The organism is Kitasatospora cheerisanensis KCTC 2395, assembly GCF_000696185.1.
Taxonomy (GTDB): domain Bacteria; phylum Actinomycetota; class Actinomycetes; order Streptomycetales; family Streptomycetaceae; genus Kitasatospora; species Kitasatospora cheerisanensis.
Genome location: NZ_KK853997.1, coordinates 5,042,887 through 5,270,942 on the forward strand (window position 1 = coordinate 5,042,887; position 228,056 = coordinate 5,270,942).

220 protein-coding genes, 1 tRNA gene, 4 pseudogenes and 1 riboswitch (2 of these 226 only partly in view) are annotated in these 228,056 nt (G+C 72.8%); of the genes and pseudogenes, 135 read left to right on the forward strand and 90 right to left on the reverse strand.

Going from position 1 to position 228,056, the window contains the following annotated elements; translation table 11 throughout:
* The 4 genes and pseudogenes from KCH_RS22950 to KCH_RS22965 form a co-directional block, all read right to left on the reverse strand.
* Positions 1-170, reverse strand: partial view of a DMT family transporter gene (locus KCH_RS22950; RefSeq protein ID WP_035865797.1) — the 5' portion only. 154 nt of this gene lie to the left of the window's left edge; only the first 170 of its 324 coding nucleotides appear in the window; the start codon lies at positions 168-170; its stop codon lies beyond the left edge, outside the window.
* A gap of 88 nt (positions 171-258) precedes the next feature.
* Positions 259-1,313, reverse strand: a pseudogene (rsgA, locus tag KCH_RS22955) (ribosome small subunit-dependent GTPase A).
* A 15-nt stretch (positions 1,314-1,328) separates the two neighbouring features.
* A complete protein-coding gene (gene aroA / locus KCH_RS22960) occupies positions 1,329-2,648 on the reverse strand; it encodes a 3-phosphoshikimate 1-carboxyvinyltransferase (protein WP_035865799.1) in 1,320 nt (439 codons plus the stop codon).
* 28 nt (positions 2,649-2,676) lie between these two features.
* Entirely contained in the window at positions 2,677-3,381 is a 705-nt protein-coding gene (locus KCH_RS22965; RefSeq protein ID WP_035865803.1) for a M50 family metallopeptidase, read from the reverse strand.
* A 120-nt stretch (positions 3,382-3,501) separates the two neighbouring features.
* On the opposite strand from KCH_RS22965, the gene KCH_RS22970 reads away from it, so the two are divergent.
* The 9 genes from KCH_RS22970 to KCH_RS23010 all read left to right on the forward strand — a co-directional run bounded on the left by KCH_RS22970 (position 3,502) and on the right by KCH_RS23010 (position 12,695).
* Complete coding sequence (locus KCH_RS22970; protein ID WP_035865806.1) at positions 3,502-4,239, forward strand: SOS response-associated peptidase; 738 nt, start codon at positions 3,502-3,504, stop codon at positions 4,237-4,239.
* A 27-nt stretch (positions 4,240-4,266) separates the two neighbouring features.
* A complete protein-coding gene (locus tag KCH_RS22975; RefSeq protein WP_035865809.1) occupies positions 4,267-4,890 on the forward strand; it encodes an alpha/beta hydrolase family protein in 624 nt (207 codons plus the stop codon).
* Positions 4,891-5,142: 252 nt separating this feature from the next.
* On the forward strand, positions 5,143-5,889 hold the full coding sequence (locus KCH_RS22980) for a sigma-70 family RNA polymerase sigma factor (RefSeq protein WP_035873329.1): 747 nt from the start codon (positions 5,143-5,145) through the stop codon (positions 5,887-5,889).
* On the forward strand, positions 5,886-6,245 hold the full coding sequence (rsrA, locus tag KCH_RS22985) for a mycothiol system anti-sigma-R factor (RefSeq protein ID WP_035865812.1): 360 nt from the start codon (positions 5,886-5,888) through the stop codon (positions 6,243-6,245). Before KCH_RS22980 ends, rsrA begins: the two co-directional genes overlap by 4 nt.
* A 184-nt stretch (positions 6,246-6,429) precedes the next feature.
* Positions 6,430-7,824 (forward strand): HD-GYP domain-containing protein, encoded by a 1,395-nt coding sequence (locus KCH_RS22990; protein WP_035865814.1) that lies wholly within the window; start codon positions 6,430-6,432, stop codon positions 7,822-7,824.
* Positions 7,821-9,140, forward strand: coding sequence for an HD-GYP domain-containing protein (locus KCH_RS22995; RefSeq protein WP_035865816.1), 1,320 nt, complete (start codon positions 7,821-7,823; stop codon positions 9,138-9,140). Before KCH_RS22990 ends, KCH_RS22995 begins: the two co-directional genes overlap by 4 nt.
* A 132-nt stretch (positions 9,141-9,272) precedes the next feature.
* Positions 9,273-10,256, forward strand: a complete 984-nt coding sequence (locus KCH_RS23000; RefSeq protein WP_035865819.1) for a tetratricopeptide repeat protein — start codon at positions 9,273-9,275, stop codon at positions 10,254-10,256.
* A 71-nt stretch (positions 10,257-10,327) separates the two neighbouring features.
* Positions 10,328-10,954, forward strand: a complete 627-nt coding sequence (def, locus tag KCH_RS23005; protein ID WP_035865822.1) for a peptide deformylase — start codon at positions 10,328-10,330, stop codon at positions 10,952-10,954.
* 151 nt (positions 10,955-11,105) lie between these two features.
* Entirely contained in the window at positions 11,106-12,695 is a 1,590-nt protein-coding gene (locus KCH_RS23010) for a glycoside hydrolase domain-containing protein (protein ID WP_051653361.1), read from the forward strand.
* A 78-nt stretch (positions 12,696-12,773) separates the two neighbouring features.
* Here KCH_RS23010 and KCH_RS23015 read toward each other — a convergent pair whose 3' ends face one another.
* From KCH_RS23015 to KCH_RS23025, 3 genes are all read right to left on the reverse strand, one after another.
* Entirely contained in the window at positions 12,774-13,793 is a 1,020-nt protein-coding gene (locus KCH_RS23015; RefSeq protein ID WP_035865825.1) for a ribonucleotide-diphosphate reductase subunit beta, read from the reverse strand.
* Complete coding sequence (locus KCH_RS23020; RefSeq protein ID WP_035865827.1) at positions 13,793-16,225, reverse strand: ribonucleoside-diphosphate reductase subunit alpha; 2,433 nt, start codon at positions 16,223-16,225, stop codon at positions 13,793-13,795. The genes KCH_RS23015 and KCH_RS23020 overlap by 1 nt, the downstream gene beginning before the upstream one ends.
* A gap of 173 nt (positions 16,226-16,398) precedes the next feature.
* A riboswitch (cobalamin riboswitch) is annotated at positions 16,399-16,525 on the reverse strand.
* A gap of 92 nt (positions 16,526-16,617) precedes the next feature.
* A complete protein-coding gene (locus tag KCH_RS23025; protein ID WP_035865830.1) occupies positions 16,618-17,130 on the reverse strand; it encodes a GNAT family N-acetyltransferase in 513 nt (170 codons plus the stop codon).
* A gap of 269 nt (positions 17,131-17,399) precedes the next feature.
* Between KCH_RS23025 and KCH_RS23030 the strand changes: the two genes are divergently transcribed.
* Positions 17,400-18,374 (forward strand): helix-turn-helix domain-containing protein, encoded by a 975-nt coding sequence (locus KCH_RS23030; RefSeq protein WP_035865832.1) that lies wholly within the window; start codon positions 17,400-17,402, stop codon positions 18,372-18,374.
* Positions 18,375-18,381: 7 nt separating this feature from the next.
* Here the strand turns inward: KCH_RS23030 and KCH_RS23035 are convergent, their stop codons facing one another.
* The 8 genes from KCH_RS23035 to KCH_RS23070 form a co-directional block, all read right to left on the reverse strand.
* Positions 18,382-19,128 (reverse strand): histidine phosphatase family protein, encoded by a 747-nt coding sequence (locus tag KCH_RS23035; protein WP_051653362.1) that lies wholly within the window; start codon positions 19,126-19,128, stop codon positions 18,382-18,384.
* A 167-nt stretch (positions 19,129-19,295) separates the two neighbouring features.
* Positions 19,296-20,891 carry a monocarboxylate uptake permease MctP gene (gene mctP, locus KCH_RS23040; RefSeq protein WP_035873348.1) on the reverse strand — a complete coding sequence of 532 codons (1,596 nt, stop codon included), beginning with the start codon at positions 20,889-20,891 and terminating at the stop codon, positions 19,296-19,298.
* A 20-nt stretch (positions 20,892-20,911) separates the two neighbouring features.
* Positions 20,912-21,217: a DUF3311 domain-containing protein gene (locus KCH_RS23045; protein WP_084223877.1), complete on the reverse strand. Its 306-nt coding sequence runs from the start codon at positions 21,215-21,217 to the stop codon at positions 20,912-20,914.
* A gap of 194 nt (positions 21,218-21,411) precedes the next feature.
* On the reverse strand, positions 21,412-22,197 hold the full coding sequence (locus KCH_RS23050) for a GntR family transcriptional regulator (RefSeq protein WP_051653364.1): 786 nt from the start codon (positions 22,195-22,197) through the stop codon (positions 21,412-21,414).
* Between the two features lie 171 nt (positions 22,198-22,368).
* A complete protein-coding gene (locus tag KCH_RS23055) occupies positions 22,369-23,949 on the reverse strand; it encodes a glycoside hydrolase family 3 protein (protein ID WP_035865835.1) in 1,581 nt (526 codons plus the stop codon).
* Positions 23,950-24,005: 56 nt separating this feature from the next.
* The gene (locus KCH_RS23060; protein WP_035865837.1) at positions 24,006-24,917 is read right to left on the reverse strand and encodes a carbohydrate ABC transporter permease; all 912 of its coding nucleotides are present in this window, start codon (positions 24,915-24,917) and stop codon (positions 24,006-24,008) included.
* On the reverse strand, positions 24,914-25,903 hold the full coding sequence (locus tag KCH_RS23065) for a carbohydrate ABC transporter permease (RefSeq protein ID WP_035865840.1): 990 nt from the start codon (positions 25,901-25,903) through the stop codon (positions 24,914-24,916). The genes KCH_RS23060 and KCH_RS23065 overlap by 4 nt, the downstream gene beginning before the upstream one ends.
* 149 nt (positions 25,904-26,052) lie before the next feature.
* Positions 26,053-27,345 (reverse strand): extracellular solute-binding protein, encoded by a 1,293-nt coding sequence (locus KCH_RS23070; protein WP_244305408.1) that lies wholly within the window; start codon positions 27,343-27,345, stop codon positions 26,053-26,055.
* 552 nt (positions 27,346-27,897) lie between these two features.
* On the opposite strand from KCH_RS23070, the gene KCH_RS23075 reads away from it, so the two are divergent.
* The 3 genes from KCH_RS23075 to KCH_RS23085 all read left to right on the forward strand — a co-directional run bounded on the left by KCH_RS23075 (position 27,898) and on the right by KCH_RS23085 (position 32,366).
* Entirely contained in the window at positions 27,898-29,205 is a 1,308-nt protein-coding gene (locus KCH_RS23075) for a type 2 periplasmic-binding domain-containing protein (protein WP_035865845.1), read from the forward strand.
* 186 nt (positions 29,206-29,391) lie between these two features.
* Positions 29,392-30,450 (forward strand): SIS domain-containing protein, encoded by a 1,059-nt coding sequence (locus KCH_RS23080; protein ID WP_035865854.1) that lies wholly within the window; start codon positions 29,392-29,394, stop codon positions 30,448-30,450.
* A gap of 395 nt (positions 30,451-30,845) precedes the next feature.
* Positions 30,846-32,366 carry a sensor histidine kinase gene (locus tag KCH_RS23085; protein WP_035865857.1) on the forward strand — a complete coding sequence of 507 codons (1,521 nt, stop codon included), beginning with the start codon at positions 30,846-30,848 and terminating at the stop codon, positions 32,364-32,366.
* Between the two features lie 319 nt (positions 32,367-32,685).
* Here the strand turns inward: KCH_RS23085 and KCH_RS23090 are convergent, their stop codons facing one another.
* On the reverse strand, positions 32,686-32,937 hold the full coding sequence (locus KCH_RS23090; protein ID WP_014138019.1) for a WhiB family transcriptional regulator: 252 nt from the start codon (positions 32,935-32,937) through the stop codon (positions 32,686-32,688).
* A 343-nt stretch (positions 32,938-33,280) separates the two neighbouring features.
* Positions 33,281-34,252, reverse strand: a complete 972-nt coding sequence (locus KCH_RS23095) for a diacylglycerol/lipid kinase family protein (RefSeq protein ID WP_035865860.1) — start codon at positions 34,250-34,252, stop codon at positions 33,281-33,283.
* A gap of 51 nt (positions 34,253-34,303) precedes the next feature.
* Between KCH_RS23095 and KCH_RS23100 the strand changes: the two genes are divergently transcribed.
* A complete protein-coding gene (locus tag KCH_RS23100; protein ID WP_035865863.1) occupies positions 34,304-34,723 on the forward strand; it encodes a hypothetical protein in 420 nt (139 codons plus the stop codon).
* A 76-nt stretch (positions 34,724-34,799) separates the two neighbouring features.
* Here KCH_RS23100 and KCH_RS23105 read toward each other — a convergent pair whose 3' ends face one another.
* The 8 genes from KCH_RS23105 to KCH_RS23140 all read right to left on the reverse strand — a co-directional run bounded on the left by KCH_RS23105 (position 34,800) and on the right by KCH_RS23140 (position 40,762).
* Positions 34,800-35,774: an RNA polymerase sigma factor SigF gene (locus tag KCH_RS23105; protein WP_084224251.1), complete on the reverse strand. Its 975-nt coding sequence runs from the start codon at positions 35,772-35,774 to the stop codon at positions 34,800-34,802.
* Positions 35,775-35,811: 37 nt separating this feature from the next.
* On the reverse strand, positions 35,812-36,225 hold the full coding sequence (locus KCH_RS23110; protein WP_035865865.1) for an ATP-binding protein: 414 nt from the start codon (positions 36,223-36,225) through the stop codon (positions 35,812-35,814).
* Positions 36,226-36,397: 172 nt separating this feature from the next.
* Positions 36,398-36,877, reverse strand: coding sequence for a GNAT family N-acetyltransferase (locus tag KCH_RS23115; RefSeq protein WP_035865878.1), 480 nt, complete (start codon positions 36,875-36,877; stop codon positions 36,398-36,400).
* A 117-nt stretch (positions 36,878-36,994) separates the two neighbouring features.
* On the reverse strand, positions 36,995-37,978 hold the full coding sequence (locus KCH_RS23120; RefSeq protein ID WP_051653366.1) for a DUF1648 domain-containing protein: 984 nt from the start codon (positions 37,976-37,978) through the stop codon (positions 36,995-36,997).
* Positions 37,975-38,322 (reverse strand): GntR family transcriptional regulator, encoded by a 348-nt coding sequence (locus KCH_RS23125; protein WP_035865880.1) that lies wholly within the window; start codon positions 38,320-38,322, stop codon positions 37,975-37,977. Before KCH_RS23125 ends, KCH_RS23120 begins: the two co-directional genes overlap by 4 nt.
* Positions 38,323-38,614: 292 nt before the next feature.
* The gene (locus KCH_RS23130; protein WP_035865883.1) at positions 38,615-39,874 is read right to left on the reverse strand and encodes a tyrosine-type recombinase/integrase; all 1,260 of its coding nucleotides are present in this window, start codon (positions 39,872-39,874) and stop codon (positions 38,615-38,617) included.
* A 72-nt stretch (positions 39,875-39,946) separates the two neighbouring features.
* On the reverse strand, positions 39,947-40,117 hold the full coding sequence (locus KCH_RS23135) for a hypothetical protein (RefSeq protein WP_157032164.1): 171 nt from the start codon (positions 40,115-40,117) through the stop codon (positions 39,947-39,949).
* Positions 40,118-40,243: 126 nt separating this feature from the next.
* The gene (locus KCH_RS23140) at positions 40,244-40,762 is read right to left on the reverse strand and encodes a helix-turn-helix domain-containing protein (RefSeq protein WP_051653367.1); all 519 of its coding nucleotides are present in this window, start codon (positions 40,760-40,762) and stop codon (positions 40,244-40,246) included.
* A gap of 203 nt (positions 40,763-40,965) precedes the next feature.
* On the opposite strand from KCH_RS23140, the gene KCH_RS47295 reads away from it, so the two are divergent.
* The 41 genes from KCH_RS47295 (at position 40,966) to KCH_RS23340 (ending at position 69,927) form a co-directional block, all read left to right on the forward strand.
* The gene (locus KCH_RS47295; protein ID WP_167574105.1) at positions 40,966-41,172 is read left to right on the forward strand and encodes a helix-turn-helix domain-containing protein; all 207 of its coding nucleotides are present in this window, start codon (positions 40,966-40,968) and stop codon (positions 41,170-41,172) included.
* Positions 41,169-41,459: a MerR family transcriptional regulator gene (locus KCH_RS23145; protein ID WP_035865891.1), complete on the forward strand. Its 291-nt coding sequence runs from the start codon at positions 41,169-41,171 to the stop codon at positions 41,457-41,459. Before KCH_RS47295 ends, KCH_RS23145 begins: the two co-directional genes overlap by 4 nt.
* A gap of 117 nt (positions 41,460-41,576) precedes the next feature.
* Positions 41,577-41,930, forward strand: a complete 354-nt coding sequence (locus tag KCH_RS23150; RefSeq protein WP_035865893.1) for a hypothetical protein — start codon at positions 41,577-41,579, stop codon at positions 41,928-41,930.
* Complete coding sequence (locus KCH_RS23155; protein WP_035865896.1) at positions 41,930-42,229, forward strand: hypothetical protein; 300 nt, start codon at positions 41,930-41,932, stop codon at positions 42,227-42,229. Before KCH_RS23150 ends, KCH_RS23155 begins: the two co-directional genes overlap by 1 nt.
* A complete protein-coding gene (locus KCH_RS23160; RefSeq protein WP_035865898.1) occupies positions 42,226-42,819 on the forward strand; it encodes a hypothetical protein in 594 nt (197 codons plus the stop codon). Before KCH_RS23155 ends, KCH_RS23160 begins: the two co-directional genes overlap by 4 nt.
* On the forward strand, positions 42,816-43,169 hold the full coding sequence (locus KCH_RS23165; protein WP_035865901.1) for a hypothetical protein: 354 nt from the start codon (positions 42,816-42,818) through the stop codon (positions 43,167-43,169). The genes KCH_RS23160 and KCH_RS23165 overlap by 4 nt, the downstream gene beginning before the upstream one ends.
* Positions 43,166-43,315 carry a hypothetical protein gene (locus KCH_RS41605; protein ID WP_157032165.1) on the forward strand — a complete coding sequence of 50 codons (150 nt, stop codon included), beginning with the start codon at positions 43,166-43,168 and terminating at the stop codon, positions 43,313-43,315. The genes KCH_RS23165 and KCH_RS41605 overlap by 4 nt, the downstream gene beginning before the upstream one ends.
* A gap of 804 nt (positions 43,316-44,119) precedes the next feature.
* On the forward strand, positions 44,120-44,776 hold the full coding sequence (locus tag KCH_RS23170) for a flagellar biosynthesis protein FlhF (protein WP_157032166.1): 657 nt from the start codon (positions 44,120-44,122) through the stop codon (positions 44,774-44,776).
* Between the two features lie 3 nt (positions 44,777-44,779).
* Entirely contained in the window at positions 44,780-45,070 is a 291-nt protein-coding gene (locus KCH_RS23175; protein WP_035865906.1) for a hypothetical protein, read from the forward strand.
* Between the two features lie 98 nt (positions 45,071-45,168).
* Entirely contained in the window at positions 45,169-46,116 is a 948-nt protein-coding gene (locus KCH_RS37710) for a hypothetical protein (protein WP_051653368.1), read from the forward strand.
* Between the two features lie 402 nt (positions 46,117-46,518).
* Positions 46,519-46,839 carry a zinc finger domain-containing protein gene (locus tag KCH_RS47660; RefSeq protein ID WP_482793296.1) on the forward strand — a complete coding sequence of 107 codons (321 nt, stop codon included), beginning with the start codon at positions 46,519-46,521 and terminating at the stop codon, positions 46,837-46,839.
* A gap of 29 nt (positions 46,840-46,868) precedes the next feature.
* Positions 46,869-47,921 (forward strand): HNH endonuclease, encoded by a 1,053-nt coding sequence (locus tag KCH_RS23190; protein WP_035865912.1) that lies wholly within the window; start codon positions 46,869-46,871, stop codon positions 47,919-47,921.
* A 41-nt stretch (positions 47,922-47,962) separates the two neighbouring features.
* Complete coding sequence (locus KCH_RS23195; RefSeq protein ID WP_035865916.1) at positions 47,963-48,187, forward strand: hypothetical protein; 225 nt, start codon at positions 47,963-47,965, stop codon at positions 48,185-48,187.
* A gap of 3 nt (positions 48,188-48,190) precedes the next feature.
* Positions 48,191-48,382, forward strand: a complete 192-nt coding sequence (locus tag KCH_RS23200) for a hypothetical protein (protein WP_035865919.1) — start codon at positions 48,191-48,193, stop codon at positions 48,380-48,382.
* Entirely contained in the window at positions 48,379-48,765 is a 387-nt protein-coding gene (locus KCH_RS23205) for a DUF6915 family protein (protein WP_035865921.1), read from the forward strand. The genes KCH_RS23200 and KCH_RS23205 overlap by 4 nt, the downstream gene beginning before the upstream one ends.
* Positions 48,762-49,268 carry a hypothetical protein gene (locus tag KCH_RS23210; RefSeq protein ID WP_035865935.1) on the forward strand — a complete coding sequence of 169 codons (507 nt, stop codon included), beginning with the start codon at positions 48,762-48,764 and terminating at the stop codon, positions 49,266-49,268. The genes KCH_RS23205 and KCH_RS23210 overlap by 4 nt, the downstream gene beginning before the upstream one ends.
* Positions 49,269-49,339: 71 nt before the next feature.
* On the forward strand, positions 49,340-49,936 hold the full coding sequence (locus KCH_RS23215) for a hypothetical protein (RefSeq protein ID WP_035865938.1): 597 nt from the start codon (positions 49,340-49,342) through the stop codon (positions 49,934-49,936).
* Positions 49,937-50,006: 70 nt separating this feature from the next.
* A complete protein-coding gene (locus tag KCH_RS23220; protein WP_035865941.1) occupies positions 50,007-50,603 on the forward strand; it encodes a hypothetical protein in 597 nt (198 codons plus the stop codon).
* Between the two features lie 160 nt (positions 50,604-50,763).
* On the forward strand, positions 50,764-50,967 hold the full coding sequence (locus KCH_RS23225; RefSeq protein ID WP_051653369.1) for a MerR family transcriptional regulator: 204 nt from the start codon (positions 50,764-50,766) through the stop codon (positions 50,965-50,967).
* 59 nt (positions 50,968-51,026) lie between these two features.
* Complete coding sequence (locus KCH_RS23230) at positions 51,027-51,263, forward strand: hypothetical protein (protein WP_035865949.1); 237 nt, start codon at positions 51,027-51,029, stop codon at positions 51,261-51,263.
* Positions 51,264-51,283: 20 nt separating this feature from the next.
* A complete protein-coding gene (locus KCH_RS23235; RefSeq protein WP_035873378.1) occupies positions 51,284-51,802 on the forward strand; it encodes a class I SAM-dependent methyltransferase in 519 nt (172 codons plus the stop codon).
* A complete protein-coding gene (locus KCH_RS23240) occupies positions 51,790-51,981 on the forward strand; it encodes a hypothetical protein (RefSeq protein ID WP_157032168.1) in 192 nt (63 codons plus the stop codon). The genes KCH_RS23235 and KCH_RS23240 overlap by 13 nt, the downstream gene beginning before the upstream one ends.
* 407 nt (positions 51,982-52,388) lie before the next feature.
* Positions 52,389-52,892, forward strand: coding sequence for a phage terminase small subunit (locus KCH_RS23250; RefSeq protein WP_244305409.1), 504 nt, complete (start codon positions 52,389-52,391; stop codon positions 52,890-52,892).
* A 3-nt stretch (positions 52,893-52,895) separates the two neighbouring features.
* Positions 52,896-54,557: a terminase gene (locus tag KCH_RS23255; protein WP_035865956.1), complete on the forward strand. Its 1,662-nt coding sequence runs from the start codon at positions 52,896-52,898 to the stop codon at positions 54,555-54,557.
* A gap of 16 nt (positions 54,558-54,573) precedes the next feature.
* A complete protein-coding gene (locus KCH_RS23260) occupies positions 54,574-56,025 on the forward strand; it encodes a phage portal protein (protein ID WP_157032169.1) in 1,452 nt (483 codons plus the stop codon).
* Between the two features lie 304 nt (positions 56,026-56,329).
* Positions 56,330-57,001: a VG15 protein gene (locus tag KCH_RS23265; protein ID WP_157032170.1), complete on the forward strand. Its 672-nt coding sequence runs from the start codon at positions 56,330-56,332 to the stop codon at positions 56,999-57,001.
* A 9-nt stretch (positions 57,002-57,010) separates the two neighbouring features.
* Complete coding sequence (locus tag KCH_RS37715) at positions 57,011-57,511, forward strand: hypothetical protein (RefSeq protein WP_051653371.1); 501 nt, start codon at positions 57,011-57,013, stop codon at positions 57,509-57,511.
* A gap of 24 nt (positions 57,512-57,535) precedes the next feature.
* On the forward strand, positions 57,536-58,492 hold the full coding sequence (locus tag KCH_RS23275; RefSeq protein ID WP_035865962.1) for a phage major capsid protein: 957 nt from the start codon (positions 57,536-57,538) through the stop codon (positions 58,490-58,492).
* On the forward strand, positions 58,492-59,493 hold the full coding sequence (locus KCH_RS23280; RefSeq protein ID WP_035865965.1) for a glycosyltransferase family 4 protein: 1,002 nt from the start codon (positions 58,492-58,494) through the stop codon (positions 59,491-59,493). Before KCH_RS23275 ends, KCH_RS23280 begins: the two co-directional genes overlap by 1 nt.
* A 4-nt stretch (positions 59,494-59,497) precedes the next feature.
* On the forward strand, positions 59,498-59,893 hold the full coding sequence (locus KCH_RS37720; protein WP_051653372.1) for a hypothetical protein: 396 nt from the start codon (positions 59,498-59,500) through the stop codon (positions 59,891-59,893).
* Positions 59,894-59,895: 2 nt separating this feature from the next.
* Positions 59,896-60,210: a hypothetical protein gene (locus tag KCH_RS23290; protein ID WP_035865969.1), complete on the forward strand. Its 315-nt coding sequence runs from the start codon at positions 59,896-59,898 to the stop codon at positions 60,208-60,210.
* A 2-nt stretch (positions 60,211-60,212) separates the two neighbouring features.
* Complete coding sequence (locus KCH_RS23295) at positions 60,213-60,494, forward strand: DUF5403 family protein (RefSeq protein ID WP_035865972.1); 282 nt, start codon at positions 60,213-60,215, stop codon at positions 60,492-60,494.
* Positions 60,491-60,928 carry a hypothetical protein gene (locus KCH_RS23300; protein ID WP_035865975.1) on the forward strand — a complete coding sequence of 146 codons (438 nt, stop codon included), beginning with the start codon at positions 60,491-60,493 and terminating at the stop codon, positions 60,926-60,928. Before KCH_RS23295 ends, KCH_RS23300 begins: the two co-directional genes overlap by 4 nt.
* A gap of 13 nt (positions 60,929-60,941) precedes the next feature.
* Positions 60,942-61,505 (forward strand): phage tail tube protein, encoded by a 564-nt coding sequence (locus KCH_RS23305; RefSeq protein WP_035865978.1) that lies wholly within the window; start codon positions 60,942-60,944, stop codon positions 61,503-61,505.
* A gap of 89 nt (positions 61,506-61,594) precedes the next feature.
* Positions 61,595-61,948, forward strand: a complete 354-nt coding sequence (locus tag KCH_RS23310) for a phage tail assembly protein (RefSeq protein ID WP_035865980.1) — start codon at positions 61,595-61,597, stop codon at positions 61,946-61,948.
* Between the two features lie 167 nt (positions 61,949-62,115).
* Positions 62,116-62,352, forward strand: coding sequence for a hypothetical protein (locus KCH_RS23315; protein WP_051653374.1), 237 nt, complete (start codon positions 62,116-62,118; stop codon positions 62,350-62,352).
* A gap of 18 nt (positions 62,353-62,370) precedes the next feature.
* Positions 62,371-65,931 (forward strand): phage tail protein, encoded by a 3,561-nt coding sequence (locus KCH_RS23320; RefSeq protein WP_051653375.1) that lies wholly within the window; start codon positions 62,371-62,373, stop codon positions 65,929-65,931.
* A 2-nt stretch (positions 65,932-65,933) separates the two neighbouring features.
* The gene (locus KCH_RS23325; protein ID WP_035865984.1) at positions 65,934-66,854 is read left to right on the forward strand and encodes a phage tail family protein; all 921 of its coding nucleotides are present in this window, start codon (positions 65,934-65,936) and stop codon (positions 66,852-66,854) included.
* 13 nt (positions 66,855-66,867) lie between these two features.
* The gene (locus KCH_RS37730; RefSeq protein ID WP_051653376.1) at positions 66,868-68,091 is read left to right on the forward strand and encodes a hypothetical protein; all 1,224 of its coding nucleotides are present in this window, start codon (positions 66,868-66,870) and stop codon (positions 68,089-68,091) included.
* A 1-nt stretch (position 68,092) separates the two neighbouring features.
* A complete protein-coding gene (locus KCH_RS23335) occupies positions 68,093-69,193 on the forward strand; it encodes a hypothetical protein (RefSeq protein WP_035865987.1) in 1,101 nt (366 codons plus the stop codon).
* Positions 69,193-69,927, forward strand: coding sequence for a hypothetical protein (locus KCH_RS23340; RefSeq protein WP_035865990.1), 735 nt, complete (start codon positions 69,193-69,195; stop codon positions 69,925-69,927). Before KCH_RS23335 ends, KCH_RS23340 begins: the two co-directional genes overlap by 1 nt.
* Here the strand turns inward: KCH_RS23340 and KCH_RS41610 are convergent, their stop codons facing one another.
* Positions 69,928-70,395, reverse strand: a complete 468-nt coding sequence (locus KCH_RS41610; protein ID WP_035865992.1) for a hypothetical protein — start codon at positions 70,393-70,395, stop codon at positions 69,928-69,930. It lies immediately after the preceding gene.
* Positions 70,396-70,568: 173 nt separating this feature from the next.
* Between KCH_RS41610 and KCH_RS23350 the strand changes: the two genes are divergently transcribed.
* The 6 genes from KCH_RS23350 to KCH_RS44815 are packed head-to-tail and all read left to right on the forward strand — an operon-like array spanning position 70,569 to position 72,950.
* A complete protein-coding gene (locus KCH_RS23350) occupies positions 70,569-71,360 on the forward strand; it encodes an SGNH/GDSL hydrolase family protein (RefSeq protein WP_051653377.1) in 792 nt (263 codons plus the stop codon).
* A gap of 10 nt (positions 71,361-71,370) precedes the next feature.
* On the forward strand, positions 71,371-71,964 hold the full coding sequence (locus tag KCH_RS23355) for a CHAP domain-containing protein (RefSeq protein WP_051653378.1): 594 nt from the start codon (positions 71,371-71,373) through the stop codon (positions 71,962-71,964).
* A gap of 1 nt (position 71,965) precedes the next feature.
* Positions 71,966-72,313, forward strand: coding sequence for a hypothetical protein (locus tag KCH_RS23360; protein WP_035865995.1), 348 nt, complete (start codon positions 71,966-71,968; stop codon positions 72,311-72,313).
* A gap of 12 nt (positions 72,314-72,325) precedes the next feature.
* A complete protein-coding gene (locus tag KCH_RS23365; RefSeq protein WP_035865997.1) occupies positions 72,326-72,577 on the forward strand; it encodes a hypothetical protein in 252 nt (83 codons plus the stop codon).
* Positions 72,574-72,771 (forward strand): hypothetical protein, encoded by a 198-nt coding sequence (locus KCH_RS44810; protein ID WP_244305410.1) that lies wholly within the window; start codon positions 72,574-72,576, stop codon positions 72,769-72,771. Before KCH_RS23365 ends, KCH_RS44810 begins: the two co-directional genes overlap by 4 nt.
* On the forward strand, positions 72,771-72,950 hold the full coding sequence (locus KCH_RS44815; protein ID WP_244305411.1) for a hypothetical protein: 180 nt from the start codon (positions 72,771-72,773) through the stop codon (positions 72,948-72,950). Before KCH_RS44810 ends, KCH_RS44815 begins: the two co-directional genes overlap by 1 nt.
* Positions 72,951-73,003: 53 nt before the next feature.
* Here the strand turns inward: KCH_RS44815 and KCH_RS23375 are convergent, their stop codons facing one another.
* On the reverse strand, positions 73,004-73,237 hold the full coding sequence (locus tag KCH_RS23375) for a hypothetical protein (protein ID WP_035866001.1): 234 nt from the start codon (positions 73,235-73,237) through the stop codon (positions 73,004-73,006).
* Between the two features lie 174 nt (positions 73,238-73,411).
* On the opposite strand from KCH_RS23375, the gene KCH_RS23380 reads away from it, so the two are divergent.
* Complete coding sequence (locus KCH_RS23380; protein ID WP_035866005.1) at positions 73,412-74,380, forward strand: helix-turn-helix domain-containing protein; 969 nt, start codon at positions 73,412-73,414, stop codon at positions 74,378-74,380.
* A gap of 559 nt (positions 74,381-74,939) precedes the next feature.
* Positions 74,940-75,188 carry a hypothetical protein gene (locus tag KCH_RS23390; RefSeq protein WP_035866012.1) on the forward strand — a complete coding sequence of 83 codons (249 nt, stop codon included), beginning with the start codon at positions 74,940-74,942 and terminating at the stop codon, positions 75,186-75,188.
* 213 nt (positions 75,189-75,401) lie between these two features.
* Here the strand turns inward: KCH_RS23390 and KCH_RS23395 are convergent, their stop codons facing one another.
* Positions 75,402-75,653, reverse strand: a complete 252-nt coding sequence (locus KCH_RS23395; RefSeq protein ID WP_051653379.1) for a helix-turn-helix domain-containing protein — start codon at positions 75,651-75,653, stop codon at positions 75,402-75,404.
* Between the two features lie 341 nt (positions 75,654-75,994).
* The gene (locus KCH_RS23400; RefSeq protein WP_035866015.1) at positions 75,995-76,909 is read right to left on the reverse strand and encodes a helix-turn-helix transcriptional regulator; all 915 of its coding nucleotides are present in this window, start codon (positions 76,907-76,909) and stop codon (positions 75,995-75,997) included.
* A 232-nt stretch (positions 76,910-77,141) separates the two neighbouring features.
* Between KCH_RS23400 and KCH_RS41615 the strand changes: the two genes are divergently transcribed.
* Positions 77,142-77,360, forward strand: coding sequence for a hypothetical protein (locus tag KCH_RS41615; protein WP_157032172.1), 219 nt, complete (start codon positions 77,142-77,144; stop codon positions 77,358-77,360).
* 282 nt (positions 77,361-77,642) lie between these two features.
* Here KCH_RS41615 and sodN read toward each other — a convergent pair whose 3' ends face one another.
* Positions 77,643-78,038, reverse strand: a complete 396-nt coding sequence (gene sodN, locus KCH_RS23405) for a superoxide dismutase, Ni (RefSeq protein WP_035866018.1) — start codon at positions 78,036-78,038, stop codon at positions 77,643-77,645.
* Positions 78,039-78,142: 104 nt separating this feature from the next.
* On the opposite strand from sodN, the gene sodX reads away from it, so the two are divergent.
* Entirely contained in the window at positions 78,143-78,550 is a 408-nt protein-coding gene (gene sodX / locus KCH_RS23410; protein WP_035866021.1) for a nickel-type superoxide dismutase maturation protease, read from the forward strand.
* 7 nt (positions 78,551-78,557) lie between these two features.
* Here sodX and KCH_RS23415 read toward each other — a convergent pair whose 3' ends face one another.
* The 5 genes from KCH_RS23415 to KCH_RS23435 all read right to left on the reverse strand — a co-directional run bounded on the left by KCH_RS23415 (position 78,558) and on the right by KCH_RS23435 (position 83,195).
* Positions 78,558-79,148, reverse strand: coding sequence for a CGNR zinc finger domain-containing protein (locus KCH_RS23415; RefSeq protein WP_035866024.1), 591 nt, complete (start codon positions 79,146-79,148; stop codon positions 78,558-78,560).
* 155 nt (positions 79,149-79,303) lie between these two features.
* Positions 79,304-80,092 (reverse strand): amino acid ABC transporter ATP-binding protein, encoded by a 789-nt coding sequence (locus KCH_RS23420; RefSeq protein WP_051653380.1) that lies wholly within the window; start codon positions 80,090-80,092, stop codon positions 79,304-79,306.
* Positions 80,089-80,985: an amino acid ABC transporter permease gene (locus tag KCH_RS23425; protein WP_035866027.1), complete on the reverse strand. Its 897-nt coding sequence runs from the start codon at positions 80,983-80,985 to the stop codon at positions 80,089-80,091. Before KCH_RS23425 ends, KCH_RS23420 begins: the two co-directional genes overlap by 4 nt.
* Positions 80,986-81,064: 79 nt before the next feature.
* Complete coding sequence (locus KCH_RS23430) at positions 81,065-81,964, reverse strand: ABC transporter substrate-binding protein (protein ID WP_035866030.1); 900 nt, start codon at positions 81,962-81,964, stop codon at positions 81,065-81,067.
* A gap of 301 nt (positions 81,965-82,265) precedes the next feature.
* Positions 82,266-83,195, reverse strand: coding sequence for an ABC transporter substrate-binding protein (locus KCH_RS23435; protein WP_035866033.1), 930 nt, complete (start codon positions 83,193-83,195; stop codon positions 82,266-82,268).
* A gap of 565 nt (positions 83,196-83,760) precedes the next feature.
* Here KCH_RS23435 and KCH_RS23440 point away from each other — a divergent pair.
* A complete protein-coding gene (locus KCH_RS23440; RefSeq protein WP_035866035.1) occupies positions 83,761-84,954 on the forward strand; it encodes an NAD(P)-dependent malic enzyme in 1,194 nt (397 codons plus the stop codon).
* A 145-nt stretch (positions 84,955-85,099) separates the two neighbouring features.
* On the forward strand, positions 85,100-86,062 hold the full coding sequence (locus KCH_RS23445) for a zinc-binding dehydrogenase (RefSeq protein WP_035866038.1): 963 nt from the start codon (positions 85,100-85,102) through the stop codon (positions 86,060-86,062).
* Positions 86,063-86,122: 60 nt separating this feature from the next.
* Here KCH_RS23445 and KCH_RS23450 read toward each other — a convergent pair whose 3' ends face one another.
* From KCH_RS23450 to KCH_RS23485, 8 genes and pseudogenes are all read right to left on the reverse strand, one after another.
* On the reverse strand, positions 86,123-87,112 hold the full coding sequence (locus KCH_RS23450) for a PadR family transcriptional regulator (protein WP_035866040.1): 990 nt from the start codon (positions 87,110-87,112) through the stop codon (positions 86,123-86,125).
* Between the two features lies 1 nt (position 87,113).
* Complete coding sequence (locus KCH_RS23455) at positions 87,114-88,007, reverse strand: DUF4097 family beta strand repeat-containing protein (RefSeq protein WP_035866043.1); 894 nt, start codon at positions 88,005-88,007, stop codon at positions 87,114-87,116.
* Between the two features lie 210 nt (positions 88,008-88,217).
* A complete protein-coding gene (locus KCH_RS23460) occupies positions 88,218-88,397 on the reverse strand; it encodes a DUF6104 family protein (RefSeq protein ID WP_035866044.1) in 180 nt (59 codons plus the stop codon).
* A gap of 58 nt (positions 88,398-88,455) precedes the next feature.
* Positions 88,456-89,046, reverse strand: coding sequence for a hypothetical protein (locus KCH_RS23465; RefSeq protein ID WP_167574107.1), 591 nt, complete (start codon positions 89,044-89,046; stop codon positions 88,456-88,458).
* Entirely contained in the window at positions 89,034-90,173 is a 1,140-nt protein-coding gene (locus KCH_RS23470; protein ID WP_084223889.1) for a serine/threonine-protein kinase, read from the reverse strand. The genes KCH_RS23465 and KCH_RS23470 overlap by 13 nt, the downstream gene beginning before the upstream one ends.
* Before the next feature lie 220 nt (positions 90,174-90,393).
* A pseudogene (locus KCH_RS23475) lies at positions 90,394-94,139 on the reverse strand (multifunctional oxoglutarate decarboxylase/oxoglutarate dehydrogenase thiamine pyrophosphate-binding subunit/dihydrolipoyllysine-residue succinyltransferase subunit).
* Between the two features lie 306 nt (positions 94,140-94,445).
* Entirely contained in the window at positions 94,446-95,585 is a 1,140-nt protein-coding gene (locus tag KCH_RS23480) for a HAMP domain-containing sensor histidine kinase (RefSeq protein WP_051653382.1), read from the reverse strand.
* Positions 95,586-95,662: 77 nt separating this feature from the next.
* A complete protein-coding gene (locus KCH_RS23485; protein WP_035866049.1) occupies positions 95,663-96,373 on the reverse strand; it encodes a response regulator transcription factor in 711 nt (236 codons plus the stop codon).
* Between the two features lie 381 nt (positions 96,374-96,754).
* Between KCH_RS23485 and KCH_RS23490 the strand changes: the two genes are divergently transcribed.
* From KCH_RS23490 to KCH_RS23500, 3 genes are all read left to right on the forward strand, one after another.
* On the forward strand, positions 96,755-97,558 hold the full coding sequence (locus tag KCH_RS23490) for a rhomboid-like protein (RefSeq protein ID WP_051653383.1): 804 nt from the start codon (positions 96,755-96,757) through the stop codon (positions 97,556-97,558).
* A 13-nt stretch (positions 97,559-97,571) separates the two neighbouring features.
* Complete coding sequence (lon, locus tag KCH_RS23495; protein ID WP_035866052.1) at positions 97,572-99,953, forward strand: endopeptidase La; 2,382 nt, start codon at positions 97,572-97,574, stop codon at positions 99,951-99,953.
* A gap of 78 nt (positions 99,954-100,031) precedes the next feature.
* The gene (locus KCH_RS23500; protein ID WP_035866055.1) at positions 100,032-100,556 is read left to right on the forward strand and encodes a GtrA family protein; all 525 of its coding nucleotides are present in this window, start codon (positions 100,032-100,034) and stop codon (positions 100,554-100,556) included.
* Positions 100,557-100,581: 25 nt separating this feature from the next.
* On the opposite strand, the gene KCH_RS23505 is transcribed toward KCH_RS23500, so the two are convergent.
* Positions 100,582-101,616 (reverse strand): ABC-2 transporter permease, encoded by a 1,035-nt coding sequence (locus KCH_RS23505; protein ID WP_035866057.1) that lies wholly within the window; start codon positions 101,614-101,616, stop codon positions 100,582-100,584.
* A 107-nt stretch (positions 101,617-101,723) separates the two neighbouring features.
* Between KCH_RS23505 and KCH_RS23510 the strand changes: the two genes are divergently transcribed.
* Both KCH_RS23510 and KCH_RS23515 read left to right on the forward strand, forming a co-directional pair.
* Complete coding sequence (locus KCH_RS23510) at positions 101,724-102,188, forward strand: MarR family winged helix-turn-helix transcriptional regulator (RefSeq protein ID WP_035866060.1); 465 nt, start codon at positions 101,724-101,726, stop codon at positions 102,186-102,188.
* Between the two features lie 143 nt (positions 102,189-102,331).
* Complete coding sequence (locus KCH_RS23515) at positions 102,332-103,873, forward strand: MDR family MFS transporter (RefSeq protein WP_035873437.1); 1,542 nt, start codon at positions 102,332-102,334, stop codon at positions 103,871-103,873.
* A gap of 233 nt (positions 103,874-104,106) precedes the next feature.
* Here KCH_RS23515 and KCH_RS23520 read toward each other — a convergent pair whose 3' ends face one another.
* Both KCH_RS23520 and KCH_RS23525 read right to left on the reverse strand, forming a co-directional pair.
* Positions 104,107-104,334, reverse strand: coding sequence for a hypothetical protein (locus KCH_RS23520; protein ID WP_035866061.1), 228 nt, complete (start codon positions 104,332-104,334; stop codon positions 104,107-104,109).
* Between the two features lie 14 nt (positions 104,335-104,348).
* On the reverse strand, positions 104,349-105,509 hold the full coding sequence (locus KCH_RS23525; RefSeq protein ID WP_035866064.1) for an inorganic phosphate transporter: 1,161 nt from the start codon (positions 105,507-105,509) through the stop codon (positions 104,349-104,351).
* A gap of 288 nt (positions 105,510-105,797) precedes the next feature.
* On the opposite strand from KCH_RS23525, the gene KCH_RS23530 reads away from it, so the two are divergent.
* Complete coding sequence (locus tag KCH_RS23530; RefSeq protein ID WP_084223891.1) at positions 105,798-107,336, forward strand: C40 family peptidase; 1,539 nt, start codon at positions 105,798-105,800, stop codon at positions 107,334-107,336.
* Between the two features lie 36 nt (positions 107,337-107,372).
* Here KCH_RS23530 and KCH_RS23535 read toward each other — a convergent pair whose 3' ends face one another.
* The 3 genes from KCH_RS23535 to KCH_RS23545 all read right to left on the reverse strand — a co-directional run bounded on the left by KCH_RS23535 (position 107,373) and on the right by KCH_RS23545 (position 112,578).
* A complete protein-coding gene (locus KCH_RS23535) occupies positions 107,373-109,658 on the reverse strand; it encodes an FdhF/YdeP family oxidoreductase (RefSeq protein WP_035866066.1) in 2,286 nt (761 codons plus the stop codon).
* Between the two features lie 71 nt (positions 109,659-109,729).
* On the reverse strand, positions 109,730-111,625 hold the full coding sequence (locus KCH_RS23540; RefSeq protein WP_051653386.1) for an FAD/NAD(P)-binding protein: 1,896 nt from the start codon (positions 111,623-111,625) through the stop codon (positions 109,730-109,732).
* Positions 111,622-112,578, reverse strand: coding sequence for an amino acid ABC transporter permease (locus tag KCH_RS23545; protein ID WP_035866072.1), 957 nt, complete (start codon positions 112,576-112,578; stop codon positions 111,622-111,624). Before KCH_RS23545 ends, KCH_RS23540 begins: the two co-directional genes overlap by 4 nt.
* A gap of 604 nt (positions 112,579-113,182) precedes the next feature.
* Here KCH_RS23545 and KCH_RS23550 point away from each other — a divergent pair.
* From KCH_RS23550 to KCH_RS23560, 3 genes are read left to right on the forward strand one after another with little or no spacing between them, the layout of a single operon-like run.
* Positions 113,183-114,313 (forward strand): LLM class flavin-dependent oxidoreductase, encoded by a 1,131-nt coding sequence (locus KCH_RS23550; protein ID WP_035866081.1) that lies wholly within the window; start codon positions 113,183-113,185, stop codon positions 114,311-114,313.
* Positions 114,310-115,248, forward strand: coding sequence for an ABC transporter substrate-binding protein (locus tag KCH_RS23555; protein WP_035866084.1), 939 nt, complete (start codon positions 114,310-114,312; stop codon positions 115,246-115,248). Before KCH_RS23550 ends, KCH_RS23555 begins: the two co-directional genes overlap by 4 nt.
* A gap of 16 nt (positions 115,249-115,264) precedes the next feature.
* Positions 115,265-116,032, forward strand: coding sequence for an amino acid ABC transporter ATP-binding protein (locus tag KCH_RS23560; RefSeq protein ID WP_035866087.1), 768 nt, complete (start codon positions 115,265-115,267; stop codon positions 116,030-116,032).
* Here the strand turns inward: KCH_RS23560 and KCH_RS23565 are convergent.
* The 5 genes from KCH_RS23565 to KCH_RS23585 are packed head-to-tail and all read right to left on the reverse strand — an operon-like array spanning position 116,027 to position 121,199.
* The gene (locus tag KCH_RS23565; protein ID WP_051653387.1) at positions 116,027-116,890 is read right to left on the reverse strand and encodes an STM4011 family radical SAM protein; all 864 of its coding nucleotides are present in this window, start codon (positions 116,888-116,890) and stop codon (positions 116,027-116,029) included. The two genes, KCH_RS23560 and KCH_RS23565, sit on opposite strands and share 6 nt — an antisense overlap.
* Positions 116,887-118,212 (reverse strand): STM4012 family radical SAM protein, encoded by a 1,326-nt coding sequence (locus tag KCH_RS23570; RefSeq protein ID WP_035866089.1) that lies wholly within the window; start codon positions 118,210-118,212, stop codon positions 116,887-116,889. Before KCH_RS23570 ends, KCH_RS23565 begins: the two co-directional genes overlap by 4 nt.
* Complete coding sequence (locus KCH_RS23575) at positions 118,209-119,039, reverse strand: STM4013/SEN3800 family hydrolase (RefSeq protein WP_035873448.1); 831 nt, start codon at positions 119,037-119,039, stop codon at positions 118,209-118,211. Before KCH_RS23575 ends, KCH_RS23570 begins: the two co-directional genes overlap by 4 nt.
* A 37-nt stretch (positions 119,040-119,076) precedes the next feature.
* Positions 119,077-120,231, reverse strand: coding sequence for an STM4014 family protein (locus KCH_RS23580; protein ID WP_051653388.1), 1,155 nt, complete (start codon positions 120,229-120,231; stop codon positions 119,077-119,079).
* Positions 120,232-120,245: 14 nt separating this feature from the next.
* Positions 120,246-121,199 (reverse strand): STM4015 family protein, encoded by a 954-nt coding sequence (locus KCH_RS23585; RefSeq protein ID WP_035866092.1) that lies wholly within the window; start codon positions 121,197-121,199, stop codon positions 120,246-120,248.
* Positions 121,200-121,363: 164 nt separating this feature from the next.
* On the opposite strand from KCH_RS23585, the gene KCH_RS23590 reads away from it, so the two are divergent.
* Positions 121,364-121,690, forward strand: coding sequence for a hypothetical protein (locus tag KCH_RS23590; RefSeq protein WP_035866095.1), 327 nt, complete (start codon positions 121,364-121,366; stop codon positions 121,688-121,690).
* Positions 121,691-121,731: 41 nt separating this feature from the next.
* Positions 121,732-122,838, forward strand: coding sequence for a DUF6745 domain-containing protein (locus tag KCH_RS23595; RefSeq protein ID WP_051653389.1), 1,107 nt, complete (start codon positions 121,732-121,734; stop codon positions 122,836-122,838).
* Between the two features lie 23 nt (positions 122,839-122,861).
* Here the strand turns inward: KCH_RS23595 and KCH_RS23600 are convergent, their stop codons facing one another.
* Positions 122,862-123,536: a TetR/AcrR family transcriptional regulator gene (locus KCH_RS23600; protein ID WP_051654027.1), complete on the reverse strand. Its 675-nt coding sequence runs from the start codon at positions 123,534-123,536 to the stop codon at positions 122,862-122,864.
* Between the two features lie 218 nt (positions 123,537-123,754).
* Between KCH_RS23600 and KCH_RS23605 the strand changes: the two genes are divergently transcribed.
* The 5 genes from KCH_RS23605 to KCH_RS23625 all read left to right on the forward strand — a co-directional run bounded on the left by KCH_RS23605 (position 123,755) and on the right by KCH_RS23625 (position 129,846).
* Positions 123,755-124,417 (forward strand): rhomboid-like protein, encoded by a 663-nt coding sequence (locus KCH_RS23605; RefSeq protein WP_035873463.1) that lies wholly within the window; start codon positions 123,755-123,757, stop codon positions 124,415-124,417.
* A gap of 44 nt (positions 124,418-124,461) precedes the next feature.
* A complete protein-coding gene (locus KCH_RS23610; protein WP_035866099.1) occupies positions 124,462-126,174 on the forward strand; it encodes a DUF885 domain-containing protein in 1,713 nt (570 codons plus the stop codon).
* Between the two features lie 254 nt (positions 126,175-126,428).
* A complete protein-coding gene (locus tag KCH_RS23615) occupies positions 126,429-127,841 on the forward strand; it encodes an MFS transporter (RefSeq protein WP_084224253.1) in 1,413 nt (470 codons plus the stop codon).
* A gap of 202 nt (positions 127,842-128,043) precedes the next feature.
* On the forward strand, positions 128,044-129,015 hold the full coding sequence (locus tag KCH_RS23620; RefSeq protein WP_051653392.1) for a trypsin-like peptidase domain-containing protein: 972 nt from the start codon (positions 128,044-128,046) through the stop codon (positions 129,013-129,015).
* 78 nt (positions 129,016-129,093) lie between these two features.
* Positions 129,094-129,846, forward strand: a complete 753-nt coding sequence (locus KCH_RS23625; RefSeq protein ID WP_035866101.1) for a hypothetical protein — start codon at positions 129,094-129,096, stop codon at positions 129,844-129,846.
* Between the two features lie 357 nt (positions 129,847-130,203).
* Here the strand turns inward: KCH_RS23625 and KCH_RS23630 are convergent.
* Positions 130,204-130,275: transfer RNA gene (locus tag KCH_RS23630), tRNA-Arg, on the reverse strand.
* Between the two features lie 164 nt (positions 130,276-130,439).
* Between KCH_RS23630 and KCH_RS23635 the strand changes: the two genes are divergently transcribed.
* From KCH_RS23635 to KCH_RS23760, 26 genes are all read left to right on the forward strand, one after another.
* Entirely contained in the window at positions 130,440-130,955 is a 516-nt protein-coding gene (locus KCH_RS23635; protein WP_157032174.1) for a response regulator, read from the forward strand.
* A gap of 117 nt (positions 130,956-131,072) precedes the next feature.
* On the forward strand, positions 131,073-132,728 hold the full coding sequence (gene argS, locus KCH_RS23640) for an arginine--tRNA ligase (protein ID WP_035866103.1): 1,656 nt from the start codon (positions 131,073-131,075) through the stop codon (positions 132,726-132,728).
* Between the two features lie 96 nt (positions 132,729-132,824).
* Positions 132,825-134,216 carry a diaminopimelate decarboxylase gene (gene lysA, locus KCH_RS23645; RefSeq protein WP_035866105.1) on the forward strand — a complete coding sequence of 464 codons (1,392 nt, stop codon included), beginning with the start codon at positions 132,825-132,827 and terminating at the stop codon, positions 134,214-134,216.
* Between the two features lie 132 nt (positions 134,217-134,348).
* Complete coding sequence (locus tag KCH_RS23650; RefSeq protein ID WP_035866108.1) at positions 134,349-135,641, forward strand: homoserine dehydrogenase; 1,293 nt, start codon at positions 134,349-134,351, stop codon at positions 135,639-135,641.
* Positions 135,642-135,647: 6 nt separating this feature from the next.
* On the forward strand, positions 135,648-136,745 hold the full coding sequence (gene thrC / locus KCH_RS23655; protein ID WP_051653393.1) for a threonine synthase: 1,098 nt from the start codon (positions 135,648-135,650) through the stop codon (positions 136,743-136,745).
* Between the two features lie 265 nt (positions 136,746-137,010).
* Positions 137,011-137,928: a homoserine kinase gene (gene thrB, locus KCH_RS23660; RefSeq protein WP_035866115.1), complete on the forward strand. Its 918-nt coding sequence runs from the start codon at positions 137,011-137,013 to the stop codon at positions 137,926-137,928.
* 511 nt (positions 137,929-138,439) lie between these two features.
* Positions 138,440-140,557: a transcription termination factor Rho gene (gene rho, locus KCH_RS23665; protein WP_035866118.1), complete on the forward strand. Its 2,118-nt coding sequence runs from the start codon at positions 138,440-138,442 to the stop codon at positions 140,555-140,557.
* A 144-nt stretch (positions 140,558-140,701) separates the two neighbouring features.
* On the forward strand, positions 140,702-141,814 hold the full coding sequence (locus KCH_RS23670; protein WP_035866121.1) for an LCP family protein: 1,113 nt from the start codon (positions 140,702-140,704) through the stop codon (positions 141,812-141,814).
* 125 nt (positions 141,815-141,939) lie between these two features.
* Entirely contained in the window at positions 141,940-142,167 is a 228-nt protein-coding gene (gene rpmE, locus KCH_RS23675; protein WP_035866123.1) for a 50S ribosomal protein L31, read from the forward strand.
* A gap of 120 nt (positions 142,168-142,287) precedes the next feature.
* On the forward strand, positions 142,288-143,364 hold the full coding sequence (prfA, locus tag KCH_RS23680) for a peptide chain release factor 1 (protein ID WP_035866126.1): 1,077 nt from the start codon (positions 142,288-142,290) through the stop codon (positions 143,362-143,364).
* 18 nt (positions 143,365-143,382) lie between these two features.
* Positions 143,383-144,249 (forward strand): peptide chain release factor N(5)-glutamine methyltransferase, encoded by an 867-nt coding sequence (gene prmC / locus KCH_RS23685; protein WP_035866129.1) that lies wholly within the window; start codon positions 143,383-143,385, stop codon positions 144,247-144,249.
* A 70-nt stretch (positions 144,250-144,319) separates the two neighbouring features.
* A complete protein-coding gene (locus KCH_RS23690) occupies positions 144,320-144,967 on the forward strand; it encodes an L-threonylcarbamoyladenylate synthase (protein ID WP_035866131.1) in 648 nt (215 codons plus the stop codon).
* Positions 144,968-144,999: 32 nt separating this feature from the next.
* Complete coding sequence (locus KCH_RS23695; protein ID WP_051654028.1) at positions 145,000-145,635, forward strand: arsenate reductase/protein-tyrosine-phosphatase family protein; 636 nt, start codon at positions 145,000-145,002, stop codon at positions 145,633-145,635.
* Positions 145,636-145,840: 205 nt separating this feature from the next.
* Positions 145,841-147,103: a serine hydroxymethyltransferase gene (locus tag KCH_RS23700; protein ID WP_035866136.1), complete on the forward strand. Its 1,263-nt coding sequence runs from the start codon at positions 145,841-145,843 to the stop codon at positions 147,101-147,103.
* 150 nt (positions 147,104-147,253) lie between these two features.
* A complete protein-coding gene (locus tag KCH_RS23705) occupies positions 147,254-148,561 on the forward strand; it encodes an MraY family glycosyltransferase (protein WP_035873486.1) in 1,308 nt (435 codons plus the stop codon).
* A gap of 280 nt (positions 148,562-148,841) precedes the next feature.
* Positions 148,842-149,264, forward strand: a complete 423-nt coding sequence (locus tag KCH_RS23710) for a Cg1360 family ATP-synthase-associated protein (protein ID WP_035866139.1) — start codon at positions 148,842-148,844, stop codon at positions 149,262-149,264.
* A gap of 282 nt (positions 149,265-149,546) precedes the next feature.
* Positions 149,547-150,356, forward strand: coding sequence for a F0F1 ATP synthase subunit A (gene atpB / locus KCH_RS23715; RefSeq protein WP_035866142.1), 810 nt, complete (start codon positions 149,547-149,549; stop codon positions 150,354-150,356).
* 81 nt (positions 150,357-150,437) lie between these two features.
* Positions 150,438-150,665, forward strand: a complete 228-nt coding sequence (atpE, locus tag KCH_RS23720; RefSeq protein WP_014138091.1) for an ATP synthase F0 subunit C — start codon at positions 150,438-150,440, stop codon at positions 150,663-150,665.
* A 41-nt stretch (positions 150,666-150,706) separates the two neighbouring features.
* Positions 150,707-151,264 (forward strand): F0F1 ATP synthase subunit B, encoded by a 558-nt coding sequence (locus KCH_RS23725; protein WP_035866145.1) that lies wholly within the window; start codon positions 150,707-150,709, stop codon positions 151,262-151,264.
* Positions 151,261-152,076, forward strand: coding sequence for a F0F1 ATP synthase subunit delta (locus tag KCH_RS23730; protein ID WP_035866148.1), 816 nt, complete (start codon positions 151,261-151,263; stop codon positions 152,074-152,076). Before KCH_RS23725 ends, KCH_RS23730 begins: the two co-directional genes overlap by 4 nt.
* A gap of 154 nt (positions 152,077-152,230) precedes the next feature.
* Positions 152,231-153,805: a F0F1 ATP synthase subunit alpha gene (atpA, locus tag KCH_RS23735; protein WP_035866151.1), complete on the forward strand. Its 1,575-nt coding sequence runs from the start codon at positions 152,231-152,233 to the stop codon at positions 153,803-153,805.
* A 32-nt stretch (positions 153,806-153,837) separates the two neighbouring features.
* On the forward strand, positions 153,838-154,752 hold the full coding sequence (locus KCH_RS23740; protein ID WP_035866152.1) for a F0F1 ATP synthase subunit gamma: 915 nt from the start codon (positions 153,838-153,840) through the stop codon (positions 154,750-154,752).
* 2 nt (positions 154,753-154,754) lie between these two features.
* A complete protein-coding gene (gene atpD, locus KCH_RS23745) occupies positions 154,755-156,197 on the forward strand; it encodes a F0F1 ATP synthase subunit beta (protein ID WP_035866155.1) in 1,443 nt (480 codons plus the stop codon).
* A 219-nt stretch (positions 156,198-156,416) separates the two neighbouring features.
* On the forward strand, positions 156,417-156,800 hold the full coding sequence (locus tag KCH_RS23750) for a F0F1 ATP synthase subunit epsilon (RefSeq protein WP_035866159.1): 384 nt from the start codon (positions 156,417-156,419) through the stop codon (positions 156,798-156,800).
* Positions 156,801-156,927: 127 nt separating this feature from the next.
* Positions 156,928-157,428: a DUF2550 domain-containing protein gene (locus KCH_RS23755; protein ID WP_035866161.1), complete on the forward strand. Its 501-nt coding sequence runs from the start codon at positions 156,928-156,930 to the stop codon at positions 157,426-157,428.
* Positions 157,429-157,508: 80 nt separating this feature from the next.
* Entirely contained in the window at positions 157,509-158,081 is a 573-nt protein-coding gene (locus KCH_RS23760) for a cob(I)yrinic acid a,c-diamide adenosyltransferase (RefSeq protein WP_035866164.1), read from the forward strand.
* A 4-nt stretch (positions 158,082-158,085) separates the two neighbouring features.
* Here the strand turns inward: KCH_RS23760 and KCH_RS23765 are convergent, their stop codons facing one another.
* Complete coding sequence (locus KCH_RS23765) at positions 158,086-158,634, reverse strand: hypothetical protein (protein WP_035866166.1); 549 nt, start codon at positions 158,632-158,634, stop codon at positions 158,086-158,088.
* A gap of 123 nt (positions 158,635-158,757) precedes the next feature.
* On the opposite strand from KCH_RS23765, the gene KCH_RS23770 reads away from it, so the two are divergent.
* The 3 genes from KCH_RS23770 to KCH_RS23780 all read left to right on the forward strand — a co-directional run bounded on the left by KCH_RS23770 (position 158,758) and on the right by KCH_RS23780 (position 161,428).
* Positions 158,758-159,948 (forward strand): sensor histidine kinase, encoded by a 1,191-nt coding sequence (locus KCH_RS23770; RefSeq protein WP_157032175.1) that lies wholly within the window; start codon positions 158,758-158,760, stop codon positions 159,946-159,948.
* Positions 159,945-160,598 carry a response regulator gene (locus tag KCH_RS23775; RefSeq protein WP_035866169.1) on the forward strand — a complete coding sequence of 218 codons (654 nt, stop codon included), beginning with the start codon at positions 159,945-159,947 and terminating at the stop codon, positions 160,596-160,598. Before KCH_RS23770 ends, KCH_RS23775 begins: the two co-directional genes overlap by 4 nt.
* A 494-nt stretch (positions 160,599-161,092) precedes the next feature.
* A complete protein-coding gene (locus tag KCH_RS23780) occupies positions 161,093-161,428 on the forward strand; it encodes an STAS domain-containing protein (protein ID WP_035866173.1) in 336 nt (111 codons plus the stop codon).
* A 148-nt stretch (positions 161,429-161,576) separates the two neighbouring features.
* Here KCH_RS23780 and KCH_RS37735 read toward each other — a convergent pair whose 3' ends face one another.
* From KCH_RS37735 to nucS, 8 genes are all read right to left on the reverse strand, one after another.
* On the reverse strand, positions 161,577-162,821 hold the full coding sequence (locus tag KCH_RS37735; RefSeq protein ID WP_157032176.1) for a hypothetical protein: 1,245 nt from the start codon (positions 162,819-162,821) through the stop codon (positions 161,577-161,579).
* 314 nt (positions 162,822-163,135) lie between these two features.
* Positions 163,136-163,486, reverse strand: a complete 351-nt coding sequence (locus KCH_RS37740; RefSeq protein WP_157032177.1) for a hypothetical protein — start codon at positions 163,484-163,486, stop codon at positions 163,136-163,138.
* 41 nt (positions 163,487-163,527) lie between these two features.
* Positions 163,528-163,758 carry a hypothetical protein gene (locus KCH_RS37745; protein WP_051653396.1) on the reverse strand — a complete coding sequence of 77 codons (231 nt, stop codon included), beginning with the start codon at positions 163,756-163,758 and terminating at the stop codon, positions 163,528-163,530.
* A gap of 226 nt (positions 163,759-163,984) precedes the next feature.
* A complete protein-coding gene (locus KCH_RS41620; RefSeq protein WP_279635943.1) occupies positions 163,985-164,665 on the reverse strand; it encodes a nucleotidyl transferase AbiEii/AbiGii toxin family protein in 681 nt (226 codons plus the stop codon).
* A complete protein-coding gene (locus KCH_RS46145) occupies positions 164,572-165,174 on the reverse strand; it encodes a nucleotidyl transferase AbiEii/AbiGii toxin family protein (protein WP_051653398.1) in 603 nt (200 codons plus the stop codon). The genes KCH_RS41620 and KCH_RS46145 overlap by 94 nt, the downstream gene beginning before the upstream one ends.
* A gap of 9 nt (positions 165,175-165,183) precedes the next feature.
* Positions 165,184-165,828 carry a hypothetical protein gene (locus KCH_RS23800; RefSeq protein WP_035866182.1) on the reverse strand — a complete coding sequence of 215 codons (645 nt, stop codon included), beginning with the start codon at positions 165,826-165,828 and terminating at the stop codon, positions 165,184-165,186.
* 65 nt (positions 165,829-165,893) lie between these two features.
* The gene (locus KCH_RS23805; RefSeq protein WP_035866185.1) at positions 165,894-167,207 is read right to left on the reverse strand and encodes an outer membrane protein assembly factor BamB family protein; all 1,314 of its coding nucleotides are present in this window, start codon (positions 167,205-167,207) and stop codon (positions 165,894-165,896) included.
* Between the two features lie 76 nt (positions 167,208-167,283).
* Positions 167,284-167,943 carry an endonuclease NucS gene (nucS, locus tag KCH_RS23810; RefSeq protein ID WP_035866188.1) on the reverse strand — a complete coding sequence of 220 codons (660 nt, stop codon included), beginning with the start codon at positions 167,941-167,943 and terminating at the stop codon, positions 167,284-167,286.
* Between the two features lie 536 nt (positions 167,944-168,479).
* Here nucS and KCH_RS23815 point away from each other — a divergent pair.
* Positions 168,480-168,872, forward strand: coding sequence for an SCO5389 family protein (locus tag KCH_RS23815; RefSeq protein ID WP_035866191.1), 393 nt, complete (start codon positions 168,480-168,482; stop codon positions 168,870-168,872).
* Between the two features lie 96 nt (positions 168,873-168,968).
* Here the strand turns inward: KCH_RS23815 and KCH_RS23820 are convergent, their stop codons facing one another.
* A complete protein-coding gene (locus tag KCH_RS23820) occupies positions 168,969-170,210 on the reverse strand; it encodes an LLM class flavin-dependent oxidoreductase (protein WP_084223893.1) in 1,242 nt (413 codons plus the stop codon).
* Positions 170,211-170,475: 265 nt separating this feature from the next.
* Between KCH_RS23820 and KCH_RS23825 the strand changes: the two genes are divergently transcribed.
* Entirely contained in the window at positions 170,476-170,790 is a 315-nt protein-coding gene (locus KCH_RS23825; RefSeq protein WP_035866194.1) for a hypothetical protein, read from the forward strand.
* Positions 170,791-170,797: 7 nt separating this feature from the next.
* Here KCH_RS23825 and KCH_RS23830 read toward each other — a convergent pair whose 3' ends face one another.
* Together KCH_RS23830 and KCH_RS23835 are read right to left on the reverse strand one after the other, a co-directional pair.
* Complete coding sequence (locus KCH_RS23830; RefSeq protein WP_035866207.1) at positions 170,798-171,565, reverse strand: ABC transporter permease; 768 nt, start codon at positions 171,563-171,565, stop codon at positions 170,798-170,800.
* A 1-nt stretch (position 171,566) separates the two neighbouring features.
* Complete coding sequence (locus KCH_RS23835) at positions 171,567-172,550, reverse strand: ABC transporter ATP-binding protein (RefSeq protein WP_035866210.1); 984 nt, start codon at positions 172,548-172,550, stop codon at positions 171,567-171,569.
* A gap of 96 nt (positions 172,551-172,646) precedes the next feature.
* On the opposite strand from KCH_RS23835, the gene KCH_RS23840 reads away from it, so the two are divergent.
* Positions 172,647-173,450, forward strand: coding sequence for an alpha/beta fold hydrolase (locus KCH_RS23840; protein ID WP_035866213.1), 804 nt, complete (start codon positions 172,647-172,649; stop codon positions 173,448-173,450).
* A 79-nt stretch (positions 173,451-173,529) separates the two neighbouring features.
* Here KCH_RS23840 and KCH_RS23845 read toward each other — a convergent pair whose 3' ends face one another.
* The 3 genes from KCH_RS23845 to mce all read right to left on the reverse strand — a co-directional run bounded on the left by KCH_RS23845 (position 173,530) and on the right by mce (position 179,897).
* The gene (locus tag KCH_RS23845; RefSeq protein WP_035866215.1) at positions 173,530-174,459 is read right to left on the reverse strand and encodes a coiled-coil domain-containing protein; all 930 of its coding nucleotides are present in this window, start codon (positions 174,457-174,459) and stop codon (positions 173,530-173,532) included.
* Positions 174,460-174,567: 108 nt separating this feature from the next.
* Complete coding sequence (locus KCH_RS42655; RefSeq protein WP_035866217.1) at positions 174,568-179,097, reverse strand: hypothetical protein; 4,530 nt, start codon at positions 179,095-179,097, stop codon at positions 174,568-174,570.
* 365 nt (positions 179,098-179,462) lie between these two features.
* A complete protein-coding gene (gene mce / locus KCH_RS23855; protein WP_035866220.1) occupies positions 179,463-179,897 on the reverse strand; it encodes a methylmalonyl-CoA epimerase in 435 nt (144 codons plus the stop codon).
* A 258-nt stretch (positions 179,898-180,155) separates the two neighbouring features.
* Here mce and KCH_RS23860 point away from each other — a divergent pair, with 258 nt between their 5' ends.
* Both KCH_RS23860 and meaB read left to right on the forward strand, forming a co-directional pair.
* Positions 180,156-181,346 (forward strand): acetyl-CoA C-acetyltransferase, encoded by a 1,191-nt coding sequence (locus KCH_RS23860; RefSeq protein ID WP_084223894.1) that lies wholly within the window; start codon positions 180,156-180,158, stop codon positions 181,344-181,346.
* A 91-nt stretch (positions 181,347-181,437) separates the two neighbouring features.
* Positions 181,438-182,391, forward strand: coding sequence for a methylmalonyl Co-A mutase-associated GTPase MeaB (meaB, locus tag KCH_RS23865; protein WP_035866226.1), 954 nt, complete (start codon positions 181,438-181,440; stop codon positions 182,389-182,391).
* Between the two features lie 10 nt (positions 182,392-182,401).
* On the opposite strand, the gene KCH_RS23870 is transcribed toward meaB, so the two are convergent.
* On the reverse strand, positions 182,402-182,917 hold the full coding sequence (locus tag KCH_RS23870) for a MarR family winged helix-turn-helix transcriptional regulator (protein ID WP_035866229.1): 516 nt from the start codon (positions 182,915-182,917) through the stop codon (positions 182,402-182,404).
* Between the two features lie 195 nt (positions 182,918-183,112).
* On the opposite strand from KCH_RS23870, the gene KCH_RS23875 reads away from it, so the two are divergent.
* From KCH_RS23875 to KCH_RS23900, 6 genes are read left to right on the forward strand one after another with little or no spacing between them, the layout of a single operon-like run.
* Positions 183,113-184,105 (forward strand): MBL fold metallo-hydrolase, encoded by a 993-nt coding sequence (locus tag KCH_RS23875; protein WP_035866231.1) that lies wholly within the window; start codon positions 183,113-183,115, stop codon positions 184,103-184,105.
* 37 nt (positions 184,106-184,142) lie between these two features.
* Complete coding sequence (locus tag KCH_RS23880; RefSeq protein ID WP_051653400.1) at positions 184,143-185,561, forward strand: ATP-binding protein; 1,419 nt, start codon at positions 184,143-184,145, stop codon at positions 185,559-185,561.
* Positions 185,558-185,977, forward strand: coding sequence for a roadblock/LC7 domain-containing protein (locus tag KCH_RS23885; RefSeq protein WP_035866235.1), 420 nt, complete (start codon positions 185,558-185,560; stop codon positions 185,975-185,977). The genes KCH_RS23880 and KCH_RS23885 overlap by 4 nt, the downstream gene beginning before the upstream one ends.
* The gene (locus tag KCH_RS23890; RefSeq protein WP_035866238.1) at positions 185,974-186,333 is read left to right on the forward strand and encodes a DUF742 domain-containing protein; all 360 of its coding nucleotides are present in this window, start codon (positions 185,974-185,976) and stop codon (positions 186,331-186,333) included. Before KCH_RS23885 ends, KCH_RS23890 begins: the two co-directional genes overlap by 4 nt.
* Complete coding sequence (locus KCH_RS23895; RefSeq protein ID WP_035866241.1) at positions 186,311-186,928, forward strand: GTP-binding protein; 618 nt, start codon at positions 186,311-186,313, stop codon at positions 186,926-186,928. Before KCH_RS23890 ends, KCH_RS23895 begins: the two co-directional genes overlap by 23 nt.
* Positions 186,925-188,100, forward strand: a complete 1,176-nt coding sequence (locus KCH_RS23900; protein WP_035866244.1) for a cytochrome P450 family protein — start codon at positions 186,925-186,927, stop codon at positions 188,098-188,100. Before KCH_RS23895 ends, KCH_RS23900 begins: the two co-directional genes overlap by 4 nt.
* 70 nt (positions 188,101-188,170) lie before the next feature.
* Here KCH_RS23900 and KCH_RS23905 read toward each other — a convergent pair whose 3' ends face one another.
* The 4 genes from KCH_RS23905 to KCH_RS23920 all read right to left on the reverse strand — a co-directional run bounded on the left by KCH_RS23905 (position 188,171) and on the right by KCH_RS23920 (position 191,286).
* Complete coding sequence (locus KCH_RS23905) at positions 188,171-189,127, reverse strand: AIM24 family protein (RefSeq protein ID WP_244305412.1); 957 nt, start codon at positions 189,125-189,127, stop codon at positions 188,171-188,173.
* Positions 189,127-189,777: an AIM24 family protein gene (locus KCH_RS23910; RefSeq protein WP_035866258.1), complete on the reverse strand. Its 651-nt coding sequence runs from the start codon at positions 189,775-189,777 to the stop codon at positions 189,127-189,129. The genes KCH_RS23905 and KCH_RS23910 overlap by 1 nt, the downstream gene beginning before the upstream one ends.
* Positions 189,777-190,415, reverse strand: coding sequence for an AIM24 family protein (locus KCH_RS23915; RefSeq protein ID WP_035866260.1), 639 nt, complete (start codon positions 190,413-190,415; stop codon positions 189,777-189,779). The genes KCH_RS23910 and KCH_RS23915 overlap by 1 nt, the downstream gene beginning before the upstream one ends.
* 94 nt (positions 190,416-190,509) lie before the next feature.
* Positions 190,510-191,286: a DUF2127 domain-containing protein gene (locus tag KCH_RS23920; RefSeq protein ID WP_035866262.1), complete on the reverse strand. Its 777-nt coding sequence runs from the start codon at positions 191,284-191,286 to the stop codon at positions 190,510-190,512.
* A 158-nt stretch (positions 191,287-191,444) separates the two neighbouring features.
* Here KCH_RS23920 and KCH_RS23925 point away from each other — a divergent pair, with 158 nt between their 5' ends.
* Positions 191,445-191,774, forward strand: coding sequence for a DUF3817 domain-containing protein (locus KCH_RS23925; RefSeq protein ID WP_035866264.1), 330 nt, complete (start codon positions 191,445-191,447; stop codon positions 191,772-191,774).
* An 81-nt stretch (positions 191,775-191,855) separates the two neighbouring features.
* Here KCH_RS23925 and KCH_RS23930 read toward each other — a convergent pair whose 3' ends face one another.
* Positions 191,856-193,508 (reverse strand): M4 family metallopeptidase, encoded by a 1,653-nt coding sequence (locus KCH_RS23930; RefSeq protein ID WP_035866266.1) that lies wholly within the window; start codon positions 193,506-193,508, stop codon positions 191,856-191,858.
* A 462-nt stretch (positions 193,509-193,970) separates the two neighbouring features.
* Between KCH_RS23930 and KCH_RS23935 the strand changes: the two genes are divergently transcribed.
* From KCH_RS23935 to icmA, 3 genes are all read left to right on the forward strand, one after another.
* Positions 193,971-194,510 (forward strand): MarR family winged helix-turn-helix transcriptional regulator, encoded by a 540-nt coding sequence (locus KCH_RS23935; RefSeq protein ID WP_035866268.1) that lies wholly within the window; start codon positions 193,971-193,973, stop codon positions 194,508-194,510.
* A gap of 20 nt (positions 194,511-194,530) precedes the next feature.
* Positions 194,531-194,860, forward strand: coding sequence for a DUF3817 domain-containing protein (locus tag KCH_RS23940; RefSeq protein WP_035866271.1), 330 nt, complete (start codon positions 194,531-194,533; stop codon positions 194,858-194,860).
* A gap of 187 nt (positions 194,861-195,047) precedes the next feature.
* Positions 195,048-196,733: a coenzyme B12-dependent isobutyryl-CoA mutase large subunit gene (gene icmA, locus KCH_RS23945; RefSeq protein ID WP_035866273.1), complete on the forward strand. Its 1,686-nt coding sequence runs from the start codon at positions 195,048-195,050 to the stop codon at positions 196,731-196,733.
* Positions 196,734-196,926: 193 nt separating this feature from the next.
* Here icmA and KCH_RS23950 read toward each other — a convergent pair whose 3' ends face one another.
* A complete protein-coding gene (locus tag KCH_RS23950; protein ID WP_035866278.1) occupies positions 196,927-197,622 on the reverse strand; it encodes an SDR family oxidoreductase in 696 nt (231 codons plus the stop codon).
* 74 nt (positions 197,623-197,696) lie between these two features.
* Here KCH_RS23950 and KCH_RS23955 point away from each other — a divergent pair, with 74 nt between their 5' ends.
* Positions 197,697-198,566 carry a sigma-70 family RNA polymerase sigma factor gene (locus KCH_RS23955; protein ID WP_035866280.1) on the forward strand — a complete coding sequence of 290 codons (870 nt, stop codon included), beginning with the start codon at positions 197,697-197,699 and terminating at the stop codon, positions 198,564-198,566.
* A gap of 7 nt (positions 198,567-198,573) precedes the next feature.
* Here KCH_RS23955 and KCH_RS23960 read toward each other — a convergent pair whose 3' ends face one another.
* The gene (locus tag KCH_RS23960) at positions 198,574-199,242 is read right to left on the reverse strand and encodes a TetR/AcrR family transcriptional regulator (RefSeq protein ID WP_035866282.1); all 669 of its coding nucleotides are present in this window, start codon (positions 199,240-199,242) and stop codon (positions 198,574-198,576) included.
* Between the two features lie 339 nt (positions 199,243-199,581).
* Between KCH_RS23960 and KCH_RS23965 the strand changes: the two genes are divergently transcribed.
* The 4 genes from KCH_RS23965 to KCH_RS23980 all read left to right on the forward strand — a co-directional run bounded on the left by KCH_RS23965 (position 199,582) and on the right by KCH_RS23980 (position 203,695).
* A complete protein-coding gene (locus KCH_RS23965) occupies positions 199,582-200,562 on the forward strand; it encodes a tetratricopeptide repeat protein (RefSeq protein WP_084223895.1) in 981 nt (326 codons plus the stop codon).
* 555 nt (positions 200,563-201,117) lie between these two features.
* Positions 201,118-201,750, forward strand: coding sequence for a DUF6230 family protein (locus tag KCH_RS23970; protein ID WP_035866283.1), 633 nt, complete (start codon positions 201,118-201,120; stop codon positions 201,748-201,750).
* A 146-nt stretch (positions 201,751-201,896) separates the two neighbouring features.
* Positions 201,897-202,454 carry a DUF6114 domain-containing protein gene (locus KCH_RS23975; RefSeq protein ID WP_035866286.1) on the forward strand — a complete coding sequence of 186 codons (558 nt, stop codon included), beginning with the start codon at positions 201,897-201,899 and terminating at the stop codon, positions 202,452-202,454.
* Positions 202,451-203,695 (forward strand): hypothetical protein, encoded by a 1,245-nt coding sequence (locus KCH_RS23980; protein ID WP_035866289.1) that lies wholly within the window; start codon positions 202,451-202,453, stop codon positions 203,693-203,695. The genes KCH_RS23975 and KCH_RS23980 overlap by 4 nt, the downstream gene beginning before the upstream one ends.
* Positions 203,696-203,776: 81 nt before the next feature.
* On the opposite strand, the gene pyk is transcribed toward KCH_RS23980, so the two are convergent.
* The 7 genes from pyk to KCH_RS24015 form a co-directional block, all read right to left on the reverse strand.
* Entirely contained in the window at positions 203,777-205,207 is a 1,431-nt protein-coding gene (gene pyk / locus KCH_RS23985) for a pyruvate kinase (RefSeq protein WP_035866292.1), read from the reverse strand.
* Positions 205,208-205,319: 112 nt separating this feature from the next.
* On the reverse strand, positions 205,320-206,525 hold the full coding sequence (locus tag KCH_RS23990; protein ID WP_035866295.1) for an acetate/propionate family kinase: 1,206 nt from the start codon (positions 206,523-206,525) through the stop codon (positions 205,320-205,322).
* The gene (gene pta, locus KCH_RS23995; protein WP_035866298.1) at positions 206,522-208,651 is read right to left on the reverse strand and encodes a phosphate acetyltransferase; all 2,130 of its coding nucleotides are present in this window, start codon (positions 208,649-208,651) and stop codon (positions 206,522-206,524) included. The genes KCH_RS23990 and pta overlap by 4 nt, the downstream gene beginning before the upstream one ends.
* 146 nt (positions 208,652-208,797) lie before the next feature.
* Entirely contained in the window at positions 208,798-211,266 is a 2,469-nt protein-coding gene (glgB, locus tag KCH_RS24000; protein WP_084223896.1) for a 1,4-alpha-glucan branching enzyme, read from the reverse strand.
* A gap of 85 nt (positions 211,267-211,351) precedes the next feature.
* Positions 211,352-212,839: a maltokinase N-terminal cap-like domain-containing protein gene (locus KCH_RS24005; RefSeq protein WP_035866303.1), complete on the reverse strand. Its 1,488-nt coding sequence runs from the start codon at positions 212,837-212,839 to the stop codon at positions 211,352-211,354.
* Positions 212,840-213,109: 270 nt separating this feature from the next.
* On the reverse strand, positions 213,110-214,828 hold the full coding sequence (gene treS, locus KCH_RS24010) for a maltose alpha-D-glucosyltransferase (protein ID WP_035866306.1): 1,719 nt from the start codon (positions 214,826-214,828) through the stop codon (positions 213,110-213,112).
* Complete coding sequence (locus KCH_RS24015; RefSeq protein ID WP_035873498.1) at positions 214,825-216,780, reverse strand: alpha-1,4-glucan--maltose-1-phosphate maltosyltransferase; 1,956 nt, start codon at positions 216,778-216,780, stop codon at positions 214,825-214,827. The genes treS and KCH_RS24015 overlap by 4 nt, the downstream gene beginning before the upstream one ends.
* 999 nt (positions 216,781-217,779) lie before the next feature.
* On the opposite strand from KCH_RS24015, the gene glgP reads away from it, so the two are divergent.
* Positions 217,780-220,461, forward strand: a complete 2,682-nt coding sequence (glgP, locus tag KCH_RS24020; protein WP_035866310.1) for an alpha-glucan family phosphorylase — start codon at positions 217,780-217,782, stop codon at positions 220,459-220,461.
* A gap of 199 nt (positions 220,462-220,660) precedes the next feature.
* On the opposite strand, the pseudogene KCH_RS24025 reads toward glgP, so the two are convergent.
* The 4 genes and pseudogenes from KCH_RS24025 to KCH_RS24040 all read right to left on the reverse strand — a co-directional run bounded on the left by KCH_RS24025 (position 220,661) and on the right by KCH_RS24040 (position 227,119).
* Positions 220,661-222,381 (reverse strand): annotated as a pseudogene (locus tag KCH_RS24025) (ABC transporter ATP-binding protein).
* Positions 222,378-224,098 (reverse strand): annotated as a pseudogene (locus KCH_RS24030) (ABC transporter transmembrane domain-containing protein). Before KCH_RS24030 ends, KCH_RS24025 begins: the two co-directional pseudogenes overlap by 4 nt.
* A 95-nt stretch (positions 224,099-224,193) precedes the next feature.
* The gene (locus KCH_RS24035; RefSeq protein WP_051653401.1) at positions 224,194-225,570 is read right to left on the reverse strand and encodes a hypothetical protein; all 1,377 of its coding nucleotides are present in this window, start codon (positions 225,568-225,570) and stop codon (positions 224,194-224,196) included.
* Between the two features lie 151 nt (positions 225,571-225,721).
* Complete coding sequence (locus KCH_RS24040; RefSeq protein ID WP_051653402.1) at positions 225,722-227,119, reverse strand: hypothetical protein; 1,398 nt, start codon at positions 227,117-227,119, stop codon at positions 225,722-225,724.
* A 174-nt stretch (positions 227,120-227,293) separates the two neighbouring features.
* Here KCH_RS24040 and pnuC point away from each other — a divergent pair, with 174 nt between their 5' ends.
* Together pnuC and KCH_RS24050 are read left to right on the forward strand one after the other, a co-directional pair.
* Positions 227,294-227,869 (forward strand): nicotinamide riboside transporter PnuC, encoded by a 576-nt coding sequence (gene pnuC / locus KCH_RS24045; protein WP_051653403.1) that lies wholly within the window; start codon positions 227,294-227,296, stop codon positions 227,867-227,869.
* Positions 227,866-228,056 carry the beginning of an AAA family ATPase gene (locus tag KCH_RS24050; protein ID WP_035866314.1) on the forward strand. The gene runs 868 nt beyond the window's last position, so 191 of the gene's 1,059 nt are visible here — the first part of the coding sequence; the start codon lies at positions 227,866-227,868; the stop codon falls past the right edge of the window. The genes pnuC and KCH_RS24050 overlap by 4 nt, the downstream gene beginning before the upstream one ends.

Consider the following 228,056-nt stretch of genomic DNA (forward strand, 5'->3'; position numbering starts at 1 on the left):
CTGCCCACCGGGAGGGTCTTCAGGGAGAGGGTGAGCAGCCCGAAGGAGCCGAGCGCGAAGAGGCAGAAGCTGATGGTGGGCCAGAGCTTGGTGAAGCCGTGGCTGAGCTTGAGGTTGACCGCGAATCCCGTTTCCAGCAGACCGGCGAGGATCACCATGGCCCATGCCATCGGGTTGACTCCCTGTCAGATAGGACGGTGTGACCTTCCTATCGTTACCCAGTGGGCAGGGCCGGGCGACTCGTCGGCCGATGAACTCTCAGTCCCCCTCGTGGGCTTCCTTGGTGGCGAGCAGGCGGCGCAGCGAGTACAGCCGGGCCGGGTCGGCGTGGCCGTCGGCGACCCAGGCGTCCAGCGCGCAGTCCGGCTCGTCGTGGGAGCAGGCGCGGGGGCAGTCCTCGGTGCCGGGCTCCAGGTCGGGGAAGGCGTGGATGACCCGGGACGGGTCGATGTGGGACAGGCCGAAGGACCGGAAGCCGGGGGTGTCGATCACCCAGCCCGGGTCGAGGGCCTTACGGGACCCGGGCTTCGCACCGGGCGGCGGCGGCAGCCGCAGCGCGAGCGCGGAGACGGTGGTGTGCCGGCCGCGGCCGGTGACGGCGTTGACGTGGCCGGTGGTCCGCTGCTGGTCCGGGACGAGCGCGTTGACCAGGGTGGTCTTGCCGACGCCGGAGTGCCCGATGAACACGGTGGTCTTCCCGCGCAGGTACTCCCGGACGGCCTCCGCGCCGGCGGTGGCCAGCTCGTCGTGCCGGGTCACCACGTAGTCGATGCCGAGCGGCGCGTACGACTCCAGCAGCTCGTCGGCCGGCGCCAGGTCGGACTTGGTGAGCACCAGCAGCGGCTCCATCCCGGCGTCGTACGCGGCGACCAGGCAGCGGTCGATCAGCCGGGGGCGGGGCTCCGGGTTGGCGAGCGCGGTGACGATGGCCAGCTGCTCGGCGTTGGCGACGACGATCCGCTCGTACGGGTCGTCGTCGTCCGCGGTGCGGCGCAGCACCGAGGTGCGCTCCTCGACCCGGACGATCCGGGCCAGCGTGTCGGGGGCCCCGGAGAGGTCGCCGACCAGGTTGACGACGTCGCCGACGACGACGCCCTTGCGGCCGAGTTCGCGGGCCTTCATCGCGGTGACCAGGCGTTCGTCCCTGGTACCGCCGTCGACCAGGCAGGTCATCCGGCCCCGGTCCACGGTGAGGACCATCGCCGCGTCGGCGTCCTCGTGCTTGGGCCGGATGCGGGTGCGGGGCGGGAGCCCCGGCGGCCCGGGCGGCTGCGGATGTCGTCCTCGTCGGCGTCCTTGCCGTAGCGGCGCATGCTCGTGATCCCCCGTCAGCCCTGGCCGAGGAGGTCGGCCCACATCTGCGGGAAGTCCGGCAGGGTCTTCGCGGTGGTCGCCACGTTCTCCACCAGGACGCCGTCCACCACCAGGCCGAGGACGGCGGCGGCGGTGGCCAGCCGGTGGTCCTCGTAGGTGTGGAAGACGCCGCCGTGCAGCGGGCGGGGCCGGATCCGCAGGCCGTCCTCGGTCTCCGAGACGTCGCCGCCCAGGTCGTTGATCTCCTTGGCGAGCGCGGCCAGCCGGTCCGTCTCGTGCAGGCGCAGGTGGGAGATGCCGTACAGGTGGGACTCGGAGTCGGCGAGAGCCGCGACCGCGGCGATCACCGGCGTCAGCTCGCCGACGTCGTGCAGGTCCACCTCGATGCCGTGGATCTTGCCGGTGCCGGTGAACTCCAGCCCCTCGTCGACGAATTGGCAGGACCCGCCCATCGCGGTGTAGATCTCGCGGAGCTGGTCGCCGGGCTGGTAGGTGTGCTTGGGCCAGTCCCGGACGACGACCCGGCCGCCGGTGGCGAGGGCCGCGGCGAAGAACGGGGCGGCGTTGGACAGGTCCGGCTCGACGACCAGGTCGCGGCCGATCAGCGCGCCCGGGGTGACCCGCCAGACGTCCTTCTCGCCGCCGTCCTCGGGCGCGTCGACCTGGCCGCCGGCCTTGCGGATCATGTCGACGGTCATCCGGATGTGCGGCAGTGAGGGCACCGTCGCGCCGACGTTCCGGATCTCCACGCCGTTGTTGAAGCGGGCGCCGGAGAGCAGCAGCGCCGAGATGAACTGGGAGGACGAGGAGGCGTCCACGTCGACCTGGCCGCCGTCCAGCGCGCCGGCGCCGTGCACGGTCAGCGGGAAGCCGCCGCGGCCGCCGTCGTCGATCCGGGCGCCGAGGGTGCGCAGCGCGTCGATCACGCCGTGCTGCGGGCGCTCGTGGCTGCGCGGGTCGCCGTCGAAGTGCACCGGGCCGTCCGCGAGGGTGGCCAGCGGGGGCAGGAAGCGCATCACCGTGCCGGCGTTGCCGACGTCCACCTGGGCGGGGCCGCGCAGCTGCTCGGCCGGGATGATCCGCCAGGCCTCGCCGCCGCCGGTGCCGCCGGACGCGGCGTTGACCGTCTCCTCGACCGTCACGCCCAGGGCGCGCAGGCCGTCCGCCATCAGCTGCGAGTCGCGGCTGCGCAGCGGGCGGCGCACCCAGCCCGGGCCGTCGGCGAGGGCGGCCAGCACCAGCGCGCGGTTGGTCGCGGACTTCGAGCCGGGGATGGTCACGGTCGCGTCCACGGCGGCGGTGGCGACGGGAGCGGGCCACAGGGGTTCGGTCATGCCGCCCAGTCTATGAGGACCGGCCCCGCTACCGGGGCAGCAGCCAGGCCGTTCCCAGCCCCAGGCAGGCCAGCGCCACCACCAGGAACAGCGCCACCCAGGCCGTCGCCGGCACGCCCGTCAGCCGGGCCAGCTGGTCGGCGTCCGAGCCGGGCGCGCCGCCGTACCGCCGGGCGGAGAACAGCTCGACGATCGGACGCACCCCCGCCAACAGGAGGAACCACACGCCCAGGTAGGCGAAGGCGCCCTGCCACTCCGGCGTCCCGTACCAGGACACCGCGACGAACGCGCCGCCGGTCGCCAGCACCGCGAGCACCCCGAACAGGTTGCGCAGGGTCAGCAGCATCGCCGCCAGCAGCACGATGCCCACCCACAGCAGGACGGTGATCCGGCCCGCCGCCAGCAGCGCCGCCCCGCCCAGGCCCAGCAGCGGGGGCGCCGGGTAGCCGGCCGCGGCGGTCAGCACCATGCCCGGGCCGGTCGCCCGGCCCGAGGACACCGTCAACCCGGAGGTGTCCGAGTGCAGCCGGATCCCGGAGAGCCGCCGGCGGGTCAGCAGCGCCGTCACGCCGTGGCCGCCCTCGTGCGCGATGGTCACCACGGTGCGGCTCAGCCGCCACACCGGGCGCAGCGCCACCGCCAGCAGTGCCACCGCCGCGGCGCCCCACACCAGCCAGTCCGGCGGGTCGGGCTGCACGGCCGTGATCCGGTCCCACAGTCGCACGAAGTCCATCTCGGCCGGCCTCCGATCACCGTCGCTTCCCGTCGCCCGGGCGGGCAGCCTCCCACGGAAGGACGGGCGGCCGGTAGCCGCCGGTTCTCCGGCCCGGGCGGTTCTGGCAAGCTGAACGGCATGTGCGGCCGCTTCGCCTCCTCCACGGACCCCGCCGAACTGGTCCGGCACTTCGGCGTCCGGCAGTGGGACCCGACCGAGACGATCGCCCCGAGCTGGAACGTCGCGCCGACCGCGCGCGCCTACGCCGTGCTGGACCGGGCGCCGCGCGGCGAGCGCCGGCCGGTGCGTCAACTGCGGGTGCTGCGCTGGGGGTTGGTGCCCGCCTGGGCGAGCGGCCCGGAGAGCGCGGCGAAGATGGTCAACGCCCGGGCGGAGACCGTCCACGAGAAGCCCGCCTACCGGCAGGCGTTCGCGTCCCGGCGCTGCCTGATACCGGTCGACGGCTACTACGAGTGGCAGACCGCCCCCACCGACGACGTCTCCCGCCCGCCCCGCCGCCCCTACTTCGTCTCGCGCGCCGACGGCGCCCCGCTCGCGCTGGCCGGCCTGTACGAGTTCTGGCGCAACCGGCAGGTGCCCGGCGACCACCCGGACGCCTGGCTGGTGACCTGCACCGTCGTCACCACCGCCGCCGAGCCGCTGCTCGCGCCGGTGCACGAGCGGATGCCGCTGTACCTCGGCCCGGACCGCTGGGACGCCTGGCTCGACCCGCACGCCGAGAGCGCCGACCTCACCCCGCCGCCGCCCGGCGACCTGCGCATCCACGCCGTGCCCGACGAGGTCGGCTCGATCCGCAACAACCATCCGGGCCTGACCCGGCGACTCACCGAGGACGACCTCACCACGCTGTTCTGACGCCGTCCCCTCTATACGCTCTGCGCCATGCAGCAGTCGATCGTCGCCACCCCCGCCGGGGACGCCCGGCTCCACTGGTTCCGGGCGCCGGCCCCGCGGGCCGTCCTGCTCCTCGGGCACGGCGCGGGCGGCGGCGTCGAGGCACCCGACCTGCAGGCCCTGGCGGCGGCGCTCCCGGCGGCCGGCGTCACCGTCGTCCTGGCCGAGCAGCCCTGGCGGGTGGCCGGCCGCAAGCTCGCGCCCGCCCCGAAGACCCTGGACGCCGGCTGGCCCGCGCAGTTCGCCGCCGCGGCCGCCGAGGGCCTTCCGGTGTACGCGGGCGGCCGCAGCGCCGGGGCCCGGGTCGCCTGCCGCACCTCGGCCGGCCTCGGCGCGGCGGGCGTGCTGGCGCTGGCGTTCCCGCTGCACCCGCCGGGCCGGCCGGAGAAGAGCCGCGCCGAGGAACTGCTCGGCACCGGCCTGCCCACCCTGGTGGTGCAGGGCGGCGCGGACGCCTTCGGCACCCCGGAGGAATTCCCGGCGCTGCCGGACACCCACCGGCTGGCCGAGGTGCCGCACGCCTCGCACGCCTTCAAGGTCCCGAAGAAGGCCCCGCTGGGCCAGGACGAGGCGCTGGCGCTGATCACCGGCGCGGTCGCCGGCTGGCTCTGACGGCGCGGCCGGAGCCCGGGAATGTCCGGGCGGCGGGCGGGGTTGCACGAGTCGTCAGAACATGCCCCCGGTGGAAAGGCAGCGTCCATGGGTTCGATCGCGTGCCCCGAACGGTCCGAGGAGCGGGCTGCCCAGGCGGCTTCGCTGGTGCCGGACTGGTCGAAGTGGGTTGTCGCGGGCGAGAAGCCGGTCAGCCCTATATCCTCGCTTCCGGGTCGGCCCGTGGTGGGCCGGACCCTGCTGACCGAGGAGGTGGGTCCGGTCGTCGGGACCGATGACGCGGCCGTGTCTGGTGCTTCGGGCACCGACCAGGGCCGCCCGGAGGGCGAGCAGCTCACCGGCGACGAACTGGCCGAGGTGATCGGCGAGGACACCTTCCGGGTGTCCGAGAGCGAGAGCGAGGAGGCCAGGCGCGAGCGCTTCGAGCGGGACGCCCTGGGCTACCTCGACCCGATGTATTCGGCGGCGCTGCGGATGACCCGCAACCCGGCCGACGCGGAGGACCTGCTCCAGGAGGCGTTCGCCAAGGCGTACGCGTCGTTCCACCAGTTCCGTGAGGGCACCAACCTCAAGGCCTGGCTGTACCGCATCCTCACCAACACGTTCATCAACTCGTACCGCAAGAAGCAGCGCGAACCCCAGCGCACCGCGGCCGAGGAGATCGAGGACTGGCAGCTGGCGCGCGCCGAGTCGCACATGTCGACGGGGCTGCGCTCCGCCGAGGCGCAGGCGCTCGACCACCTGCCGGACAGCGATGTGAAGGACGCCCTGCAGGCCATCCCGGAGGAATTCCGGATCGCGGTGTATCTCGCGGACGTCGAGGGCTTTGCGTACAAGGAGATCGCGGACATCATGGGTACACCCATCGGTACGGTGATGTCCCGACTGCACCGTGGCCGCCGCCAGCTGCGCGGCATGCTGGAGGACTACGCCCGCGAGCGGGGGCTGGTCCCGGCCGGTACCGGTGCAGGGCAGGAAGCGAAGGGCGCGGGCTCATGAGCTGCGGCGATCCGCACGAGACCGAGTGCGGAGAGGTGCTCGACCACCTCTACGAATTCCTCGACAACGAGATGCCCGAGGGCGACTGCGCCAAGCTGCGGGTGCACTTCGACGAGTGCTCCCCGTGCCTGGAGAAGTACGGCCTGGAGCAGGCGATCAAGGCGCTGATCAAGCGCTCGTGCGGCTGCGACGACACACCGTCCGACCTCCGGTCGAAGGTGCTGGCCCGGATCGACTCGATCCGCGCCGGCCAGCGCGCCGGCGACGGCTCGGTGGTCGAAGTGACGGCCGTCGGCGTGGAGATGACGGTGGAGGGCGCGGCCGGTCACGGCTCCGCCGTCGCCACCGCGGAGTGAGCGCTCACTCGATCGGGTGAGCTGTCGCTGCTCCGGCTGCGGCAATCCGCGATCGTGCGTCCCGTCCGGGTGGCCGGGCCCTATTCTCTGACGAGTCCTCACGTCGGAGGGCCCGGTACGGGCTGGGGAGGCCGAGATCGCCAGCGAACGCGAACGCGAGCGCAGCGCGCTGACGGGGCGGGCCGTGGCCTACCTGACCGCCGTGACGGCGGCGGCGATCGCCGTACTGCTGCCGCTGGCGGCCGTCGCGCCGCACCTCGACTGGCCCCGGATCGGGCTGCTGGCCCTGCTGCACCTGTGCCTGGAATCGCTCGCCCAGGGCGCCCGCACCCCGTGCGCCCGGGTCTGGCGGTGGCTGCGCGGCCGGCCCGCGCCGGACGGCCCGGCCGACCCGCGCGGCAGCGGCTTCTTCCCCGTGCTGTTCGCGGGCGTGCTGATGCTGCCGCCCGCCGCCGCGGCCCTGGTCGCCCTGCCCGGCGCACTGCTCGGACCCGCCGCACCGCCGCGCGCGCTGCGCCGGATCTGGAACGCCGCCCAACTGGCGCTGGCCGCCGCGGCCAGCGCCGAAGTGTTCCGGCTGCTCGGCGGCAGCCGCCTGCTGCTCGGCACCCGCTTCCCCGACGCGGCGTTCGGCGCGCTCGCCGCGATCCTCACCTTCTGCCTGGCCAACGGGCTGCTGGTGGCCGGCATGGTCCGGCTCACCTGCGGGGCGGCCGGGCCCGGCGCGATGCGCAAGCTCCGCCGGGCCGCCCCCGCCGCGCTGCTGCACGGCGCCGGCGGCCTGATGGTCGCGGTGCTGTGGCAGGGCCCGTACGGCGCGTTCGCGGCCGTGCTCGGACTGCTGCCGCTCACCATCACCGCCTGGCTGTCCGCCCAGGGCCACCGCGAGCGGTCCGCGCACCGGGCCACCGTGCAGGCCCTGGTGCAGGCCGTCGAGATCAAGGACGCCTACACCCGCGGCCACAGCGAACGGGTCGGCCGGGCCTCCGTGCTGATCGCCCGTCAGCTCGGCCTCGCCGAGGACCGGATCCGCACCCTGCACTTCGCCGGCACCCTGCACGACGTCGGCAAGCTCGCCGTCGCCACCGAACTGCTGCGCCGCAACGGGCCGCTGACCTGTGCGGAACGGCGCGCCGTGGAGGTCCACCCGGTGTTCGGGCACGAGCTGGTGCGGCAGCTGGACTTCCTCGGCGAAGGACGCGACGGCATCCTGCACCACCACGAGCGGATGGACGGCCGCGGCTACCCGCACGGCCTGACCGGCGACCGGATCCCCGAGTTCGCCCGGATCATCTCGGTCGCCGACGCCTTCGACTCGATGACCTCCACCCGCTCCTACCGGCGCGGCCGGCCCGTCCAGGAGGCCGTCACCGAACTGGAGCGGTGCGCCGGCAGCCAGTTCGACCCGGTCATGGTGCGGGCCCTGGTCGACGCCGTCGCCGAACACGGCTGGCAGCCCGAACCGCCGCCGCCCGGCGGCTGGGACGGCGAGGTGCCGGACATCCCGCTCGGCGTGCCCGAACCGGCCCGGCTCCCGCAGCAGAGCGGACAGGGCCTGCCCGCCGGCGGGGCGACGTGACCACCCGGCGGCCGGGACCGGCCGACCTGCTGCACGGCGCGGCCGTCCTGCTCGGCGGCGGCGCGGTCGTCCACGTCCTCGCCGCCGACTCCGACCAGCCCCGGGTGGCCATCGCCTTCGCCGCCCTGATCGCACTCGGCCAGTGCGCGGGCGGCACCCTGCCAGGCGACCGCGAACCCGCGCCGGTGGCCACCGCCGTCGCCCTCGCCTACGCGCTGCTCGGCCCGCTGCACGGACTGCCCACCGCGCACGGCGTGCTGCAGGCCGCCGCCGTCACCGCCATCGGCACCGGCGCCGGCCTCGCCGCACAGCTCGCCGGGCGGGCCGCGCTCGCCGCCGTCCGCCGCCGGCCGCGCACCCCGCTCGGCGGGCTCGACGCCGCCGCCCGCCGCCTGGTCACCGTCTCCTTCGCGGCCCTGCTGTTCCAGCCGCTGTACGACTCCGGCGCCACCGACCGGCTGTGCGGCCCCGCGTACGGGGCGCTGCTGGCCGCCGTCGCCGCGCTGGCCGCGCTCGGCGACGCCGTGCTCGCCGCCGCCCAGCAGCGGGCCCGCACCGGCCTCCGCTACAGCGCCGCCCTCGACGACCAGCTGCGCGCGCTGCTCGGCATCGGCTCCGCGCAGGTCGCCACCGGCCTGCTGCTCAGCCTGCTGGCCGGCGAGGCCGGACTGTGGGCGCTGCCGGTGTTCTGCGTGCCGCTGCTGCTCGCCCAGGCCTCGTTCCGGCGGGCCGTCGAGGTCCGGGCCACCACCGGGCAGACCATCGAGACGCTCGCCCGGGCCACCGAGATCGCCGGCTACACCACCCCCGGCCACGCCCGCCGGGTCGCCGACACCGCGTGCGCGCTCGGCCGCGAACTCGGCCTCGGCAGCCGGGAGCTGACGCTGCTGGAGTACGCCGCGCTGATGCACGACATCGGCCAGCTGTCCCTCGTCGAACCGGTGCCCGGCGGGGCCACCGCGCTGCTGCCCGACGGCGAGCAGCAGCGGATCGCCCGGCTCGGCAGCGAGGTGATCCGGCGCACCGGCGTGCCCCGGCAGGTGTGGCAGCAGGTCGCCCGGCTCGCCGACCCGTGCCGGCTCGACGACGGCCGCCACGACCCCACCCTGCCGCTGGCCTCCCGGATCATCCGGGTCGCCAACGCGCACGACGACCTGCGCACCGCGGCCGCCGACCGGCCCCGGGCCGGCGCCCTCGACCCGCTCGACCACCTGCGCCTGGACGCCGGCCGCGGCTACGACCCGGTGGTGCTCGACGCGCTCGCCCGGCTCGGCCGCCGCGGGCACCGTGCCGCCCGCTGCCGCCCCGCGGCCTGAGCGCCGGAGCGGCCCGGCGGACTGAATGGCCGCGCGGGGCGCGCGGCCCGCGGCAGGCGTGGTTGGATGCGGTCGTGGCGGGAAGACCCGGAGGCGGGGCGACCCGGTGACGACCGACGGCAAGGGACCAACGTGAGGATCTTCCACCGCGCACGGCACCGTCCGTCGGCGACCTGGCGGCAGACCACCGACCGTGCGTTCACGCTGATCGGCGACGGCCGGTACGAGGACGCCGGGGCGCTGCTGGTGATGGCGGCCGACCTGGAGCCGTGGCTGTCCGACTCGTGGTTCAACCTGGCCCTGCTGCACAAGTTCCGCCGCGACTGGGAGCAGGCCCGCAGCGCAGGCCTGCGCGCCGTCGCCCTGCTCGACCGCTCGCACGGCGCCCCGGACTGGTGGAACCTCGGCATCACCGCCACCGCCCTGCAGGACTGGCCGCTGGCCCGCCGCGCCTGGCAGGCGTACGGGCTGCGGCTGCCCGGCGGGCCGGCCGTCGACGGGCCGATCGAACTGGACCTCGGCACCACCCCGGTGCGGCTGTCCCCGGACGGCGAGTCCGAGGTGGTGTGGGGCCGGCGCCTCGACCCGGCGCGGATCGAGGTGCTGTCCATCCCGCTGCCGTCCTCCGGCCGCCGCTGGGGCGAAGTGGTGCTGCACGACGGCGCGCCGCACGGCGAGCGGGTCGCCGACGGCGTCGCCTACCCGGTGTTCGACGAGATCGAGCTGTGGGCGCCCTCCCCGGTGCCGACCTGGGTGGTGCTGCTGCAGGCCGCCACCGCCGCCGACCGGGACGCGCTGGAAAAGACCGTCGCCGACGCCGGGTACGCCGCCGAGGACTGGACGTCCTCGGTGCGGCTGCTGTGCCGCACCTGCTCGGAGAGCCGGATGGCCATCGACGACGGCCACACCGCGCACCACGACCCGCACGACGACGGCGACCCGCTGCACCCCGGCCACCTCAGCCACCTCAGCCAGGGCTCGGCCGGCGGCCCCTGGCAGATCGAACGCGAATGCGGCATCGCCGCGCCCGCCGGGCTGGTCCGCTCCCTGCTGGAACGCTGGGCGGCGGCCTCCCCGGCCACCCGCGCCTACCGGGACCTCGAAGAGGTGTGCTGACCCGGCGCGGGGCCGCGCCCCGTACCCTGGACCGGTACACCAGCCGGACGCGGACGGAGCGGAAGCAAGCGATGGCCGAGCACCACGACCACGAGCACGACCACGAGCACCAGGACCCGGAGGTCCAGCAGGTGGTCGGCGACCTGCCCGACCTCGGCAAGGGCACCGCCCGGCCGATCACCGTGGTCGGCAACCCGGTGCTGCACCGCGAGACGCAGACCGTCACCGCCTTCGACGACGAGCTCGCCACGCTGATCGACGACATGTTCCAGTCGATGTACGCCGCCGAGGGCGTCGGCCTGGCCGCCAACCAGATCGGCGTCGACCTGAAGGTCTTCGTCTACGACTGCCCCGACGACGAGGGCGTCCGGCACGTCGGACACGTCGTCAACCCGGTGCTGGAGGAGCTCCCCGCCGGCCGCCGGATGCTGGACGACGGCCAGGAGGGCTGCCTGTCGGTGCCCACCGCCTACCAGGAGCTGGCCCGCCCCGGCTGGGCCGCCGTCACCGGCCAGGACAAGCACGGCAACCCGATCCGGGTCGAGGGCACCGGCTTCTTCGCCCGCTGCCTCCAGCACGAGACCGACCACCTGTACGGCTACCTGTACATCGACCGGCTCTCCAAGCGCGACCGCAAGGACGCCCTGCGGCAGATGGCCGACGGCACCCCCAAGTACGCCACCGTGCCCAACGACTGACGGTCCGTCAGCCTGTTCGAAGGGGGTCGCGCCCGCGGGTGCGACCCCCTTCGGCGTGTCCGGATCCGGCGGGTGTGTCGGGCCCGTCCGGCGGGGGAGCGGCCGCTAGTGTCCGCGAGCACGGGGACCGAACCGGGCGAGGGGCTGGCGGATGCGCAGGCTGTGGCGGGCGGCGGGACGGATCGGCGCGGTGGCGCTGACCGTGGCGGGAACGGGCGGCTGGACGGCGGCCGCCGACCGGGCCGCGGAGAAGCAGGTGGCGTACCGGGGCGTGCAGGTCCGGGTGCCCGCCGGGTGGCCGGTGGTCGACCTGGCGGCGGCGCCGCGCACCTGCGTCCGGCTGGACGTCAGCGCCGTGTACCTCGGCACGCCCGGCGAGGACCAGGACTGCCCCGCGCACCTCGCGCCCGGCCGGGCGGACGGGCTGCTGATCGAGCCCGCCCGCACCGGACGCGGCGCGGCCGCCCCGGAGACGGTGACGCCGGGCCGGCGGATCCCGCAGCGGATCGTCGCGGACGCCGCCGCCGGGCACCAGCTGCGGGCCCGGCTCGGCGGCACCGGCCTGGAGGTCACGGCCGGCTGGGCCACCGACCCCGGCCGGGTGCGGCGGATCCTGGAGACCGCCACCGCCGGCCCCGTCACCGCCGAGGACCCCGCCGCGGACGCCCCGGCCGGCGGCGCCGCGCCGCGCACCGACGTCGCCGGCTACGCCTTCGACCGGTGCGCCGCCCCGTCGGCCGCCGCGATGCGGGCCTGGGCGGCGTCCTCCCCGTACCGGGCGGTCGGGGTGTACATCGGCGGGCCCTCGCAGGCCTGCACCGCCCCCGGCGCGGACTGGGTCGCCGCCCGGGCCGCCGAGGACTGGGCGTTCATGCCGATCTACGTCGGGCACCAGGCCGCCCGCGGCAACCTGCTGGTCGACGCCGACCCGGCCGTCGCGGGCCGGCAGGGCACGGACGCCGCCGACGACGCGGTCCGCAAGGCCGAGGGCCTGGGCTTCCGGCCCGGCGCGGTGCTCTACAACGACATGGAGAACTACGACCGGGACCGGTACCGCGACCGGGTGCTCGCCTACCTGGCCGGCTGGACGCGGCAGCTGCACGCCCGGGGCTACCGCTCCGGCGTCTACACCGGCGGGTCCAGCGGCGTGCCCGACCTGTCCGCCCGCTGGGGCGACGCGGGCTACCCGGAACCCGACGTGCTGTGGTCCGCCGCCTGGAACTCCCACCACGACGTCACCGACGCGGGCATGGGCCTGCCCGCCGGCGCCGGCCAGTGGACCGGCGGGCGGCGCGCCCACCAGTACGCGGGCGACGTCACCGAGACCTACGGCGGCGTCGCCCTGGACATCGACGCGAACTACCTGGACGTCACCTCGCCGGCCGGCGCCGACGGCCGGCTGCTCCCCGGCCGCCGGCTCACCGCCGGCCGGAGCACCGGCAGCGCCACCGCGACGCTGACCGTGCAGCCCGACGGCGAGCTGACCGTCCGGCCGCGCGGCGGCGGCCGGACGCTGTGGTCGGCGGGCACCGGCGGCAACCCGGGCGCGTTCGCGGTCCAGCAGGACGACGGCAACCTGGTGGTCTACCGCCGCGACGGCGGCCCCGGCGCGGGCGGCGCGCTGTGGTCCACCGGCACCTGGCACAGCCCGGGCGCGTACGCGGTGCTCCAGGACGACAGCGAGCTGGTGGTGTACGGGCGCGACGGCGGCGCCCTGTGGTCCACCGGCATCCGGGACTGAACCCCGCCGCACGCCCGAGGGCCGCACCCCGGAACCCGGGGTGCGGCCCTCAGTTGCCGACGGTCCGTCGGGTGCGGCCTAGAAGTCGTCGTCGAAGGAGACCGAACCCTCGACGGCGACCTGGTACGCGGAGACCCGGCGCTCGAAGAAGTTGGTCAGCTCCTGGACGTTCTGCAGCTCCATGAACCCGAACGGGTTGGTCGAGCCGTAGCGGATCGGCAGGCCGAGGCGGGCCAGGCGCTGGTCGGCGACGGCCTCCAGGTACTGGCGCATCGAGGCGGTGTTCATGCCGGGCAGGCCCTCACCGCACAGGTCCTGGGCGAACTGGAGCTCGGCCTCGACGGCCTCCTCCAGCATCTCGGTGACTTGCTTGGCCATCTCGTCGTCGAAGAGGTCGGGCTCCTCCTCGCGGACGGTGTCGACCACGGAGAACGCGAAGTCCATGTGCATCGACTCGTCGCGGAACACCCAGTTGGTGCCGGTCGCCAGGCCGTGCAGCAGGCCGCGGCTGCGGAACCAGTACACGTAGGCGAACGCGCCGTAGAAGAACAGGCCCTCGACGCACGCCGCGAAGCAGATCAGGTTCAGCAGGAAGGCCCGCCGGTCCTCCTTGGTCTGCAGCGAGTCGATGTGGTCGACGGCGTTCATGTACTTGAAGCAGAACTTGGCCTTCTGCGCGATGGAGGGGATGTTCTCCACCGCGGCGAACGCCGCCGCCCGGTCGTCCGGGTCGGGCAGGTAGGTGTCCAGCAGCGTCAGGTAGAACTGGACGTGCACGGCCTCCTCGAACAGCTGCCGCGACAGGTAGAGCCGCGCCTCCGGGGAGTTGATGTGCTTGTAGAGGCTCAGCACCACGTTGTTCGCGACGATCGAGTCACCGGTGGCGAAGAACGCGACCAGCCGGCCGATCATGTGCCGCTCGCCCTCGGAGAGCTTGGCGAGGTCGGCGACGTCGGAGTGCAGGTCCACCTCCTCCACGGTCCAGGTGTTCTTGATCGCGTCCCGGTACCGGTCGTAGAACGACGGGTAGCGCATCGGACGCAGCGTCAGCTCGAAGCCCGGGTCGAGCAGCATCTTCTTCTGGTCTTCGGAGCTCATTACTGGCACGCCTCGCAGGACTCGGGGTTCTCCAGGGAGCAGGCGATGGCGTCCTGCTCGGCCTGGCTGAGGGTCGGGGTCTGCACCGGCACGGGAGCGGCGGTGCGGGCGGCGCCCGACGCGGCCTGGGCGATCCGGGTCGCCGGGCGGGAGCGCAGGTAGTAGGTGGTCTTCAGACCGACCTTCCACGCGTACGCGTACATCGAGGACAGCTTGCCGATGGTCGGCGCCGCCATGAACAGGTTCAGCGACTGGCTCTGGTCGATGTACGGCTGCCGGGCGGCGGCCAGGTCGATCAGCGCGCGCTGGGGCAGCTCCCACGCCGTGCGGTACAGCGAACGGACGCTCTCCGGCAGCCACTTGAAGTCCTGCACGGAGCCGTTGGCGTCGCGCAGCGCGTCCCGGGTCTGCTGGTCCCAGACGCCGAGCTCCTTCAGCTCGCGCACCAGGTACGGGTTGACCTGGAGGAACTCGCCGGACAGGGTCTCGCGCTTGAACAGGTTGGACACCTGCGGCTCGATGCACTCGTAGACGCCGGCGATCGACGCGATGGTCGCGGTCGGGGCGATGGCGAGCAGCAGCGAGTTGCGCAGGCCGGTGTCGGCGATCCGGGCGCGCAGCGCGTCCCAGCGCTCGGCCCACTGCGGGGCGGCGCTGCCGCTGTGCTCGTCATTGAAGAAATGGTCGATGTGCAGCTGGCCGCGGGCGGCCCGGGTCTCGCCGTACGCCTCGTGGCGGCCGAACTGCTCGGCCAGGTCCGCGGAGCGCTCGTACGCGGTGAGCATGATGCGCTCGGCGATCAGGGTGGACAGCGCCTTCGCCTCGGCGGAGTCGAAGTCCAGCCGCAGCTTGAAGAAGACGTCCTGCAGGCCCATCACGCCGAGGCCGACCGGGCGCCAGCGCGAGTTGGACGCGCCGGCCTCGGTGGTCGGGTAGAAGTTGATGTCGATCACGCGGTCGAGGAAGGTCACCGCGGTGCGGACGGTGGCGTCCAGGCGCTCCCAGTCCATCGCGCCCAGCAGGTCGTCCGCCGAGGCGCCCGGGGCGACGTGCGCGCCCAGGTTGACCGAGCCCAGGTTGCAGACCGCGGTCTCGGAGTCGTCGGTGACCTCCAGGATCTCGGTGCACAGGTTCGAGGAGTGCACCGTGCGGCCCGGCAGCGCGGTCTGGTTGGCGGCCCGGTTGGAGGCGTCCTTGAAGGTCATCCAGCCGTTGCCGGTCTGCGCCAGGGTGCGCATCATCCGGGCGTACAGGGTCTGCGCGGGGATGGTGCGCACGGCCTTGCCGGCCAGCTCGGCCTTGCGGTAGGCCTCGTCGAAGTCGGCGCCCCACAGGTCGACCAGCTCGGGCACGTCCGCCGGGGAGAACAGCGACCAGTCCTCGTTGGCGTTCACGCGGCGCATGAACTCGTCCGGGATCCAGTGCGCCAGGTTCAGGTTGTGGGTGCGGCGGGCCTCTTCGCCGGTGTTGTCGCGGAGCTCCAGGAACTCCTCGATGTCGGCGTGCCAGGTCTCCAGGTACACGCAGGCCGCACCCTTGCGCCGTCCGCCCTGGTTGACCGCCGCCACGGAGGAGTCCAGGGTGCGCAGGAACGGGACGATGCCGTTCGACTTGCCGTTGGTGCCGCGGATCAGCGAGCCGCGGGAGCGGATCCGGGAGTAGGACAGGCCGATGCCGCCGGCGTGCTTGGACAGCCGGGCGATCTGCGCGTAGCGGTTGTAGATCGAGTCGAGGTTGTCCAGCGGCGAGTCCAGCAGGTAGCAGGAGGACATCTGCGGGTGCCGGGTGCCGGAGTTGAACAGCGTCGGGGAGCTGGTCAGGTACTCCAGGCGGCTCATCAGCCGGTACAGCTCGGCGACCTCGCGCACCGACTCCTCGGTGGCGCCGACCGCCAGGCCCGCGGCGACGCGCAGCAGGAAGTGCTGCGGGGTCTCCACGACCTTGCGGGTGATCGGGTGCCGCAGCAGGTACCGGGACTGCACGGTGCGCAGGCCGAAGTACTCGAAGCGGTCGTCGCCGGAGGCGTCGATCAGCGAGTCGAACAGGGCGGCGTGGGCGGCGACCAGCTCGGCCGTCGCGTCGCCGATCAGGCCCTCGGCGTGGCCGACGGCGATCGAGTCGGAGAACGAGGCGACGCCCTGGGTGGCGGCCTCGTCGGCGATCTCCATCGCCAGCAGGCGGGCGGCCAGCTTCGAGTACTGCGGGTCCTCGGCGATCATCGACGCGGCGGCCTCCACGGCCAGCCCGCGCAGCTCGGCGAAGTCCGAGCCGGCGTGGCGGCCGCGCAGCGCGGCGGCGGCGACGTGGCCGGGGTCCACCTGGGGGAGGTCGGTGCTGCGGTCGGTGAGCAGCCGAAGCAGCGCCGCACCGGGGTCGGTGAAGGCGTCGGCGGATCCCTGGGACGGCAGGGTGACTGAGGCGGCGACGGTCAAGGCGCACTCTCTCCTGTGGCGGCGGCGGACGTGGCTCGGGGTGTCCGGGACCGCACGCGGCCAGGGGAGGGCAGCACGAAGGAACGACAACGCATTCCGGCGCGCGAAGACCACCCCCGGTCCGCCCGCGAGACCGGACGGCAAAGCAGTGCTGCATGGCGTCTGCGGGGATGCCGTGTCGCACACCGTCGGCAGGTCCTCGGACTGCGCGGGCGTCGCTACAGCCCGCTCACCGTTGCGGGGCAGTCCCGGATTCGCACCGGATTCCCCTGCTTCGACAGCGAGGTCGAGCATACATGTTGTGGCGGCTGGAGCTGGCGGCCCCAGATGTAGTAGCGCGTGTCGTGTCGGAGGTGCCGCGCGTAGACAACGGAAACCGTGCCGGAACCGCCTCAGAACCGCATCGAGTAGACCATCAGGTCCACCCCGGGGGCCGCCGACCAGTCCCGCCCGGGGGTGCGGAGGAAGCCCAGAGCATCGTAGATCCGGTGCGCCGCGGTCATCGTCGGCCGGGTGGAGAACGCCATCCCGGCCAGTCCGAGTTCCCGGCTGCGGGCGATCGCCGCGGACACCAGCGCCCGGCCGACGCCGCGGCCGCGGGCCGCCGCGCCGACCGCCAGCATCCGGATCTCGCCCTCGTGCGGCAGCGCGACGTCCGCCCACGGGGTGCCGCCCACCGCGAAGGTCACGCAGCCGAGCACCGGCCCGTCGGCGCCGTCGACGGCGACCAGCAGCTCGGCCTCCCGGTTGCGCCGGGCGGTGTCCCGAAGGAGGTCGACGTAGCCGGAGTCGGGGCGGGTGTGGCCGTCGCCGACGAAGGCTTCGACGGCGACCTCGCCGGCTCCGGCGAGGTCGCGGTCGAGGGCGCGGCGGACGAGCGGGCGGGGGTCGGACGGGGAGAGCATCCGGCCAGTGTGCCGGACCGGCGGCGGCGCGGGTCGGCCAGGTCGGGGTCGAAGGGGTAGCCGGTCGGCCGGTGCCGGTCGGCGCGGCCGGTCCGGCCGTTGCGGTCCAGGTCGCGGCCGACCAGGACGCCGAGGAGTCCGAAACTGCCGATGAGGCCCAGCAGGGCGAGCGCGGTGGTCATGGCTCCACTGTCCGCGCCGCCGCCCCCCGCCACGAGTGGCAGGAACGCAGCATTGCCACGAAATCCTGCCACTGCCATGCTGGGTGGATGCTGAAGAACGTCGCGGTGATCGTGCTGGAGGAGATCCACCCCTTCGAGCTGGGCGTGGCCTGCGAGGTGTTCGGCCTGGACCGCAGCGAGGCCGGCCTGCCGGTCTACGAGTTCGGCCTGGTCGGCGACCGCCCCGGGCCGATGCGCACCCACGCCGGCTTCGACGTCCAGGTGCCGTACGGCCCCGAGCGGCTCGCCGAGGCCGACCTGGTGATCGCCACCGCCACCGGCATCCGCGACCGGTACCCGGAGGCGCTGTGCGAGGCGCTGCGGGCCGCCCACGACCGCGGCGCCCACCTGCTGTCGATCTGCTCCGGCAGCTTCCTGCTCGGCGCCGCCGGCCTGCTCGACGGCCGCCGCAGCACCACCCACTGGCAGTACGCCGACCTGATGGCCGAGCGCTTCCCGCTGACCACCGTCGAACCCGACGTGCTGTACGTGGACGACGAGCCGGTGATCACCTCGGCCGGCACCGCCGCCGGCATCGACGCCTGCCTGCACCTGGTGCGCAAGCTGCAGGGCGCCGAGGTGGCCCGGGCGATCGCCCGCCGGATGGTGGTCGCCCCGCACCGCGACGGCGGGCAGGCCCAGTTCGTCAACCGCCCGCTGCCCGAGGGCGACGGCGACTCGCTGGCCGGGGTGCTGGAGTGGATGCGCCACCACCTCGACCGGGAGACCAGCGTGGACGACCTCGCCCGGCACGCCCACATGTCCCCGCGCACCTTCGCCCGGCGCTTCCAGCAGGAGACCGGCACCACCCCGCACCGCTGGCTGACCGGCCAGCGGGTGCTGTTCGCGCAGCGCCTGCTGGAGTCCACCGACGAGACCGTGGACGCGGTCGCCGCCCGCTGCGGCTTCGGCAACGCCGCCACCCTGCGGCACCACTTCGGCCGCCGCCTCGGCACCACCCCGCAGGCCTACCGGCGGGCCTTCGGCGGCCCCGGGCGGACCGCCGAGCGGCAGCCCGCCTGACGGCCCCTCAGGACAGGTGCCCGGTCTGGTTCCAGGACGCCGGCCGCAGCCGCCCCTCGCGGGCCCGCCACACGCTGGTCGAGCAGTTGGCCACCGGCGCCAGCGCCAGCAGCTCGTCCTCGCCGAGCCGGTCCAGCACGTGGCGGAGCATCAGCACCGTGCAGTCGTGGGCGACCACCAGCACCGGCCGGCCGGCCTCCTCGTCGTTCAGGTCGCGCAGCAGGCCGCGCACCCGCAGCGCCACGTCCAGCCAGGACTCGCCGCCGGGCGGCCGGTAGTACAGCTCGCCCATCCGCCGGCGGCGCTCCGCCTCGGCGGGGTGGTCGCGCTCGATGGCGGCCTTGGTGAGCATCTCCAGCACGCCCAGCTCGCGGTCGCGCAGCCGCTCGTCGTGGCGGACCGCCAGGCCCACCGGGACGGCGCCCAGGCCGGCCGCCTCGGCGAGGGCGATTCTGGCGGTCTCGGCGGTGCGCACGTACGGGGAGCACCACACCGAGCGGGGCCGGTCGGCCGGCGGCAGGGCGGCCCACCAGCGGCCCAGGTCGCGGGCCTGGGCCTGGCCGCGCATGGACAGCGGGATGTCGGCGTCCCGGCAGGTGATCGGGACGGACAGCGCGCCGGTGGAGTCGGCGTGCCGGAACTCCACGTTGGCGGTGGACTCGCCGTGCCGGGTGGCGATCAGGACCGAGGGCAGCCGCCGCCCGCCGTCGGCCTGCGTGCGGTGCCCGGTGCGTACCGTGGTGAGGTCGGTCATTGGCGGTGGCTCCCCGTTGTCGGTGCTGCGAGTGGTGGTGTCCGTCTCTCCCGGTCTCTCCCGAAAAGGGCTGTCATAACAGATGATCGCGCCGTCACCCCAGTGTCGATCGAGGCAACGGCGCGACCCAAGGGCGCATGCGGGGGCGGGTTGCGCCCCCGCACGCGTCAGTGCGCCAGCGTGGGCTGCGGGGCCTGCTTCACGGCCTCGTCGCCGGCCTCCGCGGAGTAGTCGGCCCGCGAGGTCTCGTCGGTCCCCTCCGGGGCCTTCAGGGCCCGCAGGACCAGCGTCAGCACCACCGCGACGAGCACGTTCAGCACGAACCCGGTCAGGCCGATGTAGCCGATCTCCCCGATCACCGGGATCTTCGCCGCCGACCCGCCGAAGTGCTTGGTCGCCGGCGAGGCCACCCCGTACGCCCGCCAGGTGCCGTAGACCATGCCGACCGCCCAGCCGGCCAGCAGCGCCCAGCGGTGGAACCACCGGGTGAACAGGCCCGCCACCAGCGCCACCGCGGTCTGCAGGATCCACACGCCGCCCAGCAGCTGCATGTTGATCGCCGCCTGCTTGTCCATCACCAGCACGAACGCCAGCGCGCCGACCTTCACCAGCAGCGAGGCGATCTTCGCCACCCGGGTCTCGTCGGCCGGCGTGGCGTCCGGCTTCAGGAACTCCTTGTAGACGTTGCGGGTGAACAGGTTCGCCGCCGCGATCGACATGATCGCGGCGGGCACCAGCGCGCCCACCCCGATCGCCGCGAACGCCACGCCGGTGAACCAGCTCGGGAACATGTCCGCGAACAGCTGCGGCACCGCCAGCTGCGCGTTGAACTTCTTCTCGCCCTTGCCCACCCCGGCCGCGATCGCCATGAAGCCCAGCAGCGCCAGCAGGCCCAGCATCAGCGAGTACGTCGGCAGGATCGCCATGTTGCGGCGCACCGTGTTCCGGGACTTCGCCGCCAGCACGCCCGTCACCGAGTGCGGGTACATGAACAGCGCCAGCGCCGACCCGAACGCCAGCGTCGCGTACGCCCACTGCCCGGTCGGCCCGGTCACCAGCGACCCCGGGGACTTCCCGGTCGCCGGATCGGGGGTGAACTTGTGCGCCGCCGCGTCGAAGATGTGCCCGTAGCCGCCCAGCCGCATCGGAATGTAGATCACCGCGACCAGGATCACGATGTACACCAGCGCGTCCTTGACGAAGGCGATCAGCGCCGGCGCCCGCAGACCCGACGAGTAGGTGTACGCCGCCAGCACGCCGAACGCCACGAACAGCGGCAGGTCCTGCAGGAACCAGTTCCCGGTGCCGCCCACGCCCAGCACGTCCAGCACCGCCTGGATGCCGACCAGCTGCAGCGCCACGTACGGCATGGTCGCCAGGATGCCGGTCAGCGCCACCGCCACCGACAGGCCGCGCGAGCCGTAGCGGCCGCGCACGAAGTCCGCCGGCGTCACGTAGCCGTGCACCCGCGACACCGACCACAGCCGGGGCAGGAACAGGAACACCAGCGGGTACGCGATGATCGTGTACGGCACCGCGAAGAAGCCCGCCGCACCCGTCCCGTAGACCGCGGCCGGCACCGCGATGAACGTGTACGCGGTGTACAGGTCGCCGCCCAGCAGGAACCAGGTGATCCAGGTGCCGAAGCTGCGGCCGCCCAGACCCCACTCGTGCAGGTGCTGCGCGTCGTCCGCGCGGCGCCAGCGGGAGGCCAGGAAGCCCATCACGGTGACCAGGGCGAAGAACAGCAGGAAGACCGTCATGGCGGTCCAGTCCACGTGCTTCACGACTGCTCACCCCCGTCCTGCTGCGCCGGGACGGCCACCGTGCCGGCCGCGGCGGCGGCCTTGCGGGCCGCCTCGTCACGGCGCAGCAGCAGGTACGCGGAGGTGGTGAACACCGCCGACAGCGGCACCCACAACAGCTGGTACCAGTAGAAGAACGGCATGCCGCCGAGCCTCGGCTCGGTCTTGGCGTAGGACGGCACCCACAGCACCACCACGATCGGCACCAGCAGGCACAGGCCTGCCAGCACCCGGGCGGGGGAGACCGCGGGCAGTGCGCCCGCGGATGGCGATTGAGACGACACGAGCGGCTCCCGGATGACGAGGAGTCACCTCACTGGCACCGCACCGCACATCGCCGTTCCGTCGCGCTGTACGTCCGCCGAGCAGCACCTTCGGTGATCGAAAGGTCCCCGCGAGAGTAGGGCAGCGGAGTGAGTTGTGTCACTACCCTGTCAACCGCGCGTTTCCTCCGACCGCGGGCGCCCGGCCCCGCCGGCTACTCGGGCCGCTGGAGCCGGGTGGTGAACTTGTACCGGTCGCCGCGGTAGATCGAGCGCACCCACTCCACCGGCGCGCCGTCCGCGTCGAAGGAGTGCCGGGACAGCTGCAGCATCGGCAGGCCCAGGTCGGAGCCGAGCAGGCCGGCCTCGCGCGGGTTGGCGAGGGTGGTCTCGATGGTCTCCTCGGCCTCCGCGACCGTCACCCCGTAGACCTCGCGCAGCGCGGTGTACAGCGAGTTGTGCTTGGCGAGGTTGCGCCGGAGCGCGGGGAAGCGCTTGGCCGACAGGTGCGCCACCTCGATCGCCATCGGATCGCCGTTCGCGAGCCGGAGGCGCTCGATCCGCAGCACGCGCCCGCCGGGCTTGATGTCCAGCAGCGGGGCGAGCCGCTCGTCCGCGGAGATGTACGCGACCTCGACCAGGCGCGAGGTCGGCTCCATGCCCTGGGCGCGCATGTCCTCGGTGTACGAGGTCAGTTGCAGCGCCTGCGCGACCTTCGGCTTGGCGACGAAGGTGCCCTTGCCCTGGATGCGCTCCAGCCGGCCCTCGACCACCAGCTCCTGCAGCGCCTGCCGGACGGTGGTGCGCGAGGTGTCGAACTGGGCGGCCAGCGCCCGCTCCGGCGGCACCGGGGTGCCGGCCGGCTGGGTCTCGGTCAGCTGCAGCAGGTGCCGCTTCAGGCCGTAGTACTTCGGCACCCGGGCCGTGGCGGTGGCAGGGCCGGTCTGGGTCGGCACCGTGGAGCCCTCGGCGAGCGCCGCCGCATCCCTGTCGCCACTCATGGCAGCTCTCACTCCTCGTTGGAGGCGGTCCTTAACGGACCCCTAAGTCCTATGTAACAGCACATGTTTGCACGCACGGGGAAGCAAGCGGGAGCGCCCGCGGGCAAACCGGTACGCGACGGGCCCGGAACGGAGCGCCTGGCGCCCGCCCCGGGCCCGTACCCGAGTGTCTCAGCCGGCCGTGGCCGCGGTCACCGCGAGCCCGGCCAGCGCCTCCGCCGCGGCGATCGCGCAGACCCGCGAACCGCCGTACGTGGCAAGGGTGGTGACGCCCAGCGGGGCGAACAGCGCGGCCACTCCGTGGGCGGTGCCGATCTCCACCACGACGGCGTCCGGGCGGTGCGCCACCAGGGCGAGCGCGGCCCGCCGCATCCAGGAGTGCCGGTGCACGTCGCGCACCACCAGGACCAGCGGACGGCCCACCGCGGCGCCGAGCAGCGGGGCGGTGTCGATCTCGGCGTCCTCGGCGGCGACCGCCACGTGCAGCAGGCCGGAGCCCTCGGTGACGGTGGCCGGCGGGGCGACCCGGCTGGAGGTGGTGCCGGGGACCAGCTCGGCCAGCGGACCGGCCACGCCCCACGGGGTGTCGTCGCCGGCCGCGATGTTCGCGCCGGGGGAGAACTCGACCACGTGCGGCACCCCGCCCAGCGGGCGCAGCTCGCCGGTGATCCGCAGCGCCCGGCGGGCGGCCGCCAGGCCGACCCCGACCTCGCCCTGCCGGCCCACCAGCGAGGCCCGCAGGTCGGCGGACCAGCGGGCCACCGCCCGGTTGCGCTCGGCGGCCTCGTGCAGCCGCTCGGCCGACAGCCGGCCCTCGCGGACCGCCCAGACCAGCGCGTCGCGCAGGTACACGAAGGCGTCCTCGTCCTGCAGGCCGCCGCCGACGCAGATGGTGTCGGCGCCGGCCGCGACGGCCCGCACCGAGCCGGCCGCGACGCCGTGGGTGCCGGAGATGGCGCCCATCTCGATGCCGTCGGTGACGATCAGCCCGTCGAAGCCCAGCTCCTCGCGGAGCAGCCCGGTGAGGATGCGCTGCGACATGGTGGCCGGCAGCTGGGCGTCGTACGCGTCGAACAGGATGTGCGCGGTCATGATGCTCTTCACGCCGGCCGCGATGGCCGCCCGGAACGGCAGCAGGTGCTGGCCGAACTGGTCGGCGGCCAGGTCGATCCGGGGCAGTCCGAGGTGCGAGTCGCCGGCCGTGTCGCCGTGGCCGGGGAAGTGCTTGGCGCAGGCCGCGACGCCGGCGGACTGCAGGCCGCGGACGTACGCGGCGGTGTGCCGGGCCGCCAGGTCGCCGTCGCCGCCGAAGGAGCGGACGCCGATCACCGGGTTGTCCGGGTTGGAGTTGACGTCCGCGTCGGGCGCGTAGTTCAGGTTCACGCCGACGGCGGCCAGGTCGAACCCGATCGAGCGGGCGACCTGCTCGGTGAGGTCGGTGTCGTCGACCTCGCCGAGCGCCAGGTTGCCCGGGTAGGAGGACCCGCTGGTCACTTCGAGGCGGGTGACGTCGCCGCCCTCCTCGTCGGTGGCGATCAGCAGGTCGCCGTTGAGCGCGTACATCTCCGCGGTCAGCGCGGCGACCTGCTGCGGGGTGCGGATGTTGCGGCCGAACAGGGCGACGCCGCCGAGTTCGCCGTCGCCCAGTCTGCGGCGCAGCCACTCGGGTGCGGTCAGACCGGCGAAGCCGGGCTGCAGGACCGCTCCGGCGTCGCTCAGGAGTGAGGCGCTTTCCGTACCGGGCATCGCCATGTTTCCTTCCCTGGGGGTGGAGGTGCTTCAGGTGCGACTGGGGTGTGGGAGGGGACTCAGCCCTTGACCGCACCGGCGGTGAGACCCGCCGACACCTTCTTCTGGAAGAACACGAACAGGATGATCACGGGCAGCGAGACCAGCAGACCGCCGGCCATCTGCGCGCCGTAGTCCGCACCCCGGGTGGGGGTGGTGGAGTAGAACGTCAGCCAGATCATCGAGGTCTTCTGGCCGCTGGTGGACATCAGCGTGTTGGCGACGATGAACTCGTTCCACGCCTGGATCCAGCTGTAGACGCCGGTGGTGATCAGGCCGGGCAGGGTGAGCGGCAGGATGACGCGGAAGAACGCGCCCCACTGGGTGCAGCCGTCGACCATGGCGGCCTCGTCCAGCTCCGCCGGGATGTTCACGATGAACGAGCGCAGCGTCCAGATCACGTACGGGACGGTGAAGACCAGGTACGCGAGGACCACGCCGAAGATCGTGCCGGTCATGCCGGCGCCGTTCATCACCACGAACAGCGGGATGATGATCGCCAGCAGCGGCACCATCTGGACCACCAGCATGGTGACGATGAAGAAGTTGCGGCCGCGGAACTTGAACCGGGCCACCGCGACGGCGGCGAGGAAGCCGACCACCAGGCCGAGGACCACGGAGCCCAGGGTCAGGTAGAGGGTGTTCCACAGCGACGGCAGGAACAGCGAGTCGTCGAAGATCGTCTTGTAGCTCTCGAACGAGAAGGACGAGGGCCAGAAGGTCGGGTCCTGGGAGATCAGGTCCTTGTTCGTCTTGAACGTGGTGATGATCATCCAGTAGATCGGGAACGCCATGACCACGGCGATGCCGAGGCCGACGATGTTCCAGAACCAGGTCATCACCGGGCTGCGGCCGGTCTCCCGGGCCTTCTTGACCTTCTTCGGAGCGCTCGGAGTCACGACCGGCGCGGCCTGCTGGGTGCTGGTGGTCATCGCTCGTTGGCTCCGATCTTGAGCATCTGGCGGATGTAGTACACGAGCACCGCCAGCATCAGAAGGATCATGGCGATCGAGATCACCGCGCTGTCGCTGTACTTGGAGGCGACCACGCCCTTCTCGTACAGGTAGACGCCGATCGTCCAGTAGTCCGGCTCGGGCGAGGTGTTGCGCAGGGTGAAGATCTGCGTGAAGACCTGGAAGTCCCAGATGAAGCTGAGCGCGGCGGAGATCATCAGGAACGGCCGGATGACCGGGATGGTGACGTGCCGGAAGGTCTGGAACGCGTTGGCGCCGTCCAGCTTGGCGGCCTCGGTCAGCTCCTTCGGGACCTGGGTGAGCGCGGCGTACAGGCCCAGCACCAGGAAGGGCAGCGCGCCCCAGATGATGACCGCGGCGCCGACCACGTACAGACCGACGGTCGGGTCGGCGAACCAGTCGTAGTGCTTCCACGACTCGTCGCCGGTGACCAGGTAGGCGAGGTAGTCGACCACGCCGCCGTTGGAGGTGAACAGCCAGCGGAACACCTGGCCGTTGACCAGCGCGGGGATCGCCCAGACGAACATCAGGACGGTGATGATCGTGACCCGGACCCAGTTCGAGACCCGGTTCAGGAGCAGGGCGATCAGCATGCCCAGCACCATCGAGAGGATGACCAGCTCCGCGGTGAAGTAGATCGAGCGGAGCACGACCTCCCAGAACTGGCTGTCACCGAGGATCTTGGTGTAGCCGTCGAAGCCGATGTACTTCGACAGCCCCGGGTTCGCCAGGTACGCGTACCGGTTGACGTTCTTGAACGACAGATTGATCAGGCTGAACAGCGGATACGCCAGAACGCCCACCAGTACGACGACGGCGGGCAGCAGGAGGCTGTAGGGGATGTACTGGCCGGCCGCGAAGAACCCGCGGCGCTGCGGCTTCTCCACCGGGGCAGGCCCCGACTCTTCGGACCGGTTCACGGTCTCGTTGGTGGTCACACTCATCAGGGTCCTTCCCGGGCCCGCGGTTCTGGTCGGTCCTGGCGCGCGGGTGGGCAGTCCGCGCGATCGCGGACTGCCCACCCCTTCTCTCGGCGCTCAGTGCGGTGGTCCGCCCGGGAACGGGCTCCCGGGCCGACCGCGGATCAGCTGGGTCAGCCGTTCAGGTCCTTGACGATGGTGTCCTGGGCCTTCTTGAGCTCGGCGGCCGCGTCGCCACCGGCGGCGATCGCACCGAAGGCGTTCTTCAGCGCGGTCTCGTCGGCGCCGGACCACAGCGGCGAGTTCGGGATGAACCAGGTCGCGCCCTCGGCCGCGTCACCGGTCGCCTTGTTCGCCGGGTCGGCCTGCTTGTAGGTGGCGACCAGGTTCTTGGCGTTCGGGATGGCGTGCTTGGCCAGCGCGGTCTGCTGCTTGGTGTTGGTGTAGATCTGCAGGAAGGTCGCGCCCAGGCCCGGGTTGGCGGACTTGGACGGGACGGCCAGGTCGGAGCCGCCGAGGAACGCCGGGGTGGTGGAGCCGGCCGCGGTGCCCGGGAGGGCGATGGTGGCGAGCTTGTCCTTCAGCGCCGGGTCGCCGGTCTTCGGGTCGGCGACGGCGGAGACCTCCCAGCCGTTGCCGATGATGGCGGCGATGTTGCCCTTGGCCATCAGCGCGTCCTGGGTGGCCTCGTCAGTGGTGGTGCCACCGACCGAGAACTCCTTCTGCAGGTCGTTCCAGGTCTTGACGCCCTCGACGAACTTCGGGTCGGTCAGGTTGCCGGTCCACTTCTCGCCGTCCTTCTTGGCGATGACACCCTTGACACCGAACGGGCCCGCGCCGAAGGAGACGGCGGAGTACCAGTTCTGGCCCGGCATGTACAGCGCGGAGAAGCCCGGGACGGCGGCGTTGGCGGCCTTGACCTTGGTCAGGGCGGCCTTCAGCTCGTCGACGGTGGTCGGCGCGGCGGTGACGCCGGCGGCGTCGAACAGGTCCTTGCGGTAGATCAGGACGCGGGCGCCGGCGTAGTACGGGACGGCGTAGGTCTTGGAGCCGTCGGCCGACTGGCCGGAGGCGGCCAGCGAGTCCAGCCACTTGTCCGAGTTGTCGAACTGGCTCTTGACCGAGGTCAGGTCGACGAAGGAGCCGGCCTCGATGTACTTGGCGGCCTGGGTGTTACCGAGCTCCAGCGCGTCCGGGCCGTTGCCGGAGAGCAGGGCGGTGTCGAGCTTGGTGGTGTAGTTGGTCCAGGTCTGCCACTGGATGTCGACCTCGGCGCCGGTCTGCTCGGTGAACTCCTTCTTCGCCGCCTCGACGACCTCGGGCCAGCCCTTCTGGGCGTCGTCCATCAGCCAGACGGTGATCTTCTTGCCCTTGCCGTCCTTGCTCAGGGTGGCCTGGTCGCCGCCGGAGCCGGACGAAGACGAGGAGCAAGCCGAGGCGACGAGCACGGTGGCAATGGCGGCCACGGCTGCGATCTTGCGGTTCAAACCATCCTCCAGAGGGATGAGCAAGGTAGGGCACCGGGCTGCCGGGCCACTGGGCCCTGAAGCTGCGTCGTGCCGTAGGGGGAACGTCACCGGGTGACACGGACACGAACTGCCGGGGCAGGCGGGCCGATCCGTGAGGTGGAGTAGACCATTGGTTTAGACCAACGCCTGGAGATTGGCATGGACCAATGACGAGCGTCAAGGGATCGAAGAGCGTCTGCACAAGCCGTTATCAACGCTTGACTCGGCCGTGTTGGACTGGACCAAGTCGGGGGCGGATCCGGATATGGCGGGACGAATCGACCACCCGCGGTGGTAGCTCAACGTGGCCTGAAGGGAACCTTAAGTGAGCCCTAAGGGGCATACCCGTGCCGGTATTGACGTGACCGGGGCGGAACCGGCAACGGATCGGCAACAAGCGGGACTTGTAATCATCACGCGCGTTGACGCTGCAAATGGTCTAGGCCAGGATCCGGAAAAGCTGGTCTGTACCACCGCGCAGACCTCCCCGCACCTAATTCGGAGGATTGCGTGAAGCGTCAGGTTCTGGCCGCGATCAGCACCGCCGCTCTGCTGGCCACCGTCGCCGGCTGCTCGTCCGACGGGAAGTCGGCCGCGCCGTCGACCACCCCCGACCCGAAGAACGCCACCGGGACCGTGACGGTGTGGCTCATGGACGACGCGCAGAAGAGCTGGCCCGAGCTGGTCCAGCAGGTCAACGACCAGTTCGCCGCCAAGTACCCCAAGGTCGAGCTCAAGCTCAGCTACCACACCTGGGCGAACAAGATCGCCGAGCTGGACGCCGCCATCAAGGCCAACCAGGCGCCCGACGTGGTCGAGCTCGGCAACACCGAGACCATGAAGTACATGGTGAACGGCTCCCTGCTGGGCCTGGACCGCACCGGATTCGACAACTCCGACAACTGGATCAAGGGTCTCGCCGACACCTGCACGTACAACCAGAAGCTTTTCTGCGTCCCCTATTACGCGGGCGCCCGGGTCGGCGTCTACAACGCGAAGATGTTCCAGGACGCCACCGGTTCCGCGGACCTTCCGCAGACCGAGGACGAACTCACCGCCGCCCTCGACAAGGTGGCCCAGCGCTACAAGGGCAACCCCGGATTCTCCGCGCTCTACCTGCCCGGCCCCTACTGGTACGCCGCGATGTCCTACGTCACCGCGTACGGCGGCTCGATCGCCAAGTTCGACTCCAGCGGCAACTGGCACGGCACCCTGCACGACCCCAAGTCGCAGCAGGGCCTCCAGCACTTCGTCAACCTGGTCAAGACGTACAACAAGAGCGGCGACCTCAAGGTCAACGAGGCCAAGCAGGCCGGCGTGCTCGGCCACGAGAAGGCCGGCCTGATCTACGCCAACGGCTGGGAGCTGGGCGACGCGATCGCCCCGATCACCGGCACCCCGGCGCTCAAGGACTCGCTGAAGATCGTCACGATGCCCGGCCCGAACGGCAAGCCGCTGCCCTCCTTCATCGGCGGCTCCGACCTCGCCGTCACCGCGAAGACGCAGAACGCCGCGCTCGCCACCGACTGGGTGCGGATGTTCACCAGCACCAAGTCCGAGCAGGTGCTCGCCGACAAGGACACCCTGCCCAACAACCTCACCCAGCTGGCGCCGCTGAAGAACAAGCCCGCCACCGCCGCGGCCGCCAACGCCGTCCAGGACGCCTGGTTCACCCCCGCCGCCCCCGGCTGGGGCGCCGTCGAGAAGCAGAACGTCCTGGTCAACATGCTGGACTCGATCTTCAAGGGCAAGAGCGTCGACGAGGCCACCAAGGACGCCGACGCCCAGATCGACCAGCTGATCAACAACCCGTCCTGATCCTCGGCCGATTCCGCGGACCGGGCCCGACGCACCGTCACGACGTGTGCTGCGGGGCCCGGTCCACGTAGGATCGGCACAGAACAGTTCCACGCAGCGAGGGTGCGGACTCGCCGCCGTTCAGAGGTCCCCGTCGGGCGTCCCGCCCCACGGGGTAGAACCATCTCTCCACGGAGGCACACCCCGATGTCCGACCCGCAGACTGTTTCCGTTCCCGGCAGGATCATGTCGGCGGAGATGGCCGAGCAGCCGGCCGTCCTGCAGCGCATCCTCGACGAGGGTGCGCCGGCGATCCGTGAGATCGCCGCGCAGATCGCCGCCCGCAACCCGCGGTTCGTCCTGCTCACCGCCCGCGGCACCTCCGACAACGCCGCGCTGTACGCCAAGTACCTGATCGAGGTCCTGCTCGGCAAGCCGGCCGGCCTCACCTCCATGTCCACCACCACCGCGTACGGCGCCAAGCCGGACCTCACCGACTGCCTGGTCATCACCGTCAGCCAGTCCGGCGGCTCGCCGGACCTGGTCGCCTCCACCAAGGCGGCCCGCGAGGCCGGCGCGATCACCCTGGCCGTCACCAACAACGCCGGCTCGCCGCTGGCCGAGGTCTCCGAGTTCCACATCGACGTGCTGGCCGGGCCGGAGAAGGCGCTGCCCGCCACCAAGACGTACACCGCCGAGCTGCTGGCGCTGTACCTCTTCGTCGAAGGCCTGCGCGGCAACGACGGCTCGGCCGCGAAGGTGCTGCCCGAGCTGGCCGCCGGGATCCTGGCCCGCCAGGCCGAGGTCAAGGCGCTGGCCGAGCGGTACCGCTTCGCCCAGCGCCTGGTCATCACCTCGCGCGGCTACGGCTACCCGACGGCCCGCGAGGCCGCGCTGAAGCTCATGGAGACCACCTACATCCCGGCCTCCCCGTTCTCCGGCGCGGACCTGCTGCACGGGCCGCTGGCCATGGTCGACAACGTCTCGCCGGTCATCGCGATCGTCCCCGACGGCAAGGGCGGCGAGGCGCTCCAGCCCGTCCTGGACCGCCTGCGCGGCCGCGGCGCGGACCTCGTCGTGGTCGGCCAGCAGGACCAGGTCGACGCCGCGAGCGCGGGCTTCGCCCTGCCGGCCGGCGTGCCCGAGGAGGTGCAGCCGATCCTGGAGATCCTGCCGCTGCAGCTCCTCGCCTACGAGGTCACCATCGCCCGCGGGCAGGACCCGGACGCGCCGCGGGCGCTCGCCAAGGTCACCGAGACGCACTGACCCCCGCAACGCGAAGGCCGCCTCCACCGGACGGGTGGGGGCGGCCTCTTCGTGTCTCGCACCGGCAGCGCGCGCGGGGGCTCGCGCGGGCGGACGGGCGCGGGGCGCGGGGCGCGGAAAACACTACGGGCCACGGCGCCGACACAGGACCCTCAACCTGTGCGGCACCGCAGCCCGGAGCTGTATGCCGGAGGCGGGGACCGCCCGAGAGTTGTGCGGGACTCTCGGGACGACGCCTCCGACCGAGGAGGGGCCTCGCGCGGTCAGGGCAGTTGCGCGGGGGGCCTCTCCTTGGTGCACCTTCATTGTGGACTAGACCAATCTGGGTTGTCCAGAGGCCGGTGGCGATTGGTCTGGACAACGTGGCCCCGAGCGGTCGGCGATACGCTCACGGTGTGCCCTCGCTGAACGAACTCGTCCGCCGCCACACCACCCTCACCGGTGCCGACGTGGAGTGGCTGCATCTGCTGGTCTCGGAGTGGCAGCTGCTCTCCGACCTGTCCTTCGCCGACCTGGTGCTGTGGATCCCCACCTGGGACGGCATCCGGTACGTCTCGGTGGCCCAGATGCGGCCCAACACCGGCCCCACCTCGTACCAGGACGACATGGTCGGCCACCTGGTGCCGCGGGGCCGCCGGCCGCTGCTGGACGCCGCGTACGACGAGGGGCGGATCGTCCGGGAGGGCGACCCGGAGTGGCGGGAGGAGGTGCCGGTGCGGGTGGAGTCCATCCCGGTGCGACGGGACGGCAAGGTGCTCGGCGTGATCGCCCGGAACACCAACCTGCTGACGGTGCGCACCCCCAGCCGGCTGGAGCTGACCTACCTGCAGAGCGCGTCCGACCTGGCGCAGATGATCGCCGCCGGCACCTTCCCGTTCCCGGGCGCCGAGCAGGCCGACATGGACGCCGCGCCGCGGGTCGGCGACGGCCTGATCCGGCTGGACGCGGAGGGCGTGGTGACGTACGCCAGCCCGAACGCGCTGTCGGCCTACCACCGGCTGGGACTGACCACCGACCTGGTGGGCAGTCACCTCGGCCAGGCCACCGCCGAACTGGTGCCGCCGAGCCGCGGCGCGGTGCACGAGGCGATGGTGAAGATGGCCAGCGGCTGGGCGCCCCGGCAGACCGAGGTGGAGGCGCAGGGCGGCGTGGTGACGCTGCGGACCATCCCGCTGAAGCCCAAGGGGACGCCCACCGGCTCCCTGGTGCTCTGCCGGGACGTCACCGAACTCCGGCGTCGGGACCGCGAATTGATGACCAAGGACGCCACCATCCGGGAGATCCACCACCGGGTGAAGAACAACCTGCAGACGGTCGCGGCACTGCTGCGGCTGCAGTCCCGCCGGATGGACTCCGACGCCGGCCGGGCCGCGCTCGACGAGGCGGTGCGCCGGGTCGGCTCGATCGCCATCGTGCACGAGACGCTCTCGCAGGCGCTGGACGAGCAGGTGGCGTTCGACGAGATCGCCGACCGGGTGCTGGCGATGGTGATGGAGCTGTCCCAGGACGGCCGGGTGGCGACCCGCCGCAGCGGCTCGTTCGGCATCCTGTCCGCGGAGGTGGCGACCCCGCTGGCGATGATCCTCACCGAGCTGACGCAGAACGCCCTGGAGCACGCGTTCGGCCCGTCCGCCTCCGGCAACCTGGAGGTGAGCGCGCTGCGCGGCCGCGCGCCGGCCGGCGGCAAGGGCTGGTCGGACAGCTGGAACAACGGGGTGCGGCCCGAGGAGTACCTGATGATCACCGTGCAGGACGACGGCCGCGGCATGCCCGAGGGCTTCGACCCGCAGCAGGCCGGGAACCTCGGCCTGCAGATCGTCCGCACCCTGGCCACCGGCGAACTCGGCGGCACCTTCGACATGGTGGCGGCGCCGGGCGGCGGCACCAAGGTGGTGCTGGAGATCCCGGTCCGCTAGCGGGAATTGACGGGCCGACAGAAACGAGGCCCTGCCGACCGGGGGGGGTGGGTCGGCAGGGCCTCTCAACCCGGTCCGGCCGTCGGGGGGAGTCGGCCGGAACGGGGGCTCTGGTGTGGCGCGACGCGCGCCCCGCGTGCGTTGCACACGGTGAGCGCCACAGGTCCACAATATTGCTCTAAGTGAACAGTATCAAGTGCCTGGGCGGCTCGCGTCGTCGGCCCCGCGGATGGAGCGGGGCCCGTTCGGGAAGGCTCGGCCGGCCAATCGCGGCCGAACCCTTGATCGCGGGTTGATCCGTACTGCTTCTGATGGTGCGTCAGGCGGTGCGGGCGCGGTTGCGGGCGGCGCGGCGCTTCATGGCGCGACGCTCGTCCTCGCTCATTCCGCCCCAGACGCCGGCGTCCTGGCCGGTCTCGAGCGCCCACTGCAGGCACTGCTCCATGACGGGGCAACGGCGGCACACGGCCTTGGCTTCCTCGATCTGCAGCAGAGCAGGACCGGTGTTCCCGATCGGGAAGAACAGCTCCGGGTCCTCTTCGCGGCAGACAGCGCGGTGGCGCCAGTCCATGGTCGTCCAACTCCTCCGGTCGACGGGCGGTGGCCCGCGACTCACTCGAATGGCTTGTGAATGTGAACGCTTTCACGAATCCCGCAACAGCAAAAGGGACCAAAGGCCCACCGGGCCCGGGAGGTCTTTGCTGAGTGGGGTTCGGCGATTCGAGGGACTCTGCCGCGATGTCCCGCTGCGGTGTGTCCCGATCGCCATGTAGAGGTTCGCAAACCTCGAAGCCGGATACAACCCCCTTCGGCAAGAAATTTTTGATTCTTCGGTGTCGCCTACCTCACAGGCAGTACTTCTATGGGGTGAAGGGGCTCGCACGTTCGAGAGCAAGGCGAGGACCCCCTTCTGGTCACACAATCACACGCAGTGCCCGTCGTACGCCTGTGAAACTGACGCGACTCCTGTCTCCAAGGTGGTCCCCGTCGACCTGAAACGGTGCCGGTTCCTGTGAAACCAAGGTGAAGTGTCTGACGTCGTGATAGGAGACGAGATGCTTGCCGGACGGGCCGGCGGGACGTGCGCCGTCCTCCGCGGGGGGCTTGGGGCGCAGGATCTGACGGACCGTCCGGGCGGTGCGGAACGCCGTCATTCGAGTGATGCCGAAGATGTCCAGATCGGTTTCGAACGACGCCGAGGGCGAGGGGAGGACCGGGCGGGAGCCCAGAAAGGTCCACGGTGAGGTGTTGGACACTATGGCCATCACCATCCCCGGCACCGGTTCCTGCCCGTTGATCTCCAGGGAGATCGGGCCCGAACGACGGCGTTCACGCTCGGTGACGTAGTGCCGGAGCGCCTCCACGACATAGAGCGCGTGCGTGGATTTGCGCCCCGCGCGGCGCTGGCGCTCCACCCGGCCGACCACGCCCGCGTCGAACCCCAGTCCGGCGGTGAAGGTGAACCAGCGGTCCGGCTCGCCGGCGGTCAGCGCCTTGCCCAGACCGATCGCGCGCTCCCGGCGGTGCTCCAACGCGTCCAGGAGTGCGCCGGTGGCCTCCACCGGATCGTTCGGGAGCCCCAGCGCACGCGCGAACACGTTGGTCGACCCGCCCGGCACCACCGCCAGCCGCGGCACCCGCTCGCCCGGGCCGTGCGCCAGCAGGCCGTTCACGACCTCGTTCACCGTGCCGTCGCCGCCCAGCGCCACCACCAGGTCCACCGTGCCGTCCTCGGCCGCCTGCCGGGCCAGGTCGCCGGCGTGGCCCCGGTACTCGGTCTCCGCGACGTCCAGCTTCAGGTCGCTGCGCAGGGCATGGATCAGCACGTCCCGGGTCCGGCCACTGGTGGTGGTCGCCTTCGGGTTCACGACCAGGAGAGCGCGCATGCCGCTCAGCCTACGACCCGCCCGACATAAGACGACCGTTACCCTGGCCCGGTGACCGTTGAATCCGCTCCCGCCACCACTTCCGCACCCGACCGGCCCGTCCCGCTGCTCGTCGGCGCGGGCATCACCGCGCTGGAGGGCGCGGCGATGGCGGGCTGGGGGATCTACGACCTGGTCTCCGGCTTCGCCGGCGACGACGCCGCCTTCGGCCGCACCGAGATGGGCGGCGCCGTGCTGCTGCTGATGGGCCTGCTGCCGCTGCTGGCCGGCCGCGGCCTGCTGCGCGGGCAGAAGTGGGGCCGCAGCCCCGCCGTGCTCACCAACTCCATCTGCCTGCCCGTCGCCTACTACATGTGGCAGTCCGGCGGCGCGATGGTCGCCGTCGGCGCCGCGATCGGCGTGCTCGGCCTGGTCGGCATCGTCGCGCTGCTCAACCCGCGGGTCACCGCGGTGCTCTACGGCGAGCAGTAGCCGCCGGAACGCCGCAGGGCCCGCCCCCGGGATCGGGGGCGGGCCCTGCGGCGTCCGCGGGTGTCCAACGGGTGGTCTACTCCTCGACCAGCAGCTTCTCGCGCAGCTGCGCGAGGGTGCGGGCCAGCAGCCGGGAGACGTGCATCTGGGAGATGCCGACCTCGGCCGCGATCTGCGACTGCGTCATGTTCCGGAAGAACCGCAGCACCAGGATCTTCTGCTCCCGTGGCGGGAGTTGGGCCAGCAGCGGCTTCAAGGACTCGCGGTACTCGACGCCCTCCAGCGCCTCGTCGGTGGCGCCCAGGGTGTCCGCCACGGCCGGCGACTCGTCGTCGCTGTCCGGCACGTCCAGCGACAGCGTGGAGTACGCGTTGGCGGACTCCAGGCCCTCCAGCACGTCCTCCTCGGAGATGCCCAGGTGCTCGGCCAGCTCGTGCACCGTGGGGGAGCGGCCGTGCCGCTGGGACAGCTCGCTGGTCGCCGTGGTCAGCGACAGCCGCAGCTCCTGCAGCCGGCGCGGCACCCGCACCGCCCAGCCCTTGTCGCGGAAGTGCCGCTTGATCTCGCCGACGATGGTGGGCGTCGCGTAGGTGGAGAACTCCACGCCCCGCTCGTGGTCGAAGCGGTCCACCGACTTGATCAGGCCGATGGTGGCGACCTGGGTCAGGTCGTCCAGCGGCTCGCCGCGGTTGCGGAAGCGGCGGGCCAGGTGCTCGACCAGCGGGATGTGCATCCGGACCAGCTGGTTGCGGATCTCCACCCGCTCCGGCGACCCCTCCGGCAGCTCGGACAGCCGCACGAACAGCGCCCGGGCCGCCTCGCGGTCCGGAGCGCCGCTGCGGTGCCCCTGCGCCGGCACGGTCGAGCGGACGACCTCGGCGGCGGCCGCCGGGCCGCCCTCCTCGGGCTCGGCCGCGGGCCGCTCGGGCTTCGGGTCGGTCGGCTGGCTCATCCGGCTGGGGTCCTTCGGGAGGGCTTCGTCAGGGGTGGCGGTGCGGGAAACGCTCGCCTGCGGAGGTACGACGGCAACTGTGCGGTCCAGATCACTCACGGCGATCACCCGTTCCGTTCCGAGAACACGTCACTACCTACGGCTGGCCCGGCGACCCGCCGCGCTTCTTGTGCAGGCTGATCGAGACGGTGTTGTCCGGGGCCACCGCGGAGTCCACCTCGCCGGCCAGCGCGGAGAGCACCGTCCACGCGAAGGTGTCCCGCTCCGGGGCGCGTCCGTCGGTGGTCGGCGCGGACACGGTGACCCGCAGCGCGTCGCCGACCAGGCGGAACTCGCAGCTCAGGATCGAGCCGGGAACGGCCTGTTGAAGCAGGATCGCGCACGCCTCGTCCACCGCGATACGGAGATCCTCGATCTCGTCCAGGGTGAAGTCCAGCCGTGCCGCGAGGCCGGCCGTGGCCGTCCGCAGCACCGAGAGGTAGGCGCCCGCCGCGGGCAGCCGGACCTCAACGAAGTCCTTCACTCCGGGCTCGCCGTCGATCTGGGACACCCTCACCTCCTGGGTGACGCTCGGTGCTTGGGGCCCGACGGCCCCCGGCACCACCACTGCCATCGGTTCAACTGCCTTGTGCCCCGAGACGTTACCGCGCCCGGGGCCGGTCTGTCGTGATCTCCGTCCACCGTCACGGGAACGAGGGATCAGGGATCGAACTGCCTTGCGCTCAGCGGGGCGTGGAACCCAGCTCGGCGAGCGCGCCGTCGGTGAGCCGGAAGACCGTCCACTCGTCCATCGGGACCGCGCCCAGCGACTTGTAGAAGCCGATCGAGGGCTCGTTCCAGTCCAGCACCGACCACTCCAGCCGGTGGTAGCCGCGCTCCACGCAGATCCGGGCCAGCTCGGTGAGCAGCGCCTTGCCGTGGCCGCCGCCGCGCTTGGCGGGGGAGACGTACAGGTCTTCCAGGTAGATGCCGTGGGTGCCGCGCCAGGTCGAGAAGTTGCGGAACCACAGCGCGAAACCGGCCGGCACGCCCGACTCGTCCTCGGCGATCAGGCCGAACAGGGCCGGGTGCTCGCCGAACAGCGCGTCGTGCAGCTGCTCCTCGGTGGCCCGGGCCTCGTGCAGCGCCTTCTCGTAGTCGGCGAGCTCGCGGATCATGGTGTGGATGACGGGGACGTCGGCGGGGGTCGCGGTGCGGATCATACGATCGAGCCTACTCATGTCCCCCCTCCATCCGGAAAGGGCATTGTGCCCGGGAAATCACCGGAACAATCCCGGGCCCGGGCGGCGCCGCCCGAGCCCGGCGCGTTCGGTCGAACGTCAGTGCGCCCGGCGTGAGTTCAGCGCGTTCAGCAGCGCGGCGCCGCGCTCGGCGTCGTCCACGCTGACCGCGAACTCGGCCGCCCGGCCGCGGATCCGGACCACCAGGCACTCGCCGCCGCGCAGCATCACCGTGGTGCCGAGGCCGCTGAGCCGGTAGCCCCAGCCGCCGACCTGGGCGGCGGTGCGGTGCTCGGCCCGGGCGGACTCGATCTCGTCCGCCGCCCAGCGGCGCACCGGCCGCCCGAACGGGCCGAACGCCACCTCCAGGCCCCGCTCCGAGACCCGGGCCCGCACGGAGGAGCAGCCCGCCCCGGCCACCGCGACCACCGTGAACACGGCCAGCAGCGTCCAGCCCGGGCCCGCCGGGGCCAGGCCGCCGAGCAGCGCCAGCGCGGCCGCCACCGCCGCCAGGCCGAACCCGGCGGCCAGCGCGAGCAGCCACGGGTTGGCGGCGCGGGAGAACCACACCAGCCGCTCGCCCTCGGGCAGGTCCAGCACCGGACCGGCCGGCCCGGCGGGCGCCGCCGCGGGCCGGTGGCGGCGCCCGAGCAGCACGCCGACCGCGCCGGCCAGCAGCGCCGCCGCGACCACGCCGAGGATCCAGCCCACCGGCTGGTGCGCCTGCTGCCAGTCCTCGCGGTCGACGTTCGCGCGCACCACCGACGCCTGCGCGCCGGTGAGCAGCACGCCCCCGGACAGCAGCGCGGGCGCCGCCCGGCCGGCGGCGAGGACGCCGCCCCGGCGCGCGGACAGCAGCACCGCGGCGGCGAGGGCGGCCCACAGCACGGCGGGGACGACCGAGGCGGCCCACAGCGGCATCGAGCCGTTCGGCGTGCCGCCGCCGCTCCAGTGGGTGGCCAGCCGGTCCGGGAGCCGCCCCGCCGCCGTCCACGGCAGGGCGGCGATCAGTGCGGTCAGGCCCGCCGCCCAGGCGGCGCCCAGCCGGCGGGTGGTGTGCTGCGGCCGTGCGGGCTCGCTCACGGTATCCCCCTGATCAGGTCGATGAGATCGGTCCTGCTGTAGCCGAGGCGGGCGGCCTCGGCGACCAGCGCCCGGGCGTGTTCCAGCAGTCCGGAGCGGTCGTCGGCGTCCTCCGCGACGGTGACGCCGCGGCCCCGGCGGAACTCCAGCACGCCGTCGTCGCGGAGGCTGCGCAGCCCCCGCAGGACGGTGTTGACGTTGAGGTCGAGGGCCTGCGCGAGGTCGCGGGCGGAGGGCAGGCGGTCCCCGGGCCGGCACTCGCCCTCGGCGATCGCTCGGCGGACGGCGGCCGCGACCTGCTCGTGCAGGGGGCGGCCGTCCCGTTTGTCCAGACGAAGCAGCATGGTGCTAATGACGATAGCACCATTCATGTCTTGCGGCCGCGGTGCGCGGGCCCGGAAAACGCGGAACCCGGCCGCCGCACCCCGCGGACGGGGCGATGGCGACCGGGTTCCGGTCGAAGCGACTGACGGAGCGTCAGGCCTTCTTGGTCTCCCAGAAGATGCTGTCGATCTGCGGCTGATCCAGAAGCGCAATGCGACACTCTGGCCTGCGTGACGGTCAATCTGCCCAGGTCCGGGCGGCATCAACCCTACGCCTTGGGCGCAATTCTGAAACGCCATCAAATCAGGCATATCAGGCCGGTTGGGCGATATTTGGGAGATCAGGTTGGCCGGGCGTCGCCCAGAGAGTCTGAGCGACGCCGAGCGAGCGTTCGTACCGAGCCTGAAGGCTGACCGCGATTCGCCGACGCATCTCGGGGGTGACGTGCGAGTAGGTCCCCTCCACGCTCCGGTCCCGGTGGCCCATCCGCTCCTCCACGGCCACTCGCGGGTGGCCGTCTTCGTCCATCCAGACCTTCCCGGAGTGCCGGCCACCGTGCGGCACCATGCCCTCGATGCCGGGCACGGGGCACAGGGCCGGGCGCCCGCGGGTGCCCTTGCGCCGGGGCTCGGCAGGCCGCCCCGCGATGATCGGATTCCAGAACTCGCCGTAGAACTGGTCGTCCACCCGCAGGGGTCGTCCGGTGATCGAGGGGAACATGTAGGGCGAGTCCGGGTACAGGTCCATGCACGAGCGCAGCAGCTCCGCCAGGAAGGGCGGCAGGGGGAGCGTGCGGTAGCTGCCGTACTTCGGCGGGTGCAGCGTCCACCCCTTGCCAGTGAGGTAGTGGCCCTGGTAGTCCACGCGGATCGCGCTGCCGTACGGATCGTCCGACAGCCAGACCCGGTCCTTCAGGAGGCCGGCCACCTCGCCCATGCGCAGCTGGGCGTACGCGATGGTCATGATCATGGTGTAGCCGATGGAGTCTCGAACACACCGGGCGTTCTCGGATGCGCAGAGAATCTGGTGCGGGTCGGCGTGGACGTACTCGTCCTCACCCAGGTTCGCCGGAGGGACGTACCGCCCGCGCTTCGCCTTCCTGCCGAACGGCACCGGGTTGCTGTCGATCAGCTTGTCGTCGACCGCGTCCTCCAGGATCAGCCGGAGGAGCGCCGTGAGGCTGTTCACGTAGTTGGTCTCGTGCGCCCGCGCCAGCCGCTTCTTCCAGGCCCGGTAGCTCATCAGGGTGATGTCGCGCAGTTCATAGTCCCCCCACTCCGGGATCAGCTGCGCCCGGACCCGCGACCGGTAGGTCTGGTCGCTCAGGTCGGCGAGGTCGGAGGCATCGAGCCAGTCCGTGGCGAACGCCCTGAACGTCAGTTTCCCGGACCGCGGGTTGACGACGCGCCGGCCACGGCGGGCATCCGCTTCGAGGGCCTGGCCGTACTGCTCGGCCTCGCGCTCGGTGGTGAACCTGTTGCCGAAGTCGTCCTCGCTGGCGCTGCCGTACTTCCCGTTCGGCAGCTTGAACTTGACCCGCCAGTACTTGCCGCGCTTCTCCGCGTACGCCATTGGCACCTCGAAAGCGAAGGCGGGCGGCCATGATCGGCCGCCCGGCTGCCCACATGATGGTCGTGCGGCACCTCAGGCCGCCTGATCGAGCTCCTCCGCCAACTGATCGGCGGCGTGCTGCAGCTCGCGCTCGAGGCGCTGGACGTCGTCCTCCGACACCAGCGACTCCAGTACCCAGACGACGACCTCGGGTCCGTCGTCGGTGACCACGCCCTCGAGGTAGCTCTTCCCCCGATGCGGCATGGTCGGGACTCGCTTCACGCGGATCCGCGGCATGCGCGGCTCCCCCTTACCTGGCCGAGTGGTGCCACCCTCCTCGCCGGTAAAGGAACTGTAACCGAGCGGTCCGCTTCTGTGAAGTAAATAGAACTACTGTCCGGATGCTTCCGGCTGCCGTTCGGATGCAGCTCGGCGCAAGTCGCGCTGCACATGACTCCATCGACGCAGGTCTTCCCGGACCTGTTCGGGTGCCGGCAGATCGGCGCCCCGCTCCAGGACCAGGCTCAGCACCGCCGCCGATCCGTCCGGCCGGAGATCCACCACGTCCGAGTCCACGATGTGTCCGTCGGAGAGCTCCTGGAGCACCCGCTGAGGCAGTCGCGCAATCAGCAGTTCGGCCAGCCGGGACGCGGCCTCCATCTCCAGCCGGGATGCGGGCCGCGCCGGCTCCCCGCCGTCGAGGACCGCCTCGACCGATCCGTCGGACCATCCGACCTCGCGCGCGTATGCCCGGATCGACGGCGTGATCCTGCGGCCGGTGCCGTCCTCGATCGCGCGGACGGTGTTGCGGTGCACGCCGATGGCGCTGCCGACTTCGTCCTGCGTGAGGCCTTGGGCGGTTCGGTCGGCCCGCAGCAGGCTCCCCAGTCGCCCCCAGTCTCGTTCCATGTCGCCATCATGCCCCATTCCTGTGCAGCGCGATAGCACGGTTTGAGCCTCTTGACCTGCGCTTAAGGCCAGGTTTCTGGCATATGCGCTGCATGAAATCTGTCGAATGGCGCATGTCGGGCGCGCCAGGCCGCTGCGGATGATGCACGGATTCTGTGCACTCGGCCTTGCTGGATGCACAGCTCTGCGCTACGTTTCATTGCGTGACACCGAACGGCACGGCAATCCGAGCCTTCCGAGAGGCACGGGAACTGAGCATCCGGCGACTGGCGGAGCTGGCATCCATGCACAACGGGCACCTGTCGCGTCTCGAGCGAGGCGTGGCCGGCGTCAGTGACCAAGGTCTCCGTCGAATCGCAGCTGCTCTGGACGTGCCCGTAGCAGCCATCAACAGAGAGGAAACGCCATGACCGCCACGTCCGAGGCCGTGCGCCGCAAGACCGCGCGGGTCATCGACACCGCCGCACCCGCCGCACCCGAGGCGACCGAGAACGAGCTGCGGCACTACTCCATCCAGCAGGCCGCTGACCTGCTCGGCGTCTCGAAGCGCTGGCTCGCCGGGAAGGTCGCCGACCGGGCGGTGCCCCACACCTTCCTCGCCAACCAGACGAAGTTCCGGGCGGAGCACATCCTCCAGATCTCCCGGGCCGGGGAAGTCGACCCGGCCACCCGCGGTCGCCGCCAGCGCGCCGCCTGACAGACCCCAGACATGGGTCGGGCCCCCGCCCGGAGACCACCGGTTGCGCCCGGTGCCGTTGCGAGAGCCCAGCGACCCGCCGATCAACACCACTCCGAAGAGAAGGAGGCAGGCCGCATGTCGCAGCCTACCGAACTCCAACTGCAGGCGGGGGCGCTGAGCGTCCTCACCGACCTGGTCCGGCGTGCCGCCGTCGCCGGCGTGCCGCAGCACCTCACCCCGACCTGGTGCATCGCCGGTACCCGAGTGACTGGCCGCCTCCGGTCCGCCGACGACTCCGCCCTCCGCGCCCTCGACGCCTGGCTCCGGCTCGTCCTCGGCGTCGCCCGGGTCGAGGTCACCACCGACGAGACCCCCGCCGGCCCCCGCCGCGTGTGGACGATGACCACGGTGATCGCGGACGTCGCGATCGACCTGTCGGCGTCGATCCCGGCCGCCGCCGCGCCGCGCCAGCAGGCGGTGGCCGCGTGATGAACTCCTTGCCCGGCATCGCCGCCGTCCACGTCCTGCTCGCCGGTCACCCCGAGCTGGCCGCGCTGCCGCTCGTCTGGCAGATCGACCCGGACGGCACCCTCGAGGCCGACCCGCCGTGGCTTGCCGAGGGCAGCCACGAGGCCGTCCGGGCCCTGGCCGAGGTCCTCGGTGTGGCGACCGTGGAGAGCGAGACCGCCAGCGAGGGCAAGACCTACAGCTGCGTCGCGCTCGTTCACACCGCGCAGTTGTCCGGGCTGCAGATCCGGTCCCACGGCTACAAGCAGGTGGCCGAGTGAGCACCTCGCCCGAGCCGATGTCCCCCGCGCAGGTCGAGGCCGCCCGGGCTCTGCCGACGATGAGCACCACCGTGGCCGAGCAGGGTCCGCTCATCACCGCGATCGAGCAGGCCCTTGCCGCCGCCGGGCGCCGTCACGACCGCGCCCGCCAGCAGCTGCTGGACGAGGTCGACTGGCTGGCCGGTGAACTGGCGGACCGCATCGCCGAGTTGCGGGACGCGTACCGATCCTCCGAGACCGCCTGGGCGCGCAACTCCGCGCTCCTCACCGCCAACGCGGAGCTCCGCAGCCGCGCGATCGACCCGCTCACCGTGTGGCGGGCGTACTACCGCGATGGCGCGCCGACCGACGGGATCAACCTCGGCCTGTTCAGCACGGAGGCTCTCGCCTTCGCGGCGTGCGAGGACAACCTCCGCTGCGCCCAGGGCGACAACCCCGGCGTCCTGGCCTGGTGGAGCACCGAGGACGACCCGGAGGAGCCCCGCGAACTCGCCGTCACCCTGCCCGGCGCGGCGCAGGCGTTCGGCACCGGCTACTTCGTCGTCCCCGTCCAGGTCCAGGACTGCCACGACCCGGAGGACGGCGAATGAATGCCCTCAGCAACGAGGAGCTCGCCGAGCTCCGCGCCCAGCACTCCGGGTCCGCCGCGGCGGAGTCGCTGACGATCGTGCGGCTGTTGGACGAGATCGACGAGCTGGACGAGGCGCTGGACGACTCGGAGGACGAGGTCGACCAGCTGGGCACCGAGCTCGACCGCATGCGACGGCGGTACCAGCCGCGCGCGGTGTCCGGGTCGGTGTCGCAGCTCCCGACCGGCCGGTGGCGGCTGCGGTGGCGCGACACCGACGGCACGCAGCGGTCGGCCACGTTCGACCGGCGGCGGCACGCCGAACTGTTCCTGGACGAGGCGATTCGGCGCGCCCGGGACGGTGGCCGGTGATCGCCATCATCGCCGCCGCCGCGCTGGCCGTCATGGCCGGCCTGCTCGCCCGGCCGGGCCTCCAGCGCCGCCTGGCCGCCCACCGTCTGCACGCCGAGATCCGCAGCAACACCCCGACCCGCCAGCACAACGAGGAGCGCCGATGATCACCTCCACCCAGCCGGAGCGCGCGAGCGTCCGCGGTGTCGACGACGGCATCAGCCACGGCACGATGCGCGGGTACCGGCAGCACCGGTACCGGGAGATCCCGGTGTGCGAGCCGTGCCGGGCCGCGAACCGCGAGGACGCCGCCAAGTACCGCCAGCCGCGCGGCGACCGGCGCGCGCAGGCGTGGAACCGCGGCATGGTCGGCGAGCCGACCTCGCCGATCCGGATCTCGCCGGTGCCGGCCGCGTGCACCGAGCCGGACTGCGGCAGCGCGGGCGCCGTGCCGCACGGCTGGATCGTCGCGGTGGTCGACGGCGCGGAGCGCCGGTACTGCCGGCCTGGTGCGCGACGTACGCGCAGGCGCTGGCCGACGTGCGAGCGATCGGCCGGACGGTGGCCGCGTGATGGTAGGCCTCTGCGGCTCGGGCGCCGTTCCGTGCGGCGCCCCGGCCCGGCTCTACCCGTGCGGCTGGCGCTGCACCGCGCACACCCCGGCCGCCGTCGCCGGCGTGCCGGAGGCCCCGCCCGGTCCCGGGTACACCCGCAGGCCCTGCCCACCCCGCAGTCGGCGAGCGCCCTGGTCGACGCCCGCGCGATCGCGTCCGGTAGGCGCCGTTCCACCGCCGCCGCCTACCGCCTCGCGCAGGCCGCCACCGGCCGCAGGCCACACCCCGTCGAGCCGGGGCCGCCGCGTGACCGTCGCCGCCCTCCGCGCCCTGGTCGACGCCGAACTTCCCGGCGTCGACCGGCCGCCCGCGCCCCGCATCCGACCCCACCCCCACCACCCTGAGGAGGTCAGGCCCGTGAACACCCAGCAGGCCGTCGCCGTCTCCATGTACAAGGCCGGCGAGACCGTCGCCGCCATCATCGACGCCACCGGCCTGGACCAGGACGAGATCGCCGACGCGGTCCGCGCCGCTGGCCACCACTTCTTCGCCGAGCCGCAGGACGGCAGTCCGGCCGCCCCGGCCCGGAACACTCCGCAGGGCCTCATCGCCTGGGGCATGCAGCACCAGTCACCGAAGATGCAGCGCCTCGCCGACCAGGCCCGCACCGCGCTCGCCGACCTCCAGCAGGCCCGCCGCCGGAGGCCGTCGTCACAGCCGCCGAGGAACGGGTCCGCGACGCCAAGCAGGCCCTGGCCGACGCCCAGAACGCCCTGCGCACCGCGAAGGGAGCGCCCGCCGGCCGGACGCCGGACCGCGCCGAGGCCGCCGCGATCCGGGCCTGGGCCCCCGCACGGCCACACACGTCGGCACCGCCGGCATGATCCCGCGCGCCGTCGTCGACGCCTACCGGCCGCCGCCGAGGGAGCACCCGTGCTGCGTGACCTGCTCGCCCTGCGGATCGCCCGCACCAACTGGCCGTACCCGGCCCTCGAGCTCGTCCGCCCCGACGGCCGCGGCTGGCTGCTCATCCCGCTGACCCTCGACCTCACCACCCGCGACCAGGAGGACTGACCCATGGCCTACATCGGACACCGCTGCGCCTGCGGCCACCTCGACGTCCACCACCGCGCCGACTCCGCCAGCCGGGAGCACTGCGAGGCCGTCGGCGGCGTCCGCTGCGGAAAGGGCTGCAGGAAGTCCTCGACGTCGATCCTCGTGCCGACCTTCGACCTGGCCGGCCGTCGGATCGAGACGATCACCGAGCCCGGGCAGTGGATCGGCGAGGGGGCCGGGTACTCGCGCGCCGCGTGCGCCTGCGACGACTGCCGGGCCCTGCACGCCGAGCTGACCGGCGCCGCCGCCTAGGGCCGCTGACGGCCCGCCAGACCGCCCGGGGCGGGGATGACACCGCTCCCGCCCCGGGCCACCACTCGCCACCCTGAACTGCCTGAGAGGCCCCGCGCATGCCGTGGTTCAAGATCGACGACAAGGCTCACAGCCACCCCAAGTGGCTGCGCGCCGGCAACGCCGCGATCGGGCTGTTCGTGCGCTCCGGCTCCTACTCCGCCCAGCACCTCACCGAGGGCATCGTGCCGGGTGCGGTTGCTCAGCTGTACGGCACCGCCCCCCAGGCCGCCAAGCTCGTCAAGGTCGGCCTCTGGCACGGCACCGGGCATGACTGCCCCCGCTGCCCGCAGCCGCCGACGGGCGACTACGTCATCCATGACTTCTTCGAGGGCGGCCGCAACACCACCAAGGCCCAGGACGAGGCGAACCGGAAGGCTGCCACCGAGCGGTCCGCGAAGAGCCGTGCGGCGCGAAACGCGAACCGATTCGCCGACGAAAACGCTTCGAATCGCCCTCGATTCGCCGACGAAAACGAGACGAATCGAGCTCGAAACGAACCGCATTTTCCGGACTCCGGTGCAGGTCAGAACGGCCCGTCACACCGCACGCCCGCTGAGGGTGTTGCGCATGCCCATGCCGCTGCCGCTCCATACCCCGGTACTTCCTTCGGAAGTACCGGTGCTGCTGCCGAGCGGGCCGAGCGGCCTGCGGCGTACCCCGACCGGCTCGCCGATCTCAAGGCCGCGATCGCCAACGCAGGAATCGCCGGCATCGGCTGGTCCCTGCGCGAGTCCCAGTGGGAGCACGCACGCCAGGCCGTCGAACGGGTCGGGATCCCCGCCATGGTCCAGTTCGCCATCGCCAACGCCCGACTCAAGGGCGTCCCCGCCTCTGCCAGCGCCTGGGTCGACGGCTGGCGCAGCCTCGAGGCCCCGGCCGCTGACAACGGCGTCACCTACCTTCCCGCCGCCGTCGGCCACCTGCCTCGCCCCTCCACCACCGACCAACGCGTCCAGGACGCCCTCAACCTCGCCGCCCGATTCGCCCGAGAGGAGAACGCCTGATGAACCGCTCCGAAACCGCACTCCTGCTCGCCCTGTGCGCCTCCTACGACCGCCGCACCGTCGGCGAGGCCGACGTCCGCGCCTGGCAGCTCGTCCTCGCCGACATCGACCACCAGCAGGCCGAAGCGGCGGTCGTCGCCCACTACGGCGACACCCGCGACTGGATCATGCCCGCCGACATCAAGCGGCGCGTCGCCGCGGTGCGCGCCGACGCCGCCCGCGACCTTCAGGGGCCCGGCCAGCCCGCCGAGGTACCCGACGCCGACCCCGACGACATCCCCGCCTACCTAGCCGCCCTCCGCGCTCAGCGGATCCGCGGCGCAGAGGGCGGGCCCTCAAGCAGCGCCCCGTCCTGGCCCTCCTGGCCGGCGTCGGCCAGCTGGTCCCCGGGAACTGGAAGCGGTGCGCCGGCCCGGGGCACTCGGAGTCCGCTGCGACACCTGCCGGCCGCCATCGGCCACCGGTGCAAGACCCCGAGCAAGAAGCCGCGCGGCCCCACAGGGCGCGCCGAGCCGCAGTCCAGGCCGCGTGATGGGCGCCCCCGTCCCGCCCGGCCTCCGCAGCCGGCCGCCGGAGTGGCAGATCCCCTGCCCCGTCGACTACTGCTCCGCGAAGCCAGGCCTCCCCTGCCGGTCCCGCACCACCGGCCAGCCCCTCGCCGAGGGCAGCCACCCCTCGCGGATGGAGGCCTGGATCAGCCAGGACCTTGCTCCCGCCGCGTGACCCGCCCGCACCACCAGCAAGGAGCCACCATGGCCGGTGACACCGTCCAGCTCATCGCCAGCGCCGGCCACGGCGCCACCGCCACAGTCCTCGTCGACCAGGCCGATGCCGTCCGCCTGGCCGGCCGCCGGATCTCCATCGGCAGCCACGGCTACGCGCAGATCTACGCCGGCGGCACCCGGACCCTCCTCCACCGCTGGGTCATGGGCATCGCCGTCGGCGACCGGCCGGACGTGCTCGTTGACCACATCAACCGGAAGCGACTCGACTGCCGGCGGGCCAATTTGCGGCTCGTCAGCCCCGCCGAGTCCAGCCTCAACCGCGAGCTGCCGCAGCGTGACCTGCCCCTGGGGGTCTACCGGACCCGCAGCAAAAGGTTCGCGGCCAAGTTGAAGCGCGGCTACCGCAACCAGCACCTCGGCACCTACGACACCCCCGAGCAGGCCGCGGACGCCCGCGTCGACGTCGAGCAGCTGCTCGGCCGCGTCCGGGAGCTGGCCGGCAGCCTCGACGAGATGACCCGCTGCCGTGACGCCGCCGTCCGCGCCCTGCACCGCGACGACATCGAGACCGACATCGACGTCGAAGACGCCATCGCCAACGCCCTGTGGGGCCCCGGCTGGGACTGGGAAGACGAGCGCACCCCCCGGCTGATCGCTCGCGACGTCGCCCCCGAGATCCGACCCACTCTGGCCAAGGCATGCGAGCAGCGCGACCAGGCCCTCGCCCGCGTCGCCGAACTGGAGGCCAAGCGCACCGCGCTGGAGGCCGCGTGCGACGGATGGGCGGAGGCCGGGCGAAACGAGGAGCGGATCTGGGCGGCCCGCGTCGCCGAACTGGAGCAGCAGCTCGCCGTCGCCCAGGCCGCGACCGAGACCAACCGCGAAGTCGCCAGGGTGCTGCTCAGCGAACTCAGCGCGAACAAGCCCCCCGCCGAGTGCGGCGCTCCTCACCCCGTCGCCGACGACACCCGCTGCGAACGACAGCCCGGACACGACGGCTGGCACGCCGCCACCATCGGCGCCTGGCCCTCCACCGTGCTCCCGCCGCTCGGCACCAGCACGGCCCGCAGCGCCCGCTGACGGCCCGCCCGGCCACACCAGACCCGACCCCAGGAGACTCGATGCCCAAGATCCGGACCCCGCGCGAGCAGCTCGAACGGGCCATGCACGTCAGCTTCAAGGTCCCCGAACAGGCCGCCGCGATGCTCGACGCCTACCGCGACCAGGTGCTCACCGAGGCCCACGCCATCGTGCTGGACGTGCTGCCGTGCCTGGCCGGGTGCGACTGCGCCGGACAGCGCGCCGCCACCGCCCTGCTCGCCGGCCGCGCCAGCCAGGAGGGCTGACCGATGGCTACCCCCGACGAGCTCGAGCCGCTGATCGCCCTCACGCCGCCCGCCGCCGAGCAGGCCTGGGACACCGCTGAGTACACCTGCGCCCGCTGCTGGACCACCGTCACCGCCTCGACGGAGGCCGAGTTCGTGCGCCTGGTGGTCGAGCACCGCGACTCCTGCCGCGGCCCGCAGGCGGGTGCCCGGTGAACTCCTTCCACCACGCGCAGTCCTCCGCCCGGAAGTGGGGCGGCACCCCCGAGCTCTACCTCCCCGTCCACGAGTTCATCGACAGCTCCAAGCGCATCATCGGCGACGCCCGCCACCGCTCCCTCTACCACCACACCGAAGGCGTGTGGCTCTGCCAGCGGATCTTCGGCACCACCCTCGCCATCCCCCGCCAGCACACCACCACCCAGGTCCCCGTCCGGCTCATCGCCGAACAGCACGTCCTCGAAGACCTCGGCTGGCTCCCCAGCCCCGCGGACTACATCGACGGAATGCCCATCAAGACCTGGATGTCCGGAGCCCAGCGCAAGACCGTCCCCCTCTCCCACCTGCTCCTCAACCAGCCCACCGGAGACACCAAGTGACCACCGAACACCGCAACTTCCTCGGCCTCACCGTCGAAGGCGACATCACCCAGGGCAGCACCCGCGTCGAGCAGCGTCCCGTCGAAGACCTCCAGCCGACCCTCCAGGCCGTCCTCGACGACCCCACCATCCTCGAGTTCGGCTGGCGCCAGTACACCCCGTACTTCAACGACGGCGAGCCCTGCAAGTTCAGCATCTACGGCCTGTGGGTGCGCACCGACACCGACGAGGACACGGACGACCTCAACCTGGACAGCGGCCACCCCAGCCTCGGCGAGGAGCCGTACATCGAGGTCGCCGACCCCAGCCGCGCCGGCGGCCGGACGTGGAAGAAGGGCCCGTACCAGGGCCCCGACCAGGCCCGCTACGAGCGCTGCCACGCCCTGCGGCGCGCCATCGAGGGCGGCGAGTTCGAGAACGTCCTCCTGGCCGCGTTCGGCGACCACGCTGCCGTGACCGTTCGCCGCGACGGCATCCAGGTCGACTTCTACGAGCACGACTGACCGCCCGCCGGCCGCCCCGTACCGGGGCGGCCCCGCCCGCCTGACCGACCAGCGCCACCGAGGAGACCGCCGTGCTCACCCCCGCCGCCACCACCCGCCTCCGCCGCCAGCTCGGCGAGCTGCCCGAGATCCTCGCCCACGCCTACCTCGCACTGCTGCCCAGCGGCGCCGCCCGCAGCGGCCACGTCTCCGGCGCCACCCGCACCCCGCCCCTGCCCTGCAACCTCACCACCCTCGACGCCCTCACCGACCGCGACGAGCCCAGCATCGACATCCTCGAATCCTGGGCCTGCACCGTCCTCGACGACCGCGCCCGCGCCAACGACTGGACCGCCTGGGTGCAACTGCCGGCCATCCGCGGCGAGATGGCGGCCAGCACCAGCATCAAGGTCCTCAGCTTCCACCTCCCCTTCGCCGCCCGCCGCACCTACGCCACCGACCTCGCCACCGAGATCGCCGCCCTCCACCACCACCTCAACGCCGTCGCCCGCTACCCGATCCGCTCCGCCCGCCCCGTCCGCACCGCCTGCCCCGCCTGCCACCTCCGCGCCCTCTGCGAGCGCACCGACGGCTGGCGCGAATGCCTCAACTGCCGCACCGAGTACGACCCCGCCACCTACACCGACCACGTCCGCCAGGCCCTCGCCGAACTCCGCCCCGCCGCCTGACCACCCACCCCGTGAGGCGGCTCACCGGACCCGAGAGCCGCCTCACCCCACCACCGTGAGGCCACCCACCATGACCACCCACCACCCCGCCCCCGGCGAAATCCGCGCCGCCACCCTCCGCGGCCCCGCCGGCCCCTGGACCATCCACGCCACCGCCCACATCCTCGACACCGGCGCCCGCTACCTCCTCGCCACCCTCACCGGCATACCCGACCCCAGCACCATCGAGCCCCCTCACACCACCCACGTGAGCGCCCTCACCGCCCCCGCCGACCAGCCCGGATGGTGGACCTGCACCCGCGCCACCACCGAGCACCTCGCCCCCGTCGACATCCACATCGGACCCGTCATCGGCCACGACCACACCGCCCTCGACGAACGCGGAGACCACGCTCTCACCGCCCTCCGCCCCTACCGCCGACCGATCGCCCCCAACGCCCCCCTCGGCGAGAGCTGGCTCTCCCACCTCGCCGCCTGGCAGACCTGGACCACCGCCACCGCCGAACTCGCCGACGCCGCCCGCCGCGGCCGCGATGCCATCGTCGCCGGCCTCGCCGACGGCAACGTCAACCGCGACACCATCGGCCGGATCATCGGCACCCACCGCACCGCCGTCCCCCAGATCCGCACCCGCCACCGCGCCGCCCGAGAGAAGATGACCGCGTGAGCCACCACCACGGCCGCTGCGACCCGCCGCCCGCGTAGCCGCTTGCGCAAGATCGGCCGTTGTGAAAGGCTGACGACAGCACCACACGTGTGCCCACAGACACCACTGAGCCCCGCAGCTGAGCAGTAGCTGCGGGGCTCAGTCGTTCCCGGAGGTGCGCATGGACGAGCTGCTGACCGTACGCCAGGCGGCCGACCTCTGCGGTCTCACCCCCAACGCGATCTGGAACTGGCAGCACCGCGGCCGCATCTCCCCCGACGGCCTCGACGACCGCGGGCGCCCGCTCTACAGCCAGCTCACCATCGCCCGCGCTGAGGCCGCCACCAGGCGGCGCGCCGGCCGCCAACTCCCCACCGCCGCATAGACCGCGGCCCGCCGCCATCCCCCACGGCGGGCCGCCCCTCCCACCACCAGGAGACGCTCGTGCAGCAGCCCAGCATCGGCCGCATCGTCCACTACCAGTCGTACGGCACCCCCGGCGGCGAGTACCTTCCCGAACCGCGCGCCGCCATCATCACCACCGTTGCCGAGGCCCACGACGACCGGCACCAACGGGTCGGCCTCGCCATCCTCAACCCCACCGGCATGTTCTTCAACGAGTCCGTGCCGTACTCGCAGGACCCCCAGCCCGGCCACTGGAACTGGCCGCCCCAGGTCTGACCTGAGAGGAGGTGGTGACCGTGCCCACCTCCGACGCCGAAGGCAAGGACTGGTCCCTCGACCTGTTCCTCCGTCACCGCCCGGACACCGTCACCGACATCGGCCCCGGGCTCGGCACCTACGCCCAACTGATGCGCCCCCACCACCCCGGACACTGGACCGCCATCGAGATCCACCGGCCCTACATCGGCCGCTACGGACTCCGCCTCCAGTACGACCACGTCCACCACGGCGACGCCCGCACCGCGCCCGACGCCCTGTTCGACCGGGACCTGGTCATCGCCGGCGACGTCCTCGAACACATGCCCCGCGCCGACGCCGTCCAGCTGCTGCAGCGCATCGCCGCGGCCGGCGCCCGGCACATCCTCGTCAGCCTCCCCATCGTCCCCTCACCCCAGGGCGAGGTCGACGGCAACCCCCATGAAGCCCACCTCCACGACTGGCAGCCCGACGACATGGACCAGGTCCTCGCAGCCCTCGGCGGCACCGTCCACACCCGGCACGGACACACCCTCGGCTGCTGGTGGTGGAACCGATGATCACCGGATGGTTCGCGTGCTTCGAGACCGGCGACGGCGTAAACCCGGAGTATCCGTGGCAGCCAGTGCTCCAGCTCGACGGCTACACGCTCAGCACAGACACATGGTTCAAGACCGAAGCCGAATGCATCGGCTTCATCCAGGCCCACATCCTCGGCCAGCCCCTGTTGGACACGTAGAGGAGGAACTCATGGCCTGGTCGACAAGTGACCGGCGGGGCCGCCTCCCGGCCGACTGGCCGGCCATCCGGCAGCGCATCCTCAGGCGCGACCGCCGCACCTGCTACCGCTGCGGTGGACGCGCCAACGAGGTCGACCACGTAAGCCGCGGCGACGACCATTCGGACGCGAACTTGAAGGCGATCTGCACCCCCTGCCACCGGGCCAAGAGCAGCCACGAAGGCGGCACAGCCACCCGCAGGGGCTACCGCCCGACCCGGAGCCGGCCGCCCGAGCGGCACCCAGGGCTGGCCTGACCCCTCCCAAGGGGTGGGGGAGACCCCCCTCCCCGGGTTCCCGCCCCGCTACGCGTATAGGCGCTGGCCCTGTGTACGGGTCTGGGGATCTCGACCCCTCCCCGGAAGGAGGTGAGCACCGTGGCCGGCACCGGCCCCGCCCCGAAGGACCCGTCCCGCCGGGCCCGCCGCAACAAGGACCTGCAGCCGCAGACCATCCTCCGCTTCGAGCGGGCCGAGGCCCCGGAGCTGCCCGACTTCCGGATCAACGCGGGCGAGGACGGCCTGGTCGAGTTCGTCTGGCCGGAGCGCACTTGCGAGTGGTGGGAGACGTGGAAGGCCAGCCCGCAAGCCGAGCACTTCAGCTCGACCGACTGGGAGTTCCTCCTCGACACCGCCCTGATCCACGCGAAGGTGTGGTCGGGCGACGCCTCGGCGGCGCCTGAACTGCGGCTCCGGGTGGCGAAGTTCGGCGCGACGATGGAGGACCGGGCGCGGCTTCGGATGCAGTTCGCGCAGGCGGACCAGGCCGACGCCGGTCAGGGCTCCTCCGGCGGCCCGGCAGCCCGCGAGCGGTACGCGAAGATCCGCATGATCCGGCCCGACCAGCCCGGGACGGCCGAGCCCGGGGGGTGAGCGATGCCCTGGCGCGGACCGTCGTACCCCGGCGAACTGCCCACCCTGGGCTACCAGGTGCTGGAGTGGATGGCCGAGTACCTGATCGTGCCGGACGGTCCCGCCGCCGGCGAGCCGCTCTTTCTGACGGAGGAGCAGGCCCAGTTCGTCCTGCAGCTGTACGCCGTCGACCCGGCCTTCCGGGGCCCGGCGATCAGCGGCCGGGCCCTGAACAACGGCCGGCGCATCCGCCGCGCGGTGCTGTCCCGACCGAAGGGCTGGGGCAAGTCGCCGCTGCTGGCCGCGCTGTGCCTCGCCGAGGCCGTCGCCCCGGTGGTGCCGGACGGCTGGGACGCGAACGGCGAGCCGGTCGCCCGCGAGTGGACGAGCCTCGGCTTCAAGGCGAAGGTGCAGCTCGTCGCCGTCAGCGAGGACCAGACCGCAAACACCTGGGACCCGCTGCTGGAGATGGCCCGCAACGGCCCGGTCGGCGACGAGTACGGCCTGGAGGCGCTGGAGTCCTTCGTCAACGTCCCCGACGGCCGGATCGAGTACGTCACCAGCTCGGGCACCAGCCGCGAGGGCTTCCGCCCCGTGTTCTCGGTGATGGACCAGACCGAGTCGTGGACCACGACCAACGGCGGCCGCAAACTCGCCGCAGTGATCCGCCGCAACATCGGCAAGGTCAACGGATGCTCGGTGGAGACCCCGAACGCGTTCATCCCCGGCGCGGACAGCGTCGCGGAGCGGTCGTTCGAAGCCTGGAAGAAGCAGCAGGAGGGCCGCACCAAGCTGGATGCGGGCCTGCTCTTCGACCACCGGGAGGCGTCCGCGGACACCGACCCGACGGACGAGCAGTCGCTGCTGGCCGGGCTCGCCGTGGCGTACGGGGACTCGGCTGATGCGGCAGGCGGCTGGGTCAACCTGCGCCGCCTGCTGGGCGAGTACTGGGACCCGGACACCGACCCGCAGGACGCCCGCCGGTACTACCTCAACCAGGTCACCCACGCCACCGACTCCTGGCTGTCCCAGCCGGAGTGGGCGGCGTGCGCGGATCCGGAGAAGGTGATCGGCCCCAAGGACCCGGTGGTCCTCGGCTTCGACGGTTCCCGGCGCCGCAGCCACTCGGTGACGGACGCCACCGCGCTGGTCGGCTGCCGTGTCTCCGACGGGCACCTGTTCCAGATCCGCGTCTGGGAACAGCCCGACGGCCCGCTCGGGAAGAACTGGCAGGTGCCGGTCGGCGAAGTCCTGGCCGAAGTCGACGACGCGTTCCAGGCCTACAACGTCGTCGGGTTCTACGCCGACCCGGCGAAGTGGGAGAGCCACGTCCGCGGCTGGGAGGCCAAGTACGTACGCCGGCTCAAGGTGAAGTCGTCCGGCAGTCATCCGATCGAGTGGTGGATGACCGGCGGCCGGGCCTCGCTGATCGTCCGCGCGACGAAGGCGCTCCACGACGCGATCACCGACGGCGAGATGACGCACTCCGGCGCGTCGACCCTGACCCGGCACTTCCTCAACGCCCGGCGTCGGGAGTCTCGTTCGGGCATCCAGATCGCCAAGGAGCACCCCGAGTCGCCGCGCAAGATCGACGCCGCCGCCGCCTCCATCCTCGCCTGGCAGTGCCGCCTCGACGCGCTCGCCAAGAACCTCACCGCCCGCCGCACCGTCCTGGTGCTCCGCTGACCGAGAGGAGGCCGACGTGGCGACTCCTCTCCTGATGCCGGACCAGCTGACCGTCGACGAGCAGCTGCTGCTGGACCGGCTGTGGATGCGGCTCCAGCAGAACCGCAACGCGCCCGCCAGTCAGGGCGGCCTGGACGTCCTCCAGCGCTACTACGACGCCGACCGGTACATGCGCTCGATCGGCCTGAACGTTCCTCCCGGATGGGAGGCGCTGACCACGGTGATCGCGTGGCCCGCGCAGGCCGTCGACACGGTCGAAGAGAGGTTGGACGTCGAGGGGTTCCGGGCCTCGACGTCGGACGCCCCGAGCGATGATCTATGGGACTTCTGGCAGGCCAATGGCCTGGACGAGGAGTCGCAGATGGGGCACCTCGACGCGCTGACGCTGGGCCGCTCCTACGTGGTCGTCGGCGCCGACGCGTTCGGGGATCCGGTGATCACCGTCGAGGGCCCGCAGTGGATGATCCACGAGCGCTCGCCGGCGACCCGCCGGGTGACGGCCGCGGCCCGGTTCGTGCAGGACCCGCGGCAGGTCGACCGGCCGGAGTTCCAGCGCTTCGGCCAGGCCTCGGCCGCGACGCTGTGGCCGCGGCCCGGGCTGGCGATCGAGCTGGTGCGCATGGAGGACGGCGGCTGGACGGTCGTCCGCCGGGACTACTCCGACCTGCCGGAGATCCCGGTGGTGCCGCTGATCAACCGCCCGCGCACCGCGTACCGGGCCGGCCGCTCGGAGATGCTCCGCGTGATCCCGGTCGCCGACGCCTGCTGCCGCGCGCTGACGAACCTGCAGATCGCCACCGAGTTCCAGGCCGTGCCGCAGCGCTACGTCCTCGGCGCGTCCGCCGAGGACTTCCAGGACGAGAGCGGCAACCAGGTCCCGGCGTGGGAGTCCTACCTCGGCAAGGTGTGGGCGCTCGCCAACGAGCAGGCGTCGGCCGGGCAGTTCACGGCCGCCGAGCTCCGCAACTTCGAGACGGCGATCCTCACCTACGGCAAGCTCGCCGCGTCCCTCCAGGGCGTCCCGCTGTCCTACTTCGCGGCCGGCGCGGACAACCCCACCTCGGCGGATGCGATCCGCGCGGAGGAGGCCCGCCTGGTGAAGAACTGCGAGCGCCGGCAGCGCGGCTTCTCCGGCGCGTGGGAGCAGGTGATGCGTCTGGCCCTGTGGATCGCCACCAAGGGTCGGATGCCGTCCGGGCTGGAGCGTCTGGCGGTGGTGTGGCGCGACCCGTCGACGCCGACGATGGCCGCGAAGGCCGACTACGTGCAGAAGATGGTCGCGAGCAGGGTCTTCCCCCCGGCCTACGGTCCGGAGGCGCTGGGGCTGCCCGTGTCCGAGCAGGAGCGCATCGCCGAGCTGTGGCAGGAGACGGACCCGTCCGCCCGCCTGGCCGACAGCCTGGACCGCGCGACCCGGCCGCCGGCCGCACCCGAACCGGGGGAGGTGAGCGTCGGTGGCGGCGGGTGAGCTCGCCGCCCTGACGGACTCCCACCGGATCACACAGTCTCGCCTCGGCGCGCGGGTGGCCGCCGGGGTGATGGCGGACTGGCAGCGAATGGTGCGCCCTGGCGCGCCGGCCGCGTCCGCCGGGCGGTGGGTGGACGCGTCGCTGGGCCGGATCCGTCCGGCCCGCGATGCGTCCCAGCAGGTCGCTGTCTCCTACACGCGCTTGCATCGCGCCCTGTCGACCGGGCACACGCTGCCGCCGATCGGGCCCGGCCCGCACCCGCGCCGCACCTCCGTAGGCGCACTGCGCCAGGACTGGGCCCGCATGTCCGGTGACCGCTACCGCCCGACCCCCGCCGACCAGCAGCCCGTTGTCGTCGACGACTTCGAGTGGCCCGACCTGGATGAGGAGTCCATGGACGCGGCCGCCCGCACCGGCCTGTGGGTCACCGGCCCGGTCCACGCCCAGCAGCGCCTGGACGACGCCGAGGAAGGCCACGCCCGCGGCCGCCTCGACGACGCCGAGTTCCTCGCCGAACTCGACGACCTGATGCGGGATTCGGCTGTGACCGCCGGCGGCGCCGCCGACCGTGAGGTGCTGCGCGGCGGCCGGTCGATGGCCGAGCAGTCCGCCCGCCGCGACACCCGGGTGATCGGCTGGGCCCGCGTCACCGACGCCAGCCCTTGCGGCTTCTGCGCGATGCTCGCCAGCCGCGGCGCGGTCTACAAGAGCCGCGACAGCGCGGGCCTGGCCGGCGGCCCGCCGGCCTCGCTCGACGACCTGACCAAGTTCCACGACCTGTGCCACTGCCAGATCGTGCCCGTCTACTCCCGCGCCGACCACCTGCCCGACGGGTCGGAGGTCTGGCGCGACCTGTGGGCCGAGGCCACCGACGGGCTGAGCGGCCCGGAGGCCACCAGGGCGTTCAACCGCGCGGTCGCCGCCCGCCGCCGCACCGTGCGCCGCCGCGGTCTGCCCACTCTCCGCCGCTCCTGAGGAGGCTCCATGTCCACCCCGACGCCCGACCCGAACACCCCGCCGCCGCCCGGACCGTCCGGGCCGCCGACGGCCGAGCAGCTCGCCGAACTCCCCGACTGGGCCCGGACCCACATCGAGGGGATGACCGGTCAGCTGACGGCCGCCCAGCAGGCCGCGAGCACCAGCGCCGCCGAACTCGCCGCCGCTGCCGCGAAGCTGGCCGCCGCTCCGGACCCGGCCGCCGCCCAGCAGGCCCTGCAGGCCGCCGCCGACCGGGCCGCCGCCGCCGAGCTCGCCGCGACCCGCGAACGCCTGGGCCGCCAGTACGGCCTGCCGGACGCGCTCGTCGCCCGCCTCCAGGGCGCCGACCAGGCCGCGATGGAGACCGACGCCAAGGCGCTCGCCGCGCTGCTGCCCGCGCCCGGCCCGCGGATGCCCGGCCCCGACCCGCTCCAGGGCGGCGGCACCCCGGCCCCGACCGACCCCGCCACGCAGTTCGCCCAGCTCATCAACTCCGCCCTCTCCTAGGGCCCGACGCCCGAGGAGGGCACCATGGCTGACGCACCCGTCAAGCTCAGCAACGTCAACTCCACGCTGCTGCCGCCGACCATCACCCAGCCGATCTTCAACCGGGTCGCGGAGACCAGCGCGGTGATGCAGCGCGCCCGCCGCATCCCGCTGTCGATGACCGCGCAGACCGCGATCCCGGTCAGCATGGACATCCCGAACGCCGGCTGGGTCAACGAGGGCGGCTCGAAGCCGACCGGCACCGAGTCCATGACCGTCAAGACCATGGCGGGCAAGAAGGTTGCCGTCCTGGTCCCGGTCTCCGAGGAGGTCGCCCGGTCCAACGCGGCCGGCCTCTACTCGCAGATCCAGCAGGACCTGCCCGTCGCCCTGTCCCGGGCATTCGACCTCGCCGCGATCCACGGCAAGACGCCATCCGGCGCGGCGGGCCCGTTCGACGACTACCTCGCCGAGACCACCAACAGCATCACCCTCGGCACCGCCACCAAGACCAACGGCGGCATCTGGAAGGACATCGTCGACGGCGAGGCCCTCGTCATCGACGACAACTACGACGTCACCGGCTGGGTCGCCGACCCCCGCCTGCGCCCGCAGCTGCTGAACGCCGTCGACAACAACGGCCGCCCGCTGTTCGTCGACACCACCGCGGCCCTCGGTCCCGGCGCGGCCGGAGCCGGCTCCCTGCTCGGCCTGCCGCTGGACTACTCCCGCGGCATCTCCGGCAAGCTGGTCCGCGCGTCCGGCACCTCCGACACGGGCCTGCGGATGATCGGCGGCGACTGGTCGCAGTGCGCCTACGGCGTCGGCATGGACATCACGATGAAGCTGTCCACCGAGGCCAACTACAAGGACGCGGACGGCAACTGGCACAGCGCGTTCCAGGAAAACCTGGTCCTGCTGCTGTGCGAGGCACACTTCGGGTTCGTCATCGGCGACGAGAACGCGTTCGTCAAGTACGTGGCTGCGGGCGGCGGTTCCTGATGCCGGGCCCGCTGCGGGTCGTCGCGCGGGTGCACGGCTACCCGCCGGATCACAATGCGGGCGCCGAGTGGATGCTGCACACCATGCTCCGCTCCCTGGCGGAGCGCGGGCACCAGGTGGAGGTCCACCTCCACCGGTACGGCGCCGGCCTGCCCGGGCGCTACGACCTCGACGGCGTCAGCGTCTACCCGCTGCAGGCCTCGGAGTTCCCGCGCGCCGGCCGGGCCGCGGACGTCCTGGTCGGACACCTCGAGGGCGTCCCAGCGCTGGCCGCGTACGGCCGGACCTGGGGCGTACCGACCGTCGCGGTCGTCCACAACACCCACGCCCCCTCGTTCGAGGCCGCCGCGGGGTGCGACCTGGCGGTGTACAACGCCCGGTGGACCCGCGCGGAGGCGGACGACTACTACGGCCGGTTCGACCTCACGCCGCCCGCCGAACTGGTCGTCCGGCCCCCGGTGCTGGCCGCCGACTACACCACCACCCCCGGCGACCGGGTCGCCCTGGTCAACCTCTACGAGGACAAGGGCGGCTCGCTGTTCTGGGACCTGGCCCGGCGGATGCCCGACGTGCAGTTCCTCGGGGTGCGGGGTGCGTACGGCGAGCAGGTGGTGCCCGCCCGGGTGCCCGACAACGCGGAGGTCCTGCCGCAGACCCCGGGCGGGCAGATGCGGGAGCGGGTGTACGCCCGGTCCCGCATCGTCCTGATGCCGTCCTCCTACGAGTCGTGGGGCCGGGTCGGAGTGGAGGCGATGGCGTCCGGCATCCCCGTCATCGCGCACCCCACGCCGGGCCTGGCCGAATCGCTGGGCGCCGCCGGGGTGTTCGCCGACCGGGACGACCCGGAGGCGTGGGAGGCGGAGATCCGCCGCCTGCTAGCCCCGAAGGCATGGGCCGCCGCGTCGAAGAAGGCGAAGGCCCGCTCTGCCGAGCTCGACCCGGCCCCGGACCTGGCGGCCTGGTGCGAGGCCGTGGAAGACCTCGCCGCGCGAAGGGAGTGAGCCGGTGACTGCCACCGTCGCCCAGGTCAAGGCGCTCTGCCCGCAGGGCACCCCACTGACCGACGACCAGATCGCCGACCTGATCGAGCAGGCCGAGACCTACCTGCTCGCCCTCTACCCGGACATCCCCGCCCGGATCACGGCCGGCACCCTCGCCCAGACCACCGTCGACTTCGTCGAAGCATCGATGGTGGCCCGGATCGCCCGCAACCCTGAGGGGCTGCGGATGGAGATGGACGGCGACTACCAGTACCAGCTCGCCGCAGCCGCGGCGTCCGGCTACCTGACCCTGCTGCCGGCCGAGGAGACGATGCTGACCCGCGGTCAGGGCGCGTTCACCATCACCCCGTACAACGCGCGGGTCGCGACCGCCCCGGCGTGCGATCCGGGCTGGTGGTGAGCGTGTCTCTCCTCGACGGCGGCCCCGACACCGTCACCGTCTACCCGGCCGGCCCGGTCCAGCCCGACGGCACCCGCGGCCCCGAGGGCGCGCCGGTGGTGGTGCAGTGCCGCATCCAGCCCTCCACCTCGGAGGAGGCCGCCCAACTCGGCTACGTCGACGTCACCCTGTACCGGCTCCTCGCCCGCACGCTCCCGGCCGGGCCCTGGTCCCGGGTGGTGTGGCAGGGCCGGGACTGGACGGTCGTCGGCGAGCCCAAGAGGCACAACGGTTCGGCCCGGACCCGCCACGACACCGCGATGATCCGCAGGAGGTGACGATGGCCAGCCTCGACCAGCACCTCGCCGCCCGCCTCGCCCACCTCCCGGCCGTCCGCGCCGCAGTCGCCACCGAACTCCGCGGCCGGGCCGCCCGGGTGGAAGCAGTCGTCGCCGCCCACACTGCCACCGGTGCCCTCGCCGCCTCCCTCGAGGTGGTCGTCGACCGCGTCGACTCCACCGTCTCCATCTCCGACCCCGCGATCCTCGCGATCAACTACGGCCACCACGCGTCGAACGGCCGCTGGGTGGAGGGCATCCACGCCATCGAGGCCGGGCTGTGACCGCGCTGCCGCCCGACGTCGACCGCCTGGTGCGCGGCGCTCTCACCGCCGAACTCGGCCCAGCCGTCACGGTGATGACCCTGATGCCCGACACCTGGGCCCAGATCGTCGCCGCCGGCCCGCTGGTCATCGCCCGGTCGCTGCCCGGCGCCGCCGCGATCGACCCGCGCGGGGTGATCACCGCGGTGATCGACCTGCAGGCCCTGGCCGCCGACCGGGACCTGGCGGCGGAGACCGGCCGCCGGGCCTGGCGCGCCCTGTACGACGCCTGCGTGCGGCAGTGGGCCGACCAGGACGCGGGCGGCTGGTTGAGCCACTTCAGCAGCGGCACGCTGCCGGCCGAACTTCGCGCCGGCTCGCCACCTCCGGACGCCCAGTCGTTCAGATTCCAGTCGACGGTCCGGCTCACCGCCCGCCCCACACCTACCCCCTGACCAGGAGGAATCCATGGCGCTCGACGCCACGACCACGATCGTCCCCGGCACGGGGTACATCTACCTCGGCAACGCCGACACCGCGAAGCCGGCCAGCATCACCGACCCGCTCGCCCCGGGTGCCGGCTGGGCCAACCTCGGCCACACCTCGCGGGACAACATGCCGAGCCTCACGCGCGACGGCTCCGACCCGACCACGCTCGGCAGCTGGCAGAACTCCAAGCTCCGCCAGACCAGCCCGGACATCACCTACGGCATCACCTTCAACAGCATCCAGGCCGACAAGACGGCGCTGCAGCTGTACTTCGGCGCGGGCCCGAGCGCGATGCAGACCGACGGGTCGATCCGCATCCCCGCCACACCGGTCCCGCAGATCAAGGCGCTGCTGCTGATCCTCGTGGACGGGTCCAACTTCGTGCCGCTGTGGCACCCCAGGGTCTCCCTCCTCGGCGCGGACGCGATCAAGCTCGACGCGGAGAACTGGTTCGAACTCCCGTTGAAGGGCACGTTCCTCGCCTCGACGCTGATCGACGGCGCGATCGGCGAGTGGGCGGCCCTCCTCGGCGCCGCGTCCTGATCTGCCCTCAACTCCTGTGCCGTCGGCCACCGGTCCCGTCCGGCGGCACAGGACCACCCTTGGGACCGGACACCGAAGGGACCGATACCATGACCAACACCCCCGTCAGCCTCGCCGGCCTCATGCAGGAAGCCGAGCAGACCTACACAGGCCTGCCGATCGAACTGCGTGCCGGCGGCACCGCGACGCTCCTCAACCCCGTCATGCTCGACGACGAGACGCGCGAGCACGCCGTCGAGCTGATGGCCGCCCTCGATGCTGCCGACGGAACGTCCATCGGCGATCAGGTCGACGCCGTACGCACGGCCCTCGTCTCGGTCGCCGACGACCAGGACGCGGTGCACGAGGAGATCCGCGACTGGCCGGTGCCCGCCTTGCTGCTGGTCCTGCAGCACTACATGAAGGCCGTCCAGCTGGGGGAAGCCTCCAGCTCGTCCAGCTGATCGAACACCGGGCCCTGGGCGGGGAGCTGCGGGCGGACCTGCAGCAGTACTACGGCCTCGACCTGGCCGACCTGCCGCGCGGAACGCTCGCCCCCCGCCGCATCCTCCAGCTGGCCGAGCACCTCCCCTACGACTCCGCGCTGTCGGCCGCCCTGCGCGGCGGCCCCGTGCACCGGCAGTGGGACACCCGCACCCACCTGCTCGCCTCGATCGTGGATGCGGTCCAGGCCAACACATGGACCGCCATCCAGCTCGCCGCGCGCCGCGCGGTGCCGCTGCCCGATCCGCTTCCGCGCCCGGGCGACCGGCCGGCCGCCGCACCATCGCGCCGGACGCTGGACCTGTCCCGGCACCCGGACGCCCGACCGCTGCCCGCCAAGTACCGGACGGCGCCCGACAACTGAACACCGGGGGGGTGAGCCGTGGCCGGTGGATCCCCCGGCGGACGCGAGGTCGACCGGCTCGCCATCAGGGTGCTGCCGGACACCTCCAAGTTCGCGCCCGCGTTGCAGCGCTACCTCGACCGCGTCGAGGAACGCGCACAGCTGAAGGTCCGCCTCACCCCCGACACCACGGGGTTCGCCAAGGCGGTGCGCGCCGCCCTCGCCCCGGTGCGTCCGGACCTGGCGGTGCACGCCGTATTCGAGGCGGACCAGATCGGCGAGCAGGCCCGCATCGCGCTCGCGCACCTGCGACCGGAACTCGGTGTCAAGCCCAAGTTCGACCTGACAGGCTTCTCGGAAGAGGTCCGGTCGAAGCTCGACCTGCTGCGGCCAGATCTCGCCGTCAAGGCCACGTTCGACGCCTCCGGCTTCGACACCAAGGTCCGGGAGGCTCTGGACAAGGCGGCCAAGCCGCGGCAGGTCAAGCTTCGACCGGTCATCGACCGTGACGCCTTCCGCACCGCCGAGGAGCAGCTTCGGATCCTCACCGATCCGTGGAAGGTGCGGATCGAGCCGTACATCGCCGCCGGTGCGGCGGCCGAGGTCCGTGCCGAGCTGGCTGATCTCGGCTCGGAAGAGATCGAAGTCACGGTCCGTCCGATCGTCGACCCGGCGCATGTCCTGCGCGCCGAGGAGCGCTTGGACCGCCTCGCGCACGACCGCACCGCAGGCATCGACGTCCGGGTGGACGACGAGCCGGTGCGCCGCCTGGGCGCCACCCTCGGGGCCGGCCTGGGCCGGGTCCTGACTCTGCGCAGTGCGTTGGTCGGACTCGGCGTCAGCTCGCTGCCGCAGATCGCGTCGCTGACTGCCGGTCTCGCCCAGATCGCGCCGGCCGCGCTCGTCGCGGTCCCCGCGGTGATGGCCCTCGGCCAGGCGTTCGCCACGATCGGCCTGGGCGTCGCCGGGATGGGCGACGCGTTCAAGGCCGCGTTCGCCCCGGCCAAGTCCGGGGGCGGCGCCGCGGCGGTCGACACCGCCAAGCAGGTCGCCGCCGCACAGCGGCAGCTCGCGGACGCCAAGGACGCGCTGGCGCGCACCACGGAGGACTCCGCGGCGCGGGTCGTCCGCGCCGACCGGGACGTCTCCGACGCCGAGCGGTCCCTGGCGGACGCGCAGGGCAAGGCCGTCAGGGCCCAGCAGGCCCTGGACGACGCTCGCCGGCAGGCCGCCCGCGACGCCGAGGACCTGGCCGACCGGGTGACGTCCGGTCAGCTCGCCGAACGCGACGCGGTCCTGCGGGTCGCCGACGCCACCGACGCGCTCGCCGCGGCACAGGCCAACCCGGCCGCGGTCCGCAACCTTGAGAGGGCCCAACTCGCCTATGACGAGGCCCTCCAGGCGCTGCACGAGCAGCGCAAGGAGAACGGCCGGCTCGCCGCCGAGCAGGCGCAGTCCGTGGCGGCGGGCGTCAACGGCTCGGCGCGGGTCGTTGCCGCGCAGGAGAACCTGGCGTCCGCGACGCGCGACGTCTCCGACGCGGAGCGGGACGTCGCCGACGCCCGGCAGGAGGCGGCGAAGACCGCCCGGGACGCGGCCAAGCAGGTCGCTGACGCCCAGCGGGCCGTCGCGGACGCCACCCTGGCGCTCGCCGACGCCGGGAAGGCGGCAGGCGGCGGCGCCGGTGGCGTCGACGCATACGCCGAGGCGATGGCGCGGCTGTCGCCGAACGCGCGTGCGTTCGTGGAGGCGGTGCGCGGCATCGCCCCGGCGTGGCGGGAGGTCCAGCAGGCCGTCCAGGACCGGCTGTTCGCCGGCCTCGACACCGAGCTGACCGCCACCTCCACCGCGGTCCTGCCGACTTTCCGGCGCGAACTGGTCGCCACCGCGGGGACGCTGAACGGCATGGCCGTCGGCGTCGCCGAGGCCGCCCGCAACCTGGCCGCGAACGGGATCCTCGACCGTGCGATGGCCGGCGCGTCCCGGGGCCTGGCCAACCTGCGGGGCCTGCCCGGTCAGGTCGTCACCGCGCTGACCACGATCGGCGCTGCGGCGGCCCCGGCCCTCGACCGGGTCACGTCCGCTCTCGCCAACGCGGCCACGCGCTGGTCGGACCGCCTGCAGAAAGGATTCGCCTCCGGCGGCCTCGAGAGGGCCATCGACCTGGCGTTGGACCTGGCCGGCCAGCTGGCCGGCGTCCTCGGCAACGTCGGAAAGATCGTCACCAACATCTTCGCCCCGGCGGTTTCCACCGGCGGGAACTTCATCGGCGTTCTCCAGCAGATCACCGGGGAGATCGCCAGGGTCACCGCGACGGCCGAGGTCCAGCAGGGCCTGCGGGACCTGTTCGACGTCATGTCCTTGATCGGCAAGACGGCGGCCCCGCTGATAGGCCAGGCGCTCCGCGAGGTCTTCCCTGTTCTGTCCGCCCTCGCGCCCGGCGCGCGGGCGCTGGTCACAGCCTTGGGTGACGGGCTGAAGCCCGTGATCACCTCGCTCGGCCCCCTGCTGGTGGCCGCTGGCGGGGCGGTGTCTCAGCTCGCCGTCGCGGCCGGCCCGCTGCTGGTCGTCGCCGGTCAGCTCGCGTCCCAGATCGGCCCGATCCTGACCCCGATCGTCCAGGCCCTGGCCGCGAACGTCGGCCAGCTCACCCCGGTCGTCCAGGCCGCGGCGACCGGGCTGGCCTCGCTGCTGTCCCCCGCGCTGGCCCAACTGCCGGGCCTGATGCGGCCGTTCCTGGACGCGAGCACCCAGCTCGCGTCCACCCTGCTGCCCCAACTCGCTGACCTGATCAGCCAGCTGCCGCTCCAGGAGCTCGGACAGTCCTTTGCCGAGGTCGGGATCGCGCTGGCTCCGCTGCTCGTGCAGTTGTCCCAGCTGATCGTTTCCGGGCTCCAGGCCATGGCCCCGCTCCTGCCGCCGCTGATCACCCTGACGGCCCGGCTCGCGCAGATCCTGGCCGGAGAGCTGGCCCGGCAGATCCAGCAGGTCGTCGTCCCGGCGCTGCAGGTCGTGGTGCGGCTTCTCAACGGCGACCTGACCGGGGCCGTCCAGGCCGCCGGGGATCTCTTCGCCGGCCTGGCACGCACCGTGTACCAGGTGTTCGTCGAACTGCCGGGCAAGGTGGTCAGCGCGCTCTGGGACTTCGGCCGGCAGCTGTGGGACTCGGGCCGGTCGATCACCCAGTCTCTGATCGACGGCATGCTCTCCAAGGCCGTCGACCTGAAGAACGCCATGTCGGGGATGCTGTCGGACGTCCGGCGGCTGCTTCCGTTCTCCCCGGCGAAGGAGGGCCCATTCTCCGGCCGGGGTTGGACGCTGTACTCCGGGCAGTCCATCAGCGCCGCCCTCGCCGAGGGCATCCTGGACGGCCACGGGCAGGTCTACGCGGCGACCGCCGCCGTCGCGACCACCGCCCAGGCCAACCTGGCCGGCCTCGGCGCCGGCACGGTCGCCACGTCCCGCGCGCAGGCCGGCGGCGACCAGGCCGCGGCCGGAGGTGGCGGACTCGCCCTGAACATCCGCGAGTTCCACGCCTACGACCAGGCCCCCGACGCCATCGGCCGGGCCCTGTACCGCGAGTACAAGTCGAGGGGGTGACCATGGCCGGTGAACTCGTCACCACCGACGGCCAGATCGAGTGGCGCGGCCTGCTCCTCGGGGAGCACTCCCCGTACGCGGGCCGCGTCCTGACCGGCTGGGACGACCTCCCGGCTCTGGACGACGGCAGCACGCCGCGAGCCCAGCAGCCCGGCGCCCACCTCGGACAGCTCCTCGCCCGCACCCGCGTGCTCACCTGGGACGCCCAGCTGATCCCCGAGAGTCCGGACGACGACGCGCACTGGCCGCAGTACCTGGCGGCTCTGCGCGCCGTCACCGGCATCCGGCAGGACGAGCAGCCTCTGGTCGTCCAACTCGCCGGTGTGCGACGCCTGATGATGGCCCGCATCACGGCCCGCCAGATCCCCGCCGACCAGCAGTACACGTGGGGCTACCCGAAGCTCGGCCTCGAATGGACCTGCTCCGACCCGCGCCGGTACGACGTCGCGGAGCAGGCCGCCACCACGTCTCTGCCATCGGGCGAGGCGGGCCTGTCCTGGGGCAACCCCGAGGCGACCGGCGGCCTGTCCTGGGGCAATCCCGAGGCCGCGAGCGGCCTGTCCTGGGGCGCGCCGGGAAGCACCGGCGACATCACCGCCGCCAACCTCGGCGACGCCGACACCCACCCGGTCATCGAAATCCGAGGCCCCGTCACCACCCCGAGGATCTCGATCCCCGGCACCGACCTGCTCCTCGAGTACGGCATCACCCTCGCCGCCACCGACACCCTGATCATCGACACCTGGGCCGGGACGGTCACCCTCGCCGGGCAGGACCGGCTCGGCACCGCCACCGCCCGCTCCATCCCCGAGGGCTCCTTCGTGCTGGCCGCCGAGACCACCAGCACCGTCTCGTTCCGCTCGGCGGACGCCGCCGCCACCGACGCCAGCTGCACCGTGCGCTGGCGCAACGCCTACTGGTAGGAGGCCACCCGACATGACCGTACGCTCCGCGTGGCTCCTCAACCGCGACGTCGCCACCCCCGGCCAGAACCGCCAGGACACCCGACTGTCCCCGCTCGGCACCATGACCCCCTCGGCAGCGGACCCGCTGACCAGCATCGGCGGACTCATCCCCGGCCCCAACCCGTGCAACCTGACCATGTCCGGCATGAACTGGACCATCGGAATCGGCCGCGGCATCGCCCAGGGCACCAGCGCGCAGGGCGCGTACCCGATCGTCGTCACCGCCGGCGACGGGGGCACCATCGCCCCCGGCCACGCCAGCCTCACCCGGATCGACACCCTGTGGCTGATCGCCCTGGACACCCTCGTCGACTCCTCCGGCAGCACCCTCGCCAAGATCGAGTACACCCAGGGCACCCCCGGCAGCGGCAGCGCAGCGACCGCTCCGGCCGCAGGCACCGCCTACCTGCGGCTGTGGGACATCAGCGTCCCCGCGGGGGCCAGCGCCGGCAGCCCGCCGAACTGGACCGGCCTCGGTCTGCTGACCGACCGCCGGACCTACACCGTGTCGGTCGGCGGCATCGGCGTCGGCGCCAACGGCAGCGGCGCGTACGTCGGGCAGTACCGGGACAACGGCGGGCTGCAGCGCTGGGACGGCTCCTCGTGGCTCGACCGCCTGGTGCTCAACTCCGCCGGCCGGATCGTCATCGGCGGCGACACCGAGTGGTACCGCGACGCCCCCAACTCCATGCGCACGCCCGACAGCCTGACCGTCGACGGCAACCTGAACGTCTCCGGGATCGGCCAGCGGCAGTTCGCCCGGGTCGCGGTGGGCGCCGAGCAGTCCGTCACCAACAGCACCAGCCTGGTGGACGCCACCGGGTTCACCTTCCCCGTGGTGTCGGGCGGCGTGTACGTGGTCCGCGGTCTCGTCGGCGGCGCCGGCTCCACCATCGGCGACCTCAAAATCGGCTGGATCGCCCCTGCGAGCTCGACGTTCGACTGGACGCCGACGATGCAGCCCTCGTCGGGCTCGGCGACCGTCGGCAGCGTCATCACCGACCGGTCCACCCTCGCCCAGTCCCAGATCCTCGGCACCATCGGCACCGGCACCACCATGACCGCCCTCATCAACGGCCTGCTCGTCGCGGGCGGTGCCGGGACGTTCAGGATGATGATCGCGCAGGGCACCGCCGATGCCACCCCCTCCACCCTCAAGGCGGGCTCGTTCCTCACGGTCGAGCGGGTCGGCTGAGATGACGTCGCCGTACTCGCTGCGGGTGCACGACCTGCGCACCGACCGGCTCCTCGGGTACCTCCCGATCGGCGGCGTCACCTTCGACGACTACATCGGCAAGTCCGGCTCGCTGTCCGGAACGCTCCCGGCGCCGAACGCCCAGATGGCTGCGCGGATCCAGGACATCCTCCAGGAGGGCCGCACCCTCGTGGACCTCGTTCGCGGCGGCACGATCGTCTGGTCGGGCATCGTGTGGACCGCGACGCCGACCGCCGACGAGCGGGACAACTACACCTGCCCGATCCAGGGCGCGACCCTCGAGTCCTACTACCGTGACCACCTGCAGCTGCGCGACGCCGACCTGACGTACACCAGCACTGACCAGTTGGCGATCGCCCGAGCCCTGATCGGCTACGCGGCCACCCGCACCGGCGGCGACCTCGGAATCGAGATGGACACCTCGCAGACCTCCGGCGTCCTTCGCGACCGCGCCTACAGCCGCTTCGACCAGCCGTACGTCGGCCGCCTGCTGGACGACCTGGCCGCCGTCGACAACGGCTTCGAGTGGCGGATCAACCGCTACCAGGACGCGGCCGGCGCCCGGCACCGGGTGCTCCGCCTCGGGTACCCGAGGATCAGCATCGGCACCACCGACCTGCCGCTGAAGAAGCCCGGCCTGATCACCGCGCACTCGATCCCCCGAGACGCCACCGCGATGGCCACCTGCTGGCAGTCCCGCGGATCGAACAGCAACTCCAACCAGGCCGCCGCCACGACGCCGCTGCTGTCGACCACCCTCACCGACACCGCCGCCATCACCGCCGGCTGGCCGCTGCTCGACGGCTCCAGCGACTACTCCACGGTGACCGACCCCGCCACCCTCAACGCGCACGCCCAGGCCGACCTGGCACGCTTCGCGCGGCCCGTGGCGATCCCTCAGATCAGCGTGCTGACCGGCTCGATCCCCCAGCCCGAGCTGGGCAGCTACATCCGCGTCAGCATCCGGGACGCCTGGTACCCGACCGGCCACAACGCCCGGTACCGCGTCGTCGGCCTGCGGTGCACGCCGGCCGAACGCGGCCGCCCCGACATGACCCAGCTCTACCTGGAGGCTGCCTGATGCCGAACGTGCCCGAGGATATCGGCACCGTCCTGCGCACCATGCAGGCCCAGATCCGAGAGCTCCAGGGCCGGGTCAACACCCGGCCGGCCCTCAACCACATCTCCGGCGGCGGGGTGACGATCGACCAGGGCGGCACGCTGTCCGTGATCACGCCGGGCGGCCAGACGGTGCTGTACGTCGGCGCGATCGGGCCCGCCCACCCCGACGGGTCGCCGCAGTACGGCATGGTTCTCAGGCGCGAGGACGGCAGCGCGGCGCTCGCGGTCTGGGACGGGGCCGGAGCCTCACCCCAGCCGCTCGCGATCTGGGACCGCGCCGGGAACACGATTCTCGCGGACGACCGGGTGGCCGGGGCCGGCCTCGCCCGGCCCTACATCAGCACCGACGCGTGGTTCGGAGCGGTCGAGGCCCCCGCGTTCACGACGAACTCGGCCACGTTCGTGACCCTCCAGAACCTGCCGTGGGTCAAGCAGCACCCGCGCGTCACCGCCCACTACCTGGTGAAAGCGGACGCCGGAGTGGCCGGCGAAATCCAGCTCGTCGATGACAACAACGTGGTCATCGCCGGGCCGATCACCGTGGCGGCTGGCGCGTGGACGTACAGCAGCGCCACCGGCCCGCTGGCCGGCGCGCTCTACTCGTCCACCTACCTGCACTGGCAGGCCCGCGTCACCAGCGGCACCGGCGTGATCGGGGTTCGCGGCCTGTCGACGTTCGGCGTGCAGTCCTGATCAGTGCTGGCCGTAGGGGTCCGTGGTCGGTGCGTTCGGGTCCGCCGGGCCGCGGGTCGGGTACGGGCCGTTGTCCGCCGTGCCGCTGCCGCCGTTGTTCTGGCCGGCGGTGGCGCCGGGCGGGTCGGTGCTGACGGGCTGGCTGGTGGTCGGCTCGCTGCTCGGAGTCGGGGTCACGGAGGCCTTCTTCGTGGTCGTCGGGGTCGGTGTGGCTGTCGGCTCGGTGGTGGCCGGCGGGGTGGTGCTCGGCGGCGCCGGGTCGCTCGCGGACGCGGACGGCGACGGGCTGCTGCTCGGGCTCGCGCTGGGGCTCGGGCTGGTGGTGTCCGCGGCGTCTGCTGGCTGCACCACCTGCTGCACCTGCTGCTGGCCGTCCCCGCCCGTGCCGAGTGCCCACGCGCCGCCGCCGATGCCGAGCATCGCCACCACGCTGGCCGCGATCGCCGCCGCCTGCCGGTTGATCTTCATGTCCGTTGCCCCCCTTGGCTGTTGGTGCCCACCACGGTAGCGCCGACCGCCACACCGCTCTCACATCCGAACCGAACTGGCGACAAGTTCGCCTACCCACTGCCTTGGAGGCCCCCTTGCCCAACCCGCTGACGCGCGCCGGGGAGACGCTGCGACGCCGGTTACGGCCTCGCGTGCTCGGCAGAGCGGCGCTGGCCACGCTGCTGCTGGCCGTGGCGCTGCCCCTCACCGGCTCCACCGGATCCGCAGCGTCACCCTCGACGCTTCCGCCGCTCGACACGACCGCGCACCTGCGGGTCATGCCGCTCGGCGACTCCATCACCTGGGGCGCCGGCAGCACGACGGGGGACGGGTACCGCCTGGAGCTGGCCCGCTACATGGTCGACGTGCAGCAGATCTACACCGCGACGTGGGTCGGCTCCCAGACGTCCGGCCAGCAGTCCAACCCCCATCACGAGGGGCACCCGGGGTGGACGATCGCGGACCTGTCCGCACAGATCAGCACCTGGATGGCGACCTACCAACCGGATGTTGTGCTGGTGCACGCCGGCGTCAACGACGCCCGGCAGTACGCCACGACGGCGGTCATGCAGGCGCGCATGGCTGACCTGCTGAGCCGAATCCTCGCGGCCTCGCCCACCGTCCGCGTCATTGTGGGGGACATCATCCCGCCCTGGTACGGCACCCAGCAGGACATCGCGTCGGCGACCGTGCAGCGCTTCAACGCGGTACTGCCGTCCGTCGTGGCGGCGGCCGGCCCGCGGGTGACGCTGGCACGGATGAGCGCCGCCGTCAGCTCGGCGCTCCTCGGCGACGGCCTCCACCCCAACGACACCGGCTACCGGTACATGGCCTGGACCTGGTGGCGGTGTATGGCCCCGCTGCTGACCCCCGACGGCGTCACCCGCGCCGGTGTCGACCCGCTGCCCGTGCCCGTGCGGGACAGCGACCTGTGCCCGAGCTGAGGAGGCTCCGATGAGAGACGAGTTCGTCGCGCTGCTGCTGAGCCAGGTCGGCCAGCACGAGGGCCGCGACCCGGACGGCACCTGGAACAACGTCCAGCGGTACAGCCGGGAGACGCCCGGCCTGGAGTGGTCGGACGGCCAGGCGTGGTGCGCCACGTTCGAGGCGTGGGCTGCGCACCAGCTCGGAATGGACCGGCTGTGGCCGATGACCGCGTCGTGCTTGGAGGCCGTGGACTGGTGGCTGCAGCGCGACCGCTGGTCCAGCTACCCGGTCCTCGGCGGCCCGTTCTACCTCGGCCCGGGCGGCGGCACCCACACCGGCGTCGTCTACGCATACGACGCCGACACCATCTACACGGTGGAGGGCAACAGCAATCCGGGTGGCAGCGCGAACGGCGACGGCGTCTACAGGCGGACCCGGCCCCGCCGTGGCCCCGGATCCCCGTACGGCTACGGCGTCCCGGACTGGCCGGAGGGCACCATCAGCGCCGACCCGGCCCTCGGCGGCACCCGCACCGCAGCAGTCTCCCCGCCGGCCGCGCCGGCACCCAACAACCCCGCGGCCCGGACCGACCGGCGCCGCCTCGATGAGGAGGTGCGCTGACATGGCGCTCGTGATCGGCCGGATCGAACCCGGCTTCCTAGACGGCCATCCCGAGAACGGCACGCTCGTCCCGCTGCCGCCGCAGCACGGCGGCGCGGTCGGCTGGGATGGGGTCTACCTGTCCTTCGGCTGCGACTTCGCGGACGCCCGCCTCCGGGTCGCAGTGTGGAACGACGCGTCGCGGACGTGGCGGGTTTCCAGCATTGACCTGAAGTCCGCCGGCCCGCGGGTGAACGTGGCGATCCAGGACGGCGACTCCAAGGTCTCCGTGGGTCGCGTCAAGACCGGCGCGGGCGACACCGGGACCTGCCCGATCGGCTACCTGCTCGAAACCACCCTCAAGGCCTGACAGGAGATCGCCATGCAGGACTCGACCCGCCGCACCATCCGCACCACCGTCCAGACGGCCGTCACCATCGCCGCCCTGCTGCCGCTGATCGTGGACGCCGCCCAGATCCCCGCGACGCTGCCGTGGGTGGCCGGCGCGCTGACGGTCGCCGCCGGCATCACCCGGGTGATGGCGCTCCCCGCCGTAAACCGGATGCTGCCGTCCTGGCTGCGGCTCTCCGCCGACCCGGACGAGGCCGCGCTGCGCCAGGCGGTGCGCGAGTGACCGACAGCACGGGCATCGCCAGCGTGGATGGGGCGGTGGTGTGGTGCGTGGCCCTTGCCGCGATCGGCGGCGCAGTCGCTGGCGTGTGGCGCGCGCTCCGGCCGCTGCGCCAGTTCATGGCGCGCGCGGAGGAGTTCTGGGACGACTGGGCGGGCCAGCCCGCCCGCGCTGGTGTGCCGGCCCGGCGGGGGTGATGCAGCGCCTGGAGACGATCGAGCACTGCGTGGTGGTGTACGACGAGCGGATGAGCAGGGTGGAGCACGAGCTGCACCCCAACTCCGGCAGCAGCCTGCGCGACGCCGTCAACCGGATCGAAACCGCGGTCCGGCCGCCGGACAGCGGCGACCAGGAGGGCCGGTTAACACCCGCCTGACCCAGCAGCACACCGCCCCGCTCGGCTTCGGCCGGCGGGGCGGTTCCGTCGTGTCAGCACCCGGACGCGGCCCGCCGCACGGACTCCGCCTCCAGCGCCGCCACGATCTGATCCCGCGCCATCCGCCACGCCGCCGCCTCCACCCGGCTCAGCCCCGCCGGCCGCTGCTCGGCGCGCGCGAGCCGAGCAGCAGAGCGGATCGTGTCCGCCTCGATGACGCGGATCAGGTCTGGCCCCGAGCCGAGAACGGTCCGAGCGCGGGCTGCAAGTGCTGCGAGGGTGAGCATGGCGGCACCGTAGGCCCAGCCCGGCCGCCGCCACCGCCCCGACCACCCGCCCGTCACCCGGCAGGGTGACTTCCCCCGCGCCCGGCCGCGATCCGGCGTTCATCAGGAGTACCTGTCGGCCGACAACTCCCCGTCGTACCCTGGCCACCAGCCCCCAGCACAGGAGCCAGCACCGTGAGCGACACGACCACCGGCCAACGCCTCCGCGAACTCCGCAGGATGCGCCACATGACCGTCTCCGCCCTCGCCACCGCAGCCCACATCAGCGTCTCCGCCCTCGAAAAATACGAGCGCGACGACCGCAACCCCCCGCCCGGCACCCTCATCCGCCTCGCCAAGGCCCTCGGTGTCGGCGTCGACCGCCTCACCGGCCAGCCGTTCATGAACGGTGCCGAGTCCGAGGACCAGGTGCAGCTCGTCATCCCTGAGTTGCGCCGCATCATGCTCTGCTACGACTCCCCTGACGACCTGTCCGTCCGCCCGCGGCCGCTGCCGGTGCTGGCAGACGAGATGCGGGAGATCGCCCGGATGCGGCAGGACGGCGCGTACGTGCAGATGGGGCCGCTCCTCGCTCCGCTGCTGACGGAGATGACGCACGTCGCGCTCGGAAGCGCCGGCCGTGAGCAGGCGCAGGCCTTCGGCTGGCTCGCCCGCGGGTACCGGGCGGCGAACAGCATGGCGCACAAGTTGGGCTACCACGACCTCAGCCTGACTGCGATCGAGCGCGTCCGGTGGGCCGCCTCCCGCTCGTACGACCCGCTGATGCAGGTCGTCGCTGCCTATCTCAAGGCCGGCGCGATGCTCCGGATGGGCAGCCACAGCGCCGCCCGCCGGCTGCTCCTCGGTCTGGTCGACGAGGTGCTGCGGCTCGCCCCGGAGGAGTGCCCGACGGACGCGCACAACGCGGTGATCGGTGCCCTCTACCTCAAGTTGGCGGTGCTGGAGGCCCGGGACGGGCAGGCCGACCGCTCGACCAGCTACCTCGCCGAGGCCCGTGCCGTCGCACAGCTGATGCGCGGCCAGGACACCACCCACTACGAACTGTCGTTCGGGCCAGCGAACGTCCGGATCCACGAGATCGCCGCACTGATCGACCAGGGCGACACGGAACAGGCCCTCGCCCGGTTGCACGAGTGGGGGTGACGCCCAGGGGGTCGACGAGTGGCAGCCGCCGGCCAGCCTTGCCGCCGAAAGGGTGTCGCACCACCACATCGACGTCGCCGCGGCCCGGCTGGTCGAGGGTGATCGAACGGGCTCGTTCGTGTCGCTCCAGGCCGCCCGGTCCGCCGCACCGGGGCACACTCGGTTCCACCCGACTGCCCGAGCAACCGCCGCCGCGCTGGTCCGACAGCACCGCACGCCGAGCACCGAGCTCACGTCGTTCGCCCGGTGGGCGGGGGTCTGACGACCTGTCAAGTCGCTGACGGGAATTCACTCCGCACAAGATGTGCGGATCAGGGCGCAACAAATTGGAACGATCCCCTTACGGATAGTGCAAGTAAGGGGATCGCTTCATGCCCACGATCAGCCCCAGCGCCGCCAGAGACTGGCTCGCCCACGCCGACGCCGACCCGGACCGCATCTACCGGTGGTGGGACTCCGGTGCCGCTGCCCTCATCGCGCTCGGCCGGCGGTTCGATGCCGTCCGCCTCGATGGGCCCCCGCCGCCTGGGTCACCCAGAACCTCCCGGACGGCCCGGTCATGCAACTGGGCCACCCGCACCCCCGCCTCTACGCCCTCGTCCCGCCGGGCAGCTGGCCGCGCTTCAGCAACCCTCTCGCCACCCTCCTCGACGAGGGCGACTACCTCGCGATGAACGACCCCGACGGGGCCACGGGCGGCCGACCCGACATCCAGTGGCTGGCCCCACCGGACGGCACCGGCCGCCTGGTGAACCCTGGCGTGCTCCGGCGCATCATCGACTCGTTTGCCCCGGAGGAGTCCCGGTGAGCACCATCACCCACGCCGCCGACGGGGAAGACGCACACGCGTTTGGCTACTGCCCGTCCTGCCGCGGCTACGGCCTCGGCACCTACGACGGTCCGATCAACAGCCACTCCGACCGCATCCGGGACCACGTGAACTGCCCCAGCAGGCGGCAGGCAACAGGAGCCCGCCGGCGCTCTCCCCGTTCCCGCCGCTAGCCCACGGCGCTGCTTCGGCTCAGCCGTAGAACAGGCGCCACGTCCCCACGCCCAACCCTCGTGCCACCTGGTTGAGCTGATCGATCGTGCAGGCCTGGACGCCGAGTTCCATGCGGCTGATCGTCTTGTGGGACATGCCCGCCAGTTGGCCGAGTTCCATCTGGCTCAGGCCCTGGTTGGTTCGCAGGGCTCTGATGCGCTGGCCGACGATCCGCCGCTGCTCGATGAGCCAGGTGCGCTCGCCAGTATCCACCACCCGACGGTCGCCCACGGAAGATCATTTGTCTTCCCCTGTCCTGGGTAAGTTCCTTCGATCGAGCGTTCGATAGAATCCCAGGCCGACGCAGCCCCGGGGGGACCAACAACCGGAGCCCGCACTGAACTACACCCTCGCCGCGGACGGCATCCCCGGCACCGCCGAGTTCGACACCCTGGCCGAGGCAGTCAGCGCCCTGACTGCCCTGCTCGCCACCCTGCCGCTGGACCCTGCTCAGCGGGACGCCTACGGCTGGTTCCTGGAGGATGCCGTCCGCGTTCAGGACTACCTGGACGCGGAGGGCGAGTACCGGTTGGACGTCACCACCGCGCCCGATGGCATCACCCGGGCTATCGTCATCCGGCGGCGGTGACGTGCTGATAGTTGTCCTCGTTGCGGCCCCACCAGTACGTCAGCTGCGGGATCGACTCGATGTTCAGGGCCTGCCGGATCGGCTCCAGGTGGTTCGTCACGGTGCGCCGAGTGACGCCCAGGACCCGGCCGATCTGCTCCGCCCCGTGGCCGGCTGCCAGGCCCGCGAGGATTGCCTTCTGGGTGGGGGTCACCTCGACCAGCAGGGTGCCGTCCCAGGGCTGGGCCGCGTCCCACAGCAGGCCGAACACCGAGCTGAGCGCCCGCACGACGCCCTCGTCGGTGATGAGGAGGGCGCGGTCGGGCTCCGGCCCGTCTCCCTCCCACGGGGTCAGCACGGTGGTGATGGCCACCCGACTGTCGATGATGACGGTCCGCGGGTAGCCGCGGCTCGTCACGGTGCGGACCTCGGCGCCGTGCACGGAGACCGTGGCAGCCCACCGTGCGGTGGGCTCGTGCTGGCGCACGCTGCAGTGGTACACGGTGCGCATCTGCACGCCGCGCTGGAGCACAGCCAGGTCCCGTTGGTAGCTGAGCGCGAGCTGTGCGGCCGGCCTCGCGCCGTTCGGCTGCGCGGTGAACAGGCTCTCCCGGCAACCTTCCAGAAGGGGTGTCAGGCGGTCCTGGATGACGTCCAGCCCGGTGATGTACTCGATCGCCCCGGCGCCGGCGGCTGGCCGTGCGAGTTGGTAGGCGCCGATCAGGTCGCCCATCTCGCCGACGACTGCGGCGGCCTGGGCGAGGTAGCGACCGCCGAGGTTCTGGAGGTGCAACTGCATCTGGAGCGCCGCGGCGGTCGCGTCCAGCGCGGTGTAGTGCCCGGGACGCAGGGGATCAGGTGCCGCGAGACGGAGGGCGATGAGGCTGTCGAGGGCGGGGCCGGGCTGAATGCACGTCACCTCGCCTGCGGCGAGGGCCCGATAAGCCTCTCGCGTTTCCACATTGGGAAAGTTTAAGCCGTACCCGCTGTCCGATGTGTCCATTATGCCCCCTCAGGCGGTTTCCACTTTGGGAAGTTTAGCCCTGGGGGGCCCGGATCGCTTGAAGTTGAAACTATCGTCACACGAGACTGTTGGTGCGCGAGGGAATCCCCCCAGCGCCCTTCCTCGCAACACCGAAAGGGGGTCCGCCATGACACCACACCTGGCGCGCCGCCGCACCGCTGCTGCCATCCTGACCGGCGCCGCGCTCCTCGCTGGAGGGCTCGTCCTGTCCCTCAACTCCGGTGCCGATCCGCTCAGCGTCGCCGACTCCTCGTGGGGAGGCATCGTGCCGGCCTCGCCGTCGCCCTCGCCGTCGCCCATCGAGACGCCGATCGCCGCGGCCAACGACTCCTCCTGGGGTGGATGACCGTACTCCATCCTCCCGCTGCCGCATGTGAGTCGCCGAAGGCGAATCGCGGCGGCCGAGAATGTGTCGGGGGTACGCCTTGGTGCCACCCTCCCCGCACCCCCGACGCTGAAGTATCCCCCACCCGGATCGGGTGGGGGATACTTCATTTCATGATCGTTTGGGCGATGGCTGGGCGATGATCTTGTGTCTCACCCTGCATCACGGTGCATCAGGATGCATCCGCGTTCCCGGCTCGCCCCGCCGTCTACGTGCATGAACGGGGAACGAGCCTGATCAACGTCAGGCCTTCTTGGTCTCCCAGAAGATGCTGTCGATCTCGGCGATCAGGTCCAGCAGGGCCTGGCCGGTCGCCGGGTCGGTCGACGCCTTGGCGGCCGAGGCGGCCTTGCCGGCGCGGTTGAACAGGTCGTGCAGGCCCGGGTAGGCCTCGAAGTGCGGAGCCTTGAAGTAGTCGGTGTGCAGCACCGAGAGGTGGTGCTTGACCAGCTCGGCGCGCTCCTCCTTGATGACGATGGCGCGCGCGCGGAACTCGGCGTCCTCGTTGGCCTGGTACTTCTCCTGAGTGGCCTTCACGGACTCGGCCTCGATCCGGGCCTGGGCCGGGTCGTACACGCCGCACGGCAGGTCGCAGTGCGCGTGGGCGGTGACTCGCGGAGCAAACAGACGAGAGAACATGGGGGTCCTTCCTTAGATCGTCTTCCCGCGCCCGACATTACCCTCACGACGGCCCGAATTCGCCGTCGCCCCGGGGGCCTAGGGCAAAAGAAGGAGTCAGAATCGTGCGATTTGGGACACCGCTCGGCGTGGCCGACATCGCCGGGCCGTCGATGCGCCGACTGCTGTCCGACGGCGACCGGGTGCTGGTGCGCTACGGGGCCCCGCTGCGGCCGGGCGCCGTCGCGCTGTTCCGGCACCCGCTGCAGCAGGACCTGCTGGTGGTGAAGCGGGCGGTCGGGCGCCGGCCCGGCGGCTGGTGGATGCTCTCCGACAACCCGCTGGTGCGCACCGACAGCCGCGAATACGGCGCGGTCCCGGACGAGTTGGTGCTCGGCCGGGTGCTGCTGCGGCTCGCGCCCCGGCCCGCCTGGCTGGCCCCCGGGCGCCGGCTGGAGCGGGCGCTGCGCGGCCGCCCGGGGCGGCTGGCGGAGCGACTGGGCGTCAGCCGGCCGCCGGAGCTCGACCTCTGACGGGCGCTCAGGCCTGCGCGGCGGCCAGCGCCCGCTGGGCCTCCTGGCGCTTGCGGGCCCGGTAGGCGGCCACGTTGGCGCGGGTGGCGCAGCGGTCCGAGCAGTAGCGGCGGGAGCGGTTGGTGGAGGTGTCCAGGTAGGCGTTGCGGCACGGCGAGGCCTGGCAGATGCCGAGCCGGTCGACGCCCAGCTCGGTCAGGTGGATGGCCAGCCCCATGCAGGCGACGGCGGCGTAGTTGGCGGCCGCGGTGGGCGCGTTGTCGGCCAGGTGCAGGTGCCAGTTGGGGCGGCCGGTGGCGTCCAGGTCGTCGTGGCCGGAGACCAGCGGGCTGACGGGGTACTCCACCATCAGGCTGTTCAGCAGGTCGACGGCGCGCACGTCCTCGCCCTCGGCGGCGGCCTCGAAGACGCCGCGCAACCTGGTCCGGACGGCGCGCAGCCGCGGCAGGTCGGACTCGTCGGCGAGCGCGGAGGCCCGGGAGGGCGCGCCGAACAGCGCCCGGACGGCGTCCACCGAGCCGAGGCTGTCGGTGCCGCGGTCCGGCTCCTCGCTGTTGACCAGCCGGACGGCGAAGTCGGCGTACGAGGCGAGATCCACGGGAGATCCTTCCGGGGCAGGTGTAACGGGCGTGCTGCCTTCAGGGTATTACGTCCCGGTGGAACCCGGCCCGCGCGACCGGCCGGGGCGGTGGAACCCGTCCCGGACGTGACGAGGTCCCGCCCCGGAATCCCGGGGCGGGACCTCGCGGGGGCTCAGAGCACCCTGGACAGGAAGGCCTTCGTGCGGTCGTGCTGCGGGTTCGTCAGCACGTCGCGCGGGTGGCCGGACTCGACGACCACGCCGCCGTCCATGAAGACCAGGGCGTCGCCGACCTCGCGGGCGAACGCCATCTCGTGGGTGACCACGATCATGGTCATGCCGTCCTGCGCGAGCTGCCGCATGACGTCCAGCACGTCGCCCACCAGCTCCGGGTCGAGCGCGGAGGTCGGCTCGTCGAAGAGCATCAGCTTGGGCTCCATCGCCAGCGCGCGGGCGATGGCGACACGCTGCTGCTGGCCGCCGGAGAGCTGCGCGGGGTAGCTGTCGGCCTTGTCGGCCAGGCCGACCCGGGCCAGCAGCTCGCGGGCCCGCTCCTTCGCCGCCGCCCGCGCCGTCCCCTTGACCTGGACGGGCGCCTCGATGATGTTCTCCAGCGCCGTCATGTGCGGGAAGAGGTTGAAGCGCTGGAAGACCATGCCGATGTCGCGGCGCTGGAGCGCGACCTCGCTGTCCTTCAGCTCGTAGAGCCGGCCGCCCTTCTCGCGGTACCCGACCAGGTTGCCGTCGACCGACAGCCGGCCGGCGTTGATCTTCTCCAGGTGGTTGATGCACCGGAGGAAGGTCGACTTGCCGGAGCCGGACGGGCCGACGAGGCAGAACACCTCACCGGTGCGGACCTCCAGGTCGATGCCCTTGAGGACTTCGAGCTGGCCGTAGGACTTGCGGACGCCTTCGGCCTTGACCAGGACCTGGCCGGAAGCGGGCTTCTGGAAATCGGTCATCGCGCACGCCCAAGGGAGAACAGGTTCGTCTTGATCTTCTGCAGCGGGGTCGGCGGCAGGGTGCGGGTGGCGCCCTTCGCGTAGTACCGCTCCAGGTAGTACTGGCCGATGCTGAAGATCGTGGTGAGCACCAGGTACCAGAAGCAGGCGACGAAGAGCAGCTCCATGACCGCCAGGTTGTTCGTGTAGACGTCCTTGGCCTTGGTCATCAGCTCGCCGTAGGTCACCACGTAGGCGAGCGACGAGGTCTTCAGCATGTTGATGAACTCGTTGCCGGTGGGCGGGACGATGACGCGCATGGCCTGCGGGAGGATGATGCGCCGCATGGTCTTGGCCCGGGAGAGGCCCAGCGCGTGCGCCGCCTCGGCCTGTCCCTCGTCCACGGACTGGATTCCCGCCCGGACGATCTCCGCCATGTACGCGCCCTCGTTGATGCCGAGGCCGAGCAGCGCGGCGACGAAGGGCGTGATCAGGGTGTTGGTCGAGACGCCGAACATGGTGGGGAAGATCAGCGCGAGGTTCCACCAGATCAGCAGCTGGACCAGGACCGGGGTGCCGCGGAACAGCCAGATGTAGCCCCAGGCCACCGACGAGGTGACCGGGTTCTGCGAGAGCCGCATCACGGCGGCGAGCACGCCGAGGAGCAGGCCGAGGGCCATCGCGCAGACACTGATCAGCAGGGTGTGCCAGGCCCCCGAGATCGATGCCGAGGTGAAGAGGTTGTCACCGGTGATGGGCCACTGGATGTTGGCCCCGGCGAATGCGGCGATCAGTGCGGCCAGGAGGACGAGCACGGCGACTGCCGAGACCCACCGGCCGTAGTGACGCACCGGGATGGCCTTGATCGCGTGCTTGGCAGGGATCTCGTCGGCATCGGTTTTGACGGATGTCATGGGAAGGAGCCTCTCGGGCGGACGGCGGTTTGCAGGGGCCCGCCGGGTGGACACCGTCGTGTGCCCACCCGGGTGCGGATCAGGAACCGCCGTTGACGGTCACGGAGCTGACCGCACCGAGCTTCACGTTGTACTTGTCGAGGATCTTGGCGTACTCGCCGTTGGCGATCAGGGCTTCCACGCCGGCCTTTATGGCGTCGCGGAGCTGGGCGTTCTCCTTGGACACGCCGATCCCGTAGAGGCCCGGGTCGATCTGCTCGCCCACCACCTCGAAGTCCTTGCCGCCGCCGGAGGTCTGCGCGTTGTACGCGGCCACCGGGTAGTCGTTGAGGTCGGCGACCGCGGCGCCGGACTTCAGCTTGAGCAGGGCCTCGCCGTCGTGCTCGTACCCCTGGATGGTGATCGCGCCCTTGCCCGCCGCGGTGCACTTGTCGGACTGGGCCTTCGCGGTGTCCTCGTTGACGGTCGCCTTCTGCAGGGCGACCGTCTGGCCGCACAGGTCCTCGAGCGAGTGGATGCCCTTCGGGTTGCCCTTCTGGGTCAGGATCGAGGTACCGGCCCGGAAGTAGTCGACGAACTCGACGCCCTTGCCCTGGCGCTCCTTGGTGTCGGTCATCGCGGACATGATCAGGTCGATCCGCTTGGTGCCGAGCGAGGTGATCAGGGTGTCGAACCCGGCGTCCTGGATCTGGAACTTGACGCCCAGCTGCTTGCCGAGCGCGTCCGCCAGGTCGGGGTCGATGCCGACGATCTTCTCGCCCTGCTTGAACTCCACGGGGGCGTAGGCCACCTCGGAGCCCACCTTGATGACGCCGGCCTTCTGGATCTCGGCCGGAAGCTTGCCGTACAGCGGCGCCGAGGCGCCGGCGCCCTTGGAGGAGCCGCTGTCGGAGCTTCCGCACGCGGTGAGGAGCAGGGAGCCGGTCGACAGGACGGCGGCCGCGGCGATCAGCCGGGTGCGCGAGGAACGAGCGGTCATGAGGGGGATCTCCTCCTGGGAGTCGGACGGGTCTGCGCCGCCGGGGGGAGCGGTGCGGTTACAGCGGGGTCGGTGCTCGCCACCCTCCGCCGAGGTGACAGGTGGATCCGATGTGTGGGAATCCTGCCACCGAGCGCGGCCAATCGGACCGCGGATCAGATCAAAATCGGATAACAGGACCACCATGTGTCCGCTATTCGGACTATTTGCCTGACCATGTCACATGGTGCATAAGTATGCACACTCGACGTGACGGGGCCCGGGCCGTTCACGGCCCGACCCCCCTCCGTGTCGCCGCCGGCTAGAAGCCGCCGTTCACCACCGCGTTCTGCGCCGCACCCGCCGACAGGCCCCACTTCGCCAGGATCTTGTCGTAGTCGCCGCTGCGGATCACCCGGTCGAGCGCCTTCGCCAGGACGTCCCGCAGCACGGTGTCCTCCTTGGACAGCGCGATCCCGTACGGCCCCGCCTGCATCTGCTCGCCGGCCACCTGGAACTGCGCCCCGCCCCGGCCCTGCTGCGCCGCGTACGCCGCCGCCGGCGTGTCGCTCAGGTCGGCGGCCGCCCTGCCCTGCGCCACCAGGGCCAGCGCCTGGTCGTCGGTCTCGGTCGCCTGGATGGTCAGCTTCTTCCGGGACTTCTCGCACAGCCCGGCCTGACGCTCCGCCAGCGAGGCCTGCACGGTGCCGCGCTGGAGCGCCACCGTCCGCCCGCACAGGTCGTCCAGCGAGGAGACCTTCTGCGGGTTGCCCTTCGCCACCACGATCGAGGTGCCGGTGATGAAGTAGTCCACGAAGTCCACGCCGGAGTTCATCTTCCGGGCCTGGTCGTCGGTGCCGTCCCGGCGCTGCAGGTTGTCGGTCATCCCCGACATCACCACGTCGAACTCGCGCGCCTGCAGGCCCAGGAACAGCCGGTCGAACGGCACCTCGGCGAACTGCACCCGCACCCCGAGCGCGCCGGCCAGCGCGTTCGCCAGGTCCACGTCCAGGCCGTCCGGCTTGCCCTGGGCGTTCTTGAAGCCGATCGGGGCGTAGCTCAGGTCGGTGCCGATCCGCAGCACCCCCGAGGAGCGGACCTGCTCGGGCAGCTGGTCGTGCAGGTCGGAGGCCACCGAACCGCCCGACGAGGCCGAACTGCCGCACGCGGCCAGCAGCAGTGAACCCGCCGCCGCGGCGACGGTGAGTCGGAGCCGGGCGCCGGAACCGGAGGGGTGGGTGGCCAACGACATGACGGGTCCTCCTGTGGGAGAGGTGGTGCGGGTCCCCGACACGGTGCGCGGGAGTGTGCGACCGGGCGTGGTGGCTGCCCGGACACGACCCGAAAGGCGCGGGAACGTCCGGACAACGGTGGTGGAACTCCGGATACTGCCATCCCGCCCTGAGGTCTCAGGTCGCGGGTGTGTCAGAATCTGCTAACGGGTGACCCCCGACGCAGAACTCAGACCGCCGGTTCGCCACAGGGCCGGGGTGCGAACGAACGGAAGCCGTCACCGGCTCCGTATCCGAAGCACCAGCTCCCCTCCGTGTCTGCGTTCACTCCTGCGAGTGCCTGCGGACCCCTCGCTTCGGGGGCCACGCGGAACAAGACGGACCCGGCGCACGGTGCGATGCCGGTGTCCCGACGAACAGCGCAGAACACCGAAAACCCTCACCCGAGGGCGCCCGCCCGACGGCAGCGCCCCGACCCGGCCACGGGTACGCCACCGACGGCGTGCCCGCCTTCGCGCACCGGCGCGCGGAGCGGGTCGAAGTCCGTCGGAAGCGCGCCTTCGCTGATATGACGAAGAGGTCATTGTGGCAGCGGAGATCATCACCGACACCCAGAGCACGGACGATCCGGTCGACGCCGTCTTCGCGCTGCACCGCGGCGGCAAGATGGAAGTCCGGGCCACCGTTCCCGTGCGCGACGCGGACGACCTGTCCCTCGCCTACACCCCCGGCGTCGCCCGGGTCTGCACCGCCATCGCCGAACAGCCCGCGCTGGTCAACGACTACACCTGGAAGGCCAACACCGTCGCCGTCGTCACCGACGGCACCGCGGTGCTCGGCCTCGGCGACATCGGCCCCGAGGCCTCACTGCCCGTCATGGAGGGCAAGGCCATCCTGTTCAAGCAGTTCGGCGGCGTCGACGCGGTGCCGATCGCGCTGGCCTGCACCGGGGTCGACGAGATCGTCGAGACCGTGGTCCGGCTGGCCCCGTCCTTCGGCGGCGTCAACCTGGAGGACATCTCGGCCCCGCGCTGTTTCGAGATCGAGAAGCAGCTCCAGGAGCGGCTCGACATCCCGGTCTTCCACGACGACCAGCACGGCACCGCGATCGTCACCACCGCCGCCCTGTGGAACGCCGCCAAGGTGACGGACCGCCGGATCGGCGACCTGCGGGCCGTCATCTCCGGCGCCGGCGCGGCCGGCATCGCGATCGCCAAGATGCTGCTCGCCGCCGGCATCGGCGACGTCGCCGTCTGCGACCGCCGCGGCGTGGTGTACGAGGGCCGCGGCGACCTCACCGACGTCAAGGCGGAGATCGCGGCGCTCACCAACCGCACCGGCCTCAAGGGCAGCCTCGCCGACGCGCTGAACGGCGCGGACGTCTTCATCGGCGTCTCCGGCGGCACCGTCCCCGAGGAGGCCGTCGCCACCATGGCGCCCGGCTGCTTCATCTTCGCGATGGCCAACCCGACCCCGGAGATCCACCCCGAGGTCGCGCACCGCCACGCCGCCGTGGTCGCCACCGGGCGCTCCGACTTCCCGAACCAGATCAACAACGTGCTGGCCTTCCCGGGCATCTTCGCCGGCGCGCTGTCGGTCCGGGCCAGCCGGATCTCCGAGGGCATGAAGCTCGCCGCGGCGAAGGCCCTGGCGGGCGTCGTCGCCGAGGAGCTGACCCCGCAGAAGGTCATCCCGTCCCCGTTCGACGAGCGCGTCGCCCCGGCGGTCACCCGCGCGGTCGCGGAGGCCGCGAAGGCGGAGGGCCTCGCGCGCGTCTGAGCCGAGGGCCGCGAGGAACTGCGCGGAGGGAGCACCTCCGCTCCGCGCAGTTCCTCGCGCCGTCCGGTGGTGCGCTCCCCGCTGTGCGGCCCGTCACAGTGAGTCGTGGTTAACAGCCGGGTGGGAGCGGGGCTATGGTCCGGGCATGTTTGCTGCCTATGCCGCCCGTATCAGTCCTGACGACCCGTTGAGCGCGCTGGAGCTGGGCGAGTTGCCCGAGCCCGAGGTGCGGCCGGGCTGGAGCGTGGTGACGGTGAAGGCCGCCACGCTGAACCACCACGACCTGTGGTCGCTGCGGGGGGTGGGCCTGCCGGCGGAGCGGCTGCCGATGATCCTCGGGTGCGACGCGTCCGGGGTGGACGAGCACGGCAACGAGGTGGTGATCCACTCGGTGATCGGGCAGAGCGGCCACGGGGTGGGCCCGGACGAGCCGCGGTCGATCCTCACCGAGCGCTACCGGGGGACGTTCGCCCAGCGCGTCGCGGTGCCCACCTGGAACCTGCTGCCGAAGCCGAAGGAACTGAGCTTCGAGGAGGCGGCCTGCTTGCCGACCGCCTGGCTGACCGCGTACCGGATGCTGTTCACCAACGCGGGCGTGAAGCCGGGCGACACCGTGCTGGTGCAGGGCGCCGGCGGCGGGGTGTCGACCGCGCTGGTGGTGCTGGCGAAGGCCGCCGGGCTGCGGGTCTGGGTGACCGGCCGGGACGAGGCCAAGCGGGCCCGCGCGGTGGAGCTCGGCGCGGACGCCGCGTTCGAGAGCGGGGCCCGGCTGCCCGAGCGGGTGGACGCGGTGATGGAGACGGTGGGCGCGGCGACCTGGTCGCACTCGGTGAAGTCGCTGCGGCCGGGCGGCACCATCGTGATCTCGGGGGCGACCAGCGGGCCGAGCCCGAAGGCCGCCGAGCTGAACCGGATCTTCTTCCTGGAGCTGAAGGTGGTCGGCTCGACCATGGGCTCCAAGGAGGAGCTGGCCGGCCTGCTGGCGCTGTGCGCGAACTCCGGGGTCCGCCCGGTGATCGACTCGGTGCGCCCGCTGGCCGAGGCCCGGTCGGCGTTCGAGCAGCTGGAGCGCGGCCAGGTGTTCGGCAAGCTGGTGCTGACGCCGTGAACGACGAGGAGCCCCCGACCCCGTCCGGTCAGGAGGCTCCTCGGGTCTGCTGCCGCGCCGTCAGCGCCGGTGCAGGGCACGGGCCGCGGCGGCCAGCGCCTGCTGGGCGCGGGCCAGTCCGGCGGCGTCCACGCCGCTGTCGCGGGCGGTGTCGCGGACGTGGTCGCGGAACCGGTCGAGCAGGCGCTCCAGTTCGCGGGCCGGGTCGCCGGCCGGGTCGGTGCGGGCCCAGTCCGGCAGGTCGGCGGGGGCGTCGTCCTTGTCGAGGTCGATCCGGACGGGCTCCTCGGCGGGCGTGCCGGGGGAGCCCCAGCGGGCGGCGTCGGCCAGCGAGCCGAGGCCGCGGGTGAGTTCGGCCAGGCCCTCGGCGAGGCCGGTGGACCAGTCGCCGTGCGAGGTGTGCTCGCGGACCTGCTCCTCGATCCGGCGCTTGAGCCGCAGGGCCTCCTGCTGGGCGGCGGTGCGGGCGGCCCTGGACTGCTCGCGCAGCCGCTTGGTCTCCGCCTCGGCGGCCTTGGCCTGCTGCCGGGCCGCCTTCTCCTGCTCCTTGGCGCGCCGGGCCTGCTCCTTGGCCTCGGCCTTGAGCCGGGCGAACTCGTCCTTGGCGCGCTGCCAGGACTCCTTGCTCTGCCAGGGCGCGGCGAACGGGTCGCCGGCGGCGGCCGGGGTGTCCTTGGCCTGCTGCCAGAGTTCGGCGCGCAGGTCCTTGGCGCTGTCCCGGACGTCCTGCCGGATGGCGCCGGCCAGCTGGCCGACCGAGTCGTGGATCTCCGCCTCCAGGGACGTCAGTTCGTCCTGGCGGGAGGCGAGTTCGGTGCGCCCGGTGTCGGTCAGCCGGTAGACCTTGCGGCCGCCCTCGGTGGTGTGGCTGACCAGTCCCTCGGCCTCCAGCTTGGCGAGCCGGGGGTAGACGGTGCCCGCGGAGGGCGCGTACAGGCCGTGGAACCGCTCCTCCAGCAGGCGGATCACCTCGTACCCGTGCCGAGGGCTCTCGTCGAGCAGCTTCAGCAGGTACAGGCGGAGCCGGCCGTGGCCGAACACCGGGGTCATCTCAGGCCTCCTTGGTCAGGTCGAGCGGGCCGGCGGGCAGCTCCTTGGCCGGCCGGTCCTCCTCGGCGTCGGGACGGCGCTGCACGGTGACCGCGCCGGTGACGGTGGTCACCTGGAGGCGGCCCTGGCCGGCGCCGAGCTGGCCGGAGAGCTTCTTGGAGCCCCAGCCGCCGCCGACGGTGAGCTCGTCGAAGGCGCTGGAGAGGGTTCCGCTGGTGGTGCCCGCCTCGACCTTGGCGTCGGCGAACGAGGGCAGCCGGACGCCGACCGGGCCGGCGACGGTGGTGACGCCGATGTCGGTGGGGGTGGCGGCGTCCAGGTCGAGGGTGACCGCGCCGGACACCGAGTGGGCGCGGATCCGGGTGGCGCTGCCGGCCACCAGGGTGACCGCGCCGGAGACCGTGTTGACCTTCAGCTCGCCGGACAGGCCCTCGGCGTCCACGTCGCCGGAGACGGTGTTGGCGGAGACCGCGCCGGTCAGGCCGGCGAGCGTGGTGCCGCCGCTGGCGCCGTGCACCCCGACCTCGCCGGCGATGCCGGAGACGGTGGCGTGCGCGGAGACCGTGCCGACCTTGACCGAGGCGGCTGCCGGCACGGCCACCGTGACCTCGACGCGGCGCTTGCGGCGCAGGCCCGAGAAGTAGGACTTGACGCTGTGCACGGACTTCGCGGCCTCGCCGAACTCGGACCAGCTGAGGTCCTTGTAGGTGACGGTGAGCACCCCGTCGACCAGGGTGACCTGGAGCGGCTCGCCCTCCAGGGCGGCCACTTCGAGGCGTGCCGGTCCCTCGGTGGGGACCACGTTCACGGTGCCGTCGACGACCCGCACGTGCAGGATGTGCACGGTCTCGTCGAAGGTGATGGTCTCGCTGCTGTCTACCGTCCGCTCGAACATGTCCGGCTCCCCGTCCTCCCATACGCGATGTATCGCGTTGTCGTTGATATTTACGATATATCGCGTCGGGCGGAAGTCAAGGCGGCCCGGCCCCGATCCGCACCCGGACCGCATCCCCATCCGACCCCGAGAGCACCCCGAGGCCGACCCCCGGAACGCCGACGGCCCGGCAGGCGAAATCGCCTGCCGGGCCGCACTGGTGACGCTGCGTCAGTCCTCGTCCTCATCGTCCAGCCGGGCCAGCCAGGTGGCCAGCCGCTCCACCGGCACCTCGAAGTCCGGGTTCAGGTCCACGAACTCCCGCAGGCGTTCGGCCAGCCACTCGAAAGTGACCTCCTCCTCGCCTCGCCGGCTCTCCAACTCCTCGATGCCGCGGTCGGTGAAGTACACGGTGTTCTCGCTCCGGTGGTGGTTCTGGTACGCCGCCGCCCAGGATAGTGCGCCCCGATCAGCCCTCGTACCGGTAGTAGCCGATCGACAGCCGGACGGCGTCGGAGCCCGTGTCGTGGCTGACGATCCGCACCACCCCGATGCTCCGGTCCTTCCGGTTGCGGACGCAGAACACCCGCCCGGCCGGCAGGTCCGCCCAGGCCAGGTGGGCGGCCGGGCTGCGGTCGACGCCGTCCGAGCACTGCTGCGCCGTGAGCGGGTCCGACCGGCCGACGTACATGTCGAAGTCGGTGTCCACCCGCAGCCCGTCCGCGGTCGGGTCCGCGAAGGTCGCCGAAGTGCCGCTCGGCGCGACCCGGCCGTTCGGCAGGTCGAAGCCGTAGTCGGCGCTGGGCGAGGCGAGCTCCCGGTTCTCGTACACCGCGAGGTAGCCGCCGGCCGACGCGGACTCCTGCGGCGAGGCGGGGGCGCTCGGCCGCGGACTCGACGGGCGGGGGTCGGACGGCGGCGAGGACGAGGGCCGGTCACCGCTGCGGGTGCCGGAGGCGGCCGGGCCGGCCTGCTGGGAGGTGCCACCGGTGTCCTGCTGGAGGCTCCGCATCAGCGCCAGCCCGCCGGCCGTGCCCGCCAGCAGGGTCACCAGGACCACCACCAGCAGGGTCCGCCAGGACACCCCGCCGCGCGGCGGCCCGGTGCGGGCGGGGCCGGAGCCTGCGTCGGCGCGGGCGCGGGCTCGGGCGCGTGGGCCGGGACCACCGGGGGAGCGGACGGCATGGTGGGCACCGGCACCACGGTCGGCACGGGCGCGGCGGCCGGTGCCGGCAGCGGCGTCGGCGGGGTCCGGGGCAGGTCCGCGCGGCGGGTGATCTCGGTGTTCACCTGGCCCGGCAGCCAGTCCTCGCCGAACCTCAACTGCCCGCCCACCACCGGGTGTTCGCGGGCCGCCCGGATCAGCTCCGGCGGCGTCGGCCGGTCCTGCGGGGCCTTCGCCAGGCAGCGCGCCACCAGCTCGCGCAGCGGCGCCGGAACGCTGCCCAGGTCCGGCTCCTCGTGCACCACCCGGTACAGCACCGCGCTCTCCGGCCCGTCCCCGAACGGCGGGGCGCCGCCCGCCACGTACGCCGTCAGCGAGCCCAGCGCGAACACGTCGGTGGCCGGGGTGATCGGGCCGCCCTGCGCCTGCTCCGGCGACATGAACGCGGGCGAGCCGATCCGGTAGCCGGTGCCGGTCAGCGCCGTGGCGTCGGCCGCCCGGGCGATCCCGAAGTCGATCACCCGCGGCCCGTCCGCCGCCACCAGCACGTTCGCCGGCTTCAGGTCCCGGTGCACCACCGCCACGCTGTGGATCGCCTGCAGCGCCTCCGCGATCCCGCCGACCAGCAGCAGCACCGTCCGCACCGGCAGCGCCCCGTGCTCGCGCACCACCTGCTGCAGCGACGGCCCGGGCACGTACGAGGTGACCAGCCACGGCGCACCGGAGTCCAGGCCGCCCGAGTCGATCACCTGCGCGGTGTACAGCCCGTGGATCCGCTGCGCGCTGCTCACCTCCTGCGCGAAACGGCGCCGGAACTCGCCGTCCTCGGCGAACTCCGGGCGGACCACCTTCACCGCCACCGGCCGCCCGCCCGGCGTGTACGACAGGTACACCCGGCCCATCCCGCCCGACCCCAGCCGGGCGAACAGCCGGTAGCCGCCGACCTCGCGCGGATCGTCCGGGAGCAGCGGCTGGAACACCGGAGGAAGCGGGACGGAGTGCTGCGGACTGTCGGCTGGCATGCGGCGAATCCCCCTCGGAACGAGCGAACCCGGCCCGGCCGCGCCCGCGGGAGGCGCCGCGGCCCGGCGGCGGAAACCGGCGAGGGACAACCTATCGATCCGTCAGTTCCCTTGCAGCACAAGGGAACTGGCCAATCCCGGAAACGGCAACGGAGACGGAAACGGCCCCGCCCCCGGAGACCGGGGACGAGGGCCGTGCAGACCGGGCGGCGTCAGCGCGTCAGAGCGCGAACACCTCGTCGATCAGCGCCTTCTGCTCGGCCGCGTGACGCTTGGCCGAGCCGACCGCGGGGGCCGAGGAGGCCGTGCGGGCGACGCGGCGCAGGCGGGCGCCGCCGTTGGCGGAGCGGCCGATGACGACCTGCAGGTGGTCGACCAGGTTCATCGCGATGAACGGCCAGGCACCCTGGTTGGCCGGCTCCTCCTGCGCCCAGACGAACTGGACGTTCTCGCCGTAGCGGGCCAGCTCCTCCTGGAGCTCGGCGATCGGCAGCGGGTACAGGCGCTCGACGCGGACGATGGCGGTGTCGATGACGCCGCGCTCGGTCCGGGCCGCCTCCAGGTCGTAGTAGAACTTGCCGGAGGTGATGACCACCTTGCGGACCTGCGCCGGGTCCACCGTGCTGTCGCCGATCACCGGGCGGAACGCGCCGCTGGTGAACTCGGAGGCGGCGGACGCCGCGGCCTTCAGACGCAGCATCGACTTCGGGGTGAAGACGATGAGCGGCTTGTGGTGCGGGTTGTGCGCCTGCCAGCGCAGCAGGTGGAAGTAGTTCGACGGCAGGGTCGGCATCGCGACCGTCATGTTGTCCTGCGCGCACAGCTGCAGGAAGCGCTCCGGGCGGGCGGACGAGTGGTCCGGGCCCTGGCCCTCCATGCCGTGCGGCAGCAGCAGGGTGACGCCGGAGTGCTGGCCCCACTTCTGCTCGGCGGACGCGATGTACTCGTCGACCATGGTCTGCGCGCCGTTGACGAAGTCGCCGAACTGCGCCTCCCACATGACCAGCGCGTTCGGGCGGGTCAGCGAGTAGCCGTACTCGAAGCCCATCGCCGCGTACTCGCTGAGCAGCGAGTCGTAGACGGTGAAGCGGGCCTGGTCCTCGGTCAGGTACATCAGCGGGGTGTAGTCCTCGCCGGTGTTCCGGTCGATCAGCACCGCGTGGCGCTGGCCGAAGGTGCCGCGGCGGGAGTCCTGGCCGGCCAGGCGGACCGGGTGGCCCTCCATCAGCAGCGAGCCGATGGCGAGCGCCTCGCCGGTCGCCCAGTCGATCGTGTTGTCCTCGATCGAGGCGGCGCGGCGCTGGAGCTGCGGCAGCAGGCGCGGGTGCACGGTCAGCCAGTCCGGCAGGTTGACCTGCGAGGCGGCGATCCGCTTGACCATCTCGGCGGAGATGCCGGTCTGGATGCTGACCGGGAAGTCCGCGACCGGGCGGCCGGTCTCGGCGGGGGCGGGGGCGGTGGTGGCCTCGCGGACCTCCGCGAAGACCTTCTCCAGCTGGCCCTGGAAGTCCTGGAGCGCCTGCTCCGCCTCTTCCATGGTGATGTCGCCGCGACCGATCAGCGCCTCGGTGTACAGCTTGCGCACCGAGCGCTTCTTGTCGATCAGGTCGTACATCAGCGGCTGGGTGAACGACGGGTTGTCGGCCTCGTTGTGACCGCGGCGGCGGTAGCAGATGAGGTCGATCACGACGTCCTTGTGGAACGCCTGGCGGAACTCGAAGGCGAGCCGCGCGACGCGGACCACGGCCTCCGGGTCGTCGCCGTTCACGTGGAAGATCGGCGCCTCGATCATCCGGGCGACGTCGGTGCAGTACATCGACGAGCGCGAGGAGGTCGGGGCGGCGGTGAAGCCGACCTGGTTGTTGACCACGATGTGCACGGTGCCGCCGGTGCGGTAGCCGCGCAGCTGCGACATGTTCAGGGTCTCCGCGACCACGCCCTGGCCCGCGAAGGCCGCGTCGCCGTGGATCTGGATCGGCAGCACCGGGAAGGTCGTGCCGCCGAAGTCCAGGATGTCCTGCTTGGCGCGGGCGATGCCCTCGACGACCGGGTCGACCGTCTCCAGGTGGGACGGGTTGGCGGCCAGCGACACCTTGATGGTCTCGCCGTCCAGGCCGGTGAAGGTGCCCTCGGAGCCGAGGTGGTACTTCACGTCGCCCGAGCCGTGCATCGACTTCGGGTCGAGGTTGCCCTCGAACTCGCCGAAGATCTTGCCGAACGGCTTGCCGACGATGTTCGCCAGCACGTTCAGACGGCCGCGGTGCGCCATGCCGATGACGGCCTCGTCGAGGCGGTGCTCGGCGGCGGCGTCGATGGTGGCGTCCAGCAGCGGGATGAGCGACTCGCCGCCCTCCAGCGAGAAACGCTTCTGCCCGACGTACTTGGTCTGCAGGAAGGTCTCGAAGGCCTCGGCCGAGTTCAGCCGGCGCAGGACGCGCAGCTGCTCCTCGCGCTCCGGCTTGGTGTACGGCTTCTCCAGGCGCTCCTGCAGCCAGCTGCGCTGCGCCGGGTCCTGGATGTGCATGTACTCGATGCCGACGGTGCGGCAGTAGGTGTTGCGCAGCAGGCCGAGGATGTCGCGGAGCTTCATCATCTTCTGGCCGCCGAAGCCGCCGACCGCGAACTCGCGCTCCAGGTCCCACAGGGTGAGGCCGTGGGTGGTGACGTCCAGGTCGGGGTGCTTGCGCTGCATGTACTCCAGCGGGTCGGTGTCGGCCATCAGGTGGCCGCGGACCCGGTAGGAGTGGATGAGCTCCATGACGCGCGCGGTCTTGTTGACCTCGTCGTCGTGGGTGGTGGCCACGTCGGTGGCCCAGCGCACCGGCTCGTACGGGATCCGGAGGGACTCGAACACCTCGTCGTAGAAGTTGTTCGCGCCCAGCAGCAGCTGGTGGATCGAGCGGAGGAACTCGCCCGAGGCCGCGCCCTGGATGACCCGGTGGTCGTAGGTCGAGGTGAGCGTCATGATCTTGGAGACGCCCAGGCGGGCCAGGGTCTCCGGGGAGGAGCCCTGGAACTCGGCCGGGTACTCCATCGCGCCGACGCCGACGATGGTGCCCTGGTTCTGCATCAGGCGCGGCACGGAGTGCACGGTGCCGATGCCGCCCGGGTTGGTCAGCGAGACCGTGACGCCGGTGAAGTCGTCCATGGTCAGCTTGTTGGCGCGGGCCCGGCGGACGATGTCCTCGTAGGCCTGCCAGAAGCCGAAGAAGTCGAGCGTCTCGGCCTTCTTGATCGCCGCGACGACCAGCTGGCGGTCGCCGTTCGGCTTGACCAGGTCGATGGCGAGGCCCAGGTTCACGTGCTCGGGCTTCACCAGGTAGGACTTGCCGTCCTCCACCTTGTAGCTGTAGTTCATGCCCGGGTTGGCCTTCACGGCCTGGACCAGCGCGTAGCCGATCAGGTGGGTGAAGGACACCTTGCCGCCGCGGGCGCGCTGCAGGTGGTTGTTGATGACGATGCGGTTGTCGATCAACAGCTTGGCGGGCACCGCGCGCACCGAGGTGGCGGTCGGAACCTCCAGCGAAGCATCCATGTTCGACGCCACGGCCTTCGCCGGGCCGCGGAGCTGGATCAGCTCGGGGCCCTCCGCGGCGGCCTTCGCCGGGGCGGCCGGAGCCGCGGCCTTCGGCGCGGGCGGGCGGCGGGAGCGGCGGCCAGCGGCGCAGGGGCGGCCGCCGGCTGCGCGGGCGCCGGAGCGGCGGCCGGGGCAGCGGGGGCGGGCGCGGCCGGAGCAGCGGCAGCGGGAGCGGCAACGGGGGCCGGCTGGGAGCCGACCGGAGTTGCGGCCTGGGTCACTGGAGTCACCTCGGTACCGGGCTTGTAGTCGGCGAAAAAGTCCCACCAGGCACGGTCGACCGAGGCCGGGTCCTGGAGGTACTGCTGGTAGATCTCGTCGACGAGCCACTCATTGGGGCCGAAGCCAGTGGAGCTTGCCGAGCTGGGGGTTTCTTGGTGTGGCGACACGGGGCAACCGCCCTCTTCCGCTTCCTTTTGGGATGGTGGACAGCGGGGATTAAGGCTACGCCTCCGACCAGTGATCGCGCAGTCCCCGATGGTCAGGCGTCGCCCAGATCACATCGTCGGACCGGATTTTGGCCGGAACCGTGCGTTAGAGATGCCGGAAATCGGGGAACCGGCGAGGAGCTGACCCCTGCCATACCGAGTGAAAATCGGACGAACCGGCGGTTCTGGCCGGTCGGACGGCAGGTCCGACCGGCCCGCCGCTCCGCTTTGTACCGGTTCCGCCACAAACCCGGCGGCGCGCCGGGCCTAGGCGGGAACCGGCGTCTCACCCGGCAGGGTGACCTCGATCCGGCAGCCCGCCGGGGCCTCGGCCACCCGGATGCGGCCGCCGTGCAGGTCCACCGCCCAGCGGGCGATCGCCAGCCCCAGGCCGGTCCCGCCGTCGCTGCCCGGGCCCAGCGCGGTCGGCGAACCGCTGCGGCCGAAGCGCTCGAACACCCGCTCCCGGTCCGCGAGCGGAATGCCCGGACCCTGGTCCTGCACCTCCAGCAGCAGCCCGCCGCCGTCCGCCGCCCGGGCCCGCACCGTCACGGTGCCGCCGGCCGGCGAGTGCTTGCACGCGTTGTCCACCAGGTTGGCCACCACCTGGTGCAGGCGCTCCGCGTCGGCCACCGCCGTCAGGTCGGGCGGCTGCACGTCGACCGCCAGCCGCACGTCCTCGCGCCGGGCGTACGCTCCGCCCGCCGTCGCGCCGTCCACCGTCACGCCCCGCAGCACGCCGTCCAGGAACTCCCGCACCCGGAACGGGCGGGAGTCCAGCGGGACCACGCCGTCGTCCAGCTTCGACAGGTCCAGCAGGTGGGTGACCAGCCGGCCCAGGCGCTCGGTCTGCTCCAGGGCGGTGCCCAGGTTCTTCGGGTCCGGCTTCACCACGCCGTCCACCACGTTCTCCAGCAGGCCGCGGAGCGCCGCGATCGGCGTGCGCAGCTCGTGCGAGACGTTGGCGATCAGCTCCCGGCGGTGCCGGTCGGCGGCCTCCAGGTCGCCCGCCATCCGGTTGAAGGTGTCGGCCAGCTCGCCGATCTCGTCCCGCGAGGCCACGTGCACCCGGGCGCTGTAGTCGCCCTCGGCCATCGACCGGGCGGCGGCCGTCATGTCGCGCAGCGGCGCGGTCAGGCCGTTCGCCAGGAACTGCATGAACAGCAGCGAGGCGATCAGCGAGAAGATCATGATGATCCGGATCTGGGTCTCCGACCGGATCGCCACCACCACCATGCCGGTGGCCAGCACCACCGAGACGACCACCAGCAGGGCCAGTTTGCCCTTCACCGAGCGCACCGGATCGAACGGGCGGATGTCGGCCCACACCCGGCGCGCGGCGCGCACCGCGAGCGGGGGCCGCGGGGTCGGCTCGGCTTCCCCGTTGCGTTGCTGTGGAAAGGTCATGGTGTCCTTCAGCTCGTCCCCCGTGAACGACCGGACCGCCGCGCGGGCCCCCGGAGGCCCGGACCGGCGGCGCCCGGTCAGGACAGCGGAGCCTCCAGCGCGTACCCCACGCCGTGCACCGTGCGGATCCAGCTCGCCCCGATCTTCCGGCGCAGCGCCTTCACGTGGCTGTCCACCGTGCGGGTGCCGGACGCGTCGGTCCAGTCCCACACCTCGGCCAGCAGCTGCTCGCGGGTCAGCACCGCGCGCGGCTGGGCCGCCAGGCAGGCCAGCAGGTCGAACTCGGTCGGCGTCAGGTGGACGTCGCCCGAGCCGAGCCGGACCCGGCGCTGCACGTGGTCGATCTCCAGTTCGCCGAAGCGCAGGCTGCCGAGGGCCGGTGTCCGCGCGGCCTGCTGGGCGCGCTCCACGCGGCGCAGCAGCACGTTCACCCGGGCCGCCAGCTCGCGCATCGAAAACGGCTTGGTCATGTAGTCGTCCGCGCCGACGCCCAGACCGACCAGCAGGTCCGTCTCGTCGTCGCGGGCGGTCAGCATCAGCACCGGCACCGGGCGCTGGGCCTGGATCCGGCGGCACACCTCCAGGCCGTCGAAGCCCGGCAGCATGATGTCGAGCACCACCAGGTCCGGCTGCCAGGTGTGGAAGCCGTCCACCGCGCCCGGCCCGTCGTGGGCCACCGCCACCTTGAAGCCCTCGGCTCCCAGCCGCGCCGCGATCGACTCCGCGATGGTCGGCTCGTCCTCCACGACGAGCACCCGTCGCTGGGTACCCACCGGGCCACTGCTCATCGTCTCTTGCTGGATCTCTGTCACGGTCACGCCACCGCCCCCAGGGCTGCGGGCCGGCCGCCTGTGGGGACGGCGGGCTCCGCTTCGTAGTCGTCTTGTTCCGTCGTGGGCTGTGCCCCGCCCGCCGGTGCTGCTCCTGGCAGCGTACGGACGCCGTCCCCGCCCGGGAGGGCGGACCGGAGGATTCCGGCCGCGGACCGTCATGTTTGGCAGGTCCCCGATCGGACGGGCACGGGCCAGTACCTTACCCGCAGCACTTGCGAGCTGTAACGGTACGTGTGCGAGCGGCATATGCACGGTCAGAGGTCTTCACAGGACTTCCTCAGACACCTCTCACCCGCCCCCCGTATGGTGGGTCGGACGAGGCGTTCGGGAGGCACGATGACCAGCGCGGAACTGCGACGACGACTGATCAGGCCCGGGCTGCGCGCGCTGCCCACTCCCCGGACCAACCCGTTCGCGCTCGGTTACCTCGCCCTGCTCCTCGGCACCACCCTCTACGCCCGGTTCGGCGACCCCGAGACGGTCCACCGGCTCCAGTCGGTCTCCTCCACCGACGCGCACAACCTGATGGTCCACCCCGCGATCTCGCTCATCGGCAGCGGCCTGTGGGTCGCCGGCTCGGTGTGGATGCCCTACTTCTGGGCCTTCGGCGTCACGGTCGCCCCACTGGAACGGCGGGTCGGCGGCATCCGCGCGCTCGGCGTCTTCGCGGCCGGCCACATCGGCGCGACCCTGCTCTCGCAGGGCGTCGTCCTCGGTGCGGTGGCGAGCGGCGGGGCCGCGCCGGACCTCCTCGACGCGATCGACATCGGCGTCAGCTACGGCGTGCTGGCCTCGCTCGGCGGGCTGGCCGGGCTGCTGCGGCCGGCCGGGCGCGCGGTCGCGCTGGGGGCCGGCCTGGCGCTGATCGGGAACCAGTTGCTGTCCGACCCCGACCTGGTGACCTCGGTGGGGCACCCGGCGGCGCTGCTGGTCGGGTGCGCGCTGTGGCCGTGGCTGCGGCGGGGGCGGGGCCGCGACGGCCCCGCCGGGCGGCCGCGTGGCAGGCCGCGGCGGTGGAGAGCGCTTCGTAGCGGAGCCCTCGCCCCGAACCCGCCCACGCGTCCTTCGCTCAGGGTGAACAGCCGCGGGGGAACAATTGACGGCGCCCAGGCCTTAGTCAGGTCGACTCAACTTCACTGACTGGGGAGAGATCATGGCATCGACGTCCGTTCCGCTCACTCTGCCTGTGCTGCCGCTCGACGACGAAGTGGTGCTTCCCGGCATGGTGGTCCCGCTGGAGCTCTCGGACCCGGAGGTGAGGGCTGCCGTGGAGGCGGCCAGGGCGGGGAGCGGCGGGGGCAAGCCGCAGGTGCTGCTGGTGCCGCGGCTGGACGGCTCGTACGCGGCGGTGGGTGCGCTGGCGACGGTCGAGCAGGTCGGGCGGCTGGCGGACGGCGACCCCGCGGCGCTGGTACGGGCCGTCCGACGGGTGCGGATCGGCGCGGGGACGACCGGGCCGGGCGCCGCGCTGTGGGTGGAGACCACGCCGTTCAAGGAGTCCGACGAGGGGCAGGCGGCCGCCGAGCTGGTCAAGGAGTACAAGGCGCTGTCCACCAAGTGGCTGCGCAAGCGCGGGGCCTGGCAGATCGTCGACCGGGTGGCCGCGATCGAGGACATCGGCGAGCTCGCCGACAACATCGGCTACGCGCCGTTCGCGACCGCCGAGCAGAAGCTGAAGGTGCTGCTGGAGGCCGACCGCCCGGCCCGGCTGGAGTACGCGCTCGGCCTGCTCCGCGAGCACCTCGCGGAGGAAGAGGTCAACGACACCATCCGCAAGGACGTCGAGGAGGGCGTCGCCAAGCAGCAGAAGGAGTTCCTGCTGCGGCGCCAGCTGGAGGCGGTGCGCAAGGAGCTGGCCGAGCTGAACGGCGAGGCCGGCACCGAGGAGGACGACTACCGCTCCCGGGTGGAGGCGGCGGCGCTGCCGGAGAAGGTACGGGAGGCCGCCCTCAAGGAGGTCGACAAGCTGGAGCGCTCCAGCGACCAGTCGCCCGAGGGCTCGTGGATCCGCACCTGGCTGGACACCGTGCTGGAGCTCCCGTGGAACGAGCGCTCCGAGGACGCGTACGACATCGCCGCCGCGCGCGCCGTGCTGGACGCGGACCACACCGGCCTGGCGGACGTGAAGGACCGGATCGTCGAGTACCTGGCGGTGCGCAAGCGCCGGGCCGAGCAGGGACTCGGCCAGATCGGCGGGCGCCGCGGCGGCGCGGTGCTGGCGCTGGTCGGCCCGCCCGGCGTCGGCAAGACCTCGCTCGGCGAGTCGGTGGCGAAGGCGATGGGCCGGTCGTTCGTCCGGGTCGCGCTGGGCGGCGTCCGGGACGAGGCGGAGATCCGCGGCCACCGGCGGACGTACGTGGGCGCCATCCCCGGCCGGATCGTCCGGGCGATCAAGGAGGCCGGGTCGATGAACCCGGTGGTGCTGCTGGACGAGATCGACAAGGTCGGCTCGGACTACCGGGGCGACCCGGCGGCGGCGCTGCTGGAGGTGCTGGACCCGGCGCAGAACCACACCTTCCGCGACCACTACCTGGAGGTCGAGCTCGACCTCTCGGACGTGGTGTTCCTGGCCACCGCCAACGTGCTGGAGGCGATCCCCGAGCCGCTGCTGGACCGGATGGACCTGGTCCGGCTGGACGGCTACACCGAGGACGAGAAGGTCGCCATCGCCCGCGACCACCTGCTGCCCCGCCAGCTCGCCAAGGCCGGCCTGGCCGCCGAGCAGCTGACCGTGGACGAGGAGGTGCTGCGCCGGCTCGCCGCCGAGTACACCCGGGAGGCCGGCGTCCGGAACCTGGAGCGGGCGATCGCCCGGATCCTGCGCAAGGTCGCCGCGCAGACCGAGCTCGGCGAGCGCGAACTGCCCGCCGCGATCGGCCCGGACGACCTGCGGGCGCTGCTGGGCCGGCCGCACCACGTGCCGGAGTCGGCGCAGGAGCCGGCCGAGCGGCGCACCGCGGTGCCCGGCGTGGCGACCGGCCTGGCGGTCACCGGGGCCGGCGGCGACGTCCTCTACATCGAGGCCTCGCTGGCGGACGCCGAGACCGGCTCGACCGGGCTGACGCTGACCGGCCAGCTGGGCGACGTGATGAAGGAGTCGGCGCACATCGCGCTCTCCTACCTGCGCTCGCGCGGCGCCGAGCTGGAGCTGCCGGTGACCGGCCTGCGCGAGCGGGGCATCCACCTGCACGTCCCGGCCGGCGCGGTGCCGAAGGACGGCCCGAGCGCGGGCATCACGATGACCACGGCGCTGGCCTCGCTGCTGTCCGGCCGCAGGGTGCGCCCCGACGTGGCGATGACCGGCGAGGTGTCGCTGACCGGGCGGGTGCTGCCGATCGGCGGGGTCAAGCAGAAGCTGCTGGCCGCGGACCGGGCCGGGGTCACCACGGTGATCATCCCGAAGCGCAACGAGGCGGACCTGGACGACGTGCCCGCCGAGGTGCTGGAGCGGCTGACGGTGCACGCCGTCGCCGACGTCCGCGAGGTGCTGCGGCTGGCGCTGGAGCCGGCGGAGGTGCTGGTCGCCGCCGCCTGACGGTGTACCAGGGGCCACGGAGCGTCCACTCCGCGGCCCCTGGTGGTTGCCGATTCGGGCCCGTGGCAGACTTCCGGCATGCCGTCCCCTACGCAGCGCGCGCTGACCGCAGTGCCGGAGCGCTACCGCCCGTTCCTGGTCAAGCACCGCAAGCTGGTGAAGTTCCTCGTGGTCGGAGGAACCTGCTTCCTGCTCACCATGCTGATCAACTTCGCCCTGAAGATGACCGTGTTCGAGGCCAAGCCGGTCGTCGCGCTGACCGTGGCGACCGTGATCGCCACGGCCGTGTCGTACGTGCTGAACCGGCAGTGGTCCTTCCGGGCGGCCGGCAAGCAGCGCGAGGCCGTGCTGTTCGTGGTGGTCAGCGCCCTGGCGGTCGGCGTGAACGACCTTCCGCTGGTGGCCTCGCGCTACCTGTTCGACCTGCGGGAGCCGGACGTCAGCCACTTCACCCAGGAGGTCGCGGACTTCGTCAGCGGCATGATCATCGGCACCCTGGTGGCGATGGTGTTCCGCTACTGGGCGATGAACCGCTTCGTGTTCACCCGGCTCTCGGACCGGGTCACGGCGCAGGAACAGGGGCGGGAGCCCGAGCGGGTCTGACCCCCGCCCCGTTCCTGCCGGCCGCTCACGCCCCGAGAGGGGCGGGGCGGCCGAGCAGCGGCTTGCGGGCCGCCGCGAGGAAGGTCACCGCGACGCCGAGGGCGGCCCAGACCGCCAGCACCGTCAGCGGCATCGCCATGGCGGAGGAGCCCAGGTAGGCGACGGAACGGGTGGCCGAGGTGCCGGCGCCGTTCGGGATCCACTCGCCGATCGCCCGCCAGAACGTCGGCAGCAGCGGCGGCGGGTAGACGCCGCCCGCGCTGGGGTTGCCCAGCACCACGAACACCAGCACGGCCAGGCCGATGCCGATGATGTCGAACAGGCACTGCATCGCCATGGTGACCGCGCCGACCGCGAACACCACCAGCGCACCGATCGCGCTCAGCGCCAGGATCGAGCCGGGCAGCGCGTTCAGGATCGGGCCGGTGATCAGCGTGCCGCCGATGCCCGCCGCGATCGAGTACAGCGCCAGGGTGCCCAGCCGCAGTCCGGCCCGGGCGGTGTTGGCGGGGCGCGCGCCGGCGCTGACGCCGAGGATCGAGGCGACCAGGTAGCCGCCGACGCACCAGCCGACCACCAGGTAGAAGCTGGACAGGCCCTTGCCGTCGCCGGCGGCCAGCGGAATGGTGTCCTTGACCTCGACGGTGCGGTGCTGGCTCGCCGCGACCTTGGTGACGATCAGCTCGGCGGCGCTGGACGCGGCCGGGCCGCGGGCCTCCGCGACCAGCAGGGTGTCCTGGGTGCCGGCCGGGTCGAACACCCAGGCCGCGTAGATCTTCTGGTCCTTGATCCGGGCCTGCGCGGTGGCCGCGTCCGGCTCGACGGAGGCGCGCACCGCGTTGTCCGGGACGGACTCCAGGGCGGCGGTCAGCTTCGGGGCGACCTCGGGCGGGGCGACCACGGCGATCGACAGCTCGTGCGGCTTCGGCTGGTGGAGCGCGCCCACGTACGAGGTGATGAAGCCGAGTTGGAGCAGCAGGACGGCGACCACCAGGAAGAACGCGCGCGGGGTCACCGCGTCCTTGAGCTCGTTGACGAAGCCCTTGGCAGGCTCTGCCATGGTTGGGCATCTCCCTATCAATCCGGTGCCAGTACGCAAAACGGATACTTCATATCATGAAACAGTTGCGCGTCGGGGGAGGCGCGGCCTGCGCGATACTGAGCGCCATGAACGACCCCGTGGCGGACCCGGACGCCGCCGAACTGGCATTTCTCGCGGTCGAGCGCGAGGTGGCGACGCTGTTCCGGCGCAGCCGGGCGCGGGCGGCCGAGGTCTCCCGGCTGGTGCACCCCGAACTGGAGGCCGGGGCGTACGTGCTGCTCTCCTTCATCCGGGAGTCCGGGCGGGCGCGGGTGACCGACATCGGGCTGCACTTCGGGGTGGGCAAGGCCACGGTCAGCCGGCAGATCCGGGCGATCGAGGAGCTGGGCCTGCTCTGCCGGGAGACCGACCCGCTGGACCGGCGGGCCTCGCTGGTGTCGCTGACCGAGGAGGGCGAGCGGCGGTTCGCGGCCGCCCGGGAGGTGCGGATGGCGCGCTTCCGGGCCTCGCTGGCGGCCTGGGAGCTGACCGAGCTGGAGCAGTTCGCGCGCCTGCTGGAGCGGTTCAACGAGCTGACCGAGGGGGTCTGACCGGGGCGTCGGGAGGGTTTCTTTACCTGGACTTGAAGAAAGTTGCCTCAGTCAACTATCTGCGTATAGTTGCTTGAGGCAACGAATTTTCGGTCGTAAGGAAGCGCATGTCGACGACCCCCCAGACACCCACGCAGACCCAGATGTCCCACCGTCAAGTCCTCGAAGCCCTCTCGGGCCTGCTGCTCGGCCTCTTCGTGGCCGTGCTGTCCTCCACGGTCGTCTCCAACGCACTGCCGCGGATCCTCGCGGACCTGCACGGCGGCGAGTCCGCCTACACCTGGGTGGTCACCGCCGCCCTGCTGTCGATCACCGCCGCCACCCCGCTCTGGGGCAAGCTCTCCGACCTGGTCAGCAAGAAGCTGCTGGTCCAGATCGCCATGGTGATCTACGTGCTCTCCTCGGCGCTGGCCGGCCTCTCGCAGAGCATCGGCATGCTGATCTTCTGCCGGGTGCTGCAGGGCATCGGCGCCGGCGGCGTCATCGCGCTCGGCCAGATCTGCCTGGCCGCGATGGTCTCCCCGCGCGAGCGCGGCCGCTACAGCGGCTACTTCGGCGCGGTCTTCGCACTCGCCACCATCGGCGGCCCGCTGATCGGCGGCGTAATCGTGGACACCTCCTGGCTCGGCTGGCGCTGGTGCTTCTACGTCGGCATCCCGTTCGCGGTGGCCGCCATCCTGGTCCTGCAGCGCACCCTCAAGCTCCCCGAGCAGGCCGTCCGCAAGCCGAAGATCGACTACCTGGGCGCGGTGCTGATCACCGCCGCCGTCAGCCTGCTGATGATCTGGATCTCGCTGGCCGGCAAGAACTACGACTGGCTGTCCTGGCAGACCGCGGTGATGGTGATCGGCGGCCTCGCGCTGGCCGTGCTGTTCGTCGCCGTCGAGAAGCGCGCCGCCGAACCGCTGATCCCGCTCGACCTGTTCCGCCACCGCACCGTCGCGCTCGCCTCGGTCGCCTCCGCGTTCGTCGGCGTCGGCATGTACGGCACCACCACCTTCCTCGGCCAGTACTTCCAGCTCGCCAAGGAGAAGACCCCCACCCAGGCCGGCCTGCTCACGCTGCCGATGATCCTCGGCCTCGCGGTCTCCTCCACCGTGGCCGGCAAGCTCATCAGCAAGTACGGCAAGTGGAAGGGCTACCTGGTCGGCGGCACCGTCATGCTGGCCGCCGGCCTCGGCCTGATGGGCACCGCCCGGGCCGACACCTCGTACGCCCTGCTGTCGCTCTACATGGCGGTGGCCGGCATCGGCCTCGGCCTCACCAGCCAGAACCTGGTGCTCGCCGTGCAGAACACCGTCCCGCGGCACGAGCTCGGCGCGGCCAGTTCGGTGGTCACCTTCTTCCGCACCATGGGCGGTGCGATGGGCGTCTCCGCGCTCGGCGCGCTGCTCGGCCACAAGGTCGCCTCCTACCTGGCGGAGAACTTCGCCAAGGCCGGCATCCCGGCCGCCGGGGGCATCGGCGACGGCATCCCCGACCTGCACACGCTGCCGGCCCGGATCGTCCCCCTGGTCACCGACGCGTTCGGCCACGGCGTCGGCACCGTCTTCCTGATCGCCGCTCCGTTCGCCGTGGTCGGCTTCCTGCTGGTGCTGTTCATTCGCGAGGTGCCGCTGCGCACCGCCGCCGACGAGCGCACCACCGCCCCCGCCGCCGAGCCCGCGGCGCTGGCCGCCGACTGACGGCCCGTCGACATGCGAGAAGGCCCCCGCCGGATCGGCGGGGGCCTTCGTCGTACGGGCCGGGCGGCGGGGTACGGGCCGGACGGCCGGTGGGCAGCGGCCGGGGCCGGGCGCTCGTCCGCGGGCGCGCGGGGTTCGCCGTCGGCCCGGTGCCAGGGGATCCGTGCGTCGGCGGGCGGCACGCGAGAAGGGCCCCCGCCGATCCGGCGGGGGCCCTTCTCGCGTGCGGTCTGCTACTTGGCGGCGATCAGCGAGATGCCGTACAGCACCACCGCCGCGCAGGCGGCGAAGCACACGCCCGCGGCCACCAGGGCCGGGACGCCCTTGCCGGTGCCGGCCTCGACGGCCGCCTCGCGGCGGGACAGGGCGAGGTTGCCCAGGGCGAAGACGGCGACCACCGCGAGGGTGACGGCCAGGCTGACGCCCGCGGTCTCGGCCAGAGCGGCCCACTTGATCTGCATGACGGGAGGTCCTCTCAGGCCGCGATGGTGGTCTGGCCGGTGGGGCCGGCGGTGACCGGGATGTCCACCGTGGCGGTGTCGCTGTCGTTCACGTTGCCGGCGTGCACCGGCTGGCGGCGGGAGATCAGCCACATCGAGCCGGCGCCGAGCACCAGCGCCACGCCGACCACGGCCACGCCCCAGTCGCCCTGTTCGGCGACCAGCGCGGCCACCCCGGACACCACGGCGGCGGCCGGCAGGGTCAGGCCCCAGGTGGAGACCATGCGGCGGACCATGCCCCAGCGCAGCTTGCCCGACGGGCCGCCCAGGCCGGCGCCCATGATGCCGCCGGAGCAGACCTGGGTGGTGGACAGGCCGTAGCCCATGTGCGAGGACGTCAGGATCACGGTGGCGGCGGCGGTCTCCGAGGCGAAGCCCTGCGGCGGCCGGATGTCCGCCAGGCCGGAGCCCATCGAGCGGATGATCCGCCACCCGCCCATGTAGGTGCCCAGCGCGATCGCCAGACCGGCGCTGACGATCACCCAGGTCGGCGGGCCGTCGCCCTTGTGCAGCTGGCCGGCCGAGATCAGGGTCAGCGTGATGATGCCCATGGTCTTCTGGGCGTCGTTGGTGCCGTGCGCCAGCGAGATCAGCGAGGAGGAGAACATCTGGCCGCGCCGGAAGCCCTTCTCCGTGCTGGGGGCGCCCCGGGTGATCAGGTAGGCCAGCTTGGTGGCGCCCCAGGAAGCCAGGCCCGCGATGATCGGGGAGGCGACCGCCGGGATCAGGATCTTGGAGACGACGGTGGTGAAGTTGACCCCGCCGAAGCCGACGCCGACCACGGTGGCGCCGATCAGACCGCCGTAGAGGGCGTGCGAGGAGGACGAGGGAAGACCCCTCAACCAGGTCAGCAGGTTCCACAGGATCGCGCCGACCAGGGCGGCGAAGATGATCGAGGGCTGCAGTCCGGCCTTCTCGTTGACGATGCCGCCCGAGATGGTGGTGGCCACCTTGACGGAGAGGAAGGCCCCGGCGAAGTTCAGCACCGCGGCGATGGCCACGGCGACCTTGGGCTTGAGGGCGCCGGTGGCGATGGAGGTGGCCATCGCGTTGGCGGTGTCGTGGAAGCCGTTCGTGAAGTCGAAGGCGAGCGCCGTGATGATCACAACGGCCACCAGGAACGTGATGTGTTCCATACCCAAACAATCGTCGAAGTGGTCGGACTGACGTTGCTGTCCGGGGCGACCGTAGGAAGCCTTGGTGAACGGCAGGTTAACTGGGCGGGGAGTCGGGGTTCCGTGAGTGGCGCGGGAGTTGCCGATCCGTCGGATTTCCATGGAGATCGCGGCCGGCGGTGAGAGGGTTGTCACACCCCCGCGCGGATGAGAATTCACTTCGCGCCCCCCGGGAGACCTGCCGGGAACCGCCCTCCCCGTGGCAGGATCGGTCCGATCGCCGACGGAGCACCAGGGGAGGGCCGGCCGATGGGGGCAGGGCAGCGCACGGATTCGACCGGACAGCGGCCGTGGGTGCGGGCCGCGCTGCGCTGCGGGGCGGTGCTCGCCGTCGCCGCACTGGCCCTGCCGTTCGCCTCCGCCGCGTACGCCGCGCCCGATCCGGGCGCCTCGGTCGCCGCGCCGACCGTCGCCCCCGGGTCCGACCCGCTGGCCGACGCCAAGCGCACCCTGGGCCCGCTGCTGGAGCAGCTGCACACCCTCTACCAGCAGGCCGAGGCCGCCACCGAGCAGTACAACGGCACGGTCGCCCGGCTCGCCGAGCAGCAGGCCACCGTGCAGGACCTGAACAACCGGGCGGCGCGCCAGCAGGAGGCCGTCGACACCGGCACCGACCTGGCCTCCCAGCTGGCCTCCGCGCAGTACCGGAACAGCCAGATATCCGGGTACGCCGAGATGCTGCTGGCCAAGGACCCGTACGAGGCGGTGGTGATCGCCCAGCTGCTGGACTCGGCCGGGCGTTCGCAGAAGGCGTTCCTGGACCGGCTGAAGTCCGACCGGGACACCCTGGCGGCGCTCCAGCTGGCCGCCCAGCAGGCGCTGGCCGAGGCGCAGACGCTGGCGACCCAGCAGGAGCAGCAGAAGAACGACGTGGCCAAGAAGCTGGCCGACGTGGAGACCCTGGTCGGCTCGCTCACCGGCGCCCAGCGCAGCGAGCTGGAGGCGATCGAGAAGCAGCAGGCCGACCAGGCGCAGCTGGCGTTCCTCGCCTCCGGCGCGCTCGGCAAGGGCGAGCGCACGCCGTCCGCGATGGGCCGCAAGGCGGTCGCCTGGGCGCTCCAGCAGCTCGGCAAGGACTACGTGTGGGGCGGCGCGGGCCCGGACGTGTTCGACTGCTCGGGCCTCACCTCGCAGGCGTGGCTGCACGCCGGGCGGGCCATTCCGCGCACCAGCCAGGAGCAGTGGGCGCAGCTCAAGCACGTGCCGCTGAACCAGATGCGGCCCGGCGACCTGGTCGTCTACTACGGCGGCGCCACCCACATCGGGATGTACATCGGCGGCGGCCTGGTCGTGCAGGCCCCGCGCACCGGCGACGTGGTGAAGATCTCGCAGGTCGGCGCGATGCCGATCCTGGGCGCCGTCCGGCCCGACCCGGACGACTCCGCGGACGACGCGGGCGGCGAGTGGAAGGTGCCGGACGTGAAGGTCGGCCCGGTGCGGATCGCGCCCGCCAAGCCGTCCACGCTGCCGCCCGCGCCGGCCACCGGCACCCCCGCGCCGAGCACCCCGACGCCGGGCGGCTCCGCCACGCCGGACCCGCAGCCGAGCACCCCCGGGGCGACCACCCCGCCGGCGCCCGGCGGCAGCGGCTCGCCGAGCACCGGTCCGACCGGTTCGCCGAGCGGGTCGGGTTCGGGTTCGGGTTCGCCGTCCGGTTCCGGCACGGCCTCCGGGTCGGCGTCCGGGTCGGCGTCCGGCGGCGGTTCGGGTTCGCCGTCCGGTTCGGGCCCGGCCTCGCTGTCGGCGAGCGCCGGCGGCTCCGGGTCGGCCACGCCCTCGGCCGGCTGACGGGCCGCCACTCGGGAGCGACGGCCCGCCGGCGGGTCAGGCGGGCCGGGCCGCGGGCTCCAGGCGGACCACCACGGCCTTGGAGGTCGGGGTGTTGCTGACGTCCGCGGTGGAGTCCAGCGGCACCAGCACGTTGGTCTCCGGGTAGTAGGCGGCCGCGCCGCCCCGGGCGACCGGGTAGTGCACCACCCGGAAGTGCGGGGCGCGGCGCTCCACGCCGTCCTTCCACTCGCCCACCAGGTCGACGAACTCCCCGTCGGCGAGGCCGAGTTCGGCGGCGTCGTCGGGGTTGACCAGGACCACCCGGCGGCCGCCGGTGATGCCCCGGTAGCGGTCGTCCAGGCCGTACACGGTGGTGTTGTACTGGTCGTGCGAGCGCAGCGTCTGGAGCAGCAGCCGGCCCGGCGGGACGTCGGGGGCGGTGAGCGGGTTGACGGTGAAGTTGGCCCGGCCGGTGGCGGTGGGGAAGGTGCGGCTGTCGCGCGGGGCGTGCGGCAGGGCGAAGCCGCCGGGGCGGCGGACCTTGGCGTTGAAGTCGTCGAAGCCGGGGACGACGCGGGCGATCCGGTCCCGGATCAGGTCGTAGTCGCGGGCGAAGTCCTCCCACGGCGTGGGGTCCTGCGGGCCGAGCGCGGCGCGGGCCAGCCGGCTGACGATCGCCACCTCGGAGAGCAGGCCGGGCGCGGGCGGGCGGAGGCCGCCGCGCGAGGAGTGCACCATGCCCATCGAGTCCTCGACGGTGACGAACTGCGCGCCGAGGGTGCTGACGTCGCGGTCGGTGCGGCCCAGGGTGGGCAGGATCAGCGCGCGGGCGCCGGTGACCACGTGCGAGCGGTTCAGCTTGGTGGAGACGTGCACGGTGAGGCGGCAGCGGCGCATCGCGGCCTCGGTGGCGTCGGTGTCCGGGCTCGCGGAGACGAAGTTGCCGCCCATCGCGAAGAACACCTTGACCCGGCCGTCGCGCATGGCGCGGATGGTGTCGACGGTGTCGAAGCCGTGGGCGCGCGGCGGCTCGAAGGCGAACTCCTTGCCGAGGGCGTCCAGGAACGCCGTGCTCGGGCGCTCGAAGATGCCCATGGTGCGGTCGCCCTGCACGTTGGAGTGCCCGCGGACCGGGCAGACGCCCGCGCCGGGGCGGCCGACGTTGCCGCGCAGCAGCAGGAAGTTGACCACCTCGCGGATGGTCGGCACCGAGTGCTTGTGCTGGGTCAGGCCCATCGCCCAGCAGACGATGATCTTCTTCGAGGAGAGCACCAGGCGGTGCAGTTCCTCGATCCGCTCCCAGGGCAGGCCGGTCGCGGCGAGCGTGGCCGGGCGGTCGAGCTCGGCCGCCTCGGCGGCGAACTCCGGGTAGCCGGCGCAGTGTTCGGCGACGAAGTCCTCGTCGACGGCGCCCGGGGTGGTGAGCAGCAGGTGGTTCAGCGCCCGGAACAGCGCCAGGTCGCCGCCGAGCCGGATCTGCAGGAACAGGTCGGTGAGCTTGGTGCCGCCGCCGACCAGGCCGCGCGGGGTCTGCGGGTTCTTGAACCGCTCCAGGCCGGCCTCGGGCAGCGGGTTGACGCTGACGATCCGGGCGCCGGCCCGCTTGGCGCGCTCCAGCGCGGACAGCATCCGCGGGTGGTTGGTGCCCGGGTTCTGGCCGGCCACGATGATCAGGTCGGCCTGGTACAGGTCCTTCAGCGAGACGCTGCCCTTGCCGACGCCGAGGGTCTCGGTGAGCGCCGAACCCGAGGACTCGTGGCACATGTTGGAGCAGTCCGGCAGGTTGTTGGTGCCCAGCCGGCGGGCGAACAGCTGGTAGGCGAACGCCGCCTCGTTGGACGTCCGGCCGGAGGTGTAGAACGCGGCCTCGTTCGGCGAGCCGAGCGCGGTGAGTTCGGCGGCGATCAGCGCGAACGCCTCGTCCCAGCCGATCGGCGCGTAGTGGGTGGCGCCCTCGTCCAGCAGCATCGGGGCGGTCAGCCGGCCCTGCTGGCCGAGCCAGTAGCCGGAGCGGTCGGCGAGTTCGGCGACCGGGTGGGCGGCGAAGAACTCCGGGGTGATCCGGCGCTCGGTGGCCTCCTCGGCGACCGCCTTCGCGCCGTTCTCGCAGAACTCGGCGAGGTGCGGCTTGTCCGGCTCCGGCCAGGCGCAGCCCGGGCAGTCGAAGCCGTCCGGCTGGTTCACCCTGCGCAGCGTGGAGAGCACCCTGCCCGGGGACATCTGGTCGGCCGCCATCCGCAGGGTGTGCCCGATCGCGGGCAGTCCGGCGGCGGCGTGGGCCGGCGGCCCGACGTGCGGCGCGTCCTGGGCGGGGTCGCGGTGCGGGGGCTGCTTGGCCATGGCGGACTCTCCGGAGGGCTCGGGGTGCTTGGAGCGTATCCGGTACGGCCGCGGGTGTCGTGGGGCGGCGGTCAGGCGTCCTTCTGCAGCTCCGCCAGCAGCCGGCGGGCGACCGCGTCGTTCTGCCGGAACGCCGGGGCGTCGGTGCGGGGCCGGGCGAAGGCGGCGGGCGCGCGGGTGGTGGTGGCGGCGCCGAGGGCGGTGCGGCGCGGGTGCGGACGGCCGTCGAGGGCGGGGTCGAGCAGCCGGGCGTCGGGGTCGGTGCGGACCAGCCCGGAGCGGTAGGTGTGGCCGTCGGCGTCGGTGAGGTGCTCCTCGGCGATCCGGCCCTCCTGAAGCAGCCGGCGCAGCAGCGGGTCGGCGGTGCGGTCGAGGGCGTGCCGGGGCAGGAAGGCGTCGACCAGGGCGGTGCCGTGCACGTGGTGGCCGGGCAGCGCGGGGGAGGAGGCGCGGAAGGCGCCGTGCTCCTCGTCGAGGTCCACCCGCAGGTCGGGGCCGAGGAAGTGGAGCAGTCCGGCGTCGGCGAGGGCGAGCAGCTGGTCGAGGCGGAAGCCGGGCGGGCCGGAGGCGAAGAAGGAGAAGAAGCCGTTCCACCAGCCGTCCAGGTCGGCGGCGGTGGAGCGGGCGGTGAGCGGGTGCCGGGGCAGCAGCCGGACCAGCTGGCCGTAGAGCGACAGCAGGGCGTGGAAGGCGCCGAGGTCAGCGCTGTGCCGCGGGTCGGAGCGGCGGGCCAGGTCGGCGCGGAGGTGGGCGTGCAGGTGGCGCCGGAGAGCGGCGGGGTCGGCGGCACGCAGGCCGGCCAGCGGGCGGTCGAGGCGTTCCAGGTCGAGCCGGTCGTCCGGGTCGGGGACGGCGGCGGCGACCAGGGCCTCGCGCTGCGGGCCGTACCAGTCGAGCGGGTGGTAGGCGGCGAGGAACTCGTCCCAGGGCAGGGCGGTCCGGTCGGGGTGGCCGTGGAACAGCTCGTGGTAGTAGCCGTAGCCGATCTCCTTGGCCATCGCGGGCCACAGGTCGCGGCGGAACTCCAGTGGCCCGTCCGGGAGTTCGGTGTCCGGTCCGAAGTAGCGGGGGAGCGGCGGGGGCGGGCCCTGGAGCCGGTAGCCGGTCTTGGCGTGGTACGGGACGCCGCGCCGGGAGCCCGCGTACAGCACCGGTTCGCGGCCGGACGGGTGGTAGCGCAGGCCGCCGCAGGGACTGGGGGTGAAGCGGCCGCCGCGGCCCTCGGTGAGCAGGGCGACCAGGTCGACGAAGGCCAGCCCGAGGCCGCGGACGATCACCGGCTCGCCGGGGGCGAGGCCGTCCAGGTCGGCGTCGGCGGTGAACGCGGGCGGCAGGTAGCTGCGGCCGTGCCGGGCGGCGAAGGCGCGGGTGGCGGCGGTGTCGGGGGCGGGCGCGGAGTCGAGGTGGCCGAGGGCGAGCACCACCCGGTCGGCGGGCAGCACGGTGCGGGTGAGGTGGACGCGCTGCGGGCCGTCCGGGTCGCCGGTGAGCCGCCAGGCGGTGTCGCGGTGGGCGAACAGCCGTATGTTGTCCGGGAGTTCGGCGACGGCCCGGCGCAGCACCCAGTCCAGGTAGGCGCTCTGGGCGCGCCGGGTGGGGAAGTCGGTGGGCGCGAGGGTGCGCAGTTCGTCCGCCACGTCCGGGTCGTCGACCGGACGGTACGGCCGGTGGGCGGCCGGTTCGGCGGCCCACTCGGCGAGCGACGGGCCGGGGCGGACCGGGCCGAGCACGGTGGACCGCTCGTCGGTGAACATGGTGACGTCCTCCGCCATCGAGTTCATCCGCAGCAGCGGCGACTGCGCGTGCCGCCAGATCCGGCCGCCGCCGGGCGGGTGCGGGTCCACCAGGTGGACGTCCAACCCGACGTCGGGGGCGAGCAGTTCGGGGGCGTTCGCGGCGATCCGCTCCAGCAGCCCGGCGCCGCGCGGGCCGGCGCCGACGATCACCAGGACCGGCACCCGGCTCACCGCCCGCCGGCCCGGCGCAGCGCCGCCCGGGCCCGCTGCCAGGGGGTGGGCGGCAGTTCGGCGCGGGTGGAGCCGCGCGCGAAGTACCGCTCCAGGTAGTACTGGCCGACCGACAGCAGGCTGGTCACCGCCACGTACCAGAGCGTGGCGACCACCAGCAGCGGGATCACCTGGTACGTCCGGTTGTAGATCAACTGGGCGGAGAACAGCAGGTCGTGGACGGCCAGCACGGAGATCACCGAGGTGCCCTTGAGGGTGCCGATCAGCATGTTCCCGGCCGGCGGCAGGATCGCCCGCATCGCCTGCGGCAGCACGATCCGGCGCAGCACCCGGCCGCGTCCGAGGCCGAGCGAGGCGGCCGCCTCCAGCTGGCCCTGGTCGACCGAGAGGACGCCGGAACGGACCACCTCGGCGGCGAACGCGGCCTCGTGCAGGGTGAGTCCGATCGCGGCGGTGAGCACCGGGCCGAGCAGGTCGACGGTCCGCACCGCGAACAGCTCGCCGCCGAACGGCAGGCTCAGCGCCAGCCTCGGGTACAGCGCGCCGATGTTGAACCAGAACAGCAGTTGGACCAGCAGCGGGGTGGCCCGGAAGATCCACACGAAGCCCCAGCTCAGGCTCCGCAGCACCGGGTTGCCGGACAGCCGGGCCACCGCCAGGACGGTGCCCAGGGCGAAGCCGAGCACCGTCACGACCGCGGTCAGCCAGAGCGTCAGCCACAGGCCGCGCAGGATCGCGGCCGAGGTCAGGTAGGCGCCGACCACCGGCCACTCGAAGGCCGGGTTGCCGGCCAGCGAGCGCAGCAGCAGCCCGGTGGCGAGCAGCGCCAGGCCGCCGCCGACGTACCGCCAGGGGCGGCGGCGGGGCGCGATCGGCAGCTCGGCGAGCGGCTCGGCGGCGGCCGTCGGGCGGGGGACGGGCGGGGCGGTGGACGGGACGGCGGGCGAGGCCATGGGGGCTCCAGGGGCGGCGGGACAGAGGTCTCCGCATGCCGTCACACACGCGCGCCGCGTCCCTCAACGCGGCTGCACCGGGCGGCAGTTCGGCCGGGCCCGGGGCGGTACTCGCTCCGCCCCGATGGTACGGGCGGGCGGCGCGGTGCCGTCAAGAGCGGCCAGGTTTCGCCCCGTGAACGATGGTTGACGGATCATCGGGGGCGCTGCTCAACTGTTCGACATGACAGCCGAGCAGCCCGCCCTGGTGACGCGCGGACACATCGACTTCGGTCGGGTGTGGTCCGCGGCGTGTTGCGGCTGACCCGGCGGCGGGCCGCCTGACCGGCCCCTCCTCCTTCCGGGAGTCCTCCCTCGGTCGCCCCGTCGCGGGCCGGGAAGCCGTCCGTCCGGGACGGCCACCAGGCGTACGCCGCCGCCCCCTTCGCGTTCCGCTCGCTCCGAGAGCCCGTCGGCGCCCCGTCACGCGCCGCACCCCCGCCCGTACCCGTCCGCCCGCGTCCCGCTGACGTCCGCCCGCATTTCCCGCCGTTCCCGTTCCGCCCGCCGAGGCGTCCCCCGGCGTGCCCGGACGCGGAACCGCGCCGACCCGGAGAGGCCTGCCATGCCCGTCGAGTTCCTCGGAATCGCCGCCACCGGCGACGGTTCGGAGACCACCGCCCGCACCACCCACGCCTTCGACCGCGAGTACACGATCCGGCTGGCCCGCGCCCACGAGGACCACGGCTGGGACCGGGTGCTGTTCGCCTACGGCGCCGGCTCCCCCGAGCCCGCGGCCGCCGCCGCGTACCTCGCCGCCAAGCTGGACACCCTGCAGATCCTGCTCGCGCACCGCCCGAACGTCTCCTACCCGACCTTCGCCGCCAAGACCTTCGCCACCCTGGACCGGATCAGCGACGGCCGGCTCACCGTGCACTTCATCACCGGCGGCAACGACCACGAGCAGCAGCGCGAGGGCGACTTCCTGCCCAAGGACCGCCGCTACGACCGCACCCGGGAGTACATCCGGATCGTCAAGCAGGCCTGGACCAGCCGCGAACCCTTCGACCACGACGGCGAGTTCTACCGCTTCAACGACTTCGTCTCGGACGTCTTCCCGGTCCAGCTGCCCCGCCCGAACGTCTCCTTCGGCGGCTCCTCGCCCGCCGCGTACGCCGCCGGCGGCGCCGAGGCCGACATCTACTGCCTGTGGGGCGAGCCGCTGGCCCGCACCGCCGAACAGATCGAGCTGGTCAAGGCCGCCGCGAAGGCCGCCGGACGCACCGACGTCCCGCGGATCCAGGCCGCGTTCCGGCCGATCATCGCACCCACCGAGGAACTCGCCTGGGAGAAGGCGCACCGCACGGTCGGCGCGATCAAGGCCCGGCGGGAGAGCAGCGACCTGGTGCGCCGCCGGCTGACGGGCGCTCAGCAGCCCGAGAACACCGGCTCGCAGCGCCTGCTGGAGATCGCCGCCGCCGGCGAGCGCTACGACCGCGCGCTGTGGACCCCGACCGCCGCCGCCACCGGCGGCGCGGGCAACTCCAACGCGCTGGTCGGCACCCCCGAGACCGTCGCCCAGGCGCTGCTCGACTACTACGACCTCGGGGTGGAGATCCTCTCGGCCCGCGGCTACGACCACATCGACGACGCCATCGACTTCGGCCGGTACGTCATCCCGCTGGTCCGCGAGGAGGTCGCCAAGCGCGACGCCGCCAAGGCCGCCGCCGGGGCCGGAGAGGCCGCGGCGCGATGAGACATCCGAAGCCCGGGCGCCTGCTGGCGCCGGCCGCCGTCGCGGTGCTGCTGCTGTCCGGCTGCGGCGCCGACCCGGCGGCCGGCCCGGCGGCCGCCGCGCCGGTCGGCGTGCAGCCCGACCAGGACGTGCTGGGGCAGGTGCGCAAGGACGACGCGGCCGCCGCCCTGCTGCCCGCCGAGGTGCGCGCCGCCGGCACCGTCCGGCTCGGCGGCTCGATCGGCACCCCGCCCGGCGCGTACTACCCCGAGCAGGGCGGGCACCGGCCGATCGGGCTGGACGTGGACCTCGTCGAGGGCGTCGCCAAGGTGCTCGGGCTGACCGTGCAGCGCGAGGACGCCGCGTTCGAGACCATCCTGCCCGCGCTCGCCAGCGGCAAGTACGACGTCGGCACCGGCAACTTCGGCGTCACCGAGGCCCGGCTGAAGACCGTCGACTTCGTCACCTACATCGACGACGGGCAGGGGTTCGCGGTGCGCGCCGACAACACCGCGCTGACCGGCGTCACCGACCTGACGCAGCTGTGCGGGCTGACGGTCGGCACCGGGGCGGGCACCACCTTCGAGGCCACCCTGAACGCCAAGAAGGAGGTCTGCGCGCAGGCCGGCCGGAAGCCCTACGAGGTGAAGGTGTTCTCCGAGAACGGCGCCGTCACCACCGGCCTCCAGCAGGGCCGGCTCGACGTGGTGATGTCCACCATCAACGGGCTGCGCTACCAGGCCGCCCAGCCCGGGGCACACGTCCGCTTCCTCGGCGAGTACCGGCGGCTCGACGTGGGCTTCGCGTTCAAGAAGGGCTCGCCGCTCACCCCCGCCTTCCAGGCCGCCGTCAACCGGCTGATCCAGGACGGCAGTTACCGGAAGATCCTGGCCAAGTGGGGCACCGCGGACTCGGCGATCACCGAGTCCCGGATCAACCCGCCCGAGCACCCCTGACCCGGGAGGAGCGGACATGAGCGGCACGGCGATGGTGGAGGTGCGCGGCGTCCACAAGCGGTTCGGCCGGCTGGAGGTGCTGCGCGGCATCGACCTCGACGTCCGGCCCGGCACCGTCACGGTGGTGCTCGGGCCGTCCGGCTCCGGGAAGTCCACCCTGCTGCGGGCGGTCAACCACCTGGAGAAGCTGGACCGCGGGTACGTCCGGGTGGACGGCGAGCTGATCGGCTACCGGCAGGCCGGCGGCCGGCTGCGCGAACTGCCCGAACGGGAGGTGCTCAGGCAGCGCACCCGGCTGGGCTTCGTGTTCCAGAACTTCCACCTGTTCCCGCACCTGACCGTGCTGGAGAACCTGGTGGAGGCGCCGGTCGGCGCGCTCGGCGTCCCGCGCGAGGAGGCCCGTGCCCGGGCCCGCGAACTGCTGGCCCGGGTCGGCCTCGCCGACAAGGCGGACGCCTACCCGCGCCGGCTCTCCGGCGGCCAGCAGCAGCGGGTCGCCATCGCCCGGGCGCTCGCCCTGGAACCCAAGGTGCTGCTGTTCGACGAGCCGACCTCGGCACTCGACCCGGAACTCGTCGGCGAGGTCCTCGACGTCATCAAGGACCTGGCCCGCACCGGCACCACCATGATCGTGGTCACCCACGAGCTCGGCTTCGCCCGCGAGGTCGCCGACACGGTGGTGTTCCTGGACGGCGGCGTGGTGGTCGAGCAGGGCCCGCCCGCCCAGGTGCTGGACGCGCCGCGGCACGAACGCACCCGGGCCTTCCTCGGCAAGGCGCTATGAGCCGACCGGCGGCCAGCCGTGCGGGATCCGCTCCAGCACCCCGCCCGCGAACACGTCGTACAGCGGCAGCGGCTCCAGGTGCACATAGCCGATGTGGCAGTCGCACTCTCCCAACGGGCAGGCCCGCGGCCGCAGTTGAGCCCGGTACGAGTCGTCGTACAGGTTGCCCAGCGGCGGCCGGACGAAGTGGCAGCGGCGCACCGTGCCGTCGCCGTCCACCGACACCACGCTCTCCCCGGTGCGGCACGGCAGGCCCGCGCTGCGGTGCGGGTGGCGGCTGTAGCCGAACAGCGGGTCCAGCTCCGTCCAGTCGGCGGCCTCCGGGTCGGTGTAGGTGCGGCCGTCCGCCGCGTTCACCCACAGGTAGACGGACGGCGGCAGGGCCGCCCGCAGCCGGCGGGCCGCCGCCAGGTGCTCCGGCTGCCCGACCACGCCGACGCTGAACCGGACGCCCAGCGCCGCCAGTTCGGCGCACTTGGCGAGGAAGCGCTGCTCCGTCACCTGGCCCGGGTGGTACGTCACCCAGAGCGCCAGCTTCGACAGGTCGGCCTCGGCCAGCCAGCCGGTGCGGCAGCTGGCGTTGGTCTGGATCGCCACCCGCTCCAGGTGCGGCAGCCGGCTCAGCTCCACCATCGCCCGCCGGTACCAGGACCGGACCAGGCCCTCGCCCCAGGGCGTGAACAGCACCGACAGGCCGCCGTGCCGGTACGCCGCGGCCCAGGCGGTGAACCGCTCCAGCGCGGCCCGGTCGGTGCGCAGCAGCTCCGGGGTGTCCCGCCGCTTGGCGAACGGGCAGTACGGGCAGTCGTAGTCGCAGGAGGACAGCGGCCCCCGGTACAGGATCGTCAGCGCGCTCATTTCGGCGAGTACTCCGCCATCCGGGCCCGCACCCCGGCGGAGAACAGCCGGGGGCCGATCGCGTCCGACCAGGCCAGTCCCTCCGGGGTGAGCAGCAGGCGCCGTGCGTCGTCGGCCAGCCAGCCGCGGGCGGCGAACTCGGCCAGCTCGACCGGGAAGTCCTGCTCCGGTGTGCTGCCGAAGCGCTCCCGGTAGGCCGCCAGGTCGACGCCCTCGCCCTGCAGCAGCGACTGCACCAGGTGGCGGCGGCGGGTCTCCTCGCCGGTCATCTCCCAGCCCAGTTCGGCGCGTGAGAAGTCCGGCGCGGCCACGAAGTCGTCGATGATCCGGCGCACTTCGCGGGCGTCCACCGCGTAGTCGAAGGAGTAGTGGAGCTTCGAGGTGTACGAGCGGGCCCCGCAGCCCAGGCCCACCATGCCGTCGGTCTGGCAGGCGTACTCGCCGGCGCTCGCGCTCGCCGCGCCGGCCCGGCGGAACATCCGCATCGACACCTGCTGGTACCCGTTCGCCAGCAGGTGGTCCCGGCCGGCCCGGTACAGCGCGAGGCGCTGGGCGTCCCAGCCTGCCGTCGACCCGGTCGCGGCGTGCCGGCCGAGGCCGGTCAGCGGGCGGACGTACAGCGGGTACAGGTACAGCTCCTCCGGCTGCCAGGTCAGCGCCGCGTCCAGGGACTTGATCCAGCTGACCACGGTCTGGCCGTCGATGCCGTAGATCAGGTCGATGTTCAGCACCGGGAACCCGGCGTCCCGGACCCGGCCGAGCGCGGCCTCCACCGCGGCCCGCTTCTGCGGGCGGACGGCCGACCTGGCCTCCTCGTCCAGGAACGACTGCACGCCGAGGCTCAGCCGGGTGGTGCCGCGCTCGGCCAGCACCCGCAGCCGGTCGGCGGTGGCGGTGTCCGGCGAGGCCTCGACGGAGAGCGGGATGCTCCGGAGGTCGGCGCCCATCCGGTGCTCGGCGATGTCGCAGAGGCGCTCCAGTTCGGCCGCCGTCAGGTACGTCGGCGTGCCGCCGCCGAACGCCGCGAGGGCGAACCGGGCGTCGGCGGAGAGCGCCTCCCGGACCTGCCCGGCCTGCCGCTCCAGCGCGTCCAGGTACGCGGTGGTCAGGCCCTCCGGGCTGCCGATCCGGGTGAACAGGTTGCAGAAGCCGCAGCGCACCTCGCAGAACGGGACGTGCAGGTACAGCGAGAGGGCGTCCTGCTTCTCGCCCCGCCACAGCCCGGCCAGCTCCGGCCGCTCCGGCAGCGGCCGGTACGCCGTCTTGTGCGGGTACGCGTACACGTACGACTGGTACGGGGACTCGGGAACGGTCGTCGTCATCGGGCGGGCTCCTGCTCCTGCGGGGCGAACGGGAGGGTGAAGTGCGCGTACGGCACCGTCCAGACCACCTCGTGGCCGATCCGGTGACCGGTGTAGCCGTCCTCGCCGTACGCGGTGCCGTGGTCCGAGCAGACGATCGCGAAACACGGCCGGCGGGCCGACATCGCCGCGAACAGCCGCCCCAGGTGCGCGTCCACGTACTCCAGCGCGGCGGCGTGGCTGGCCCGGGAGTCGCCGTCCTCGCGGGTCGCGCCCGGCAGGTGGAACCAGTTCGGCTGGTGCAGCGCCGAGACGTTGACGAACAGGAACAGCGGCCGGTCGGGCGGCTGCTCGGCGGCGACCCGCTCGGCCACCGCCACCTGGGACTCGAAGGAGGTGGCGGACGGGACGCCCAGCTCCGGCGCCCAGTGGCTCTCCTGGAACAGGCCCGGGAGGACGGAGCCCAGCGGGCCCTGCTTGTTGAAGAACCCGACGCCGCCGATGCAGACCGTGCGGTAGCCGGCGCCCGCCAGCGCCGTCGGCAGGTCCGGCGCGTCGAACACCCAGGTGCGGGGCTCGGTGGACTCGGAGCCGGCGAACCGCGCCGCGAACAGCCGCGGGTGCGGGCCGTCCGGCGAGGCGGGCGTCGGCAGGAAGCCCGCCAGGATCGCCTGGTGCGCGGCGTACGTGAAGCTCCCGGGCGAGTGCCGGCGCTCCCAGGCGCCGTTCGGGATCACCCGGGCGAGGTGGGGGAGCCGGCCGGCGGCGAGCAGTTCCTCGGCGACGTCGAAGCGGAGCGTGTCGAGGGTGACGAGGAGCAGGTCGTGGGTGCCGACGATCTCGTTCATGTCGGGTATGTCGTGGTGCATCGGGGTTCCTTGGGGGTCACGCCGCCGGGGCGTCGACCGGCTGTCGTCCGGTCGGATCCGGCCGGGCTGTCGTGCTCGGTCCGAAGAGGGCCTCCCGGTAGGCGGGCGACGCCAGTTGGGCCGCGTAGGCGTCGAGGCCCGGGGCGGGGCCGTCCGGGAGGCCGGGGAGGTTGGGGAGCAGGTCGCCGAAGGCGTTGACCTCGCCGACCAGGGCGCGGCGCCACTGGGAGACGGGAAGCAGGTCGACGCCGACCATCGGCGACCGCGGGAAGCAGCCCGCGGCGGCCTCCGCGGTGGCCAGCAGGGCGGGCCAGGCGTCGCCGGCGGCGGCCCGGACGGCCGACGACTCGCCGCGGGCGCCGCCCAGATGGAGGTTGGTCATGGGGTGGCGGCTGGTGCGGACCACCAGGTGCGAGGCCCGGCCGCCGACCACCAGGACGCGCAAGTCCGCGACGCGGCCGCCCTGGCCGGACTTGGGCACCCACTGCTCGACGTGCAGGCCCTCCGGGGCCAGCCGGTCGACCAGGGCGGCGACCTCGCCGGCCGAGCGGTAGCGGCGCACCGTCAGCGAGTTGTGCAGCCCGTCCGGGGCGACCTCCACCGAGGTGGTGGCCTGGACCCGGCCGCGCGGGCCGAACTCCAGCGCCACCACCCCGGAGGCGGAGGAGCCGTGCACCGGCTTGAGGAACACCCGGCGCATCCCGGCCGCCGCCAGGCGCTCGCTCAACTCCTCGAAGGAGCGCGGGAGTTCACCCGGCAGTGCGGCCGGAACCGGCACCCCCGCGGCAGCCAGCGCCGCGTGCGTGCGGCGCTTGTCGAACATCACCGCGATCTCCGCCGGATCGCCGAGCAGCCGCACCCCGGGCCGGGCGGCCAGCCCGCGCAGCGCGGCCGTCACGCCCGCGTACCAGGCGGGCCCGCCCTCGACCCGGGTCGCGGCGTAGCCCTCGCCCAGGACGGGGCCGCGCAGCAGCCGGTCGGCGTCCGGGTCCTCGCCGGGCGAATCGACCCGGACCACCGCGCCGGGCGGCAGCTCGTACCGTCCGCGCAGCACCGAGGACCAGGGCAGCACGGCGGGCTCCGGCAGGCCGGCGGCGCGGGCCGCGGCGGCGAACAGGGTGACCCGCCGGTGCCCCGGGCAGCCCACGACGACCAGCTGTGGCGGCGTCAACTCGACTTCCCCGCCTACTCGGAGACGGCGACGTAGCGCCAGTTGTCGCTCGGGTCCTCGGCGTCGGACAGGTCGAGGTCGACGCCCGGCAGGGCGTCCCGCAGACGCTTCTGCATGCCCTCGGTGAGGTAGTGGTGGTGCAGGTCCAGGGACTTCAGGTGGGTGAGCGGCTGGCCCTCCAGCAGCGCCGCCGCGCCCTCGTCGGTGAGCGCGCCCATGGACAGCGCCAGGCCGGTCAGCCGGGGCACCACCGGGGCCTGCGCGACCTGGGCGGCGATCCGGTCCTGCGCCTCGGCGTTCTGCAGGCCGAGGTGCGTCAGCGAGGGGAGGTTGGCGCCGGAGAGGAACGGGGCGAGGTCCTCCATCGTCCAGTCGCCGCCGTAGCTGTCGACGCCGAGCCAGAGCTCCAGCTTCTCCAGCGCGGGGAAGTCGCAGGCGGCGACCGCGCGGACCACCGAGCCGGGCAGGCCGCCGGCCTCGAAGCGCAGCGCCTTCAGCCGCTCGTGCTTCACCGGCTTCAGGGAGAGCGGGTTGTTGCCGTCGTAGTCGCCGTCGGCGCCGCGCACCACCAGCTCCTCCAGGAGCGGGAACGCCTCGAAGACCGGGGTGATCTCGGCCATCTGGATCCAGGAGACCTCGCACTCCTCGGAGGTGATGTCGCCGATGAACAGCGCCTTCAGCGCGGGCAGGCGCCCGGCGGCGGCGAGCACCGCGGGCAGCACCTCGGCCAGCGGCTCCGGCTCCTCGGAGAACCAGGGGCCGAGCACCAGCGCGGTGACCTGCTCCAGCGCGACGGTCTCCAGGAACTTCGCCCAGACCTCGCCGAACTCGCGCTCCTCGTCGTAGTCCAGCCCGATCCGCCAGGCGGTGGCCGCCGCGGCGGGCAGCGGCTTCCCCTCCGCCTCGGCGGTCCGGAAGTCCGTCACCGGGAGGCCGTGGAACTCCTCGATGTGCTGATTGATGGTCATGCGCCGCTCCTCGCTGCTCGTCGTGGGGCCTGACCCTGTCTACCAGCCGCCGCCGACGTTCACCCGCACGGGGAATCCTTCCGGCGCGGTGTTGTCGGTGGGGCCGCCTAGTTTTCCGGTCGGGACGTCCGGCGCCCGGCCGGACCCGACCGCGGGAGGACTCCGTGTACCGCCAGGGTGACGTACTGATCGTGCCGGTTGAACAGAGCGCGGTCCCGGCCGCCGTGGCGCACCTGCCGCGCCAGCCGCGGGACGGCCGCGGCCGGCTGGTGCTGGCCCTCGGCGAGGTCACCGGCCACGCCCACGCCGTGCTCGGCCCGGGCGAACTGCTGCGCGAGTCCGGCCCGTTCGGCCGCGCCTGGCTGCACCTGCCGGAGGGCGGCAAGGTCGTGCACGAGGAGCACGCGCAGATCCTGCTGCCCAGCGGCTGGTTCCGGGTGGTCCGGCAGCGCGAGTACGCGCCCGGCGCGGTCCGGATCGTCGCGGACTGACCCCGGACGCCCCCCACCCGTACGAGACGAGGACAGAACTGATGAGCACGCAGCTGACGGGCCGTCCGGCCGATGCCTCGGTGGCCCACTGGCGGGCCGTCGCCGCCGCCACCGGCCCCGCCGACCGGGCCACCGCCGAACAGGCCGTCCGGGCCGCCTACCGGGCCGCCGGGCTGGCCGAGCCCGCCGCGTTCCGGTGGCACCCCTCGCCGCTCGCCGCGGTCACCGAACTGCTCGACCGCCGCGAGGAGTTCGGCGCGAGCGTGCGCGAACAGGTGCGCACCGCCGCCTGGGAGCGCGCCCGCACCGCCGCGATCGCCGCGCACGGCGCCGGCGGCTGGGCCGAACTGTGGGGCGCGACCGGCGCCGAACTGTCCGCCACCACCGCGCTGCCCGCCGAACGGGTCCGCACCGCGCTGCTCGACCACTTCGCCCCCGAGCCGGAGCCGCAGGACTGGGCCGAGTCCCGAAAGCCCGCGAACCGGGAGATCCGCCGGCTGGCCGGCGAGGCCCGCGCCAAGGTCCGGCTCGCCGTGCTCGACGCGGTCGCCGGGCAGCACGACGCCGCCTGGTTCGCCGCCTTCGACACCGCCGGCACCGGCGACGAAGCGCTTGCCGCACTGGCCGGCGTGGCCCGGCAGACCGGCTGGTGGTGGCCGTTCGAGAACACCGTGCTGCTCAGCGAACGCCCCGTCGCCCTGCACCGCGACGAGGCCGGCCGGCTCGACCGCGCCGACGGCCCCGCCCTCGCCTACGCCGACGGCTTCGCGCTGTACGCCTGGCGCGGCATGCCCGTCCCCGCGGACTTCCTGGACCGGCTGACCGGCCTCACCGTCGAGCGCATCCGCACCGAGGAGAACGCCGAACTGCGCCGCGTCATGCTGGAGCACTTCGGCTACGACCGCTACCTCGCGGAGTCCGGCGCGGAGCCGCTGCACCGGGACGAGACCGGCGTCCTGTGGCGGATCCAACTCCCGGACGACGAACCGGTGGTGATGGTCGAGGTGGTCAACTCCACGGCCGAACCGGACGGCACCTTCCGCACCTACTACCTGCGCGTCCCGCCGAGCACCCGCACGGCGAGGGCGGGCGTCGCGTGGACCTTCGGGGTGGAGGAGGAGGAGTACCGGCCCCAGCGCGAGACCTGAGCGGGAGGAGCGGCCCCCTGTTCTCACAGCCCCAGGTCGCGCAGGCGGCCGAGCAGGAGACCCGCCGGGCTGTCCTCCGTCTCCAGTTCGAGCCAGCGGTGGAGGACCTCGGCGGTCTGGGCGTCGTGGACGGCCGTCGCCGCGGCCATCACCACGAACTGGTCGACGAGCCAGGCGCAGAGGGACTCCACGGGGATCTGGCGGCCCTCGTCGAGCCAGCTGATCGCGGAGGCCTCCACCACCGAGATCCAGGAGCGGACCAGCAGGGTCAGCCGCGGCCCGGCGGTGCGGACGCCCAGGTGGCGCAGGGTGCGGCGGAGCGCGGCGCGGCGGACGTCGTCGACGATCGCGGAGGTGCGGGCGGTCTCCACGACGGAGCCGCCGCGCAGCAGCGCGCCGTAGCCGGCGGCGTGCTCGCCGACGAAGTCGAAGTAGCGGCGGAGGACCGCGCCGAGCTGCTCGGTCGGGGTACCGGGGAGGGCGGCGACCGTGAAGCGGGTGGTGAGCTCGGCGGCGGCGCTGCGCAGCGCGGCCTCGTACAACTGCTGCTTGCCGCCGACGAAGTAGCGGTACACCAGCGGGCGGGACGCGCCGGCGGCCTCCGCGACGTCGTCGAGCGAGACCTCCTCGGGCGGGCGGGCGGCGAACAGTTCGAGGGCGACGGCGATCAGCTGCTCGCGGCGCTGCTGGACCGGCAGCCGGCGGTAGGAGGCGCGCCGGGGGCGCTCCGCCGCGGCGGGTTCGTCGACGGGTGCCTCGACGGGGAGGGGGTCGCTGCCATGGGTGCCAGGGTAATCGCCGGGCGGGCCGGGGGGATCCGCCGCGCGGCCGCGACCGGCGGGTCCTTGCGGGCCCACCGCCCGCGCCGACCGCAGACTGTGACGAGGTGTCGGCGGAGCGCGGCGAGGAGCGGCCGGTGCGGTGGTTGCGGGCGGTCGGACGGTGGATCGCGAAGTCCCCGGGAACGTACGTGTGGCTGCTGCTGCTCGCGGCCACCAGCTTCGTGGTGGCCCGGATGGACCCGGCCGCGCTGGACTACTTCCTGCAGGGGCGTTCCACCAACCTCGACGAGCTGAGCTCGCGCCCGGTGCACGCCCTGCTGGTCAGCCTGATCTGGACCGAGCAGGCGAACTTCCCGTTCTACTTCGTGCTGTTCCACGTCTTCCACGTCCCGGCCGAGCGCTGGCTCGGCACCCGCCGCTGGCTGACGGTGGCGCTCACCGCGCACGTGCTGGCGACCTTCGTCAGCCAGGGCGTGGTGGCGTGGGGCGTGCACCACCACGTGCTGCCGCCGAACATGGTGCACACCGTGGACGTCGGGGTGTCCTACGCGCTGGCCGGCGTGGAGGGCGTGCTGACGTACGGCCTGGCCGGGGCCTGGCGGTGGGTGTACGGCTGCGGGCTGGTGGTGTTCTACCTGGTGCCGCTGCTGGTCTCGCACACCTTCACCGACCTGGGGCACTTCTGCGCGGTCCTGATCGGCCTGGCGTTCCGGCCGATCACCCACGGCCGACCGGTCTGGGATCCGTGGCGGACGGTGCGCCGGCCGCGGCCGGGCCACGGGGCGGCCGGCAGCTGATCCACGGGACTTGAATTCGCCCGGCGCTGCGACAGGATGGCCCGATGGCTCATGAACTGAACGATCGTCACCCCGGCGGCCCCACCCCGCGCCGCATCGCCGACGCCCACGTCCACGCCCTCGCCGAGCTCGACCCGCTGACCGCGGTCTACCTCGGCCTCAACCCGGAGGACGACCGGCTGACCGACCTGTCCCCGGCCGGCCTCGCCGCCACCGCCGACCTCGCCCGCCGCACCCTCGCCGAGCTGGACGCACTGGAGGCGTCCGCCCCGGTCGAGGACGAGGCGGAGCGCCGCTGCGCCCGGCTGCTGCGCGAGCGGCTGACCGCCGAACTCGCCGTGCACGACGCCGGGGAGGGGTTCCGGTCCGTCCGCAACCTGGGCTCGCCGGTGCACGACACCCGCGAGATGTTCACCCTGCTGCCCACCGACACCGAGCAGGACTGGCTGCGCCTCGGCCGCCGGCTGGCCCGCTTCCCGCAGGCGATGGCCCAGTACCGGCAGACCCTGGAGGAGGGCCTGGCCCGCGGCCTGTTCTCGGCGCCGCGCCAGGTGGCGACCGTGGTCGGCCAGCTGGCCGAGTGGATCGGGTCGGAGCGCCCCGGCGGCTGGTTCGGCGACCTGGTCGCCCCCGCCCCCGAGGAGCTGCGCGGGCAGCTGACCGCCACCGCGGTCGAGGCCACCGCGGCCCTCGCCGAGCTGCGCGACTGGATGCGCGACGTGTACGGCCCGGCCGCGCAGGGCACCCCCGACGCGGTCGGCCGGGAGCGCTACACCCGCTGGGTGCGCTACTGGACGGGCGCCGAGCTGGACCTGGACGAGGCCTACCGCTGGGCCTGGGGGCAGTTCCACGAGCTGGACGCGCAGATGCGCGCCGAGGCGGAGAAGGTGCTGGCCGGCGCCACCCCGATGAAGGCCATGAAGTGGCTGGAGACCGAGGGCCCGGCGATCCGCGGCGAGCAGGCGGTGCAGGAGTACCTGCAGGGCCTGATGGACCGGGCGATCGCGGACCTGCAGGGCGTGCACTTCGACCTGGCCGACCCGCTGCTGAAGGTCGAGTCGAGGATCGCCCCGCCCGGCAGCGCCGCCGCCCCGTACTACACCCAGCCGTCGCTGGACTTCTCCCGCCCCGGCCGGACCTGGCTGCCCACCCTGGGCCGCGAGGCGTTCCCCGAGTGGGACCTGGTCTCGACCTGGTACCACGAGGGCGTCCCCGGCCACCACCTGCAGCTCGCGCAGTGGACGTACGTGGCGGACCGGCTGTCCACCTACCAGGTCACCCTCGGCGGCGTCAGCGCCAACATGGAGGGCTGGGCGCTGTACGCGGAGCGCCTGATGGACGAGCTCGGCCACCTCACCGACCCCGGCCACCGCCTCGGCTACCTGAACGCGCAGATGATGCGGGCGCTGCGGGTGATCGTGGACATCGGCATGCACGCCGAGCTGGACTTCCCGGCCGACTCGCCGTTCGCCCCGGGCGAGCGGATGCTGCCGGAGCGCGCCCGCGAGTTCTTCGGCGCGTACTGCGGCCTGTCCGCCGAGTTCCTGGACAGCGAGCTGGTCCGCTACCTGGGCCTGCCCGGCCAGGCGATCGGCTACAAGCTCGGCGAGCGGGCCTGGCTGAGCGGCCGGGCCGCGGCCCGGGCGGCGGCCGAGGCGCGCGGCGAGGAGTTCGACCTGAAGGCGTGGCACATGGCGGCGCTGTCGCAGGGCTCGCTGGGCCTGGACGACCTGGTCACGGAGCTGAGCGCGCTGTAACCGGAGGAGTGTCCCGGGTGGCCGAGCGGCCGGGCACCCGGGTCTCCCGTCCCAAATGGTGACAAAAACCCACGAACCGCCTTGCCGGTGCTCCGATCGGGCGTTTGGCTGGAGAGAGCGCCTTGCGCGCGACCAGGCCCATTCCCGATTCGGCGGAAGGCGGTCCTCCGGTGACCTCCCAGCACGCCCCCGACACCCAGACGGCGGACCCGCGCCGCTGGTGGGCCCTGGCGGTCATCGCCATCGCCCAGCTGATGATCGTCCTGGACGCGACGATCGTGAACATCGCCCTCCCGTCCGCCCAGCACGACCTGGGCATCTCCAACGCCAACCGGCAGTGGGTGATCACCGCCTACACGCTGGCCTTCGGCGGACTGCTGCTGCTCGGCGGCCGGATCGGCGACCTCTTCGGACGCAAACGCACCTTCATCGTCGGCCTGCTCGGCTTCGCGCTGGCCTCCTGCCTCGGCGGCTTCGCCACCACCGGCGGCATGCTGTTCGCCGCCCGCGCCCTGCAGGGCGCCTTCGGCGCGCTGCTCGCCCCGTCCGCGCTGTCGCTGCTGTCGATCACCTTCCGCGACCCGCGCGAACGGGCCACCGCGTTCGGCGTGTTCGGCGCGCTGGCCGGCGGCGGTGCGGCGATCGGCCTGATCACCGGCGGCCTGCTCACCGAGTACCTGAGCTGGCGCTGGTGCCTGTACGTCAACGGCCCGATCGCCGTCGTCACCGCGATCGCCGCCTCCTACCTGCTGCGCCGCGACCACATCGACCGTTCGCACCGGGTCCGGCTCGACCTGCCCGGCGCGTTCTTCGGCTGCGGCGGCCTGCTGGCGATCGTCTACGGCACCTCCGAGGCGGTCGACCGCGGCTGGGGCGACTGGCTGGTGCTCACCGCGCTGAGCGTCGGCGTCGCGATGCTGGTGGTGTTCGCCCTGGTCGAGCGGCGCACCCCGCACGCCTTGCTGCCGATGCACCTGGTCCGCGACCGCAACCGGGCCGGCGGCGCGCTCTCGGTCGGCCTCGCCGTGATCGCCATGTACGGCCTGTTCCTGTTCCTCACGTACTACCTGCAGGTCATCAAGGGCTACTCGCCGATCCGGGCCGGCGTCTCGTTCCTCCCGATGACCGGCGCGATCATCCTCAGCTCGGCCGGGATCGGCTCCCGGCTGATGACCCGGATCCCGACCCGCGCGCTGATGGTCCCCGGCCTGCTGATCGGCGCGGGCGGCATGGCCTGGCTCACCCAGCTGCGGGTGGACAGCTCGTACGCCGGCCTGGTGCTGCCCGCCGAGATGCTGCTCGGCATCGGCCTCGGCCTGGTGTTCATGCCGGCCATCAGCCTGGCCACGCTCGGCGTCGCCCCGCAGGAGACCGGCGCCGCCTCCGCCATCATCAACAGCGCCCAGCAGGTGGGCGGTTCGATCGGCACCGCGCTGCTGAACACCATCGCCGCCAGCGTCACCACCGGCTACCTGCTCACCCGCAACGCGGCCGATCCGCTGGTCCAGGCACAGGGCGCGGTGCACGGCTACGCGGTCGCCACCGCCGTCGCGATGGGGATCCTGCTGCTCGCCGCGGCGGTCGCGTTCGTGATGATCGACCACCGGCCCGCCCCCGGCGAGGCCGAGGGCGAGACCGCGCAGGCCGAGGCGCGCGCCGTCGCCTGACCCGCCGTCAGGCGCCGCCGTCGCCGCACCCGGCCCCGGTCGTGAGACCCTGCTGTCCGCCGCCGGAAAATCTCACCCGCCTCCCAGGCAGGAATCACCGCATTTCCAGCTCGGCAGCGCATATTCGAGTCAGCTCGGGTCAACCGGTGTCCACCACGACGTGGACACCGGTACGACCGCCGGTCGGCAGGAACGGGGCAGCATGGGACGGCACACCAGGCAGCGCGAGCGCCGCTCGCTGCGGCCCGTCGCACTCACCTCGGTGCTCGCCGTCGGCGTGGTCGGCGCGATAGCCGCCGCCGGCCTGCTGAGCGTCCAACTGCGCGACCCGCAGCAGCAGTCCAGCAGCGACACGGTGGCGGCGGCCGGCCCGGCCGCGCTCCCGGTGGCGAGCCCCAGCGCCGTCGGCAGCCCCACCGCCGCGCCGGACACCGCCGGCGGCGCGGGCGCCCCGCCCGACGTGCTGAACGCCCGGTCGACCGACCCGGCCGCCGGCGCCACCCGGCAGGCCCCGCCCAGCGCCCCGCCGGACGTCCGGCTCGGCAGCACCGGCGCCGCCCCCGTCGACGCCGAATCGGCCCGCGTCGGCGCGCTGTTCACCGGCGAGGTCGGCCCCGGCGACCACTTCTGCACCGCCAGCGTCATCGACAGCCCCGGGCGCAACCTGATCCTCACCGCCGCGCACTGCCTGTCCGGCGTCAGCGGCATCACCTTCGTCCCCGGCTACCGCGACGGCCAGGCGCCGTACGGCAGTTGGCAGGTCACCAAGGTGTACACCGCGGACGGCTGGCAGAACGACGACGACCCCGACGAGGACTTCGCGGTGCTCGCCCTCGCCCCCAGCAACGGCGTCCGGATCGAGGACGCCGTCGGCGGCAACCCGATCGCCGTGGGCGCCGCCTGGACGGTACAGACCCGGCTGTACGGCTACCCGGCGGGCTCCGAGAAGCCCATCGTGTGCACCAACGTCACCAGCCGCGAGGACACCTACCAGCGCCACATCGACTGCCCCTCGTTCCCCGGCGGCACCAGCGGCGGCCCGTTCATAGACGCCGCCACCGGGCAGGTGGTCGGCGTCATCGGCGGCTACCAGCAGGGCGGCGACACCGACAACACCTCCTACAGCGCCTACTTCGACCACACCGTCGCCGACCTGATCGCCCGCGCGGGCTGACCCGCCGCCGCACCCCCCTCCCGCGCCGCCCCCGCGTCACCCACAATGGGGCGACGACGCACACGAACGGGAGGCGCGGTGTTCCGCCGCTGGTGGTTCCTCAAGGCCCAGAGCCCCGCCCCGACACCCGAACACCACCCGAGCCGCCGGGAGGTCCGCGAGCACCAGGCGCTCGTCCTCGGCGAGTGGGAAGCCCTCCGGGACCGGCTGCGGGACCTCGCCGCCGAACGCGTCACCGCCGCCGGCGAGGTCTTCCGGGCCGCCGAACTCCGGCTCCCCACCGAGGAGTCCGCCGCCCGACGGGCCTACCAGTGGGCACTGGAGGCGTACGAGGCGGCCGGCCGGCTGCTCGACGGCGCCCACCACGAGGACACCGACCTGCCCGACCTGGCCGCCGCCGTCGTCCTCGCCGAACAGGCCGTCGAACGGCTCGCCGCCGCCCACCTGCTGCACGCCGGACAGCGGCCCGGCCCGCTCGCCGTCCGCTGCTACTGGAACCCGCTGCACGGCCCCGCCGAGAGCTCCGCCGAACCGCCCAAGAACCGCAAGACCCGCCAGCGGACCAGGAACACCGCCCGCGAGGCCGCCGCCGACCGCCGGCCCGCCTGCCGCTCCTGCCGCAGCGCGATCCTGGCCGGCCAGACCCCCGACGTGCTGCCCGCGCTGCTCCCCGCCAAGGCCGCGCCCGGCCGCAAGGGCCCCGTCCTGGTGCCGTACTTCGCCGTCCCGCGCCAGTGGTCGCCCTGGTCGACCACCGCCTGCGGCGCCTACGACCCGGCCACCCCGGCGCTGGTGCTGCGCGGCGACCACCACCGGCGCCCGCCGCGCTGACGCGCCGTCAGGCCGCGGCGAGGCGAAGCCGCCGTGCGCGCCGCCGTCGAACAGCGCCGGCCGGTCGAACGGCCCGTCCGGTTCGGCGCCGTCCGGCAGCGACACCACCGGCGCCCCGCCGGCCCGTTCGACCTCGGCGCACCAGCGGGCCGCCCGCTCCGGGCCGGCCGGGCCGCCCGGGGTCGGGAAGAGGCAGCCCGCGTCGCCGGGCCCGTCCGGCACGCAGCGTGTCGGCCGGGCCGGCACCGTCCAGCCGTCGAGCGCGGGCGCCGCGCCGCCGCGCCCTGCCGCACCCCGGAACACGAAGAAGGCCCAAGTCGCTTGGACTTGAGCCTCGTTCACGCACTTGCTGCGAAGTGCCCCCGGTAGGATTCGAACCTACGCACCCGCCTCCGGAGGGCGGTGCTCTATCCCCTGAGCTACGGGGGCCTTGGGTGGTCTGTGATCACCCGGCCTTGCGGGGAAAACACTACCACCGAAAGTGCGTGCCTCTTGCACGGGTTTCCGGCGCGGTGTCCGACGGGTCGTCAGGGCAACCGGCAAGTAGCGGAAAGGCCGGACGGGGAGGGCGGGGCGCGGCTACCCTCGGTGAGGTGGCGGCGACGTCGGGGCGGGTCCTCGTGGTGGACGACAGCGAGGTGATCCGCCGGCTGATCAAGGTCAACCTGGAGCTGGAGGGCTTCGAGGTGGTGACCGCCGCCGACGGTGCCGAGTGCCTGGAGGTGGTCCGCCGGGTCGCGCCGGACGTGGTGACGCTGGACGTGATGATGCCCCGGCTGGACGGCCTGCGGACGGCGGCCCGGCTGCGCGCCGCCTGGCAGACCGCGCACCTGCCGATCGCGATCGTCAGCGCCTGCACCCCGGCGGACCTGGAACGCGGCGAGTCGGTGGGGGTGGACGGCTACCTGGCGAAGCCGTTCGACCCGGCGGACCTGGTGGAGCTGGTGCACCGGCTGCGGGCGATGGACCGGCCGGCCGCGGCGGGGTCCGGGCGGCGCTTCGCGTACGACTTCGGCAGTTCGGCGGGCCCGGCCTCCCGAACCCCCCGGGATTTCGCCCTGAGCGAACACGCGCAGGAACTTGTTCCGCCGGACGAGGCACGCCCCTGAGATGTGCCCGTCTGCGGCGCGGTCCGACGAGACGAAGCACACCCGGCGGCGCGACGCGCGCCCCGTTGCGCAAACCGAGTGGCGGCCGACCACCCGGTCTCGCCTAGGCTTGGGGCCGTGACACCCGCAGAACTCTCCCAGGCAGTCCAGGCCGCCGTCAGCGCCGCCGTCCAGGCCGGCGAGCTGACCGTCGACGTGCCCGCGCACGTGACGGTCGAGCGGCCCAAGAACAGGGACCACGGCGACTACGCCACCAACGTGGCCCTCCAGCTCGCGAAGCCGGCCGGCCAGCCGCCGCGAGCCGTCGCGGAGATCCTGTCCGCCCGACTGCGAGAGATCACCGGCGTCGCCAAGGTCGACATCGCCGGGCCGGGCTTCCTCAACATCACGCTCGACGCCGCCACCCAGGGCGAGCTGGCGCGCACCATCGTCGAGGCCGGCGAGGCGTACGGCCGCAACGAGGCGCTCAAGGGCCTGAAGATCAACCTGGAGTTCGTCTCGGCGAACCCGACCGGGCCGATCCACATCGGCGGCGTCCGCTGGGCCGCCGTCGGCGACTCGCTGGCGCGCGTCCTCAAGGCGTCCGGCGCCGAGGTGTCCACCGAGTACTACCTCAACGACGCCGGCGTGCAGATCACCAAGTTCGCCAAGTCGCTGAAGGCCGCCGCCAACGGGCAGCCGGTGCCCGAGGACGGCTATGTCGGCGAGTACATCACCGACATCGCCAAGGCCGTCACCGACGGCGTGCCCGGCATCCTGGAGCTGCCCGAGGACGAGCAGCTCCAGGCCTTCCGCACCGAGGGCCTGAAGCTGATGGTCGCCGAGATCCAGCGCTCCATGGACGAGTTCGGGGTGCACTTCGACACCTGGTTCTCCGAGAAGACGCTGCACGACTCCGGCGCCGTCGGCCAGGCCATCGAGCGGCTGCGCGAGCAGGGCCACGTCTTCGACCGGGACGGCGCGATCTGGCTGCGCACCACCGACTTCGGCGACGACAAGGACCGCGTCCTGATCAAGGCCGACGGCGAGACCACCTACTTCGCCGCCGACGCCGCCTACTACCTGAGCAAGCGGGACCGCGGCGCGGAGGTCTCGGTCTACATGCTCGGCGCCGACCACCACGGCTACGTCAACCGCCTCAAGGCCATCGCGGCCTGCGCCGGCGACGACATGGACCGCAACATCGAGGTGATGATCGGCCAGTTCGTGAAGATGCTGCGCGACGGCAAGGAGGTCCGCCTCTCCAAGCGCGCCGGCAACATCATCACGATCGACGACGTCATCGACTGGATCGGCGTGGACGCCGCCCGCTACATGCTGGTCCGGCAGTCCACCGACTCCACCATCACCATCGACATCGACGTGGTGACCAGCCAGACCGCCGAGAACCCGGTGTTCTACGTGCAGTACGCGCACGCCCGGATGTGCTCCGTGGCGCGCAACGCGGCGGAGAAGGGCATCGAGCGCAGCGCCGAGTTCAAACCGGAGCTGCTGGACACCGAGTGGGAGAACAACCTGCTCGGCCAGCTCGGCGAGTTCCCGCGCGTCCTCGCCAAGGCCGGCGAGCTGCGCGAGCCGCACCACGTCGCCACGTACCTGGAGCAGCTGGCCCGCGCCTACCACCGGTTCTACGACAACTGCCAGATCCTGCCGAAGGGCGACGAGGAGGTCACCGACCTCACGCACGCCCGCCTCTGGCTCGCCGACGCCACCCGAACGACGCTCGCCAACGGCCTCGGCCTGCTGGGCGTCTCGGCGCCCGAGCGGATGTAACGCACCACAACCCCCAAGCGCAGCACAGCGGGGGCGGCCGACCGGTCGACGGAGACCGGTCGCCGCCCCTCGCCATAGGTCGAGGAAGTACCGCCCATGTCTCGCTCCGCCCACCCCGCAGGCCCCCGGCACGGCGACGTGCTGCCCGACGGCCACTACCAGGCCCCGCCCGCCGACCTGAACGCCCTCGACCCGAAGGTCTGGTCGCGCACCGTCACCCGCAACGCGGACGGCGCCGCCACCGTCGGCGGCATCGACGTCCGCACCCTGGCCGCCGAGTTCGGCACCCCCGCCTACGTGCTGGACGAGGCCGACTTCCGGGCCCGCGCCCGCGCCTGGCGGGACGCCTTCGGCGACGACGCGGACGTGTACTACGCCGGCAAGGCGTTCCTGTCCAAGGCCGTGGTGCGCTGGCTGCACGAGGAGGGCCTCAACGTCGACGTGTGCTCCTCCGGCGAGCTGCACGTGGCGCTGGCGGCCGGCATGCCGGGGGAGCGGATCGCGCTGCACGGCAACAACAAGTCGGTGCAGGAGCTGGAGCAGGCCGTGAAGGCCGGCGTCGGGCACATCGTGGTCGACTCCTACCTGGAGATCGAGCGGCTCGCGGAGATCGCCGAGGCGCAGGGCGTCCGCCAGCCGGTGCTGATCCGGATCACCGTCGGCGTCGAGGCGCACACCCACGAGTTCATCGCCACCGCGCACGAGGACCAGAAGTTCGGCCTCTCGCTGAACGGCGGCGCGGCCGCCGAGGCGGTCCGCCGGGTGCTCGCGAAGCCGAGCCTCGAACTGCGCGGCATCCACTCGCACATCGGCTCGCAGATCTTCGACTTCGCCGGCTTCGAGGTCGCCGCCCGCCGGGTGGTCGGCCTGCTCGCGGAGGTCCGCGACGAGCACGGCGTCGAACTGCCGGAGATCGACCTCGGCGGCGGCCTCGGCATCGCCTACACCCCCGACGACGACCCGCGCGAGCCCGCCGAGATCGCCGCCCGGCTCGGCGAGATCGTCCGACGCGAGTGCGCCGCGGCACAGTTGACGGCCCCTCGGATCTCCGTCGAGCCCGGCCGGGCGATCGTCGGCCCGACCGCGTTCACGCTGTACGAGGTCGGCACCGTCAAGCAGCTGGAGGGCCTGCGCACCTACGTCAGCGTGGACGGCGGCATGTCCGACAACATCCGCACCGCGCTGTACGACGCCGAGTACTCGGTGGCGCTGGTCTCCCGCACCAGCGAGGCCGAGCCGATGCTGGTCCGGGTGGTCGGCAAGCACTGCGAGTCCGGCGACATCGTGGTCCGGGACGCCTTCCTGCCCGCCGACCTGGCCCCCGGCGACCTGATCGCGGTGCCCGCCACCGGCGCCTACTGCCGGTCCATGGCGAGCAACTACAACCACGCCCTCAAGCCCCCCGTGCTGGCCGTCGCCGACGGCGCCGCCCGGGCCATCGTCCGCCGCGAGACGGAGGAGGATCTCCTGCGGCTCGATATCGGCTGACGAAATTTTCGTCTCAGAACGTGGACCGGCCGTAGATCCGTGCGGAAAGTCCCGGAGACTGGTACGGACAGGAATGCCCCCGGGGACACCGAATCGCCCCGGCGGGGACCGAAGAATGCAGAGCGGAGTCGGATGATGCGTACGCGCCCGCTGAAGGTGGCGTTGCTGGGCTGTGGTGTGGTGGGCTCCGAGGTGGCGCGCATCATGACGACGACGGCCGACGACCTCGCCGCGCGCATCGGCGCCCCGGTGGAGCTCGCGGGCATCGCGGTCCGGCGGGCCGGGCGCCCCCGCCCCGGGGTGCCCGAGCACCTGCTCACCACCGACGCCGAGGCCCTGGTCGGCCGCGGCGACATCGACGTGGTGATCGAGGTCGTGGGCGGCATCGAGCCGTCCAAATCGCTGATCCTGAAAGCCTTCGAGGGCGGCGCCTCGGTGGTCTCCGCCAACAAGGCGCTGCTCGCCAAGGACGGCGCCGAACTGCACGCCGCGGCCGCCGCGGCCGGTGCCGACCTCTACTACGAGGCCGCCGTGGCCGGCGCCATCCCGCTGCTGCGCCCGCTGCGCGAGTCGCTGGCCGGCGACAAGGTGAACCGGGTGCTGGGCATCGTCAACGGCACCACCAACTTCATCCTCGACAAGATGGACACCACCGGCGCCGGGTACTCCGAGGCGCTGGAGGAGGCCACCGCGCTGGGCTACGCCGAGGCCGACCCGACCGCCGACGTGGAGGGCTTCGACGCCGCCGCGAAGGCCGCCATCCTGGCCGGGATCGCGTTCCACACCAAGGTGACCGCCGCCGACGTCTACCGCGAGGGCATCACCGAGGTCACCGCCGCCGACATCGCCTCCGCCAAGCAGATGGGCTGCGTGGTCAAGCTGCTGGCGATCTGCGAGCGCGCCGCCGACGGCGCCTCGGTCACCGCCCGGGTCCACCCGGCGATGATCCCGCTCAGCCACCCGCTGGCCTCCGTCCGCGAGGCCTACAACGCGGTGTTCGTGGAGGCCGAGGCGGCCGGCCGGCTGATGTTCTACGGCCCCGGCGCGGGCGGCTCGCCGACCGCCTCCGCGGTCCTCGGCGACCTGGTCGCGGTCTGCCGCAACAAGGTCAACGGCACCACCGGCCCCGGCGACTCGGTCTACGCCCAGCTGCCCGCCAAGCCGATGGACGAGGTGGTCACCCGCTACCACGTCAGCCTCGACGTGGACGACCGGGCCGGCGTGCTCGCCCAGGTCGCGTCGGTCTTCGCCGAGCACGGCGTCTCCATCGACACCGTGCGCCAGCAGGGCCGCGACGGCGACGCCGCGCTCGTCGTGGTCACCCACCGCGCCACCGACGCCGCCCTCTCGGCGACGGTCGACAAGCTCCGCGCACTGGACAGCGTGCGCGACGTGGCCAGCATCATGCGGGTCGAAGGGGAGTAGGAAACCATGAACGCCCTTGCCGGAAACGCTGCCCGAGGCGTCCACACCCACCAGTGGCGCGGCCTCATCGAGGAGTACCGCGACCGCCTCCCGGTCACCGCCGCCACGCCGGTGGTCACCCTGCTGGAGGGCGGCACGCCGCTCGTCCCCGCCCAGGTGCTCTCCGAGCGCACCGGCTGCGACGTCTACCTCAAGGTCGAAGGCGCCAACCCGACCGGCTCCTTCAAGGACCGCGGGATGACCATGGCCATCTCCAAGGCCAAGGAGGACGGCGCCCAGGCCGTCATCTGCGCCTCCACCGGCAACACCTCCGCCTCCGCCGCCGCCTACGCGGTGCGGGCCGGCATGGTGTCCGCGGTGCTCGTCCCGCAGGGCAAGATCGCCCTCGGCAAGATGGGCCAGGCGCTGGTGCACGGCGCGAAGATCCTCCAGGTCGACGGCAACTTCGACGACTGCCTGACGCTCGCCCGCGAACTCTCCGAGAAGTACCCGGTCGCCCTGGTCAACTCGGTCAACCCGGTGCGCATCGAGGGCCAGAAGACCGCCGCCTTCGAGATCGTCGACATGCTCGGCGACGCTCCCGACATCCACGTCCTCCCGGTCGGCAACGCCGGCAACATCACCGCCTACTGGAAGGGCTACCGCGAGTACGCGGCGGACGGCCTCTCCTCGAGGACCCCCCGGATGTGGGGCTTCCAGGCGTCCGGCTCCGCGCCCATCGTGGACGGCGCCCCGGTGCTCAAGCCGCAGACCATCGCCACCGCGATCCGGATCGGCAACCCGGCCTCCTGGGACTACGCGCTGGCCGCCCGGGACGAGTCCGGCGGCCTCATCGACAAGGTGACGGACCGCCAGATCCTGTCCGCCTACCGGCTGTTGGCCGCGCAGGAGGGCGTCTTCGTGGAGCCCGCCTCGGCCGCCTCGGTGGCCGGCCTGCTCGCCAAGGCCGAAGCCGGACTGGTCGACCCCGGCCAGCGGATCGTCTGCACCGTCACCGGGAACGGCCTCAAGGACCCGGACTGGGCGGTGGCCGGCGCGCCCCAGCCGCAGATCGTCCCGATCGACCCGGAGGCGGCCGCCCGCCGCCTCGGCCTGCTGGACTGACCCCGCGTCAACACGGCGAGCGGCAGCCCCGGTCCGGGTCTGCCGCTCGCCGCCGCTTTCAGGTCATCCGACCGGCGCTTTTCCGCTGCTTGTGGCAACACGGAAGATCCGGGCCGAGCAGGGTGTACCGCTCTGGAACCTCTCTTCGATACGCTGGACCCCGGCGGGCCGCGCCACGCTGCGCGCTCCCTTCGACCACCCCGCCGCCGTACCACCCCAGGCCCCGTCGTCCGGGCCGCCCCCACTTTTCAGGAGTGTCCACCGCATGGCCGGTCCCGCGTTCCGCGCCGCCGCCGTCCGGGTCCGCGTCCCCGCGACCAGCGCCAACCTCGGCCCCGGCTTCGACGCTTTCGGCCTCGCCCTCGGCCTCTACGACGACGTCGTGGTCCGGGTCGCCGACTCCGGCCTGAGCGTGGACATCGCCGGCGAGGGCGCCGACACCCTGCCCCGCGACGAGCGCCACCTGCTGGTCCGCTCGCTGCGGGCCGCCTTCGACCGGCTCGGCGGCCAGCCCCGCGGCCTCGAAGTGGTCTGCGCCAACCGGATACCGCACGGCCGCGGCCTGGGCTCCTCGTCCGCCGCGATCTGCGCCGGCATCGTCGCCGCCCGCGCCGTCACCATCGGCGGCGCCTCCGCCCTGGGCGACGACGCGCTGCTCGCCCTCGCCTCCGAGCTGGAGGGCCACCCCGACAACGTCGCGGCCTGCCTGCGCGGCAACTTCACCGTCGCGTGGACCGAGGACGGCACCGCGCACACCATCACGCTCGACCCGTCCGACCGGGTGGTTCCGGTCGTGTTCGTGCCCTCCACCGAGGTGCTCACCGAGACGGCCCGCGGTCTCCTCCCCAAGACCGTCCCGCTCGCCGACGCCGCCGTCAACGCCGGCCGCGCCGCCCTGCTGGTCGAGGCGCTCACCCGCCGCCCCGAACTGCTGCTCACCGCCACCGAGGACCGCCTGCACCAGGACTACCGGGCCTCCGCCATGCCGGACAGCGCCGCCCTGGTCGCCGCGCTGCGCGCCGAGGGCGTGCCCGCCGTCATCTCGGGCGCCGGACCGACGGTGCTCGCGCTCACCGACGAGGCCGGCGCGGAGAAGCTGCTGAACTTCGCGGGGCCGCAGTTCGCGGCGCACCGGCTGGAGCTCGACCGCACCGGCGCGACCGTTCTGCCGCTCGACATGTGAGACGGACACGATTGACAAGCAAAGGGCTGGGGAATGTGTCAGGGGGTCGGTAGTGTTAACCTCATTGCTGCACCAGATGCCCTCCGGGGCCCGGTGCGACGCATCCCGATCCCGTTCCCCCGTCCGCACGGGGGCCGGAAGCTCGGGATCACGATTCTCCGGGAGCCCGCCACACCGCGTACGCAGCCTGCCTGCGCGATTGAGGCCCATCCCGAAGCCGTGACGGCACCAGACTCCCACCCGCAGCCTCTGCACTGAGGCCTGGCCGGGCGGGGCCCGAACTGCCGCCGCGCGACGGGGGCCCGGGCATCAACAGGCGCAGCGAGGTCGGCACGAGTACCGGCCGTCCGCGCCACTTCGCACCACAGTGCACCGCACTTCGCAGCTCCCCGGAAGGACCAGCCTTCCGCGGGAATCCAGCCCCTGACCAGCGCACAGAGATGCTGGACAGGACAGCACAACCGGTCGCCGTGCCAGACAGGCCGACGTCCGCTCCAGGGAAGGACCCTTAGTGAGCGACACCACCGATCTGATGGGCGCGCGCCCGGACGCCGAGGCGTCGGACGCTGCCGCCGCCCCCGCGGCTCCGGCGCGACGCCGTCGTACCGCTGCCGCCGGCCTGGACGGCCTGGTCCTGGCCGAGCTCCAGAAGCTCGCCTCGACCCTCGGGATCAGCGGTACCGGACGCATGCGCAAGAGCCAGCTGATCGAGGCCATCAAGGAGAAGAGCGGCGGAGACCCGCTGCTCGCGGGCGGCTCCGCCCCCGCCGCTCCGGCCGCCAAGAAGGCCGCCAAGTCGGCCGCTCCCGCCGCCGAGGCCGCTCCGGCCGCCGACGAGCAGGGCGAAGCGGCCCCGCCGCGGGCGGCCCGCCGCGCCCGCACCGCCGCCGCCACCGAGCCGCAGCCGCAGGCCCAGATCGAGATCCCGGTCCAGGCCGCCGCCGAGACCGCGGCCGCCGCCGCCCGCACCGAGCGCCCGCGCCGCCGGGCCACCGCCGCCGCCGGCGCGCCGACCGCCGAGGCCGCGGGCAGCACCGCGACCGCCGAGCAGGCCCAGCCGGCCGCCGAGGCCAAGGCCGAGGGCCAGCGTCCGGCCGCCGAGGGCGACGGCCGTTCCGAGCGCCGCGAGCGCCGGGACCGCCGCGAGCGCCGCGACGGCGGCGAGCGCACCGAGCGTTCCGAGCGCACCGAGGCCGCCGCGGCCGAGGGCGACAACGAGATCCGCGAGTCCCGCCGGGACCGCCGCAACCGCCGCGAGCGCGACCGCGCCGACCGGCAGCAGGGCGGCCAGCAGCAGGACGGCGGCCAGTCCCGCCAGCAGGGCCAGCAGCAGGGCCAGCAGCAGGGCGGCGGCGCCCAGCAGCAGGGCGGCTACGACGACGACGAGTTCGGCGACGGCCGCCGCGGCCGCCGCGGCCGCTACCGCGACCGCCGGGGCCGCCGCCGTGACGGCTTCGAGGGCCAGGGCGGCCCCGAGGTCCCGCTGAGCGACGACGACGTCCTGATCCCGGTCGCGGGCATCCTGGACATCCTCGACAACTACGCCTTCGTCCGGACCTCCGGCTACCTGCCCGGCCAGAACGACGTCTACGTCTCGCTGGCCCAGGTCCGCAAGCACGGCCTGCGCAAGGGCGACGCCATCACCGGCGCCGTCCGGCAGCCGAAGGACGGCGAGCGCCGCGAGAAGTTCAACGCCCTAGTGCGCCTGGACTCCGTCAACGGCATGGACCCGGACAGCGGCCGCGGCCGTCCCGAGTTCGGCAAGCTGACCCCGCTGTACCCGCAGGAGCGGCTGCGCCTGGAGACCGACCCGGGCGTGCTGACCACCCGGATCATCGACCTGGTGTCGCCGATCGGCAAGGGCCAGCGCGGTCTGATCGTGGCCCCGCCGAAGACCGGCAAGACCATGATCATGCAGGCGATCGCCAACGCGATCACCCACAACAACCCCGAGTGCCACCTGATGGTCGTCCTGGTCGACGAGCGTCCGGAAGAGGTCACCGACATGCAGCGGTCGGTGAAGGGCGAGGTCATCTCCTCGACCTTCGACCGCCCGGCCGAGGACCACACCACCGTCGCCGAGCTCGCCATCGAGCGCGCCAAGCGCCTGGTGGAGCTGGGCCACGACGTGGTGATCCTGCTGGACTCCATCACCCGCCTGGGCCGCGCCTACAACCTGGCCGCGCCCGCCTCCGGCCGCATCCTGTCCGGTGGTGTCGACTCGACCGCGCTGTACCCGCCGAAGAAGTTCTTCGGCGCCGCGCGCAACATCGAGAACGGCGGCTCGCTGACCATCCTGGCCACCGCGCTGGTCGACACCGGCTCGCGGATGGACGAGGTGATCTTCGAGGAGTTCAAGGGCACCGGCAACATGGAGCTCAAGCTCGACCGGAAGCTCTCGGACAAGCGCATCTTCCCCTCCGTCGACGTGGACGCCTCCGGCACCCGCAAGGAGGAGATCCTGCTCGGCCACGAGGAGCTGGCGATCGTCTGGAAGCTCCGCCGGGTGCTGCACGCCCTGGACTCGCAGCAGGCGATCGAGCTGCTGCTGGACAAGATGAAGCAGACCAAGTCGAACGCCGAGTTCCTGATGCAGATCGCCAAGAACACCCCCGGTTCCGGCGACTGACCGCAGCAAGTCCGCTCCGAGGCCCCGTACCGCTCCGCGCGGTGCGGGGCCTCGGGCTTTTCTCATGTCCGGCGCAGAACCGGCTCGTCCTACCGGCGCGTCACTTATGCTCGAAAGGTCGCACTCCAGGTGAAATGAGGCGATATGGCCGAGCACCGGAAGGGCCGCACCCCGCGCCGCCGCGGGCTGCGGATCGCGCTGTTCGCGCTGGCCGCGGTGGTGCTGGTGGCCGTCGGCCTGGGCGGACTCGCCTACTGGAAGCTGAACCGCAACCTGCACGGCGTCGACATCTCCGGGCAGCTGGGCAGCGCCCGCCCGCCGGCCTCCACCGACGGCTCGTTCAACCTGCTGGTGCTCGGCTCGGACTCGCGGGCCGGCGCCAACGGCGCGCTGGCCGGCGGCAGCACCGGCGACACCGCCCGCTCGGACACCGCGATGGTGGTGCACGTCAACCAGACGCACACCGCGGCCTCGGTGGTCTCGATACCGCGCGACACCCTGGTGGCCCGCCCCGCCTGCACCGGCACGGACGGCAAGCCGGTCCCCGCGGTCCGCAGCGCGATGTACAACTCGGCGTTCGAGGTCGGCGGCCCGGCCTGCGCGGTGAAGACCACCGAGCAGCTCACCGGCATGCGGATGGACCACTTCGTCGAGGTGGACTTCGCCGGCTTCGCCGCGCTGATCGACGCGATCGGCGGGGTGGACGTCACCACCACGGTGCCGATAAGCGACCAGGACAGCGGACTCCGACTGGCGGCCGGCACCCACCACCTGGGCGGGCAGCAGGCGCTGGCGTTCGTCCGCACCCGGCACGGCGTCGGCGACGGCAGCGACCTGGGGCGGATCGAGCTCCAGAAGGAGATGGTGAAGGCCGTGCTGGGCCGGATCGACACGCTCGGCCTGGCCACCGACCCGGTCGCGATGTGGAACCTCGGCGACAAGCTGACCAAGTCCCTGACCACCGACTCCGACCTGGCCTCGGTCAGCTCGCTGGTGGGCCTGGCGCAGACCCTCAAGCAGATCGGGCCGGAGCAGCTCACCATGGTCACCCTGCCGGTGGCGTACGCCCCCAGCGACCCCAACCGGGTGGTCCCCAGGACCGCGGAGGCCCAGCAGCTGTGGGCGGCGCTGCGGGCCGACCAGCCGGTGCCGAGCACCGTGCTCGCCCAGCAGCCGACCAACCCGGCGGAGGCCTCGCCGTCCGCCGCGGCCTCCCGCGGCAGCGGCGCGGAGGCGCTCCTCGGGGGCGCGGAATAGCACGCTCCGGCTCCCGGTTTGGGAAGAAGCGGGCAGTGCTGGCACACTGGTCCGTCGGTCCCGGTTCACGTGCGGATGTCCATGTCCGCCGACCCGGTGCCCTCCCGATCAGCTAGGAGAATCCGTTGAAGTCCAACGTTCACCCGGAGTACGTGGTCACCAAGGTGACCTGCACCTGCGGCAACGAGTTCACCACTCGCTCGACCGAGACCAGCGGTGAGATCCGCGCCGAGGTCTGCTCGAACTGCCACCCGTTCTACACCGGCAAGCAGAAGATTCTGGACACCGGTGGCCGCGTGGCCCGCTTCGAGGCGCGCTTCGGCAAGAAGCTCTCCGGCAACAAGTCGGCCTAGCGCTTCCACGGCGCCGGTCTCGGGCGTTCTCGTGTACTCCACGGGGGCGTCCGGGCCGGCGCCGTTCGCGTCTCTCCCCGCACCACCCCTGTTCGGCACTCACGGAAGTAGGACCACCCGATGTTCGAGGCAGTCGAAGAGCTCCTCGTCGAGCACGCCGACCTCGAAAAGAGGCTGGCCGACCCGTCCGTGCACGCCGACCAGGCGAACGCGCGCAAGCTGGCCAAGCGGTACGCCGAGCTGACTCCGATCACCCGGACCTACCTGGCCTGGAAGCAGACCGGCGAGGACATCGCCGCCGCGCGCGAACTCGCCGCCGAGGACCCGGACTTCCTCGCCGAGGCGAAGGCGTCCGAGGCCCGCCGGGACGAGCTGACCGAGGAGCTGCGGCTGCTGCTGGTCCCGCGCGACCCCAATGACGACAAGGACGTCATCCTGGAGGTCAAGGCCGGCGAGGGCGGCGAGGAGTCCGCGCTGTTCGCCGGCGACCTGCTGCGGATGTACCTGCGGTACGCGGAGCGGGTCGGCTGGAAGACCGAGATCATCGACGCCAACGAGTCCGACCTCGGCGGCTACAAGGACGTCTCGGTGGCCGTGAAGACCAAGGGCAGCACGGAGCCCGGCCACGGCGTCTGGGCGCAGCTGAAGTACGAGGGCGGCGTGCACCGCGTGCAGCGGGTGCCGGCGACCGAGTCGCAGGGCCGCATCCACACCTCCGCCGCGGGCGTGCTGGTCACCCCGGAGGCCGAGGAGGTCGAGGTGGAGATCCACGCCAACGACCTGCGGATCGACGTCTACCGGTCCTCCGGTCCGGGCGGGCAGTCGGTCAACACCACCGACTCCGCGGTCCGGATCACCCACCTGCCGACCGGTATCGTGGCGTCCTGCCAGAACGAGAAGAGCCAGCTGCAGAACAAGGAGCAGGCGATGCGCATCCTGCGTTCGCGGCTGCTGGCCGCCGCGCAGGAGGAGGCCGAGCGGGAGGCGTCCGACGCCCGCCGCAGCCAGGTGCGCACCGTGGACCGCTCCGAGCGGATCCGGACGTACAACTTCCCGGAGAACCGCATCTCCGACCACCGCACCGGCTTCAAGTCGTACAACCTGGACCAGGTGCTGGACGGCGACCTGAACGCGGTGATCCAGTCCTGTGTGGACGCCGACGCCGCGGCCAAGCTGGCCGCCGCGCAGGAGAACTGAGCCTAAGGGGCCCGAGGGATGAACCTGCTGCTCGCCGAGGTGGCCCAGGCCACCCAGCGCCTGGCCGCGGCCGGGGTGCCCTCGCCGCGCTTCGACGCGGAGGAGCTGGCCGCGCACGTCCACGGGGTGAAGCGCAGCCAGCTGCACACCGTGCCGGACGGCGACTTCGACGCCCGGTACTGGGAGGCGATCTCCCGCCGCGAGCAGCGCGAGCCGCTGCAGCACATCACCGGGCGCGCGTTCTTCCGCTACCTCGAACTGGAGGTCGGCCCCGGGGTGTTCGTGCCCCGGCCGGAGACCGAGTCGGTGGTCGAGTGGGCGATAGACGCGGTCCGGGCGATGGACGTCGCCGAGCCGCTGGTGGTCGACCTGTGCACCGGCTCCGGCGCGATCGCGCTGGCCCTCGCGCAGGAACTGCCGCGCTCCACGGTGCACGCGTTCGAGCTCGACGAGGGCGCGCTCGCGTACACCCGCCGCAACATCGAGGCCAGCCCCGACCGGGCCCGGGTCCACCTGCACCAGGGCGACGCCACCAAGGCGTTCGCCGACGACCGGGCCTGGGACGGCCGGTTCGACCTGGTGATCAGCAACCCGCCGTACATCCCGCTCACCGAGTGGGAGTACGTCGCGCCCGAGGCCCGCGACCACGACCCGCAGATGTCGCTGTTCTCCGGTGAGGACGGCCTGGACACCATCCGCGGCATCGAACGGGTCGCCGCCCGGCTGCTGAAGCCCGGCGGCGCGGTGGTGATCGAGCACGCGGACACCCAGGGCGGCCAGGTGCCGTGGATCTTCCGCGAGGAGAGCGGCTGGACGGACGCCGCCGACCACCGGGACCTCAACAACCGCCCCCGCTTCACCACGGCCCGGAAAGCGTCGCTGTGACCTTCGGGACGCCGCACGACCGCGCCTCGCTGCAGACCACCACTGATGTCACCGGAAGGGGATTGCTCCGATGAGCCGCCGATACGACTGCTCCGACGCCCAGGACCGCGCCAGCGGGCTGCGCGAGGCCGCCACCGCGATCCGCCGCGGGGAGCTGGTCGTGGTGCCGACCGACACGCTGTACGGCATCGCCGCGGACGCGTTCTCGCCGGAGGCGGTGGGCGCGCTGCTGGCCGCCAAGGGCCGCGGGCGGAACATGCCCTCGCCGGTGCTGGTCGGCTCGCCGACCACCCTGCACGGGCTGGTCACCGACTTCTCCGAGCAGGCCTGGGAACTGGTGGACGCGTTCTGGCCGGGCGGCCTGACCCTGGTGGCCCGTCACCAGCCCTCGCTGCGCTGGGACCTCGGCGAGACCCGCGGCACCGTCGCGGTCCGGATGCCGCTCCACCCGGTCGCGCTGGAGCTGCTGAACACCACCGGCCCGCTCGCGGTGTCCTCCGCCAACAAGACCGGCGGCCCGTCCCCGTCGACCTGCGACGCCGCCGAGGAGCAGCTCGGCGACGCGGTGTCGATCTACCTCGACGGCGGGACGGCCGACTACGCCACGGCCTCGACCATCGTCGACGTCACCGGCAAGGTGCCGGTGGTGCTGCGGGCGGGCGCGATCAGCGTCGAGCAGCTGAGGGAGGTCGCTCCGGACGTCGAGGCCGGCAGTTGACCGCCGTCCCGTTGTACGGAGCGGGCAGTGCCCTGGCGCCGTTCCCGGCGCCCGGGCCGGTCCCGCTGGACACCTTCCGGATCCTGTTCGTCTGCACCGGCAACATCTGCCGCTCGCCGATCGCCGAGCGGCTCGCCCGGCTGGAGCTGGACTCCCGGCTGGGCGCCCCGGTGGGCCGCCGGATCGTGGTGGAGAGCGCCGGCACCTGGGGCCACGAGGGCGCGCCGATGGAGGCGCACGCGGCCACCGTGCTCGGCGAGTACGGCGCGGACAGCGCGGACTTCGCCGGCCGGGAGTTGCTCGACGAGCACGTGATCGACGCCGACCTGGTGCTGACCGCGACCCTGGACCACCGTGCGCAGGTGATCTCGATGGGGCACGCGGCGGGTCTGCGCACCTTCACGCTGAAGGAGTTCACCCGGCTGGTGCAAAGGGTCGATCCGCGGACCCTGCCGGACCCCCGGGAGGGCGCGCGGCTGACCGAACGCGCCCGCGCGCTGGTCCGCTCGGCCGCCGCCCTGCGCGGCTGGCTGCTGGCCGCCTCCCCGGAATCGGACGAGCTGAGGGACCCGTACGGGGCGCCGATCGGCATGTTCCGCAACTGCGGCGAGGAGATATTCGACGCGCTGGACCCGGTGGTGACCGCACTGACCGGCGTGGACCGGTGAGTTGAGCGCCCTCCACTAAAGTTTCGGTGGAGGATTTGTGAAGTCCGCGTGCGCGGGCGATGCAGGTCGGCGGCCGGCAACCGGAAAGGCCCAGTCCCGCGTGTGCGGGCGGGCCCGCCGGGAGGGGCCGACCTACGCTGGAGGAATCTCCGCCCGCACCGGCCCCCGGCCCCCGGCCGGGGGACCACCCACCCGGGAGTCCACCATGACGGTCGCCGATGCCCCCTCGACCCACTGGCAGGCCGTCGAGGCCCTCCGCGCGGCCGACCCGCTGATCGCCGACCTGCTCACCGCGGAGGACGAGCGCCGGGCCGACTCCCTGCAACTGCTGGCCGGCGAGAACCTGGCCACCCCCGCCGTGCTGGCCGCCCTGGCGGGCCCGCTGGTCGACAAGTACGCCGAGGGCTACCCGGGCCGCCGCCACCACACCGGCTGCGCCCCCGCCGACACCGTCGAGCTGCTGGCGATCGACCGGGCCCGCGAGCTGTTCTCCGCCCCGCACGCCAACGTCCAGCCCCGGTCCGCCACTTCGGCGGTGCTGGCGGCCTACGCGGCGCTGCTGCGGCCGGGCGACGCGGTGCTGGCGATGTCGCTGGAGCACGGCGGCCACCTGAGCGCCGGCTCGCGGGCCAACTTCTCCGGCCGCTGGTTCCAGTTCCACGGCTACGGGGTGCGCGAGGAAGACGGCCTGATCGACCTGGAGCAGGTCCGCCGGCTGGCCCTGGAGCACCGGCCGAAGGCGATCGTCGCGGGCGGCATCTCCTACCCGCGGCACCTCGACTGGGCCGCCTTCCGGGAGATCGCCGACGAGGTGGACGCCTACCTGATCGCCACCGCCGGGCAGACCGCCGGCCTGGTCGCGGCCGGCGCCGCGCCCTCCCCGGTGCCGTACGCGGACGTCACGGTGGTGGCCACCCACAAGCTGCTGCGCGGCCCGCGCGGCGGCCTGCTGCTGTGCGGCGACGAGCTGGCGGACCGGATCGACCGGGCGGTGTTCCCGTTCTGCCAGGGCGGCGCGGCGATGAACGAGGTGGCCGCCAAGGCGGTCGCGCTGGCCCAGGCCGCCACCCCCGGGTTCGCCGAGTACGTCCACCGGGCGGTGGACGGGGCCCGGGCGCTGGCCGCCGCGCTGGCCGCCGCGGGGGCCGCGCCGCTCACCGGCGGCACCGACACCCACCTGGTGACCGCCGAGGTCGGCTCCCTCGGCCTGACCGGCGTGGAGGCCGAACGCCGTTGCGCCGCAGCCGGGTTGATGCTCGGCCGGTGCGCCGTCCCGTACGACCCGGCGCCGCCCACCGAGACCTCCGGGATCCGGCTGGGGACGGGCGGGTGCGCCGCCCAGGGGATGGGGGAGTCCGAGCTCGGCGAGGTCGGCGAGCTGCTCGGCCGGGTGCTCTCCGGGGCCGCCGCGGAGCCGGTCCGGGCCCGGGTCCGGGAGCTGGCGCGGGCCTTCGCCGGGCGCCGCTGAACGATCGGCGGCCGCGGAGGCGAACCGCGATGCGGGGGCCGGGCGTCGGAGTCAATAAGGTGTGCACCGTGGCGACGCACCTCGAACCCCGAACCTGCGCGGGAGTACCCTGCGTACTCGACCGTCGGACCGCGACCCTGGAGGCCAGTGGTGCGTGAGTATCTGCTGGTCCTGTTCGTCTCGGCGGCGGTGACCTACCTGCTGGTCAGCCCGGTGCGCAAGTTCGCGATCGCGGCCGGCGCGATGCCCGCTGTCCGGGCGCGTGACGTGCACCGCGAACCGACCCCGCGACTGGGCGGCATCGCGATGTTCGGCGGCCTGCTGGCCGGCCTGCTGGCGGCGTCCCAACTCACCAACCTGGGGCGGCTGTTCGTGCAGAGCGCGGACGTCAAGGCGCTGCTGTCCGGGGCCGGGATCATGTTCGTGCTGGGCGTCCTCGACGACAAGTGGGGCGTCGACGCGCTGGTGAAGCTCGGCGGTCAGATGATCGCGGCCGGCGTGATGGTCTGGCAGGGCGTCACGGTGATCTCCATCCCGGTGCCCGGGTACGGCCCGGTCGCGGTGACCCCGACCCAGGGCATGATCATCTCGGTCACGCTGGTGGTCGTCATGGTGAACGCGGTGAACTTCATCGACGGCCTGGACGGCCTGGCGGCGGGCATGGTGTGCATCGCCGCGATCGCGTTCTTCCTGTACTCGTACCGGCTCTGGCTGGGCTACGGCGTCAACGACGCCGCGCCGGCCGCGCTGTTCACCGCCGTGCTGATCGGCATGTGCCTGGGCTTCCTGCCGCACAACCTGCACCCGGCGCGGATCTTCATGGGCGACTCCGGCTCGATGATGCTCGGCCTGATGCTGGCCGTCGCCGCGATCTCCATCACCGGCCGCGTCGACCCCGACCTGGTCTCCGCCCGGACGGGTTCGCAGACCCTCGCCGTGCACGCCCTGGTGCCGATCTACATCCCGCTGCTGCTGCCGCTGACCGTGATCGCGCTGCCGCTGGCGGACCTGCTGCTGGCCGTGGTGCGCCGCACCTGGGCGGGCAAGTCGCCGTTCGCGGCGGACAAGCAGCACCTGCACCACCGGCTGCTGGAGGTCGGGCACTCGCACAGCCGGGCCGTGCTGATCATGTACTTCTGGGCCGCGCTGATCGCCTTCGGCACCGTCGCGGTCTCGGTCACCAACACCGGCCGCACCGTGGTCCTCACCATGGCGGGCCTCTGCCTGGTCGGCCTCGCGGTGCTGCTGATGCCGCGCTTCCGGCCGCGCGCCCCGAAGGCCGTCCAGCCGTTCGTGCCGCCCCGCTACCGCAGCGGCGAGCGGGACGCCGGGCAGGCCGCGGCGGAGGGCGTCGAGACGCCCGCGATGGCCGAGCTGTCGGCCGAGGACAAGGCCCTGCTGGGGCGGATCGGAACCGGCGCGACGGCGGCCGGCCGGCGGGGCGACCAGCAGTCCTGACGCGGCGTCAACTCCCGCCGGGCCGTTCGGATGCACCCGTTCGGCGGCACCGGTGGGCCAGTGGTGTGACAGGTGCCACACGTTCATGGTAAAGCTCTCATCAAATAGTTTGTGATACCGTTCACGAGTACCGAGAACACGCCGAAAGACCTGACAGGTGGAGGACTTCCGTCCCTGGTCGGTCTCCCTCGACAGGCTCGCCCTCAACGGCGGTCCGCGGCGTGGTCCTCGCCCAAGTACTTCCGCCCCTTGCCGCCGACATGCCGCCGGAGCTGCCGACATGCCGTCCCACGACGCCCGGATCCTCCGTGGCGCCGCAATTCCCACTGCGGCCGCCGGAGTGATCGCCATGGTGATCTCCTTCGCCGTCGCCCAGGGGAAGGGGCTGCTCGGCGCACTGCTCGCGACCGTGGTGGTGCTGGGCTTCTTCAGCTTCGGGCAGGTCGCGCTCGACCGCCTGACCCGGAACAACCCGCAGATCATGATGGCCGCCGCACTGATGGTCTACACGACCCAGATCGTCGCGATCGGCATCCTGCTCGCGGTGGCCAAGCACCTGACGTTCTTCGACCGAAAGGTCTTCGGGTTCACCCTGCTCGGACTCGCGATCATCTGGACCGCGTTCCAGGTGCGGGGTGCGCTGAAGGCGAAGATCTATTACGTGGAACCCGACGGCAAGCCGAAATCAGGGCGTCAACCGTGAGCGGGGCACACTGTCCCCCTCGCGAGGGGGGCGGTGTTTATGCCCTCCTGACGGGCTGCTATCGTCCGTCCCAACGGCGGAGTACGGGAAGCGGCCAGGTCCCTCCGAGAATCGGACGGATCGCCCCCCGGCTCCACGAAGCTTTCGAAGATCCCGCGGCGTGGATGTGCGCCGCGCGGGGTCCGCGAGAAATCCAACTAGTTCCAGTGCCGCACCGTGGCCGCAGGCCACGCCGACACACCGAGGTTGCCGTAACCATGCGTCAGAACGAAGGAGTCTGTGGTGGGTGCTGACGTCCAGCTCGCCTCCGAGGCCGGTTGCCACTTCGACTCCGGCTGCGGCTTCCCCGCCCCCGGCCTGAACGAGTTCGACTTCAAGCCGATCTTCACGGTCGGCGGCGTCGACTTCAACAAGCCGATGCTGCTGTCGATCATCTGTGCGCTGCTGGTGGTCGGCTTCTTCTGGGCCGCGTTCGCCAAGCCGAAGCTGCTCCCGGGCAAGCTCCAGCTGGTCGGCGAGATCGGGTACGACTTCGTGAAGCGGAGCATCGTGCTCGAGACGATCGGCAAGAAGGGCGAGAAGTACGTCCCGATGCTGGTCTCGATGTTCTTCTTCGTGTGGATCATGAACATCATGTCCATCATCCCGTTCGCCCAGTTCCCGGTGGCGTCGAAGATCGCCTTCCCCGCCGGGCTCGCGCTGGTCGTGTGGATCACCTACATGTCGCTGACCTTCAAGAAGCACGGCTTCGTCGGCGGCATGAAGAACCTCTGCTGGCCGTCCGGCATCCCCGGCTGGGTCATGTTCATCCTGGTGCCGATCGAGTTCTTCTCGAACATCTTCGTGCGCCCCTTCACCCTCGCGGTCCGAGCCTTCGCCAACATGTTCGCCGGTCACCTGCTGATCGTCGTCTTCTCGGTGGCCTCGTGGTACCTGCTGAGCCCCACCATCGGCGCCCTGTACGGCTCCGTGTCCTTCGTGGTGGCCGTCGGTCTGACCGCCTTCGAGCTGCTGGTGCAGTTCCTGCAGGCGTACATCTTCGTGATGCTCGCCAGCAGCTACATCGCCGGTGCCCTGGAAGAGGCGCACTGAGCCCCGCGGCTCCGGCCGCGCCCTTGAACTCCCGGTGGCCAACACCCACCGGTATCCCATCCCCGCAAAGGATTAGCTGAGATGTCCGCTCTCGCTGAGGTTTCCGGTTCCGTCGCGTCCATCGGCTACGGCCTCGCCGCCATCGGCCCCGGCATCGGCGTCGGTCTGATCTTCGGTAACGGCGTGCAGGCGATGGCCCGTCAGCCCGAGGCTGCCGGCCTGATCCGCTCCAACATGTTCATCGGCTTCGCCCTGACCGAGGCCCTCGCCCTGATCGGCATCGTCATGCCGTTCGTCTACGGCCAGTGAGCCAGGCGCACCGGTAGTCAATTCCGACGAAAGGTTCTGATATGACCCCCGAGGTTCTCCTCGCGGCTGAAGAGAAGATGAACCCTCTTCTCCCCGCGTGGCCCGAGGTCATCATCGGCCTGCTCTGCTTCTTCATCGTCTTCGGTCTTCTCGGCAAGAAGCTCCTCCCCAGCATCGAGAAGGTGCTGGAGGAGCGCCGCGACGCCATCGAAGGCGGCATGAAGCGCGCGGAGACCGCTCAGGCCGAGGCCCAGGCCCTGCTTGAGCAGTACCGTGCCGAGCTGGCCGAGGCGCGTCACGAGGCCGCCCGGATCACCGAGCACGCCCGTGAGCAGGGTGCTGTCCTGATCGCCGAGATGCGCGAGGAGGGCCAGCGCCAGCGCGAGGCCATCGTCGCCGCCGGCCACGCGCAGATCGACGCCGACAAGAAGCAGGCGACCGCCGCCCTGCGCCAGGACGTGGGCTCGCTGGCCTCCCAGCTGGCGTCCCGCATCGTCGGTGAGTCCCTGGAGGACCACGCCCGCCAGAGCGGTGTCATCGACCGCTTCCTGGACGAGCTGGAGTCCAAGGCCGCCGCTGCCCAGGGTGCGGCCAAGTGATCGGCGCGAGCCGCGAGGCACTCGCCGCCGGTCGCGAGAACCTCGAGAGCCTGACCGACAACACCTCGGTGGACGCGGCCAAGCTCGCCGAGGAACTCGCCGCCGTCACCGCGCTGCTGGACCGCGAGGTCTCGCTGCGCCGCGTGCTGACCGACCCGTCCCGGTCCGGTCAGGACAAGGCCCAGCTGGTCTCCTCGCTGCTGGCCGGTCAGGTCTCCGGCGAGACCGTCGACCTGGTCTCCGGCCTGGTGCGCTCGCGCTGGTCGGGTTCGCGTGACCTGGCCGACGCGGCCGAGCAGCTGACCTCGTACGCCGAGGTCATCGCCGCCGACAAGGCCGGCGCGCTGGACGACGTCGAGGACGAGCTGTTCCGGTTCGGCCGGGTGGTGGCGGGCTCGCACGAGCTGCGCGCCGCGCTGACCGAGCCCAAGGCCGACACCGCCGCCAAGACGGCGCTGATCCGCAAGCTCCTCGGCGGCAAGGCCAACGCGGGCACCGTCCGCCTGGTCACCAGCCTGGTCACCGTTCCCCGGGGTCGTAGCCTGGAGGGTGGCCTGGAGTCCTACTCCAAGCTCGCCGCCTCCCGGCGTGGCCGCGTGGTGGCCCAGGTCACCAGCGCCGTGCCGCTGTCGGACCGCCAGAAGGAGCGGCTCGCCGCTGCCCTGGCCGGCCTGCACGGCCGTCCGGTCCACCTGAACATCGACGTGGACCCCGAGGTCCAGGGCGGTGTCCGGGTGCAGATCGGCGACGAGGTCATCGACGGAACGGTCGCGAGCCGCCTCGAGGGCGCTCGTCAGGGCCTCGAAGGCTGAGCACCAGCACTATCCGACCCTCGGTCGGGCGTCGGTCCACACCAGGTGGGCCGGCAAAACGTACGGCCGGTTCACCCGACCCGGCCGAGAGTCGAGCACTTGCGGCCCTCAATGGCGGGCCGAGGATCGCAAACTAGGAGAGCAGGGAAGCCTGATGGCGGAGCTTACGATCCGTCCGGAGGAGATCCGGGACGCGCTGGCCGACTTTGTCCAGTCGTACCAGCCGGACGCCGCTTCTGTGGAAGAGGTCGGCAAGGTCACTGACGCTGCGGACGGCATCGCGCATGTCGAGGGCCTGCCCTCGGTCATGGCGAACGAGCTGCTGAAGTTCGAGGACGGCACGCTCGGCCTCGCGCTGAACCTCGACACCCGCGAGATCGGTGTCGTCATCCTCGGTGAGTTCGGCGGCATCGAAGAGGGCCAGACCGTGCGCCGCACCGGCGAGGTCCTCTCGGTTCCGGTCGGCGACGGCTACCTCGGCCGCGTCGTGGACCCGCTGGGCAACCCGATCGACGGCCTGGGCGACATCGCCTCCACCGGCCGTCGCGCCCTGGAACTGCAGGCCCCCGGCGTCATGGCCCGGAAGTCGGTCAAGCAGCCGCTGCAGACCGGCATCAAGGCCATCGACGCGATGACCCCGATCGGCCGCGGCCAGCGCCAGCTGATCATCGGTGACCGTCAGACCGGCAAGACCGCCGTCGCCGTCGACACCATCATCAACCAGCGCGACAACTGGCGTTCGGGCGACCCGGAGAAGCAGGTCCGCTGCATCTACGTCGCCGTGGGCCAGAAGGGCTCCACCATCGCGTCCGTCCGCGGCGCCCTGGAGGAGGCCGGCGCGCTGGAGTACACCACCATCGTGGCTGCTCCCGCCTCCGACCCGGCCGGCTTCAAGTACCTCGCCCCGTACACCGGTTCGGCCATCGGCCAGGAGTGGATGTACGACGGCAAGCACGTCCTGATCATCTTCGACGACCTGTCGAAGCAGGCCGAGGCCTACCGCTCCGTCTCCCTGCTGCTGCGCCGCCCGCCGGGCCGCGAGGCCTACCCGGGTGACGTCTTCTACCTGCACTCCCGCCTGCTGGAGCGCTGCGCCAAGCTGAACGACGCCCTCGGCGGCGGCTCGATGACCGGTCTGCCGATCATCGAGACCAAGGCCAACGACGTCTCGGCGTACATCCCGACCAACGTCATCTCCATCACCGACGGCCAGTGCTTCCTGGAGTCCGACCTGTTCAACGCCGGCATCCGCCCGGCCGTGAACGTCGGCATCTCGGTCTCCCGCGTCGGTGGCTCCGCCCAGATCAAGGCCATGCGCTCGGTCGCCGGCCGTCTGCGCCTGGACCTGGCCCAGTACCGCGAGCTGGAGGCGTTCGCCGCCTTCGGTTCCGACCTGGACTCGGCCTCCAAGGCCCAGCTGGAGCGCGGCGCCCGCATGGTCGAGCTGCTGAAGCAGGGTCAGTACCAGCCGTTCCCGGTCGAGGAGCAGGTCGTCTCGATCTGGGCCGGCACCACCGGTCAGCTGGACGACGTCCCGGTCGCCGACATCCGCCGCTTCGAGCGCGAGTTCCTGGACCACGTGCGCCTGGAGCACAAGGGCATCCTGGCCGGCATCGTCGAGACGGGCCTGCTGGAGCAGGGCACCATCGACGCGCTGACCTCGGCCATCACCGGCTTCAAGCAGGGCTTCACCACCGCGGACGGCAAGCTGCTGTCTGAGCAGGCCTGAGTCCGGTAGCGAGGGAAAGGACGTAACGACCCATGGGAGCACAGCTTCGGGTCTACAAGCGCCGCATCCGCTCCGTCACCGCGACGAAGAAGATCACCAAGGCGATGGAGATGATCTCCGCGTCGCGCATCGTCAAGGCGCAGCGCGCGGTGGCCGCCTCCACTCCGTACGCCGATGAGCTCACCCGTGCGGTGACCGCGGTGGCCACCCGGTCCAACGCGAAGCACCCGCTGACCACCGAGAACCCGAACGCCACCCGCGCCGCCGTGCTGCTGATCACGGCGGACCGCGGCCTGGCGGGCGGCTACTCGACCAACGCCATCAAGCAGTCCTTGGCGATCTCCGCCAAGCTCCGCGAAGAGGGCAAGGAAGTGGTCACCTACATCGTCGGCCGCAAGGGCGTCGGCTACTACGGGTTCCGCAACCTCGCGGTCGCGAACTCGTGGACCGGCTTCTCGGACAAGCCGACCTACGGGGACGCGAAGGCCGTCGCGGCGGACCTCATCGAGGCCTTCACCGCGGAGACCGGCGGCGTGGACGAGCTGCACCTGGTGTCGACCGAGTTCGTGTCGATGCTGACGCAGACCGCCGTGGACGCCCGCCTGCTGCCGCTGAAGCTCGACGAGGTCGAGCTCAGCGACAAGTCGCCGGCGAAGAACGAGATCTTCCCGCTGTACGACTTCGAACCGTCGGCCGAGGGCGTTCTCGACGCCCTGCTGCCGCGGTACGTCGAGAGCCGGATCTACAACGCTCTCCTGCAGTCGGCCGCCTCCGAGCACGCCGCCCGTCGGCGTGCGATGAAGAGCGCGACGGACAATGCCGGCGAGCTCATCAAGTCGCTCACGCGGCTTGCCAACTCGGCCCGTCAGGCCGAGATCACCCAGGAAATCAGCGAGATCGTCGGTGGCGCCAACGCGCTGGCCGACGCTAGCGCGGGGAGCGAATGACTATGACCACCACTGTTGAGACCACGGCGACGGGCCGCGTCGCGCGGGTCATCGGCCCGGTCGTCGACGTGGAGTTCCCCGTCGACGCGATTCCGGACATGTTCAATGCCCTGCACGTCGAGGTGGACAACCCCGACGGTTCGGGCAAGAAGACCCTGACCCTCGAGGTTGCCCAGCACCTCGGCGACGGCCTGGTCCGCGGCATCTCGATGCAGCCGACCGACGGCCTGGTCCGCGGCTCGCAGGTCACCGACACCGGTGCGGCGATCTCCGTCCCGGTCGGCCAGATCACCAAGGGCAAGGTCTTCAACGCCCTCGGTGAGGTGCTGAACGTCGACAAGGCCGAGTTCGAGGCCTCCGTCGAGGTCAAGTGGCCGATCCACCGCAAGGCCCCGAACTTCTCCGAGCTCGAGTCGAAGACCGAGATGTTCGAGACCGGCATCAAGGTCATCGACCTGCTCACCCCGTACGTCCAGGGTGGCAAGATCGGTCTGTTCGGTGGTGCCGGTGTCGGCAAGACCGTTCTGATCCAGGAGATGATCTACCGCGTCGCCGAGAACTTCGGTGGTGTGTCGGTGTTCGCCGGTGTCGGTGAGCGCACCCGTGAGGGCAACGACCTCATCGACGAGATGGTCGACTCGGGCGTCCTGGACAAGACCGCGCTGGTCTTCGGCCAGATGGACGAGCCGCCGGGCACCCGTCTGCGCGTCGCGCTCTCCGCGCTGACCATGGCGGAGTACTTCCGCGACGTCGAGAAGCAGGACGTGCTCCTCTTCATCGACAACATCTTCCGGTTCACCCAGGCCGGTTCCGAGGTGTCGACCCTGCTCGGCCGCATGCCCTCCGCGGTGGGCTACCAGCCGAACCTGGCCGACGAGATGGGCCTCCTGCAGGAGCGCATCACCTCGACCCGCGGTCACTCGATCACCTCGATGCAGGCGATCTACGTCCCCGCGGACGACCTGACCGACCCGGCGCCGGCCACCACCTTCGCCCACCTGGACGCGACCACCGTTCTGTCGCGCCCGATCTCGGAGAAGGGCATCTACCCGGCCGTCGACCCGCTGGACTCCACGTCCCGCATCCTCGACCCGCGGTACATCGCGCAGACCCACTACGACACGGCCATCCGTATCAAGGGGATCCTGCAGAAGTACAAGGACCTGCAGGACATCATCGCGATCCTCGGCATCGACGAGCTGTCCGAGGAAGACAAGATCACGGTGCAGCGTGCCCGCCGCATCGAGCGCTTCCTCTCGCAGAACACCTACGTGGCGAAGCAGTTCACCGGTGTCGAGGGCTCGACCGTTCCGCTGTCGGAGACCATCGAGGCCTTCAACGCCATCGCGGACGGCAAGTACGACCACGTCCCGGAGCAGGCCTTCTTCATGTGCGGTGGCATCGACGACCTCGAGCGCAACGCCGCCGAGCTGCTGAAGAAGTAACCGCAGACCGGTCGCACGGCAGACCCAACCGTTGAGGGGTGGTTCCCGGCTCTCGTCGGGGGCCACCCCTCACCGCTGGATGTGCTGTGATCCCGGTCATTTACGGGCCCTTGGTTTCGTTCCGGGGGCGCGTGACCGTTATTCTTACCGAAACTGCCGAGAGCTCAGCCGCCCGTTCGCCCGGGTGGCCGAGGCCCGGCAAGAGCCAAGGAGCCCACGTTGGCTGAGCTGCACGTCGAGCTGGTCGCAGCCGACCGCAAGGTGTGGTCCGGTGCGGCCACCATCGTTGTTGCCCGTACGGCCTCCGGTGACACCGGCATCATGCCGGGTCACACCCCGGTGCTGAGCGTGCTGGAGACCGGCCCGGTCACCATCCGCACCGCCGACCAGGGCACCATCGTCGCCGCGGTGCACGGTGGCTTCATCTCGTTCGCCGACAACAAGCTGTCGATCCTCGCCGAGATCGCCGAGCTGGCCGACGAGATCGACGTCGCCCGCGCCGAGCGCGCGCTGGACAACGCCCGTACCGAGGCCGACGCGCACGCCGCGCGCCGCGCCGAGGTCCGTCTGATCGCCGCCGGCGGTCTGAAGGCGCACCACTGAGCCTGGTATGAGCGACGGTCCCGGGGACGCCTGGAGCGTGTCCTCGGGACTGTCGTATCAGTTGGTAGGAATGGGCGGCCGTCCTCGGCCGCCAACGGGGATGAAGGCAGCGAGGAGGTAGGTGAGCGTGGTCCTCGCCCTTGTGGTGTGCGCGTCGGTAGTGGTCCTCGCCATCGCGGGCCTGGTCGGCTTCGCGGTACGCCGCCGCCTCATCCAGCGGGTGGGCGGCACCTTCGACTGCTCCTACCGCCTGAAAATGCCCGCGGACGCCTCCACGCAGCCGGATCTCGACGAGAACGGCCAACCCACCTCGGCCCCGGTCCCGCAGACCGACGGCAAGGGGTGGGTTTTTGGTATCGGCCGGTACAGCGGCGACTCCATCGAATGGTTCCGGGTGTTCTCGTACGCCCCCCGGCCGCGCCGGGTGCTGCCGCGCACCGAGATCGAGGTGCTCGGCCGCCGCTACCCGCAGGGGCAGGAGGAACTCGCCCTGCTGTCCGGCTCGGTGGTGCTGCGCTGCCTGCACCGCGGCGCGCCGCTGGAGCTGGCGATGAGCGACGACGCGCTGACCGGCTTCCTGGCCTGGCTGGAGGCCGCCCCGCCCGGGCAGAGGGTCAACGTCGCCTGAATCCCCGGCGGCCTGAGCGCCCGTCAGAAGGTGACGCGGCTCGCACCGGTGGCCCCGGACGTGCGCGCTAGGCTCGGGGCATGGTGAACCTGACGCGCATCTACACCCGCACCGGGGACGACGGCACGACCGCGCTCGGCGACATGAGCCGGACCACGAAGACCGACCCGCGGCTGATCGCGTACGCCGACACCAACGAGGCCAACGCCGCGATCGGCGTGGCGCTGGCGGCCGGGGCGCTGGACGGCGAGCTGGTGACGGTGCTGACCCGGATCCAGAACGACCTGTTCGACGTGGGCGCGGACCTGGCGACGCCGATCGTCGAGGACCCCAAGTACCCGCCGCTGCGGGTCGAGCAGTCGTACATCGACCGGCTGGAGGGGGACTGCGACCGGTTCCTGGAGGAACTGGAGAAGCTGCGCAGCTTCATCCTGCCCGGCGGCACCCCCGGCGCCGCGTACCTGCACCTGGCGTGCACCGTGGTGCGGCGGGCCGAGCGGGCCACCTGGGCGGCGATCGCCGAGCACGGGGAGAGCGTCAACCCGCTGACCGCGAAGTACCTGAACCGGCTGTCGGACCTGCTGTTCATCCTGGCCCGGACCGCCAACAAGGAGCGCGGCGACGTGCTGTGGGTGCCCGGCGAGAACCGCTGAGCCGTCAATTCGGCTGCTCGGGCTGCTTGGGCTGCTTCGGGAAGAGCGTGTAGCTGGCGGCGATCACCAGGTTGATGCCGACCACCACCGCCATCCGCGGGTACCAGGAATCCAGCGCCGCGGTGCGCGCCGCGTCGCCGACCAGCCACTGGACGGCGGCGACCAGCGCCACCGTGACGACCGAGGCGAGCAGCGTCAGCAGGAACACGCCCCACTCGTAACGGGCCCGCGGCGCACCGTACTTGGGCGCTCCGGCGGGCTTCGGGCCGCCGGCCAGCCGGTGCGCGGCGTGGCCGTCGGCCCAGCGGACCAGCCGGTGGCCGTAGGCGAGCGAGAAGCCGACGTACGCCGCGGCCAGGCCGTGCGTCGAGTCGGCGACGGCGCCGCCGCGCAGATCGGCGACGGTGGCGCCGAGGATCACCAGGTCGACCACCGGGAGCAGCGCCAGCAGCACCAGGCCGGTCCGGCGCAGCCGGAGAACGTAGCGGGCCAGCAGCCCCGCTGCCAGCACCACCCAGAAGCCGGCCTCGCCGGCCAGGATCAGGGAAACCATGCTTCGATCCTCCCCGTGCGCGGGCGCGCGATCATCGACCGGCCGGCGGAGCCGTACGTCAGACGTTCGTCGGACGGCGGGTCGTCCGAGCGGTCGTTCCGGCGGGTGGGAAGGAGTGCTGGGATGGGTCGGGTGAGACTCTCCGCGCCGCGGCAGGACCTGGCCATCGCCCTCGGCGGGCTGCTCGGCGGCCTGCTGCTGATCGCGGTCGGCGCCTACGACCGGCGGGCCGGCCTGCCCTGGTGGGTGCCGGTGCTGCCGCTGGCCGGGATGGCCGGGCTGTCGCTGCTGCGGCGCCGCTGCACGGTGTGGACGGTCAGCGTCGGCGGCGTGCTGCTCGGCCTCGGCCTGTACTTCGGCTCGCTGCTGGCCACCACACTGCTGTACACGGACCTGCTGTACGCGGCCGTGCTGTACGGGCGGCCGCGGATGAGCAAGGTGCTGGCGCTGACCGGCGGCGCCACCACCCTGGTGCTGACGGGCCTGGCCTGGCGGTACCTGTCGATCTCCGAGGGCCTGCTGATCGGCGTGTTCGGCGCGCTGGTGTTCCTCTCCCCGGTGTGGACGGCCGACCTGCTGCGCCACCACCGCGACCGCGCCGAGTCGGAGCGGCTGCGCGCCGAGCAGACCGCGCTGCTCGCCGAGCTGGACCGGCGCGGCGCGGTGGTCTCCGAGCGCGCCCGGATGGCCCGCGAACTGCACGACGTGATCGCCAACCACCTGTCGGCGATCGCCATCCACGCCACCGGCGCGCAGGCGGTGGCGCGCCGTCAGGACCGGGCGGCGGACGAGCCCTTGGTGGAGGCGCTCGCGGTGATCCGGGAGAACAGCGTGCAGGGCCTCGCCGAGATGCGCCGGATGATCGGCCTGCTGCGCGAGGCCGTCCCCGAAGAGCCGTACGCCGCACCGCGGTTGGCCGCGCTGGACGTGCTGCTGGAGCAGGCCGGGACGGCCGGGCGGGCCGCCGGGCTGCGGTTCGAGGCCGAGCAGGAGGGCGAGCCCGGGGAGCTGCCCGCGCCGGTCGAGCTGGCCGCGTACCGGATCGTCCAGGAGTCGCTGACGAACGCCGTCAAGCACGCCGCGCCGGGCGTCGTCCGGCTGCGGATCCGTTACGGCGAACGGGAGTTGGAGATCACCGTGGAGTCCCCGTACGCGGAGGGCGGGGGCCGGGCGGTGCCCGGGGCGAAGGCCGGGCTGGTCGGCATGGGCGAGCGGGCGCAGCTGCTCGGCGGCGAGTTCGACGCCGGGCCGGACGGGCGGACGTGGAAGGTCCGGGCGGTGCTGCCGCGGACGGCGAGCGAGGAGCGGGCGTGATCCGGGTACTGGTGGCGGAGGACCAGGCGGCCGTCCGGGCCGCTCTGGTGATGATCCTGCGGGCCGAGGCGGACGTCGAGGTGGTCGGCGAGGCCGCCGACGGCGAGCAGGCCGTCCGGATGGCGCTCGACCTGCGGCCCGACGTGGTGCTGATGGACGTGCAGATGCCGCGGCTGGACGGCGTCGCCGCGACCCGGCAGGTGGTGGAGGCCGGGGCCGCGCAGGTGCTGGTGCTCACCACCTTCGACCTCGACGAGTACGTGTGGGGCGCGCTGCGGGCCGGCGCCGCCGGGTTCCTGCTCAAGGACCTGGAGGCGGAGACGCTGGTCGAGGGCGTCCGCACGGTCGCCCGCGGCGACGGCATGCTCGCGCCGTCCGTCACCCGGCGGCTGATCGCCTCGTTCGCCCGGCCCGAGGCGCCGGCGGTGGACTCCGCGGCGCTGGCCGGGCTGACGCCCAAGGAGCGGGAGGTGTTCGGCTGCCTCGGCGCGGGCCTGTCCAACGCCGAGATCGCGCACCGGCTGGGCACGGTGGAGGCGACCACCAAGACGCACGTCAGCCGGATCCTCGCCAAGCTCGGGCTGCGCAGCCGGGTGCAGGCGGCGATCCTCGCGCAGGAGTGGGGAGTGCCCGTCCCCGGGGAGCGGTGAGCGGCCGCGCGGCGCGAGGGGGCACAGATCACACCCGTTCCGGTGCAGATCACACTGTCGGATCGCACCACGGGGCGCGTGCTGCCACTAGAGTCCGGCGCAGAGCGATGTGGCTCCCACGGGCGGTCGGTGCTGCCCCGGAACGGGCGCCCTCGGCGTGCCCCGGGAGGGATCACAGATGACCGCACGACCGGCCCCCGTACAGGCGTTCTCACCCGCCGGGTGAGTTTGCTCACGGAGCACCCCGCAGACGGGTGATTTGGGCGGGAATCGAGCATGGGTACCAGGCGTACCTGCGTATATTCCCTCGGACGGGTGAAGTTGAGGGACAGTCCGCCGGTGGCGGCAACCTGCGGAACTGCTCGGCCGTCAGATTCAGGAAGGGGCCGGCGCGGAGCCGGCCCGAACGTGGCGCGCAGGGCCCTGGGGCACGGGACGGGCGTCAGACGCAACGCGGCGGACGAACGGCACACACGGCCGAGGAGGAGGACAGCGTGCGCATCACCGGCGACCACACCGGACTGGCCATCGAAGGGCGGCTCGACGTGCGCAGCGCCGCCGACGCCAGGGCGCTGCTGCACGCCGCGGTCGACGGCGGAGAGGGCGACCTCGTCCTCGACCTCGGCCGGCTCGAATTCTGGGACGCGACCGGGCTCGGCGTCATCATGGGCACCCACCGGCGGGCCGGCCGGGCCGGCCGGCGACTGGTGCTGAGGGACGTGCCCGGGCAGCTCCAGCGGCTGCTGGTGGCGACCCGGCTGCACCGGATCCTCGCGGTCGAAGGAGCGGTCCAGGACCCGGTGGGGACCACGCTGCCGGCGCTGGGCTGACGCACCGCCCGGCCGCCTTCACGTGCGGGGACGCGATCCTGCCGCTCCTCCCGTACCGCCCCGCGCAGTTCCGTGCGCCCCCGGGTGCGCCAACGCGTGCCGCCACCCGGTGTGTTGACCCGATCCGGTCATGTGGGAAAGTCTCCGGTCAGGTGTCCGAGTGGCGGGGAGCAGTGACGTGGGTCAGCCGAGCGGGGAGTTCAGGGGGGACGGGGTACGCCCGCGGGGTGGAGAACTGGTCAGCGGTGAGCGGCTGGTGGTGGTCGGCGGGCCGGAGGGCACGGAGGCACGGCACTGCCCCGACGAGTGGCTGCCGCAGCCGCGCCGGATCCGCGGACTGGTGCAGGCCCGGCCCGAACTCGGGCCGAGCGCCGCGGTCGGACCGCTCGCCCTCGGCGCCGGCCCCGGAGACCTGCCGCTGCTGGACCGCGAGGGCGACCTCGCCGCCGTGCTCGGACAACTCCGGGAAGGCCGCTCGGTGCGCCTGGTCGGCCAGGCCGGCTCGGGACGCTCCGCGCTGCTGGCGGCCGTCGCCGAGGCCGCGGGCGAGCTGGCCCCGGACGGCGTGGTGCGGCTGAGCGGCTACCGCCGGACCGCCGCCGACCTGCTCCAGGACCTGTTCGCGGCCACCCACCACGCCCCGGACTTCCGGCCCGACCGGGAACAGCTCGCCGAACTGCTGGCCGGCGTCGCCGCGGTGGTGGTGATCGACGACGTGGAGCCGTCCGGCGACGAGCTGGAGGACCTGCTCGCGCTGGCGCCCGAATGCGCGTTCCTGCTCGCCACCGCCGACGACGGGCTGCCGTCGCCGGCCGGCTCCCGGCTGCGCGACCACCTGGTGGCCGGCCTGTCCCGGCCCGCCTGCCTGACGCTCGCGGCCCGGCTGGCGGGCCGTCAACTCGACGAAGCCGAGCGGGCCTGGGCCGTGGACCTGTGGTTCGAGTCCGAGGGCCTCCCGCTGCGCTTCGTCCGCGCGGCGGCGCTGCTGCGGCAGCGGGACGTCGCGGTGGACGCGCTGGTCGCCGCCCAGGAGGACCGGCGGAACGTCTTCGGCTTTGCCAAGGATTACGAACTCCCGGACGACCCGGCCGAGTTGGAGAACGAACTGCGGGTCCAGGTGCCGCTGCCCTCGGTGGGGGAGAGCGCCGCACCGGCCCGGCTGCTGGTGCAGGGCCTCAGCGAACCGGCCCGGCGGGTGCTGCGGCTGGCCCTGGCCCTGGACGGCGAGTGCCCGACCGCCCCGCACCTGCCCGCCCTGGTCGACGTCGGCCTCGGCGAGAGCGCCCTGCAGGAGCTGGTCGACACCGGCCTCGCCGTGTCGGTCGGCGGCCACCACCGGCTCACCGAGGGCGTGCTCGACGCCCTGCTGCCCGAACTGGAAGGCGACGGACACGGCCGGCCCGCTCCGTTCGCGCCCGGCGGGATCGCCCAGGGTGCGGCCGAACACCTCTCCTGGTGGGTCGGGCACGCCTCGGTGACCACCCGTCAGGTCGCTGCCGAGGCCGAGGTGATCCTCGCCGTCATGCTGGCCGAACGGGACGCCGACCGCCCCGTCGAAGTACTGCGGCTGGCCCGCGCCGCCGCACCCGTGCTCGCCCTGTCACTGCGCTGGGGCGCCTGGGAGCGGGCCCTGCAACTCGGCCTGGAAGCCGCCCGGATGCTCGGGGCGACCGCCGAACAGGCCTGGTTCCACCACGAGTTGGGCGTTTACGCGCTGTGCACCGGCAGCCCGCAGCGGGCCATCGGCGAACTGGAGGCGGCGCTCGCGCTGCGCGCCGCCGCCGGAGACCAGCGCGGCGGACAGGCCGGGCGGCGGATGCTCGACCTGATCCGGCTGGAGGAGACCGCGGCACTCACCGCCGGCCCCGGCAGCAGCGAGCCGGTCCGCGGACGGCGCACCATCCGGGCGATCGCCCAGGTGCCGGCCCGGCTGCGCAAGCGGGCCCCCGCCGGGGCCCGGAAGACCGCGCTGGCGGCCGGCGCCGCGGTGATGGCGCTCGGCGTTCTCGGCACCGCGATCGGCGTGGCCGTCAGCAGCGAGGAGACCCCCGCCGGCAAGCAACCCGGCACCTCGGCGGACGACACCGCCCCCGAGACGGTCACCGGCACCAGCCCCGGCCGAGCACCAGCCCCCGGCCGTCGGCGAGCGGCAGCGCGAGCCCCACGGAGAGCGCCACGCCCTCGGACAGCCCGACCGGAACGGCCAGTTCCTCGACCAGCCACCGGCCGACCAGCACGCCGACCACCACCAAGCCGACCACCACGCCGACGACGACGAAGCCGACGACGACGCAGACGACCCCGCCCCAGACCACCAAGCCGACCACCACCCCGCCGGCCAGCCCACGCCCCCGTCCACGCCGCCCGCCAGCCCCACCCCGCCGGTCAGCCCGTCGCCGACCGACAGCCCGAGCTAGCTCCCGGTCACGGGTTCAGCCGGAGCCGGCAGCCGACCGGGCCGGTCGTGGGGGTCGAGGACGGTCTCGTCGGACCGGTCGCGGACGCGCCTGACCGGGGCGGGGGCACCGGGGCGGGTACCTCGCTGGAAGGGCGGGCTCAGGGGCGGAGCCAGGACTCGAGGGTTTCCGGGGTCAGGTGTCCGCCGGCGATCTGCTCGGCGTACCAGGACCAGGCCGGGCAGGCGAGCATCGCGGCGGCGAGGTCCTCGGGGGCGGCCGGGCCGAGGGCGCGGGCGGTGAGGCGGTGGGCCAGGACGAACGGGGCCTGGCGGGCGGCCAGCCAGGCCTGGGCGGCGGCGAAGCCCTCCTCGGCGTGCAGGCGGCGGACCGGGCCGAGCCAGCCTTCGAGCCACCAGGCGGCGCGTTCGGCCTCGGGCACCTCGGCGAAGGTCGGGGCGAGCGCGGCGGTCAGGCGGCGGGCGTGCTCGGCCTCCTCGCCGGCCAGGTGCGGGTACTCGGCGGCGAAGTTCGGCCAGTCGCTCTCGGTGGGCACGCTGTCCGGGCCGACCGGCTGCTCGGCGTAGTGGGCCTCGCCGGTGGTGAAGACCTCGCGCAGCACCTCGTAGCGCAGCCGGGTGGAGCCGGCCAGCAGGGCGGCGTCGTACAGGTCCTTGCCCTGCGGGTACATGTCGGTGGTGAGCCACAGCAGCTTCCAGGCGAGCGAGAGCTCGCGCCCGGCGACGTTCAGCACCGCGCCGGGGACGACCTCCAACGGCTCCGCGGGGACGGGCAGTTGCTCGTTGAAGACGAAGTCGAGCTGCACCGTGCCGCGGGGCAGGCCGGCCGCCTCCCAGGTGAGGAGCAGGCGGCGGCCGGGGCCCGCTCGTAGGTCCAGATGTCCTCGGTGGCGGTCAGTTCGGCCAGGAAGCGGACCGGGCCGGAGGAGGCGGCGACGGCTCGGGCGACGCCGTGGAACAGGTCGGCGGTGCGCGGGTCGTCGAGCGAGAGGTCGGCGGGGGTGACGACGAAGTCCAGGTCGCCGGGCTCGCGGGCCGCGTCGCCGAACCAGGACTTGAGCACCACGGAGCCGCGCAGCACCAGGTGGCCGGCCCAGCCGGAGGCGGCGACGGCGGTGAGGACGGCGTCCATCGCGGCGCGGCGGGCGGCGTACCAGGCGGCGGACAGGGCGGGGTCGGCGAAGCGCGGCTCGCCGGCCCGGTAGGCGTTGTCGAACTGCTTCAGGGCCGGGTCGAAGACCTTGGGCTGGGTGGCCCGCGGGTCGTCGACGGTCCGGAAGGTCGACGGCAGGTCGCGGCGGTCCGAAGGCAGCAGGCGGTGGTCGGGCACGGGGGCTCCTCAGGTGGTCGGGGCGTCGTCGAGCCAGCCGGCGTCCAGGGCGAGCGCCGAGTCGTGCACCACGTACTCGCGGGTGACCTTCAGCGGCGGGAAGCCCGCGGCGGACAGGGCGGCGGTGAGGCGGTCGAGGTGCTCGCCGGCGGTGGCCAGGCCGAGGCGGTGGCAGCGCTGGGTGACGAAGTACTGGCGGTGGCCGCCGGGTTCGGTGCGGCGGGCGTTCCAGGAGACGTGCGCGTGGTGGCCGGCGGAGGCCAGGACCAGTGCGTCGCGGGCGACGCCGGGGGCCAGCCGGACCTTCACGTGGTGCTCGAAGTAGCGGGCGGAGTCGGCGAGTTCGGCCTCCGCGTCGGTGCCGGGGACGCTCGGTGCCCAGGGCGCGGCCTCGATCTTCACCCGGACCGGGGTGAACCCGGCGGCCCGAAGCCGGGCCGCCTCGGCGGCTGCCGTCCGGTGCTGGTCGGCCAGCGTGCCGTCGCTCTGCCAGGACAGCATCGGCTGCGAGGGGTGCCGGCCGCGGGCCAGCAGGATGTGGGTGAACTCCAGGCCGTGCGCGTCCGCCCAGCGGGCCAGCGGTTCGGCCTCGGCCGGGGCCAGGGTGAGGTGGGTCTCGTACCGGCCGACCGGCTCGGTGCTTCGAACGGGCATGCGGGGAAGTGTGGCAGCGGGCCCGGACGGCGGCCAAACGGGTTTCGGGCCGTGTCCGGGGCCGGTCACCAGCGGCGGAACGCGGAGAACGGCCAGTCGGCGTCGTCCGCGCGGGCGGCGATGACCAGGTCCCGGTGGAGGATCAGGTCGTCGGCGGTGCCCACGTGGTCGCGGAAAGCGCGGTCCTCCAGCTCGTTGCCGTCGTCGGCGTCGAAGACGTGCAGGGAGTCCCCGTACTTGGTGGAGCTGAGCAGGGCCATGACCTTGCCGCCCTGCGCGTGGAGCCCGCTGCGCTTGTAGCGGGCCCCGCCGAAGTCCTGCTGCCACAGCTGGTCGCCGGTCGCCAGGTCGAACGCGGCGAGGCGGCCCCAGCGTCCGCCGTCGGTGAGCGCGTAGAGCCGGCCGTCGGCGGTCGTGGCCGAGCTGATCTTGCCGTAGCGGGCGCCGCTGTCGGCGATCCGCGCGGTGGGGCGGCCGTCCGGCGCGAAGGCGGGGAAGCCGGGGGCGTTGCCGTTGACCCGGACCGGGATCGGCGAGATGGCGACGAAGGAGACGTCGGTGCGGGTGTCCACGCCACGGCGGTCGTCGAGCGGGACGGTCCACCGCTCCTTGCCGTCGGCCGGGTCGAAGGCCGCCGGCTTCAGCTCGTCGCCGCAGGTCAGCAGTGCCAGCACCTGCTGCGGAGCGGCGGCCGCGAGACCGGGGGAGCAGCCCGCCGGGGCGGCGGCCCTCCAGCGCGGGGCGCCGGTGCGCAGGTTGAGGGCGCGGAGGGCGCGGGCGTCCGCACCGGCGTCGAGGACCACGCCGAGCCCGCCGCCGGCGGCCAGCAGCCCCTCGGCGTGGGTGTTGCCGAGGCCGTGCGGCTCCGGGACCCGGGGGCCGTGCCAGAGTTCGCGGCCGTCGGAGAGGTCGAGGGCGGCGACGGTCGAGCAGCCGGCACTGTCCGCCTGCCCGGCGGCGCTGTCCGACAGGGAGGCCCGGATGCCGTAGGCGATCAGCAGGAGCGAGCCGTCGACGGTGGGGCTGACGGTGCAGATGTCGGTGCGGCGGGGCGGGAGGTACTGCCAGCGCCTGCCGCCGGTGGCGGCGTCGAAGCCGGTGACGCCGTCGTGGCGGGCACGGACGAGGCTGTCGCCGACCAGCCAGGTGCCCCGCCCGCCGAACTCGGCCGCGGGGCCGCCCTCGTCGGTGGCCTCCCAGGCCGTGGTCATCGAGGATCCCGGCCAGTAGCCCGAGTTCGCCAGGAACACCCGGGCGAGACCGACGAGGGCCGCGGCCGGGACGGTGATCAGGAGGGTCCGGCCGAGCAGCAGCCGCCACCGGGCCACCGGCTCGCGGGCCGTTCCGCCGTCCGTGCCGCCGTTCGTCCGCCCACCCATGCCGACCCCCCGTGCCAGTGCTGTGATCGGTGCACAGACCAAGGGAGTTGGCGAGGGGGCGGTAGCTGAGGGAGGGTCAGAACAGCTTCAGCTTGTCGTCGTCGATGCCGCGCAGCTCGTCGTAGTCGAGGACGACGCAGCCGATGCCGCGGTCGGTGGCCAGCACCCGGGCCTGCGGCTTGATCTCCTGGGCGGCGAAGACGCCCTTGACCGGGGCCAGCAGCGGGTCGCGGTTCAGCAGTTCGAGGTAGCGGGTGAGCTGCTCGACGCCGTCGATCTCGCCGCGGCGCTTGATCTCCACGGCGACGGTGGCGCCGTCGGAGTCCCGGCAGAGGATGTCGACGGGGCCGATCGCGGTGGGGTACTCGCGGCGGATCAGCTGCCAGCCGGAGCCGAGCACCTCCATGCGGTCGGCGAGCAGTTCCTGGAGGTGCGCCTCGACGCCGTCCTTCACCAGGCCGGGGTCGACGCCGAGTTCGTGGCTGGAGTCGTGGTGGACGTCCTCCAGGGTGATGATCAGCTTCTCGCCGGCCTTGTTGGTGACCGTCCACACCCCCTCGGTCTCCTTCAGGGAGCACGGCGGGGACATCCAGTTCAGCGGCTTGTAGGCCCGGTCGTCGGCGTGGATGCTGACGCTCCCGTCGGCCTTCACGATCACCAGGCGCACGGCGGAGGGCAGATGTGCAGCGAGGCGGCCCGCGTAGTCCACGGTGCACTTGGCGATTACAAGACGCATGGGGACAAGCCTACGGCCCGCCGGGAGTGCCCCCGTCCGTGTTCGATTTCGGGGGGAGCGGGGAGGGGGCGCGCGGAAGTGGGAGGTGCGCCCGGCGCGCAGTGCGTCGAGGGGGCGCGTTTTGTGAGACAGGCGGCCGGGCCGGGGCGGGCCGGAAGACCGATTGAAGCGAGTGCCCGCAGGGCGGGTGCCGCCCGGCCCGGACCGGCGAACCATGGTGACCGGACGGCCACCCGCGGTGAGGCGTGCCAGCTCGGCGCACAGGGTGGGTGCACAACTGATTCCGGCCAATCTCGCCCCTGGCACGGCGATTCGGGCGGCAATACCCGGATTCCCCAGCCGGGTCGGGGAAGGACTGACACGCTGGTCTGACCCCTGGCCAGGACCTCGACGAAGGCGGCCTCCCCCCAGCCCGTCGCCTCGTCGGCACTCGAACATCGCGCGCGGTTCACCGCACGACCGTCCACATGCACCCTCAGCACACCGGTACGACCGCCCCGGCGACACCGCCGGGGCGGACCGTGAGAGGAGAACCCATGTCGCTCGACGTCTCACCGGCCCTGTTGGAGAAGGCCGAACGAGGCGAGGTCGACGAGCGGGAGTTCGTCGACTGTGTCCGCACCTCGCTGCCCTACGCCTGGGACATGATCAGCTCGCTGGTCGCCCAACTCAAGGTCGACGGTTCCGACTTCGCCGACAACGAGGTCCCGCCGCCGAGCGAGCAGGAACGCGGACAGCTGCTCCGGGCGATGGCCAGCGACGCCATCCGCGGAGCCCTGCAACGCCACTTCGGCGTCCAGCTGGCCTTCCAGAACTGCCACCGGGTCGCGGTCTTCGCCCCCGGCCCCGACACCGCCGACCGGCTCGCCCGGTTCACTTCGGTCCGCGCCCAGCTGCTCAACCAGTCGCCGGAACTGCGCGACTGCTGACACCGGGTCAGTGCCCGGCCGGCACCCGACCGCACCGTCTCGGGCCTGCCGCGGGCCGTCCCCGTCCTCGCCGGACGGGGCGGCCCGCGGGCGTGCTCAGCGCAGCTGCGGGAGGACCTCGTCGCCGATCCGGTCCAGGTTGTGCAGCGTCGCCGCGGTGTCGCCGGACCCCTCGGCGAGCAGCGCGAAGCGCCGGATCCCGGTGTTCTCCGCGGTCGCCAGCAGCCGGTCCGCGCACTGCCGCGGCGTGCCCACCGCGTGCAGGTCGCAGAGCAGCTCGGTGTACGCCCGCGGGTCGCGCATCGACCGCTCCCGGCCGTCCACCGTGCGGTGCGCGCCCAGCCCGTACGCGAAGAAGTCCGGCATCGCCCGCAGCAGGCTGGCCCGGGCCGCGCCGGCCCGGTCGTCGACCTGCACCACGCCCGCCGCGACGTGCTCGCGCTCCACCCGGGCCAGTTGCTCCTCGCCGCGCCCCGAGGCCCGCCAGGCCGTCCGGTAGGCGGCCAGCATGTCCCGCTTGTCCTCGTCGCCCGAGTGCATGCCCAGCAGCATCGGCAGGCCCCGCTCGGCGGCCGTCCGCACCCCGGCCGGCGAGGTGCAGGCCATCACCACCGGCGGGCCCGACTGCGGCTGCGGGGACGGCTCCTGACGCTGCCGCGGGATCACCGCGGCCGCGGCGGCCCCGTCCAGGCCCAGCCAGCCCGTCAGGTCGGGCCGCCGGGCCGGCTCCGCGGCCCGCGGCACCACCGTCACCTCGGGGAAGTCGAACTGCGGCCCCGAGCCGCCCACCCGGGCCCCGCGCAGCCAGCGCAGCAGCAGGTCCAGCCGCTCCGGGAAGCCCTGCTCGTACGCCTCCAGGCCGCCGCCGAACACCGCCAGGTCGATCCACGGGCCGCCGCGGCCCACGCCCAGGGCGAACCGGCCGCCGGAGGTCAGGTGCAGCAGCGCCGCCTGCTCGCCCAGCGCCACCGGGTGACGGGTGGTCAGCACGCTGACGGCGGTGCCCACCTGGATCCGCCGGGTGCGGCCCAGCAGCACGCCGGCCAGCGTCGCCGCGTCCGGGCACACGCCGTACGGCACGAAGTGGTGCTCGGCCAGCCAGACCGCGTCCAGGCCGACCCGCTCGGCGGTCAGCGTCGCCGAGACGGTGCGCTCCAGCGCCTCGGTGTGGCTCTGGCCGGGGAACTGTGCGGACAGCAGGAAGGCCCCGATCCGGAGCGCGTCGGTGCCGGAGCGCGGCGGCTGCTCCGGGGCCTGCTGCGGGGCCGGGGCCGGTCCGCGGCCGGCCGGTCGCCGGTCCGCGGGACGGCCGGTGGGCCGGGCGGTGGTCTTCGTCATCGGGTGCCTCCTCGGTGCGCGCAGGGTTCGCGGGCCCCGCCGTGTCACCTCGTGAGTAACCCATGTCATGTGCCAATGGCACGCCGAACCCTTAATTTGCCCAAGAGAAGGGTGGATTACCGTCGAATCGCCGAAGTCGCCCGGTGATCCGTGCTAGTGGAGCGGATGGGGCGGCAGTGACGGACGGGACGTGGACAGGAAGGCCGCCGACGGGCCCGCGGCCCGTACCCTGGAGGGGCAACGTGCCGCAACGAGAGGTAGTCACGTGTCACCCCGCCGCAACCGGATCCAGAAGCCCGAGGACCGCGAGAGCGCCGCGCCGATGGGCGGGTCGCTGCGGCGGGTCGAGTCGTACCGGGGGGAGGACTGGGTCGTGCAGACCGTGGCCGGCACCGCCGGGCGGTACTACCGCTGCCCGGGCTGCGACCAGGAGATCCCGCCGGGCGTGGGGCACGTGGTGGCCTGGCCGGACCACAGCAGCGGGGTGGACGACCGGCGGCACTGGCACCGGGCGTGCTGGGGAGCGCGGGAGCGCCGCGGCTCCAACATCCTGCGGGGCCGCGGCGCTCCGAAGTACTGACGGCGCGTCAGGCGTCGCGCTTCTTCAGCACCAGGTACCCGCCGAGCAGCGCGGCCGCCGTCCACGCCGCGCAGATCAGCAGGCCGGTCCACGGACCGTACGGGTGGTCGGAGGTCGGGAAGACCTCCAGCGCCGTCCTGCCCGCCTGGTCCGGGAAGTAGCGGACCCAGGTCTTCACCACGGGGATGATGGCCAGGATCGGCGAGACCAGGAAGAAGAACGGGATCAGGATGCCCAGCGACAGCACCTGGTTGCGCAGCATCATGGTGACGCCGACCGAGAACAGGCACAGCAGCGTCAGGTAGCAGGCCGCGCCGAACACCGCGCGCAGCACGTTCGGCTCGCCGAGGCCGGTGTTGTACTTGCCGAGCGCCACCTGCCCGAGGAAGAACGCGGCGAACACCGTCACCAGCGAGACCGCGAACGCGAGGGCGCCGAGGACCGCCGTCTTCGCGCCCATCAGGACGCCGCGCTGCGGGACGGCGGCCAGCGACACCCGGATCATGCCGCTGGAGTACTCGTTGCCCACCGCCAGCACGCCGAACACCACGATCGCCAGCTCGCCCAGCGAGATCCCGGAGAGCGAGGTCGCCGTGGCGTCGAACGGGGTGGTGTTGTGCTCGGTGAACTGGTCGTAGTTCAGCTTGATCACCAGTGAGAGCGCGAAGCCCATGGCGACCACGATCAGGAAGGTGACGGCGAGCGTCCACACGGTGGAGCGGACGCTGCGGACCTTCGTCCACTCGGACTGCAGGACGGCGGGGAACGCGGCCATCTCAGCTCTCCTTTCCGGACTTGTTGCGGGCGTCCCAGCCGGCGCCCCAGGCGGGCTGCTGCTCCAGGACGGGAACGGCGGTGCCGTCGGTGCGGTACTCCACGGAGTCCGCCGTCATCTGCATGAACGCTTCTTCCAGCGACGCCTGCTGCGGGCTCAGCTCGTGCAGCGTGATGTTGTGCGCGGCGGCCAGGTCGCCGAGGAGCACCGGGTCGCCGTCGGTCACCTCCCAGGAGCCGTCCGGGCCGGGGTCGGCGGTCAGGCCGGCGCCGCGCAGCGCGTCCAGCAGCTGCTCCTGGTGCGGGGTGCGCAGGCGCACCGCGGAGCGCGAGTTCCGCTTGATGAACTCGGCCATCGGCAGGTCGGCCAGCAGCCGGCCGCGGCCGATCACCACCAGGTGGTCCGCGGTCAGCGCCATCTCGCTCATCAGGTGCGAGGAGACGAACACCGTGCGGCCCTCGGCGGCCAGGGACTTCATCAGCTTGCGGATCCAGACGATGCCCTCCGGGTCGAGACCGTTCACCGGCTCGTCGAACATCAGGATCTGCGGGTCGCCCAGCAGCGCCGAGGCGATGCCCAGCCGCTGGCCCATGCCCAGCGAGAAGCCGCGGGCGCGCTTCTTCGCCACGGCGGTCAGACCGACGACCTCCAGCACCTGGTCCACCCGCTGCCGGGGGATCCGGTTGGACTGCGCCATCCACAGCAGGTGGTCGTACGCCGTCCGGCCGGGGTGCACGCTCTTCGCCTCCAGCAGCGCACCGATCTGCCGCAGCGGGTCCTGGATGGCGGCGTAACTCCGGCCGTTGATGGTGACCTTGCCGCTGGTCGGCTGGTCCAGGTCGAGGATCATCCGCATGGTGGTGGACTTGCCGGCGCCGTTCGGGCCCAGGAAGCCGGTGACCACGCCCTCCGGGATCCGGAAGCTCAGATCGTCGACGGCCAACTTGTCACCATAACGCTTCGTCAGGTGATGCAACTCGATCATTTGCCACTCCTTGGTCTGACGACAGGTTAGGACAGAAAGCGGATGATTCGGACGATCGTCGTCCGGGGCGCGGCCCCCGGGGCCTACGGTGGAGCCATGACCTCCCCCAGCGCACCGGCCGTCCGCGAGAACGGCACCGGCACCCCGCTCGTCCTGCTGCACGCCTTCCCGCTCTCCGCGCGGATGTGGGAAGGACAACTGGAACGCGTACCCGGCCCGGCCGGTGACGACGCCCGGGTGGTCGCACCGGACCAGCGCGGCTTCGGCGCCGCCCCGCTCGGCACCGGGGAGCCGTCGCTGGACACCGCCGCCGACGACCTGGTGCAGCTGCTGGACGGCCTCGACATCGAACGGGCCGTGCTGGTCGGCCTGTCCATGGGCGGGTACGTGGCGATGGCCTTCGCCCGCCGGCACCCCGAACGCCTGGCCGGACTCGTCCTCGCCGACACCAGGGCCACCCCCGACAGCGACGCCGTCCGCGCCAACCGCGAACGCATCGCCGCCGCCGTCCTCGAACGCGGCAGCGTCGACCTGCTGCTGGAGGAGAACACCGCCGAGAACCTGCTCGCCCCCGGCACCGAACCCGAACTCACCGACACCGTCCGGAAGATGATCGCCGAGGCGGACCCCGCCGCGGTCGCCTGGGCGCAGCGCGCGATGGCCGCCCGCCCCGACTCGCTGGAGGCGCTCGCCGCGCTGGAGGTGCCCGCCGCCGTCATCGTCGGCGAACTCGACACCGTCACCCCGCTCGCCGAGGCCCGGATGATGGCGGCCGCCCTGCACGACGCCGAACTGACGGTCATTCCGGCCGTCGGGCACCTGTCCTCGCTGGAAGCGCCCGAGACCTTCAACGCCGCCGTCCGGTCCTTCCTCAAGCGCCTGAAGCAGCACGGCTCCTGATGTGCCGGAAGGGCCCGGAGCGTGGAGCTCCGGGCCCTTCCGGGCGGTTCTCAGCGGGCTGCCCCGACCGGGGCCGCCGTCAGCGCGACTGCTGCGCCGGGACGCCCAGACCGTCGTCGGTCGGCAGCGAAGCCGCGGCGACCGCCGCACCGGTCAGGGTGGCCAGCATCTCGCGGACGTTGGTCAGCTGCGCGTTGATCGAGTCGCGGCGGTTGGTGAGCGCCGCCAGCTCGCGCTCCGACTCGCTGCGGACCCGGTCGGCCTTCGCGTTGGCGTCGGCCACGATGTCCTCGGCCTGGCGCTGCGCCGTCTCGATGGTCTGCCGGGAGCGGCGCTCCGCGTCGGTGCGCAGCTTCTCCGCCTCCAGGCGGAGCTGCTCGGCGCGGTGCTCGATCTCGGCGAGCCGCTTCTCCGCCTTGGCCTGACGGGCCGCCAGGTCGCGCTCGGACTGCTCCCGGCGCTTGGCCAGGTTGGTCTCGAACTCCAGCGCCGCCTGCGCGGCCTTGGTGCGGGTCTCCTCGAAGAGGGCGTCCGCCTCCTCGCGCTTGTTCTGCGCGTCCTTGTTGGCCTCGGCGCGCAGCTGCGCCGCGTCCGACTTGGCCTTGTCGACGATCCGCAGGCCTTCGTCCTCCGCCTTGGCCTTGCGGTCCTTGGCGTAGTTCTCGGCCTCGGTGCGGACCTGCTGCGCCGCGGCCTCGGCCAGCTCGCGGTGCTGCTCGGCGGCGCGGTGCGCCTCGTCGCGCAGGTCCTTGGCCTCCTCCTCGGCGAGGCGGAGGATCTTCTCGACGCGGGCGCCGAGACCGGCGTACGAGGGCTCCGCCTCGGTGACCGCCGCCTGCGCGGTCTGGGTCTCCAGGTGGAGTTCCTCGATGCGCTTCTCCAGCGCGCTGATCCGGGAGAGCGCGCTGTCTCGGTCGGCCACCAGCTTGGCGATCCGCTCGTCGACCTGGGCGCGCTCGTACCCACGGCGTACCAGGTCGAAGCCGTGCGGGGAGTGACTGTCGCTCATGGGATTTCTGGGCTTCCTGTCGTCAAACCGCTGAGATGGTTGAGGGAATCCTGACACGGTACCGGAGTGTCAACGGCGAAACGCCGTCGGTTCGCGGACAATGTCCGCTCAATCGGGTGGCGCGCCCCCGGAGCGATTGCCTCCCGATCGCGGAGAGCCCACCCCGGCACCGGCCTTGGGCCCTCCGTCCTTCTTACTGCCCCCGTTGCTGTGGGCCGCCGGCGCGGGCGCCTCGAACGCCTCCAACGCCGACAGCACGTCCTGGACCCGAGAGATCTCGGTGTTGATGTCCTTGCGGCGGCGGACCAGTTCGTCCAACTCCCGCTGGCCCTCGTCGGTCACGCGCTTCGCCTCGGCCTTCGCCTCGGCGAGCAGCCGCTCCGCCTCCTCGGCGGCCAGCCGCAGCTGCTCCTCGGCGTCCGAACCGGCCCGGCGGATCCGCTTCTCCGACTCCTCGTCGGCGCGCCGCAGCCGGGACGCGGCCTCGTCGGCCGCCGCCTCCAGCTTCTCCTCGGACTCCATCTCGGAGGCCTTCAGCTTGGCCTCCGCCTTGATGATCAGCGCCTCGGCCCGGGTGGTGGAGTCGGCGAGCTTGTTCTCCGCCTCCTTCAGCAGCGTCTCGGCCTTGCGCACCGCCGAGATCCGCACCCGCCCGGCCTCCGCCGACGCCTCCGAGGTCAGCTCGGCCGCCCGCGTCTCGGCCGCCGCGATCAGCTCCGCCGCCCGCTCCTCGGCCTCCGCGACCTGCGCCTGCGCCTGCTCCTCGGCCTCGGTCAGCTGCTCCTGAGCCGCCGTCACCAGCGCGTCCACCCGCTCGCCGGCGGACTTCATCGCCTGCGCGTTCTCCTTGCGGGCCCGCTCGTGCAGCGCCTCGATCTCGGCGTCGGTGCGCTCGCGCAGTTCCTCGGCCCGGGTCCGGATCGCGGTCGAGTCCCGGCGGGCCTCGGACAGCAGCGCGTCCGCGTCCGAACGGGCCCGCTCCACCTCGGCCTTGCCCTGCGCCTCGGCCGTCGCGACCAGCCGCTCGGCCTCCTTGCGGGCCGCCGTCACCAGCGCGTCGGCCTGCTCCTCGGCGGCCGCGGCCGCCGCCAGCGCCTCCGCCTGGGCCGACTCGGCGAGCTGCTCGGCGTCCGTGAACGCCTTCTCCAGCACCGACTTGGCCTGCTCGCGGGTCGACTTGTCGTACGCCTCCGCGCTCTCCCGCAGCTCCGCGTCGAACGCCTCCGCGCGGGCCCGGATGTCCGCGTCGAACTCCTCCGCCAGGGTGCGGGTCGCCAGCGCGTACTCCTCGGCGTCCGCGCGCAGCGCCGCGGCCCGCTCCTCCGCGTCCGCCAGCGCCGCCGCCGCCAGCTCGTCCGCCTCGGCCAGTGCGCGCTGCGCCCCGGCCTCCGCGGCGGCCCGCTGCTGCTCGGCGAACTCGGCGGCGGCCGCCTTGAGTTCGGCGGTCTCGTGCTCCGCGGCGGCGCGCAGCTCGCGGTCGTACGCGGCGGCGGCCTCGCGCAGCTCGCGGTCGAACGTGCTGGCGGCCTCCCGGAGTTCGGTGGTCTCCCGGTCGGCGAGGGCGCGCTGCTCGGCGGTGTCCCGCTCCGCGGCGGCCCGCAGCTCGGCGGCGTCGCGGGCCGCGGCCTCGCGCAGTTCGGCGGTCTCGCGGTCGGCGACGGCCCGGAGTTCGGCGGTCTCGCGCTCCGCGGTGGCCCGCAGCTCCGCGATCTCCTGCTCGGCGGCGGCGCGCAGCTCGGCGATCTGATTGGTCGCCGTCTCGTGCAGGCCGGCCACCGACTGGCGGACCTCGGCGGCGTCCTGCTCGGCCTGCGAGACCAGCTCGGCGGCCTGCGCCGCGCCCTCGGCCCGCAGCTCCTCGGAGGCCCGCGCGGCCTCCCTGCGCAGCTCGGTGCTCTCCCGGACGGCGGTGGCGCGGAGTTCGGCCACCTCCTGCTCGGCGGTGGCGCGCAGCTCGGCCGTGTCGGCGTCCGCGCGCTCGCGCAGCTCGCGGTCGTACGCGGCGGCGGCCTCGCGCAGCTCGCGGTCGAACGTGCTTGCGGCCTCCCGGAGTTCGGTGGTCTCCCGGTCGGCGAGGGCACGCAGCTCCGCGGTCTCCCGCTCGGCGGCGGCCCGGAGTTCGGCGGTGTCCCGCTCGGCGGCGGCGCGCAGCTCCTGGTCGAAGGACTCGGCCTCCGCGCGCAGGCGGGCGGCCTCGGAGCGGTCGGCGGCGGCGTCGGCGGCCAGCGCCTCGGCCTCGGTGCGGGCGGCGGCGAGCTCCTGCTCGGCCTCGGCGCGCATCCGGTGGGCGTCCTGCGCGGCGGCCTCGCGGACCGACGCGGCCTCGCCGTCGGCGGCCTCGCGGATCGCGGCGGCCTCGGCCAACTTCTCGGCGGTCAGCGCCTGTTCGCGCTCCAGGTCGGCGCGGGCCGCCTCGCGGGCGGCGGCCGCCTCCTCGCGCAGCGCCTGCGCGGCGGCCTCGGCCTGCTCGGCGAGCGCGCGGGCGGCCTCCTCGGCCTCGGCGCGCACGGCCCGGCCGGCCTCCTCGGCCTGGGCGCGGTGCTGCTCGGCCCACTGCGCGGCATCCGCGCGGACAGCCTCGGCGGCGGCGTCGGCGTCGGCCCGGACCGCCCCGGCGGCGGCCTCGGCCTCCGCGCGCAGGGTCGCGGCGGCGGCCTCGGCCTGCTCGCGGGTCCGCGCGGCGTCGCGTTCGGCGGCGGCGCGCTGCTCCTCGGCGGCGGCCTCGGCCGCGGCGAGCAGTTCGTCGCGGGCTGCGGCGGCGGAGGCGGTGAGCTTCTCGGCCTCGGCGCGGGCCCTGGTCAGGGTCTGCTCGGCCCGGCCCTGGACGGCGGCGGCCTGCTCGCGGGTCTCGGTGCGCAGCCGCTCGACCTCTTCGGCGGCGCCGGAGCGCAGCGCGTCGGCGTCGGTCTTGGCGGCGGTCAGCAGCTCCTCGGCCTGCTTCGCGGACTCCTCGATCTGCACGGCGGCCTGCCGGCGGGCGTCGGCGCGCACGCGCTCGGCCTCGGCCTCGGCGGCGGAGCGCTGCTGCTCGGCCTGCTCGCGGGCCTGGGCGGCCTCGGCCTGCATCCGCTCCAGCTGCTCGCGGATCGAGGCGGCGTCCTCCATGGCGGCGTTCTGCGCCTGCTCGACGGCGTCGCGGGCCTGCTCCAGCAGGGTGCCGGCCTCGGACTTGGCGTGCTCGACCAGCCGTTCGGCCTCGGCGGCGGCCTCGCCGCGGGTGGCCTCGGCGTCGGTGGTCGCGCGGGCGAGCACCTCCTCGGCCTGCTTGGCGGCGCGGGCCAGCCGCAGCGCGGCGTCCTTGGCGCCCTCGGCGCGGCCGGCCTCCTCGGCTTCGGCGCGCAGCCGCTCGGCCTCGGCGGCGGCCTGTTCGCGCAGCTCGGCGGCCTTGCGCTCGGCGGCGGCCCAGTGCTCGGCGATCTCCTTCTCGGCGTCCGCGCGCAGCTCGTTGGCGACCGACTCGGCGGCGCCGCGCAGGCGCTCGCTCTCCTCGGCGGCGGCGGCCTTGGCGGCGTCCGCCTCGGCCTGGGCGGTGGAGGCGGCGGCCTTGATCAGCTCGGCCTCGCGGGTGGCGGCGGCCACCATCTTGGCGATCTCGGCCTTGGCGGTCTGCGAGCGCTGCTCGCTGGCGGCGGTGCCGTCGGCGACCTTGCGCTCGGCCTCGGCGGCGGCCTCGGCCTGCAGGCGTTCGGCGGCGGCGAGCGCCTCCTCGCGCATCCGGGCGGCCTCGGTGCGGGCCCGCTCGGCCTCGGCGAGGGCCTCGGCGCGCAGCCGCTCTATCTCGGCCTGGGCGCCGACCAGGGCGGCCTCGGCGCGCTCCTGGTCGGAGCGGGCCTGGGCCTTGAGGGCGGCGATCTCGGCCTCGGCGGCGGCGAGCTGCTGCTGGGCGGCGGCGTGCGCCTCGGCGAGCTGCTGCTGGGCGGCGGCGGTGAGGGCGACGCGCTGTTCCTCGGCCTGGGCGCCGGTCTGCTGGGCCTGCTCGGAGGCGGCGCGCAGCAGGCGTTCGGCGTCGGACTGGGCGCGCAGCAGCGCTTCCTCGGCGCGGGCCTGGGCCTCGCCGCGGGCGGCGTCGACGTCGGCGGCGGTCTGGGCGCGGGCCTGGTCGGCGAGCGCGGCGGCCTCGGCGCGGACGGCGGCCATCATCCGCTCGGCCTCGACGCGGGCCTCCTGGAGCAGGCGCTGCGCCTCCTGCTCGGTGCCGGCGCGGGTCTGCTCCGCCCAGTTGACGTTCTCGTTGACGTGGCGTTCGGCGGCGGCGCGGAACTCGGCGAGTTCCTCCTCCAGCCGGCGGCGCCGGGCGTTGAACTCGGCTTCCAGCTGGGCGGTGCGCTCGGCGGCCTCCGCCATCATCCGCTGGGTCGCGGCCTGGGATTCGCGGAGCTGGCGTTCGGCGTCGGCGCGGAGCGCCTCCGCCTGCATCTCGGCGTTGCGCAGGACCTGTTCGGCCTGGCCGGAGACGGAGTCGAAGGCGCGCGGCTGCGCGAGCTGCCGGCGGGCCTCGTGGAGCTTGGCCCGCAGCACCTCCACCTGGTAGGCGAGGTCGTCGGCGTGCTCGATGGTCTTGTCCCGCTCCTTGCGGGCCTTCTCCAGCTCGGCCTCGAACTTGGAGAGGTGATCCTCAACGCGGTCGTAGCCCCGCACTCCGCGGTCCCATCCATCTCCTGGTCGCGTCCTCGACCGGGTCCGCTCCGCTCCCTGGCCGTGCCCGGGGTCGGACCGGTCGGTCCTTGCAATCGCTCCGCCGTCCGGGTGGACTCCTGAGCGAACTGTTGCCTCTGGAGAATGGTGACAGATCCGAACGGCGACCGTTCGGCCGTGCCCGCGTCGTGGACTCCCCTGCGGTGCGCGGACCGGAGGTACCTGCGCACCTGGGCATTGTAGTGGGAGCCGTGCCCGGGGGAATGGGGGCGAGGTCCTTTTCGGAAGTTACCGGCCAGTTTGTTACCGCTTCGTCGAAACCGGCCGGCTCCCGCACCCGCCCCGGTCGGGGGCCGTTCGGCCCGCGGTCAGTGCTCGCCCGGCTCGGCGCTGGTGACCAGCTCGGTCAGCACGCCGCCGCAGTCCTTCGGGTGCAGGAAGGTGATCCGGGAGCCCATCGAACCGCGCCGCGGCTCCTCGTACAGCACCCGCACGCCCTTCGCCCTGATGTCGGCGGCGTCGCCGTCCACGTCGGCGGTGCCGAAGGCGATGTGGTGCACGCCCTCGCCGTTCTTGGCCAGCCACTTGGCGACCGTCGAGTCGTCCCGGGTGGGCTCCAGCAGCTGCAGGTAGGAGGCGCCGCCGTCGCCGGTGTCGTTGATCTTCAGCATGGCCTCGCGGACGCCCTGCTCCTCGTTGACCTCGGAGTGGAACACCTCGAAGCCGTACGTGGACCGGTAGAACTCGACGGTGCGGTCCAGGTCGAAGCAGGCGATGCCGATGTGGTCGATGCGGGTCAGCACAGAGAACCTCCGGGGGCGGGGCCGGGACGGGAACGGCACCCAGTGCAGCGCATCCGCCGAGCCGGGCGCCAGCGGCTCGCCTTGCGAGTCTGCTCACATCGGAGTCCCGCCGGTGGAACTTCCCGCAACTGACACGGTGTTCACTGGAAGGTGCCAGTAGCGCTGATCACATCCTCGCGGCGGTGACGCGGCGGTGACCGATCAGTACATTGACCGCATCCCCATACCCTCTGGTCCGACGCGCGAAGGGGCTCGTCCATGACTACTTCTGTGATCGTCGCAGGTGCGCGCACGCCGATGGGCCGGCTGCTCGGCTCGTTGAAGGGCTTCTCCGGCGCCGAGCTGGGCGGCTTCGCCATCAAGGCGGCGCTGGAGCGGGCCGGCGTCTCCGGCGAGCAGGTCCAGTACGTGATCATGGGCCAGGTGCTGCAGGCCGGCGCCGGCCAGATCCCGGCGCGACAGGCCGCCGTGAAGGCCGGCATCCCGATGAACGTCCCGGCGCTCACCATCAACAAGGTGTGCCTGTCCGGCCTCGACGCCATCGCGCTGGCCGACCAGCTGATCCGCGCCGGCGAGTTCGACATCGTGGTGGCCGGCGGCCAGGAGTCGATGACCAACGCGCCGCACCTGCTGCCGAAGTCCCGCGAGGGCTTCAAGTACGGCGCGATCGAGATGCTCGACGCGATGGCGCACGACGGCCTGACCGACGCCTACGAGAACATCCCGATGGGCGAGTCGACCGAGAAGCACAACACCCGGCTCGGCATCGGCCGCGAGGTGCAGGACGCCATCGCCGCCGCCTCCCACCAGCGCGCCGCCAAGGCCCAGGCCGACGGCGTGTTCGAGGCCGAGATCGTCCCGGTGGCGATCCCGCAGCGCAAGGGCGAGCCCGTGCTGTTCAGCCAGGACGAGGGCATCCGCGCCGACACCACGGTCGAGGGCCTGGCCAAGCTGCGCCCGGCCTTCGCCAAGGACGGCACCATCACCGCCGGCACCTCCTCGCAGATCTCCGACGGCGCCGCCGCGGTCGTGGTGATGAGCAAGGCCAAGGCCGAGGAGCTGGGCCTGAGCTGGATCGCCGAGATCGGCGCGCACGGCAACGTCGCGGGCCCGGACAACTCGCTGCAGTCGCAGCCGTCCAACGCGATCAGGCACGCCCTCGCCAAGGAGGGCCTGGAGGTCGCCGACCTCGACCTGATCGAGATCAACGAGGCGTTCGCCGCCGTCGCCCACCAGTCGATGAAGGACCTGGGCGTCAGCGACGGGATCGTCAACGTCAACGGCGGCGCGATCGCGCTCGGCCACCCGATCGGCATGTCCGGCGCCCGCGTGGTGCTGCACCTGGCGCTGGAGCTCCAGCGCCGCGGCGGCGGCGTCGGCGCGGCCGCGCTGTGCGGCGGCGGCGGCCAGGGCGACGCCCTGATCGTCAAGGTCCCCGCGCAGGGCTGACCGTCCGTCAGGTCCCCGCGGGGCGGCGCACCGCCGCCCCGCGGGGCATCCGTCTTTCTGCCTTGAGTTCTGTGCTGCGAGGAGCAACCCGATGGCCGATGTGGCGACGCTGGTCGAGCAGGCCCGGCAGGGCCGCCCCCGGGCGGTGGCCCGGCTGATCACCCTGGTGGAGAACGCCGCCCCGGAGCTGCGCGAGGTGATGGCCGCGCTGGCCCCGTACAGCGGGCGGGCGTACACGGTGGGCCTGACCGGCTCGCCCGGGGTGGGCAAGTCCACCTCGACCTCCGCGCTGGTGAGCGCCTACCGCCGGCTCGGCAAGCGGGTCGGGGTGCTCGCCGTCGACCCGTCCTCGCCGTTCTCCGGCGGGGCGCTGCTCGGCGACCGGGTGCGGATGCAGGAGCACGCCACCGACCCGGAGGTGTTCATCCGCTCGATGGCCACCCGCGGCCACCTCGGCGGCCTGTCCTGGGCGGCCCCGCAGGCGCTGCGGGTGCTGGACGGGGCGGGCTGCGACGTGATCCTGGTGGAGACCGTCGGCGTCGGCCAGTCCGAGGTGGAGATCGCCGCGCAGGCCGACACCTCGGTGGTGCTGCTGGCCCCCGGCATGGGCGACGGCATCCAGGCCGCCAAGGCGGGCATCCTGGAGATCGGCGACGTGTTCGTGGTCAACAAGGCCGACCGGGACGGCGCGGACGCCACCGCCCGGGAGCTGAACCACATGCTGGGCCTCGGCGAGTCCCGGCAGCCCGGCGACTGGCGGCCGCCGATCGTGAAGACCGTGGCCGCCCGCGGCGAGGGCGTGGACGAGCTGGTCGAGGCGCTGGAGAAGCACCACGGCTGGCTGGCCGAGACGGGCGAGCTCGCCGTCCGCCGCCGCCGCCGGGCCGCCCAGGAGGTCGAGGCGATCACGCTGGCCGCGCTGCGCGCCCGGATCGGCGACCTGCGCGGCGACCGGCACCTGGACGCGCTGGCCGGTCAGGTCGCCGAGGGCACCCTCGACCCGTACTCCGCCGCGGACCGGCTGGTCGCCGAACTGACCGGCTGAGCGGGGCGGTTCAGCTCCGGCCGCGCAGCCCCCGCAGGTGCTCGACGATCGGGGCGAGGGCGCTGTACATGGCGTCCAGCTGCTCGTCGGTGAGGCGGTCGACGAAGTGCTCGCGGACGCTGCGCACGTGGTCGGGGGCGACCTTGCGCAGCGTCTCCCAGCCGAGGTCGGTCAGGTGCGCGTAGAGGCCGCGGCGGTCGCCGGGGCACTCCTGGCGCAGCACCAGGCCGGCCGTCTCCATCCGGGTGATCTGGTGGGAGAGGCGGCTCTTGGACTGCAGGGTGGCGGTGGCCAGGTCGGTCATCCGCATCCGCCGCTCGGGGGACTCGGAGAGCACCACGAGGATCTCGTAGTCGTTGATGGCGAGGTTGTGGGCCTGCAGTTCCCGGCTCAGCTGGTGTTCGAGCAGCTTCCCGACCTCCAGGTGGGCGCGCCAGAACCGCTGCTCACGCGCGTCGAGCCACGGGACCTCCTCCTCCGGGCGGGAGGAGGGGACCGCAGGCGCTTCGGTCACAGGAGTATCCATGCGTCCGAGTATAGCCGAGGTTGTTCAATGTTGTACGAGTTCACAACCGGCAGTCGGAGGTAAAGGTCCGACCCCCGTCGGACCGATCGCTCCGTATCCGCACAACCGCCCTCCCGCCTGGCCGAATTGAAACGGGCATGCTCAATTTGCGGGGTGCAGTCGGATGGTGACGGCATGTTAGGCATAATCGCGCCCATGACGACGCGGAGCGCGAACTTCCATTCGATAGCCGACGGCGTGTACGCCTGGCAGCCCCAGCAGCGCGGATGGGGCCTGGCCAACTGCGGCCTGGTCGCGTCCGACACCACCGCGCTGTGGATCGACACCCCGTACGACCGGAAGCTGGCCGGCCAGTTCCTGGACCGCACCCGCGCCGTGCTCCGCAAGGGCGTCACCGTCGACCGCATCCTCGTCACCCACGCCAACGGCGACCACATGTGGGGCGCCGGCGTCCTCCCCGACGCCGAACTCATCACCACCCACGAGGCGCTGCACCACATCGCCTACGAGCCGACCCCCGAGCAGCAGCACTCCCTGCTGAAGACCCTCGACCCGGCCAGTGACACCGGCTCCTACCTGCACGAGCACTTCGGCTGCTTCGACTGGTCCGACACCCCGGCGATCCAGCCCGACACCGTCTTCACCGGCGAGCTCGAACTCCGCGTCGGCGACATCCCGGTGCAGGTCAGCAGCCTCCCGCCGGCCCACACCAGCGGCGACCTGATCGTCCACCTGCCCACCCGCTCCACCGTGTTCACCGGCGACATCGTGTTCGGCTCCACCGCCACCCAGCCCGGCGACCACCCCGTGCACTGGGCCGGCCCGCTCGGCAACGTCATCGCCGCCGTCGAACGCGTCCTCGCCACCGGCGCCGAGACCATCGTCCCCGGCCACGGCCCGCTGCTCACCCGCTACGACCTGCGCGCCCACGCCGAGTACCTCGGCCACGTCCGCGACCGCGCGCACGCCCTGCACGCCGCCGGCGTCCCGGTCGCCGACGCCGCGCAGACCGTCATCGACGAACGCCGCTACCCCGAACTCGGCCTGCCCGAGCGGCTGCTGGTCACCATCGCCACCGAGTACCGGCACCTCGACGGCAGCGAGCCGCCCGCCATGCTGGAGGTCTTCGGCCGGATGGCCGGCCTCGCCCGGCAACACGGCGCCGACAACGCCGCCAGCACCGTCTGACCCCCGACCCGCGACGACGACACCCCCCGAGGACCCCATGGTCGTGATCGTGCTCGCCCTGCTGGCCGGCGCCGCCCTGACCGCAGGACCGCTGCTGTGGTCCGCCCGGCGCGCCGCCCACACCGCCCGCGCCGCCGAACAGCGCGCCGCCGACGCCGAGCAGCGCTGCGCCGCCGCCGAACGCCGCGCCGCCGACGCCGACAACCGGGCCCGCACCGCCACCGCCCGCGCCGACGACGCCGAGGACCGCGCCCACGGCGCCGACACCGAGGCCCGCGCCGCCGAGGCCCACCGCACCGTCGCCGACGCCCGGTACGCCGCCGCGGTGCGCGAACTCGGCCACCTCGCGCACGAGCGGATCCCCGCCGCGGCCACCGCGCTCAACCACCCCAGAACGCCCGTCCCCGGACCGCTCGACACCACCGGCGGCACCGACGAGCTCCACCACGCCCTGGACACCGCGCTCACCGCCGCCGTCCGGGCCGTGCTCGCCGAGCGCGAGCGCACCGACGCCGCCGCCCGGGCCGCGCTGCGCGGCGCCGCGTCCAAGATCCAGGCCCTGCTGATCCAGGTCCGCTCGCTGCTGGAGGAGATCCAGCTCAGCGTCGACGACCCGCGCCTGCTGGCCCTCGACTTCCGCAACGAACTGACGCTGCGCCGGGTCCAGTCCCTCGCGGTCCTCTCCGGCGCCTGGCCCGGCATGACCCGGGAGGACTCGCCGCTCGCCGAACTCTGCGTCGGCGCCCAGTCCCGGGTGGCCGGCTACGCCCGCATCGAGATCACCAACCACCTGCGCGAACCCCGCCTCGCGGTGGCCGCCCGCGCCGCCGAGCCGGTCGCCATCGCGCTCGCCGAGATCCTCGGCAACGCCACCGCCTACTCGCACCCCGAGACCCGGGTGGTGGTCTCCATCGAACAGGGCAGCGCCGGCGCCCTAGTGGTGGTCGACGACATGGGCGTCGGCATGGAACCCGACCAGCTGGAACGGGCCGGCGACCTGCTCGACGGCCAGGCCGAGGTCCTGCTCACCGAACTCGGCGACCCGCCGCAGGCCGGCTTCGCCGTCGTCGGCCTGCTCTGCCGGCAGTTCGGCTTCGGCTGCCGGGTCGAACCGTCCCCCTACGGCGGCGTCCGGGCGATCCTCCGGCTGCCCGCCGACCTGCTCACCCTGACCGACCCGGCCGCCCCGCTCTCCGCGCTCGCCCCCCGTCCGATCACCCAGACCACACCGGTGTTCGACGCGGGCGACGCGCTGCCCACCCGCAAGCGCCGCAGCCCGCGCGTCCCGCAGCAGGACGCGCCGTCCCCCCTCCCGTCCCCGGCGGGCAGCACCCCCGACCGGGCCCGCTCCGCATGGTCCGCCCTGCAGTCCGGCACGCTCGCCGGCCGCAGCGCCGCCCACACGAGCCCGGGCCCCGAAGGACCCGCCGCACCCGAAGGAGTCGAAACCCCGTGACCGCCCAGCTCCGCCGCCACACCGAGGACCTCTCCTGGGTCCTCACCCCGCTGCTCGACCTGCCCGGCGTGCAGAACGCCGTCATCGCCACCGGCGACGGCCTGGTCACCGGCCACTCCGCCGACCTCGGCCGCGACAACGCCGACCGGGTCGCCGCGATGACCGCCTCGCTGCACGCCGCCGCCCGCGCCTTCACCGTCGCCTTCACCGAGGCCGAGCAGGTCCGGCTCACCCAGACCGTCGTCGAGTCCGACCTCGGCTACGCCGTCGTCACCCCGGCCGGCGCCAACTCCTCGCTCGCGGTGTTCGCGATCCCCGGCGCCGACCTCGGCACCATCGCCTACCAGATGCAGGTCCAGGTCGCCGCGCTCGCCAGAGCACTCGCCAGCCCCGCCCGGGAGGCGAGCGGGACATGACCACACCCAGCGGGCCCCGCCGCCGGCTCGTCCCGGCCTACCTCGCCACCCAGGGCCGCGAACTCGCCCCCGGCCGGCAGACCCTGGACCGGCTCAGCATCCTGCACGCCGCGGCCGACCTCCCGGCCGGCCTCGGCGGCGAACACCGCCAGTTATGGGAACTCGTCCGCCCCGGCGCACTGACCGTCGCCGAGGCGGCCGCCCACCTCCGGCTCCCGGTCAGCGCGACGATCTTCATCGCCGCCGACCTGGCCGAGCGCGGCGCCCTCCAGGTGCGCGCGCCGATCCCCTCCGCCCAGCCGGTCAACCGGGACCTCGCCGAAAGGCTCCTCAGTGGACTTCGCGCCCTCAAGTAGCACGGGCAGCAGGCCTGTGTACCTGCCCGCCACCGACCCGATCCTGATGAAACTCATGGTCACCGGGCCGTTCGGCGTCGGGAAGACCACCTTCGTGCGCTCACTGTCGGAGATCCCGACGCTGCACACCGAGGAGACCATGACCGCCCAGGGCATCCCGGTCGACGACACCGCCCGGATCCCCGGCAAGACCGCCACCACCGTCGCCGTCGACTTCGGACGGCTCACCCTGCCCGGCGGCGACCTCGTCCTCTACCTCTTCGGCACCCCCGGCCAGCGCCGCTTCCTCCCGCTCTGGGAGGACCTCGCCCGCGGCGCCCTCGGCGCGCTCGTCCTCGCCGACACCCGCCGGCTCGCCGACGCCTTCGACGCCATGGACCTCATCGAGGAAGCCGGCCTGCCCTACGCCGTCGCCGTCAACCGCTTCCCCGACACCCCGCCGATCGAACTCGACAAGATCCGCGCCGCGCTCGACCTCGACCCCGCGACCCCGCTGATCGAATGCGACGCCCGGGAACGCGAAGGCTGCCTGGACGCCCTGATCGCCCTCACCGAGCACGTCCTGGACCGCCTCCCCCAGGAGACCGCCCCATGACCCGCACCGCCCTCTACGGCCCGCAGTTCGCCGCCCGGCCGCACGACCACTACGCCCGGCTGCGCGACCGCGGACCGCTCGCCCCCGTCGAACTCGCCCCCGGCATCGACGCCTGGCTGGTCACCGACTACCACGTCGCCCTGGAGATCCTCCGCGACACCGACACCTGGACCCGCGACCCGCGCGCCTGGCAGGCCACCCAGCCCGCCGACTCGCCGATCCTGCCGATGATGGGCTGGCGCCCCACCGCGCTGTTCTCCGACGGCGCCGCGCACGCCCGCTACCGGCAGGTCATCACCGACAGCATCGGCATCCTCGAACCCCACCTGCTGCAACGCGACACCACCGCCGTCGCCGAACAGCTCATCGCCGAATTCGCCGGCACCGGCAAGGCCGACCTGCTCGGCCAGTACGCCTACCGCGTCCCGCTGCTGATCCTCACCTCCTGGTACGGCGTCCCCGACCAGGACATCGACCGGATCAGCTCCGCGATCTACCGCTCCTTCGAATCCTCCACCGGCGCCGCCGCCGCGTACGCCGACCTGGTCGCCGTCATCACCGGCCTGGTCGCCGAACGCCGCGCCGCACCCCGGCACGACCTGATCTCCGCCTTCCTCAACCACCCGGCGCGACTCGCCGACGAGGAAGTCGTCCGGCACATCACGCTGACCCTGATGGCCGGCCACGAACCCACCGCCAACCTCACCGCCAACGCGCTGCTGCGGATGCTCTCCGACGACCGCTACGCCGGCTCGCTGCACAGCGGCGCGATGACCGCGCACGACGCGGTCAACGAAGTGCTCTGGAACGACCCCCCGCTGTCCAACTTCGCCCCGCACTACGCCCGGCGGAACATCGTCTTCCACGGCACCGCACTCGGACCCGACCAGCCCGTGCTGGTCTCCTACGCCTCCGCGAACGCGCAGGCCGCACTGCCCGCGAACGAGAGCGAGTCGCTCGGCGGCTCCTACGCGCACCTCGCCTGGGGCGCCGGCCCGCACCGCTGCCCCGCGAGGCAGCCCGCCGTGCTGATGGCCGTCACCGCGATCGAGTACCTCATCAGCCGCCTCACCGACCTCCGGCTCGCCGTCCCGGCGGACGAGATCCTCTGGCGCCCGGGGCCGGTCCACCGGGCCCTGGTCTCCCTGCCGGTGACGTTCACGGCGCTGTAGGGGAGCGCACGGACAGCGGGTGCACGACCAGGGGCGCGGGGCCCCCGGTCGGTGCGCTCCCGGTCTCGCGCTACAGCCCGAAGCGGCGGCCGAGGTCGCCGAGGTTGCCCAGGTTGCCGAGGCCCGGGACGGCCTGGGCGGGCTGCTGGTGCGGGACGCCGGACTGTTCGCCGACGACGCCGACGGACCGCTCCGCCATGAGCGCCTCGGAGGACTGCATCAGCACCTGGCCGGCGCCGATGAACTCGTACTGGTGCTCCTCGCCGCTCGCGCCGCCGATCCCGGTGAGGTGCCGGATGCCGCCGAGGACGCCGTGCAGGTAGCTGTGGTCGTAGTGGTGGCAGGGGGCGGGGCAGTCGGCCCAGCCGACCAGGGCCTGCGGGTCGACCCGGATCGGGGGTTCGACGAAGTGCACGGGGCCGTTGGAGGCGGCGACGAACTTGCCGGTGCCGATCAGGGTGAGGAAGCCGGGGATGATCGACTGCTTGAGCCGCAGGCTGGGTTCGAAGGCCAGCAGGTTGCCCGAACGGACCGTCAGGTTGCCGTCCTCCAGGTCGTACGAGTTGAGGTCGTACGCGCGGTCGGCGAGCAGCAGCTTGCCGCGGCCCTCGGCGACCACCCAGTCGGAGGCGTGCAGCGGGGAGTTGAAGTTCTGTTCGAGGACCCGGTCGAGGACGCCGCGGCCGATCCCGGAGAAGCGCATCTCGCCGTAGTAGGCGATCATCTTGCCCTTCTGCAGGTAGTACGCGCCGTTCAGGTCGACCGAGAAGCAGTACGGGTTGACGTTGTCGTCGGCGGGCAGCGAGTGCGGGTCCCAGACCTGCGGGCCCTCGCCGCCGGGCGCCTGGAGCAGCGGCGCCCCGAACTGCCCGCCCGGCGGCGGGAGCTGGGGGGCCGGCATGCCGACCTGGGTGGCCTGGTACGACTGCTGGTACTGCTGCTGGGAGTACCCGGGCGGCGGGGCCTGCGGCGGGTACGGCGGCGGCTGCTGGCCGTACGGGTTGTTGGGCTGCGGGGGGTAGGACATCAGAGCTTCACCTCGCTGGCCTGCACGTACACCATGCCCTGTCCGGAGAGTTCGAGCTGGAAGGCCTCGCCGGAGCCGCGTCCGATCATGTCGCGCCAACCGAGGGCGCTGGAGAGCTTGTTGGTGACCTGGCCGCGGTGCGCGACGTAGGCCTGCGGGTCGACGTGGACGGGGAGGCCGGGGGAGATGGGGAGTTCGACGACGCCGCCGTGGGCCATCACCGCGACCGCGCCCTTTCCGCTGAGCTGGGTGGTGAACAGGCCCTGGCCGGTGACCTGGCCGCGGACCACGCCCATCAGGCCGCCCTGCTGGCCCATGAACATGGTGGACTGCTGGAGGCTGCCCTCGAAGGCGAGCAGCCGGTCCGCCTCGACGTACAGGGTGTCGCCGACCAGGTCGATGACGTGGACGTGGTGCCCGCCGTGGCCGAACATCACGGTGCCGTGGCCCTCGACGGTCATCAGCGGGGTGTCCTCGTTGGCGACCCGGCGGCCGATCATCGACATGACGCCGCCCTGACCGCCCATCAGGTTGGGCTGGAAGGTGACCTCGCCGGTGTAGCCGAGCATCGAGCCGCGCTGGGACAGGACCCGCTGGCCGGGCACGATCTGCGCCGACACCATCTTGTTGTTGATCCGGGTGAAGGCCATCAGGCGTCGCCTCCGAAGGTCAGGCGCTCGGAGGGCTGGACGTACACCAGGCCCTCGCCGGTGAACTCGACCTGCATGGCCTCGCCGCCGCCCTCGCCGATCAGCGTGGTCCAGCCGGCGCCGGACTTGAGGGCGCGGTTCAGGTTGCCGGTGTGGGCGACGTACGCGCCCGGGTCGACGCGCAGCGGCAGGCCCTGGGCGACCCGCAGGATCACCGCCGGGCCGCGCGAGGTGACGGCGGCCCAGCCCTGGCCCTCGACCTTGGTGGTGAACAGGCCGTTGCCGCTCGCCATGCCGTTCAGGCCGGTGAAGGAGGTGCCGGTGCGCAGCGTCGCCTCGGTGCAGAGCAGGTTGTCGGACTCGACGAACAGCGTCTCGCCGTTCAGCCGGACCAGATTGATCTCGGTGGCCTGGTCGGCGAAGAAGCAGGTGCCCTGCCCCTTCACCTCCATGACCTCCATGCGCTCGCCGGTGAGCCGGCGGGTGACCATGCCGCGCAGGCCGTCGCCGCCACCGGAGAGCTTCTTGAAGCCCATCTGTCCGGTGTAGGCGACCATCGAGCCGTTGCGTGCCTTGACGGTGTCCCCGGCGAGATCGACGGCGAGGACCTTTGACCCCTGGAGTCGGAACTGTGCCACGTCCGGGAATGTAGCGGCCCCCGCCCCGGTGTGGGGAGGGGGCCGGGGCGGGCTGGTACCCGTTCGGTACGAAACCCGGACATCGGACGCGGCGTCAGGCGGCCTGCGGGAGCGCCCCCGCGGAGGTCTCGACCTCCAGCAGCGAGGCGGAGTGGCGCTCGGCCTCGAAGGCGGCGCGGCCGCCGCGCAGGCCGAACAGCCGCTTGGAGAGCATGATCCAGAGCACCGCGGCGATGTTCAGCAGCAGCGTGCAGATCTTCAACGCGCTGACGTGCTCGCTCAGTTCGTAGCCCTCCAGGGGCAGGAACATGGCGGTGGCGACCACGGTCAGGTACTCGGCCCAGCGGTGCCCCCACCACAGGCCGAACGCCTCGACGATCTCGATCAGCGCGTAGACGACCAGCGCGACGGCGACGTAGACCAGCGTGTTGTGCCGGTACTCGAAGGTCTTGCGGATGGTGTCGACGATCGGCGAGTGGTCGAGGTCGTAGTGGAAGTGGTCGGTGACCGGCTTGAAGACGGTGAGGTTCTCGTCGAAGATCCGGCGGACCGCGTCCTGGCTGTTGGAGAACTTCCACACCGCCCAGGCCGCGACCACGATCAGCAGCCCGCGCAGCAGCCGCTCGACGGCGAGGAAGCGCAGGATGAACAGGTCGCGCAGGGCCTTGCCCCGGGGCACCAGCGGGGCGTCCTCGGCGGGGCCGGAGCCGTGCGGCTCGCCGAGTGCGAAGTCGCCGCAGCGCAGGCAGCGCCAGGCGGTGCCGAGGGCGGTGGCGGCGTGCAGCCGCTCGCGCAGGTCGGTCTCGTCGGGCGCGTAGGTGATGTGGCCGCGCCGGGCACAGGTGTGCCGGTCCCAGTCTCGTTTCCGCATGGTGTGCTTCCCCCGTCGGTCCGCGGGCCTGGCGGTCAGGCCGCGCGCAGCACAGCAGGATAGGGGGTCCGGGGTCGGCTCAGGAGGCGGGTCGGTGATAATAGGCCTGGTTTGTGCATCCGTTCACAAGCCCAGCCGCCCGCCGTGCCCTGTGAGGAATCCCCGTGAAGAGCATCGCCGCCGTCCACCGCCTGCGCCTGGTCTCCGGGCCCGAGGGCCTGTCGTTCATCCTGCTGCTGGTCTGCTCGGTGCTGAAGCGCACCACCAGCTTCAACGGCGTCCCGGTGATGGGCGCGATCCACGGCGCGCTGTTCGTGCTGTACGTGATCTTCCTGGTGCTGGCGTACCAGGCCCGCCGCTGGGAGCCGAAGCGCGCGCTGGTGCTGTTCGTGCTGTCGGTGCTGCCCACCGGCGGCTTCTTCGCCGAGCGGATGCTGGCCAAGGAGGAGCGCGGTGAGTTGGACGCCGCGGAGCCGGCGACCGCCTGACGGCGGAACGTGGTGCGCGGCGGTCGGGCCTCCTCGTGAGAGGCCCGACCGCCGCGGGCTTTGTGCGCTACCCGGTGGGGGTCAGCTGACGTTGACGCCGGTCCAGGCGGCCGCGACCGCGTTGTACTGGGTCGAGCCGGAGCCGTACAGGTCCTTCGCCGCGTTCAGGGTCGCGGTGCGCGCGGCCTTGTAGTTGGTGGTGGAGGTCATGTAGACCGTCAGCGCCCGGTACCAGATCTGGGTGGCCTGGGCCCGCCCGATGCCGGTGACGGCGGCGCCGTTGTAGGTCGGCGAGTTGTAGCTGACGCCGTTGATGGTCTTCGCGCCGCTGCCCTCGGCCAGCAGGTAGAAGAAGTGGTTGGCGACGCCGGACGAGTAGTGGACGTCCTTGTTGCCGACCGTGGAGGACCAGTAGTCCGCGGACGCGCCGTCCTTGGAGGGCTTGTCCATGTAGCGCAGCGGCGTGCCGTTGCCGTTGATGTTGATCAGCTCGCCGATCAGGTAGTCCGGCACGTCCTTCGACAGGTTGGCGTAGAACTCCACCATCGAGCCGAAGATGTCCGAGGTCGCCTCGTTCAGGCCGCCGGACTCGCCCGAGTAGTTCAGGCCGGCGGTGTTGGAGGTGACGCCGTGGCTCATCTCGTGGCCGGAGACGTCCAGTTCGGTCAGCGGGTGGGTGTTGCCCGAGCCGTCGCCGTAGGTCATGCAGAAGCAGCTGTCGTCCCAGAACGCGTTGACGTAGTTGCTGCCGTAGTGGACCCGGCTGTACGCGCCGACACCGTCGTTGCGGATGCCGCTGCGGCCGAAGGTGTTCTTGTAGAAGTCCCAGGTGACGGCCGCGCCGTACTGGGCGTCCACGGCCGCGGACTCGCCGTTGGAGGCGGCGCCGGAGCCCCAGGTGTTGGTGGTCTTCGAGTAGACCGTGCCCTTGCCGGAGGTCTTGCCGGCCAGGGTCGAGGTGTACTGGCCGCCGCGGGTGGCGTCCTTCAGCGTGTAGGTGCTGCCGGACAGCGTGGTGGTCAGCGAGACGCTGCCGACGAAGACGCCGTTGCCGGTGCCGGTCGCGTTGGCGGTCTGCACCTCCTCGTGGGCGGACAGGACCGCGCCGCTGTCGGCGTCGGTGACCAGCAGCTGGCGGCTCGGGGTGCCGTCGGCGCGCATGCCCTCGACGGTGGTGCGGTAGGCCAGGCGCGGGGCGCCGTCGGCGGCCCAGATGACCAGCTCGGCGTTGCCGCTGGCACCGGTGACGGAGGTGAGGGCGGCCTCGTCGGCGTCCTTGGATATGCCGACGGTGGACTGCACCGCGCCGGTCGCCTTGCTCGCGGCCTGAGCGGCCGTCAGCTTCGGGCTCAGCGAGGCGGGCGCCAGGGTGCCGGCGACGGCCTTGTCGGAGGACTTGACCTTGCCCTTGGCGTCCTGGTGCACGACCAGGTCGCCGCCGAGCACGGGAAGCCCGTCGTAGGTGCGCTCGTAGCGGAGGTGGCGGGTGCCGTCGGCGTCGACGATGGCGTCCTTGACCACCAGCTTCTCCTGGGCGCCCAGGCCCAGGGCCTTTGCGGCGGAGGGGGCCTGCGCGGCGGCCAGCGCCAGCAGTTCACCGCGGTGCTGGCCCGCGGAGTTCTGGGCGGCGGCCGGGTTCGGGGCGGCCTGTGCGATCCCGGCACTCACCTGGATCGCACCGGCCAGCAGGGCCGAGGCAGAGAGAACGGCTCCGACAGCGAGCTTTCGCTTCACGTACGGGTTCCTTCCGGATCAACCGCAAGCGCGGTTCGCACCTCGTTCCGGGGCACCGGGGGTCAGTGCCTGCTGGGGCGGAGACGGGTGCTGACGTGCAGCTCCGTGCGGTCAGGCGACGGTCGCCGGTGGGGTGGGGCCGGCTGCGTCGAACGGGGCTGGGCAGAAGCATGACAACGGTTCAAATCCCGGAACAGCACCCCGGCAACTATTGGCAAACTCTCGCCAGCGCCCCGGCAATGGAACGGTCAGGAAATCGGAGGTTTCACTGCGAACCACGCCGTGCGGACTGGGATGCGGCCCAACTCCCGTGCTTTCACTGAATAGTGACGGAATATGCGGTGTAAAAGGCCGCCGCGCCCCGGCGGTTGTCTGTTTGGCGCGATCCCGCCAACAAGCGGGCCTTGTCCACCATCGTGGACACCTGCTACCCCCGTCCCGCCCCGCGGGTACGGTGGGGGCGTGCCCAAGCCCCTCGCCCTCGACTTCGACCCGATCGCCCGCGCCGACGAGCTCTGGACCCGTCGCTGGGGCAGCGTGCCGGCCATGGCGGCGATCACCTCGGTGATGCGCGCCCACCAGATCCTGCTCTCCCGGGTCGACGCCGTGGTCAAGCCCTACGGCCTGACCTTCGCCCGCTACGAGGCCCTGGTGCTGCTCACCTTCAGCCGCTCCGGCGAGCTCCCGCTGTCCAAGATCGGCGAGCGGCTGATGGTCCACCCGACCAGCGTCACCAACACCGTCGACCGCCTGGAGCGCGCCGGACTCGTCGCCCGCCGCCCCAACCCGCTCGACGGCCGCGGCGTCCTCGCCGCCATCACCGACCGCGGCCGCGAGGTCGTCGAACGCGCCACCCGCGAGCTGATGGCCGTCGAATTCGGCCTGGAGGGCTACGACGAGGACGCCTGCCGCGAGGTGTTCGACCTGCTGCGCCCGCTGCGGGTCGCCGCCGGCGACTTCGACCTGCCGCACCAGGAGGGCCCCGGCCGGGAACGGGCGTAGGGCCGGTTACCCTCGATGCCATGAAGCAGAGTGTGCTGACCCGCTACCGTGCCATGGCCTACATCACCGGCGTCCTCCTGATCCTGCTCACCGTCGGGGTGATCGCCAAGTACGCCCTGGACATGTCGGGCGCCGCGGGCTTCACCACCGCCGTCGGCATCGCGCACGGCTGGCTGTACGTCGTCTACCTGGTGCTCGCCTTCGACCTCGGCACCAAGGCCAAGTGGCCGATCGGCAAGCTCGCCTGGGTCCTGCTGGCCGGCACCATTCCCACCGCCGTGTTCTTCGTCGAGCGCAAGGTCAGCCGCGACGTCGCCCCGCTGATCGCCGCGGAGCCGGCCACCGCCTGACGGCCCCGCCGCACCGACTCTGCCGGGCGCCCCTCCCGAAACGGGAGGGGCGCCCTTCGCATGTCCGGGGCGCGTCCGGGGGGACGGCCATCGACAGGTAGTAGGACGTCCGAGTAAATTAGTAGGACATCCAAGTAGTTGTGCCGTCCACCCACCGGGGCGGCCGCACGGAGCGGAGTCGGAGCCGATGGACGCCGAGCAGATCGAAGCCGGCCGGCAGCGCTGGCAGCAGCGGTACGACAAGGCGCGCAAGCGCGACGCCGACTTCACCACGCTGAGCGGCGAGACCGTGGAGCCCGTCTACGGCCCGCCGGCCGGCCAGGAGGTCGAGGGCTTCGAGCGGATCGGCTGGCCCGGCGAGTACCCCTTCACCCGCGGCCTGCACCCCACCGGCTACCGCGGCCGCGCCTGGACCATCCGGCAGTTCGCCGGCTTCGGCAACGCCGAGCAGACCAACGAGCGCTACCGGATGATCCTGGAGGCCGGCGGCGGCGGCCTCTCCGTCGCCTTCGACATGCCCACCCTGATGGGCTACGACTCCGACGACGCCCGCTCCCTCGGCGAGGTCGGCCACTGCGGCGTCGCCATCGACTCCGCCGCCGACATGGAGGTGCTGTTCAACAGCATCCCGCTCGGCGAGGTCACCACCTCGATGACCATCTCGGGCCCCGCCGTCCCGATCTTCTGCATGTACCTGGTCGCCGCCGAACGCCAGGGCGTCGACCCCGCCGTCCTCAACGGCACCCTGCAGACCGACATCTTCAAGGAGTACATCGCGCAGAAGGAGTGGCTGTTCGCCCCCGAGCCCCACCTGCGCCTGATCGGCGACCTGATGGAGCACTGCGCCAAGGGCATCCCCGCCTACAAGCCGCTCTCGGTCTCCGGCTACCACATCCGCGAGGCCGGAGCCACCGCCGCCCAGGAACTCGCCTACACCCTCGCCGACGGCCTCGCCTACGTCGAACTCGGCCTCTCCCGCGGCCTCGACGTGGACGTCTTCGCCCCCGGCCTGTCCTTCTTCTTCGACGCCCACCTCGACTTCTTCGAGGAGATCGCCAAGTTCCGCGCCGCCCGCCGCATCTGGGCCCGCTGGATGCGCGACCACTTCGGCGCCAAGACCGACAAGGCGCAGTGGCTGCGCTTCCACACCCAGACCGCCGGCGTCTCGCTCACCGCGCAGCAGCCCTACAACAACGTGGTCCGCACCGCGGTCGAGGCGCTCTCGGCCGTCCTCGGCGGCACCAACTCGCTGCACACCAACGCCCTCGACGAGACCCTCGCGCTCCCCAGCGAGCAGGCCGCCGAGATCGCGCTGCGCACCCAGCAGGTGATCATGGAGGAGACCGGCGTCACCAACGTCGCCGACCCGCTCGGCGGCTCCTGGTACGTCGAGGCGCTCACCGACAAGATCGAGGCGCAGGTCGAGGAGATCTTCCGGCGCATCCTCGACAAGGGCAGCGCCGAGCACCCGATCGGCCCGATGACCTCCGGCATCCTGCGCGGCATCGAGGAGGGCTGGTTCACCGGCGAGATCGCGGAGGCCGCGTTCCGCTACCAGCAGGGCGTCGAGAAGGGCGACAAGCGGGTCGTCGGCGTCAACTGCCACCCCCGCAGCGTCACCCCCGAGCTGGAGATCCTCCGGGTCAGCCACGAGGTCGAACGCGAGCAGGTGCGGGTGCTCGGCGAGCGCAAGGCGCGGCGCGACGAGGCCGCCGTCCGGGCCGGGCTGGACGCCATGCTCGACGCGGCCCGCTCCGGCGCCAACATGATCGAGCCGATGCTCCGGGCGGTCCGCGCGGAGGCGACGCTCGGCGAGATCTGCCACGCGCTGCGCGACGAGTGGGGCACCTACCGCGAGAACGCGAGCTTCTAGCCGGGCCGAGCAGGGCGAATCCAGGGGCGCGGGGAACTGCGCGAGGCGGAAGGCACCCCACCGCCAAGTTCGCGACGCAGGACAACGACCTGCACGTGATCGCGGCCTTGCGGATGTGGTGTGCGCCTGTCGCGCAGTTCCCCGCGCCCCGGGTTCGCGCGTGCCGGCGTTTTCGCGCCCCGCTCGGGGCTTCTCAGTGCTCGGCCAGGAACTCCTCCCAGGTGCGGGTGCCGCGCATCGCGCCCGGGCCCGCGAGGGGGAGCGGGAGGGCCGGGCGGCGGCGGACGGTGCGGAGCAGGTCCGCGAAGGTGTAGGCGCGGGGGCCGGCGAGGTCGGGGACGAGCCCGGCCGGGGCGCCGAGGGTCAGGGCGAGCAGGCGGTCGGCGACCTCGCGGGGGTCGACGGGTTCGAAGCGCAGGCCGCGCGGGTCGGGCACCACGGGGAGCTTGGCGAGCTTGCCGGCCATGGTGCGGACGAGGGTGTGGAACTGGGCGGCCCGCAGCACCGTCCAGGGCACGCCGCTGTCGGCGATCGCCCGTTCCGCGTCCCGCTTGGCGCGGAACCAGCCGAGCGGCATGGTGTCGGCGCCGATCACCGAGACCATCACCACGTGCCGGACGCCGCCCGCCAGGGCCATCGCGTCGGCCAGGTGCCGGGCCGCCGTGTCGTCGCCCTTCGCGCCGCCGGCGAGGTGCAGGACGGTGTCGATGCCGTCGAGGGCCTCGGTGAGGCCGCTGCCGGCGATCAGGTCGCCGCGGACGTACTGGACGCCGTCGGTCGCGGGGCGGTCGTGCCGGCTGAGGACGCGGACGGTGCGGCCCGCGGCGAGCAGCTCGGGGACGACGAGGGTGCCGAGGGTGCCGGTGCCGCCGGTGACGAGGATGTTCATGAGGGGTGCTCCGTTCCGTGCTGCCACAGTGGGTGTCTGCTGCGTTGACCCCGACCGGGAAAGGGATGTGACAGATGAGTGGGGGAACTCTTCTCGCGGAGCGGTTCGAGGAGCAGCGGCCCAGGCTGCGGGCGGTGGCGTACCGGATGCTGGGCTCGCTGGGGGAGGCCGAGGACGCGGTGCAGGAGGCGTGGCTGCGGCTGGACCGGCACGCGGAGGAGGTGGAGAACCTCGGCGGCTGGCTGACCACGGTGGTCTCCCGGGTGTGCCTGAACGAGCTGCGCAGCCGGGACCGGCGCCGGGAGGAGGAGCTGGACACCCAGGTGCCGGACCCGGTGCTGGCCGCGCCGGAGCGGGACGACCCGGAGGCGGCGGCGCTGCTGGGCGACCGGGTCGGGATGGCGCTGCAGGTGGTGCTGGGGACGCTGGGCCCGGCCGAGCGGCTGGCGTTCGTGCTGCACGACCTGTTCGCGGTGCCGTTCGAGGAGATCGCGCCGCTGCTGGAGAAGTCCCCGGCGGCGGTGCGGCAGTCGGCGAGCCGGGCGCGCCGGCGGGTGAAGGAGCGGGCGCCGGTGCCGGACCGCGATCCGGTGGCGCAGCGCGGCGCGGTGGAGGCGTTCCTGTCGGCCGCCCGGGAGGGCGACTTCGAGGGCCTGGTACGGGTGCTGGCCCCGGACGCGGTGCTGCGGTCGGACGGCGGCGCGCTGGTGGAGCTGTCCCGGGTGCTGCGGGGCGGCGCGGCGATCGCGTCCTCGGCGGCCGGCTTCCGGGCGCTGGCGCCGTACGCGCGGCTGGTGCTGGTGAACGGCGCCTACGGCGTGCTGACGGTGGTGGACGGCCGGCCGGTGTCGGTGATGGCGTTCACCGTGGTGGAGGGCCGGGTGGCGCAGATCGACGTGCTGGGCGACCCGGAGCGGCTGGCGGCGCTGGCGCTGCCGAGCTGACCGGGCGTCAGTGCAGCAGCCCCGGGAAGGGGTTGAGGAGCAGGGTGGCGAAGCGGCGGACCCAGTCCGGGGTGACGGGTTCGCCGCTCACCAGCAGCCGGTGTTCGACGGTGCCGGCGATGGTGTCGAAGATGATGTCGATCTCCTCCTCGGCGCCGGCCGGGTCCAGTTCGGGGTCCATCTCGCCGCGGGCCTGGGCGTTGGCCAGTCCGAGCTGGACCAGGACCTTCTGCGGCTGGACGATCCGCTCCCGGATACGGCGGCGCAGGTGGAGGTCGCGGGTGCCCTCGGCGAACAGGGCGAGCAGCGCGGCCTGGGTCTCGGGGAGGGAGAGCAGCTCGGCGAACCGGGCGACCACGGCCTCGATGTCGGCCTGCAGGCTGCCGTGGTCGGCGCACTCCAGCTGGTCGAAGAGGCTGGCGATGGCGTCGACCACCAGTTCGCTCTTGGACGGCCAGCGCCGGTAGAGGGTGGTCTTGGCGACGCCGGCCCGCTGGGCGACGTCGCCCATGGTGAGTCCGCCCCAGCCGAGTTCGGCGAGCGCCTCGCGGGTGGCGTCCAGGATGGCGAGGTCGGCGGCGGCGCTGCGGGGGCGGCCCTTGCCGCGGGCGGGCGGCGGCGGAACGGCGGCCGGCGGGTCCGGGTGCTCGGCGGGCTGCCGGGTGGTGGGGGCCACCGCGCCTCCTAGCGAATTTACTCAGAAGTAACTTGGTGGCCCCACGGTAGCGACCTGCGGCGCTGCCCGATACCCGCCCCGGGCCGGAAAGTGGGGCAGCTCACGCTTCCGGAGGGCGGTTGGGGCTTGCGGGGGGAGCCCGGGGGGCAGATACGCTACGACCAGTAGCGAAAGAGCGACAACCAACGCGCCCTGCCCCATGGGATCGGGCGGGCGCGCGGCGCGGATGGGGATCCGCGCCCGAACGGTCGGGCTCCGCCGGGGGAGGCGGGCGTCCAGCTTTCGGCATTTCCGGGCGGATGGCGTCCGGTACCGGCTCCGGCGGGGGAGGATAGAGCCATGCAGTCACGGAATTCGCGTCTCAACAGCTCCGCCCTGCGCGGTGCGGTGGACCTCGCCGCGGTGAAGGCGGCCGGAGAGGCCGCCCAGAAGGCGGAGCAGACCCGGGCCGAGCGGGCCCGGCAGGCGGCGACGGGCGAGAGCCCGGCGCTCGCGGAGTACCCCCTGGTGCTGGACGTCACCGAGGACACCTTCGAGTCGGAGGTGGTCCAGCGCTCGGCCGAGGTCCCCGTGGTGGTGGACTTCTGGGCCGAGTGGTGCGGCCCGTGCAAGCAGCTCAGTCCGATCCTCGAACGCCTCGCCGAGGAGTACGCGGGCCGGATCGTGCTCGCCAAGATCGACGTGGACGCCAACCCGCTGATCGCCCAGCAGTTCGGCATCCAGGGCATCCCGGCCGTGATGGCCGTGGTCGCGGGCCAGCTGGTGCCGCTGTTCCAGGGCGCCGAGAACGAGTCGAACGTCCGCAAGGTGCTGGACCAGCTGATCGCGGTCGCCGAGCAGCGCTTCGGCATCGTCGGCGTCGCCGCGGGCGGCGGCCCGGACGTGCCGGCGGCCCCGCGGGTGCCGGTCGACCCGGCGCTGGAGGCCGCGCACGAGGCGCTGGACCGGGGCGACCTGGGCGGCGCGGTGCAGGCGTACCAGAACGTGCTGAGCGACCGGCCCGGCCACGTCGAGGCGAAGCTCGGCCTGGCCCAGGCGCAGCTGTTGCAGCGGGTGGAGAAGCTCGACCCGCAGCAGGTGCGCACCGACGCCGCGGCCGACCCGAAGGACGTGGCGGCCCAGCTGCGGGCGGCCGACCTGGACCTGGTCGGCGGTCACGTCGAGGACGCCTTCGGCCGCCTGGTGGACACCGTGGCGAAGACCTTCGGCGAGGACCGGGACACCGCGCGACTGCGGCTGCTGGAGCTCTTCGAGGTCATCGGCCCGGAGGACCCGCGCACGGTGGCGGCCCGTCAGGCGCTGGCCCGGGTGCTGTTCTGACGGCACTGGGTGACACGTTCGGTGACCTGCGGTGTCGTCGGGGATTTGACGACTTTCGTGGCTAAACCGGGTAGGTTTACCAAATCTTGATAACACCCCTTCTTCGTCGCCCTGCGTGACGGAGGAGGGGTGTTTCCTTGGTGTTTGCGGGGGTCGCGGGCTCGGCGGCTCCGCGTTTTCGTCACTCTCCGCAGTCTGCCGTTCGATCTCCTGAGCGAAGGCGTTCACTGTTGGATTACCCGTCAGTAACGCACCCCTTGTGCTCGGCCCGGTATTCGAGCACGATCGGCGACGCCCGGTCCCTCCGCAACGAGGGTCCCCACCGGGTGAGGACAGGGGGGTAAACCGCAGATCCCACGCGGCGGTTCCTGGCCTCGGCGGTCGCGCAGCCCGCGCGCTCGCACGGTTGTCGCTCGGGGGTGATCGCCGAACGCCGTCCCCACGGCACCCGGCGCTCTCCGCTACCGAGGACGTAGCTCTCTCCCATCCCGGGCCGAACCATGTGCGGGACGCACCGGAACGGCCGGAGATGTACGTCCTAGAAGGAGGACTCGCATGTCCACGTCTTACGGCAAGACCCGCTGGAAGCGCTTCGCCCTGGTGATGGTGCCCAGCATGGCGGCCACCGCCGCGATCGGCGTCTCGCTGGCCAACTCCGCGCTGGCGGCCTCGTTCTCGGTCTCCGGCCAGCAGTTCAAGGTCACCGTCGACCAGCTGAAGGGCGAGGGCTTCTCGCAGTTCGGCGGCGTCGACATGGAGGCCAACAAGACCCCGCACCCGGTCGCCATCTCGGCCTTCGACCACGCCACCCTGCAGAACCTGTGCCAGTCGGTCGTCACCGACCTCGGCCCGCTCGGCAAGTGGACCCTGGTCCTCAAGGCCGGCCAGGACGCGAAGAACCCGGTCGACGCCCAGCAGCTGCTGATCGACCTGAACCAGCTGAACGCCGACGCCAAGTTCGGCAGCATCAACATCGGTCAGGACGCCAGCACCCTGCAGGGCTCCGCGATCGACAAGCTGAAGGCCGACGGCGGCTCGCTGCCGACCGGCGCGCAGGGCTTCGCGCAGGCCGCCAAGACCGCCGAGCTGTCCAAGGTCCAGCAGACCGCGTACGCCACCTCGGCCGGCACCTTCACGCTCCCGGGCCTGAAGCTGAACATCACCCAGGGCACCAACGAGTGCTACTAGTCCGCAGTTGACGGCCCGTCAGTGACGGGCCCGATCGCGGACCACCGGTTCGAGGGGGCGGCGCACCGCCGTTCCCTCGGGCCGCACCCCGGCACACCCGGGGCCATCCGTATTTCCCCTCGGACCCACCATCGAGGAGTCGCACCATGTCCAGCGCAACCGTCGAGGCCTGGCCCGAGGGCCCGGCCGGCTTGGCCAGCCGAGGTCGGCGAGGGTTCCGCGCCTGGCGGCGCACCCGGCCGTTCTGGGGTGGCCTGCTGGCCATGATCGCCGGCCTCCCGATCCTCTACTTCCCGTACGCCCACCTCAGCCTGGGCGGCCTGACGGTGGCGATGTCCACCACCGCCGGGGCCGGCTCGATGATCATCGGCATCCTGCTGATCGTGCTCGGCCTGACCGCCTGGTTCCAGCCGCTGGTGCGGATCTTCTGCGGGGTGGCGACCACCATCCTGGCGCTGATCTCCATCCCGGTCTCCAACCTGGGCGGCTTCGGCATGGGCCTGGTCCCCGGCCTGATCGCCGGCGGCCTGCTGGTCTCCTGGGCGCCGCTGCAGCCGCTCCCGGCCGCCGGCCCGGAGACCGCCGGGGCGGCCGCGCCCGTGGACGCCGCGCCGACCGCGCCGCTGCCCGCGCAGGCCGCCGCCGCGCAGCCGCTGGAGTACGGCGCGGCGCCGGTGGCCGAGCCGGAGGGGGAGCGGCCGTGACCGACCCCGAGAAGGCCGAGCCCGGCCCGCGGCACGCAGTGCCACGCGAGGGCATCCGGTCCCGGCTGCGCGGACGGGCGCTGGCGATCGCCGCCGTGCCGACCGCGCTGCTGGTCGGCGCCGCCTACACGCCGACCCTGGCGGTCGCCGCGGACCCGCAGTCCGGCAGCTGCGCGAGCAGCCCGGACACCGTGCTCAAGGAGACGCCCGTCCCGAAGAGCGAGATCAAGGTGCTGCCGGACTCCTCCGCGAGCCAGGCGGCGGCCGTCCAGTCCGGGCAGTCCGGGCAGGCCCCCGCGGGCAGTGCCGCCGCGGTGCCCGCGGTGTTCACCGGCTCGACCGCCGTGCAGCCCGCCACCTACGTGACGCCGAACACCGGCGCCGCGGCCGGCGGGGTGCAGCAGGCCGGGGTGATCGACGACTGGTGGAACAACCTGATCCACCCGGGCGCCGCCGCGAGCGCCGCCCCGTCCGCCACACCGAACGCCGCGTCCTCCGCGCCCACCACGCCGAGCCCGACCGCGAAGCCGTCCGCGACCCCGAGCCCGTCGGCGACCGGCCGTCCCACCACCACGCCGTCGACGCCCGCCACGCCGCAGGAGACGGCCGGCCCGTCCGCGCCGGCGGCCGGCGGCGGCACGAAGGCCCCGTCGACCAAGGCGCCGACGGCCGCGCCGTCCGCCTCGGCGTCCGACGACCCGAACTGCCTGGTGAGCACCAAGGGCCTGGCGGCCAAGGCCGCGCCGAGCGGCCACGTGGTGCCGGACCAGAACTGGGTGCTGCACTCGACCCGGCTGGCGCTGCACGGCTCGGTGTTCAACGGCGTCTACGACGTCACCACCGAGAGCGGCACCAAGCGGGTGCTGAAGTTCACCACCGACAGCGTCGACATCGAGAACCTCGACATGTCGACCATCCAGATCCCCGGCCTGACCTTCCACGTGAAGAGCCGTCAGGGATCGACCTCCACCATGCGCAACGGCCCGATCACCATGTACGTGGAGAGCCTGTCCGGGCACCTGGCGGCCGTCTACGGCCTGCCGATACCCATCGACCTGGGCCCGATCACGCTCACCCCGGACACCCTGCCGAAGTGGCTGTGGGACCTGCTGGGCGCGGTGCCGATCCCGCTCGACCTGACCCTCAGCGACGCCAAGGCGGTGCAGGCCGGCCAGTTCGGCGGCGACCTCACCATCCCGGGCATGCGGCTGTTCAACGACAAGGAGCCGTACGACGGCTGAGCCGCCGTCACAGTCCTCGCGCGAACGCCGCAGGGGCGGACCCGATCCTCGGGTCCGCCCCTGCGGGTTCCTGCGCCGGGCTCAGCGGCCGCCGCGGGTGCCCAGGTGGTGGACCTGGACCATGTTGGTGGTGCCCGGGATACCGACCGGGACGCCGGCGGTGACGATCACGGTGTCGCCCTCGGCGAGGCGGCCCATCTTCAGCAGTTCGCGGTCGACCTGCTCGACCATCGCGTCCGTGGTGGCCACCTGCTCGGTGACGTACGCCTCGACGCCCCAGCTCAGCGAGAGCTGGTTGCGGGTGGCGACGTCCGGGGTGAAGGCGATCACCGGGATCGGCGAGCGGTAGCGGGACAGGCGGCGGGCGGTGTCACCGGACTTGGTGAACGCGATCAGCGCCTTGCCGTCGAGGAAGTCGCCCAGCTCGGTCGCGGCGCGGGCGACCGAACCGCCCTGGGTGCGCGGCTTGCGGCCCGGGTTGAGCGGCTGGAGGCCCTGCGAGAGCAGCTCCTCCTCGGCCTTCTCGGCGATCTTGCTCATGGTCTTGACGGTCTCGACCGGGTACTTGCCGACGCTGGACTCGGCGGACAGCATGACCGCGTCCGCGCCGTCCAGGATCGCGTTGGCGACGTCGGAGACCTCGGCGCGGGTCGGGCGCGAGGCGTGGATCATCGACTCCATCATCTGGGTGGCGACGATGACCGGCTTCGCGTTCCGGCGGGCCAGGGTGACCAGGCGCTTCTGCACCAGCGGGACCTTCTCCAGCGGGTACTCGACCGCCAGGTCGCCGCGGGCCACCATGATCGCGTCGAAGGCGAGGACGATCTCCTCCATCGCCTCGACGGCCTGCGGCTTCTCGATCTTGGCGATGACCGGCACACGAATGCCGACCTCGTCCATGACCTTGTGGACGTCGTCGATGTCCGCGGCGTTGCGGACGAAGGACAGTGCGACCATGTCGACGCCCAGCTGCAGGGCGAAGCGCAGGTCCTCCTTGTCCTTCTCGGACAGCGCGGGCACGTTGACCGCCGCGCCGGGCAGGTTGATGCCCTTGTTGTTGGAGAGCACACCGCCCTCGACCACCACGGTCTTCACCCGCGGGCCGTCGACGCTGACGACCTCCAGGGCGATGACGCCGTCGTTGATCAGGATCGGGTCGCCGGGCTTCACGTCGCCGGGCAGGCCCTTGTAGGTGGTGCCGCAGATGTACTGGTCACCGGGGACATCCTCGGTGGTGATGGTGAACGTGTCGCCGTTGTCAACGGTCACCGGGCCGTTGGCGAAGGTCGCCAGACGGATCTTGGGGCCCTGCAGGTCGGCCAGCACGCCGATGGTGCGGCCGGTGTCCTCCGACACCTGGCGGACGCGGCGGTACCGGTCCTCGTGCTCGGCGTGGGAGCCGTGGCTCATGTTCAGTCGGGCGACGTTCATGCCCGCTTCGACGATGGCCTTCAGCTGTTCGTAGGAGTCCGTGGCAGGACCCAGGGTGCAGACAATTTTCGCTCGGCGCATATCCGTCAGTCTATCCGTTCGTGTTATCGGTGCATTCAGCTCGAATCGTCAGATATCGCCAACGAACATTCCGAGGGGTGGGATACTGACGGGTAGTCATCCCGCGCCGGTCCTACACCTCGTGGACCAGCGCGAACGTCTGCTGGGCGATCTCCAGTTCCTCGTCGGTGGGCACCACGGCGACGGTCACCCGGCCGTAGGACGGCGAGATCACCCGGGCCTCGCGCGAACGCACCGCGTTCAGCTCCGGCTCCACCGAAATTCCCAGTTCCTCCAGATTGGCACAGACCGCGGCCCGCACCTCCACGGAGTTCTCCCCGACACCCGCGGTGAACGCCACCGCGTCCACCCGGCCGAGCACCGCGTAGTACCCGCCCAGGTAGCGGCGGATCCGGTGCACGTACGAGTCGAAGGCCAACTTGGCGTCGTCGTCGCCGTCCTGGGCGCGGCGCACCACCTCGCGCATGTCGTTGTCGCCGCACAGGCCGAGCAGGCCGCTGCGGCGGTTCAGCAGGTCGTCGATCTGATCGATCGTCAGGCCGCCCACCCGGTGCAGGTGGAACACCAGGCCCGGGTCCACGTCACCGGAACGGGTGCCCATCACCAGGCCCTCCAGCGGGGTCAGGCCCATCGAGGTCTCCACGCACACCCCGCCGGCCACCGCCGAGGCGGAGGCCCCGTTGCCCAGGTGCAGCACGATCACGTTCAGCTCGGCCGGGTCGCGGCCCAGCAGGCGGGCGGTGGCCCGGGAGACGTACTGGTGCGAGGTGCCGTGGAAGCCGTAGCGGCGCACCCGGTGCTCGTCGGCGGTCTTCCGGTCGATCGCGTAGCGGGCCGCGTACTCGGGCAGGGTGGCGTGGAAGGCGGTGTCGAAGACCGCGACCTGCGGCAGGTCGGGGCGGATCGAGCGGGCCACCTCGATGCCGGTGATGTTCGCCGGGTTGTGCAGCGGCGCCACCGGGATCAGCCGGCGGATCTCCGCGACCACCGCGTCGGTGATCAGCGTCGGCCGGGTGAAGCGCAGCCCGCCGTGCACCACCCGGTGGCCGATCGCCGCCAGCTCCGGCGAGTCCAGGCCCATCAGGTCGGCGGCCAGCTCGTCGGCGACGGCGTGCAGCGCCCCGTCGTGGTCGGCGAAGCGCCGCACCGTCTCGCGCGGTTCGCCGGTCAGCGGCAGGTGCAGCAGCCGGCCGCTGAGCTCGCCGATCCGCTCCACCAGGCCGGAGGCCAGCCGGGAGCCGTCCAGCATGTCGATCAGCTGGTACTTCACCGAGGACGACCCGGCGTTCAGCACCAGGACACGGGTACCGGTGGTCACTGTGCGCCTCCGTCGGCGGACTCGGTCTGGGACTGGATCGCGGTGATCGCCACGGTGTTGACGATGTCCTCGACCAGGGCGCCGCGGGACAGGTCGTTGACCGGCTTGTTCAGGCCCTGCAGCACCGGGCCGACCGCGATCGCCCCGGCCGAGCGCTGCACCGCCTTGTAGGTGTTGTTGCCGGTGTTCAGGTCCGGGAAGATCAGCACGGTGGCCCGGCCGGCCACCGGCGAGCCCGGCAGCTTGGTCGCCGCGACGTGCGCGTCCACCGCCGCGTCGTACTGGATCGGGCCCTCCACCAGCAGGTCGGGGCGCAGCTCGCGGACCAGCTCGGTGGCCTTGCGGACCTTGTCCACGTCCGCGCCGGAGCCGGAGGTGCCGGTCGAGTAGGACAGCATCGCCACCCGCGGCTCCACCCCGAACTGGGCCGCCGTCCCGGCGGACTGGATCGCGATGTCGGCCAGCTGCTGGGCGTCCGGGTCCGGGTTGACCGCGCAGTCGCCGTACACCAGCACCTTGTCGGCGAGGCACATGAAGAACACCGAGGAGACGATCGCCGCGCCCGGCGAGGTCTTGATCACCTCGAAGGCGGGGCGGATGGTCGCCGCCGTCGAGTGCACCGCGCCGGACACCATGCCGTCCGCGATGCCCTCCTGCACCATCAGGGTGCCGAAGTAGGAGACGTCGGTGACCACGTCCAGGGCCCGCTCGATCGTCATGCCCTTGTGGGCGCGGGCCTTCGCGTACAGCTCGGCGAAGCGCTGGCGCAGCGGGCTGGCCGCCGGGTCGACGATCCGCACCCGGGCGCCGGAGCCGTCGGCCGGCGGGAACTCGATGCCCAGCGCGGCGGCCCGGCGGTGCACGGCCTCCGGCTCGCCGAGCAGGGTCAGGTCGCAGATGTTGCGGCGCAGCAGCACCTCGGCGGCGCGCAGCACGCGGTCCTCGGCGCCCTCCGGCAGCACGATGTGCCGGCGGTCGGCGCGGGCCCGCTCCAGCAGGGCGTGCTCGAACATCATCGGGGTGACCCGCTCGGAGCGGCTGAGCTCGATCCGGCTGGTCAACTCGGCGGTGTCGACGTGCAGTTCGAACAGGCCGAGGGCGATCTCGGCCTTCCGCGGGTTGCCGGGGCCGATCCGGCCCTCCAGGTGGGTGAGCGCCGCGGCGGTCAGCCAGGAGCCCTCGGTCACCTCGGCCACCGGGGTGCCGGGGGCCAGCCGGGAGGCCAGCGCCATCACGTCCGGGCCCGGGTGCTGACCGAGCGTCAGCAGGACGCCGGCGATCGGCGGGGCGCCCGCGGCGTGCGCGGCCAGCGAGCCGATCAGCAGGTCGGCCCGGTCGCCGGGGGTCACCACGAGCGCGCCCTCGGTCAGCGCGTTCAGGAAGGTCGGCAGCATCGCGCCGCCGAACACGAAGCCCCGGACGTCCCGGGACAGGCCGGCCGCGTCGCCCAGCAGCACCTGGGCGCCGGTCGCCTCGACCAGTTGCGCGACGGTGGGCGCGGCGAGGGCCGGCTCCTCCGGGATCACGTACACCGGCACCGGCAGCTTCTCGGTCAGCGCCCGCTGCACCTGCTGCTTGGCGCCCGGCGCCACCCGGTTGGCGATCATCGCCAGGATCGAGCAGCCCAGGTCCCGGTAGGCGCGGTGGGCGTTGCGGACCTCCGCGACCACCGCCTGCGGGTCGTCCTGGCGGCCGCCGACCACCGGGAGCACGCTCGCCCCGAACTCGTTCGCCAGCCGGGCGTTGAAGGCCAGCTCGTCCGGGATGTTGGTGCCGGAGAAGTCGGTGCCGAGCACCAGCACCGCCTGGCAGCGGCGCTCCAGCTGGTGGAAGCGGTCGACCAGTTGGGAGACCAGTTCGTCCTGGCCCTGGGCGGCCTGAAGGGCGGCGGCCTCGTCGTAGGTCAGCCCGTACAGCTCGCTGACGGGCAGGTCGAGGCGGTAGCGGGTGCGCAGCAGTTCCACCACGTGGTCGGCGGGGTGGTGGCCGCCCTCCGCGGTGTGCACCAGGGGGCGGAACACCCCGACCCGGTCCACCTGGCGGGTGAGCAGTTCCATGACCCCGAGTTCCACGGCCTGTCGGCCGTCCCCCCGGTCGATCCCGGTCACGTACACGCTGCTCGCCACGGTGGAGCTCCCCGTCCGTCTGTCTCAGGCTGCGGTCATCTTGACCATACCTTCGTACGACATTCGGACCGGGTTGCGGCACTGCCGTTAGGGCCGGTCGGGGGGACGTAGGTCCTCGGTGTGCGATCCGACGGGTCGTCAGACCGTCAACGGGCCGGACGCAGCCAGACGGTGGCCAGCGGCGGCAGCACCAGCTCCGCCGAGCGCGGCTGCCCGTTCCACTGGGTGCCCTCCGCCTTCACCGGACGGGAGTTGGCGACCCCGCTGCCGCCGTACCGGACGGCGTCGGTGTTCAGCACCTCCTCCCACAGCTGGTCGCGGCCGTCCAGCCGGGGCAGGCCGACCCGGAAGCCGTGCCGGACCACCGGGGAGAAGTTGGAGACCGCCACCAGCGGGCTGCCGTCGGCGGCGAACCGGACGAAGGACAGCGCGTTGTCCTCGGCCGCGCCGCCGTCCAGCCAGCGGAAGCCGGCCGGGACGGTGTCCAGCTCGTACAGCGCCGGGGTGTCGCGGTAGACCCGGTTGAGGTCGCCGACCAGGCGCTGCACGCCCCGGTGGTCCTCGTGCGCCGCCCAGGCCTCGTCGAGCACCCACCACTGCGGGCCGTGCTCGTGGTCCCACTCCGCGCCCTGAGCGAACTCCTGCCCCATGAACAGCAGTTGCTTGCCGGGGTGGGCCCACATGAAGCCCAGGTAGGCGCGGTGGTTGGCGCGCTGCTGCCACCAGTCGCCGGGCATCTTGGAGACCAGCGCCTGCTTGCCGTGCACCACCTCGTCGTGCGAGATCGGCAGGATGTAGTTCTCCGAGTACGCGTACACCATCGAGAAGGTCATCTCGTTGTGGTGGTACTTGCGGTGCACCGGCTCCTTGGACATGTAGACCAGCGAGTCGTGCATCCAGCCCATGTTCCACTTCAGGCCGAAGCCCAGGCCGCCGGAGTCGGTGGGCCGGGTGACGCCGTCCCAGGCGGTGGACTCCTCGGCGACCGTCAGCACGCCCGGGCAGCGCCGGTACACGGTGGCGTTCATCTCCTGCAGGAAGGACGCCGCGTCCAGGTTCTCCCGCCCGCCGAATTGGTTGGGCGTCCAGCCGCCGCCCTCGCGCGAGTAGTCGAGGTAGAGCATCGAGGCGACCGCGTCCACCCGCAGGCCGTCGACGTGGAACTCCTCGCACCAGTACACCGCGTTCGCCACCAGGAAGTTGCGGACCTCGGTGCGGCCGTAGTCGAACTCCAGCGTCCCCCAGTCGGGGTGCTCGGCGCGCTGCGGGTCGGCCGGCTCGTACAGCGGCTCGCCGTCGAAGCGGGCCAGCGCGAAGTCGTCCTTCGGGAAGTGCGCCGGCACCCAGTCCACCAGCACGCCGATGCCGTGCCGGTGCAGCGTGTCGACCAGGTACCGGAAGTCGTCGGGGGTGCCGAGCCGGGCCGTCGGCGCGTAGAAGCCGGACACCTGGTAGCCCCAGGAGCCGCCGAACGGGTGCTCCATCACCGGCATGAACTCGACGTGGGTGAAGCCCAGTTCCTTCAGGTAGCCGGGCAGCACCTCGGCGATCTGCCGGTACGAGGCCAGGTCGGGGCGCCAGGAGGCGAGGTGCAGCTCGTAGACCGACATCGGGGCGCGGTGGTGGACGGTGTGCGCCCGCGCCGCCATCCACTCGGCGTCCTGCCACTCGTGCCGGGAGACCGTCACCACCGAGGCGGTGTCCGGCGGGCACTGCGCGGCCCGGGCCAGCGGGTCGGCCTTCTCCACCACCCGGCCGCTCCGGGTCAGGATCTGGTACTTGTACCGCTCGCCCTCGCCCAGGCCCGGCACGAACAGCTCCCACACGCCGGACGAGCCCAGCGAGCGCATCGGGTGCGCGGTGCCGTCCCAGTGGTTGAACGAGCCGATCAGCCGCACCCCGACCGCGTTCGGCGCCCACACCGCGAACGAGGTGCCGGCCACCCCGTCCACGGTGCGCACGTGCGAGCCGAGCGCGTGCCACAGCTGCTCGTGCCGGCCCTCCGAGATCAGGTGCAGGTCCAGCTCGCCGAGGGTCGGGGCGAAGCGGTAGCCGTCCTGCTGCTCCAGCGGCCCCCCGCCCGGGTAGGTCACCTTCAGCGTGTAGGCGGGGAACCGCTGGCCGGTCAACAGGCCGGTGAACAGGCCCGCCTGCTGGTGCGTCAGCTCCGCCGGGCCGAGGGCGGTCTCCACCACCACCCGCTCGGCGAACGGGCGCAGCACCCGGATCGCGGTGCCCGTCGGCAGCGCGTGCGCACCCAGCAGGGCGTGCGGGTCGTGGTGCGCGCCGGACACCAGGCGGTCCACCTCGGCGGGCGGCAGCGGCGCCTCGGGCAGCCGCAGCGCCGAGCCCGGGACGAGCCGGGCGGCCTTGCCGGGCCGGACGGTCGTGCCCCTGGCCGGCCGGGGCTCCGGGGCCGGGCCGCCCGCCTTCGCGGACTTGGCCGCGGACTTGGTCGCGGGCTTGGTCGCGGACGTCGCGCCCTGCGCCCGCGCGGGCTTGGCCGGGGACGGGGCGCCGGCCCCCCTGACGCGCTCGCCGTTCCGGAAGGTGGCCGGGACGGCCGGTTGGCGGTCGGCCGGAAAGGACGGGTCGAGCGGACCGAGCGGGGTCACGGCGGAGGCCTCCAGGATTCCTGCGAACGGGACGGGGGTGGTGCCGGGAGAGCGGGCCGCCCGGCCGGGACGGCCGGGCGGCCGGTCAGACGGAGTCGGCCAGGCGGTTGATCGCGGCCAGCGGGATCGGCAGCCAGCTCGGCCGGTGCCGGGCCTCGTACACCACCTCGTACACCGCCTTGTCGATCTCCAGGGCGCGCATCAGCTCCGGCGAGCCGGACGGGTCGGCGCCGCCGCCGGCCGTGTAGCCGGCGCAGTACGCGGCCCGGTTGCGGGCCGCCCAGGCGGCGGCCAGGTGGGCCAGGTGCGGGTCCTGGGCGGGGGAGCCGGCCAGCAGGTGGGCGGCCGCGTAGTCGAAGGAGCGGAGCATCGCGGCGACGTCCCGCAGCGCGGGCTGCGGGAGCCGGCGCTCGGCCAGCGGCTTGGCCGGCTCGCCCTCGAAGTCCAGCAGCACCCAGCCCTGCGGGGTGCGCATGGCCTGGCCGAGGTGCAGGTCGCCGTGGATGCGCTGGACCAGCAGTCCGTCCAGGTGAGCGGCCGTCAGCTGCTGGAACGCGCCGCGCAGCGCGGAGCGGTAGCGCAGCAGGCCGGGCACCGCGGCGACCGCGGAGTCCAGCCGGTCGGCCATCGCGCCGGCCAGTTCGGCGATCCGCGGCCGGTCGAGGCGGGCGGTGGGCATCGAGCGGGCCAGCACCCGGTGCACCTCGGCGGTGGCCCGGCCCAGCCGGTGCGCCTCGATGGCGAAGTTGCCGGGCGAGGGGTCGCCCTTCAGCCGGGCGACCTGGTCGAGGGCCAGCTCCCAGCCGTCCTCGGCGTCCGGCAGGTAGCGCTGCAGCAGGCCCAGGGTGGCGGGCTCGGCGCGCTCCATCCGGCACTCGAACCAGGCGGCGACCCGGGGGATGCGGGTCGAGCCGGCCCGGGACAGCGCCAGGGACAGTTCCAGGTCGGGGTTGGTCCCGGGACTGATCCGGCGGAACAGCTTCAGGATGAACGCGGTGTCGTAGATCACCGAGGAGTTGGACTGCTCCGCGGTGGACGCCCGGCCCGGCAGGTTCCCGGGCAGGCCCGGCCCGGGCGTGCGGCGGAAGGACAGCGAGCCGAACCGGTCGCCGGTGGCCAGGTGCTCCAGCAGACGGCCCGTCAGCTCCGGGTCGTGCACCGCGTCGTAGAGCACCGCGCCGTCGTAGGTGCCGCCCGCCAGTCGGCCCAGCACCGCCGGCCGCCCGACCGCCGCGGGCCGGTCCGAGCGGATGCCCAGCAGCAGCTGGTACACGTCGCCGGGGCCGCCGGTCGCGCCGCCGTGGTCCACCCGCAGCAGCAGGTGCAGCAGGGCCGGGTCGCCGACCTGGAGCGGCGTGCCGATCACCGGGACGAGCGCGGCGATCGGCCGGCCCTTGCCGGCGTACCAGCGCTGGGTGGGGAGCCATTCGGCGATCAGCGGCAGGGCCGACTGGACCAGCTCGCTGACTCCCGCGGCGGTTCTCCGGACCCCCGGCGCCCGCGTGCCGACCGGCCCGGGGGCGGCGGAAGGATCGCGGTGCAGGTGGGCTTGAGAACGGGAGGTTTCGGACATGACTCCCTTTCCCCGGAAGCGGGCGGCTGCCCGACGGATCGTGGCCGGGCCCTTCACTCTTCCGGATTTCGACGGCGCGGCGGCGACGGCACGCGAGCCGCGGGCTCGGTGTCACGCCTTCGTGTGGATGGCCGTTGGGCTGTTCTCCGTACGCGGTGGTGCGAAGACCTCCGGGGGCGCGCGATGCGCCTGGCGCGCCCTCGGAGGGGAAGTCCCGATCGGGGCCTGGGGGATCGTCGGTGCGTGGGCGTGGCGCGGCGGCTCCCGCCGCTACGCCGTCCCGGCCGCCTTCGCCGGGGACTGCCGCAGCTGGAACCAGTAGAAGCCGTGGCCGGCCAGCGTCAACAGGTACGGCCACTCGCCGATGGTGGGGAAGCGCACGCCGCCGATCAGCTCGACCGGGTACCGCCCCCCGTACTGCCGCAGGTCCAGTTCGGTCGGCTGCGCGAACCGCGAGAAGTTGTTCACGCACATGACCAGGTCGCCCTCGTGCTCGCGCACGAAGGCCAGCACCGCGGGATTGCTGGAGGGCAGCTCGGTGTAGCTGCCGAGGCCGAACGCGGGGTTGAGCTTGCGGATCTCGATCATGCGACGCGTCCAGTGCAGCAGCGAACTCGAACTGCTTTGCTGCGCTTCGACGTTGGTCACCTGATAGCCGTACACCGGATCCATGATGGGCGGCAGACTGAGCCTGCCCGGGTCGGCCGAGGAGAAACCCGCATTGCGGTCCGGCGTCCACTGCATCGGGGTGCGCACGCCGTCCCGGTCGCCGAGCCAGATGTTGTCGCCCATGCCGATCTCGTCGCCGTAGTACAGCACCGGGCTGCCGGGCAGCGAGAGCAGCAGCGCGGTGAACAGCTCGACCTGGTTGCGGTCGTTCTCCAGCAGCGGGGAGAGCCGGCGGCGGATGCCCACGTTGGCCCGCATCCGCGGGTCCTTCGCGTACTCCGCGTACATGTAGTCGCGCTCCTCGTCGGTGACCATCTCCAGGGTCAGCTCGTCGTGGTTGCGCAGGAAGATGCCCCACTGGCAGCCGGACGGGATCTCCGGGGTCTTCGCCAGGATCTCCGACACCGGGTAGCGGGACTCCCGGCGGACCGCCATGAAGATCCGCGGCATCACCGGGAAGTGGAACGCCATGTGGCACTCGTCGCCGCCGGAGCCGAAGTCGCCGAAGTAGTCGACCACGTCCTCCGGCCACTGGTTGGCCTCGGCCAGCAGCACGGTGTCCGGGTAGTTGGCGTCGATCTCCTTGCGGACCGTCCGCAGGAAGTCGTGCGTCTCCGGCAGGTTCTCGCAGTTGGTGCCCTCGCGGGCGTACAGGTACGGCACCGCGTCCAGCCGGAAGCCGTCGATGCCGAGGTCCAGCCAGAACCGCAGGGCCGCCATCACCTCCTCCTGCACCCGCGGATTGTCGTAGTTCAGATCCGGCTGGTGGCTGAAGAAGCGGTGCCAGTAGTACTGCTTGCGGACCGGGTCGTACGTCCAGTTGGAGGTCTCGGTGTCGACGAAGATGATCCGCGCGTCCGGGTACTGCTTGTCGTCGTCGGCCCACATGTAGAAGTCGCCGTACGGGCCCTCCGGGTCGCTGCGGGAGGCCTGGAACCACGCGTGCTGGTCGCTGGTGTGGTTCACCACGAAGTCGATGATCACCCGCATGCCGCGGGCGTGCGCCGCGTCGACGAACTCCACGAAGTCGGCCAGGTTGCCGAACTCCGGGAGCACCGACTGGTAGTCCGAGACGTCGTAACCGCCGTCCCGCAGGGGGGAGTTCATGAACGGGGGCAGCCAGAGGCAGTCCACCCCCAGCCACTGGAGGTAGTCGAGCCGCGAGGTGAGCCCCTTGAGGTCACCGACGCCGTCGCCGTTGCTGTCCTGGAACGAGCGCACCAGGACCTCGTAGAAGACCGCGCGTTTGAACCACTCGGGGTCGCGGTCCCGGGCGGGGGTGTCGGCGAAGGTGTCGGGGACGGGCTCGTTGACTGTCACTGCGGGTTCCTCCGAACCGTGAGGAGGTGGGCCGGCCCGGAAGAGGGATCGAGCCGGACGTAGTTGTGACGGCCCCAGGCGTAGGTCGCGCCGGTCAGCTCGTCGTGCACCGTCAGCGGCCCCGGCACGTCGAGCGTCACCGTGGCCTCCTGGACGTGGTGCGGGTCCAGGTTGACCACGCAGATCACCTGGTCCTCCAGGCCGTCCTCGGTGACGGCGGTCTTGGAGAACGCGAGGATCCGCTCGTTGTCGACGGAGTGGAAGCGCAGGTCCCGCAGCTGCTGGAGCGCGGGATGCCGACGGCGCAGCCGGTTCAGGGCGGTCAGCAGCGGCGCGAGGGTGTCCTGCCGGGACCAGTCGCGCGGCCGCAGTTCGTACTTCTCCGAGTGCAGGTACTCCTCCGAGCCGGGCTTCGCGGGCTCGTTCTCGAACAGCTCGAAGCCCGCGTACACCCCGAAGGTCGGCGACAGCGCGGCCGCCAGCACCGCGCGCACCGCGAACGCCGCCGGCCCGCCGGTCTGCAGGTACTCGGGCAGGATGTCCGGGGTGTTGGCGAAGAAGTTCGGCCGCATGTACGCGGCGGCGTCGCCCGCCAGCTCGGTCAGGTACTCGGTCAGTTCGGCCTTGGTGTTGCGCCAGGTGAAGTACGTGTAGGACTGGTGGAAGCCGATCTTGCCCAGGGTGTGCATCATCGCCGGGCGGGTGAACGCCTCCGCCAGGAACAACACGTCCGGGTCGGTGCGGGCGATGTCCGCGAGCACCTTCTCCCAGAAGTTCACCGGCTTGGTGTGCGGGTTGTCGACGCGGAAGATCCGCACCCCGTGGCCCATCCAGAACCGCAGGATCCGCACCGTCTCGCGGACGATCCCGTCGAAGTCCTGGTCGAAGTTGACGGGGTAGATGTCCTGGTACTTCTTCGGCGGGTTCTCCGCGTACGCGACGGTGCCGTCCGCGCGGTGGCTGAACCACTCCGGGTGCTTGTGCACCCACGGGTGGTCAGGCGAGCACTGCAGCGCGAAGTCCAGCGCCACCTCCAGGCCCAGCGCGCCCGCCTCCGCCACGAAGTGGTCGAAGTCCTCCAGGGTGCCCAGGTCCGGGTGGACCGCGTCGTGCCCGCCCTCCGGGGAGCCGATCGCCCACGGCGAGCCGACGTCCCGCGGACCCGCCGTCAGGGAGTTGTCCGGGCCCTTGCGGTGGGCCCGCCCGATCGGGTGGATCGGCGGCAGGTACACCACGTCGAAACCCATCGCGGCGACAGCGGGCAGCCGCTCGGCGGCCGTCCGGAAGGTGCCGGAGACCGGTGCCTCCACCCCGTTCGGGTCGACCACCGCGCCCTCCGAGCGCGGGAAGAACTCGTACCAGGCGCCGAACAGCGCCCGCTTGCGGTCCACCTGGAGCGGCTGCGGACGGGTCGACGAGACCAGCTCGCGCAGCGGGAAGCGGGCCAGCAGCGCCGTCACCTCCGGGACCAGCGCCGCCGCGTAGCGGCTCAGCGGCGGCAGGCCCGGGTCGCGCAGCGCGTCCACCGCGGCCAGCACCTGGGCCCGGCCGTCCTTCTTCGGCACCCCGGCGGCCGCCCGCTCCAGCAGCTGGGCGCCCTCCTCCAGCACCAGCGCGGTGTCGATCCCGGCCGGCAGCTTCACCGCCGCGTGCTTGCGCCAGGTCGCCACCGGGTCGCTCCACGCCTCCACCAGGTACGACCAGCGGCCCGGCGCGGTCGGCGTGACGTACGCCCCCCAGCGGTCGCTGCCCTCGGACAGCTCGCGCATCGGCGTCCACGGGCCGGACCGGCCGCGCGGGTCGCGCAGCACCACATTGGCCCCCACCGCGTCGTGGCCCTCCCGGAACACCGTGGCGGAGACCAGAAAGCGTTCCCCCTCCACGGCCTTGGCCGGACGCCGGCCGGCGTCGACGAGCGGGGTCACGTCAAGGACGGGGATGCGGCCGATCACGGTGTCGCTCTCTGTCGTGGTGCGGGTGGGGCGGGCCGGCCGGGCGGCCGCGGCGCGCTTCGCGGACGGGCGCGCCGCGGGCTCGCGGCCGTCCGACGGGGTGTCAGGTGTGCTCGCCGCCGGGGTGGTCGTGGCGGACGCGGCGCCAGTGGCTGCGCCGGCTGCCGCGGACCTGACGGTGGTGGTCCGTTTCGACGCGGCCTTGCGCGGGGTGCCCGCGGCGCGCTTCGCGGCCGGTGCGGCCGCCCGCCTGCGGGCCGCCGCGGTGCGCGGGGCCGGCACCGGGGGCTCCCCGGTCGACGGTCCGTCAGGGGTGTGGTCCGTCGGCACCGTGGACTGGTCCCGCGTGTCGCCGTGCATGCCAAGCTCCTGCCCGAGATCGGCGGCAGCTCTCCCGGCGGGCGACGCCGGGAGAGTACCGGGAGGACTGCTGGGTGAGGAAGGACGCGCGGCCGGTGTCGGCGCCGCGCCGCCGGGCCCGCCCACCCCGCCCGCGCGGCCGCCGCAGCGACGCCCGCAGCGCCGGACGCGCGTGACCCGGCGCACGTCGCTCGGTGCACGCCCCCGCATGACCCAACTCACCGGAAAACGACCGGCCGGGGAACAAGGACACGCGAAGACACGGCTACTGGGGCCGAATGGGCTAAAGGAGGTGAGGGCTCGTCGAACCGGAACAGCACCGGCCGGAGGCAGCGGGCGACGACCGACCGATCGTGCACCGGTGGCACCCACGACCTTGTTGCATCCTCGCATTCCGGGCAAGGGCTACGGGCGGGTAGGCGCGCGGTTTCAGCCGGTATGCAGCGACGGAACAGGCACCCGCTACACCTCCGTCCTCAGAAGTTCACACCCGACGGCGCGTCCGTTCCCAGCCTGCGCCCCCCGTGCGCCGGTATTTGCCACCACGCGCCCGAAACGATCTCAACGCTGCTCCGAACGGGTGTGGCGACCGCAAGTTGACGCCCTGTCAGGCCCGCACCCGGGTCTACGCTTCAAGTCGTGAAGGCAATTCGCAGGTTCACCGTCCGCACCGTCCTGCCCGAACAACTGCAGCCACTGCACGAGCTCGCGCTGAACCTCCGCTGGTCCTGGCACCCCGAGACCAGGGAACTGTTCCGCTCCGTCGACCCGGACGTCTGGGCCGCCGTCGGGGAGGACCCGGTCCGCCTGCTCGGCGAAGTGCCCGCCGCCCGGCTGGCCGCCCTGGCCACCGACCGGCGCTTCCTGCGCCGGCTCGGCGACCTGGCCGACGACCTGCGCGACTACCTCACCGGCCCGCGCTGGTACCAGTCCGCGAACGACCTCGGCGACGCGCTGCCCGCCGGCATCGCCTACTTCTCGCCCGAGTACGGCATCGCCGCCGCCCTCCCGCAGTACTCCGGCGGCCTCGGCATCCTGGCCGGCGACCACCTCAAGGCCGCCTCCGACCTCGGCGTCCCCGTCATCGGCGTCGGCCTCTTCTACCGGCACGGCTACTTCCGGCAGTCCCTCAGCCGGGACGGCTGGCAGCAGGAGCGCTACCCCCTGCTCGACCCCGACGCGCTCGCCGTCACCCTGCTCCGCGAGGCCGACGCGACCCCCTGCCGGATCGACCTCGCCCTGCCCGGCGGCCGCACCCTCGCCGCCCAGGTCTGGCGCGCCCAGGTCGGCCGGGTTCCGCTGCTGCTGCTCGACTCCGACATCGAGGCCAACACCCCCGCCGAACGCGACGTCACCGACCGGCTCTACGGCGGCGGCAGCGAACACCGGCTGCTGCAGGAAATACTGCTCGGCATCGGCGGCGTCCGCGCCGTCCGCACCTACTGCCGCCTCACCGGCCACCCCGAACCCGAGGTGTTCCACACCAACGAGGGCCACGCCGGCTTCCTCGGCCTCGAACGGATCGCCGAACTCACCACCGCCCACCCCGGCCTCGGCTTCGCCGACGCCCTCGAAGCCGTCCGGGCCGGCACCGTCTTCACCACCCACACGCCCGTCCCCGCCGGCATCGACCGCTTCGACCGGGAGCTGATCGCCCGTCACTTCGGCGGCGACGCCGCCCTGCCCGGCGTCCCCGTCGACCAGGTGCTCGCCCTCGGCGCCGAGAACTGGGCCGGCGGCGATCCCAAGCTGTTCAACATGGCCGCGATGGGCCTGCGGCTCGCCCAGCGCGCCAACGGCGTCTCCACCCTGCACGGGGCCGTCAGCCGGGAGATGTTCCGCGGCCTGTGGCCCGGCTTCGACGCGCCCGAGGTCCCGATCACCTCCATCACCAACGGCGTGCACGCCCCCACCTGGATCGACCCCGCCGTGGTCCGGCTCGGCGCCACCGAGATCGGCCAGGAACGCGCCGAGGAAGCGATGGCCGTCGGCACCGCGAGCCAGTGGACCGGCCTCGAACGGATCGGCAACTCCGAGGTCTGGGAACTGCGCCGCACCCTGCGCGCCCAACTCGTCGACGAGGCCCGCAGGCGGCTGCGCGCCTCCTGGCAGCAGCGCGGCGCCGGCGAGGCCGAACTCGGCTGGACCGGCGCGGTGCTCGACCCCGACGTCCTCACCATCGGCTTCGCCCGGCGCGTCCCGTCCTACAAGCGGCTCACCCTGATGCTCCGCGACCCGGTGCGGCTGCGCGCCCTGCTGCTGCACCCCGAACGGCCCGTGCAGATCGTCGTCGCCGGCAAGGCGCACCCCGCCGACGACGGCGGGAAGCGACTCATCCAGCACCTGGTGGCCTTCGCGGACGACCCCGCCGTCCGGCACCGGATCGTCTTCCTGCCCGACTACGACATGGCGATGGCCAAGGCCCTCTACCCCGGCTGCGACGTCTGGCTGAACAACCCGCTCCGCCCGCTCGAAGCCTGCGGCACCTCCGGCATGAAGGCCGCGCTCAACGGCTGCCTCAACCTGTCCATCCTCGACGGCTGGTGGGACGAGTGGTACGACGGCCAGAACGGCTGGGCCATCCCCACCGCGGACGGCGGCACCGGTGAGGGCGTGCTCGACCCCGAGAGCAAGGAGGCCGAGCGGCGCGACGACATCGAGGCCGCCGCGCTCTACGACCTGATCGAGCACCAGGTGGCCGCCCGCTTCTACGACCGCGCGGCGGACGGGCTGCCGCACCGGTGGATCTCGATGGTCCGGCACACCCTGGTGACCCTGGGGCCGAAGGTGCTGGCCGGACGGATGGTCCGGGAGTACGTCGAGCGGCTCTACGTACCGGCGGCGGAGGCCCGGCGGCGGCTGGCCGGCGAGGCCTCCGACCACGCCGGCGCGAAAGCCCTGGCGGGCTGGAAGGCGACCGTCCGCGACGCGTGGCCGTCCGTCCGGGTCGAACACGTCGAGGCGGACGGGGTCGGGGAGGCCCAGGAACTCGGCGCGACGCTCGCCCTCCGGGTCCAGGTCGCGCTCGGACGGCTCCGGCCGGAGGACGTCGAGGTCCAGGTCGTCTCCGGGCGGGTCGACGAGAGCGACCGGATCTCCGAGGCGACGACCTTGGCGTTGAAGCCGGCCTCCGGCTCCGGCGGGACCGACCTGGACGGGCGGGTGCGGTACGAGGGCCACCTCGAACTCTCGCGCACCGGGCCGTTCGGGTACACGGTCCGCGTCCTCCCGGCGCACCCCCGGCTCGCCTCCAGTGCGGAACTGGGCCTGGTGGCGGTACCGGTGGAGCCGGGAGGGCTGGAGGCGGGGGTGCTGCGCTGACGGTGCTTCAGGGGAACGGCGGGTGGTGGCGGACGTCAAGGCGGGGACCCGAAACCACGGGACCTTCTGCGCCCCGTTGATCCTCCGCAGACACGGCCTCGCCGTTCCCCGAGCCCCTGGCGGGGCTCTCGCCGTTCCCCGAGCCCCTGGCGGGGCTCTCGCCGTTCCCCGAGCCCCTGGCGGGGCTCTCGCCGTTCCCTCAGCTCTGCCAGGAGTGCCAGAGGCGGGCGTAGGGGCCGTCGGTGGTGAGGAGGGCGGCGTGGGGGCCGAGGTCGGTGAGGCGGCCTTGGGCGAGGACGGCCACGCGGTCGGCGTCGTGGGCGGTGTGGAGGCGATGGGCGATGGCGATGACGGTGCGGCCGGTGAGGGTGGCGGCCAGGGCGCGTTCGGTGTCGCGGGCGGCGGTGGGGTCGAGCAGGGCGGTGGCCTCGTCGAGGATCAGGGTGTGGGGGTCGGCCAGGATGACGCGGGCGAGGGCGAGTTGCTGGGCCTGCGCGCCGTCGAGCCGGGTGGTGGAGCCGAGGTCGGTGTCGAGGCCGTCGGGGAGGTCGTGGCGCCAGCCGACGGCGTCCAGTGCGGCCGTGAGGGCGGGGTCGTCGGCGTCGGGGCGGCGATCCGCAGGTTGTCGCGGAGGGTGCCGAGGAAGACGTGGTGCTCCTGGGTGACCAGGACGACCTGACGGCGCAGCCGATCGGGGGAGAGGTCGGCGAGCGGGACGCCGCCGACGGTGATGGTGCCGGTGCGCGGGCGGTCGATGCCGGCCAGCAGGCGGCCGAGGGTGGTCTTGCCGGAGCCCGAGGGGCCGACGACGGCGAGCCGCTCGCCGGGGCGGAGGTCGAGGTCGAGGCCGTGCAGGACGTCCGGTCCGTCGGGGTAGGCGTAGCGGACGCCGGTGACCCGGATCCGGTCGTCGGCGGGTTCGGGCGCGGTGGCCGGGGCGGGAGCGGGGGCGGTGGCGAGGCCCTCGACGCGGGCGTACGCGGCGGTGCTGCTCTGCACGGACTCCAGCAGGACGACGATGCTGTCGAGCGGTTCCTCGATGCGCCGCAGGTACAGGACGGCGGCGACGGCCGCGCCCAGGCTGACGGTGTGGTGGGCGACCAGCACGGCGCCGAGCGGGAGGACCAGGACGACGGGCAGGGTGTAGGAGAGGTTGATGACGGCGAAGAAGCGCAGCCGCAGGTGGAGGGTGCGCAGCCGGGCGCGGTTGGCGGTGTCGATGGCGCGGTGGCCGGCGTCGAGGCGCTGCTCGCCGAGGCCGAGGGCGTCGATGGTGCGGGCGCCGTTCGCGGTGGCGGAGAGGGTCTCGGCGAGGCCGGCGCTGCCGGCCCGGTCGGCGAGGTAGGCGGCGCGGGCGCGGCGCAGGTACCAGCGGGCGCCGAGGGAGATGCCGACGACCCCGAGGAGGCCGCAACTGCCCAGCAGGGGGCTGACGGTGAGGATCGCGCCGAGGATGAACAGGGACTGGGCGGCGGCCACGAAGAGTTCCGGCCCGGCGTCCCGGAGGGTCTCGCCGACGGAGGTGGCGTCGGTGGTGCCGCGCGAGGTGAGGTCGCCGGTGCCGGCGCGTTCGGCGGTGGCGGCGGGCAGCGCGAGGACCCGGTCGAGGAGTTGTTCGCGGACCCGGGCGGCGGCCCGCTCGCCGAACCGGTGGGCGAGGTAGCGGGCCTGGCGATTGGTCAGGATCTGGGCGGCGGCGCAGCCGAGCAGCAGCAGGCCGAGCCGGTCGATGTCGGCGGTGGTGGCGCCGTGGGTGACCCGGTCGATGATCCGGCCGAGCAGCCAGGGGCCGGCCAGGCCGAGCAGGGCGGCGAGGCCGTTGAGGGCGAGGACGGCGGCGAAGGCGCGGCCGTCCGCGCGGACGAGCCGGGCGGCGGCCTGCCGGACCTGGCGGGTGGTGGCGATCGGCAGGGTGCTCATCGGGCCTCCTCCGTGGCGGGGCCGGGGCCGCGGGTGACGAGGGCGCGGTAGCCGGGCTGGGTGCGGAGCAGTTCGCGGTGGGTGCCGCTGGCGGCGACCTTGCCGTCCACCAGGTAGTGGACGGTGTCGGCCTGGTCGAGCAGCAGCGGGGAGGTGCTGGTGAGGGCGGTGGTGCGGCCGGCGCGGGCGGCGCGGAGTCCGGCGGCCATCGCGGCCTCGGTGTGGGCGTCCACCGCGGAGGTCGGTTCGACGGCCAGCAGGACGTCCGGGTCGGCGGTCAACGCGCGGGCCAGGCGCAGCCGTTGGCGCTGCCCGCCGGAGAGGTTGCGGCCGTCGGCGGCGATCGGGGCGTCGAGCCGGCCGCCCAGTGAGCTGAGGACGTCGTGGGCGGCGGCGGATTCGAGGGCGGCGAGCAGGGTGTGGTCGGGGGCGTCGGTGCGGCCGCGGACGGTCTCGCGGAGGGTGCCGGCGAACAGGGCGGCCTCGTTCTCGGCGAGGGTGATCCGGGCCCGGACGTCGGCGAGCGGCAGGTCGGCGAGCGGGGTGTCGCCCCAGTCCGCGGTGGTGGCGGGCCGAGGCGGGCGAGGCGTTCGGCGACGGCGGCGCTGTCGGCGGGGCGGGCCGCGGCGAGCACGGTGAGTTCGCCGGGGGCGAGCCGGACGCCGGACTCGTGGTCGGTCAACCCGGCGTCCGCGGCGGGGAGTCGGGCGGTGCCGAGGTCCGGGTCGGGCGGCAGGTTGAGGAAGTCGGTGATCCGGCGGGCGCAGACCAGGGCGCGGCCGATGTCCTGGCTGTTCTCGATCAGGAAGTACACCGGGGCGACCAGGACAGCGGCGTACGCGAACACCGCGGTGAGCTGACCGGGCGTCAGCTGCCCTTCGGCGGTGAGCCGGGCGCCGAGCCAGGTGACGGCGGCCAGCAGCAGGACGGGCAGTCCGCCGCCGAGGGCCTGGATCCAGCTGACGGCGGCGCCGACCCGGTAGCCCTCGGCGCGCAGCGCCTGCGAGTCGGCGCGGTAGCGGGCCGCGAACTCGTCCTTGCCGCCGAGGCCGTTCAGCACCCGGAGGCCGCCGGCGAGGTCCTCGAAGCGGGCGGTCAGCCGGCCCTGGTGGTCGCGGAAGCGGTGCTCGGCGAGCTGCTGGCGGGCCAGCAGCGGACGGAGCGCCAGGGCGAGGACCGGCAGGCCGAGCAGGACGGTGAGGGCCAGCAGCGGCGAGAGGGTGAGCAGGATCGCGGCGACCGTCAGGTAGCAGACCACCGCGCCGACGCCGGGGCCGATGAAGGTGAGCGCCATGGCGATCCGGGACACGTCGGAGATGCCGATGGTGACGACCTCGCCGGCCGCGACCTGGCGGGGCAGCGCGGCGCCGAGCCGGACGCTGTGCCGCAGCACCGCGGCGATGGTGCGGAAGGACGCGTCGTTGCGGACCATCGTCATGGTGCGGTGCCGGCACCAGGCGAGGACCAGGTTCAGCAGGCCGAAGGCGAGCATCGCCGCGGACCAGCCGAGCACCGCGCCCGTCCGGCCCGGCCGCAGACCGTCGTCGACGGCCCGGGAGAGCAGGTAGGGCTGGACGGTGAGGCCGAGCATCCAGCTGGTGCCGTAGAAGGTGCCGGCCAGCGAGCGGCGGCGCTGGCTGAGTACCAGCCAGCAGAGGAAGCGGAGCGGGCTGCGGGCGTCGGGGGAGCCGGGTCGGCCGGCGGGCGGGTCGTCCACGGACCGAGGCTAGAGGCCGGTGCCGGACCGGGTCGATCGATTTCCGCCCGGGTACGGGTCGGGCCCCGGCGGTGTCGCCGGGGCCCGAAAGTGCGTCAGTTGACGCCGAACCAGTAGTACGTGTCGGCGAGTTGGACGCCGTCCTTGGTGGTGGCGTGCACCACCAGGTAGTACCAGCCGCTGTACGGCGGGGTCCAGGTGACGTCCAGCTCGCCCTTCTTGCCGGCGGGGACGGTGGTGGGCGCGTCGCTCCAGCCGAAGGCGTAGGTGTAGCTGGCGATCTGCGAGGTCTCGGTCTTCGGCGCGAAGTGGAAGCTGCCGGGGGCGGCCGGGCTGCTGGTGTTGGCCGGGAACTGGGCGGAGGTCACCGTGGTGGTGGTGTCCGTCTCGTCGCGCCACCAGTTGCGCTGGCTGGTCCAGCCGTTGGCGCTGAGGGAGGAGACCGTCATGGTCTCGCCCGGCGCCAGGGAGAGCGTGGTGGTGGCGACGCCGCTCGGCTCGGCGGGGAGCACGACCGGGTCGTCGCTGCCGAAGCGGGTGATGGTGTAGCTGACCACCGGACTGGCGGCCTGCACGCCGGCGTCCGGCGTGAACTTGAAGGTGGCCGGCTTGCCGTAGGGGGCGTTCGACAGCTTGGTGATCTTCGGGGCGTCGACGTTGATCCGGAACCGGTAGTGGTAGGTCGGCGACGGGTTCATCGCCCGGTCGACGCTGCGGACGTACAGGTCCTGGATCCAGCTGGGGCTGGGGGGCATCAGATCGACCGAGGCGGTGCCGCCGAGGGTGTCGGCGCGGACCGCGGACCTCGGGCCGTCGAAGGGGTCGTTGTAGTGCGGGATGCCGTGCTCGCCGATGTCGGCGCCGGAGACGGAGAAGACGCCGTTCCAGGAGTACTGGAAGCCGACGATGTCGGAGACGCCGTTCGAGCCGAGCTCCAGGTGGATCGGCGCGCCGCCCTGACTGGATCGGTCCTCCGGGTAGTTGGGGGAGACCACGGTCGGCGGCTGGCTCGGGAAGGTGTCGTCGGCCAGGACGTAGCAGGAGGCCGTCCAGTCGGAGGCCGCGCCGTTCGACGGGTCGACGGTGCGGGCCTGCCAGGCGTACGTCGAGCCGTCGACGAGGCCGGGCAGGTCGGCCGTCGCCTCGTAGCCCGGGGTGCTCCAGGTGCGCTCGACGGTGGCGATCTGCGTCGGGTCGGCGACCGGCCAGTACCGGAACTGCTCGGTCAGGTAGTACGCGGACGGGCTGGTGTGTCTCGGGATGCCCTCGACCGTGACGCCGCTGCCGCGGCCGGCCACCACCAGCGGCGCGTTCGGGTCCGTGGCGCACGGCTGGTAGGCGTTGTACAGGTCGGTCGGCACGTTCGGCGTGCCCGTGGCGGCGCCGGCCGCGCCGGGGACGAGCAGTGCCAGGGTGAGGCCGGCGCCGGCCGCCAGGGCGACGCGGGCGTGCGCTCTCGGTGAAGTCCTCATGGGTGATCCCCCTCCGTCGGAGCCCGCTCGACGCCGGAGCAGCGGTGCGGGCGCGGGAAGCGTACTGCATGCGATCGATCGCCCGGGAGGAATATTCGATTGTCCGTGCGAGGCGTCAGGCCCCGTCGTCCTACCGGGGCCTGACGGAGCCTCAGTTCACGGTGAAGCTGTAGTACCCCGAGGTCAGGTCCACACCGTCCTTGGTGGTGGCCCAGACGTAGAGGTCGCCCCAGCCGCTCTCGGTCGGGGTGTAGCTGAGGTCGGCCTCGCCGTGCGCACCGGCCGGGACGGTGACCGTGTGGGCGCCCCAGTCGAACGAGTAGGTGTAGCTGGCGATCTGCGAACCGCTGATCTTCGGTGCGAGGTGGAAGACGCCGGGCGTGCCGACCGTCCCCGCGCCGTCCTCCGGGAAGTCGGTGGAGGTGATCGTCGGGGTGGTGTCGAGGTAACTGCCCCACTGGCCCGCCGAGCTGAGCCAGCCGTTGGCGCTGGTGCTGGTGACGTCCAGCAGGTCGCCCAGCGGGTGGTTCAGCAGCAGGGTGGTCTCGGCGACGCCGTCGGCGCCGGCCGGGACGACCGTGGTCGTGCCGGTGCGGGTGTTCTTCACGGTGTACGAGGTCACCGGGCTGATCGCCTGCACCCCCGGGTTCGGGGTGAACCGGAAGCTGACGGGCTTGCCGAACAGCGGCGAGTGGGACAGCTGGGTGACGGTCGGCGGGGTCGGGCTGATGAAGATCCGGTGCTGGACGGCCGGCCCCGGGTTCCCGGCCCGGTCCAGGCTGCGCACCGAGAGCGTCACCGGCCCGCTGGTCATCCCGGCCGGCGGGACCAGCCGCACGGTGGCCGGACCGCCGACGAAGTCCGCGCGGACGCCGTACGGCGGGTCCGCGTCGTACGGGGTGGTGAGGACCGGGATGCCGTGGTCGCCCTCGTGCGCGACGTAGGGCACGGAGAAGTCCCCGCGGAAGCTGTACTGGTAGCCCGCGACGTCGGCCACGCCGTTCGGGTCGAGCCGGTACTCGATCGGCGCGCCGCCCGGGGTCCACTGGTCCTCGGGGCGGCCGGGCGTGGTGACGACGGGGGCGGCGGACGGCGCGGCGCCGTCGGCGGCGACGTAGCAGGAGGCCGTCCAGTCGGAGGCCGCGCCGCTCGCCGGGTCGACGGTGCGGGCCTGCCAGGCGTACGTGGTGTCGGCGGCCGGGCGGAAGGTGGCGAGCGCCTCCCGGCCGGGCACGGCCCAGGTGTTCTCGACGGTGGCGGTCTGCGTCGGGTCGGCGACCGGCCAGTACCGGAACTGCGCGGTCAGGCGGGTGGCCGACGGGTCGGTGGAGCCGGTGACGGCCTCGATCTGGCCGGCCCAGCCGCTGCTGGAGAAGACCGGCGCGGCCGGGTCGGTGGAGCAGGGCTGGTAGCCGTTGTACAGGTCGGTCGGGGTGTTCGGCGTGCCGCCGGCGGCGTGCGCGGCGCCGGGGACGAGCAGCGCCAGCGAGAAGGCGGTGGCGGTGGCGGTCAGGGCGACGCGGACGCGTCTGCCCGGCAGGTGCCTCATGCGGGTTCCCCCCTGTGTCGGCGCCCACGGGCCGGTCCGGCCTGCGGGCGGTGGCAGCGTACGGCGCACGAACGGTCGGCCGGAACGTTTTTGCGAACCCATGAGAAATGAGCTTGTGGCCGCCGGTCCGGCCAGTTATCGTCACTCCGACACAAAGCCCGGAAGGGGGCACACATGACGGAGTGGCTGGGGTTCGTCACCGGCGCCATCTGCGTATGGCTGACAGTGCGGACCAACGTGTGGACCTTCCCGGTCGGCATCGCCAACAACGGCTTCTTCCTGGTCGTCTTCGCCACCGCCGGCCTCTACGCCGACGCCGGACTCCAGGTGGTCTTCCTGGCGCTCGCCGCACACGGCTGGTGGCAGTGGCTCCGCCGCGACACCGCCGGCGAACGCCTCGCGGTCCGCCGCGGCGGACCGCGGATCCTCGCCGCCGCCATCGGCGCCGTGATACCCGCGACGCTGCTGCTGACCTGGCTGCTGACGGCCGTTCACGACACCGCGCCGTTCCTCGACGCGCTCACCACCGCGCTCTCGCTCGCCGCCCAGTGGCTGCTCAACACCAAGCGGATCGAGAACTGGTACCTGTGGATCGCCGCCGACCTGATCTACATCCCGCTGTACGCCGCGAAGGGGCTCTACCCCACCGCCGCCGTGTACGTGCTGTTCCTCGGCCTGTGCCTGTACGGCCTGCACACCTGGAGCCGTGAACCCGCCCTCCGCCCGGCCGGGACGGCGGTCGCCGCATGAGCCTCTTCCACCACGCCCTCGTCATCGGCAAGTTCTACCCGCCGCACGCCGGCCACCACTTCCTGATCCGCAGCGCCGCCGACGCCGCCGAACACGTCACCGTGGTCGTGATGGCCGCCGACACCGAGACCATCCCGCTCGCCGACCGGGTCCGCTGGATCCGCGAGGTCTGGCACGGCGAACCCCA

Bases quoted from the DNA above. Each gene is read 5' to 3' on its own strand.
- aroA (WP_035865799.1), bottom strand. From the start codon at position 2,648: ATGACCGAACCCCTGTGGCCCGCTCCCGTCGCCACCGCCGCCGTGGAC.
- KCH_RS22965 (WP_035865803.1), bottom strand. From the start codon at position 3,381: ATGGACTTCGTGCGACTGTGGGACCGGATCACGGCCGTGCAGCCCGAC.
- KCH_RS22970 (WP_035865806.1), top strand. From the start codon at position 3,502: ATGTGCGGCCGCTTCGCCTCCTCCACGGACCCCGCCGAACTGGTCCGG.
- KCH_RS22975 (WP_035865809.1), top strand. From the start codon at position 4,267: ATGCAGCAGTCGATCGTCGCCACCCCCGCCGGGGACGCCCGGCTCCAC.
- rsrA (WP_035865812.1), top strand. From the start codon at position 5,886: ATGAGCTGCGGCGATCCGCACGAGACCGAGTGCGGAGAGGTGCTCGAC.
- def (WP_035865822.1), top strand. From the start codon at position 10,328: ATGGCCGAGCACCACGACCACGAGCACGACCACGAGCACCAGGACCCG.
- KCH_RS23010 (WP_051653361.1), top strand. From the start codon at position 11,106: ATGCGCAGGCTGTGGCGGGCGGCGGGACGGATCGGCGCGGTGGCGCTG.
- KCH_RS23015 (WP_035865825.1), bottom strand. From the start codon at position 13,793: ATGAGCTCCGAAGACCAGAAGAAGATGCTGCTCGACCCGGGCTTCGAG.
- KCH_RS23025 (WP_035865830.1), bottom strand. From the start codon at position 17,130: ATGCTCTCCCCGTCCGACCCCCGCCCGCTCGTCCGCCGCGCCCTCGAC.
- KCH_RS23030 (WP_035865832.1), top strand. From the start codon at position 17,400: ATGCTGAAGAACGTCGCGGTGATCGTGCTGGAGGAGATCCACCCCTTC.
- KCH_RS23035 (WP_051653362.1), bottom strand. From the start codon at position 19,128: ATGACCGACCTCACCACGGTACGCACCGGGCACCGCACGCAGGCCGAC.
- mctP (WP_035873348.1), bottom strand. From the start codon at position 20,891: ATGACGGTCTTCCTGCTGTTCTTCGCCCTGGTCACCGTGATGGGCTTC.
- KCH_RS23050 (WP_051653364.1), bottom strand. From the start codon at position 22,197: ATGAGTGGCGACAGGGATGCGGCGGCGCTCGCCGAGGGCTCCACGGTG.
- KCH_RS23055 (WP_035865835.1), bottom strand. From the start codon at position 23,949: ATGGCGATGCCCGGTACGGAAAGCGCCTCACTCCTGAGCGACGCCGGA.
- KCH_RS23060 (WP_035865837.1), bottom strand. From the start codon at position 24,917: ATGACCACCAGCACCCAGCAGGCCGCGCCGGTCGTGACTCCGAGCGCT.
- KCH_RS23065 (WP_035865840.1), bottom strand. From the start codon at position 25,903: ATGAGTGTGACCACCAACGAGACCGTGAACCGGTCCGAAGAGTCGGGG.
- KCH_RS23080 (WP_035865854.1), top strand. From the start codon at position 29,392: ATGTCCGACCCGCAGACTGTTTCCGTTCCCGGCAGGATCATGTCGGCG.
- KCH_RS23090 (WP_014138019.1), bottom strand. From the start codon at position 32,937: ATGGACTGGCGCCACCGCGCTGTCTGCCGCGAAGAGGACCCGGAGCTG.
- KCH_RS23095 (WP_035865860.1), bottom strand. From the start codon at position 34,252: ATGCGCGCTCTCCTGGTCGTGAACCCGAAGGCGACCACCACCAGTGGC.
- KCH_RS23115 (WP_035865878.1), bottom strand. From the start codon at position 36,877: ATGATCCGCACCGCGACCCCCGCCGACGTCCCCGTCATCCACACCATG.
- KCH_RS23125 (WP_035865880.1), bottom strand. From the start codon at position 38,322: ATGCTGCTTCGTCTGGACAAACGGGACGGCCGCCCCCTGCACGAGCAG.
- KCH_RS23130 (WP_035865883.1), bottom strand. From the start codon at position 39,874: ATGGCGTACGCGGAGAAGCGCGGCAAGTACTGGCGGGTCAAGTTCAAG.
- KCH_RS23135 (WP_157032164.1), bottom strand. From the start codon at position 40,117: ATGCCGCATCGGGGGAAGAGCTACCTCGAGGGCGTGGTCACCGACGAC.
- KCH_RS23140 (WP_051653367.1), bottom strand. From the start codon at position 40,762: ATGGAACGAGACTGGGGGCGACTGGGGAGCCTGCTGCGGGCCGACCGA.
- KCH_RS23145 (WP_035865891.1), top strand. From the start codon at position 41,169: ATGACCGCCACGTCCGAGGCCGTGCGCCGCAAGACCGCGCGGGTCATC.
- KCH_RS23150 (WP_035865893.1), top strand. From the start codon at position 41,577: ATGTCGCAGCCTACCGAACTCCAACTGCAGGCGGGGGCGCTGAGCGTC.
- KCH_RS23155 (WP_035865896.1), top strand. From the start codon at position 41,930: ATGAACTCCTTGCCCGGCATCGCCGCCGTCCACGTCCTGCTCGCCGGT.
- KCH_RS23165 (WP_035865901.1), top strand. From the start codon at position 42,816: ATGAATGCCCTCAGCAACGAGGAGCTCGCCGAGCTCCGCGCCCAGCAC.
- KCH_RS23175 (WP_035865906.1), top strand. From the start codon at position 44,780: ATGGCCTACATCGGACACCGCTGCGCCTGCGGCCACCTCGACGTCCAC.
- KCH_RS37710 (WP_051653368.1), top strand. From the start codon at position 45,169: ATGCCGTGGTTCAAGATCGACGACAAGGCTCACAGCCACCCCAAGTGG.
- KCH_RS23190 (WP_035865912.1), top strand. From the start codon at position 46,869: ATGGCCGGTGACACCGTCCAGCTCATCGCCAGCGCCGGCCACGGCGCC.
- KCH_RS23195 (WP_035865916.1), top strand. From the start codon at position 47,963: ATGCCCAAGATCCGGACCCCGCGCGAGCAGCTCGAACGGGCCATGCAC.
- KCH_RS23200 (WP_035865919.1), top strand. From the start codon at position 48,191: ATGGCTACCCCCGACGAGCTCGAGCCGCTGATCGCCCTCACGCCGCCC.
- KCH_RS23220 (WP_035865941.1), top strand. From the start codon at position 50,007: ATGACCACCCACCACCCCGCCCCCGGCGAAATCCGCGCCGCCACCCTC.
- KCH_RS23225 (WP_051653369.1), top strand. From the start codon at position 50,764: ATGGACGAGCTGCTGACCGTACGCCAGGCGGCCGACCTCTGCGGTCTC.
- KCH_RS23255 (WP_035865956.1), top strand. From the start codon at position 52,896: ATGCCCTGGCGCGGACCGTCGTACCCCGGCGAACTGCCCACCCTGGGC.
- KCH_RS23265 (WP_157032170.1), top strand. From the start codon at position 56,330: ATGTCCGGTGACCGCTACCGCCCGACCCCCGCCGACCAGCAGCCCGTT.
- KCH_RS37715 (WP_051653371.1), top strand. From the start codon at position 57,011: ATGTCCACCCCGACGCCCGACCCGAACACCCCGCCGCCGCCCGGACCG.
- KCH_RS23275 (WP_035865962.1), top strand. From the start codon at position 57,536: ATGGCTGACGCACCCGTCAAGCTCAGCAACGTCAACTCCACGCTGCTG.
- KCH_RS23280 (WP_035865965.1), top strand. From the start codon at position 58,492: ATGCCGGGCCCGCTGCGGGTCGTCGCGCGGGTGCACGGCTACCCGCCG.
- KCH_RS23295 (WP_035865972.1), top strand. From the start codon at position 60,213: ATGGCCAGCCTCGACCAGCACCTCGCCGCCCGCCTCGCCCACCTCCCG.
- KCH_RS23305 (WP_035865978.1), top strand. From the start codon at position 60,942: ATGGCGCTCGACGCCACGACCACGATCGTCCCCGGCACGGGGTACATC.
- KCH_RS23310 (WP_035865980.1), top strand. From the start codon at position 61,595: ATGACCAACACCCCCGTCAGCCTCGCCGGCCTCATGCAGGAAGCCGAG.
- KCH_RS23325 (WP_035865984.1), top strand. From the start codon at position 65,934: ATGGCCGGTGAACTCGTCACCACCGACGGCCAGATCGAGTGGCGCGGC.
- KCH_RS37730 (WP_051653376.1), top strand. From the start codon at position 66,868: ATGACCGTACGCTCCGCGTGGCTCCTCAACCGCGACGTCGCCACCCCC.
- KCH_RS23335 (WP_035865987.1), top strand. From the start codon at position 68,093: ATGACGTCGCCGTACTCGCTGCGGGTGCACGACCTGCGCACCGACCGG.
- KCH_RS23340 (WP_035865990.1), top strand. From the start codon at position 69,193: ATGCCGAACGTGCCCGAGGATATCGGCACCGTCCTGCGCACCATGCAG.
- KCH_RS41610 (WP_035865992.1), bottom strand. From the start codon at position 70,395: ATGAAGATCAACCGGCAGGCGGCGGCGATCGCGGCCAGCGTGGTGGCG.
- KCH_RS23355 (WP_051653378.1), top strand. From the start codon at position 71,371: ATGAGAGACGAGTTCGTCGCGCTGCTGCTGAGCCAGGTCGGCCAGCAC.
- KCH_RS23360 (WP_035865995.1), top strand. From the start codon at position 71,966: ATGGCGCTCGTGATCGGCCGGATCGAACCCGGCTTCCTAGACGGCCAT.
- KCH_RS23365 (WP_035865997.1), top strand. From the start codon at position 72,326: ATGCAGGACTCGACCCGCCGCACCATCCGCACCACCGTCCAGACGGCC.
- KCH_RS44815 (WP_244305411.1), top strand. From the start codon at position 72,771: ATGCAGCGCCTGGAGACGATCGAGCACTGCGTGGTGGTGTACGACGAG.
- KCH_RS23375 (WP_035866001.1), bottom strand. From the start codon at position 73,237: ATGCTCACCCTCGCAGCACTTGCAGCCCGCGCTCGGACCGTTCTCGGC.
- KCH_RS23390 (WP_035866012.1), top strand. From the start codon at position 74,940: ATGCAACTGGGCCACCCGCACCCCCGCCTCTACGCCCTCGTCCCGCCG.
- KCH_RS41615 (WP_157032172.1), top strand. From the start codon at position 77,142: ATGACACCACACCTGGCGCGCCGCCGCACCGCTGCTGCCATCCTGACC.
- sodN (WP_035866018.1), bottom strand. From the start codon at position 78,038: ATGTTCTCTCGTCTGTTTGCTCCGCGAGTCACCGCCCACGCGCACTGC.
- KCH_RS23420 (WP_051653380.1), bottom strand. From the start codon at position 80,092: ATGACCGATTTCCAGAAGCCCGCTTCCGGCCAGGTCCTGGTCAAGGCC.
- KCH_RS23425 (WP_035866027.1), bottom strand. From the start codon at position 80,985: ATGACATCCGTCAAAACCGATGCCGACGAGATCCCTGCCAAGCACGCG.
- KCH_RS23430 (WP_035866030.1), bottom strand. From the start codon at position 81,964: ATGACCGCTCGTTCCTCGCGCACCCGGCTGATCGCCGCGGCCGCCGTC.
- KCH_RS23435 (WP_035866033.1), bottom strand. From the start codon at position 83,195: ATGTCGTTGGCCACCCACCCCTCCGGTTCCGGCGCCCGGCTCCGACTC.
- KCH_RS23445 (WP_035866038.1), top strand. From the start codon at position 85,100: ATGTTTGCTGCCTATGCCGCCCGTATCAGTCCTGACGACCCGTTGAGC.
- KCH_RS23450 (WP_035866040.1), bottom strand. From the start codon at position 87,112: ATGACCCCGGTGTTCGGCCACGGCCGGCTCCGCCTGTACCTGCTGAAG.
- KCH_RS23455 (WP_035866043.1), bottom strand. From the start codon at position 88,007: ATGTTCGAGCGGACGGTAGACAGCAGCGAGACCATCACCTTCGACGAG.
- KCH_RS23470 (WP_084223889.1), bottom strand. From the start codon at position 90,173: ATGCCAGCCGACAGTCCGCAGCACTCCGTCCCGCTTCCTCCGGTGTTC.
- KCH_RS23480 (WP_051653382.1), bottom strand. From the start codon at position 95,585: ATGACCTTTCCACAGCAACGCAACGGGGAAGCCGAGCCGACCCCGCGG.
- KCH_RS23485 (WP_035866049.1), bottom strand. From the start codon at position 96,373: ATGAGCAGTGGCCCGGTGGGTACCCAGCGACGGGTGCTCGTCGTGGAG.
- KCH_RS23490 (WP_051653383.1), top strand. From the start codon at position 96,755: ATGACCAGCGCGGAACTGCGACGACGACTGATCAGGCCCGGGCTGCGC.
- lon (WP_035866052.1), top strand. From the start codon at position 97,572: ATGGCATCGACGTCCGTTCCGCTCACTCTGCCTGTGCTGCCGCTCGAC.
- KCH_RS23500 (WP_035866055.1), top strand. From the start codon at position 100,032: ATGCCGTCCCCTACGCAGCGCGCGCTGACCGCAGTGCCGGAGCGCTAC.
- KCH_RS23505 (WP_035866057.1), bottom strand. From the start codon at position 101,616: ATGGCAGAGCCTGCCAAGGGCTTCGTCAACGAGCTCAAGGACGCGGTG.
- KCH_RS23510 (WP_035866060.1), top strand. From the start codon at position 101,724: ATGAACGACCCCGTGGCGGACCCGGACGCCGCCGAACTGGCATTTCTC.
- KCH_RS23515 (WP_035873437.1), top strand. From the start codon at position 102,332: ATGTCCCACCGTCAAGTCCTCGAAGCCCTCTCGGGCCTGCTGCTCGGC.
- KCH_RS23520 (WP_035866061.1), bottom strand. From the start codon at position 104,334: ATGCAGATCAAGTGGGCCGCTCTGGCCGAGACCGCGGGCGTCAGCCTG.
- KCH_RS23525 (WP_035866064.1), bottom strand. From the start codon at position 105,509: ATGGAACACATCACGTTCCTGGTGGCCGTTGTGATCATCACGGCGCTC.
- KCH_RS23530 (WP_084223891.1), top strand. From the start codon at position 105,798: ATGGGGGCAGGGCAGCGCACGGATTCGACCGGACAGCGGCCGTGGGTG.
- KCH_RS23535 (WP_035866066.1), bottom strand. From the start codon at position 109,658: ATGGCCAAGCAGCCCCCGCACCGCGACCCCGCCCAGGACGCGCCGCAC.
- KCH_RS23545 (WP_035866072.1), bottom strand. From the start codon at position 112,578: ATGGCCTCGCCCGCCGTCCCGTCCACCGCCCCGCCCGTCCCCCGCCCG.
- KCH_RS23550 (WP_035866081.1), top strand. From the start codon at position 113,183: ATGCCCGTCGAGTTCCTCGGAATCGCCGCCACCGGCGACGGTTCGGAG.
- KCH_RS23555 (WP_035866084.1), top strand. From the start codon at position 114,310: ATGAGACATCCGAAGCCCGGGCGCCTGCTGGCGCCGGCCGCCGTCGCG.
- KCH_RS23560 (WP_035866087.1), top strand. From the start codon at position 115,265: ATGAGCGGCACGGCGATGGTGGAGGTGCGCGGCGTCCACAAGCGGTTC.
- KCH_RS23565 (WP_051653387.1), bottom strand. From the start codon at position 116,890: ATGAGCGCGCTGACGATCCTGTACCGGGGGCCGCTGTCCTCCTGCGAC.
- KCH_RS23570 (WP_035866089.1), bottom strand. From the start codon at position 118,212: ATGACGACGACCGTTCCCGAGTCCCCGTACCAGTCGTACGTGTACGCG.
- KCH_RS23575 (WP_035873448.1), bottom strand. From the start codon at position 119,039: ATGAACGAGATCGTCGGCACCCACGACCTGCTCCTCGTCACCCTCGAC.
- KCH_RS23585 (WP_035866092.1), bottom strand. From the start codon at position 121,199: ATGACCATCAATCAGCACATCGAGGAGTTCCACGGCCTCCCGGTGACG.
- KCH_RS23595 (WP_051653389.1), top strand. From the start codon at position 121,732: ATGAGCACGCAGCTGACGGGCCGTCCGGCCGATGCCTCGGTGGCCCAC.
- KCH_RS23610 (WP_035866099.1), top strand. From the start codon at position 124,462: ATGGCTCATGAACTGAACGATCGTCACCCCGGCGGCCCCACCCCGCGC.
- KCH_RS23615 (WP_084224253.1), top strand. From the start codon at position 126,429: ATGATCGTCCTGGACGCGACGATCGTGAACATCGCCCTCCCGTCCGCC.
- KCH_RS23620 (WP_051653392.1), top strand. From the start codon at position 128,044: ATGGGACGGCACACCAGGCAGCGCGAGCGCCGCTCGCTGCGGCCCGTC.
- lysA (WP_035866105.1), top strand. From the start codon at position 132,825: ATGTCTCGCTCCGCCCACCCCGCAGGCCCCCGGCACGGCGACGTGCTG.
- KCH_RS23650 (WP_035866108.1), top strand. From the start codon at position 134,349: ATGATGCGTACGCGCCCGCTGAAGGTGGCGTTGCTGGGCTGTGGTGTG.
- thrC (WP_051653393.1), top strand. From the start codon at position 135,648: ATGAACGCCCTTGCCGGAAACGCTGCCCGAGGCGTCCACACCCACCAG.
- thrB (WP_035866115.1), top strand. From the start codon at position 137,011: ATGGCCGGTCCCGCGTTCCGCGCCGCCGCCGTCCGGGTCCGCGTCCCC.
- KCH_RS23670 (WP_035866121.1), top strand. From the start codon at position 140,702: ATGGCCGAGCACCGGAAGGGCCGCACCCCGCGCCGCCGCGGGCTGCGG.
- prfA (WP_035866126.1), top strand. From the start codon at position 142,288: ATGTTCGAGGCAGTCGAAGAGCTCCTCGTCGAGCACGCCGACCTCGAA.
- prmC (WP_035866129.1), top strand. From the start codon at position 143,383: ATGAACCTGCTGCTCGCCGAGGTGGCCCAGGCCACCCAGCGCCTGGCC.
- KCH_RS23690 (WP_035866131.1), top strand. From the start codon at position 144,320: ATGAGCCGCCGATACGACTGCTCCGACGCCCAGGACCGCGCCAGCGGG.
- KCH_RS23700 (WP_035866136.1), top strand. From the start codon at position 145,841: ATGACGGTCGCCGATGCCCCCTCGACCCACTGGCAGGCCGTCGAGGCC.
- KCH_RS23710 (WP_035866139.1), top strand. From the start codon at position 148,842: ATGCCGTCCCACGACGCCCGGATCCTCCGTGGCGCCGCAATTCCCACT.
- atpE (WP_014138091.1), top strand. From the start codon at position 150,438: ATGTCCGCTCTCGCTGAGGTTTCCGGTTCCGTCGCGTCCATCGGCTAC.
- KCH_RS23725 (WP_035866145.1), top strand. From the start codon at position 150,707: ATGACCCCCGAGGTTCTCCTCGCGGCTGAAGAGAAGATGAACCCTCTT.
- atpA (WP_035866151.1), top strand. From the start codon at position 152,231: ATGGCGGAGCTTACGATCCGTCCGGAGGAGATCCGGGACGCGCTGGCC.
- KCH_RS23740 (WP_035866152.1), top strand. From the start codon at position 153,838: ATGGGAGCACAGCTTCGGGTCTACAAGCGCCGCATCCGCTCCGTCACC.
- atpD (WP_035866155.1), top strand. From the start codon at position 154,755: ATGACCACCACTGTTGAGACCACGGCGACGGGCCGCGTCGCGCGGGTC.
- KCH_RS23760 (WP_035866164.1), top strand. From the start codon at position 157,509: ATGGTGAACCTGACGCGCATCTACACCCGCACCGGGGACGACGGCACG.
- KCH_RS23765 (WP_035866166.1), bottom strand. From the start codon at position 158,634: ATGGTTTCCCTGATCCTGGCCGGCGAGGCCGGCTTCTGGGTGGTGCTG.
- KCH_RS23770 (WP_157032175.1), top strand. From the start codon at position 158,758: ATGGGTCGGGTGAGACTCTCCGCGCCGCGGCAGGACCTGGCCATCGCC.
- KCH_RS23800 (WP_035866182.1), bottom strand. From the start codon at position 165,828: ATGCCCGTTCGAAGCACCGAGCCGGTCGGCCGGTACGAGACCCACCTC.
- KCH_RS23805 (WP_035866185.1), bottom strand. From the start codon at position 167,207: ATGGGTGGGCGGACGAACGGCGGCACGGACGGCGGAACGGCCCGCGAG.
- nucS (WP_035866188.1), bottom strand. From the start codon at position 167,943: ATGCGTCTTGTAATCGCCAAGTGCACCGTGGACTACGCGGGCCGCCTC.
- KCH_RS23815 (WP_035866191.1), top strand. From the start codon at position 168,480: ATGTCGCTCGACGTCTCACCGGCCCTGTTGGAGAAGGCCGAACGAGGC.
- KCH_RS23820 (WP_084223893.1), bottom strand. From the start codon at position 170,210: ATGACGAAGACCACCGCCCGGCCCACCGGCCGTCCCGCGGACCGGCGA.
- KCH_RS23830 (WP_035866207.1), bottom strand. From the start codon at position 171,565: ATGGCCGCGTTCCCCGCCGTCCTGCAGTCCGAGTGGACGAAGGTCCGC.
- KCH_RS23835 (WP_035866210.1), bottom strand. From the start codon at position 172,550: ATGATCGAGTTGCATCACCTGACGAAGCGTTATGGTGACAAGTTGGCC.
- KCH_RS23840 (WP_035866213.1), top strand. From the start codon at position 172,647: ATGACCTCCCCCAGCGCACCGGCCGTCCGCGAGAACGGCACCGGCACC.
- KCH_RS23845 (WP_035866215.1), bottom strand. From the start codon at position 174,459: ATGAGCGACAGTCACTCCCCGCACGGCTTCGACCTGGTACGCCGTGGG.
- KCH_RS23860 (WP_084223894.1), top strand. From the start codon at position 180,156: ATGACTACTTCTGTGATCGTCGCAGGTGCGCGCACGCCGATGGGCCGG.
- meaB (WP_035866226.1), top strand. From the start codon at position 181,438: ATGGCCGATGTGGCGACGCTGGTCGAGCAGGCCCGGCAGGGCCGCCCC.
- KCH_RS23870 (WP_035866229.1), bottom strand. From the start codon at position 182,917: ATGGATACTCCTGTGACCGAAGCGCCTGCGGTCCCCTCCTCCCGCCCG.
- KCH_RS23875 (WP_035866231.1), top strand. From the start codon at position 183,113: ATGACGACGCGGAGCGCGAACTTCCATTCGATAGCCGACGGCGTGTAC.
- KCH_RS23880 (WP_051653400.1), top strand. From the start codon at position 184,143: ATGGTCGTGATCGTGCTCGCCCTGCTGGCCGGCGCCGCCCTGACCGCA.
- KCH_RS23890 (WP_035866238.1), top strand. From the start codon at position 185,974: ATGACCACACCCAGCGGGCCCCGCCGCCGGCTCGTCCCGGCCTACCTC.
- KCH_RS23900 (WP_035866244.1), top strand. From the start codon at position 186,925: ATGACCCGCACCGCCCTCTACGGCCCGCAGTTCGCCGCCCGGCCGCAC.
- KCH_RS23905 (WP_244305412.1), bottom strand. From the start codon at position 189,127: ATGTCCTACCCCCCGCAGCCCAACAACCCGTACGGCCAGCAGCCGCCG.
- KCH_RS23910 (WP_035866258.1), bottom strand. From the start codon at position 189,777: ATGGCCTTCACCCGGATCAACAACAAGATGGTGTCGGCGCAGATCGTG.
- KCH_RS23920 (WP_035866262.1), bottom strand. From the start codon at position 191,286: ATGCGGAAACGAGACTGGGACCGGCACACCTGTGCCCGGCGCGGCCAC.
- KCH_RS23940 (WP_035866271.1), top strand. From the start codon at position 194,531: ATGAAGCAGAGTGTGCTGACCCGCTACCGTGCCATGGCCTACATCACC.
- icmA (WP_035866273.1), top strand. From the start codon at position 195,048: ATGGACGCCGAGCAGATCGAAGCCGGCCGGCAGCGCTGGCAGCAGCGG.
- KCH_RS23950 (WP_035866278.1), bottom strand. From the start codon at position 197,622: ATGAACATCCTCGTCACCGGCGGCACCGGCACCCTCGGCACCCTCGTC.
- KCH_RS23955 (WP_035866280.1), top strand. From the start codon at position 197,697: ATGAGTGGGGGAACTCTTCTCGCGGAGCGGTTCGAGGAGCAGCGGCCC.
- KCH_RS23965 (WP_084223895.1), top strand. From the start codon at position 199,582: ATGCAGTCACGGAATTCGCGTCTCAACAGCTCCGCCCTGCGCGGTGCG.
- KCH_RS23970 (WP_035866283.1), top strand. From the start codon at position 201,118: ATGTCCACGTCTTACGGCAAGACCCGCTGGAAGCGCTTCGCCCTGGTG.
- KCH_RS23975 (WP_035866286.1), top strand. From the start codon at position 201,897: ATGTCCAGCGCAACCGTCGAGGCCTGGCCCGAGGGCCCGGCCGGCTTG.
- pyk (WP_035866292.1), bottom strand. From the start codon at position 205,207: ATGCGCCGAGCGAAAATTGTCTGCACCCTGGGTCCTGCCACGGACTCC.
- KCH_RS24005 (WP_035866303.1), bottom strand. From the start codon at position 212,839: ATGTCCGAAACCTCCCGTTCTCAAGCCCACCTGCACCGCGATCCTTCC.
- KCH_RS24035 (WP_051653401.1), bottom strand. From the start codon at position 225,570: ATGAGGACTTCACCGAGAGCGCACGCCCGCGTCGCCCTGGCGGCCGGC.
- KCH_RS24040 (WP_051653402.1), bottom strand. From the start codon at position 227,119: ATGAGGCACCTGCCGGGCAGACGCGTCCGCGTCGCCCTGACCGCCACC.
- pnuC (WP_051653403.1), top strand. From the start codon at position 227,294: ATGACGGAGTGGCTGGGGTTCGTCACCGGCGCCATCTGCGTATGGCTG.